Below are 227,379 nucleotides of genomic sequence, written 5' to 3'. Positions count from 1 at the left end.
GCCATGCGGTAAGCACGGAATGCCGGATCTTTTGCGGCAAACCAGCATTTGTGCGCGGCGATTGCTACCTGTTCCATGACCTGCAACGCGGCACTTTTGCCTGAGGAAACCGAACTGGGAGTGGACACCACTTTGCGCTCGGCCTGGCAGGCGGAAAGCGCAAGGCTCAGCACGGTGATGGATATCAGTGCAAAGCCGGAGGCGGCGGAAGTGACGAATTTGGGCATCAGGTCCGTCTCGCTCTAATCACGTGGTGGGTTGGTTCAGGCGGCAATTCCGAGCGCACTTTCAAACAGTGCGCGACCGTCGCGTCCGCCATGGGCGTCTTCGATCAGGTTTTCGGGGTGCGGCATCAGCCCCATGACGTTTCCGGTCTCGTTGATGATGCCGGCAATGTCGTTAATGGCGCCGTTGGGATTGGTGTTTTCGGCGTAGCGGAACACTACCTGACCGTTGCCCTCCAGGCGCGACAAGGTTTCTGTGTCTGCGAAATAATTGCCATCATGGTGCGCGACCGGGCAGCGAATGATCTGACCGCCGGCATAGTTGCGGGTGAAAGAGGTGTTGGTGTTTTCTACCCGGAGCTTGACCTCGCGGCAGACGAATTTGAGATGGCCATTGCGCATCAGAGCGCCGGGAAGCAGGCCGGCCTCAAGCAGAATCTGGAAACCGTTGCAGACGCCCAGCACCTGGACGCCGCGCTTTGCCTGATCGGCAACGGCGCGCATGACCGGCGAGCGGGCCGCAATGGCACCGCAGCGCAGATAATCGCCATAGGAAAAGCCGCCCGGAATGACGATGAGATCGACATCAGGGATTTCTGTATCGGTTTCCCAGATGGTCTTCGGGGCGACGCCAGATATTTTTTTAAGCGCCGCGATCATGTCGCGGTCGCGGTTCAGGCCGGGAAGAAGAACGACAGCTGACTTCATGATGCGGAACAATCGGCTCGAGTTCGGTCCAGGATCAAAGAATTGCTACGCTGTAGTTTTCGATCACGGTGTTGGCCAGAAGCTTGTCGCACATGGCCTTGAGTTCCGCTTCGGCGCGCGCCGGGTCGGTCTCGCCCACCTCGATGTCGAACACTTTGCCCTGACGCACCGAATCGACGCCAGAAAATCCCATCCCGCCCAGGGCATGCTCGATGGCTTTGCCTTGAGGGTCGAGGACGCCGTTTTTGAGGGTAACGGTGATGCGGGCCTTGGTCACGGGCATTTTCCTGGTTCTACGTAGCAAGAAAGTTAGTGAGGGCGGCCCTTGCCGCTGTCGGTGGACACGAGGATGGGGCCGGCGGGACGTGCCGGCTCGTTCTCATTCATGATGCCGAGGCGGCGGGCCACTTCCTGATAAGCTTCGACCAATCCACCCATATCGCGGCGGAACCGGTCCTTGTCGAGCTTGTCCTGTGTAGCGACGTCCCAGAGGCGGCACGAATCGGGCGAGATCTCGTCGGCAACCACGATGCGCATCATATCGCCCTCATAGAGGCGGCCGCATTCGATCTTAAAGTCGACGAGCTGGATGCCAACGCCGAGGAACAGGCCGGAGAGGAAATCATTGACGCGGATGGCCAGCGCCATGATGTCGTCGATCTCCTGCGGGCTGGCCCAGCCAAACGCGGTGATGTGTTCTTCGGAGACCATCGGGTCATCCAGCGCATCCGCCTTGTAGTAGAATTCGATGATGGAACGCGGAAGGACAGTGCCTTCTTCCAGACCTAGGCGCTTGGCTAGCGAGCCGGCAGCAACATTACGCACCACCACTTCCAGCGGGATGATCTCGACTTCCTTGATCAACTGCTCGCGCATGTTGAGGCGGCGGATGAAGTGAGTCGGGATGCCCATCTTGTTCAGATGGGTGAAAATGTGCTCGGAAATGCGGTTGTTGAGTACGCCTTTGCCGTCCACGACCTCGTGCTTCTTCTTGTTGAAGGCAGTGGCGTCGTCCTTGAAAAACTGGATCAACGTACCTGGCTCCGGGCCCTCATAGAGGATCTTGGCCTTGCCTTCGTAAATGCGGCGGCGACGGTTCATGAAAAAATTTCTCTAGGTTGAAGGGCAGGCGGCAAAGGCCGATCCCTATTCTGGCGCGGCAAATGGTGGGGCGCGGCTGTATATCTCACGCGCGGTGTCTACCGCAATTGTGGCCGGGGCTCAATCGTCAATCGGTTGAAAGACAGCCTATCAACACCAAATGCCGCACCGCACAAGGTATGCTATGTATTGACCAGGGGCACCCCTTTTGGTTTGTGCGCCATACGACCATTTCCCGGGGATTCGGGAACCGCGACCTGTTGGAGGATGCCATGAGCGATATGAAGAACCGCGAAGAGGGCTTTGAGCGCAAGTTTGCCTTCGACGAAGAACTGAAATTCAAGGCATTTGCGCGCCGCAACAAACTGCTCGGGCTGTGGGCCGCTGAAAAGCTGGACAAAAGCGGCGACGCTGCCGACGCCTATGCCAAGGACGTAGTCAAGGCTGACTTCGAGGAAGCTGGCGACGACGATGTGTTGCGCAAGGTAAGCAAAGATTTCGCTGAGGCCGGTGTGACGATTGCCGACACCGAAATCCGCGCCAAGATGGAAGAATTGCTCGCGGTTGCCGTGGCGCAGATTCAAAACAGCTGATCCATCTCGCCTGGCACAATCAAGTATTCCAGAACCGCCCTTCATTCGGGCGGTTTTTTCTTGGCCGTTTGACTGGCGTCTGGTTGAATAGCCCGGTCGCGCGATGCGCTCCTGCCAGGAATACAGTCCCATGTCCCTTCGAGATAGCCTGCTAGCCGGCGAAACCTTGTTCACTGCGTGGTCCGGAGTGCCTGATGCGCTCACCGTCGAGATTGTCGCGGCGCAGGGGTTTCATGCGGTGACCCTCGACATGCAGCACGGTGGCCACAACGAAGATAGCGTGCTGCGTTCGATCGCTCCCGTGATTGCCGCAAAGAAACATCCGCTGGTGCGCATTCCGGTTGGACGGTTCGATATGGCCAGCCGGGCGCTCGATTTTGGCGCAGAAGCGGTCATCGCACCGATGGTCAATTCGGTTGACGATGCGCGCCGTTTTGCCGCCGCGATGAAATATCCGCCGCTGGGCGAGCGTTCGTGGGGCCCAACCTATGGCTTTCCTCGGCATGGCAAAGGCGATGCCGCCGACTGGCTGGCCGGAAGCAACCAGCGCACGCTTGCCTTCGCGATGATCGAGACACGCGCGGCGCTTGATGCGCTCGATGGGATTCTGGAAACGCCGGGCATTGACGGCATTTTCGTCGGGCCGTCGGATTTCTCCATAGCCTGGTCGAATGGAGCGGTGATGGATTCGACGCTTGAGGACATGATGGAAACAATCGCCATGATCGCCGAGCGCGTGCGCAATGCGGGCAAGTTTTCTGCGATCTATGTAGTCGAACCCAAGATTGCCGGGCGCGTCGTAGCTATGGGCTACCAGCTCCTGGCGATGGGCTCGGAACATTTGCTGATTTCGCTTGGCGCTGCGAGCCTGATCAACAGCGTTACAGCATCGATTGATGCTGAGCGCTTATAGACGCGACAGGAACTGGCCGAAAATCATCGTTCCTTCCGGCCATGGGCCAAAGCCTGATTCAGAGTTGAGATGGCCAGCCTCGCCGGCGTCGATGAACAACGAGCCCCAAGCGGCAGCGATATCTTCAGCAACCGCGAAGGCGCAATAGGGGTCATTGCGGCTGGCAACTACCGTTGACGGAAATGGCAACGGGTCGCGCGGGTAGGGCCCGAACGTCATCAGGTGCCGGGGTCTGATTTTTGTGTTGGCCACATCCGGCGGGGCGACCAGAAAAGCTCCGGCTACGGGTTTTGTAAACCGCGGCAGGGCATGGATCATTGCGGGAATACCTAGCGAATGGGCCACCAGCACTACCGGCTTTTCAGCAACATTGACCGCGTCTGCGATGTTTTCGACCCAGTCATCTCGCACTGGCTTTGACCATTCGGCTTGCTCCACGCGGCGCGCGGTCGACAGTTTTGACTGCCAGCGCGTCTGCCAATGTTCTGGTCCGGAATTGGTGTAACCGGGGATAATCAGGATGTCTGCGTCTTTGACTTTCATGGCGCGCATGTAGCGTTGCCGGTCCGTCGACGCAACGACCATAAGGGTTTCGTCTGGCTGAACAGGCTGTTTTCAGTTTGGATGCTTGCGGCAATCGCATTTCCTGATGATCTTGAATGCAGAGTCTGAGCCGTGTCAGGAATTGATTGATGAGTGAATTGCCATTTGCAGCAACGACGCCAATCCGGGTCGGCCGTGTGGGCCTTAAAGCACGCAACGCTGAATCGCTTGCCGCTTACTATCGGCACGTAATCGGCCTCGTCGAACTTTCCCGAAATGGTGGAACCATTGAGCTGGGTGCCGGCGAGCGTCCTCTCTTGTCGATTGAGGCAAATCCTCTTGGGCTGCCGGACGACCCCCGTAGCGCGGGTCTGTTTCACACCGCTTTCCTGATGCCGACGCGGGCTGATCTTGCTCGCTGGATCGGGCATGCCATGAAGCGCCAGATCGCAATCGAAGGCGCCTCCGATCATCTAGTGAGCGAAGCGCTTTACCTGACCGATCCGGAGGGCAACGGCATAGAAATCTATTCCGACAGACCGAAAGAAAGCTGGCCGTTCGATGGAAATTCAATCGTCATGGCGACCAACCGTCTTGATATCGAAGGGGTGATACGCGCCTTACCGGAGGGAGATGCCGGGTGGCGGGGAGCACCGGATGGCAGTGTCATTGGCCATGTCCACCTGCGGGTGGGAGATGCGAAGGTGGCTGAAGACTGGTGGCAGTCGCAGTTCGGGTTGGATACAATGGCACAATATGGGGCCGACGCGGTGTTTTTGGGCTCTGGTGGGTACCATCATCATGTCGGTGCAAACGCCTGGCGCACACGGGGCGCAGGACCGCGCGATGCGGCGCGCAACGGGCTTTCATTCGTCGAGATGCAATCCGAAACCGCAACAACGACTGTTGAGACGACAGATCCTTGGGGGACTGCGATACGGACGGTGCCGGCTTGACAGCAAAAAGCCAGCGGCAGGGGAGCGCTGGCTTTTCTGGAGGTCAGGTAGAACGTTTAGTTGGCAGGAATTTCAATCTTGACGCCATCAGGCTTTATCTCGACCCCGCCCGACTTATCAAAATAGCCGTTGGTGTATAGAAACCCACCAATGACCGCGGCTACAATCAGGGCGCCCGCGACAAACCATCCGGCTCCGCCGTTACCGCCGACTACAACAGTCTCATTGTCAGCCATCGTAAAATCCCCACAAAATTGCAGGCTGCCTATCAGCCCTTCCCATCCACAACGCGGAGAAGCAGATATGGTTCCTCAAACTTCTCCAAAGACACGCGTGAAAATCGTGTCGACATGTTTGGTGTGATAGCCGAGATCGAATTTTTCGCGGATTTCGTCTGCCTGTAGCGCTGCGCAAACCTCTGCGTCGGCTAGCAATTCCTCAAGGAAATCAGCGCCATGCTCCCAGACCTTCATAGCGTTGCGCTGGACCAGGCGATAGGCATCCTCGCGTGACACGCCGGCTTGTGTGAGGGCCAGAAGAACCCGCTGTGAATGGATGAGTCCACGGAATTTGTTCATGTTTTTCAGCATGTTATCCGGGTAGATCAGCAATTTTTCGATAACGCCGGCCAGACGGTTGAGCGCGAAATCGAGGGTTATGGTGGTGTCCGGCCCGATGGCGCGTTCGACGCTGGAATGCGAGATGTCGCGCTCATGCCAGAGTGTTACGTTCTCCAGAGCGGGCGTGACGGCCATGCGCACCAGTCGGGCAAGGCCAGTCAGGTTCTCGGTGAGCACCGGGTTGCGCTTGTGCGGCATGGCCGAGGAGCCTTTTTGGCCCGGTGAGAAGAACTCTTCCGCTTCCAACACTTCGGTGCGCTGCATGTGACGGATTTCAGTCGCGACATTCTCGATCGACGAGGCGATGACGCCGAGCGTGACAAAATACATCGCGTGACGGTCGCGCGGGATGACCTGGGTGGAGACCGGCTCGGGCGCAAGGCCGAGTTTTGAGCAGACATGTTCCTCCACGCTGGGGTCGATGTTGGCAAAGGTGCCAACCGCGCCGGAGATGGCACCAGTGGCGATTTCGGCGCGGGCCGCGACAAGGCGGTCGCGGTTGCGCGCCATCTCGGCATAAAAGCGGGCGAAGGTCAGGCCCATGGTGGTTGGTTCGGCATGAATGCCGTGGCTGCGACCGATGCGCACCGTGTCCTTATGCTCGAAGGCGCGGGTCTTCAGCGCGGTGAGAACGCGGTCTACGCCGGACAGCAGGATATCGCTGGCACGCACGAGCTGGATGTTGAAAGTGGTGTCCAACACGTCCGATGAGGTCATGCCCTGATGGACGAAGCGCGAATCGGGGCCGATAAATTCGGCCAGATGGGTCAGGAAGGCGATGACGTCGTGCTTGGTGACGGCTTCGATCTCGTCGATACGTGCGACATCAAACTGCGCCGCGCCGCCTTTTTCCCAGATGGTGCGCGCTGCTTCTTTCGGAATCACGCCGAGCTCGGCCAGCGCGTCGCATGCATGGGCCTCGATCTCAAACCAGATGCGGAATTTTGTCTCTGGGGACCAGATGGCAACCATTTCGGGTCGCGAGTAGCGCGGGATCATTTAATCATCCTGGTTCGGAGTTCTTTTCGCCCGGTCCCTAGCAGAGAGTGCCAAATTGCTCAACGCGGCAAACGGGCAAACCAGATCGAGACGCCGAGCAGCGCCAGAAAACCGACCGGGAACAGAAGCCGCAGTCCCAGCACGCCAAACTGATAGAGCGCCGCCAGGGTGGTGAACGTGAGTTGCAGCAGCCAGACATAGGTGCCGGCGTCGGCGTGCCATTCTGCATAGTAAGTCCGGTAGTCGAATGCAAAGACCAGACCGATGGCGGCTACCGTCGCCAGACCAAAAGCGAGGAATGCGGCGGCAATCGCGGTTTCGCGCGAGCGGCCCATGGCCATGAAGTGCGCCGCAAACAGGCCCAACGGAAAGGCCAGCGCGCCGCCCAGTGCAAAGATGACGACGACCTGACGCACTTTTGCAGCGGTTTCCCAGTCAAGGCCCGATATCCCGATCAGGGCGCTGGCGGCCATCGCCAATGCCCAGACTGCGCTACCGAAAAAAGCCTGGCGGGCTGTTGGAATGGCCCGCACCGCGCGGTCGACAAGGCGGTGCAGGGGTGTCGGTTCTGGCTGGGTTGTGGTGATCACAGTCTGCCTGTCACCGCGATCCAGCGGAAGTTGGGGCCTTCAAACCCATATTGCTGCACCGCGATCAGGACGGCGTAAACGGGTGTGTTGCCATCATAGAAGGTCTGAACGCCGCCGATGCGATAGCCGTTGGGGCAGTGTCGACTCAGGGGAATTTTGGCGTCTTCGTGCAGCACCGTGGTCTGACCGTTCTGGGTGGCATCGACCCGCAGGAGACGAAACCCGGCCGCGTCCCCCTGCGAGCCGCAGCCGCCCACCGGCGGAAGTGGAATTTCTTCAAGACGGAATTCCAGTGGTGGATCGACAGGAGCAAACACAGGTCGCGGATTGACCACCATGCGGAACGGATCGGCATTGAGTTCCGTCAATGCGTTGGAGCCCACGGTAAAGCCGCTGTTTTTCAGCAACACCGATTCGGGGACGAGGGCATCACCCGTCGCACGCGCTTGCGCTCGCGCCTGTTCAAGCGTTGCGCCGTCATTGTCGAGCCGGACCGATATCGGCGAGCCGGGCAGGAATGTGTCGGTCGCGGTATCGATATAGGTGCGGCTGGCGTAGGGAAAGCCGGAGCCATCCTGGACGCCATATTCCTCGAAGGCAAAGACACTGCCACTGGCGTTGAAGCCAAGGACGTTGAGGGTTGCGACGTCGCCGGCGCGGGTTATCGAGGCCGATGCCAGAAGCAGCAAGGCGGCAAGCAGGGGCAGGTTTCTAAGGGTCATGGGGTCTGCTCCGTTGTGAGGTGTGTGCCAGGATAGCACGGCTTTCATGATCGCGCTGTTCGGGGACGTACTGGTTAGCGCGATGACCATGTGGGGAACAGGTCGTTGGGCGTCTTGGTTGCGCTGAATACCGCTCGCGCGATGGCGCGCGCCATGGTTGCGCCAGCTGCGGCATAGAGATCAAGCGCGGTATCGGGGGACGGTGAAACGCCGCTTTTCCCGGTTGCCAGGCCGAAGACGAGATCGCCATCCACTGGGGTATGCGTCGGCCAGATGGCGCGGGCAAAGCCGTCATGGGCGGCTATCGCCAGGCGCTTTGCTGCGCCCTTGGTCAAGACTGCGTCGGTTGCGATGACAGCGATGGTTGTGTTCGCGCCGGCGCGGGCCATGAGGCGGTACTTGATCGACAGGTCCTGTGCATCGGCGGGAAATGGATCTGGAAATCCAAGGCCACCAAATTCGTCGCCAATCTCGAAAGGTGCTGCCCAGAAATTGCGGGTGCTTCCGACCGTGACCGAGCCGGTGGGATTGGCGGCGACAAGCGCACCGACGGTGATGCCGCTGTCGAGTTTTGTCGAGGCCGAGCCAAGGCCGCCCTTCAGGCCGCTGGTGGTTGCGCCATAGCCGGCGCCCTTGGTGCCGAGCTCAAAATTCTCTCCGGCGTTTTCGGCGGCCTGATAGCCGAGGTCACGATATGGTGGGTAACGGCCCCAATCCTTGTTGCCGCCATTGATGAGATCAAAGAGGATGGCTGCGGGCACGAGTGGTATTATCTGACCGCCCAGTTCAAACCCGATTCGCTTTTCGCGCAAAAAAGCTTGTACGCCCGACGCCGCATCGAGCCCGAAGGCCGAACCGCCGGACAGGACCAGCGCATGGATGGCCTCGACCGAATTGTGCGGCTCCAGAAGATCGGTCTCGCGGGTGCCGGGGGCGCCGCCCAACACCTGGACGCCGGCGACCGCCGGTTCATCGCACAGCACCACGGTCGTGCCGGATTTCAGCTCTGGGTCCGCGGCATTGCCCACAGAAATGCCGGCAACGTCGGTGATCAGGTTTTTGGGGCCGGCTCGAAACGGCATATTCAATCCCCCGCTTCCACGAACGCCATGCCGTTGTAACGGTAAAGGCGGTACGGATTTTCCTTCAGGTCGCCCTTTGCATCAAACTGGATTTGCCCAAGCGCGGTCGTGAACGATGTCTTGCCAAGTGTTTCAGAAAGGGGGCTGCCAGTGGGAACCTGGAGGAGCGCCGCCGCTGCAATTTCGACTGCGGCAAAGGCGGGCAGCACATAGCCGTCCGGTTCGATCTTTCGGGCCTCCAGCAGTGCAAGGGCTTCTGCGGACGCTTCATCGGCGGGGTTGGGCAAACCCAGCATCAGGATGCCCGGTTCAAGCGGCACATCGCCTGGCGCCGAGCGCAGCGCTTCGCCTCCGGCAATGGTGAGGTCCAGACCGAGCTTTCTGGCATCGCGTGCGATAATGGCGATATCACTGCGTTCGCCGCCGACAAACAGGTGGGTGGTGCCGGCTTTGCGCAACCGACCAACCAGCCCGACCTGATTGTCGAGATCAGGGCGAAATGTGTCGGTGAAGACCGGCTTCAGGCTGCGCGCTTCGGCGCCGGCGCGTACGCTGCTGGCCAGTTCCCGCCCGTAAATGGTGCCATCGTCGATGATCGCGAACAGTGATTCGCGCCACAGTGCGGGTATGAGGGATGCTGCGGCTGCCTGCTCGGCACTGGCACGCGGGGCAAGGCGGAAAAGCGGCCAGCCTGTCTTGTCGCGAAGGTCAGTGAGGCTGTCGGTGCGCGCGCCGATCGTAATGACCGGAATGTCTGCCAGTTTAAGAATTGGCATGGCCGCCTCGAGCGCTTCGGTGCACAGGAATCCGACCACGATGGATACTTTTGTCGTGACAAATTGATTGGCTGCCTTGGCGCCGCCTTCAGCAGTGCAGGCGTCATCTGCAATTTCCAGATCGAGCGAGGAATGAGCCCCGATGGCGGTGGTCACGCCGGCATGTATCTGCCCGCCCAGAAGCGACGCAGTGCCGCTGAACGGCGCGGCCAGCCCAATCCGCGCGTCCGCAGCCAAAACCGGCAGAGTGTTCGAGGCCATAGCGACCGCCACCGCTGCAAGAGCAGTCAGGCGTCTGGCCAGCGAGGATCGCGGTAATTTATGTGCAGTCAGGTGCTTCATGTTACCCAACAGGTAGCGGCTGCTCCGGCGCGGCGCAACATTGGAGATAGCGCTGCGCTTGTGACATAGGTCCCAGCTTCTATATACGGTAGCGGGAGCTTGCATTTCTTGGATTCGCCAGTGTTGAAAATCAACGACGTGGGGCCTCAGGCCTACCGGGACGCGATGGCGCAGTTTGCTGGCGCCGTGCATGTGATCGCAACTGACGGTACGGCTGGACGTCGCGGCGTGACGGTGATTGCCGCATGCTCCGTTTCCGATTCGCCGCCCATCATTCTCGCGTGTCTCAACCGTGAGAATGAGAGCAACGATCTTTTTGTCAAAAACGGATGTTTCGCGCTGAACACGCTGGCTTCCGGGCAGCAGGACATTGCCACCGCTTTTTCCGGGCTGACCGGGTTGAGTGCCGACCAGCGGTTCGAGCTTGGCCTTTGGGACAAAATCGCTACTGGCGCGCCGACGCTGCGCGACGCGACCGCTGTGTTTGACTGCGAACTTATCGACAGCAAGGATCTTGCCACGCACCGGGTGCTTTTTGGAAAGGTGACCGGGCTCAGGATCGGCGACACTTTGCACCCTCTGCTCTATCACAACCGTAGCTATCGCGAGCTTCTTTGAGGGCGGAGAAAAATATGTCCGAACCGCGCCCCGTTCCCCAATCCATCGATGAGACAATGGCGCTTTTGGCGGGTGCCGACTACGTCGCCGACCGTTCTCTGGCGACGGTACTGTTTCTCAGCCTGCGGATGGGTCGCCCGCTTTTCCTTGAAGGTGAGGCAGGGGTCGGGAAGACGGAAATCGCCAAGGTTCTGGCATCCTCGCTCGGGCGCCGGTTGATACGGCTGCAATGTTATGAGGGGCTGGATGTCTCGTCTGCGGTCTATGAGTGGAACTATGCCGCGCAGATGATCGAGATTCGCATGGAAGAGGCGACCGGCGGGGTGAACCGGTCGGACATGGAAAAGAATGTCTTTTCCGAGAAATATTTGATCCGCCGCCCGGTGCTCGAGGCGTTGACCGGAAAGAAGGGCGCGGCTCCGGTTTTTCTGATCGATGAGCTCGACCGCACGGACGAAGCGTTCGAGGCGTTTTTGCTGGAGATACTGTCAGACTTTCAGGTGACCGTGCCGGAGCTTGGCACGATTAAGGCGGAGGAGCCGCCGATTGTCATCATCACCTCCAACCGGACGCGTGAGATCCATGACGCGCTGAAACGGCGCTGTCTCTACCACTGGGTGGACTATCCGGATGCAGCGCGCGAGCTTGAAATCGTTCATCGCCGGGTACCGGAAGCAGGCAAAAGATTGTCGGCGGAAGTTGTCGCCTTCGTGCAAAGACTGCGCGAGCTTGAATTGTTCAAGGTGCCGGGCGTGGCCGAGACGATTGACTGGGCAGGCGCGCTGCACGAACTCGACAAGATTGCGCTCGACCCGGAGACGGTCACGGACACGATTGGCGTGCTGCTCAAATACCAGGACGACATCGCGCGTATCGGCGCAGGCGAGGGCAAGCGTATCCTGGACGAGGTGAAAGCCGAACTTGCGGCGGCCGAGTAGAGGCAGGATGCAAGCGGACACGCCACAATTGCCCGATGCCGCCGGAACGCAGGGCCGGATCGCCGAAAACATCGTCTATTTCGCGCGCGTCTTGCGCAAGGCCGGCATTCGCGTCGGGCCAGCTTCGGTGAAGGATGCCATCGAGGCGGTGCTGGCGGCAGGCATCGGCAGCCGCGAGGATTTTTACTGGACTCTTCATGCAGTGCTGATCAACCGGCACGAAGACCACGCGACTTTTGACGAGGCGTTCCGACTGTTCTGGAAGTCGCGGGAGCTGATCGAAAAGATGATGGCGATGTTTTCGCCGGTCGCGCCCGATACGCGCGAAAAGCAAAAGCCGCGCAGTGCCGAGACGCGCGTTGCCGAGGCGATGCTGCCGGGGCACGACGACAGGCGGCCGGCTCAGGAAGTTCCCGAGCTTGAAATCGACGCAAGGTTCACTGTTTCCGGCAATGAAATGCTGAGGGCCAAGGATTTTGCGCAGATGAGCGTTGTCGAGCTCAACGCTGCCAAGAAGGCAATTGCCGATCTCCGGCTGCCGTTCGAGGCTGTGCGCACGCGCCGTTTTCGGCCTGATCCGCATGGCAGGCGCATCGATCCGCGCGCCATGATGAGGGCTGCGCAACGCACCGGCGGCGCGCTGATCCTACCAAAATTTCGCGCGCATCGCGAGATCGAGCCGCCGCTTGTGGTTCTGGCGGACATTTCCGGCTCGATGAGCCAGTATACCCGTATATTCCTGCATTTCCTGCATACGCTGTCCGACAAGCGGCGGCGTGTCCATACGTTCGTGTTCGGCACGCGTCTGACCAATCTGACGCGCCAGATGCGCCACCGCGATGCCGACGAGGCGCTGGCGACCAGCGCTGACGCGGTGCGGGACTGGTCTGGTGGGACACGCATTGCCGATACGCTTTGGGAGTTCAATCGGATGTGGTCGCGTCGCGTGCTGGGGCAGGGGGCGGTGGTATTGCTGATCACCGACGGGCTGGAGCGCGATGATATAGGCAATCTGCCAGCCGAGATGGAGCGGCTGCGCAAATCGTGCAAGCGGCTGATCTGGCTCAATCCGCTGTTGCGCTTCGAAGGATTCGAGGCGCGCGCCAGGGGGGTTAGGGCGATGCTTCCCTATGTCGATGAGTTTCGACCCGTGCACAATCTGAATGCGTTGGGAGACCTTTGCGCTGCCCTAGGCGCGAAGCCGGGACGCGACACCAATCCACGGCGCTGGCTTGGAAATCCTCATGCTGCGTGACCATATGATGGATGATGGAGGGCCTGCCGATGACCGCTATGAAACCTGCCGCAATGCTGGATGAGAGCCGCGACCCGCTGTTCATTGCCGAAGAGTGGATGGAAAGCGGCAAAATTGTCGCCATCGCCACCGTAGTGGAGACCTGGGGCTCTGCGCCGCGCCCTGTCGGAAGCCATCTGGTCATCGACGCCGACGGTAATTTTCACGGTTCGGTGTCCGGCGGCTGTGTCGAAGGTGCGGTGATCTCCGAAGCGGCCGATATTCTTGAAACCGGCCGGCCAAAAATGCTTGAATTCGGCGTAGCCGACGAAACCGCCTGGCAGGTTGGGCTTTCCTGCGGCGGGCGGATCAAGGTCTATGTCGAGCGGCTCGGCTGAGCGGGACGGGGGAGTTTTACGTGGATCCATTTAATCTAAAGAAGCTCAACGAGGCACGGCGGTTGCGGCAGGCTTCGGTGCTGGTCACCGATCTGGGTGACGGACGCGACCGTGTGGTGCACGAGGGCGACCCGGTTTCCGGCGCGCTCGGTGAGGCAATCGGCAAGGTTCTCCGGTCCGGGCGATCCGGGACAATTGAAGCGGCAGGACGCAGCTTCTTTCTCAACGTTCACGTGCCGCGCCCGCGTCTGGTGGTGATCGGGGCGGTGCATATCAGCCAAGCGCTGGCGCCGATGGCTCAGATTGCCGGCTACGAGATTGAGATTATTGATCCGCGCACCGCTTTTGCTACTTCGGAGCGGTTTCCGGGCATTGCATTGCATGCGGAATGGCCAGAGGAGGTGCTTTCGCGCCAGCCGCTTGATGCCTATACGGCGGTTGCAGCAGTGACGCATGATCCCAAGATCGACGATTTTGCGCTGAAGGCAGCATTGGATGCGGGCTGTTTTTATGTCGGTGCACTGGGCAGCCGCAAAACCCACGCAAAGCGCGTTGAGCGGCTTTTGGCGCTGGGTGCAGCTGCGGCGATGATCGAGCAGATTCAGGCGCCGATCGGCCTTCCAATCGGTGCGGCAAGCCCGGCTGAGATTGCCGTTGCCGTTCTGGCGCAGATTATAGGCGCGCTGCGCTCGCGCGGGTCGAGCGACCGAAGCGGAGACGTTGCCGCTTGAAGTTCGGACCGGTCACACTGGATTTTGCGGAAGGCGCGATTTTGGCCCATGCGACGCTTGTTGACGGCAAGCGGTTGCGCAAGGCGCATGTGCTCACCGCCGACGATGTTGCAGCACTGCGCGCCGCAGGACAGGAGAGCGTCATTGCGGCTGTGCTTGAGGCCGGCGATGTGGTGGAAGACCGGGCTGCAGAGCGTATCGCCCTCTGTTTGTCCGCGCGCAATATCGATGCCCGGCCAGCGGCGACAGGACGGGTCAATCTCCATGCGCGCACTGCCGGGCTTTATCGCGTGGACGGAGAATTGATCAAAGCTGTCAACGCGGTAGACCCTTCAGTTACCGTTGCAACGCTTGCCCATGCCAGCGTGGTTGAAGCAGGGACAATGGTGGCGACGGTCAAGATCATTCCTTTTGCAGTGCCTGATGACGTGCTGGCGGCCGTGGAGCGGGCCTGCGCTCATAAGACCGCCTATTGGGTGGATGCGTTTGCGTCGCTGAAGGTTGGTTTGATCCAGACCACGCTGCCCGGCACCAAGCAAACGGTGCTCGACAAGACAACACGGGTGACCGAAGCGCGGCTTGCCGTATCCGGCAGCACCATCGTGGCGGAACGGAGGACGGCGCATCAGACCGACGCCGTCGCAGAGGCGGTCCACGATTTGTTGCGGCGCTGCGATCTTTTAATCATTTTTGGCGCGTCTGCGGTGAGCGACATCGACGATGTGGTGCCGGCAGCGATCCGGGCGGCTGGCGGGAGAATTGATCGGCTTGGCATGCCCGTTGATCCGGGTAATCTGCTGGTTCTTGCAACATGTGACGGCAAGCGGGTGATCGGTGCGCCGGGCTGCGCGCGCAGCCCGAAGGAAAACGGTTTCGACTGGGTGCTGAACCGCCTGTTTTCCGGCAACGGAGTTGACACCGATGACCTGGCTGGAATGGGCGTTGGGGGACTTTTGATGGAAATTCCGACACGTCCGCAACCGCGTGAAATTCATACCGTGCCGCCGCCGCAAAAAGTTTTTGCCGTGGTACTGGCGGCCGGGCAGTCGCGGCGCATGGGGGGACCCAACAAGCTTTTGGCGCGGTTCGACGGACAGCCGCTGATCGAAAGGATTGTCGAAAGGGTTGATGCCAGCGGGGTGGCGGGCATCGTTGTCGTGACCGGCCATCAGGCTGATAAGATCGCCAACTTGCTGCCGGCCAGCGCGCGTCTTCAAATAGCGCACAATGCGGCGTTTGCCGAAGGTCTCGCCGGTTCGCTGCAGTCGGGTATTGCGGCGCTGCCGGAAGACGCGACGGGTGCACTGATCACGCTGGGCGACATGCCTGCGGTTTCATTGGCTGATATCGACAGGCTGGTTGCTGCATTCGTCTCGGCCGGCGGAACAGCGGTCGTGCGCGCCACGCATCATGGCAAGCGCGGGAATCCGGTTATTCTGCCACGGGCGGTGTTCCCGGCGGTCGCCCGGCTGAAGGGTGACACTGGCGCACGCCATCTGATCGAGAACGAAGAACTGCCGGTGATCGATGTGGAGATCGGGGCGGCGGCAAGCCTCGATGTCGACACGCCGGATGCCATGCGACTGGCGGGCGGAGTGTTGGAGCGGTGAGACGGATCGCAGCCATCGCCCTTCTGCTGCTGGTGTCCCTCGGCTCGCCAGCCTTTGCCGTTACTCTGGTACATCAGAAAGACGCGCTGTTTGCCTACGCCGCTGTCCTTGCAAACGAAGATGCCGGGTCGTCCACGATTGTCGATTATGACGAGATGCGCGACGTCAACGGGCGCGACGAAATTCCCGAGCGGCGTGTCAAAAACAAATATGTGTCGCTGGGCGTCCGGCGCGTTCAGAAAGATTTGACGCTGCAAACGGCGGCTGGCGCCATTCGCCATGTTGCCGTTGGGCAGACGGAAGGCGCGAGCCTGATCGTTGTTTACGTGCATGGCCAAGGCGGCAGCCGCAAACAGGGTGTTGACGACTTTACGTTCGGAGGCAATTTCAACCGCGTGAAAAACCTCGTGGCCAACAGTGGCGGTCTTTATCTGTCGCCGGATTTTTCGGATTTTGGCGCAGGCGGGGCTGCCGAGGTTGCATCACTGATCATGCATTATGCTGACCGGTCGCCCGGCGCGGAAGTGTTCGTGGCGTGCGGTTCAGCAGGCGGTGGCATTTGTTACGAGCTGGCAAAAAATGCCGAGATCGCCAAGCGGATGGGTGGCCTCTTGCTGCTCGGCTCGCTGTGGGACGAGAGCTATTTGTCGAGCCCGGCTTTCAAGCGCAAAGTGCCGATTTTCTTTGGTCATGGTGGCCGTGACTCGGTGTTTGACCCGGCTTCCCAGAAAGCGTTCTGCCAGACGATCCGTCAGAAATCAGCCGGATATCCGGCGCGATTCGTGCTGTTCGACGACGGCAGCCACGGCACGCCAATTCGCATGACCGACTGGCGCGAGACGCTCAACTGGATGCTGACTCAGTAGTGCCGCGAGGCTAGGGCGCGGTATCGTAATCGAGTACGGGTTCGGGGTTGATCTCGCCGTCATAGCTGGCGTCCACGTCATATTTTACCAGCGTGAAGGATCCATCGCGAAACAGCCAGCGGCCGATGGTCGAGGCGTCTCCAATGCCGCGCCATTTGTTGTAGGATTCGATCGTGTGCGTTTCGGGCGAATAGTCTGAGTTGACCAGCTTATCGGTGGCGGTGAAGCCCATGACGGTGACGGATTCCACCTTCGCCTGATCGTCGTTGCTTTCGTAGCGGATATCGAGTTCAGGCGTGGCGAACTGCAGCGCCTGAACAAATCCTTCCGGGCTCGCCAGATAGTAGACTTCGGCGGAATTGTAGGCTGCCTGGTCACAGGGGAAGCGAAACAGGCGGGCCTGGCGTTCGGGATCGCTGGCCGCATCCGACTTCTGGCGGAAGGCGACGATGCTTTCCACCGGATCGGCTGCACCCGGCTCGGCATCCGGTTCCAATGTTCGACAGGCGCCACCGTAAGCGGATGCAAACCGCTTCTTCACCGTTTCGAGAACGGCGTCCCTTGAGGGCGGGGGCGGGCCATCGCCGCAGCTTGCCGGCAAAACAGCGGCAAGTTCGCCCTCGGCGGGTTTTAGAGTGCCCTTTTCGATGACCATCGAGGCAAAGGTGTCCTCCTGCATCGCCGGATTGACAAGTCGGGCGGTGTAGCAGCCGGCAAAAACGTGCTCGCGTGCATCGGTTCCGGTGGCGCGGATAGCAACGGGGACGGAATAGAAAATGCTGCCGGCAGCGCCTTCCTCGGAGAAGGGCCCGGTCTCGATGTCTACGCGCCCCGTCGCCTCATAGCCTTTTGCAAAGGCCTGCAGATCCTTGGCCGGCTTCTGATCGCCAAAATAGCTCCAGGCGCGCGCATATTCACGGCGGTTGATGGCGTTGTAGAGCGATTGGACGAGGGCTGCGGCATTGGAGCGGTCATCGAGATAGAGCGGGTCTGCTGCCAAAGCCGGCAAGGTGTGGAGACAGGTGGCTGCTATTCCCAGTGCAAAAGGCTGCATCTTCATCACGAATCTCCTGCTAATGGGCGACATTACCATGGGGAATGCGACCGTGGTGCGGCGCAAGACGTGGCCAAAATGTTTCAATTGCGAAAAAACTTCTGCAGCCATTTTTAACTCGAGGCGTTTAGTCTTCGAGGATCGGCTGCAACAGGTCGGCGAGGACCGATGAGAGACATTCCAAGGAAGGGCGATTTTGCATCGCTGCTAGACGAGATCATCGAAAGGCCAGTGCCGGTCGAAGACGGCATGCGTTCGTTTGAGCCTCTTGCGAACATCCCATTTGATTATCTCTCGGTGGCCAATGAACTGCATTCGGGACGCATAAAGGTTGCCAGCGGCTCGGTGGCTGCAGAATACAGTGACATGGCGGCGCCGGAGATTTTGTTTGATGCTCTTTTAGCAGCAGCCGACCAGCCGCCGATGCCCGAGCCGTTGCCGATTGAGCCGGAACTCATCGCGCGTGAGCTTGGCCTGGAGAAATTGAACGCACCCCGAGAACTCGGTCGTTTGCGTCGCGAGTTCGCCTTTCGCAATCATCCCGACCGGGTGCCCGCGCATATGCGCGAACGCGCCATAAAGCGGATGCAGGTTGCCAATATGCTGATTGACGAGGCCAAGTGCCGCGCTTTGGATGCAGTTCGCTCAAATTAAGCTGCGAACCTCTCAACGTCCGCAATAATTCGGGGCGCGGCGGCTGATCCAGGCGCTCAGCCCTTCTAGCACGTCCTCAGTGCCGGCCATGCGCGCAAACTGTTCCCGTTCAATTTCGAGACCTTCCGCGATGCTGACGTTCAGCCCGCGCGTCACCGCCGCAAGGATGCGCGCTGTGGCAAGTGGGGAGTGTTGCAGAATGCGGTCGGCCAACGCGAGCGCCTCTTCCATGAGCGTTTCGTGCGGTACCACCTTGTTGACGACCCCCATTTCATAGGCGCGTTGCGGCGAAAAAGCGTCCCCGGTCAGGAGATATTGCAGCGCGCGCTTGCGGCCGGCCAGTCGTGGCAGGCGCTGAGTGCCGCCAAAGGTTGGCGGAATGCCGATGTTGATCTCGGGCTTGGCAAACAGCGCGTTTTCGCTGGCGACCGCCAGATGCACGGCCTCGGTGATCTCGCAGCCGCCACCGAATGCAATGCCATTGACGGCAGCGATGACCGGTTTGCAAAACGCTTCCATGCGCGCCGTCATGGCCTGACCGCGGCGGACGAAGTCGCGCACGGCTATCTCGGTGCCCTGGCGGATACTTTCGGTGAATTCGGGAATATCGCCGCCGGCAGAAAAGGCCCGTCCTGCACCCGTCAGGATGACCAGCCGCACTGCATCGTCAGCTTCGATCTGTGCCAGCAAAAAGAGCAACCGGTCGTTCATCGCGTAATCGAGAGCATTAAGCTTTTCGGGTCGGTTGAGCGTCAATACGGCGATTGGCCCGCGTGTTTCATAGAGAACGGCTTCCACGTTTTTTATCTCCATCATATTGGAGAGGCTGGCGTAGCAGGAGTAGAGACATTGCTATACTCACTAGGCGGTATAGTATGAGCTATGAGCAGAAACAGCGCAGCTACATTGATTGCTATCCAGGAAGCGGCGCAGAAGCTGTTTTACGAAAAGGGTGTCAGGTCGGTCAGCATGGACGCGCTGGCTGAGAGCGCCGGCATTACCAAGAAGACGCTCTATTATCATTTTCGCAGCAAGGATGACTTGATCGCCGCCTATCTGGAGACGCGCGACGGGCCAAACCTGAAGGCGTTCCAGCGCTCGTTTGGCCAGGCTGACGGGCCATTGGAGGCTAAGGTCGGCGCGATCTTCACCAATTTGGCAACGCTGGCGCGCAAGCCGAAATGGAAGGGTTGCGGTTTTCTGCGCACGGCAGCTGAACTTGTCGATATGCCGGGGCACCCGGCGATCAAGGCTGCGTCACAGCACAAAAAGAACGTCGAGCGCTGGCTGGAGCAGGAGTTTATTGCAGCCGGATTTCTGGAAACTGCGTCGCAGTTAGCACGGCAGATTGCGTTGCTGCTGGACGGCGCCTTCTCGACCACGCTGGTGCATCGCGATATTGCCTATGTCGAGGCGGCCGGCGCGGCGGCAGGAACGTTGATTGTTGCCGCTGCAGCTAGACAGCCTTGAGCCATTTCAGCACCTGCGTTTCCTCTTCATCGAGCCCATCGATAGGCTTTCGGAATGAGCGCCGCGCGGTCTTCATGGTCTCGGCAAGCGTGCCGCTTTCCCACGCCTCGATCACCATTGGGTGGATATAGCAGTTGCGGCAGACGGTTCTGGTATTGCCGAGGTGGCTGGCGACCTGATCGACCACGCTATTTAGAACGCGACTTTGCCCGGCCTTGCTTTCGGGCAGTTCGGTTTTGGCGAGCAAGGTAGCTGCAGTGACAGTGCCGCCCCAGGTGCGAAAATGTTTTGATGACAGATCGACGCCGGTCGTAGCGCGTATATATCCGTTGACGTCCTGCGAGCGGATCGGGTGGCGTGTGCCGTCGTCATCGAGAAACTGGAAAAGATGCTGGCCGGGAATTTCTTGCGCGCCGCGCACCACCTTGGCGATGCGCCGATCGGTCAGCTGCAATTGCCACTGTTTTCCCGACTTGCCTTTGAAGGCGAAGCGCAACGTGCCACCGGTGATCGTCACATGGCGGTCGCGCAGCGTTGTCAGGCCAAAGCTCTTGTTGTCGCGCGCATAGGCGGCATTGCCGACGCGGATCATCGTGTTGTCGAGCAGCCAGATGACGGAGGCGACGACGCGATCGCGGGGGAGCCCACGGCGACGCAGATCGGTGTCAACGCTGCGGCGCAACGCCGGCAGTGCTTCGGCAAAGGCGACCAGGCTCGAATATTTGACCTCGTCTCGGCACGACGACCAGCGTGGATGGTAGCGATATTGCTTGCGGCCGCGCAGATCGCGACCCGTGGCCTGGATATGGCCATCCTCGTCGGCGCAGATCCAGACATCGTTCCAGGCCGGCGGAATGGCGAGGCTGCGGATGCGGCCAAGCACCTCGGCGTCAGTGACCTTCTCACCCTGAGGGTCTCGGTAGCCGAAGGCACGACCGGTTCTGATGCGCCTGATGCCGGGTTCCTGATCGCTGGTGTAGACCAGTTCGGCAACAGCGGCAGAATGCTGCGGCGGCTGGCGGATGGTTTCAGGCTGCGAGGTTTTGTCCAGCACGCGCGTTCTCCAGCGATGGCGAGGTCGCTGGATTAAGTGTTGCCAATCAGAAAAGTTCCAAAACGGTCACGGTCCAAGATGGAACAACGGCGTCTTTAAAGCGGAATATTGTCGTGCTTCTTCCAGGGGTTTTGCAGGTCCTTGTTTCGCAGCATGCGCAGTGCGCGGGCGACCCGTTTGCGGGTGGCGTGGGGCATGATGACCTCGTCAATGTAGCCGCGCTCGGCAGCGACGAAGGGCGAGAGGAAACGATCCTCGTAGGCCTTGGTGTGGGCGGCAATTTTTTCGGCGTCGCCGATATCGCTGCGGTAGATGATTTCGACTGCGCCGCGGGCGCCCATGACGGCGATCTGCGCTGTCGGCCAAGCGTAGTTCATATCGCCGCGCAGATGTTTTGAGGCCATCACATCATAGGCGCCACCATAGGCCTTTCGCGTGATGACGGTGATTTTTGGCACGGTTGCCTCGGCATAGGCGAAGAGCAGTTTTGCGCCATGCTTGATCAGGCCGCCATATTCCTGCGCTGTGCCGGGCAAGAAACCGGGGACATCGACGAAGGTGACGAGCGGGATGTTGAAGCAATCGCAAAAGCGCACGAAGCGGGCCGCCTTGCGTGATGCATCGCTGTCGAGGACGCCAGCCAGTACCATCGGCTGATTGGCGACGAAACCGACCGTGCGGCCTTCGACGCGGCCAAAGCCGGTAACGATGTTTTTGGCGAACGCGGCCTGGATCTCGAAAAAGTCCGCCTCATCACATGTTTTAAGGATGAGCTCCTTGATATCATACGGCTTGTTGGCGTTGTCGGGGATGAGGCGGTCGAGCGACATGTCAAAGTCGTCGACGCCCTGTGCGCATTCGATTTCGGGCAGATCGCCGGTGTTGGATTGCGGCAAAAGGTCGATAAGCCGGCGCATCTGCAGCAATGCTTCAATGTCATTGTCATAGGCGCCATCGGCAATAGAGGATTTGGTGGTGTGGACGGATGCGCCGCCCAATTGCTCGGCGGTGACTGTCTCGTTGGTGACGGTCTTCACCACATCCGGGCCGGTGACGAACATGTAGGACGTGTCGCGCACCATGAAGATGAAATCGGTCATGGCAGGCGAATAGACATCGCCACCGGCGCAGGGGCCCATGATCACAGAAATTTGAGGGATGACGCCGGAAGCCAGAACGTTGCGTTGAAAAATTTCGGCATAGCCGCCAAGCGCTGCAACGCCTTCCTGGATGCGGGCGCCGCCGGCATCATAAAGCCCGATGATCGGCGCGCGGTTGCGCAGCGCCATCTCCTGGACTTTTATCACCTTTTCAGCGTGCGCCTCCGATAGCGAGCCGCCGAAAACGGTAAAATCCTTCGCGAAGACGAAGACAGTGCGGCCATTGATCGTGCCCCATCCGGTGACGACGCCGTCACCGGAAATTTTCTGCTTGCCCATGCCAAAATCGGTGGAGCGATGTTCGACGAACATGTCGAACTCCTCGAAGGAATTATCGTCGAGGAAAACCTCGATGCGCTCGCGGGCGGTCAGTTTGCCCTTTTTGTGCTGCGCATCGATTCTTGCCTGGCCGCCGCCGGCGCGTGCTGCCGCGCGGCGACGTTCCAGTTCGATCAGCACTTCCTTCATGGCAGTCGCTCCCCGGCTTTTGCAGCAGGTGTTAGCATGCCGGTGCGTGAGCGCAAGCCGGTGGGGTGGAGCGATCACAAAGCTAATATTTGGCGGGTGCTTGCGACCTACCAGCTGCCGGTGTTGGGCATCGACGCCCAGGGTTCGGCCTTTTCCTTTGCAGGGCCCTTTTGCAACAGCTCGATGGAGATGCCGTCGGGCGATTTGATGAAGGCCATGTTGCCGTCGCGGGGCGGGCGGTTAATGGTGACACCCTTGTCAATCAGGTTCTGGCAGGTGGCGTAGATGTCGTCGACCTCATAGGCGAGATGGCCGAAATTGCGCCCACCTTGGTATTCTTCAGGATCCCAGTTGTAGGTGAGCTCGACGAGCGGTGCCTTATCCCGGGTTCCGGCATCCACATCCTCGGAGGCGGCGAGGAAAACCAGCGTGAAGCGCCCGCCCTCGTTTTCAATGCGGCGCACTTCCTTGAGACCGAACTTGTTCACATAGAAATCGAGCGCGTGGTCGAGGTCGGCGACGCGGACCATGGTGTGCAGATATCGCATTCGTGAATTCCTCGCTGATAGGGATGGTTGGGACCATATGGTGGTTGTTCGCGCCACCGCAACAGGGGAGCGCGATATATGAGCCAATCCAGATATATGCGGGCGGAGCAAAGAACAGCCTCAGTATTTCGTGGGTAGTGCTGAAAAATGATCATCAGCACTTGCATCGGCCGGAATCCGAAGTGCTATTCTAACAATCAAGAATCAGTGGCGGCATTTCGAGGAAAGGGTTCATTCGCATGGGGGACAAAGCCTCTTTGACGGGGCATGACGTGTCGGGAGAGGACGCGTCAACCCGGAGCGAAGCTGGCGATCAAGCCGGCCTGACCGAGATATCTGGATCCATAAAATGGTTTGACGTGGCCAAGGGCTACGGGTTCATCCTGCCGGATGAGGATGGTGTCGGTGACGTGCTGCTGCACGTGACGTGTCTGCGCCGCGATGGTTTCCAGACAGCGCTCGAAGGCGCGCGTATCGTTTGTCTGGCTAAGCCTGGCGACCGTGGCATGCAGGCGTTCAGCGTGCTTTCCATCGATCTTTCCACCGCAGTGCACCCGGCAGAAATGCAGGAGCAGCGCACACATGTCGCCGTGACGCCCGAAAGCGGGCTGGAGCGGGCGCTGGTGAAGTGGTTCAACCGCACTAAGGGGTTTGGCTTCCTGACGCGTGGCGAGGGCACCGAGGATATTTTCGTCCACATGGAAACGCTGCGCCGCTTCGGCGTCACCGAATTGAAGCCGGGACAGGTTGTGCTGGTACGGTTCGGACGTGGCGACAAGGGGCTGATGGCTGCCGAAATTCATCCCGATATGGGTACCTTGCCAGCTTCGCACTGATTTTTCACCAGCGTCGGGCAATCTTCCAAAATGACTTCTTTTACACATGACGGTTTTGATCTCGCATTCCTTGACCGAGGCGAGGGGGAACCGGTTCTGCTGATCCACGGATTTGCCTCAAGCCATCTCGTCAACTGGGTGTCACCGGGCTGGTTCAAAACGCTGAACGAGGCCGGCTACCGCGCCATCGCCTTTGACCATCGCGGCCACGGCCAATCGACCAAAAGCCACGACCCGGCGGATTACACGCCGGAAAAGATGGCCAGCGACGCTGCGGCCCTGCTCGACCATCTCGGGATCGCGCGGGCGCATGTGATGGGCTATTCGATGGGCGCGCGCGTCTCGGCTTTTCTGGCGCTGGCGAAGCCCGACAAAGTGGCGACGCTGGTGTTTGGTGGTCTTGGAATCGGCATGGTGGACGGCGTCGGCGACTGGGACCCTATCGCCGATGCGCTGCGTGCCGAGGATGCCGCGACCGTTACCCACGCGCGCGGAAAAATGTTTCGGGCGTTTGCAGATCAGACCCGCAGTGACCGCAAGGCGCTTGCCGCCTGCATCGAAACCTCGCGCACGCTTTTGAGCGAGAACGACATGGCCCGCATCACCCAGCCGACATTGGTGGCAGTGGGGACAACGGATGACATCGCCGGCAATCCTGTTGCTCTCGCAGCGATGATGCCCGATGCACAGGCATTGGCTATCGAGGGGCGCGACCACATGCTTGCTGTCGGCGACAAGATGTTCAAGCAGAAAGTGATCGCGTTTCTGGGCGAGAAGGGAATCTAGCCCAGCCGGGCGACGGAATTGCGCAGGATCAACTCACTGCGCAACAGAACCTCGCGCTGTTCTACCGGTTTGCCTTCCACGACAGTCAGAAGCAAGTTCATGGCGGCCTCGCCGATCCGCGAGCGCGGCTGCTTCATGGTGGTCAGCGAGGGCGTGACGAAGCTGGCAAACGATATGTCGTCAAAACCCATGACCGAGAATCGCCCAGGCAGGTCGTAGCCGCGGGCGTTGAGAGAGATGAGCACGCCGAGCGCTGTGGCATCGTTCACGCACAGAAATGCCGTCGGCAGAATATCGCGCACAAACATCAACTCTATCGCCTGGCGGCCGCTCTCCGTTGTGCCGTCACCATCGAGAATGAGCATCGGGTCAATTGGGATGCCGGCATTATCAAGTGCGGCGCGATACCCCTTCTCGCGCAAGCTGTTGACGATGCGGCTTGAGCGCCCGACGAAAGCAATACGCCGGTGACCTTGCGAGACAAGGTGCTCGGCGGCGATGCGGGCACCTTCGAAATTGTCGACGCCGACAAATGGGATGTCATTGCCTGGTACCGGCTCGTTGACCGCGACCATAGGGGGAGGGCGCTGATCGCGCTGGTCCCGCACATAGCCGAACGGTAAATGGCCAGTGAGCAGGATGAGACCGTCTGCCTGATTGGAACTGATGAAGCGCAGGTAAGCGGTTTCGCGTGTTGGGTCGTTTTGCGTGTTTCCGATGAGAATGCCGTAGCCACGCTTGCTGGCCTCCGTCTCGAGGCCGACCAGGATGTTGGAAAAATTCGGATCGCCGACGTCAGGGGCGAGGATGAGGATCATGTTGCTGCGGCGCATGCGCAGCGAACGGGCCATTGCGTTGGTGGTGTAGCCGGTGCGTGCGATTGCATCGTTGACGCGGCGCCGCGTGGTTTCGGCGACCTTGGTCGGCTCGTTGACGACACGGCTGACCGTGGCGATAGATACGCCAGCAAGCGCCGCAACGTCCTCGATTGTCGCCAGTTTCTGGTGCAGCACGTAGCCCCCGCCTTGGCTCTCTATCCGGCGCCGCGATGGCGGGCGAATACAGGATGCCGACCCTGCGATGGTATAACACCCACCGATTATGTAAACCTTTACATGGGAAATGAAAACCTTTACATTTGCCTTCAGGTCAGGCGCCGGGAGGTTGAGCGCCATGTCCGGGGGGAGTTTCCAGAATGACGAGCAATGGCACGTCGGGAGCGCCGATTCTTTCGGCCAGCAGGATTTCGAAATCTTATGGCGAGATACCGGTGCTGTTCAGCATCGACTTTGATGTGCTCCCCGGTGAGGTGCATGCCGTCATCGGTGAGAACGGTGCCGGCAAGTCGACGCTGATCAAGGTTCTGTCCGGTTTTGAGCAGCCGAGCTCCGGCACGCTCTCCTTCAACGGCAAGCCCATGAAGCTGCCGCCGAACGGCGAAGCGGAGGGGCTGGGCATCGTCCTCATCCATCAGGAATTCAACCTTGCCGAACATCTGACTGTGGTGGAATCGATTTTCCTTGGCCGTGAGCTCAAGCGCTTCGGTTTTCTTAATGTCGGCCGTATGCGCGCCGAGGCACAGGCTCTCCTCGACATGCTGCATGTGGGCATTGATCCGCAGGCGCGGATCAGTGAGCTGTCGGTTGCGGACAAGCAGATGGTTGAGATTGCCAAGGCGATCAGCCGCGATGCCAAAGTTCTGATCATGGACGAGCCGACGGCGGTCTTTTCGGTCTCTGAAACAGATACGCTGTTTGAGCAGATCAATAGGCTGACGGCGCGCGGCGTCGCGATCATATTCATTTCGCACAAGCTCGATGAGGTCATGCACTTGGCCAACCGGGTCACTGTGCTGCGGGACGGCCAGTTGATCGCCACTGTTTCGGCTGCGGCACTGACGCCGGATTCAGCGGCGCAGATGATGGTCGGGCGCGAACTGTCCAACCTTTATCCGCCAAAGCACGAACCCGATGTCGACGCCCCGCATGTTCTGTCTGTGCGCAATCTGGAAGCGCGCGGTGTCAAGGATGTCTCGTTCGACCTCAGACGCGGCGAAGTGCTGGGCTTTGCCGGGCTAATCGGATCGGGGCGCACGGCGGTGGCTGAGGCACTGGTGGGGCTGAACCACAAGACGGGCGGCTCCGTCGAGATGGGCGGCAAGCCTGGCAATTTTACCGCAGTCGCCCAGTCAGTCGCAGCGGGGCTCGCCTACATGACGAAAGACCGCAAAGGCAAAGGCCTGCTGATCAATATGGGGCTACGGCCCAACCTCACGCTCTTAACGCTAGAAAAGCATCTGAAACGCGGTTTCCTCGACACATCCAGCGAGATCAAGGCGCTGGAGCGGGCGGTACGGCGCTTTGATATCCGTGCCCGTGATGCCTCGGTGAAGGCCGGCCAGCTTTCGGGCGGCAATCAGCAAAAGCTGATGCTCGGGAAGACGATGGAGAGCGAACCGCAGATCATCATCATGGATGAGCCGACGCGCGGCATCGATGTCGGAACCAAACAGCAGATTTATCACATCATCGCCGCCCTGGCGGCCGAGGGCCAGTCGATCATCCTGATTTCGTCGGAGCTTCAGGAGGTGATCGGCCTCAGCCACCGGGTCATGGTGATGCGCGACGGGCGCATCGTCGGCGAATTGGTAGGTGATGCGATCACCGAAGAGCAGATCGTGCGTCATCAGATGGGCATAGCAAAAAGGGCAGCGGCATGACGAGTTTGGCGACCGGTGAAAGCAAGGCGCAACGCCGCCCAAATCTGCGTCTCAGCGTGTTTGGGCCACTCGTGGCGCTGGTGCTGTTGATGCTGCTGGGCACGTCTCTCAACGAAAACTTCCTCAGCATTGCCAATCTGTCCAACATCGTCGCCCGCTCGGTCTTTATCGGCCTGATTGCCATTGGTGCGACCTTTGTCATCACGTCCGGCGGGCTCGATCTGTCGGTCGGCTCGATGGCAGCTTTTATCGCCGGCGTCATGATCCTCATTATCAACGGCGCTGAATCCTCTATGGGTCATGGCTGGTCTGTGATTGCGCTGGGAATTTTCGCCGGACTTGTCATAGGCAGCGCAGGCGGGGCGCTCAACGGTGCTTTAATTGCGGTCGGGCGTATCGAGCCGTTTATCGTGACGCTCGGGACGCTCGGTATTTTTCGTGCGCTGATCACGTTTCTCGCTGATGGGGGTACGCTGAACCTCAACATTCAAGCTGCCGACATCTACGAGCCGCTTTATTCGGGCAAGGTTTTCGGCATTTCGGTGCCGATTATCGTGTTTGCGGTGGTCGCGATCATTGCCGAGATTGTGCTGCGGCGGACGACGTTCGGGCGCCATATCGCGGCCATCGGGTCGAACGAGCAAGTGGCGCGCTATTCAGCCATCAAGGTCGACCGGGTGCGGTTGATGACCTACATCCTCCAAGGGTTGCTCGTGGGCGCTGCCGCGGTGCTTTACGTGCCGAAGTTTGGCTCGGCCAACAGTTCGACTGCGGTGCTTTGGGAGTTGCAGGCTATTGCGGCAGTGATCATTGGCGGCACCACCTTGCGCGGCGGGTTTGGCCGAATCTGGGGCACGGTGGTGGGTGTCATCATCCTCGAATTGATTGGCAACATTCTCAATCTGCAGAGCCTGATCAGCCCATATCTCAATCAGGCATTTCTGGGCGCAATCATCATCATCGCCGTGCTCTTGCAGCGCAGCGGGAAGGCGGGCGGCTAACAAGTTTCCAGTTCTACGCAACGCCCTAAGGGGCAATCAACGGGAGGAAAACATGAACATGAATTTTATCAAATCGACAGCGCTGGCGGGACTGCTGGTCGCGGGCGTGGCCGTCGGGTCAGCATCTGCTGAAGAAAAGACCTACACGATCGGCGTTTCGGTCCCGACTGCTGATCACGGCTGGACTGGCGGCGTAGGCTTTTTTGCGCAGCAGGCAGTGGAGCGTCTTGAAAAGGCCTATCCAAACCTGAAATTCGTGCTGGCGACCGCACCGGATTCGACCCGGCAGGCTGCCGATCTTGAAGACATGGTCACAACCCGCGATATCGACGCGCTGGTGGTTCTGCCAGGCGATCCGGATGCCATGACTGCCTCGATCAAGAAGGTGAAAGATGCTGGCAAATGGGTGACGGTGATCGACCGCGCGCTCAGCCAAGAGGGCATTGAGGATCTTTACGTGGCCGGCGATAATCCGGGCCTTGGAGCCACCACCGCGAAGTATTTCAAGGAAGCGCTGCCACATGGCGGCAACATTGTGGTTCTGCGCGGCCTGCCGATCCCAATCGACAAGCAGCGTTATGATGCCTTTATGGAAGGCATCGCCGGGACCGAGATCAAGGTGCTGGACAACCAGTTCGCCAACTGGAACCGCGATGACGGCTACAAGGTGATGCAGGACTTTTTGACCAAGCATTCCAAGATCGACGCGGTCTGGTGCCAGGACGACGACATTCTGATCGGGGTGCTGAAAGCTCTCAAGGAAGCCGGTCGTGAAGACGAGATGTGGGTTGTTGGCGGCGCTGGCATGAACCAGATCGTCAAAATGGTGGCGGCAGGCTCCAAGCAGGTGCCTGTTGATGTCAGCTACAATCCCAACATGGTTGCGACCGCCATCGATCTGACTGCACTCCACTTTGTGGCCAATGCGCAGGTCGACGGTACGATGATCATCAACTCGACACTGATCACCAAGGAAAATGCGGCGCAGTTTGACTATCCGAATACACCGTTCTGATCAGCACAACTGCTAACTCCATAACAAAGGCCGCCTTGATCCGGGCGGCCTTTTCCATTGGGGTCGAGTTTCGACCGCGTGCAGTTCAAGTCAGGCTGTCGAGCGAACGGATGAGATTTTTGCGTGCCTGATCCTCATAGATCTGGCAAAATAGCGGGGTATTGTAAACGCTTGGGCGGGCAAGAAAATTCGTCAAAAAGGCAGCCCTGCCTTTGCGCCAGTCGTCTTCGCTAACCCAGGCATATTCCTTGCGGACAGCTGCCTCGTAAATATCAAACTCCTGTGGAGGAGCACCGAGGATGGCGAGATCCATATCGAGAAACATTGCTGCATCACGCCGCCTGTCCTCAGGGCCTAGATCAGGAACCTGATGGGTATTGGTGGCTTCGATCATCCTGACAATGCAGTGCAGGCGTTCTGGCACGATCCTGCGCGACAAGTAGCGGGCTGCGAGCTCTGCGCTCTTTTCCTCATTGTCCTTGCGGGCGCTGTCGTAAATGGCGTCGTGAAACCAGATGGCCGTTTCTACCAGATCGGCGTCGATAAGCGCCGGTCGGTGGCGCAGCGCAATGGCGAGCAGAGATTCAATGTGTGCCGCATTATGGTAGTGGCGATCAGGGGCGTTGTACAACACCAGAAGGCTCGCCTTGAGGGCGTCATCAACCAGAGGCATGATACGCAATTTGCAACCCCCGCTGCACTAACTAGTCCGATGATAACACTAATACGCTTTCCTTGCGCTCTGAATCGCCACCAACCACATTCATTTGATGAAGGATTCAGGAATTTTGAGTACTACGATGGTTGATATGGGCGTATAAGTAATCGCCATACGCGCAAAGCGCAGGTACGGAGACTGTGATGAATTCTTTGAGCGCGCCGCGCAGCCGGCTGAGGCCAGTCGATCCGATCTGGGCAGCTATTCGTAGCGAGGCAGAGCAGGCGGTGGCAGTCGACCCGTTGCTCGCTGCGTTTCTCTATTCCACCATCCTCCACCACGACAATTTGGAAGACGTGGTCATCCATCGGCTCGCCGAGCGGCTTGATCATCAGGATCTGAGCGCCGACCTCATTCGGCAGACGTTTCATGCGATGGCGAAGGACGTGCCCGAATGGTCGTCGATCGTGCGTGTCGACATCCAGGCTTATTATGATCGCGATCCGGCCTGCGACCGGTTCCTGATGCCGGTGCTTTATTTCAAGGGGTTTCACGCCATCCAGACGCATCGTCTAGCGCACTGGCTTTGGAATACAGGACGCCGCGATTTTGCCCTCTATCTGCAAAGCCGGTCGTCTTCCGTGTTCCAGACCGATATCAATCCGGCATCACAAATCGGCAAAGGCATCTTTATCGATCACGCGACGGGGCTTGTGGTGGGTGAAACCGCTGTCATCGAGGACAATGTCTCAATCCTGCACGGGGTTACGCTCGGCGGTACGGGCAAGGCCGGTGGCGACCGTCATCCGAAAATTCGCCACGGCGTCCTCATCGGAGCCGGCGCGAAGATTCTTGGAAATATCGAAGTGGGGCACTGCTCGAAGGTTGCTGCCGGGTCGGTAGTGCTCGCACCGGTACCTCCCAACAAAACTGTTGCCGGCGTGCCGGCCCGCGTTGTCGGCGAATCGGGCTGCGAGCAGCCTTCGCGCCAGATGGACCAACTTTTGCCAGATGCCCAACTTGATCAGATAGAGAGCTTCGATATCTGACCGGTCGCCTGTGCACTCTGCGGGTCTGAAAGTCTGCGTCGCCTTTACATCGCCATTATGGACGTGTCAGAAGCGCGCAATCAATCGAATTGCGAGCGGAGAAAACCGTTGACCCCTGCAGAGATCAAAAAGTTGGAAGCGTTTTTCAGGCGTGCTTTCAAGAGCCCTACGATGGAAGTAAAGGCACGGCCGCGCAAGAACGATTCGGCTGAAGTCTATGTCGGCGTGGATTTCCTCGGGCTTGTCTATAAGGACGAGGAAGACGGCGACTATAACTTCTCGATGGCTATCCTCGACATCGACCTCGAGGTCTGAGATCAACGCCCGGTCTGGAGCATGGATCGGGCGCTATCGATGATTGCAGCGTCCAGTGCCGACCATTGGTCGAGCAGTTCTCTGGAAAATCTGTAAGACAGGATCAGACCATCGCCGACCGTAATGTCACGCTCGCAAGCAGCCAGCGATTCGTCGGCTGTCGGACCACTCAAGCAGCGCGCGACGAAGGGTGTATTGTCGCCTGGCCGTGCGGCAACGGCCAGCAACTCATTGGAATAACCTGATTTTTCAGTGAAGTCGTAAAGTGTGATCCCGGCACTGGCAGGCTTGCCTGGCTTGGCAATCAGCGCGCTGTAAATGGGCTCGAAACGGCCGCTCATGTCGCGTGACATGATCTGTGGTTCGAGAGATACGAAAAGCAATCTCTTGTCCGGTCCGAGGTTGTTGAAATCATCGCTGTGGGCTGTGCTGTAGCCGCCCATATCAGGCCAGTGGAGATACAATTCCAGCCGATCAGCAATTCCGTCGCGTCGCGACCGGTCGAAGCGGATCTTGTTGCCGGGCACCTTCAGGACATTGTTGCCGATCACCACTTCGTAAGGCGTAGAATCTTCGGTGTGCCCAGCCAGCGCGATAGCGTGCCCGAACCATCGCCCGCCAAAGCTGATGATGAGCGAAAGTACGGCCAATGCCGCGATGCCGTAAAATATGCGGATAAGAATTTTCGAGTCCACTGTTCTGAAATCATTTGCGGCGAGCGCTACGGCATTTTTCATGTGCGCAATCCGGTTGCAGGTGTCGGTCGCTTATCAAGATTGACTGTGGCCGGTTATGGTAAATGGATTGTAAATGCCGAGATGCGCAGGAGTACCCAATGCCGATTTATACGCTCGACGGGATAAGCCCCGAGTTTGACGAAAGGGCCAGCAACTGGGTGGCACCGGACGCGACCCTGATCGGGCGTGTGCGGCTCGGGCGCAATGCAGGGATTTGGTTCGGCGTTGTGATACGTGGAGACAATGAACTCATATCCATTGGAGACGACACCAACGTGCAGGAACACGCCGTGCTGCACACCGATGTGGGCTTTCCGATCACGATCGGACGGGGTTGCACAATTGGCCACAAGGCGATGCTCCACGGATGCAGCATCGGCGAAAACTGTCTTGTCGGCATGGGTGCCATTATCCTGAACGGCGCGAAGATCGGCAAAAATTCGCTTGTCGGTGCCGGCGCGCTGGTGACCGAGGGCAAGGAATATCCAGAAGGGTCGCTGATTGTCGGTGCGCCAGCCAAAGCCATTCGGATGCTGGACGAAGCGGCTATCAAGGGACTTCGCCAATCTGCTGCCCATTATGTTGAGAATGGGCGGCGGTTTATCGGAGGACTGGCCGTGGCCGAATGAGGCTTTCCTAAAAAGGAGGAGCCGGCCCGGGGACTGGGCCGGCTCCGTAACCCGGTCGATGGGGACGGGGAGGGTGGGGACTCGACCGAGTTATTCTGTGTGCCCGATTACTTTACCGAGCCGACCGCAATCGCGCGGCCAGTGTTGATGGATACCCAGGTGCCGGAATTGGTTTCCGACTGACGCTTCAAAAACGTGTAGTCGGTGTCCTGCCAGGCGAGAATGCGGGGTTCCAGATTGTCCAGAATGTAGTCGCCACCCCCTGTGCGTACGGTCAGGACTGCATGGCCATCACCATTGGTCTGGCGCACAACCGTGATCAGCAGGCTGCCGGCGGGAATGCCGAGTGCCATAAGCTCACGACGCTTTTCCAGGACATAATCCTCGCAATCGCCGACTGTGGTGGGAAACGACCAGACTTCTTCCTGCCCCCAGATTTCCATGTCAGTGCGCGGCGTGATGCGCGTGTTGACCGCATTGTTGACCGCGATTAGCTGACCCCAGAGCGACCGCGTCAGTGCGACGGGACGGGCGCTCGCTGTTTTCTGGCGGCATTCCTGCGGCTGGGTGAGGCAAAATTGGTAATGGCCGACTGGCTGCGTGGTACGCTTGCCGGTCGCCATGGACGCTGGCCCCTGCGCTTCTGCAGCGCTTGTCACGGCAGCAACCGCGAGAACAAGTGACGCTAGGTGAAGTGCTATCTTCTTTGTTATTGTTGTCATTGTTTAGTCTCCCCGAGTGAGGACACAATGACTGCAACGAATTTATTTGACGCAAAATCGCGAAGTAGATATTGAGTAAATACTGAACGGAGTTAGAATAAAAATAGAATAAAATAAGTATAAAAGTATCAGGAATTTGGCAAAGCGATGTTAACCATGCGGTTTGCGCCAGGCGAGGTAAAGGCTGCTGACGTTGACACCAATGCGTCATGTTGAGCGGTGGCTCGTTGAGCAGGCGGGGTGCACGGTAACTAAAAAAAAAAGGCCGCGAAGAGCGGCCTTTTTCGTTATGGGTGCCAGAGTGGATTACGTTCGGTTGGTTCCGCCGAATTCCTGCTCGAGACTGTCGGACCGCTGTACGACAGCGAATTCGATCGCAATGCCCTCGTCGAAATGCCGCACGACCTGGCCGCGCATGGTGCCGAGAGTAACTTGAACCCCGATGGCGGGACGGACGTCGATCTCAATCGCTGCACCCGACAGGGAAAGGTCGATGATGCGGCATGAATATTGGCGGCCATCGGACATGACAAGGAAACTGGTCGGGTTGCGCGGTGCCATGCGTTCGTGGCGGCGGTCTTCCGGCAGGTCCAGTTCATGCTTGTTCGCGAGCCAGGTCAATTGGGCCGCGAGCTTTTCGCGCTTCCGGTCGGATGCCACAATGGTCATGGCGAAACCGTCGTCTGTGGTGCGTGTCACATGGCCTTCCACACGGCCAAGGTGATCAAGATAGGCGATAATTTTTTCACCCTTCTCGCCAGGGCGGTCGCAGCGAAGTGAGACGTTGCCCGGCGACATGTCGATAACCTGACACGGGTGCTCGGACTTGTTCTCGAGCATGAACCGGCCATAAATCTTGACCCGAACGCGCTGGAAATTGCGCCGCTCGACAGGTGATGACGATAGATCGACCGCAGCGGGTTGCATCATGCTCTCTTCAAAACTACCTTCGCTGGGCGAAGAAACATGATTAGCGATATACAGATGTTCGGTTAACAAGCGGTTCCCCGGACCGCTTGTTAACCGCCTCGTCCTCCATCAAGTACAACCAGGTGGCGAAATCGTCGGCCGTTGCTTCGGGCGGAATCCGCGTCAGCTGTCAGCGCTGAAGTGTCAGGCGCGAGCGTTGGCACCGGTAGAATGTGGCGCGCTGCGCTGCGTGTCGACTCGGCGGCGGGATCTATCACGCGGACCGCTTCGAGTGCTGCCTCTACGATCGGGTCTGTGCCCAGCCAATAGGTTTTCTTCAATGCTGAAACGATGCCCAGGCATCTCGGGTTGGCGCTGCCGCCATCAAGGGGCAGAAGCAGCAGTTCAAAAAAGCTGGTCCGTCCCTCTCGGCTCACACCCTCAAACGTCAGCACGACCACGGATTGCGAGGAAAACACGTTCTGACTAAGCCGTCTGACGAGGCGCTGGTCTTTTTCCTTCCAGAGGGAAATGAACGAAAACCCCTTGAGCTCACGACCATAAGTAGCGCAAAGCCGGGTGCCGGCGAGGCGGAATACGGCTTCGCCACGCGCGTCTTTTTCCAGAATGAACGTATCAGCAAGCAGCTTCTTGATGTCGGCTGGTTCAATATCGGTGCGCAGCGGAGCGATACGGTCGGCGCGCAATCTGTCCCAATATTGGAACAATGACTGTGTCTCGTTCTGTTTCATGTTGGCCTCGTCACCACGATTCGTCCACTTTTTGTGCCATCGGTGAACAGAATCGCGCTTGCCGATGGGTCTACATGAGGGGTGCAGCAGGTTGCATGCCAGTCGCACTCGAGGTTGTTCACGGGCGGGGGTCGTTAAGGTTAACAGATGGTTTAGATTGTACCGGCACGGCTGCTGTGGCACTTAATCGGCAAGCTAAACGGGCGCCGTCACTCCAGTCACGGAAGACCCAGCGGAAAAAGTTTACAGGGGAGCAGGGGGCTCGGCGGCCGTTCAGGGAAACCTGAACGGCCTTCTTCTTTTCAGCCGGTCAAACAGGCCCTACATAGGCTGATGACCGAAAACCAGACTGAAGAAGAATCACCTCCCTTATCCGACCAGAAGATTGCGCCCGGTGGTTTTGAACCTGCCCGCGAGCCGGCGTTCAATCTGGCGCCGGTGATCGTGTGGCTGGCGGGAATCTGTGTCGTTGTCCACTTGGTGCGCGTTTATCTGATGGACGCGCATCAGGATGCTGTGCTGCTTGGGGCCGCAGCCTTTATCCCGGAGTTTTATTCCGGCCGGTATCCTATTGATATTTATGCATTCACCAGTCCGGTGACCTATTCGTTCTTGCACGGGTCGATGATGCATCTTGGCATCAATATGATCTGGCTGGCGGCATTTGGGTCTCCTCTAGCCTACAGGCTGGGCACGCTCAGGTTTTTGGGTTTTTGGATGTTGACCGCCGTGGCTGCAGCCTTGCTTCACTATCTGCTGCACATGAACGACGCCGTACCCCTGATCGGTGCTTCAGGTGCCATTTCCGGCATGATGGGAGCTGCAGCGCGGTTCGGCTTTCGCATCGACCGGCAGGCCCGCCATCCGGCTTTTGCCGGAATTCTGATGTCGTTTTCAGCTGTGTTTGGTTCGCGTACGGTGGTGACCTTCCTGACCATTTGGATGGCGGTGAACCTGATCACTGGTCTAATTGGTTTCGGCCCGGGGTCACAGGATTCGATCGCCTGGGAAGCGCATATCGGTGGATTTCTGGCTGGTTTTCTTCTCATCGGCTGGTTCGACCGGGAGCCTGCGCCTGAATTTGTCGAGCCCGATCCGAGCTAGCGGGTCCACAGGTCATCTTCCAACTTGAATTGCTGGGGCCGTGGGCGCACCATGGCCGGAGCCAACAGTGCCGGGGAGGGCGTCCCGGCGCACGAGGAAGGAGGCCATAATGACGGTGAAGGCAATTCTGGAACTTAAGGGCCATGACGTGGTGACCCTAGGACCCAACGAAAAGCTCTCGGAGGCCATAAAGGTGTTGGCCGAAAAGCGCATTGGTGCAATCGTCATCACCAATGGTGATCGCAAGATCGTCGGCATTTTGTCTGAACGCGATATCGTCCGCGCCATCGCGCAAGCCGGATCGATGGCGCTTGAGCACTCGGTGCGCGATGCGATGACGGCTAAAGTCAAAATCTGCAACGCCCATCATACAGTCAATGAAGTCATGGAGATCATGACAACAGGACGATTCCGTCACCTTCCGGTTGAGCAGAATGGCATGCTGGACGGGATCATCTCGATTGGTGATGTGGTCAAACGGCGGATCGAGGATGTCGAGCGTGAAGCCAGCGATATCCGGGCGTATATCGCGACTGCCTAGGTCGAATACCCGGCGCATGGTCTAACCGGGCGGCTGTAGCGCCCGGATTGCGGCATTGGGCTTGTCTCGTGACGAAGATTGCACTAGCGAAAAGCTATCTGGCTGGCATGCACGGCGCGTCGGCTCCCATATCTATTGCAGGCTTCCATGACCCTTGTTGACACCCGAACGCCAGAACCAAAACGTTTGATCGCCGGCGCGACCGGTGATTGGGAAGTTATCATCGGGCTGGAAGTCCATGCCCAGGTAACTTCCGAGGCAAAACTGTTTTCCGGCGCCTCGACGGCGTTTGGTGCCGAACCCAACGCCAACGTATCGCTGGTGGATGCGGCTATGCCTGGGATGTTGCCGGTCATCAACGAGGAATGCGTGCGCCAGGCGGTCCGCACCGGGCTAGGACTGAAGGCGCAGATCAACCTCAAGTCGGTTTTCGACCGGAAGAACTATTTTTATCCCGATCTGCCGCAAGGCTATCAGATTTCGCAGTTCAAGCAGCCGATCGTCGGCGAGGGCGTTGTGACTGTTTCGGTAGGGCCTGACAAAAAGGGCGCATTTGAAGACGTGGAAGTGGGAGTCGAGCGGCTGCATCTCGAGCAGGACGCGGGCAAATCGATCCATGACCAGCATCCGACCATGTCCTTCGTCGACCTTAATCGGTCTGGCGTGGCGCTGATGGAAATTGTTTCAAAGCCGGATATGCGCTCGGCCGACGAGGCAAAAGCCTATTTGACCAAATTGCGCACGATCGTACGCTATCTCGGCACCTGTGATGGCAACATGGATGAAGGCTCGATGCGCGCTGATGTCAACGTATCGGTGCGCCGTCCTGGTGAACCGTTTGGCACGCGCTGCGAAATCAAGAACGTCAATTCGATCCGTTTCGTCGGCCAGTCAATCGATTATGAGGCACGCCGCCAGATTGCCATTCTGGAAGATGGTGGTTCAATTGCACAGGAAACGCGGTTGTTCGACCCTGCCAAGGGCGAGACCCGTTCGATGCGCTCCAAGGAAGAGGCGCATGATTATCGCTATTTTCCAGACCCCGACTTGTTGCCGCTCGAATTCGACCAGGCATTTGTCGACGAACTTGCCAGAGATTTGCCGGAGCTTCCCGACGATAAGAAGGAGCGGCTAGTCTCTGCGCTCGGCCTGTCGGTCTACGATGCGTCAATCCTTGTGTCTGAAAAGGCGATTGCCGATTATTTCGAGCGCGTTGCGGCCGGGCGCGACGGGAAGATGGCGGCGAACTGGGTCATCAACGATCTGTTGGGTGCTCTGAACAAGGCCGGTAAAGCCATTGAAGAATCACCGGTTTCGCCCGAACAGCTTGGCGAGGTGCTGGATCTCATCATAGAAGGCGTGATCTCCGGAAAGATCGCCAAGGATCTTTTTGAAATCGTCTGGAATGAAGGTGGTAGCCCAAGAGAGCTGGTTGAAAGCCGGGGCATGAAGCAGGTGACCGACACCGGGGCCATTGAAAAGGCCGTGGACGAGATAATTGCTGCAAACCCCGACAAGGTGGAGCAGGCAAAGGAAAAGCCGACCATGGCTGGCTGGTTTGTCGGGCAGGTGATGAAGGCTACCGGGGGCAAGGCCAATCCACAGGCAGTCAATGATCTGGTGAAGGCGAAGCTGGGCATCGAATAGTGTTTTTCGTGCGATTTCAGGCGCGGGCATGACCAGCAGGGGATGACGATGTTTGTACGCACTACCAGCGAGCGTGACCTTTCGGCGATCAGCGCGCTGCTCGCCGAAACATGGCACGCAACCTATGATGAGATCTACGGATCGGCAAAGGTTGCCGAGATTACGGGCGCATGGCATTCGGTCGCCGCCCTTGAGGCGCGGCTTGCCTTGCCGCGCTCGGAGTTTCTGGTGGCTGATGACGGCAAAACACTAGGCGGCGTGGCGTTTGCACAGGCAGATGGAGACGGCGCGACGGTGATGCTGAAACAACTGTATATTCGCCCCGCATTTCAGGGACGGGGCATCGGGAGCATGCTTCTCGATGAGATCATCGAAAGCTTTTTCGAGGCCAAAAGGATCCGGCTCGAGGTCGAGGAAAAGAACGAAAAGGCTGTCGCGTTTTACCTGTCGCAGGGGTTTGTTGCCATGGGCCGGACACCACATTGCGGGGCCGATCAGTCTGGAATTCCAGCGTTGATCTATGAGCGCACCTTGACCTGAGATATCTGCCCTGCTGCGATGGCCATTCGTCGCGGCAGCGCTTGTTCCTCTTGCCATGCAGGAGCCGGGACGCCATAAGGCGAGTGCTTGCAGCAGTGAGGGCCGACCCATGAAATTTCTGACCCAGTTCTTCACCTGGTGGAACGGCCAGACGCTCGGCACGCGCTTTCACACCTGGCGTCATGGCACCGAGGTGGGCCACGACGAATTCGGCAACATATATTATCAGGGCGGCGTTGACTCCGAAGGCCGCACGCGCCGCTGGGTGATTTACAACGGCTATTCGGAAGCATCGATGATCCCTCCCGGCTGGCATGGCTGGATGCATCATCGAACCGACATTGCACCGGCACAGGAAGATTATAAACCGCGCCAGTGGCAGAAAGCCCATGAGCCGAACTTGACCGGAACGCCGGATGCTTATCGGCCAAAGGGCTCTGTTTTGACCAATGAACAGCGCCCGCGCGTGACCGGTGACTATGACGCCTGGACACCAGGCCAGTAGCGCAATAGCCGGGCGAGCCGTTATCGCCACAATTCGCGTTTATCCGAATTTTATGCATGCTGCGCCGACCAAAGAATTGAACGCAATTCTGATTCGGACGCAACTTCTGGTATCGATTTTTATGGCATTTGACTGGCGCATTTTTTCAGCTCGAATTTTCCAGACCGCGCTTGCTGCAAGTGTGGCATTTGTCGTCGGGTTGGCACCAGCCCAGGCTGAGCGGATCAAGAGGCCGATCGCCGAGTTTGCGGGTATCGATAAGATCACCGGGCGGATCATTACCTTTGATGTCTATGTCGACGAGACGGTTCAGTTTGGTGCGCTGCAGGTAACGCCGCGCGTGTGCTATGCGCGTCCAACCGAAGAAGCGCCGCGTACGGATTCCTTCGTTGAAGTCGACGAGATCACTCTCGACCGCAAGATACAGCGGATTTTCACCGGCTGGATGTTTGCCGAAAGCCCCGGTTTGAATGCCGTAGAGCATCCGGTCTATGATGTGTGGCTGAAGGCCTGCAAGGAAAAGTCTGAAGTTCCGCCACCGGAACCAACGACGAACTAGTCTGCGGCAGGCAGGAATTCAGCGTCCTCTTTCAGCGCCTCTTCCAACATTTCTTCATATCGGTTTCGCGGTACGTCGGTTGCGCCAAAACGCTTCAGGTGCTCGGTGGTAAATTGCGTGTCGAGCAGCGTGAAGCCGCGCGCATTGAGGTGTTCGACCAGCTTTACCAGACAGACTTTTGAAGCATCCCGGACCCGTGAAAACATGCTTTCTCCGAAGAATGCGCGGCCGAGAGTGACGCCATATAGGCCGCCTACCAGAGCGCCATTCTGCCAGGCTTCGACGGAATGGCAGTGGCCGCGCTCATGCAGAGAGACGTAGGCGTGGCGGATCGGCGGATTAATCCAAGTACTCTCGCGGTCGCTGCGCATTTCGGCGCAAGCATCAATGACAGCTTCGAAATCGTGGTCGAGTCTGACCTCGAAGGTACCTTGCGCGATCGTTTTGCGCAGGCTGCGTGGAATATGCAGTGCGTCTAGCGGGATGATGCCGCGGGTTTCCGGCCGGACCCAGAAAACCTCCGGGTCGCTGGCGCTTTCGGCCATCGGGAAAACGCCCGAAGCATAAGCCTTCAGGAGCAGCTCGGGCGGAATGCGATAACCGGGTGCGTAAGGGCGCGTCATCGCATTACAGATAGGCGCCTAAGGGTTCTGCGCCAGATGTTTTTCCAGCCAGTGGATATCGTAGTCGCCATTGGCGATATCCGGGTTGCCGACCAGGTCTCGGAACAGTGGCAAAGTTGTCTTGATACCGTCGACGACAAATTCGTCGAGCGCGCGGCGCAGACGCATCAGGCATTCCACCCGGTTGCGGCCGTGGACGATCAATTTTCCGATCAGGCTGTCGTAATAGGGCGGGATGCGGTAGCCGGAATAGACGCCACTATCGACGCGGATACCAAGCCCACCAGGGGTATGGAAATGCGTGATGGTGCCTGGGGACGGCGTGAAGGTACGCGGGTCTTCCGCATTGATGCGGCATTCAATCGCATGGCCCTGAAAACGGATCTCGTTCTGGCGCACAGAAAGTCCGCCGCCGGAGGCGACACGTATTTGTTCATGGACCAGGTCGATGCCGGTGATGGCTTCGGTAACCGGGTGTTCTACCTGCAGGCGCGTGTTCATTTCGATGAAATAGAACTCGCCGTTCTCGTAGAGAAATTCGATCGTCCCTGCGCCGGAATAGCTCATGTCGGCGATTGCCTTGGAGCAGGTTTCGCCGATCTTGGCGCGCTCTTCATCGTTGAGAGCCGGCGAATTGGCCTCTTCCCAAACTTTCTGGTGTCGGCGCTGCAAAGAGCAGTCGCGTTCGCCAAGATGAATGGCGTTGCCAGCGCCATCGCCCACCACCTGCACTTCGATGTGGCGCGGTTTCTCGAGATACTTTTCGATATAGACGGCGTCGTCACCGAATGCCGCGCCTGCTTCAGAGCGAGCAGTGTCGAGCGCGATTTCCAGATCTTCCTCTGTACGCGCGACCTTCATGCCGCGACCACCGCCGCCGGCAGAGGCCTTGATGATGACGGGATAGCCGATATCTGCGGCGATGCGCTTGGCTTCGCTTTCCTCGGTTACCGCTCCTTCGGAGCCGGGGACGACCGGAATGCCAAGACGCTTGGCCGTACGCTTGGCCTCGATCTTGTCGCCCATGGTGCGGATATGGTCGCCCGAGGGGCCGATGAAGGTGATCTTGTGGGCAGCCAGGATGTCGGCGAACTTGGCGTTTTCCGACAGAAACCCGTATCCTGGGTGCACTGCATCGGCGCCGGTGATTTCACAGGCTGCGACGATCTGATGGATATTGAGATAGGAATCGCGGGCAGGCGGGGGCCCGATGCACACGCTTTCGTCTGCCAGGCGCACATGCATGGCGTCAGCGTCGGCGGTGGAATGCACAACCACCGTCTGGATGCCAAGCTCCTTGGCCGCGCGCAGAACGCGCAGGGCAATTTCGCCGCGATTTGCAATGAGGATTTTCTGGAACATGCGGTTGCCGGGGCGCTATTCGATGACTACTAGCGGCTCGCCGTATTCGACGGGCTGCGAATCTTCAAACAGAATGGCTGTTACCTTGCCGGCGCGGGGCGAGGGGATCTGGTTCATGGTTTTCATCGCCTCGATGATCAATAGCGTCTGACCTTCCTTGACCGTCTGTCCGACCTCGATGAACGGCTTTGAATCGGGCGATGAGGAAGCGTAGGCGGTGCCGACCATGGGCGAGGGAACCGCGTTCTTGGACGGGTCGGCTGCCGGCGCAGGGGCTGCAACCGGCTGGCTCTGTGGAGCCTGGCCCGGGAATACCGGGCCGGCAGCCGGCGCTACGGCCTGCATCATGGTCGACTGGCGCGACACGCGCACACGCAAATCGCCCTGCTCAACCTCGATCTCGGTTAGCTGTGTCTCGTTAAGGATCCCAGCCAGATCGCGGATCAGCTGCTGGTCAACACCATTTTTCTTAATCGACATTCTGGTCCCTTGTGTTCGGGGGCTGGTCACGGTCGGGCCGCCAGGGCCCGCAGGCCCAGAACATAACCCAGCGGGCCGAGCCCGAAAATGACACCGGCGGCAACCGGGGAGATCAGTGACTGCTGGCGAAAAGCTTCGCGTGCATGCACGTTTGAAAGATGCACCTCGATCACCGGTATTGGCTGAATGGTGCGAATGGCATCATGTAGCGCAATCGATGTGTGCGTATAGGCGCCGGCATTGAGAACGACGCCGATGACGTCTCTTTCGCTGGCCTCATGCAGCCAGTCGACCAACAGGCCTTCATGGTTGGTCTGGCGGAAATCGACCTCGAAACCAAGTTCGGCTGCCGTTGTGCGGCAGTCGCTTTCGATGCCTGAAAGTGTACGGCCTCCATAAATGCCAGGCTCGCGATTGCCGAGGGCATTCAGGTTAGGACCGTTCAGAACATATACCGTTTTCAATACAAACCTCATGACACCGGAGCCAACCGATGAGAACGCACTCTATACTGGGATTAGAGCGATGCGCAAAGAGCGCAAGCCCGTTCTTGCGCTGTCCACAGCCGCTGTTTTCAAACTGAACTCAACTTAGCAGGCGGTCCCGCAAGCTCTGGCAGCCTCGATCTTTTCAGCCAGCACTTCGTGGCCGAGCGCGCCGAACACCACCTCGTTGCCTATAACATAGGACGGCGTCCCGCTGATCGAAAGCTTGGTCGCAAGCTCATACGTGCTATTGAAAACCTCGGGAATCTTGGGGTCCTTCATTGCCTCGCGCAGTGCTGCTTCATCGGCACCGAGCGACAGAGCGATCTTCACAGCACTGTCTTCCGTAGCACGCCCTTGCCCGCCCAAAAGCTGACTGTGGAACTCACCGTATTTCTCTGGCATCAATTTGTGGAAAGCTGCGGACACGACATGCGCTTTCTGTGAATCCGGTCCCAGAATGGGGAACTCTTTCAACACATAGCGCAGATCCGGATCGCCCTTGGTCAGCGCGCGCATGTCTTCGATAGCCCGTTTGCAATAGCCACAATTGTAATCGTAGAACTCGACGATGGTCACCTTACCATCCGGATTGCCAATGACCGCGTCATAGGGAGACCGGAAGATTTCGTCCTTCGCACCGCTTATAGCGCCGGCACCTGCAAGACGCTGCTCTTCCTTCTGTTTGGTTTCCAGAGCTTGCTGAACCTCGAGCATGATCTCCGGATTGGCCAGCAGATAATCGCGCACGATCAACTCGACTTCCTTGCGGTCGAGGGGCGCGCTACTCGTAGTAGCTTCCTGCGCGGCGACGGTTGCCGGCATTCCGACCAGGCTGACAGACGCCAATAGCGCGACTGCGATGGAAGCGCGACCTGCGCGTGATAAAATTGGTAATCTCATAATTCAGTTCTCCAAAACGCCTGACGCTATGTGGTCGGGCGGTCGACAAAGGTTCATTTCTTTTTCTTGGACGAGGTTTTGTAGTTGATGATGTCCTGAGCACGCACCCACCCCGGAGTTCCGCGCTTGAACTTCATCTGCGATCTGGCAGCGAAAATTTTAGCATCCTTGTAGTTGCCACTGTAATAATGGCCTTCTGCCAATGCGAGCTCGGCTGATGCCTCATCACCCAGCCGGCCGTAGGCTTGGGCGAGATATTGATATCCGGTCACGTTCTGCTTGTCGCGCTCCAGCCCCTTGCGCAGTTCGGAGACCGCCTTCTGCATCGCTTCTGGCGTACCGGTGGCAAGGAGTGCCTGCCCGTAGCTCACCTGCAGCATGCCAGATTTGACCGGATCAAGGCTCATTGCCTTGGCGTATGACTGCGCGGCTTCGGCAGGTCGATTGGCTTTCATCAGCGAATCGGCGCGCAGTTCATAAAAATACGGATTGCGCGGTTGTGCCTTGATCAGAGTGTCGGCCTTGGAGACAGCAGTGCGTGGATTGCCAAACAGATAGGCTGACATGGCTTCGGCATACACTGCCGGAAGCCCGGTACGGTCGTTACGGAACAGTTTTGCTGCCGCGTTCTGGCCTTGCGTGAAGACGGCGATCTTTGCCCGCATAAGATCGTGCCGCAATTGCAGTTCGGGTGAGTCCACAACTGCGAAATAGGGACTTGTTTCCGCCAGTGTCTGCAGGCTGGCGATGCGCTCCTGCGGCACCGGGTGGCTGACCTGGTAGGGATCAACACGCGCGCCCGATAGTGACAGTGCGGTCTGAAAGCGCTTGAACGTGGTCAGCATTCCCTTGGCAGACTGGCCGGTGGCGTTGAGATAGGTGATGGCCGATCTGTCGGCCGTAGTCTCTTCCGTGCGCTGATAGCTCAGCAGTCCGCGCCGTGCGAGCTCGCCGCCGCCGGCTGCCACGCCAGCGCCCGCTTGCGCCAGTTCGCTGGTGTTGGTGGCGGCACCGGCAACGACTGCGCCAAGTCCTAGTAGGCCAGTGACGATAGCCATCGTCTGTGCGCGCTCTAGCTGCTGGCGTAGACGTTCCTGGTGGCCACCGGCGATATGGCCGGCTTCATGGGCAAGAACGCCTATGATTTCGTTCGGCTTTTCAGCCATTAACAGCGCGCCGGTGTTGACGAAAATTCGCCGGCCAGCCACGAACGCGTTGAAGCGACGGTCGTTGACCAGAATGATTTCCACATTGGATTTAGAAAGCCCGGCAGCCTGTAGGACGGGTCGCGCATAATCGCGGACCAGGGCTTCAATCTCCGCATCGCGCACGATGGGCAAGTTGGCGCTCTGCGCTGCGGCAGATGACGGCGCAAGCGCGATGGTGGGCGCAATCAACGCGAAACCAACGGACAGGCGGAGCGGAATCGCCAAAACACCGGCAAGGAGAGAGTTTCTTGTCATCACGGGTTCATTGCTAAACGAGGCAGGCGGCAATGAAAAGGCGACAGGCGTGGCATCATGAACTTGTGAACCTGCGATCATTCGGGCATTTGTGAATTTCTGGCACGCTCCCCCGGCAACGGGCCACCCGCTCAAACGCCGATAGATCAAAGGAAAAAGGCCGAAGCATGGTGGTTTCGCTTTCTCGACGTGGTGCAGTAGCACCTTTCCACGCCATGGATATCCTTGCTGCGGCAAACCGTCTCCAGATTACCGGCGTACCGGTGGTCTCGATGGCCGTTGGGCAGCCGTCGGATCCAGCACCGGCCGTGGTGCGTGCAGCCGCCGCCAAGGCTCTTGTGGACGGCCAGATAGGCTACACAGATGCGCTGGGAATGCGGGTATTGCGCGAGGCGATAGCGTCCCATTATTTCGACCATTATGGTCTAGAGGTCGACGCCGGCCGGATTGCGGTCACGACCGGCTCCTCGGCAGCGTTCAACCTGGCTTTCCTGGCCATGTTTGATTCGGGAGACCGGGTAGCAATTGCTTCTCCCGGTTATCCTGCCTACCGCAACATATTGGCTGCGCTGGGACTGGACGTTGTTGAAATTGCGTTGGACGGAGCGCCTTATCTCGACGCTGATCATCTGTTGCGGGCGCACCGCGAACGTCCGTTGAACGGTGTCCTTTTTGCAAGTCCGGCAAACCCTACCGGGGCGGTCATTCCGCCTGATGCGCTCAAGGCGCTGCTCGCCACTGCGAAGGATCTTGGTATCGCTGCAATCTCCGACGAAATCTACCACCGGCTCGACTATGCGGGGCCTGACACGACCGCTCTTGCCTATTCAAGCGACGTCACCGTCATCAACTCGTTCTCTAAATATTACTGCATGACCGGATGGCGAATAGGCTGGATGGTGCTGCCCGAAGAGATGGTGCGGCCCATCGAGCGGATTGCTCAAAGCCTCTATATATCCGCACCGGCACTGTCGCAGATCGCTGCCACGCAGGCGTTTTCGGCTACGCCAGAACTTGATGCGGTGAAGGCGCGCTACCAATTGAACCGTGCCCTGTTGATGCAGCGGCTTGAAGGGCTCGGTTTTCCTCTGGCGGCCCCTATGGACGGGGCGTTCTACGCCTATTGCGATGTCAGCCGACACACAAATGACAGCCTGGAGTTTGCCAGTCGTATGCTGGCCGAGGCGCACGTTGCCGCAACACCAGGAACAGACTTTGATCTTTTGGGCGGCCACAGCACCCTGCGCCTTTCTTATGCGGGCAGCAACGACGATATGATTGAGGCGCTGGAGCGGCTGGAAAAGTGGTTGCGATGACTGGGACAGCGGCGGTTGGCGAGCTTGAACAGGCGCTGGATGACATTGCCTGCGAGATGGCCACGCGTACCGATCGCGGCAACGTCGCCACATACATTCCGCAACTCGGCCGGATCAATGCGGGTGCCTTTGGCATTGCGGTTGCGACCCATGACGGGCAGGTGCTGACGGCGGGCGATGCCGAGCTGACTTTTTCCATCCAAAGCATTTCCAAGGTATTTACCCTGACGCTGGCGCTTGGATCGATTGGCGACCAGTTGTGGCGGCGCGTCGGGCGAGAGCCGTCGGGCAATCCGTTCAATTCCATCATTCAACTCGAGCATGAAAACGGTATTCCGCGAAACCCTTTCATCAATGCCGGGGCCATTGTGCTCGCCGATGTTCTGCTTGGCGGCCACGAGCCGCGCGAGGCAATCGGCGAAATCCTGCGCTTTGTCCAGTTCCTGACCGACGATGACACCATCACGATTGATGCCGCTGTCGCTGCTTCCGAACGAGCCACAGGGTTTCGCAATTTTGCACTTGCCAACTACATGAAATCATTTGGCAATCTGCACCACGCACCGGAGCATTCGCTGGGTGTCTATTTTCACCATTGCGCGATTGCGATGAACTGCCGCCAGTTGGCGCTGGCTGGACGGTTCCTCGCCAATGGCGGAACCAACCCGGCGACCGGGTTTTCAGTGATTTCTGCGGAGAGGGCGCGCCGCATCGCGGCGCTGATGCTGACCTGCGGCCATTATGATGGCTCTGGTGACTTCGCGTTCCGTGTCGGTATTCCGGGAAAAAGCGGCGTTGGCGGCGGCATTCTTGGTGTTGTGCCGGGCATAGCCTCGATGGCAGTCTGGTCGCCCGGGCTCAACGAGAACGGCAATTCTAAGCTCGGATCGATTGCGCTCGAAATGCTGGCCAAGCGGATGAATTGGTCAATTTTCGCGCCCTGATGCTGGCCAATGCCATGATTCAAAAAGCCCGCGCTGAGCGCGGGCTTCTTTTATCTTGGCGATGACAAGAAAAATCAGAAGAAGCTCTTGCGCTGCCACCAACCGGATTTCTTTGGCTTTCCATCATCAGTCTCGGCCTCAGGCGCGTTGGACGATACAACCGGGGCCGGTGCGCTGGCCACTTGTACCGGCTCCTGAGGTGCGGCAGCCGTTTCATCTACCGCTGCCGCGGTTGCCTTGCGTCGCGGAGCGCGCTTCGGTTTGGCAGGAGCGGCAGCGTCCTGCTCTGCCTCGGGAGCGGCCTTTGCCTTGCGCGGCGCGCGCTTTGGTTTTGCCGGTGCCTCAGTCTCTTGTGGCGCGTCCTCAGCGGGCGCATCGACTTCAACTGTTTCCGTCTCAACCGTTTTCGACTTGGCGGTCCGGCGTGGCCGCTTGGGCTTTTCCGCGGGTACTTCCGCATCTGGCCTGTCTGTCACTTCGGCAACAATAGCGGCAGGTGCCGCGCCTTCTGCCGTAGCGTCATTGCCTGTTTCGAGGGCGCCAGCGTCCGACCCGGATGCGTCGGTGTTCTCATCCCTGCGGTTGCGCTTGCCACCGCGTTTGCCACGGCGGCGCTTCTTGGGCTCGCCGTTCTCGTCGGTCGATGCCGCAACGGGCGCAGCTGTGTCGCTCGTGCCTTCGGCTGCCTGCTCGGCGGAGCCGGCCTCTGCGCCATCGGTATGGTCTGTGCCGTCCGTAGTGTCATGGCCATTGTTTTGCGCACCGTTCTCGCGGTCGCGACCACCACCACGACGACGGCGGCGACGCTTGCGCTTGCGGTCATGGCCATTTTCGCCTTCTTCGCTGCGCTCGGTACGCTCGCTGCCTTCAGCGTGCTCGGCCTGTGCCGGACGGGCGACTTCTTCTGCCGGTTCATCCTCATCGTCGGGAACGACGAAATCGTCGGCGTCGTCTGCCTCGACATAGGGCACCGAGGTTTGAACCTCTGTCCAACCGACCGGCTTTTCGGCAATGGCGCCGCGCGTGATCGCATAATGCTGCGAGCCGACGTCTTCGTCGCTTTCAATCGTGATGGTGACCCCAAAGCGGGTTTCCAGATCGACCAGCGTGGCGCGCTTGTGGTTGAGCACGTAAAGTGCGGTTGCTGATGGGGTTCGCACGGTAATGTGGTTGCGCGAGTCCTTGAGCAGGAATTCCTCGATGGCGCGAACGACCATCAGTGCCACTGACGAGTCGGACCGCACATGGCCAGTGCCGCCGCAATGCACGCACGGCTTCATGGTGGAATCCAGCACCGATGCCCGGATGCGCTGGCGCGACATTTCGAGCAGGCCGAAATGCGAAATGCGACCAACCTGGATGCGGGCACGGTCGTTTTTGAGGTGATCCTTCAGCCGCTTCTCGACGGAGCGGTTGTTGCGGTTCTCCTCCATGTCGATGAAGTCGATCACGATCAGGCCGGCGAGATCGCGCAGGCGCAGCTGCCGTGCCACTTCCTCGGCGGCTTCCAGATTGGTCTGGAGCGCGGTGTCCTCGATGGAGTGTTCCTTGGTCGAACGCCCCGAGTTGACGTCGATGGCAACCAGCGCTTCGGTCTGGTTGATGATGATGTAGCCGCCGCTCTTCAGTGTTACCTGCGGCTGCAGCATGCGGTCCAGCTGCGCCTCGATGCCATTGCGGGCGAAGATCGGCGTGGTGTCGCGGTAGGGCTGAACCACTTTCGCATGGCTGGGCATCAGCATGCGCATAAAATCCTTGGCCTCGCGATAGCCGTCGTCGCCGGCGACCAGAACCTCGTCGATATCCTTGTTGTAGAGGTCGCGCACAGACCGCTTGATGAGCGAGCCTTCTTCATAGACGAGAGCAGGGGCGGTGGATTGCATCGTTGTGTTGCGCACCGTCTCCCACATACGCATCAAATATTCGTAGTCACGCTTGATCTCGGCTTTCGTGCGGCTTTCGCCGGCCGTGCGCAAAATAACGCCCATGCCCTGCGGTACCTCGAGATCCTGGACGACTTCTTTCAAGCGCTTGCGATCCTGGGCATTGGTGATCTTGCGTGAAATTCCACCACCACGCGCCGTATTGGGCATCAAAACCGAATAGCGGCCGGCAAGCGACATGTAGGTTGTCAGCGCAGCACCCTTGTTGCCGCGCTCTTCCTTGACCACCTGGACCAGCAGGATCTGCCGGCGCTTGATTACTTCCTGGATCTTGTAGGTGCGCCGAACCGGCTTACGGCGGTTGCGGACTTCCTCGAGCGCGTCCTCGGCACCTACCGATTCGACCTCGTGGTCATCGCTGTGGGTGTCGCGCTCTTCGACCGCGCCGCGCGCATCCGTTTCCTCCGTAGTTGTCTCGGACTGGGCGACGGGCTCGGAAATCACATCCGAGTCGATCGCTGCTGCCATGGAGCCCGGCGTCCTGTCATCCTCGCCGGTGTGGTCTTCGTCACCGCCAGCATCGGGTTCGGGCTGTTCTTCCGACACGGCAGGCGTTTCGGCGACTGCAGTCACTTCATCGTGATCGCCATCGGATACGTCGGTGTCGGATGCTGCGTCCAGAGGTTCGATCTCTACGATCGATCCGTCGGTACTTTCCTCTTCGCTCGCCTCGGAAGCGCGGTGATCGTCACGGCCGCGATTTCTGCCGCCGCGCTTGCGCCTGCGGTTGCCACGACCACCCTCGTCTCCATCGTGGTCGTCGTCATCCTCTGCTTCGGCTTCTTCAGCCTCGGCACGCAGCAATGCCTGACGATCGGCAACCGGGATCTGATAATAATCGGGATGGATTTCGCTGAAAGCGAGGAAACCATGCCGGTTTCCGCCGTATTCAACAAAGGCCGCCTGAAGGGAGGGTTCTACACGCGTCACACGAGCGAGATAGATATTGCCCTTGATCTGTTTTTTATCTTGCGATTCGAAGTCGAATTCTTCGATCCGATTACCGCGTACTACTACGACCCGTGTTTCCTCCGGGTGGGAGGCGTCGATAAGCATTTTGTTGGGCATTATGTCTTTTCTCCCCAGCCGCCGCCAACAGGGGCAACCGGGTGAACACACCCCGATTTGCGTCTGTCTGGGAATGCGTGCCGGATAATTGGGGGCTTGCCGGCCGCTGCTCCAGCGCGAACAAAAGACCGCCCGCCGCCACTATGGCGCGGGAATTTCCGGTCTTGTTCATGATCGCGCTTGAAGCCACCGCGTAACCTTGCAGAACCATTACAACCAAAGTCCGGAACATTCCGGACCAGCTATTTGCTCATACAGAGCCGGCGCGAGCATACCGGCCCGGCCGTTTTTCTCATCTAAGGGCTTCAAACTCACGGGAAGCGCCTCGAAGAAATCCTTCGGGAACACGCGTGCCGATCGCAGAATGCGACTGGAACCGTTTTTTTCGTCGCCAGACCTGAGTGAAAAGGCGTTGCGGACCGGTTCCGAGCTTTGCGGTGATCCAGTGACGCTTTTATGATTTGCGTGGCGTAATGGCAACCCTGTTTCGACGCCGGCAAAATGGGCGCTTAAAGGATGCAGACCGAAAGGGTCGGTTAACCATACACGGCTACCACTTGTTAATATGGCGAAGCGCTGGCATGCGGTGCGCGCGGTGCATTTGCCCCGGTGTAATGTCGAAACCGCACCAAGCGCAGACAAGAGGTCGAATTGAACAAGGGCGCAACAATGCAGGGTTCAGGCCGGTTTGGCTTTGTCCTTCTTATGCTCGCTTGTCTGCTGGCTTTGATAGCTCCTGCCAATGCTTCTACGCTCGCTGCCTCCGAATACAAAATGGCCGGGGATGCGACCCGCATGCGTGTCGTTGTCCAATTCGACCGCGAGCCCGAAATGCGCTGGTTTTTGCTGCGCGGGCCGAATCGGCTGGTGATCGACCTGCCGGAAACGGACTTGCGTTCCGATGGTCGCGATCTGAAGGGTAGGGGTCTGATTTCGAGCGTCCGATTCGGTGGGGTCGGAAATGGGCGTTCCAGGCTCATTCTAACGGCAAAAGGACCATTCTCGGTCGAACGTATTGATGTCATCGCCAACGAAGATGCGAAGGGTTTTAGGCTGATCGCGGATATTACAGCCTCTTCGGATCGCGAATTTGAACAGGCACTGGCCGATCAAGCGCAGACGACAGGTTCTACTGTATCGACGCGCAAGACGGACCGGGTTGGTCAGACGTTTGATTTGGTAAAGCGGCCGTTCACCGTCGTGCTTGACCCAGGCCACGGCGGCATTGATGGTGGGGCAGAGGGCATTAACGGCGCGGTTGAGAAGGAAATCACACTTGCCTTTGCGCGGGAGCTGAAAGAAAGCCTCGAAAAGGCCGGGCCTTTCCGAGTGTTCCTTACGCGCGACAACGATGCATTCCTGCGGCTTGATGAACGCGTTCGCATTGCGCGTCAGCATGAAGCGGATTTGTTGATCTCGATCCATGCCGACACAATTAGACTCAAGGGCATTCGCGGGGCGACTGTCTATACGGTATCAGACAGGGCCTCGGACGCTGAAGCTGCCGCGCTGGCGGTGCGTGAAAATCTCTCGGACCAGCTTGCCGGCATCGAGATTGAGGAAGATAACCATGAGGTCTCGGATATTCTGGTCGATCTCATCCGGCGTGAAACGCACAGCTTTTCAATTCAATTTGCCCGCTCGCTGATCGGTCAACTCTCGACATCTGTGGAGCTTATCAATAACCCCCACCGGGAGGCGGGGTTTCGTGTTCTCAAGGCGCCGGATGTTCCATCGGTTCTGGTCGAACTTGGTTATTTATCGAACGAGAAAGATGAGGCGCAGTTGCGTGACCCGGACTGGCGCGGCAAAGCGGCAGAGCGCATTGCGGCCGCCGTGGCAGATTTTGCGTCACAAAAAGCCAGAGTTGGAGGCTAACTCGATGACAACCATAGGATGCACAAACCGTTGCTTGCGGGCCGCAGTTCGTGATTTAATGGCTTGGAATCAGAAGAGCTTATTATTGTTGCCGCATTTTGCCCACAACGGGGCGACAAGAGTTGGTAACGACAGATCGGGAATGTTCGCGCTGCTGCTTGCAGCCATCGCCTTCTCGGCGACCAAACTCTCGATTTCTGTAATGGAGCGGGCATGTTACGCATAATCGGCTATTTTTTCGGTGTGGGAGTGATGCTGGCACTGCTTGCTGCCGGCGGCGTGGCCATCTACATCGCCAGCCTGACCAAGGATTTGCCGGATTATGAGGTGCTGGCTAAATATGAGCCGCCGGTAACCACACGCATTCACGCCTCGGATGGCGCTTTGATGGGCGAATACGCGCGAGAGCGGCGCCTCTATCTGCCGATTCAGGCTGTGCCGGATCGCCTCAAGGCTGCCTTCCTGTCGGCTGAGGACAAGAATTTTTACAATCATCCCGGCGTCGACATCACCGGTCTGTTTCGAGCAGTGGTCACCAATCTTCAGAACGTTGGCTCGGGCAGGCGTCCCGTCGGTGCGTCGACAATCACGCAGCAGGTTGCGAAGAACTTTCTGTTGAGTGCGAGCCAGACTTATGACCGCAAGATTCGGGAGATGATCCTCGCGTTCCGCATCGAGCAAGCCTATTCGAAGGACCGGATCCTCGAGCTGTATATGAATGAGATTTTCTTCGGATTGGGTGCTTATGGCGTGGCGGGCGCGGCCCTTACTTATTTCGACAAGTCGGTCAATGAACTATCCCTCTCGCAGGCTGCCTATCTGGCGGCCCTGCCGAAAGGCCCTTCAAACTACCAGCCGTTTCGATATGCGGACCGCGCAATCGTGCGCCGCAACTGGGTGATCGACCAGATGGTCGACAATGGGTATGCCTCCCGTGAGGAAGGTGAGAAGGCCAAGGCCGAAGATCTTGGTGTCTCGGTTCGGCGCGGCGGTACCTATCTGTTTGCCGGCGAGTATTTCACCGAGGAGGTCCGGCGCGAGCTGATTGCGCGATATGGCGAGAATGCGCTCTATGAAGGCGGGCTTTCGGTACGCACCACGCTCGACCCGGAAATGCAGCTATACGCACGCAGGGCTTTGCAGAACGGGCTTTTGAAGTTTGACAGGCTGCGCGGATATCGTGGCCCGGTTCAAAGCATCGAGCTAGGTGGCGACTGGGGCGTTGCGCTGGGCAAGGTAAAGCGGCTTGACGATGTTCCAGAGTGGAAGCTTGCGGTGGTGCTGGACAGCTCGGTGTCGGGGCTGACAGTCGGATTGCAGCCTGATCTTGAACAATCGGGTGCTTTGAACGCGGAGCGTAAGGAGGGCGTAGTTTCCCTTGAGGACATGAGCTGGGCGATGCGCCACATGGTCGATGGCCAGCGCGTGAAGGCCAAGACGCCTGCCGATGTGCTCAAGCCAGGAGACGTTGTTTTCGTCGAGAACAAAGAAGGCAATGCCTTTGCTTTGAGACAGACGCCGGAAGTCGCCGGTGGTATGGTGGCGATGGACCCGCATACAGGTCGTGTTCTGGCAATGGTGGGAGGCTTTTCGTACTCGCAGTCGGAATTTAACCGTGCCACGCAGGCCTACCGCCAGCCGGGTTCGGCATTTAAGCCGTTCGTCTATGCGGCAGCACTCGACAATGGTTATACGCCGGCCTCGGTGGTAATGGATGGGCCGATCAGCATCAAGCAGGCGGGCGGCGAAGTCTGGGAACCTAAAAACTATGATGGAAAGCCGGGCGGACCCTCGACGCTGAGAACCGGTATCGAGCGCTCGCGCAATCTGATGACGGTGCGGCTCGCCAACGACATGGGTATGCAGCTTGTCGCAGAATATGCCGAGCGCTTTGGTGTCTATGATAAGATGCTGCCGGTGCTGGCGATGGCGCTTGGTTCCGGCGAGACGACGGTGATGCGCATGGTGTCGGCCTATTCAGTGATGGCCAATGGCGGCAAGCAGATCCATCCGTCGCTGATTGATCGCATTCAGGACCGCTATGGTAAGACGGTGTTCCGCCATGACGAGCGTAGCTGCAACGGCTGTAATGCGCAGAGCTGGAACAACCAGGACGAGCCCGAACTGGTAGACAATGCCGAGCAGGTTCTCGACCCGATGACCGCCTACCAGATTACATCGATGATGGAGGGCGTGGTGACGCGCGGGACGGCAATCACCGTTTCCGAGCTGGGCCGCCCGATTGCCGGCAAGACCGGTACCACCAATGATGAGAAAGACACCTGGTTCATGGGATATTCGCCCAATCTCGTTGTCGGCCTGTATATGGGGTATGACCAGCCGCAGACATTGGGCAAAGGGGCCACGGGCGGTGGCCTTGCTGCACCGGTCTTCAAAGAATTCATGGCCAACGCGCTCAAGGATGAGCCGATTGTCGATTTCCAGGTTCCACCTGGCATGAAGATCATCGCAATCAACCGCAAGACGGGCATGCGGGCAGCGAAGGGCGAAGCCAACGTCATCATGGAAGCATTCAAGCCCGGCACCGGGCCGGCTGACAGCTATTGGGTGATCGGCGGTGGCGAGGTTGCGTCGTCTGGCCAAAGCGGTTCGCGCGCCACGATTTCGCCGCAGGCGAACAAGGCGATTGAAACCGGCGGCGGCGGGCTTTACTAGCACCGGCTGACAAGGCGGTGGACCGCCGGTGGCGGTCTATGGTTGTGCTTTACAGCGGTTGGCCCTCTCCCTATGTTCCGCGCCGAACACGAAACAATCTCTCCACATTCAGGAAGAATAGACTGCCATGCGTGCAGAGACGGAAAATTTGGTCGAAGAAATCAAGCAGGGCATCACCCTGCTGAGGAGGCATCTTTGACTGGGATCAGGCGCTGAAGCGACTGGACTACCTTAATATGCGCGCCGAAGACGGTGCGCTTTGGAATGATCCGATCGAAGCCCAGAAGCTGATGCGTGAGCGGCAGGGACTGGAAGACGGGATCAAGTCTGTCAGCGGGCTAGGTCAGGCTCTTGAGGACAATATCGGGCTGATTGAGCTCGGCGAGGAAGAAGGCGACAAGTCTGTGGTCGCCGAAGCCGAAGCCGCGATCCGCTCGATGGCCGGTGAGGTCAAGGCGCGGCAGATCGAAACTCTGCTCTCCGGCGAAGCCGACAGCAACGACACCTACCTGGAAGTCCACGCCGGCGCCGGTGGCACCGAGAGCCAGGACTGGGCCAACATGTTGTTGCGTATGTATACGCGCTGGGCAGAACGCCGGCGCTTCAAGGTGGAGGTTCTGGAAATTCATGACGGCGAAGAAGCCGGCATAAAATCCGCGACGTTGCTGATCAAGGGCCATAACGCCTATGGCTGGATGAAGACAGAATCGGGTGTGCACCGGCTGGTGCGTATCTCACCGTATGACAGCAATGCGCGCCGACACACATCGTTCGCCTCGATCTGGGTCTATCCAGTCATTGATGACTCTATCGAGATCGACGTGTCGGAATCCGATGTGCGTATAGATACCTACCGGTCATCAGGCTCCGGTGGGCAGCACGTCAACACGACCGATTCCGCCGTGCGCATCACCCACCTGGCGACCGGCATAGCAGTCGCCTGTCAGGCCGAGCGCTCGCAGCACAAGAACAAGGCCAAGGCGTGGGAAATGCTGCGCTCGCGCCTCTATGAGGAAGAGCTGAAGAAGCGGGAAGCGGCCGCGAGTGCCACGGAAGCCTCCAAGAGCGATATCGGCTGGGGCCACCAGATCCGCTCCTACGTACTGCAGCCATACCAGTTGGTGAAAGATCTGCGCACTGGCGTGGAAAGCACCGCACCTCAAGATGTGCTGGACGGTGAACTCGACGAGTTCATGGAAGCAGCGCTGTCGCAGCGAATCGACGGTGGGGCAGGGCAGGCCGTTGAGGATATCGACTGACCGGTTAACCGATCTACCTCAGATCGGTTCGTCGAAAGTGACGATTGCCACTTCGCCTTCGAGGGCACCCTGATAGGCTGACACATGCGGCTCTTCGTCGGGTGCGCCTTCCATGTCCCCGATCTGATCGAGCTCGGCCTCAACATAACCTTCGGCGGCCAGCGATTCGAGTGCCATGCGCACGGCCGAATCGTCATCGGGGGCGATCAGCATGACGTGCACGCCGATTGATTCACCGCCTTTTTTCTCCCAGGCGCGGCCGACAATAATGGTTACAGCGCGTTCGTCGTTGTCGTTCATATGATTCCTTTCCGAGAGTTTTGGGGTGCTTTTTGCCACGATCCATGCGGAGCCGACAGGGCTAATCGCACCAGAAGCGGTCCTTTGCGGGTCCGTTCCTCTGGCTGACGCAAGGTGCATAGCAGAGTTGCGTCCCGCGCGGTGTTTACGTTGAGATAATTGATGCTGCGGGCTTGACGGTTGGGGGTGTTGGCGGTAGAAGCCGGCCAGTCTGAACAGATGTGAGGTTTTCTTTTCCCAGCCGTCTCGGCCGGGAGTTTGCCTCAAACAGGGTTCTTTTTACGAGCGATAAGACATTTCCGGCGTGCATGAAGCGGTTTCCGCTTCCTCTGCTTTTTGTTCGGGCAGGACCGCGTTTCGCGGTTTGTGGCCCGAATTTGCGTATGGAAACAACGCTTGAAGCGGCTCAGCAATGGGCTTGAGACACGGAATTTTGAGAGACAAGAGGGTTTAATGCCTACCGTCAACCAGCTGATCCGCAAGCCGCGCACTGCGCCGGTGAAGCGCAACAAGGTCCCGGCAATGCAGCAGAACCCGCAGAAGCGGGGCGTTTGCACGCGCGTTTATACGACGACACCGAAGAAGCCGAACTCGGCGCTGCGTAAAGTGGCGAAGATTCGTCTGACCAACGGTTTTGAAGTGATCGGATACATTCCGGGCGAGGGTCATAACCTTCAGGAGCACTCCGTGGTGATGATCCGCGGCGGCCGTGTGAAGGATCTACCGGGCGTGCGTTACCACATCATCCGCGGCGTGCTCGACACGCAGGGTGTGAAGAACCGCAAGCAGCGCCGTTCGAAATACGGCGCCAAGCGTCCGAAGTAAGGGTTTTTCCCGGCTTAGATACTCAAGGGTATCAGGGCCGTCGATAGTGAGAGACGAGAACAATGTCGCGACGTCATAGTGCAGAGAAGCGTGAGATCAACCCGGACCCAAAGTTCGGCGACCTGATTGTCACCAAATTCATGAACGCCGTCATGTATGACGGTAAGAAGTCGATCGCTGAAACGATCGTCTATGGCGCACTTGACCAGGTGCAGACCAAGACGAAGCAAGAGCCGGTAACGATTTTCCATCAGGCGCTTGAAAATGTTGCGCCGCATGTGGAAGTGCGTTCACGCCGCGTTGGTGGTGCTACGTATCAGGTGCCTGTTGATGTGCGTCCCGAGCGCCGTCAGGCTCTAGCGATCCGTTGGCTGATCACTGCTGCACGCAACCGCAACGAGACGACGATGGTCGAACGTTTGTCAGGCGAGTTGATGGATGCTGCAAACAACCGTGGCACGGCCGTGAAGAAGCGCGAAGACACCCACAAGATGGCGGAAGCCAACCGCGCATTCGCGCACTACCGCTGGTAGCGCCGAGAGCGAGACAGAGAGACCATCATGGCCCGCGAATATAAAATCGAAGACTACCGTAACTTCGGCATCATGGCGCATATCGACGCCGGCAAGACGACGACGACTGAGCGCGTCCTGTATTACACGGGCAAGTCGCACAAGATTGGCGAAGTTCACGACGGCGCTGCCACCATGGACTGGATGGAGCAGGAGCAGGAACGTGGCATCACCATCACGTCTGCCGCCACAACGACCTACTGGAAGGGTCGTGACGGTCAGATGCGCCGCTTCAATATTATCGATACGCCCGGTCACGTTGACTTCACCATCGAAGTAGAGCGTTCGCTGCGCGTGCTTGATGGTGCTATCGCACTTCTCGATGCCAATGCCGGCGTTGAGCCGCAGACCGAGACTGTCTGGCGCCAGGCTGACAAGTACAACGTGCCGCGGATGATTTTCTGCAACAAGATGGACAAGATCGGCGCGGATTTTTACCGCTCGGTTGAAATGATCGGTTCGCGCCTCGGTGCGCAGGCTGTTGTTATGCAGCTGCCAATTGGCGCCGAGACCGAGTTCAAGGGTGTTGTCGACCTGGTTGAGATGAACGCGCTTGTATGGCGCGACGAGTCGCTCGGTGCGGCGTGGGATGTGGTTGAAATTCCTGCGGACCTGCAAGAGCGTGCCGTCGAATTCCGCGAGAAGATGATTGAAGCTGCCGTCGAAATGGACGAGACGGCTCTCGAGAACTACCTTGAAGGCAAGATGCCTTCGAATGACGAGATCCGCGCGCTGATCCGTAAGGGTACCATCGCGGTGAAATTTTTCCCGATGTTCTGCGGTTCTGCCTTCAAGAACAAGGGTGTACAGCCGCTTCTCGACGCAGTTGTCGAATACCTGCCTTCGCCGCTCGACGTTCCCGCCATCAAGGGTGTGGACGCGAAGACGGAAGCAGAGATCGAGCGTCATGCTGACGACAGCGAGCCGCTTTCGATGCTGGCGTTCAAGATCATGAACGATCCTTTCGTTGGCTCGCTCACCTTCGCCCGCATCTATTCGGGCAAGCTGACCAAGGGCATTTCTCTCGAAAACACCGTCAAGGGCAAGAAAGAGCGCATCGGCCGCATGTTGCAGATGCACTCCAACTCGCGTGAAGACATTGAAGAGGCTTTTGCTGGCGACATCGTTGCACTGGCTGGCCTAAAAGACACCACAACCGGCGACACGCTGTGTGATGCGGCGCATCCGGTTATTCTTGAGCGCATGGAATTCCCTGAGCCGGTCATTCAGATCGCGATCGAGCCAAAAACCAAAGGCGACCAGGAAAAGATGGGCCTTGCGCTGCATCGTCTTGCTGCTGAAGATCCTTCGTTCCGCGTCAAGACCGATGAAGAATCCGGCCAGACCATCATTGCCGGCATGGGCGAATTACATCTCGACATTCTGGTCGACCGCATGCGCCGTGAGTTCAAGGTTGAGGCTAATATCGGCGCGCCGCAGGTTGCCTATCGTGAGACGATCACGCGTGCCTACGAAGCGGATTACACTCACAAGAAGCAGACCGGTGGTACAGGCCAGTTTGCCCGCGTCAAGATCATGTTCGAGCCGAACCCGGAGAGCAGCGAGTTCCAGTTTGAATCGAAGATCGTGGGTGGTGCAGTTCCCAAGGAATACATTCCAGGCGTTGAAAAGGGCATTAACTCCGTCATGACGTCTGGTCCGTTCGCGGGCTTCCCGATGATCGGCGTCAAGGCGACGCTCATCGACGGTGCCTTCCATGATGTCGACTCGTCGGTTCTGGCGTTCGAAATCGCAGGTCGTGCCTGCTTCCGTGAATCGGCAACCAAGCTTGGTGTTCAGTTGCTCGAACCGATCATGAAGGTCGAAGTTGTGACGCCGGAAGATTATGTCGGCAACGTCATTGGCGATCTGAATTCACGTCGTGGTCAGATTCAGGGTCAGGAGACCCGTGGCGTGGCTGTGGTGGTGAACGCCATGGTGCCACTCGCCAACATGTTTAAATATGTCGACAATTTGCGCTCGATGTCACAGGGCCGCGCCCAGTACACGATGCAGTTTGATCACTACGAGCCAGTGCCGACGGTTGTCGCGCAGGAAGTTCAGAAGAAATACGCGTAGTCGGGCCCTTTCTCAGTCCGCACTCAAGTTTAACGCCCGTTTGGGCAGCAAGAATGGAGGCCTCACATGGCAAAAGGTAAATTCGAGCGTAATAAGCCTCATGTGAACATCGGCACGATTGGTCACGTTGACCATGGCAAGACGTCGCTGACGGCTGCGATCACCAAGTATTTTGGTGAGTACAAGGCTTATGACCAGATCGACGCAGCGCCTGAAGAAAAGGCTCGCGGCATCACGATTTCGACGGCTCACGTCGAGTATGAGACGCCTGCGCGCCACTATGCACACGTCGATTGCCCAGGCCACGCTGACTATGTGAAGAACATGATCACCGGTGCTGCCCAGATGGATGGCGCGATTTTGGTTGTTTCGGCCGCTGACGGCCCGATGCCCCAGACCCGCGAGCACATTCTTCTGGCCCGTCAGGTTGGTGTTCCTGCACTCGTGGTGTTCCTGAACAAGGTCGACCTGGTCGACGACGCCGAGCTTCTGGAACTGGTTGAGCTGGAAGTGCGCGAACTTCTTTCGAAGTACGAATATCCGGGCGACGACATTCCGATGATCAAGGGTTCGGCGGTTGCTGCCCTTCAGGACGGCGACAAGAAGATCGGCGAAGACGCGATCCGCGAACTGATGGCGGCTGTTGATGCCTACATCCCGACGCCAGAGCGTCCGATCAATCTGCCATTCCTGCTGCCGATCGAAGACGTATTCTCGATCTCGGGCCGTGGCACGGTTGTGACCGGTCGCGTCGAGCGTGGCATCGTCAAGGTTGGCGAAGAAGTCGAGATCATCGGCATCAAGGACACCTCGAAGACGACGGTGACCGGCGTTGAAATGTTCCGCAAGCTGCTCGATCAGGGCCAGGCTGGCGACAACATCGGCGCGCTGATCCGCGGTGTTGACCGTGAAGGCGTTGAGCGTGGTCAGGTTCTGGCCAAGCCAGGTTCGGTGAAGCCGCACAAGAAGTTCAAGGCAGAAGCCTACATTCTGACCAAGGACGAAGGTGGCCGTCACACGCCGTTCTTCACCAACTACCGTCCGCAGTTCTATTTCCGCACGACGGACGTGACCGGTATTGTGTCGCTTCCCGAAGGCACCGAAATGGTGATGCCGGGCGACAACATCACGGTTGACGTGGAACTGATCGTGCCGATCGCGATGGAAGAGCGCCTGCGCTTCGCTATCCGCGAAGGCGGCCGCACCGTCGGCGCCGGCATCGTCGCGGCAATCGTCGAGTAAAGAATTAACACTCTGTCGCGGGCGCGGGAAAATGCCCGCGCCGCGCCAGAACAAGGAAGTGACGCATGAACGGACAAAACATCCGCATCCGCCTGAAGGCGTTTGATCACCGCGTGCTTGACGCCTCGACTCGTGAAATCGTGTCGACCGCCAAGCGCACCGGAGCAAATGTACGCGGCCCTATTCCGCTGCCTACGCGGATTGAAAAATTCACGGTCAACCGGTCGCCTCACATCGACAAGAAGAGCCGTGAACAGTTCGAGATGCGTACGCACAAGCGGCTCCTCGATATTGTGGACCCGACCCCGCAGACTGTCGATGCTTTGATGAAGCTCGATCTGGCCGCAGGCGTCGACGTCGAGATCAAGCTCTAAGCAGAGCTGGAACATGAGCCGGCCGGGTTTCCGAATGGCTCCTCTGAAGGAAGATTGAACCGATGCGTTCAGGTGTTATTGCAAAGAAGGTGGGAATGACCCGCATCTATAATGATGCAGGCGAGCATGTTCCCGTTACTGTTCTCCACATGGAGAATTGCCAGGTTGTTGCCCAGCGCACGCAAGAGAAGAACGGCTACACAGCCGTCCAGCTCGGCGTGGGGTTTGCCAAAGTAAAGAATACAACGAAGGCTCTGCGCGGCCATTTCGCCACCGCTTCTGTGGAGCCGAAAGCGAAGGTCGCCGAGTTCCGCGTGTCGCCAGATAATCTTCTGGATGTCGGCGCCGAGATCACTGCTGACCACTTCGTTCCCGGCCAGAAAGTGGATGTCACCGGCACTACGATCGGTAAGGGTTTTCAGGGTGTTATCAAGCGTCACCATTTCGGTGGTGGCCGTGCGACCCACGGTAACTCGGTTTCTCACCGTACGCACGGTTCGACTGGCCAACGCCAGGATCCCGGTAAGGTGTTCAAGGGCAAGAAGATGGCCGGCCACATGGGCGACGTTCGCGTCACTACCCAGAATGTCGAGATCGTCTCTACAGATATCGATCGTGGCCTGATTTTGGTTCGTGGTGCGGTTCCCGGTTCGAAGGGTGCATGGATCCTGGTTCGTGATGCGGCCAAGATTGCTCTGCCTGCTGCTGCGCCGAAGCCAGCCGGCATGCGCGCTGCGCCGCAAAAAGTTGAAGCCGCTCCGGCTGCTGAAGGGGCTGAATGATGGACCTCAAGATTACCACACTCGCGGGCAAAGATGCCGGCAAGGTGACGCTCTCCGCGGAGATCTTCGGCCTTGACCCGCGCGATGACATCCTGCAGCGCGTCGTGCGCTGGCAGCTTGCCAAGAAGCAACAGGGCACGCACAAGGCCAAGGGCCGCGCCGAAATCGCGCGTACCGGAGCCAAGATGTACAAGCAGAAAGGTACGGGCCGCGCTCGTCACCATTCGTCACGTGCTCCGCAGTTCCGCGGCGGCGGCAAGGCCCACGGGCCCGTCGTGCGCAGCCATGAGCATAGCCTTCCCAAGAAGGTTCGTGCGCTTGGTCTGAAGCATGCACTGTCGGTCAAGGCAAAGACATCAAGCCTGATCGTCATCGACGAGCTGGCGCTGGGCGAAGCCAAGACGAAGGCGCTGATCGCAACGTTTGCGAAGCTTGGCCTGACCAACGCCCTGATGATCGGCGGCGCCGAGCTTGATGCTAATTTCAAGCTGGCTGCCTCGAACATCCCAAATATTGACGTGCTGCCCATCCAGGGCATCAACGTCTATGACATTCTGCGCCGCGGCACGCTGGTCCTTTCGAAGGCCGCCGTCGAGGCTCTCGAGGAGCGCTTCAAATGACCGACCTTCGACACTATGACGTGATCGTCAGCCCGGCCATTACAGAGAAATCGACCATGGCTTCGGAACAGAACCAGGTCGTCTTCAATGTCGCCAAGAAGGCGTCGAAGCCGGAGATCAAGGCTGCCATCGAAGCGCTGTTCGGCGTCAAGGTGATGGCTGTCAACACACTCGTCCGCAAGGGCAAGGTGAAGCGGTTCCGCGGCACTATCGGCCGTCAGAGCGACGTGAAAAAAGCGATTGTGACGCTGGCCGATGGCCAGTCGATCGACGTCGCCACGGGTCTCTGAGACAGGGCGCGAGGGAAGCAAGAAAATGGCACTGAAAAAATTTAATCCGATAACGCCTTCCACGCGCCAGCTGGTGCTGGTTGACCGTTCGGCGCTCTATAAGGGCAAGCCTGTCAAAGGTTTGACCGAGGGCCTGACCAAGTCTGGCGGTCGTAACAATCACGGCCGCATCACGGCCCGCTTCATTGGCGGCGGTCACAAGCGTTCGTACCGTATCATCGACTTCAAGCGTCGCAAGTTCGACGTTCAGGCGACGGTGGAGCGGATCGAGTATGACCCCAACCGCACTGCGTTCATCGCGCTGATCAAGTATGATGATGGCGAGCTGAACTACATCTTGGCGCCGCAGCGTCTGGCTCCTGGCGACAAGGTTATTGCCGGCCAGGCGGTCGACGTGAAGCCGGGCAATGCGATGCCGCTGTCTTCGATGCCGATTGGTACGATCATCCACAATGTGGAGCTGAAGCCCGGCAAGGGTGGCCAGATTGCCCGTTCCGCAGGCGGTTACGCCCAGCTGGTTGGTCGCGATCAAGGCATGGCGATCCTGCGCCTCAATTCGGGTGAGCAGCGTGTCGTCAGCGGTCAGTGTATCGCAACCGTCGGCGCGGTTTCTAACCCGGACCACGGCAACATCAATCTTGGCAAGGCAGGCCGCAGGGTCTGGCTCGGCAAGCGCCCGCACAATCGCGGCGTCTCCATGAACCCGGTTGACCATCCACATGGTGGTGGTGAAGGCCGGACATCTGGTGGTCGTCATCCGGTGAGCCCATGGGGCAAGCCGACCAAGGGCAAGAAGACGCGGTCCAACAAGGCGACCGACAAGTTCATCCTGCGCTCGCGCCATCAGCGCAAGAGCTAAGAGAGGTAGTCAGACGTGACCCGTTCAATTTGGAAAGGCCCATTCATCGACGGCTTCCTGCTCAAGAAGGCAGAAAAGGTTCGTGAAGGTGGACGCAACGAGGTGATCAAGATGTGGAGCCGTCGCTCTACAGTCCTGCCTCAGTTCGTCGGCCTCACCTTCGGTGTTTATAACGGCCAGAAGCATATCCCTGTCTCCATCAATGAAGACATGGTCGGCCACAAATTCGGTGAGTTCGCCCCCACCCGTACTTATTACGGCCATGGCGCGGACAAGAAGGCAAAGAGGAAGTAACGATGGGCAAGGCCAAAGCTCCGCGCAGGCTTGCTGACAACGAGGCACGGGCGGTTCTCCGCACGATCCGCGTCAGCCCGCAGAAGCTGAACCTGGTTGCCGCGCTCATCCGCGGCAAGAAGGTAGCGAGTGCGCTCGCTGATCTGGAATTTTCGCGCAAGCGGATTGCCGGAACGGTGCGCAAGACACTCGAATCGGCTATCGCGAATGCCGAAAACAATCACGACCTTGATGTCGACGCACTGATCGTTGCCGAGGCCTATGTTGGCAAGTCGATTGTCATGAAGCGCTTCCATGCCCGTGGCCGTGGTCGCGCAAGCCGCATCGAGAAGCCCTTTTCGCACCTCACCATTGTGGTGCGCGAAGTGGAAGCAAAAGTGGAGGCTGCATAATGGGTCAGAAAATCAATCCGATCGGTTTTCGCCTCGGCATCAACCGCACCTGGGATTCCCGCTGGTATGCGAATACCGGTGAATACGGCAAGCTTTTGCACGAAGACATCAAGATCCGCGAATATCTTCAGAAGGAACTGAAGCAGGCTGCGGTTTCCAAGATTGTCATCGAGCGCCCGCACAAAAAGTGCCGCGTGACCATTCACGCAGCGCGCCCTGGCCTGATCATCGGCAAAAAGGGTGCGGACATCGAAAAGCTTCGCAAGAAGCTGATGGAGATGACCAAGTCGGAAACGCACCTCAACATCGTTGAAGTGCGCAAGCCCGAGATCGACGCGACGCTGGTCGCCCAGTCGATCGCCCAGCAGCTCGAGCGCCGTGTGGCTTTCCGCCGTGCGATGAAGCGTGCGGTGCAGTCGGCGATGCGTCTCGGCGCAGAAGGCATCCGCATCAATTGCGGTGGACGTCTGGGCGGTGCGGAAATCGCGCGGATGGAATGGTATCGCGAAGGCCGGGTGCCATTGCACACGCTGCGTGCCGATGTTGATTACGGCACTGCGGAAGCGCAGACCGCGTATGGTATTTGCGGCGTGAAGGTCTGGGTGTTTAAAGGCGAGATCCTTGAGCATGACCCGATGGCGTCGGAGCGTCGCGCATCGGAAGGCGATCACTCGCATTCTGGCGAACGTAACGAACGCGGTCGCCGCCGCGAGAACGCCTGAGCGCGAATTGAGAATTTGGAGTAGACGAAGATGCTGCAACCAAAGCGCACAAGATTTCGCAAGCAGTTCAAGGGCCGTATCCACGGCGCTGCCAAAGGCGGCACCAACCTGGATTTCGGTGGCTTTGGACTGAAGGCGACGGAACCGAACCGCGTCACTGCACGTGAGATTGAAGCGGCCCGCCGTGCAATCACGCGTGAAATGAAGCGCCAGGGCCGCGTGTGGATTCGGATTTTCCCGGATTTGCCGGTTACCTCCAAGCCTACCGAAGTCCGTATGGGCAAGGGTAAAGGCGCGGTGGATTATTGGGCGGCCCGGGTCAAGCCAGGCCGGGTCATGTTTGAGATCGACGGAGTGTCCGAAGAGACGGCGCGTGAAGCGCTGCGTCTCGGTGCTGCGAAGCTCTCGGTGAAGACGCGCTTCATCCAGCGCATCGCAGAATAAGGAAGGTCGAGAGATGAAAGCCTCGGACGTAAGGGCTAAGACCCCCGACCAGCTGACCGACGATCTGGGCAGCCTGAAGAAAGAGCAGTTTAACCTGCGCTTCCAGAAGGCCACCGGCCAGCTCGAGAAGACCGCACGCGTGAAAGAGGTCCGCAGGGACATCGCCCGCATCAAGACGATCGCCGCCGAAAAGTCGGCCGGCAAGAAGTAAGGACACGAATATGCCAAAGCGCATCCTGCAGGGCACCGTCGTCAGCGACAAGAACGAGAAGACGGTTGTCGTCAAGGTCGAACGGCGCTTCACGCATCCCGTGATGAAGAAGACCGTGCGCATGACGAAGAAGTACAAGGCGCACGACGAAAACAATGCCTGCAAGGTTGGCGACCAGGTGTTTATCCAGGAATCGAAGCCGATTTCGAAGGATAAGCGCTGGACGGTCATCACCGAAGCCCAGGCACAATAACGAATTTGTTTGATTGACCGGGGAGGGCGCTTCGCCCATCCCGACAGAAAAGAAGAAGGCCAGTCATGATTCAGATGCAAACAAACCTCGACGTTGCGGATAATTCCGGTGCACGTCGTGTCATGTGCATCAAGGTGCTGGGCGGCTCGAAGCGGAAATATGCTTCTGTCGGCGACATCATCGTGGTGTCGATCAAGGAAGCTATCCCGCGCGGGCGCGTCAAAAAGGGTGATGTGATGAAGGCGGTCGTGGTTCGCACGGCCAAGGACATCCGTCGTCCGGACGGCAGCGTGATCCGGTTCGACAAGAACGCAGCTGTTCTCGTCGACAACAAGAAAGAGCCGATCGGCACCCGTATCTTCGGACCGGTTCCGCGCGAGCTTCGCGCCAAGAACCACATGAAGATCATCTCGCTCGCGCCAGAAGTGCTGTAAGGAGCCGACATGCAAAAAATCCGTAAAGGCGACAAGGTCGTCGTGCTTGCCGGCAAGGACAAAGGCCGTTCAGGCGAAGTGGTTCGGATGATCCCGAAGGACGACAAGGCTGTCGTTCGTGGTGTCAACATGATCCGCCGTCACCAGAAGCAGTCCCAGACCCAAGAGGGCGGGATTATTAGCAAAGAAGCGCCTATTCACCTGTCGAACATCGCGCTCGTCGACCCCAAGGATGGCAAGCCGACTCGCGTTGGTTTCCAGGTCCAGAAGGACGGCAAGAAGGTGCGCGTGGCGAAGCGTTCAGGAGAAGTCATCAATGGCTAAGGCACAAAACCAGCCGCGCTTGAAGCTGCAGTACAACGAGACGATCCGCAAGGCGCTTCTCGAGCAGTTCAAGTACGACAACGAGATGCAGGTTCCGCGTCTCGATAAGATTGTCATCAACATGGGCGTGGGCGAGGCAACTGCCGATTCCAAGAAGCCTTCCGTTGCTGCCGAAGATCTTGCCATGATCGCCGGCCAGAAGGCCGTCATCACACGTGCCCGCCAGTCGATTGCCGGCTTTAAGGTACGTGAGCAGATGCCGATCGGTGCAAAGGTGACGCTTCGTAAAGAGCGCATGTACGAATTTCTCGACCGCCTGGTCACGATCGCGCTACCACGCGTTCGAGATTTCCGCGGCCTGAACCCCAAGAGCTTTGACGGCCGTGGCAACTTTGCCATGGGCATCAAGGAACATCTCGTGTTTCCCGAGATCAACTACGACAAGGTTGATCAGGTTTGGGGAATGGACATCATCGTTTGTACGACCGCCAAAACGGACGACGAAGCCCGGGCTCTGCTCAAGGCTTTCAACTTCCCCTTCCGGCAGTAACGGCAGCGAGAAAAAGGAAAATCTGAATGGCAAAGACCAGCTCAGTCGAAAAGAACAATCATCGCCGCAAGCTCGTGGCCCAGTATGCTGAAAAGCGCGCTGCGCTGAAGGCTATCATCATGGACCAGAAGCTGCCGATCGAAGAGCGTTTCCGCGCCCAGCTGAAGCTGGCTGCGCTGCCACGCAATTCGGCACGCAATCGTATTCGCAACCGTTGTGAAGTGACGGGCCGCCCGCGCGCCTTTTACCGCAAGTTGAGAATGTCTCGTATCGCGCTGCGCGACCTTGGCAATTCGGGGCAGATCCCCGGGCTCGTCAAGTCGAGCTGGTAAGGAGGGCGAACCATGTCTTTAAGTGATCCTCTCGGCGATATGCTGACCCGTATCCGCAACGCCTATGGCCGTCGCAAAAACACGGTGTCCACGCCGGCTTCGCGCCTGCGCGCTCGCGTTCTCGACGTTCTAAAGTCGGAAGGCTATATCCGTGACTACAGCCAGACCGATTTCGACAACGGCAAGTCTGAAATCGAGATCGAGCTAAAATACTACGAAGGCCAGCCGGTGATCCGCGAAATCGCGCGCGTCTCCAAGCCAGGCCGTCGGGTCTATGTTTCGGTGAAGTCGATTCCTTCCGTCGCCAATGGTCTTGGCATCTCGATCCTTTCGACACCGAAGGGCGTGATGGCTGACCACGAAGCACGTGAACAGAATGTCGGCGGCGAAATCCTCTGCCAGATTTTCTGATCCGGCTGAATTAAGAACAGGAACGAGGACAAGAACATGTCTCGTATTGGCAAGAAACCCGTATCGGTGCCGCAGGGCGTTTCGGCTAGCGTAAGCGGCCAGACAGTCTCGGCAAAGGGTCCGAAAGGCGAACTGAAGTTCGTCGTCAACGACGAAGTGCTGGTCAAGATGGAAGGCGAAGAGATCGCCGTCCAGCCACGTGACCAATCGAAAGTGGCACGCTCCAAGTGGGGCATGTCGCGGACGCAGATCGTCAACATCCTGACCGGCGTGAAGGATGGCTTCGAAAAGAAGCTCGAAATCACCGGCGTTGGTTATCGCGCTGCCATGCAGGGAAAAAATCTCCAGCTGGCACTGGGCTTTAGCCATGATGTCGTCTATGAGACGCCTGAAGGCGTGACAATCACTGTGGCGAAGCCGACGGAAATTACCATCGCTGGCATCGACAAGCAGCAGGTTGGTCAGGTTGCCGCAGAAATCCGCAAGTACCGCGGGCCGGAGCCTTACAAGGGCAAGGGCGTTCGGTATGCTGGCGAGAAAATCGTCCGCAAGGAAGGCAAGAAGAAGTAATATCAAGTGGGGAATGGTGAATGGTGAGATGGCAATTTTGCCATTTTTCCATTCACCATTCGCCGTTTACTCAGATGAAACGCCGCGGAATGCTGCCGCGGGAGGCTTAAAAAGAGCCTACCGCCTATGGCAGCGTCCGTTTGTTGAAGGCAGGAACGAACATGGCTACCAAAGAATCGATTCAGCGTCGCGCGCAGCGCGTTCGCCGTCAGCTTAAGAAAGTTTCGGGCGATCGTCCCCGTCTTTCCGTGCATCGCTCATCCAAGCACATTTATGCTCAAATTATTGACGATGCGAACGGCCACACGGTGGCTGCCGCCTCAACGCTTGAGAAGGACCTGAAGGGTTCGCTCAAGACCGGCGCCGATACTGCCGCTGCTGCCGCTGTCGGCAAACTTTTGGCCGAGCGTGCGTCGAAGGCCGGCGTCAAGAATGTCGTCTTTGATCGTGGCCCGTACATCTATCACGGCCGTGTCAAGGCGCTTGCCGAAGCTGCCCGTGAAGGCGGCCTGAGCTTCTAATCAGCCGGACGGCGACCCAATGAGGCGCTCGTCCATTCATCAACCCCGTGCTTCCGGAAAAGAATAAGGAACAGGATAATGGCACAAGAACGTAGGGATGGTGGCGGCCGCGGCCGTGACCGTGAAGAGCGCGACAGCGAATTTGTCGACAAGCTCGTCCACATCAACCGTGTCGCCAAAGTCGTCAAGGGCGGCCGGCGTTTCGGTTTTGCAGCTCTCGTCGTCGTTGGCGATCAAAAGGGCCGCGTTGGTTTTGGCCACGGCAAGGCGCGTGAAGTGCCCGAGGCTATCCGCAAGGCAACAGAAGCTGCCAAGCGCGACATGATTTTCGTGCCGCTGCGTTCGGGCCGTACGCTCCATCACGACGTCGAAGGACGCTGGGGTGCGGGCCGCGTCCTGCTGCGCGCTGCCAAGGTTGGTACCGGCATTATCGCCGGTGGTCCGATGCGCGCTGTCTTCGAGACGCTCGGCATGCATGACGTGGTGGCCAAGTCGATGGGTTCGTCGAACCCGTACAACATGGTTCGCGCCACGTTCGATGCGCTGAAGAGCCAGCTGCATCCGAAAGATGTCGCCGCCCAGCGTGGTATCAAGTATTCGACGCTCCAGGCACGCCGCGGTACCGCGGTTGCCGCGGAAGAATAGTCGTAGGACCAGGGACATGACCATGGCCATTAAACCAACCAAGACGATTACCGTCGAACAGATCGGAAGCCCGATCCGTCGGCCGAAAGAGCAGCGCGCAACGCTGGTCGGACTCGGCCTTAACAAGATGCACAAGCAGCGCACTTTGGAGGATACTCCTTCGGTTCGCGGCATGATTGCAGCCGTGCAGCATCTCGTCCGTATTGTGGACGAGGCATAGCGCCGGGCCGAGGAGAAGTATCATGAAACTCAATGAATTGCGTGACAATGAAGGCGCAACGCACTCCAAGAAGCGCGTTGGCCGTGGTATCGGCTCGGGCACCGGCAAGACCGGTGGTCGTGGTGTAAAAGGCCAGAAGGCGCGTTCCGGCGTTGCCATCAATGGCTTTGAGGGTGGCCAGATGCCACTCTATCGCCGCCTCCCAAAGCGTGGCTTCAAGAACATATTTTCCAAAGACTTCAATACCGTATCGCTTGGCCGTATACAGACGGCGATTGATGCCAAGAAGCTCGATGCCAAAGAGACTGTGACAGTCGACGCTTTGATAAAAGCTGGCGTCATCCGTCGCGCCAAGGATGGCGTGCGGCTTCTGGCCGACGGTGAACTGAAGGCAAAAGTTGCCTTTGACATTGCCGGCGCGTCCAAGACCGCCATCGAAAAGGTCGAGAAGGCCGGCGGTTCGGTCAAACTGCCTGAAGCGGCAGCTAAAGCCGAGTAACAACCGAGCCGAGCGGCCCTTGCCAAAATCTTGTCGCCGCGGCAGCGCGGCGGCGATTGGCAGAAAGCGCGTTGCGCAGTACCGCTCGAATGGCAGTTTCGCTTTTCGAGCCTGTGCGACCCGCCAGCCGCTTGCATCTTTGCCAGCCGCAGCCTATCTCGAGGCTTCGGCGACGTGCGCCTGACGCGAAGAAGCGGAGACTTTTTTATGGCATCGGCAGCCGAGCAATTCGCCTCCAATCTCAATTTTTCAGCTTTTGCGAAAGCGGAAGATCTCAAGAAGCGCATCTGGTTCACGCTCGGTGCGCTTTTGGTCTATCGGCTTGGAACATATATTCCGCTGCCGGGAATCAATCCGGACGCCTTCGCACAGGCGTTCAAGCAACAGTCGGGCGGTGTGCTTGGCATGTTCAACATGTTTGCCGGCGGCGCAGTCGAACGCATGGCGATCTTCGCGCTTGGCATTATGCCTTACATTTCGGCCTCCATCATCATGCAGCTCATGACGTCGGTTGTGCCGACGCTTGAAGCGCTGAAGAAAGAGGGCGAGCAGGGCCGCAAGGTCATCAATCAATACACGCGCTACGGCACGGTGCTTCTGGCGATTGTACAGGCCTATGGCATCTCGGTTGGTTTGGAGGGTGGCAATGGCATTGTCACCGATCCAGGCATATTCTTCCGCGTTTCCGCAGTGATCACCCTTGTCGGTGGCACTATGTTCCTGATGTGGCTTGGCGAGCAGATCACCGCGCGTGGCATCGGCAACGGCATTTCGCTGATCATCTTTGCGGGCATTGTTGCCGGCCTGCCGCACGCGATCAGCGGCACGCTTGAGCTGGGACGCACCGGCGCCCTGTCGACCGGGATTATCCTTGCGATCATCGTTCTTGCCATTGTCGTTATCGCTGTCATCGTGTTTTTCGAGCGCGCGCAGCGGCGACTGCTGATCCAGTATCCGAAGCGCCAGGTTGGTAACCGGATGTTCCAGGGCGATACCTCGCATCTGCCGCTGAAGCTCAACACTGCCGGCGTCATTCCGCCAATCTTTGCATCGTCGCTGCTGCTGTTGCCTGCAACACTTGCCGGCTTCTCGGACGCGTCGACACTGCCCGGGTGGGCCGGCACGATCTTGGCGACGCTTGGTCACGGGCAGCCGCTCTATATGGCGCTCTATGCCGCGATGATTGCATTCTTTGCGTTCTTCTACACGGCCATCGTCTTCAATCCGAAGGATACGGCTGATCAGCTTAAGAAGCATTCGGGCTTCATCCCGGGATACCGTCCGGGCGAGCGCACTGCTGAATATATCGACTATGTGCTGACGCGGATCACTGTCATCGGTGCTCTCTACCTCGTTGTTGTGTGCATGCTGCCGGAGTTTCTGATTTCGGCGACCGGCGTTCCGTTTTATCTCGGTGGGACATCGCTGCTGATCGTGGTGAGCGTCACGCTCGACACGGTTGCGCAGATCCAGGGGCACCTGATTGCCCACCAATATGAGGGGCTGATCAAAAAATCGAAGCTCCGAGGCGGGAAGAGGGGACGATGAGGTTAATTTTGCTTGGGCCGCCAGGGGCGGGTAAGGGGACGCAAGCACAGAGACTGGTCGAAACACACGGCATTCCGCAACTTTCCACTGGTGACATGTTGCGAGCGGCTGTGAGTGCGGGAACGGCTGTTGGGCTGCGGGCCAAGGCGGTGATGGATGCGGGCGAACTGGTTTCCGACGCCATTGTCAACGCGATTGTCGCCGAGCGAATCGGCGAATCAGACTGCGCCAGCGGTTTTATCCTCGACGGCTATCCGCGCACACTGGCGCAGGCCGATGCTGTGGAGGCCATGCTGGCCGAACGCGGGCTGAAACTCGACGCCGTGATAGAACTGGTTGTCGATGACAAGGCGCTGGTGGGGCGAATCATTAAGCGCGCCGATGCGGCCAGAGCCGCCGGCCAGCCGGTACGCAAAGACGACAATGCCGAAGTGTTCGAAGAACGGCTGCGTGAATATTACAAGAAGACGTCGCCGCTGATCGGCTATTATCACGCCAAGGGCAAACTTGTCGGTGTGGACGGTATGGCTGACATGGATTCAGTGACCGCCCAGATCGAAACGATCGTTAAACAGGTCGCCAAGAGCTGAGGATCACCTGAAGGGCTCTGTCGGTTGACAGAAGGGCATCGCTGGACTATAGCGCGCCATCTCCCATTCAGGCCTGTTGCTTGATGTCCGCGAGGATATTCAAGCTTCATTGATAAGAGAACCTCGCATGAGCCGGCCTCCACCGGACGCGGGTAAATGCAATTTGCCGGTAAATCCGGCCGACATGGAGAAGAAGATGGCCCGTATAGCAGGCGTCAATATTCCGACCAACAAGCGCGTGATTATCGCGTTGCAGTACATTCACGGTATCGGTTCGAAGTTCGCTTCCGAGATCGTCGAGAAGGTCGGGATCCCGGCAGAGCGTCGCGTCAATCAATTGACGGATGCCGAAATCCTTTCAATTCGCGAGACCATCGACCGCGACTATCAGGTCGAGGGCGACCTGCGCCGCGAAGTTTCGATGAACATCAAGCGTCTGATGGACCTTGGCTGCTACCGCGGCCTGCGTCACCGCCGCTCGCTGCCCGTTCGCGGTCAGCGTACGCACACCAATGCCCGCACCCGCAAGGGTCCGGCAAAGGCGATTGCTGGCAAGAAAAAGTAATTTGGTGAATGGTGAACGGTGGTTTTGAACGTTCACCATTTCACCATTCACTATTCACCATGGTGTAGCCGCTGGCATTACGGCGGTGTTTAGATCAACGGAAGGACTATCATGGCCAAGGAAGCCACACGCGTTCGCCGCCGCGAACGGAAAAATATTTCGTCGGGCGTGGCACACGTCAACTCGACTTTCAACAACACCATGATCACCATCACCGACGCACAGGGCAACTCGATTGCCTGGTCGTCGGCTGGCGCTCAGGGTTTCAAGGGTTCGCGTAAATCGACCCCGTTTGCTGCACAGATGGCTGCCGAAGACGTTGCCAAGAAGGCGCAGGAACATGGCATGCGGATGCTGGAAGTCGAAGTTTGCGGACCCGGTTCGGGCCGTGAATCAGCACTCCGCGCGTTGCAGGCTGCAGGTTTCACCATCACATCAATCCGTGATGTGACGCCAATTCCGCACAATGGCTGCCGCCCGCGCAAGAAGCGCCGCGTCTAACCTCTATTTTTCACCCTCTGCATGAGCGCCATGGCGCTCCTCTGCGGTTTTCCAGATTGCCGGCCACGATTGGATGGTGGCCGGAAGCCGGAAGGAAGAACGAATGATCCAGAAAAATTGGCAAGAACTGATCAAGCCGAACAAGGTCGAGTTCCAGTCGAAGAAGAAGACGCTGACAACTCTCGTTGCCGAGCCGCTGGAGCGGGGCTTTGGCCTGACGCTCGGCAATGCGCTGCGCCGCGTGCTGTTGTCCTCGCTGCGCGGTGCTGCCGTGACGGCGGTTCAGATCGACGGCGTGCTGCACGAGTTCTCATCGATTGCCGGCGTGCGTGAAGACGTCACCGACATCGTGCTTAACATCAAGGAAATCGCAGTTAAGATGGAAGGCGATGGCCCCAAGCGCATGGTTGTGCGCAAGCAGGGACCAGGCGCTGTCACCGCAGGCGACATTCAGACGGTCGGCGATGTGGAAATTCTCAACCCCGACCACGTGATCTGCACGCTGGACGAAGGTGCTGAAATCCGCATGGAGTTCACCATCGACACCGGCAAGGGCTATGTGCCTGCTGACCGCAACCGTGCCGAAGACGCGCCGATCGGGCTTATCCCAGTCGACAGCCTTTACTCGCCGGTCAAGAAGGTTTCCTACAAGGTCGAAAACACCCGTGAGGGCCAGGTTCTCGACTATGACAAGCTGACCATGACGATCGAGACCAATGGCTCGGTCACCGGCGAAGACGCCGTTGCCTTTGCAGCGCGCATCCTGCAGGACCAGCTTGGTCTGTTCGTCAACTTCGACGAACCGCAGAAGGCGCAGCCTGAAGAACAGGTCACCGAGCTGGCGTTCAATCCGGCGTTGCTCAAGAAGGTCGACGAGCTGGAACTTTCAGTGCGTTCAGCCAACTGCCTGAAGAACGACAACATTGTCTACATCGGCGATTTGATCCAGAAGACGGAAGCAGAGATGCTGCGCACTCCGAACTTTGGCCGCAAGTCGCTGAACGAGATCAAGGAAGTTCTCGCGGCGATGGGCCTACATCTGGGCATGGAAGTGCCCGACTGGCCGCCTGAGAACATCGAAGATCTCGCCAAGCGTTACGAAGACCAGTATTGAACGGTGAGGGCGTGAATGGTGAATTGTGAATGGTGATCGGTACGCTGCTCTGGCAGTTCCGAGACTCCATTGACCCTTTCACCGTTCACCATTCACCACCCGAAACGGGTGCCCTGCACCAAACCTAGGAGAAGGCCATGCGCCATGGATTTACCGGTCGCCGGCTTGGCCGCAGCGTCAGCCACCGCAAGGCTCTTTTTGCGAACCTGTCGGGCTCGCTGATCGAGCACGAGCAGATTGTCACCACGCTTCAGAAGGCCAAGGATTTACGTCCTATCGTCGAGAAGCTGGTCACGCTTGGAAAGCGCGGCGATCTGCATGCACGCCGTCAGGCGATTGCACAGATCCGCAACGAGACGTTGGTGAAGCGTCTGTTCGACACGATTGCTCCGCGTTATGCGCAGCGCAATGGTGGTTATCTGCGCATCATGAAGGCGGGTTTCCGCCACGGTGACAACGCGGCGATGGCGGTGATCGAATTCGTTGATCGCGACACCGCAGCCAAGGGCGCCGGCGACCGGGCCCGTCTGGAAGCGGAAGCTGTCGAAGGTGATAGCGAAGCGGCGTAAGCCACAACGCAGATACTGCGAGACTTGGAGGGGGCCCTTGCGGGCCCCTTTGCTATGGGGCCGCAGAATGGCCGATTGGCCTTTCATTTTGCATATTCCTCGTGACAATGGCCGCACTTTCCAACCGAGGAATCGTCATGCCGTTTTTCCATGCCCGGTCTATTGCCATCGCCACAGTTTTGACCGCCGCCGTGTTGGGCGCGGCGCTACCAGGTCATGCACAAGACAGCTCCGCCAAGGGGCTTGGCGAGGTGCTGTCGGACTTTTTGCGAGGCAAAAAGTCTGAAGAGGTGCCGGTTGCACCTGCTCCCGCATCTCCGGCGCCAATGGCACCACAGCCGGCAGGGCCCGTGGCCGAGAGCAAGCGACTTCCCTTCAGCCGAGATGAGGTTCAGCTTTCCTTTGCTCCGCTCGTGAAGGAGACCGCACCCGCTGTGGTGAACGTTTACGCCTCGCAGCAGGTGCGCGCGCGGTCGCCGTTCCAGGGCGATCCATTCTTCGAACGCTTCTTTGGCGATCAAATGCCACCGCGCGTGCAGTCCTCGCTGGGTTCCGGCGTGCTGGTTGATTCGAGCGGGCTGGTGGTGACCAATTTTCACGTCATCCGGGATGCGGACGAAGTTAAGGTGGCAACCGCTGACGGGCGCGAATTCGAGAGCAAGGTGTTGCTCAAGGATGAATCGCTTGATCTGGCGGTGCTCAAGATCGAAGCCAAGGAACCGTTTCCAGCACTTTCGATCGGGGATTCTGATGCGCTTGAGGTCGGCGATCTTGTGCTTGCCATCGGCAATCCGTTCGGGGTCGGCCAGACAACGACCAGCGGCATTGTGTCGGCCCTGGCGCGCTCACATATCGGCGTGTCGGATTTCGGTTTCTTCATTCAGACAGATGCGGCGATCAATCCGGGCAATTCAGGTGGTGCGTTGGTGGCTATGGGCGGCAAGCTGATCGGCATCAACACGGCGATATACAGCCGCAGCGGTGGCTCGATCGGTATCGGCTTTGCGATCCCATCCAACATTGTACGCGCCGTGGTGGATTCTGCCCGCAACGGCAGCGACTATTTCGAGCGTCCCTTTATTGGCGCCGGCTTCGAGGCAGTGACGGCTCAGATCGCCGAAGCGCTGGGGCTCGGACGTCCGCAAGGCGCGCTGGTGGCTTCCGTCATCGCTGACGGACCGGCTGCCAAGGGTGGGCTGAAGGCCGGCGATGTCATTCTGGCGATGAATACCATTCCCATCGAACATGTCGATGCGTTGGGCTATCGGCTGGCAACACAGGCAATCGGCAGTAGTGTCGAATTCAAGGTGTTGAGCGGCGGCGCGGAAAAGATACTTACAGTGGGCTTGATCCGTGCCCCTGAGGGTGAAACGCCCGCGCAGGTGTCGATTGATGGATCCAGCCCGTTTGCAGGCACAACAGTGGCGCTCCTGTCGCCGCGCCTTTCCCAAAAGCTGCGGATGCCCGACCAGGTGACCGGCGTGGTGGTTGTCGGCATCAAGCGCAATTCGCCCGCTGCACGATCGGGCTTTATGCCCCGTGACATCGTGCGTGAGGTCAATGGCACCACAATCAAGACTGCCGACGACCTTGTAAAAGCAGCCGCTGAAGAAAGCCGCTGGTGGCGCTTTACCGTAGAGCGCGAGGGGCGTCTGATGCGACAGGTTTTGCGATATTGAGCGATCTGTTTGCCAGCGACGCTCCCGAGAAGCAGGCGGCAGGCCGGCCGCTGGCCGATCGCCTGCGGCCAGCGACGCTGGGCGAGGTTGTGGGCCAGGAGCACCTGACCGGCGAGGAAGGTGCGCTCAGCCGCATGATCGCGTCGGGTTCGCTCGGATCGATGATTTTTTGGGGGCCGCCCGGCACTGGCAAGACAACCGTGGCGCGGCTGCTGGCCGGCCAGACCGAACTGGCCTTCGAACAGATTTCAGCGATTTTCTCAGGTGTGGCTGACTTGAAGAAGGTCTTCGAATCCGCGAGATTGCGGCGCACCAATGGCCGGCAGACCTTGCTATTCGTAGACGAGATTCACCGCTTCAACCGGGCGCAGCAGGATTCGTTTTTGCCTGTGATGGAGGATGGCACCGTTATTCTGGTCGGTGCGACGACCGAAAATCCTTCCTTTGAATTGAATGCCGCCTTGTTGTCGCGCGCGCGTGTGCTGACGTTCCAGGCGTTGTCCGAAGACAGTATCCTGCAACTGCTTGAGCGTGCTGAGACCGTCGAGGGCAGAGCCTTGCCACTGGATGAGGATGCGCGCGCCATGCTGTTGCGCATGGCTGATGGTGACGGGCGCGCGGCGCTGACGCTTGGCGAGGAAGTCTGGCGCGCTGCACGGACCGGCGAGATTTTTGATGCCGTCATGCTACAGCGCATCGTGCAGAGGCGCGCACCCGTCTATGACAAGGGGCAGGACGGTCATTACAACCTGATTTCGGCGCTGCACAAATCCGTGCGCGGGTCTGATCCGGACGCTGCGCTTTACTATCTCGCCCGGATGTTCGACGCCGGGGAAGACCCACTCTATCTCGGCCGTCGATTGGTGCGTATGGCGGTCGAGGATATCGGGCTAGCCGACCCGCAGGCACTCGTAATCGCCAATGCAGCCAAGGATGCCTATGATTATCTCGGTTCGCCCGAGGGGGAACTCGCGTTCGCGCAGGCCTGTGTCTACCTTGCCACGGCACCGAAATCGAATGCCGTCTACAATGCTTTCAAGGCGGCTACGCGGGCGGCCAAGGAGAACGGTTCTCTGCTGCCGCCCAAGCATATTTTGAACGCGCCGACCAAGCTGATGAAGGATGAGGCGTATGGTCAGGGGTATCAATATGACCACGACCAGCCCGACGCTTTTTCCGGGCAGGACTATTTCCCCGAGAAGATGGGCCGGCAGCAGTTTTATGATCCGCCCGACCGGGGCTTTGAGCGCGATCTCAAGAAGCGGCTGGAGTATTGGGCCCGGCTGAGGAAAGAGCGGTCGGGTTCAGGAACCTGACGGACGGGGGAAACATGCAGATCTTGTTCGTAGCCATGGGCGGCGCCATCGGTGCGTCGCTGCGCCATCTTTTTAATGTTGGTGCGCTGAGGCTTGCCGGAGCCGGGTTTCCTTTCGGCACGCTGGTTGTCAACATTATCGGTTCTTTTGCGATGGGACTTTTCATCGAACTTCTGGCGCGTCGCTTCGATGCATCGAACGAGCTTCGGCTGTTTGTCGCGACCGGGATTTTAGGCGGGTTCACCACATTTTCCGCATTTTCGCTTGATTTTGCGGTTCTGTGGCAGCGTGGGGAGACGCTGACGGCATTTGGTTATGCTATGGGTAGCGTCGTTGTGTCCATTGCGGCGCTGTTTGCAGGATTGTGGCTCGCAAGAAGCCTCGCCTGATGCTATCCCGCCCGATTAAACGATAAGGCACCGATATATTATGGCAGGCGTTGAACTGATAGCGGTGGAAGCCGGTGAGACGGGTATGCGGCTTGACCGCTGGTTCAAGACGCATTTTCCAGGACTTGGCTTCGTGCAATTGCAGAAGCTTTTACGCTCTGGTCAGGTGCGCGTAGATGGCGGTCGCGCCAAAACCGACACGCGTGTGGAGCCGGGCCAGATGATCCGCATTCCGCCGCTTGGCGTCGACCGCAAGGAGGCCGGGTCGATGACCGGCCATTCAATCCGTAACCAGGATGACGGCGATGTGCTGTCCAAAATGCTGTTGCACGAGGATGCCAAGGTTTTTGTCTTCAACAAGCCGGCTGGGCTAGCAGTTCAGGGTGGTTCAGGCGTCACCCGTAATGTGGATGACATGCTAGAGGCGTGGCGCAGCAAGAAGGGCGAGAAGCCGCGTCTTGTGCATCGGCTGGACCGCGATACCTCAGGTGTTCTGGTGGTGGCGCGCACGCGGCTTGCTGCGATGAAACTTTCGGAGTCGTTTCGTGCGCGTGAAACCAAGAAAACCTATTGGGCGCTGGTCAAGGGCGTACCTCCCAAGCGGGAGGATAAGATCTCCACCTGGCTGATCAAGGAACCGACGCCGGATGGCGACCGGGTGCGTGTGGCCAAGCATGGCGAGAAGGGGGCCGATCATGCGGTGTCCTACTACCGGGTGATCGAACAAGCTGCGCAAACGCTGACCTGGCTGGAGATGGAGCCCTACACCGGGCGCACCCATCAACTGCGCGTCCATGCTGCGCATTTTGGCTGCCCTATCATTGGCGACCCGAAATATTTCGAGGCAGATACCAATTGGGATTTTCCGGGCGGCGTCCAGAACCGGCTGCATCTGCACGCGCGCCGTATCGTTATCCCTCATCCCGACAAGGGCTATATAGATGTGACCGCACCAATGCCGCCGCACATGCGCCAGAGCTGGAACCTGATCGGCTTTGACGAAGCAAGTGCCGAGGAAGAGGGCTGATTTGTCATGCGAGATATTCTGACTGACCTTGAAGCGGGAAAATTCCTGTCTGATCCCGATCCGGTGCGGCGTGCACAGATCCAGATGAAGCGGCCGCTGCCGAAGCGGTTTTACACGGCTGTCACCGTAGCCGAGGGACCGGACGGGGTCTTTGCGGTCCATCTGGACGGAAAGCCGGTGCGCACGCCCGGAAAGGCGCTGTTGGCGCTGCCGACTGGTCGGGCAGCACAACTGGTGGCCGATGAGTTTGCCGCGCAGGCCGAGACGATTGATCCGGTGTCAATGCCGGTGATGCGGCTGGTCAACACCGCGCTCGACGGTGTGACGCTGGATCCACAGGCGGTGCTGGAAGATATATTGCGCTTCGCATCCTCCGACATGCTTTGTTACCGCGCCGATGGACCGGTAGCATTGGTGGAGCGTGAGAACGCGGCGTGGGACGGGCTACTGGATTGGGCCCGCGCGAGCCTTGGCGCGCGCTTTGTGCTTGCGGAAGGGGTGGTGCATGTCGAGCAGCCGCGTGAAGCAATTGCGGCGATCGGAATTCATCTCAGCCAGCGCGCCGAACCATTGAGGCTTGCGGCGCTGCATCTGATGACATCGATTACAGGATCTGCGGTTCTTGCCCTTGCAGTCGATTTCCAGGAGCGCGACTTGGACAGCGCCTGGGTGGCCGCCCATGTCGATGAGGACTGGAATGTGGAGCAATGGGGTGCCGACGCCGAGGCGGTGGCACGTATGGCCGGGCGCAAACGCGACTTTACGGCAGCTTTCAACGTGCTGGACGCGCTGCGCGGCTGATTGTCAGCTGCCGCCGAAAGTCTGGTAGAGCCATTGGGCCACGTCGCTTTCAAGCGGAAATGACAGCATTCCCATGACCGAATAGCCCAGCAGCCAGGGCATCAGGTAGAATCGGATCATGAAGAAGAACCAGGCGACAAAGATCGGCACCAGCGGGTCGATCAGGAACCCCGGCGTAATTGGCCGGAATACCCGCAGGACCGGGTTAGTCGCCTTCACAAACACCTTGTTGAAGAAGAATTCTGAGTTTTCGGGCAAAAAGACGCCCATAGCCGCGCGGCCGATCAACGTCCACATGACGATACCAAGCACATAGTCGAGCACGATCACCCAAAGCGGGTGGATGTAGATCAGATCTTCCAACGATGGGTCCCCCGGTATCAAAAACAAGGGCGGGACTGTCGTCCCGCCCTCATATTACTCAATGGGCCAATCAGTGGCCGGCTGCAAGGATCGTCTTGCCGCTCGGGATGCGCACTTCGTCGACCATGTCCTGGATCTCCTTGGATGGTGCACGCGTCATCAGCGTAACCACGACCATGGCGACCAGGCTGACGGTCATGCCGACGATGCCGAAGCGAACGTCGTCAAGACCGAACCAAGGTGTCATGATCTTGTTAAAGACCAGATACAGGTAGAGCGAACCGGAGACAAAACCGGCAACCATGCCGGCGATTGCGCCTTCGGTATTGGCACGTTTCCACCAAATGCCGAGCACCAGCGGGAAGAACAGACCCGAACAGGCAAAGTCGAATGCCCAAGCCACGGCGCCCAAAATACCAGTCAACTTCAGCGAGGCGACAAGAGCTGCGGCAGCGCCGATGAAGAGAAGCAACACACGGGCAACGATGAGCCGGCGACGGGTATCCGCCTTCGGATCGATCATCTTGTAGTAAAGATCATGCGACAAGGCATTGGCGATGGCGAGCAGCAGACCGTCTGCCGTTGACATGGCGGCAGCAAGACCACCGGCAGCCACAAGGCCGGAAATCACATAGGGAAGCCCCGCGATTTCAGGCGTTGCAAGCACCACGATGTCCGGGCGCATGAAGAATTCGTTCAACTGGACGATGCCGTCGCCGTTCTGGTCGGCAACAGCTAGCATGCCGACCGAACTCCAGTGCTTTACCCACTCCAGATTAGAGACTTCCTCGAACGCCTTTCCGATAACCGAAGTCGGCAGATTGGGATCGAGAAGCTGCAGCTTCGTTAGCGTGGCAAGGGCCGGCGCCGAGAAGTACAGGAGGAAGATGAAGAGCAACGACCAGCCAACTGAGCGGCGTGCAGAGCGGACGGACGGGGTAGTAAAGTAGCGCATAAGAATGTGTGGCAGCGATGCGGTGCCGGCCATCATACAGATGGCAAGCGAGACCATTGCCCAACCCTTGCCCTCTGGAGCGTTGGCCGGATTGACCAGCACCGAGACGCCGGGAATGGCTTCGAGTGCAGGCTTGAGGCCGTACTGCGCTTCCAGTTCGGCGATGCGGTGGACTGCTTCACCGTAGGAGAAGTGTGGAATGATGCCAAAGCCCTGCTTGTTCGACATCCAGATGATAGGCACCAGATAGGCGATGATCAAAACGATGTACTGCGCCACCTGAGTCCAGGTGACGCCGCGCATTCCACCCAGCATCGAGCAGATAAAGATGCCGATCAGGCCAAGCCAGACGCCGAACTCGAACGGAATGCCGAGTGTCTGGGCTGCAATTGTTCCTGTCGCGTTGATCTGCGCCGTCACATAGGTGAACGACGCCACAACAAGAATGATGACGGCGCAAAGACGGGCAACATTGCCGCCGTAACGCGTTCCGACGAAATCCGGCACTGTGTAGCAGCCGAATTTGCGCAGGTAGGGAGCCATCAACGAGTTGACCAGCACGTAGCCGCCGGTCCAGCCGACGATGTAGCCGAGATAGGGATAGCCACCGAAGTAAACACCACCTGCGAGTGCGACGAAGGAGGCGCCCGACATCCAGTCGGCTGCGGTGGCCATGCCGTTATAGAGGGCAGGGACCTCGCGACCGGCGACGTAGTAAGCGTCGACTTCTGCCGTGCGCGACAACCAGCCGATGACAGCATAGATGGCGATGGTGAACATCAGGAACCCGATGCCGATCGCCTGCGCGCCCATGCCCATCTTTTCGAGCAAAGCCATGAAGGCGAAAAAGACCAGGAAACCGAGTGTATAAAGCGCGTAGACCTTACCGAGGTTGTCGATAAAGCGACCGCTTTTTGCTTCTTGTATAGCCATGATCGCCCTACTCCCCGCCGACGCCGAATTCGTCGTCGATCTTGTCCTGGCGCCAGTTCTGGAACCAGATCAGTGCGACGAAGACGATCAGCGAGCCTTGAACGCTCATGTAATAGCCGAGCGGAAAGCCGAGGAACGTTGTTGCGTTCAGCGTGCTTGCCATCGACGGCAGGATAATTGCGAAAAGCGCCCAGACCGCCAAAACCAGAAATGTAAGATTTCTGGTCTTCTCCCAATGGCGATCCATAGCACCAGCATCTTTGCTAGGCATGGTTCGTGTCCTCCCTCGAACGCATACCGACAGGATGTCGGCATGCCGACGGCCCGGTCCAAATGAATCGGCCCCCTTTTCATTGTTTACAGTGTCGTCACAATCGCCGAAATAATCCTATCGTAGCATTTGCACAGCATGGGGAGATCAGCCATCTCAAGCCGCATGAACGATTTTGTCGATCAAATGACAGAAGCTGGTCGCTGGGTTCGTGACAGCTGGAACCGGCTGTCTGTTCGACGTGACACGGGCCCAATCAATGATTCCGAACTGCTGGCGGATTTTGTCACAACGCGCGCAGCGCTGGTGACGCAGAAAAAGCTCTACGGCTATCTCAAGGAGCGCATCGGAATGCGTTATCCGAAAATGTTCGCGGACGAAGAATTTTCGCGCTCGATCAACATTGCCAAGATGCAGGTTTTCGCAGCATCTCTGGCGGATTTAACCATCCATTGTGTTGCCCATGTGGGCACGGACCAGAGGCTCGAGCAGGGCGATTTCAATGCATTGGCGGTCTGGTGTTATGGCCAAGGTGTTGCCGCCAATGAAGAACAGGCGCCCAATGCGGTGACCGTTTCGCGCTGGCTCTCAGAATTCGGAGCACGCGCCGATAAGGCCAATTGGCACAACATCGCCGCCGGCGCCTCGGCCTTCACCGAGAGCCCAAAAGCGCTGATCCGCTGGGCGCCGATTGCCGATGAGCACAAAAATTATGACCGCGAAATTGTCGAGAATTCGATGCGGTTTGCGTGGAACGAGGTCCGCACCGAATTTCGCGAACGGCTTGATGCCGCAGCGGTGAGCTCTGACTGGAAAAGTCGATCGAAGCCGGACTGACGGAAACCAAAAAAACTTTTTGAAACAGCATGATAGGAGATTTTATCGCACGCTTGTCAGCTGTGGTGTGGCTTGTCTTCCTCGCCTATCGCTGCGTCATGGTACCACGCGTCCAATGCCACGAGGGCGGCACGCGATGGTTCGCGACATTGCGGCGTTTCAGAAATCACACCAGTCCACGGCGCGCCGGCGCGGAGTTTTACTGGAAACTGGTAGATTTGCGCTGTTTGGCCTTGAATATTATAGGTCATTGTTGCTGCCCTTTTTTATACAGTTGCGGCAGAGCGATCTCTGACAATATAGGCGTGCTTTTGAAATGAGCAACAAGCTCATGCAAATTGCCATTTCTGATCATTTTGTGAGCACCTTTTACTTGTGCCTGCTGGGCAATCACAAGCCGGCGCGCCTATCCCAGCGCAGCCAAGTGCATTTTGGCGTGAAACACGAAGGTTCAAGGACCCCAACGGCGGCAACAGTGTCCAAACAGCTCGAAACCCGGCGGATCGCAGGCCTCTTTGGCGGCGAAGTGTTGCAATTGTTCGACGGGCGCGCATTTGGCACGCTGCTTGCTTTTCTGATGGCGGGAGGGTGGCACATGCTGCGTGTCCATCCAGCGAACCACGAATTGAAATCGTCTTTGCGAGGTCGGCATGACAAAATACAAGCTCGAATATATCTGGCTCGATGGCTACACGCCGGCGCCCAATCTGCGTGGCAAAACGCAGATTAAGGAATTCGATTGTTTCCCGACGCTGGAGCAAATGCCGCTTTGGGGTTTTGACGGGTCGTCGACCATGCAGGCCGAAGGTCGCAGTTCCGATTGTGTGTTGAAGCCGGTCAGGGTTTTCCCGGACGGCGCGCGCACCAACGGCGTTCTGGTGATGTGCGAAGTGATGATGCCGGATGGCGAGACACCGCACCCTTCCAACAGCCGCTCCACCGTTCTGGATGATGACGGCGCGTGGTTCGGTTTTGAGCAGGAGTATTTCTTCTACAAGGATGGTCGTCCGCTCGGTTTCCCGGCTGCCGGCTTCCCGCCGCCGCAGGGTCCTTATTACACGGGCGTCGGCTATTCCAATGTCGGCTCTGTGGCGCGCAAGATTGTCGAGGAACATCTCGACCTGTGTCTTTATGCCGGCATCAACCATGAGGGTATCAATGCCGAAGTGGCGAAGGGCCAGTGGGAATTCCAGATCTTTGGCAAGGGCTCTAAGTGCGCTGCTGACGAGATGTGGATGGCCCGCTATCTGATGCAGCGCCTGTGCGAACAATATGAGATCGATATCGAATACCACTGCAAACCGCTAGGCGACACCGACTGGAATGGCTCTGGCATGCATGCCAACTTCTCGACCGTCTATATGCGCGAAGTGGGCGGCAAGGAGTATTTCGAAAATCTGATGGCTGCCTTTGACAAGAACCTTATGGACCATATTGCGGTCTACGGTCCCGACAACGACAAACGCCTGACCGGGAAACATGAAACTGCGCCGTGGAACAAGTTCAGCTACGGCATCGCGGACCGAGGAGCCTCGATCCGCGTGCCGCATTCGTTCGCTCGTAACGGCTACAGGGGCTATCTGGAAGACCGGCGCCCCAACAGTCAGGGCGACCCTTACCAGATTGCCTCGCAGATACTGAAGACAATCTCGGAAGTGCCGCTTGAAGGTACCGCGAAGGTGGCTGCATAGGCTTTTTTCCGTGTTAAATTTTACGGCCCGGCGGGAAACTTCCGGGTCCTCTTTTTGTGTGCCGGAGCTAAATCTTCGCTGTATCGATGTGGCTTAACTTACTCTTGGATGGGGAGTTGAGCATTCCGAAAATTTTGACAGGATCAACCATCTCATCTTCATATCGAAGTTTGAGCAGGCAAACTTCGATATGCTGGCGCTTGTGCAGATGACGCGAAGAAGCTAGCGTTTGGCACGATGGTGCCCGGAGTCGCAAGGCTTCGGGTGAAAAGGGAATGCGGTGCGGTTGACCTCATCAACCCAATCCGCAGCTGCCCCCGCAACTGTGAGCGGATAGCCTGACACCGGATTTGCCACTGGCCGAAAGGCCGGGAAGGCGGGTGAAAGGTAATGACCCGCGAGCCAGGAGACCTGCCATCTGACTGAGACGACCGGACGGGGTGTGCCGGGAAGCGTTGCTCAAGCTTCCGTGCGCCCTGCGCGCCCCGGTCTGCCAGCATCCTTCCCGAACGAAAGTGTGGGATGGAATTGTCGGATGGACGCGATTTGCGACCTGCCTGCCGAGAATGTTAAGTGCGAACCCGCTTTGCCGAGCACGCCGGTGCGCGAGGTGGTGGTTTCCGCGCAAGGTCTTGGACTTGCCGTGCGGGGAGGCCAGAAGCTGGTCGAAAATATCTCTCTCAGGATTAATACCGGCGCGCGGCTGGCGATCATCGGGCCCAACGGTGCGGGCAAGACCACTCTTCTGAAGATTCTGGCGGGACTGATCCCGGCTGGAGCGGGTGTGGTAAAGCTGTTTGGTCAGCCGATCCATTCCATCACGCGACGCGAGCGGGCCCGCATGCTAGCAGTGGTTGGCCAGAGCGATGCGCCCCACGGGCGTATCCGTCTGTCTGATTATGTAGGGCTTGGCCGGGTACCACATACCGGCCAGTCCACGGCGACCGACGATCTGGAACATGTCGATGAAGCCCTTGTGCGTGTCGGGCTTCACGGCAAGCGCGACCGGGAACTTTGCCAGCTTTCGGGCGGCGAGCGGCAAAGGGCCCATATTGCGCGCGCGCTGGCGCAGCAGCCCAAAATTCTCTTCCTCGACGAGCCAACAAACCATCTCGATCTGAAAGCACGCGGCGAGCTGATGGCACTCGTGGCCCGGCTCGGCCTGACGGTGATCGCTGTCCTGCACGATCTGGCGCTGGTGCCAGACTTTGCCACCGATGTTCTGGTCTTGGAGGATGGACGCGCAGTCGCGTCCGGCTCGCCCGCGCAAGCGCTGTCACCGGCTACCGTTCGCGACGTCTTCGGGCTGGAGGTTCTGCGCCTGCGCCACCCGACACAACAGCGAGACATTACAGTCTTTGATCTTCCTGATAATTTCTGAAACCGGAGTTTGACCCGTTGAAACGCTTTGGCCTTGTCTGCACCAATCTGCTGATTGCACTACCCGCATTTGGGTTTCCTGTAACCGTACAGAATTGCGGTGTACCGCTCACCTTCGATGCCGCCCCGAGCCGAGCAATTATCCACGATCTCAACATGTCGGAAATGGCGTTTGCGCTGGATCTTCAGCCTTCCATCGTCGGTGTGACCGGTATTTCGGGCTGGTATAAGTTCAGCCCGGAATTCGAGGCTCTGCGCAAGGATATTCCCGAACTTGCGCCGAAACATGCCTCGATCGAAACGCTGATCGCCGCCAAGCCCGATTTTTTCTTTGCCGGCTGGAATTACGGCATGCGCGTGGGTGGCGAAGTGACGCCCGAGCGGTTGGAGGCTTATGGGATCAAGACGCTGGTGCTGACTGAAAGCTGCATCCATGTCGATAAAAATCGGCCGCGCGCGTCGATGGAGCTGTTGTTCGGAGACATGGAGCGGCTCGGCAAGGTTTTTGGCAAGGAGCAAGAGGCCGCGAGGTTGATTGCAGGTTGGCGCGCCGAGCTTGCGGATATCGCTGCCAAAGCAGGAAAGAATGAGCCAATTAGGGTATTTCTCTACGATTCGGGCGAGGACAAGCCGTTCACAGCCGGGAAGTTCGCCATGCCAACGGCGTTGATCGAGGCCGCCGGCGGTGTCAACATCATGGAAGATCTGGAGACAAGCTGGGTCAGCACCGACTGGGAGACGGTTGCGATGCGCAATCCGCCTTTCATCGTCCTGCTCGACTACCAGGATGGCAGCGGGCCGCAGAAGATGATTGACTTTCTCACTGCGCACCCGGCGATGAAACAGACCGAAGCGGTAAAAAATGGCCGCTACCTGTCGTTGCGCTACGCTGAATTGACGCCCGGGCCGGCCAACATTCCAGCGATTGCTAAACTTGCCAAAGCGCTTCACCCGGAAGCGTTTTGAGCGACCGCAGCCGGTTCGTTCCCGGCATGGCCCTTGCGGCGCTGGCCATGGTTGGGCTTGCGCTTGGATCAATTGCCTATGGCTCGACATCCATCCCGTTCGCCCATGTGACCGATGCGCTCCTTGGTGTTGCCGGCTTTGACCGACCGATCCAGACTGGGCCAGTCCACAGCATCATCGTCGATCTGCGGCTACCGCGAGTCCTGATGGCGATTTGCGTTGGGGCTGGGCTGGGCGTGGTCGGCACGCTTCTGCAGACGGTAACGCGCAACGATCTGGCCGACCCGTTCCTGTTTGGACTGTCGTCCGGGGCGGCGGCTGGGGCTGTTGCTGTCATCACTATTTTGGGGAGCCGGTTCGGGCCCTGGACCTTGCCATTCGCCGCCTTTTGCGGTGGCATGTTGGCTACGACAATTGTGCTGCTGTTGATGCGCCGCGCTGAGGGACAAGGTCCAGAGCGGTTGATCCTTGCAGGGCTCGCAGTCTCCTTCCTGTTTTCTGGGCTTACCAACTATCTTGTCTTCCTCGGCGATCAACGTGCGGCGCATTCGGTGTTATTCTGGATGCTTGGAGGACTGGGGCTTTCGGGCTGGAACAATATTGCGCTGGGGTTTACCGGGCTCTTGGCGATCTTCGTGTTTGCGCTGCGCTATCACCGCCAGCTTGATGCGATCATGGCCGGCGAGCAGACGGCCGAAAGCTTGGGTGTCTCGGTAGAAAAATTGCGGGTGATGACGTTTGTTGCAGCAAGCTTTGCCACTGCACTGTTTGTCGCTGTTACCGGCGTCATCGGCTTTGTCGGGCTGATGATCCCGCATATGGCCCGACCACTTTCCGGCCGGCTACATTTTCGACTGGTGATCGCTGCTGCTATGCTGGGTGCGGTGTTGCTGCTGGCCAGTGACCTTGCCGCCCGCACTCTGTTGCACCAGCAGGAACTGCCAGTGGGTATCATTACCAATTCGCTGGGTGCCGCGTTCGTGATTGCGATGCTGATGCGGCGCAGGGTTTAGGGGCTGATGGCCAGCAAAAAGACCCGGCGGATTGCTCCGCCGGGTCTTTGTCGACTAGGCCGTGTGGACGAATTGACTCAGGTATAGCTTTTGGGGTTCCGCTGACCAATCCAGTCTGATTCATGGATTGTCGACTGATTTGGAGGTCGGCGATGTCCACGAGGATGACGGAAACGGATTGGGCGAACACGCTGGAGGTTTTCCGCGCTTGCCTGCCACGGCGAGGCCGCAAGGCTGCGGACGACCGGCTTTTTCTGGAAGCCATGCACTTCTTCACGGTGGAGAATGTGCGCTGGCGTGCGCTGCCGGAACGCTTTGGCCACTGGAACTCAGTGTGGAAGCGCTTTGACCGGCTGAGCAAAGCCGGCGTGTTCGAAGCCTTCTTCGACACGTTGGCCGAGATGAGCGCATCGGCCCATCTGATCCAGATGTTCGATTCCACCATTGTGCGCGCCCATGTCTCGGCAGCGGGCGCAAAGGGGGGCAGCAAGGCCAGGCGCTCGGCCGCTCGCGCGGCGGGTTCACAACGAAAATCCACGCCAAGGCGGACAATTCGGGCGACATCATTGCGTTCGATCTGACCGGTGGCCAAGTTGCCGACACAACCCGCTTTGAGACCCTGCTCGACATAGGGCCGGACATCACCCCACGTGCCGCGCTGGGCGACAAAGGCTATTCCAGCAAGGCCAATCGTGCAGCCGCGCGGACACGCGGCATCGCCCCGGTGATCCCTCACAAGGCCAACGAGAAAAACAGGCCAGCCTTCTTCGCCCAGACGCTCTACAAGGCGCGCGCCCGTATCGAACAAGGCTTCGGGCGGCTCAAGCGCTTCAAACGCGTCGCCCTGCGATGCGAAAAGACAGCACGAAATTTCCGCTCAATCGTAAGCTTCGCAGCAGGCCTATGCTTGATCAAATTCGTCCACACGGCCTAGTATTTTTTAGACCGAGTAATACATGTCGAATTCGACCGGGTGAGGGGTCATCTCGAAACGCATGACTTCGGCCATTTTCAGTTCGATGTAAGCGTCGATCTGGTCATCATCAAACACGCCGCCGGCTTTCAGGAAGCCACGATCCTTGTCGAGGCTCTGGAGAGCTTCACGCAGGGAGCCGCATACGGTTGGGATCTTTTTCAATTCCTTGGGCGGCAGATCGTAGAGATCCTTGTCCATAGGCTGGCCCGGGTGGATCTTGTTTTTGATGCCATCGAGGCCGGCCATCAAGAGCGCGGAGAAGGCGAGATACGGGTTTGCGCCTGGATCAGGGAAGCGCACTTCGACGCGCTTTGCCTTTGGCGAGGAGCCGAATGGAATGCGGCACGAGGCAGAACGGTTGCGGGCTGAGTAGGCCAAAAGGACCGGCGCTTCATATCCGGGCACCAGGCGCTTGTAGGAGTTGGTCAGCGGATTGGTGAAGGCGTTGACTGCCTTGGCGTGCTTTATGACGCCGCCGATGAAATAAAGGCAGCTCTCTGAAAGACCTGCATATTCGTTTCCGGCAAAAGTCGGTTTGCCGTCTCTCCAGATGGACATGTGAACATGCATGCCCGAGCCATTGTCTCCGAATACGGGCTTGGGCATGAAAGTTGCCGTCTTCCCATAAGCGTTGGCGACCTGATGCACAGCGTATTTGAACACTTGCGTCTTGTCAGCGTTGCGTACCAGCGTGTCGAATTTAATGCCGAGCTCGTGCTGGGCCGAAGCAACTTCATGGTGATGCTTTTCAACAACCACGCCCATTTCAGACAGGACCGTAAGCATCTCCGAACGCATGTCCTGCAGCGCGTCAACTGGCGGGACTGGGAAGTAACCACCCTTCATACGTGGGCGATGGCCCATATTGCCGGTCTCGTAATGCGTGTCGTCGTTTGATGGATGCTCGTTGGAATCGATGCGGAACCCGGTGTTGAAAGGGTCTGCCTTGTATTTCACGTCATCAAAGACGAAGAACTCTGGCTCTGGCCCGATAAAGACGGTGTCGCCGAAGCCTTCAGCGCGCAGATATGCCTCGGCCTTCTTGGCTGTGCCGCGTGGATCGCGGTTGTAGGATTCACCAGAGACAGGATCGAGAATGTCGCACATGATGATCATGGTGGACTGAGCGAAGAACGGGTCCATGTGCACCGTTTCGATGTCTGGCATCAAAACCATGTCGCTCTCATTGATTGCTTTCCAGCCGCCAATGGACGAGCCGTCAAACATGACGCCGTCAGTGAACATGTCTTCATCAACCGCCACCACATCCATGGTGACGTGCTGTAGCTTTCCGCGCGGATCGGTGAAGCGCAGATCAACGAATTTCACATCGTTGTCCTTGATCTGTTTGATGATATCGGTTGCCGTCGTCATATGATGTTTCCCTATGTACTTTCCTGGAACGGTTTAACGGATCAGACGGCGTCGATGCCGGTCTCGCCGGTGCGGATGCGCACGACTTCTTCGATGTTGGAGACAAAAATCTTGCCGTCGCCGATGCGGCCGGTCTGAGCGGCCTTGCGGATGGCTTCAATGGCGCCTTCGACCGCATCATCGCCGAGCACGACCTCGATCTTCACCTTGGGCAAGAAATCGACCACATATTCAGCGCCGCGATACAATTCCGTATGGCCCTTCTGGCGGCCGAAGCCTTTAGCCTCGGTGACCGTAATGCCCTGCAGGCCGGCTTCCTGAAGCGCTTCTTTCACCTCGTCGAGCTTGAACGGTTTGATGATCGCTTCGATCTTCTTCATAAAAATGCCTCCACTGATAAACGCGGTGCCTCGAGCGCGGCGCGCCTGATATCGTACACATCAAGCATGAAGTGTGCCAGTAAGTGCGATACGAGACAAAACTGGACGATTTGCCCAGATTCGCCTGCTTTTATAGCGTTTGATGGGGTGTGAGATAAGAGCTTGGCCAGGTAGGCGTTATTGATCTGCCTTCGCAGCCTAAATCTTAGGCATTGTGCCCTCGAAACGAGCAGCGCTGGGTGGTTATGCCTTCTGGTTCGACAGGCTTACCACGCGCTCGTTGAATTCTATCGCGCCGTGTGGGGCGCGGGTTTTGCCCGATGAGATGAAATAGACAAACACATCGCGCGGGATGATTTTTGCCGGTGCATCGGGCGCGCTGAGTGGCAGGTCGGTGACGGTCTTGCCGGATGCCCAGAGGCGGGCGCGGGCGGCCCATTGGTCGAGTTGTTCGGGCGCGTAGCAGGTGGCAATATCGTCCGCGCCGGTCTGCAGTCGCGCATAGACGAAATCGCCGGTGACATCGGCGATGGCGGGATATTTCTCGTGGTCGGCATAGACGATGGCGACCTTGTGCTTGCGCGCCAATGTTATGAAATCGGGCGTCTTGAAACTGTCGGTGCGCACCTCGACTGCATGGCTGAGTTTCACGCCGTCCTGACTATCGGGCAGCAGCGCCAGAAACGCACCGAAATCATCGGCATCGAATTTCTTGGTCGGGGCGAATTGCCAGAGAATGGGGCCGAGCTTTGCGCCCAGTTCGGAAATGCCGGAGCCGAGAAACCGCGCGACGGATTCGCCAGCTTCTGCCAGAATTTTGCGGTTGGTTGCGTAGCGCACTGCCTTCAATGAGAATATGAAATCATCCGGCGTTTCTGCCGCCCATTTGGCAAAAGTGGCGGGTTTGAATGTCGAATAAAATGTGCCATTCACCTCGATTGTTGGCACTTGCCGCGATGCGAATTGCAGCTGCTTGGCCTTGGCCAATGTGCCGGGATAGAAGCTTTCATCCCAGGGCTCAAAGGTCCAGCCACCCATGCCGGCACGTATCTGTTTTTCTGTTGGCATTTTTCAAAACTCTTTGCTGACCCGTGTGGGCGCAAAATGCGTTGGTGCTGCACGCTTGTCCACCCGGTTTGCGCCCGCTCCTGACAGCAGGGATTGATGCCACGCGCTGCGAGGCGGTGGGTTACATTCAACCAGCCTTTTTCATCAGCCAAAATTTTTCAGGATGTGTCGGGGCGCTGCAGCGCATCGAAAGCCAGGCCGTGCAGATTGGTCAGCAGGAGATGCACTTCATGGTCACCCTTTCGGTGGGCACCCGGCGGCCTTCCATGGCGCAGCGGCCAGCGGCGCCGATTTTTTTGGGCGGCTGGCTGGCTGGCTTCGGCCCGCGCCCGCGCATGCCAGCGGGCAAAGCGCAGCGCGTGGCGCGGCAGGTCGTCCAGCACATGGGTCAGCGTTTGCAGGCGCAGCACCAGCCCGTTGGCATCCACAAGATCGTCGCGCGCGGGCAGTGGGCGCGGCGTGATGACAAAGGGCGCCAAAATTCCGGGCAGCGAAATGCGCGGCACGCTGTTGGAGGCCGCGCCCCTGCGCAGCGGCAAAAAATAACGTCGCGCCGGATCGCAGAGTGGCAGGCCGCATTTCTTTTGCCCTTGCGCATCATTCAGGGCGTTGTGGGCCGGAAAAGTGCGGCCCGGTGCGCGCGAAAAACAGCCGCCTGGCATGTCGCGCGGCGCAACGACAAGGCCACGCGCGATGATGATGACCAGCCGGCGCATTGCCGATTCCGCCGGCCGCAACAGACGCAGCACGGCGCGGTGCAGATGGCGGGGCAAAGTGGTGCGCCCGGCATCACCTGGATGCAGCACCGCGCGCCGCAGCCCGGCCATGCAAATCAGCATCACCAGCACCCGCTCCAGCGCCTCCCGGTTCACCTCAATCGCCCTGTCCCAATCCATCACCGCCTCCTGCAGCCATTGTGGCGGCGTGGGGAGGGGGGTGGATAGAATATTTCGTTTGGGTGTCATTGGGACAAAACCCCTCTCCGTCGCGCTGCGCGCGCCACCTCTCCCCACTTTTCGTGGGGCGAGGAAATGGCTGGCTGGATGGGCGTTGCGCCCAACAGAACTGACGCCAGCAGCGCCAACGCCATTTCCTCGCCCCGCTTGCGGGGAGAGGTGGCTTGGGCGCAGCCCAAGACGGAGAGGGGCGTTTGCTTGCGCCAACAGCCTCGTGGTTCGACAGGCTCACCATGAGGCTGTTGGGACGTTTGCGCATTCCTCCACCGTCCTCATCCTGAGGTGCGAGCCCGCACGCGGCTGGGTGTTTTGCATAATCTCCGGCGAGCGAGCCTCGAAGGACGCACGACATCACGGGCACCATCCTTCGAGGCTCGCCCGTGAAGGGGTGCGCTGGTCTCAGGCTCGCAGCGGGGGCTCGCGCCTCAGGATGAGGACTGTTGGTGCTGGGTCCGGCGGTGGTGGAGGGGCTGGGGCTGGTGCTGGTGCTGGTGTTGATGGATGACGGGCTGAGGGGATCGAATGCGGAAGTGGTTTGGGGTAGGGGCGCGCCAAGGCGCAACGAAAACCCCTCTCCGTCGCGCTGCGCGCGCCACCTCTCCCCACTTTTCGTGGGGCGAGGAAATGGCTGGCTGGAGGGGCGGTTCGCCTTTCACGATGGCGCCAGCAGCACCGCCGCATTTCCTCGCCCCGCCTGCGGGGAGAGGTGGCTTGGGCGCAGCCCAAGACGGAGAGGGGTGTTTGCGCCAAGCGCCTCGTGGTTCGACAGGCTCACCATGAGGCTGACGAGAGGTATGCGTTTTCTCCACGATCCTCATCCTGAGGTGTGAGCCCGCAAGCGGCTGGAAAATCTAGAACAAACATCAGCGGGCGAGCCTCGAAGGACGCACGACCGCGCGGGCACCGGTCCTTCGAGGCTCGCCGCCGAAGGGATGCGTTGGAGCCGGCACATCCGAGGGGCTCGCACCTCAGGATGAGGGCCGTTGGTGCTGGTGGCCCAGTCGGTGGTGGAGGGGTTGGTGTCGAAGGCTGAGGGCTGAGGGGATTGGGTGAGGAGGTGGTTTGGGGGTAGGTTTGATTTTTGCCAATGCTCAATGAGCATTGAGGCAACATTTCTTGTATTTCTTCCCACTTCCACAGGGACATTGATCGTTTCGTCCAATCTTCTGCTCTCTAGGTTTACGAGACAGTAGATTAATCGGGGTCATTGGTTTCCGAGGCCATTCTACTAACGCCTTTTCGATGTTTGCGTCCGGCTTCCACTTCTCCTCAATTGCTAACGCTCCTCGGATTTCACCGCTTCCCGGATATAGGAGTAGTCCATACCAAGAGTCTGATTTCGTATCGTATTTTCGCAACTTGCAGTGCACGGACAGTCGCTCCCGAGCAACGTCGTCGAAAAGCGAATTCACGTGAACTGTGAAACCGGAGTTAGTCGGCTCCGACGGAACGGACAAATCGTGATGCTTGCCATCTTTGTCTGCTAGTTGCACCAAGCTGGCTATACGAGCATTGATGTGTTTGGCTGAATCCGACCCCATTTGGAGAAGTAGCATCCCCAACCCGACTAGTTCCGGTGTGGCCGCATCTTCAATTTGGTCAAGCAAATCGCCTATGAGCAAACCCTTAAAGCGAGTGAAAATGCCCTCGGGTGTGCTGACTCCCGGCACGCCCATCCTCCGAGCGGTCATGGCAATGTCAAGTGAGCTGGTGAAATCGTCGCCCAAGTTCATCAAGTTGTACTGATCTTCGACCCACAAATTGTGTTTAAGGTGATATCCAAGAATGGTGAGCTCTTGAGTGACAAGAAGTTTGTCGGCGAAACGAGTTCTTAGTGCCAAGTAATTAAGAAGATGAAGCGGCGATTCCAAAATTTCGGACAAGACATCCACGAAAAAGACATCGGTCACAATTGGAGGCCGTATCTCTTCGGACGATTGGGCTTTAAGGAATTGTCTAGCCTGCGCAGCGATGGCCGGGTAGTGGTCTGCAACGACGCAAATAGGGAAGACTGAGGTAGGCTTTTTTGTTAAATTTATCTCCTCGCCAGTCGCCAAGACAAACTTGTGGCCGTCGGCGAGAATTGCATTTGAACACAGCCAAGCCTGATCATAGGCGTCTTGAATTGCATTCTTAAAATCGGATTTGAGTTGGAGATCATTCCCTTTCCGCGCTTCGATCGTGAGACGTTTTGACTTTGCTTGGACAACGATCGCGGTGTTGCCATAGAGAACAAGAACATCTACTTCACCGAGCCGATCCTTTCCCTTGTATACATCGACATTCTGGTAGACATGGCGAGCACCGAAAACGCGCTTCAGACGCTCGGTCAAAAAGCTTTCAAGGAAAGCTCCGCGATTTTTGGATGCCTGCGAGCGATAGGGTTTGTCGTTGACCATCCAAAAGAACGGCGACTCATACAATGCTTCAAGTAGGCTATAGTGCTGCAAAAGAAGGTAGTGCCCAGTGGACAAGCGGATTATCGGGGCCGCATTGATTTCGTTGAATGCGCTCATACTCGAAAACGAGCTGTTCGCCGCTTCCTTAGAAAGGCAAAAAGCGTCTACAATTTTCTTGATCCTGCTTGGGTCTATTCCGGTTTCCGAATGCAGCTCGTCACAATGAAACAAAAACGCCGGAAATATGCTCCACAGGTCTGGCGGTAGTTTCCGGAGCGCATCGCGATGCGCTAGGATCTTCCGTAGTTGCAGGTCACCTAGGGCTCGCGCAACTTGTATTGCCTCATCGACTGAGAAGCCGGCGTTCGACATGAGCCACTCATTGTCTCCGCGATACTTTAATCCTGCCAACTCCTCATATTGGAAATTGTAGGCCGACTCTCCACCGTAGAAGATTGGCTCACGTAGACCTTCCGCGGTGCCGAATGGGTCGAGTTTTTCTGCTTGCGTGCTTGACGCCATCGATAGAAACCCCGCCAGCCACGGTTTCTGGAGACACATATGCATCTCGTGAAGGAGATACTCCGATCGTTCGACGTAGTCCTGCAAGGTTTTTTGGTTCGGAAGCGTAACATCTATGTCACTCTTGACCATTAGTCCGATAAGGGTCGATATTTCCGCCCGCAGAAGTTTTTCGTGCGAATATTGATGCTGAACGTCCTCTTCGGTGACCATGTCACCTGCGTACATGATTAGGTTGTCTCTAAAGCAAAAATAAGCGAGTGCGTGAACATAACCGGGCGCAAGGCAGAGCGAAGAAAGTTCTGCAAATATGTCTGCTTCACTGCGTGCGTTTTTCGGGGTCAGGTCGTCCTTTTTCATAGCCCGTCGTCCCCCTCCTACTCCGCCGCCACCCGCTTCCTCGCCCCCGGCCTTCTCTCCAGCAGCTCCTTCAAAAACTGCCCGGTATAGCTTCGCTCCACCGCCACGATATCCTCCGGCGTGCCGCTGGCAACCAGTTCGCCGCCGCCGTCGCCGCCTTCGGGGCCAAGGTCGAGGACCCAGTCGGCGGTTTTGATGACTTCGAGATTGTGTTCGATGACGATGACGGTGTTGCCCTGATCGACCAGTTCCTGCAGCACTTCGAGCAGTTTGGCGACGTCGTGGAAGTGCAGGCCGGTGGTGGGTTCGTCGAGGATGTAGAGCGTTTTGCCGGTGGCTTTGCGTGAGAGTTCCTTGGCCAGCTTGATGCGCTGGGCCTCGCCGCCCGACAGGGTGGTGGCCTGCTGGCCGATGTGGATGTAGCCGAGGCCGACGCGTTTGAGGGTTTCGAGCTTGTCGCGGACGCCGGGGACGGCGGCGAAGAACTCGACGCCTTCTTCGACCGTCATGTCCAGCACATCGGCGATGGATTTGCTCTTGAAGGTGACGTCCAGCGTTTCGCGGTTGTAGCGCTTGCCGTGGCAGACATCGCAGGTGACATAGACATCGGGCAGGAAGTGCATCTCGATCTTGATGACGCCATCGCCCTGGCAGGCCTCGCAGCGGCCGCCCTTGACGTTGAAGGAAAAGCGGCCCGGCTGGTAGCCGCGCGCTTTGGCTTCGGGCAGACCGGCAAACCAATCGCGGATGGGCGTGAAGGCGCCGGTATAGGTGGCCGGGTTGGAGCGCGGCGTGCGGCCGATCGGCGACTGGTCGATGTCGATCACCTTGTCCAGAAATTCCAGACCTTCGATGCGGTCATGGTCTGCCGGGTGCTCGCGTGAGCCCATGATGCGGCGCGAGGCGGCTTTGAACAGCGTTTCAATGAGGAAGGTGGATTTGCCGCCGCCCGACACACCGGTGACGGCGGTGAAAGTGCCGAGGGGGATTTCGGCGGTGACATTTTTGAGATTGTTGCCGCGCGCGCCAACTACCTTGATGCGGCGGTTCTTCTTGCCGGGGCGGCGCTCGGCAGGCGTGGCGATTTCGAGCGCGCCGGACAGATAGCGGCCAGTGATCGAGGCGGGATTGGCCATGATTTCCTGCGGGGTGCCCTGCGCGATGATCTGCCCGCCATGAATGCCGGCCGCCGGGCCCATATCGACAACATAATCCGCCGTCATCACCGCATCCTCATCATGCTCCACCACGATGACGGTGTTGCCGATGTCGCGCAGATGTTTGAGCGTGTCGAGCAGGCGCGCATTATCGCGCTGGTGCAGGCCGATGGAGGGTTCATCCAGAACATAAAGCACGCCGGTGAGGCCGGAGCCGATCTGGCTGGCAAGCCGGATGCGCTGGCTCTCGCCGCCCGACAGCGTGCCGGAATTGCGCGACAGGGTCAGATAATCCAGCCCCACATCATTGAGGAAGCGCAGACGTTCGCGGATTTCCTTGAGGATACGCGAGGCGATTTCATTTTGCTTGTCGTTCAGCTGGGCTGGCAGGTGCTCGAACCATTCATTGGCAATGCGGATCGAAAGCCCGGTGACCTGGCCGATATGATTGCCGCCGATTTTTACGGCAAGCGCTTCGGGCTTGAGGCGGTAGCCGGCGCAGGCCGGGCAGGGCGTGGCTGACATGAAGCGCTCGATTTCTTCGCGCATCCAGGCGGATTCGGTTTCCTTCCAGCGGCGTTGCAGATTGGGGATCACGCCTTCAAAGGTTTTCGTGGTCTTGTAGGAGCGCAGGCCGTCATCATAGGCGAAGGTGATTTCGCGTTTGGCCGTGCCGTGGAGAATGGCGGATTTAGCCTCGTCCGAGAGGGCGGAGAACTTGTCGCCGAGCTTGAAGCCATAGACGGCGCCGAGCGCTTCCAGCGTCTGGCTGTAATAGGGCGAGGTGGATTTGGCCCAGGGACTGACTGCGCCGGAGCGGAGCGTCAGGTTTTCGTCGGGGACAATCAGATTGGGATCAATGGCGCGCTGGTTGCCGAGGCCATCGCAGGCCGGGCAGGCGCCAAACGGGTTGTTGAACGAGAACAGCCGTGGCTCGATCTCGGCGATGGTGAAACCGGAAACGGGACATGCGAATTTTTCGGAGAACAGAATGCGCTCATGCGTTTCGTTTTTAGATTTGTTGACGGAGTCCGCGCCGGTCTGGCTGGCATCGAGCGGCTTGTCGGCAAATTCGGCGACCGCCATGCCATCGGCTAGGCGCAGCGCTGTCTCCATGGAATCAGCCAGCCGTGTCGCCAGATCTGGGCGCACAACGATACGATCGACCACGACGTCGATGTCGTGCTTGTACTTTTTGTCAAGCGCCGGCACTTCGGCGATCTCGTAAAAAATGCCATCCACCTTGACGCGCTGAAAGCCTTTTTTCTGCAGCTCTGCGAGTTCCTTGCGGTATTCACCCTTACGCCCGCGCACCATGGGCGCCAGCAAGAATAGCCGCGTGCCTTCTTCCAGCGCCAATACACGGTCCACCATCTGGCTGACGGTCTGGCTCTCGATCGGCAGGCCGGTCGCCGGCGAATAGGGCACGCCAACGCGGGCAAACAGAAGCCGCATATAATCGTAGATCTCGGTCACGGTACCGACGGTGGAGCGCGGGTTCTTGGAGGTGGTCTTCTGCTCGATGGAGATGGCGGGCGACAGGCCGTCGATCTGATCGACATCGGGCTTTTGCATCATCTCCAGAAACTGGCGTGCATAGGCTGACAGGCTTTCGACATAGCGGCGCTGCCCCTCGGCATAGATGGTGTCGAAGGCGAGCGAGGATTTGCCTGAGCCAGACAGGCCGGTCATGACGATGAGGCTGTCGCGCGGCAGGTCGAGATCGACGTTCTTGAGGTTGTGCTCGCGTGCGCCGCGTATGGAGAGAAACTTGTGATCGGCCATGCCGCTTTTTCGTCCATGCTGAGAATCTGAAAGGGTGGCGGGTCCGGGCCAGCCAGCCCCCTATGTAGGTATTTTTTGCCGCAGGTCGAGCCGAAGCCGCAATCCCCGATGGTCTCGCGTATAGGCGCGTTTCGCGCGGGCCCGCAAGCAAAAAGAACAAAGGCCGAACGGGCTCCTGACATGGTTGTGGCCAGGGCATGTAACATTGATCACGTTTTTGCCCTTGCCGCTGGTTGTGGTTGACGTGGGGCGAAGCCGGGCGCAGGCTGCACATGTCTTCCAAATGGGTTTTATCCCCTGAGAACCGGTCGCGAGACGCCGCGTCCAAAGCCCATGAAGGCATTGGAAACAACAGATCGGGAGCGAGGCATGACTCCACCTAACTGTTCAGGTGCGCCCGCGCGCTAAAGCGGGCTCAGGCAGGACACCGGCCCGGCAAGCACGGACCTGCTGAAGCATCCCCACATCGCAGAGACCAAAAGTCGGGTCGCGGCTGACGCCGCACGGCACCCGAGAACAAAGCCGTTCACGGCAGAAGCCGGGCAGCGCCCGGACAGGCCCTGACTGTTCTGACGAACAGTGGGGCCTTTTTTGTGCGTGCGTGGCGGGCGGGCGGGTGAAGGCGAGCTGTTGATTGGTAAGCTTGTGCAGATTGTGGCCCCGCGCCACGACAGCCCTTTGGTTTGCCTCCACAGCCTCATGTGCAGCTGGGTCCTCTGGAATGAATGGACACATACGATGCCTCCTGCATTAACCCTGCCGAAACGCGAAGATGTGGAGAGCAGGGCGGTGGCCGAGCTTAGTTCGACGCAACGGCTTGCACCGTCGACTCACTTTGGATAAGAACATAACAAGAACATGATTGTTGTGGTCAAACTCAAAATGGCTGTGGACAGGCTACAGCAGAGATCGCGCAACCGGGCTGCGGATCGGATAGGGTGGCTGGCTTGCGGTTTTACGCGGGAGCGGCTTTCGGCAGCCCAGTGTGAACACAACAATTTCGGATGAGCGTAGGAGAAGTTTTATGGCGGGTAGCGTCAACAAGGTCATTCTGGTCGGCAATCTAGGGGCTGACCCTGAAATCCGCCGGCTCAATTCCGGTGAGCCGGTCGTCAATCTGAGGATCGCGACTTCGGAAAGCTGGCGCGACAAGAATTCAGGTGACCGTAAGGAAAAGACCGAATGGCATCAGGTCGTCATCTTCAACGATAATCTGGCCAAGGTCGCCGAGCAGTACCTGAAGAAGGGTATGAAGGTTTATATCGAAGGCCAGTTGCAGACCCGCAAATGGGAAAAGGACGGCGTCGAGCGCTATTCGACCGAAATCGTGCTGCAGAAATTCCGGGGGGAATTGCAGATGCTCGATTCACGCGGGCAGGGCGGCGATAGCGGCCAGGTCGGCTATAGCGGCGGCGGCGGCGGCGGAAGTTCGCGCGGTTCAGATAGTTTTGGCCAGTCCGGCCCGAATGACGATTACGGCAATCGCAGCGGTGGGGGCGGCGGTGGCAATCGCGGCGGCGGCGGTGGTGGTTCGCGCGACCTCGACGACGAAATCCCGTTCTGATCGTCAGAAACTTTGGTGGCGCGGAATTCTTTTCGCGCCACTTTTCTTCGCTCCGCTATAGATGGATAGGGCGGTTTGGGCGCACCTTAAGGGTGAAGGGGGCTTTCGCTCCCTTCGCGGTCGCCGCAGCGTGCAGATTCACGCGGCCATCAGCGCTTTGATACCGTCGGCGACGAACTGGACAGCGAGTGCTGCCAGGATCACGCCAAGCAGGCGGGTGAGAATGGAGCGGCCGGTGTGGCCCAAAATGCCGTCCACCCGCTCGGCCAAGACGAAAACGATGTAGGTGAGCAGCAGGCAGGCGAGGATGATGGCGACCAGCGCTGCCTGCGCCTGCCAGCCGGCAAAAGTGCCTGACAGGAGAACGGTCGCCGAAATAGCGCCGGGGCCTGCGATCAGAGGGATGGCCAGTGGAAAGGCGGCGACATTGTGTATGTGGTCGCGGGTAATGGCGACATCTGAAATCTTTTCCTTCCGGTCCTGGCGCTTTTCAAACACCATCTCGAAGGCGATGAAGAACAGCAGAAAACCGCCAGCGACGCGGAAGGCCGGCAGCGTGATACCAAACACATTGAGAATCGATGCGCCGGCAATGGCAAACAGCGTCAGCACCGCAAAGCCGATCACCGAGGCGCGGATCGACACCTGACGGCGCTCGCTTCGGTTCATGCCGCGCGTGATGGCCAGAAAAAGGGGTGCCAGTCCGGGCGGGTCAATAGTCACAAGAAGTGTGACGAAGGCATTGAAAAGACTATCGAAGCTTGGCAACACACTCTCCCGACCACAGTGGCTGGTGTGAGGTCAGTGGTAGAGCAAAGCGCGGCCGCTGGAAACCGTTTCCGTGAGGTTTTTGTCACGGACAACGGTGTCGTATCAGGCTGCGGCGCTGCAATTGGCCTCAAGCCGATCAACAGGCGTTTTCGGACCACAAAAAGAAAGACACCGCGCGCCTACCGCGCCAGCGCACACGGCCAACACCGGCGCCGCGGGTGGCGGCAGCCCGGCACCCGGATAATTAGCTTGTGAGGGCGTGTTGCACGATATCAATCATCTTCTGCCGCACCATGCCCCAGGATTCAAAACCAGATTTTTCGATGCCACGGCGTTCGAGCATGACGACGGTGTGATGCCTTTGGTCGTGTTGGATCGATTTGAAAAGCGCTGATACGACGGTTTCCGGGCCTTCAAGTATCTGGCACACGCGATTCCCATCGACCGCAAGCACGCCGGTAATACCATGTGCGGAATTGAACTCCGCAGCTTTGGCTACAAGATCGCGAATGTCGGTTTCTGCTACCACCGGACGGAGTGTCGAAACGTAGGTGAGGCGGATGTCGGGCAAAGTAGTTCCTTTTGCTGCACACCAGTTTGGTAGGCTGCGCAGATTGCGGATCACACCTAAACTCTGGTCGTAGATCGTACAAGTTCAACTTCCTCCCCAGACACACACATTCTTCAGCGATTGGTGGTATTGTCAGTCCATGGTGAACAACGTCTACCGTTTCAGGCGCATCAAGTGGGGTGACCCCAAGAAGCTCCGGGTTTTGGTCGAGGACTTTTCGCCCAGAAAGCGACCGGTAGCGTTTATCCTGTTTGTGGCAGGGGTTTCGGTCCTGGCCTTCGGCATCGGGTTCTCGCTCTAGCAACCCAGCCGGCTAAAATAATGTTTGCCGATTTTTCCACCTAAACCCCCAGATGTGCCGTGGTTCCCGGAGGGCATTTTGACGCGTCTGGTGCGGCTTTTTGGCTTGGCGCGATATCTCTTTGAAATAATGCGCGAAAAGAGCGCTGGAAAACCAGCAAAAGCTGCGGAAAGCTGGCTTCATGCATTGGAGCAGCGGCATGCGATACTATATAAGGCCTGTGTGATTCCCGTTTGCGATTGTGACCTGATTTGACCGACCAAAACCCACCGCGCAGGCCCGAGGACGGGCCGAACGGCATCGAGCCTATTTCCATCATCGAGGAGATGCAGCGCTCGTACCTCGATTATGCGATGAGCGTCATCGTCAGCCGTGCTCTGCCAGATGTGCGCGACGGGTTAAAGCCTGTGCACCGGCGCATCCTGTTTGCGGCGCATGAGAGCGGCTATCACTGGAACCGCAAATATGTAAAATCGGCGCGCCCCGTTGCTGACGTGATGGGTAAATACCATCCACATGGCGATGCCTCCATCTATGACGCCCTGGTACGCATGGCGCAGGACTGGTCGCTGCGCGTTCCGCTGATCGACGGGCAAGGCAATTTCGGCTCGATCGATGGCGATCCGCCGGCAGCGATGCGGTATACCGAATCGCGCCTCACAAAGGTGGCGCATGAGCTGCTGGAAGATATCGACAAGGATACGGTCGATTTCCAGGAAAACTATGATGCCTCGTCCGAAGAGCCAAAAGTGCTTCCGGCGCGTTTTCCCAACCTGCTGGTCAATGGTTCGGGCGGCATTGCCGTCGGCATGGCGACCAACATTCCGCCGCATAACCTTGGCGAGATCATCAACGGCACCATAGCGCTGATCGACAATCCGGCGATGGAGCTGCCGGAACTGATGGAGCATATTCCCGGCCCGGATTTCCCGACCGGTGGCATCGTGCTCGGACGCTCGGGCATTTACAATGCCTATTCGACCGGGCGCGGCTCTATCCTGATGCGTGGCAAGGTCGCCATCGAGCCTATGCGTAACGACCGCGAGGCGATTATCGTCACGGAAGTGCCGTTTCAGGTCAACAAATCGTCGATGATCGAAAAGATGGCCGAACTGGTGCGCGACAAGCGCATCGAAGGCATTTCCGATATTCGCGACGAGAGTGACCGGCAGGGCTATCGCGTCGTCATCGAGCTGAAGCGCGATGCGGTCGCCGAAGTCGTGCTCAACCAGCTCTATCGCTACACGCCGCTGCAAACCTCCTTTGGTGCCAATGTGGTGGCGCTGAATGGCGGCAAGCCGGAAGTGATGACACTGCTCGACATGCTGAGGGCGTTTGTCGCCTTTCGCGAGGACGTGATCAGCCGGCGGACGAAATACCTGCTGCGCAAGGTGCGCGATCGCGCGCACGTGCTGGTGGGACTAGCCATTGCTGTCGCCAATATCGACGAAGTGATCCGCACCATTCGCCAGGCGCCAGATCCGCAGACGGCGCGCGAACAGCTGATGGAGCGCCGCTGGCCGGCGCGTGATGTGGAATCGCTGATCCTCCTGATCGACGATCCGCGCCACCGCATCAACGATGACGGCACCTATCATCTCTCCGAAGAACAGGCGCGCGCCATTCTGGAACTGCGCCTGCAGAGGCTGACGGCACTTGGGCGTGATGAAATCGCCGATGAGCTGAACTCAATCGGGGCTGAGATCAAGAATTTTCTGGAGATCCTGTCATCGCGGGTGCGCATCCAGCAGATCGTCAAGGACGAGCTTGCCGCTGTGCGCGAGGAATTTGGGACCAAGCGGCGTACCGAGCTGGCCGAAGGTGGCGCGGACATGGACGACGAGGACCTGATCCAGCGCGAGGACATGGTCGTGACCGTCAGCCATTCGGGCTATATCAAGCGCGTGCCGCTGTCGCAGTATCGGGCGCAGCGCCGCGGCGGTAAGGGCCGCTCCGGCATGTCCACCAAGGATGAGGATTTCGTCACACGGCTGTTCGTGGCCAACACCCACACGCCGGTACTGTTCTTCTCCTCGCGCGGCATCGTCTACAAGGAAAAGGTCTGGCGGTTGCCGATCGGCAGCCCGCAATCGCGTGGCAAGGCACTGATCAACCTTCTTCAATTGCAGCAGGGCGAGCGCATCACCACCATCATGCCATTGCCTGAGGATGAAGAGAGCTGGGGCGAGCTGGACGTGATGTTTGCCACGACGCGCGGCACCGTGCGCCGCAACAAGTTGTCAGACTTTGTCCAGGTCAACCGCAATGGCAAGATTGCGATGAAACTGGAGGAAGAAGGCGACGAGATCCTCGGCGTCGAAACCTGCACCGACAATGACGACGTGCTGTTGACCGCCAATACCGGTCAATGCATCCGCTTCAGGGTTGGCGATGTGCGCGTGTTCCAGAGCCGCAATTCGGTCGGCGTGCGCGGGATTTCGATGAGCGACAGTGACCGCGTGATCTCTATGGCCATCCTCGAACATGTTGAGGCAACGCCAGCCGAACGTGGCGCCTATTTGAAACGCTCCGTCGCAGAACGCCGTGCCGATATGGGTGATGACGAAGAGATTGCGCTCACCAATGAGGATGTTGGCGAGGAAACCGATCTGTCTGATGAGCGTTTCGCAATCCTCAAGGAGCATGAGCAGTTCGTTCTCACTGTAACCGAATATGGCTACGGCAAGCGCTCATCTTCATATGATTTCCGTCTGACGGGACGTGGCGGCAAGGGCATCCGCGCCACCGATGTCTCCAAGGTAGAGGAAATTGGTCGCCTGGTGGCAACCTTCCCGGTCGGCAATGAAGACCAGATCATGCTGGTTTCCGATGGTGGAACGGTGATCCGCGTGCCGGTCAACGGCATTCGCTTTGCCAGCCGCGCGACCAAGGGCGTGACAATCTTCAACACGTCGAAGGAAGAGAAAGTCGTCTCAGTAGAGCGGATTTCGGAACCGCAAAGCGAGGAGGACGAGATCGACACCGAAGCTGAAGGCGTAGAGATCAGCGTCGACGCTTCGGAGCCAAACGATCAGCCCCCGGAGGCATAGCAAAACAATTCAGGCCGGAGATTATCCGGCCTGAATTGCTTTAGCGGGTGCCAAAGGGAGGAAAGCGGTCGTAGCTGTCGCGCATCCGAACGCTCTGGGCTTCGTGATGAATACCGAACACGGTGGCGATCAGCATTGCGATGGTCATGGCGGCGGCGAGCATGAAAATAATCATTTTGATGTCTCCTGTTGCTGCAATAACGGCCAAGTGCCGATTGGGTTTCATTTTTCTTGCTGCTGTTTGCACAAATGCCGCTGAACTTTTCGTGAGCGTCGGGTTCATGTTCGGTTCACTCGCAGCGCGCTGGCCCAATTTCTGGGTAGAATAGCAAATTGCCTTTGGTCCCGATGACCGGTAGAACCGCCAACCATGACAGAGCGTATCGCCATCTATGCCGGCTCGTTTGATCCGTTGACCAACGGCCATCTGGACGTGCTGAAGGCGGCGCTCGCAGTGGCCGACACAGTCTATGCTGCAATTGGCATCCAGCCTTCCAAAGTACCTTTGTTTTCACTCCAGGAGCGCGTTGCGTTTATCGAGAGATCGGCGCGCGAAATGGGCAAGAAGGATGCTCCGCGCATCCGCGTGGTGCCTTTTGAAGGGCTGGTGATCGATGCGGCTCGCAAGCATGGCGCCTCGATCATGATCCGCGGGCTGCGCGACGGTACCGACCTCGACTACGAAATGCAGATGGCCGGCATGAACGAGACGATGGCTCCCGATCTGCAGACGGTGTTTTTGCCGGCAAGTCCCTCAGTTCGTACGATTACGGCCACATTGGTGCGCCAGATCGCATCGATGGGCGGCGATATAACCCCTTTTGTGCCAGATGCGGTAGCAGAAGCACTCGCCATAAGATTCTCAAAAAAGTAGAAAAGTTCAGGAAATACCTATGACGCTGAAGAAGCTCGCTTTCACGCTCTTTTTCGTAGCCACCAGCCTTTTGGTCGGCAAATCGGCCTTTGCGGCGGATGCGGAAAACACTCTCATCATCACGCTGGAGGGCGGCGACGTTACCATCGCGCTCAACCCGGCGATCGCTCCAAAAAACGTCGCCCAGATCAAGCAGCTGGTGCGCGATGGCGCCTATGACAATGTCGCTTTTCACCGAGTGATCGACGGCTTTATGGCCCAGACCGGTGACGTGCGATTCGGCAACATGACCGATGGTTTCAACGCCGAGATGGCTGGTAAGGGTGATTCCAAACTGCCAGATCTGCCAGCTGAATTCAGCAAAGAACGCTTCGTGCGCGGTACCGTCGCAATGGCGCGCGCCCAGGATCCCAATTCAGCCAACTCGCAGTTCTTCATCATGTTCGCGCCAGCCGCAGCGCTGGACGGCCAGTATACGGTGGTCGGTACGGTAGAAAGTGGGATGGAACTCGTCGACGCTATCAAAAAGGGTGACCCGGCGCTGAACGGGCTTGTCAGTGACCCGGATCGCATGATCAAGGTGCGCATCGCCGCCGACAACTAGACTGCTGTTTTTATCGGAAAGGCCGGGCAGGAAAAAACGCCCGGCCGCATGTTTTAAAAAGAAAGGAATTGGCCATGGCCGAAATCAAGGATCCCGAGAACACGCTTCTCATGGAAACCACCAAGGGCAATGTAGTGATCGAACTTCTGCCCGATCTGGCCCCTGGCCATGTGGCGCGCATCAAGGAACTGACCCGCGAGGGTGCCTATGATGGTGTTGTGTTCCACCGCGTTATCGACGGCTTCATGGCACAGACCGGCGATGTGAAGTTCGGCAAGTCGGGCGGCAAGGAATTCGCCCCTGCGCGCGCCGGCATGGGCGGTTCAGAAAAGCCGGACCTGAAGGCTGAATTTTCCAACATGAACCACTCCCGTGGAACATGTTCGATGGCGCGTTCGCAAAGCCCCGACTCAGCAAACTCGCAGTTCTTCATCTGCTTTGGCGATGCCGCTTTCCTCAACCGCCAGTACACGGTTTGGGGCCAAGTTGTTTCCGGCATGGAATTTGTGGATCTGATCAAGCGCGGCGAGCCGGTTGCCGATCCTGACAAGATCGTTTCGATGAAGGTTGCTGCCGACACCAAGGCAGCCTGAGGACTGGTGCGATGACAGGCGTCCTCTGGTCTCTGCTTGGCATACTGGCGGGCGCCTTCATCGCTATTCAGGCTCCGGTCAATGCCGCACTCGCACGCGGACTTGGCCTGCCGGTTGCTGCCGCGGCATTTTCCTTCCTGGCGGGTGCTGTGGTGCTTGGCATCATATCGCTGGTGATGGTGCGGCTCGACCACATGACCATCGACTTCAAGGCACCGGCGCTGTGGCTGTTTATCGCCGGCGGCATTCTGGGCGCCGGCTATGTAACGAGTGCTGTCATTTTGACCCCAAAACTCGGCGCTGCGGCATTGATGGCATTTCTGGTGACCGGTCAGCTCCTCGCCGGTATGCTGATCGACAAGGTCGGCTTCCTGGGCGTTGCCGTGCGCGAGATTTCTGCCGGGCGCATGTTGGGCGCGGTGCTGCTTCTATCCGGCGCCTTGTTGATCCGACTGACCTGATGCGTGTTGATATTTTCGATTTCGAACTGCCGGAAGAGCGCATTGCGCTGAGGCCCGCCGAACCGCGCGATGCGGCGCGCCTGCTGGTTGTGCGCCCGGGCCAATCGCCTCAAGATGGCGCTGTGGTGCACGATTTGCCGGACCTGCTGCAACCCGGCGACGTGATGGTCTTCAACGACACAAAGGTCATCCCTGCCCAGCTGCAAGGCATGCGCCGGCGCGGAGAGGCTGTGACACCGGTGGAAGCGACACTGCATATGCGTGTTGCACCCGACCGCTGGCTGGCCTTCATGCGGCCAGGCAAGCGCATCGCCGAGGGCGACCGCATCCATTTTGGCCATGACCAGAATTCGTGTTTTCTGGGTGCGCTGGATGCAACGGTGCTGGAAAAGCGAGACGCCGGTGAGATTCTGCTCGGCTTCGATGTTTCGGGCCCATTCCTCGACGAGGCGCTGCACGCTGTCGGGCATATACCACTGCCACCCTATATCGCCTCGAAACGTGCCGACGATGCGCGCGATCTTGCCGACTATCAAACCGTTTTTGCCCGCGATGAAGGGGCGGTGGCAGCGCCGACCGCGGGGCTGCACTTTACGCCGACCCTTCTGGATGCTCTCGACCAGCGCGGCATCGAGCGCCACTTCGTAACCTTGCATGTGGGTGCTGGCACATTCCTGCCGGTCAAGGCGGATGACACCGCCGACCACAAGATGCATTCGGAGACCGGCGAAATTTCGCAAGCCACGGCCGAGGCGCTGAATGCTGCGCGCCGTGACGGTCGGCGGATAGTCTCGGTCGGGACCACCCCTCTCAGGCTTCTGGAAAGTGCAGCGGACGAGAGCGGCCAAATCGCGGCGTGGAACGGCCCGACAGACATCTTTATCACACCGGGTTACCGGTTTCGCTCAGTCGACGTTCTGATGACCAATTTCCACCTGCCGCGTTCAACACTGTTCATGCTGGTCTCGGCCTTTGCCGGACTGGACACAATGCGCGAAGCTTATGCGCATGCAATTTCGCAAGGGTATCGGTTTTATTCCTACGGAGATTCAAGCTTGCTGTTCAGGAGTAGGGTTGACGCGCCGACCGGCTACGGGTGAGTGGCTATGCGGGATATTGTCCGTGAGGCCACCAGGCCCGATTGCAACGTCAGGCTTGTGACGCTATTGCCCCGGTTATGACTAAAGATTTTTCGTTTTCCGTTACCGCAACCGACGGGCTGGCCCGGCGCGGTGAGATTTCCATGCCGCGCGGTACTGTGCGCACGCCGGCCTTCATGCCGGTGGGTACCGGCGGCACCGTCAAAGCCATGTATATGGACCAGGTGCGCGGTGTGGGTGCCGACATCATTTTGGGCAACACCTATCATCTGATGTTGCGGCCAGGGGCCGAGCGTTTGGCGCGACTGGGGGGGCTGCATGAATTTGCGCGCTGGCCGCACCCTATTCTGACGGACAGCGGCGGATTTCAAGTCATGTCGCTGGCGCAGCTTCGAAAACTCGACGAAAAGGGCGTGACGTTCCGCTCGCATATTGATGGCGCCGCCTATGAGATGACACCAGAGCGCTCGATCGAGATCCAGGGGCTGCTCGGCTCCGATATCCAGATGCAGCTGGATGAATGCGTGGCCCTGCCAGCCAAGGATACCGAGATCGAGCGCGCGATGGAGCTTTCGCTGCGCTGGGCCGAACGCTGTAGGACAGCGTTTGGCACCCAGGCTGGCAAGGCCATGTTTGGTATTGTGCAGGGCGGCGACAAGCCAGAACTGAGACGTCGTTCGGCGGCGGCACTGTCGGCCATGAACCTGAAGGGCTATGCGGTGGGCGGTCTGGCAGTTGGCGAACCGCAGGCGGTGATGCTCGACATGCTGGATGTCACCTGTCCCGAACTGCCGGCGGAAAAGCCGCGCTATCTGATGGGTGTGGGCACTCCGGACGACATTTTGAAATCAGTGGCGCGCGGCATCGATATGTTTGATTGCGTGATGCCGACGCGGGCAGGGCGGCATGGACTAGCTTACACCCGACGCGGGAAAATCAACCTGCGCAACGCGCGTCATGCCGAGGATTCGCGCCCGCTGGATGAAGAGAGCGATTGCCCCGCCGCGCGCGACTATTCGCGCGCCTATCTGCACCATCTGGTGAAATCAGGTGAGGCGCTCGGCGGCATGCTGCTCACCTGGAACAATTTGTCTTACTACCAGAAGCTGATGCAGGATATACGCGATGCCATTGAGGCCGGCCAGTTTTTCGCTCGGGCCGAGGTGATTTCGCATGGCTGGGCGCGCGGCGACCTGCCTACATTGTAAGCGTTTGCGCGCCGCGGAGGCTGACGCCGGTGATGCGAAAAGTTCCGTCGGGTTGTAGCTCGAGCGTATAGATCGCCTCATAATTCTTGCCGTCAGGCCCGACCAGGAAAACCTGCTGGGCGATGGTGCCCGGCGCACCCTCGCGCGCCTCGCCGAAGGAAAAGCTGTCAGGCTGATAGACGGGCCGGTAGGTTCCCGTGACCATGCCCATGAAACGGTCGAGCGTGGGGAAGATGCGTTGTACATTGGGTGCGGCAAAGCTGTAGGCGCGGGCGTTGTCGCCGGAGCGGAACGCGCCGATCTGCGATTGGATGGTAGCCTGCCCGGCGGCGATTTCGGCTTCGCCGGAATGTGCCGGCAAGGATGCCGCCAGCGACAGGCAGATCAAGAGCACGGCAGGACGCATACCAGTCTCCTCGGTCAACAGTTGGGCCAAGACTTTTGCCAACCTTTCCAGATGATACGGGTTTTCGGGCGATCTGGTTTCATTTTTTCGCTCAGCGTTCGCGGCTTTCGCCATCATTCGGCGGTCAGCAATTGATTGGCGGCGACGGTGCTGCGAATTTCGACGCAAACGGGGACGGCCGGGACCTGGGCGAAGCCTGCGGTCGGTTACCGGCAAAGCTGCAAAACGTTGGTGCCGATCGAGGCGTCGCTTCACTGATTGCGTGTCAGCGCGTCATGCCGCGCGCCGAAACCGCAAGTTCGCCAACTACATTGTCGCCGCGCGCCAACGTGATCCGGTCGTGCAGATTGGCGACCGGACAGACATGATTGGGCACGATCGTCAGTCGGTCGCCAAACGTCGGGCGCTCGGCGCAGGCGGAGAGATCCACCACACCATGCTCCTCGCTGATGCGGGTGATGATGGCATCGGGATATCCGATGATGGCCCCAAAGCCAGTGATGCCGGAGCCCGCCGGATCGCTGGTCAGGGTTTTGGAGCCGCAATCGATGACGGCGCGCTCAGGCGTCGGGCGGCTGATGACAGTCGCCAGAACATGCAATGCGCAATCCTCCAGGCTGACTGCACCCGAACCTATGGTGGCGCGGTCATTGTAGATGTAGGTGCCGACGCGCAGTTCGTCGATGCAGCCGAGTTCGTGGGTGTGGAAAGCTTTTGGCGTGCCACCACCCGAGATGCGGGGAATGTCGAGGCCGGCATCGGCAAAGTGCTTTTTGGCCTCGGCAACGAAGCCGACAGTTTTCTGGCTGGCGGGATAGGTCATCAGCCCGGCAAAGGCCAGGCCTTCGCAACTCTGCAACTGCTGCGCCAGCGCCAGCGCCTCGGCAACTGAAACGACGCCAGTGCGCTCCATGCCACTGTCGAACTCCACGTAAACCGCAATCGTAGCACCAGAGATTCTTGCTGCATCGGCAGCAGTTGCCAGTGCGAGCGGATTGTCGACGGCAACCGTCATCCGGCAGCGTGGCGCCAGGGCTGCCAGCCGGGCAGCTTTTCCCTGCCCAACGAGCGGATAGGAAATCAGAATATCATCGATCCCGGCATCGGCCATGATCTCGGCCTCGGTCAGTTTTTGGCAGGTGATGCCCTGCGCACCGAGCGCCAGCTGGCGCTGGGCGAAGGCCGGGATCTTGTGCGTCTTGATGTGGGGACGCAGAGCTATGCCATGCCGATCACAATAGTCCTGCATCGTGCGCAAATTGCGATCCACGCGGTCGAGATCAACGACCGGGGTGGGCGTTTCGATATCCGCCATGGCGTGTGACCTCGCCGGGGTGAAGGCAGCGCCGGTTTCAAGTTCAGGCTGCCACGGGGCGAGGTCGGTCTTGTTCAGCATTGCGCATCTCCGGGCATTGAAACGAGGCGCATTATCGCCTGCATGATCCTGCGTCAGCATCGGAACATGCCGTCCAGCCGCCTACGCGGCAAGGGTAAACTTCAACCATGGGCATTTTTGAATTCCATTTGACTGAATAAATCGGTTGTGCAACCTTTCGATTGCCGGAGGGGCACAACGTTGGCTTTACGTGGGACCAATCAGGAATTCGGGCGGCCATACAATCGGCGGATCGTGCTCGAGGCCATCCGCTTGCATGGGCCGATTGCTCGGGCCGATATTGCAGCGCGGGTTGGCCTGACGGTCCAGACAGTTTCCACCATCGTTCGAGAACTGGAGCAGCAGGGTTATGTGCTTGCGGCGCGCGAAGAACCGCGCGGGCGAGGCCTGCCGCCCACCACGCTGACGCTCAATCCGGAGGGCGGCTATGCCGTTGGCGTGCACCTGACACCGTTGGGTATTGATGCAGCCCTGGTCAATCTGGGCGGCGACGTGATCGAAAGCCGGCATTACGAAGCGCCCAATATCGAGCCTGACGATGCTTTCAAGCTTATTGCAAAGATGGTTCCGGAGTTGACCGGTCTGCGGGAAGGCGGTCGCATTTTGGGGGTCGGTATGGCGCTACCCGGGCCTTTTGGCGTGGAATCCATGAGCTTTGTGGGCCCGACCACAATGGCTGGCTGGAAGGATGTGCCGCTGCGCGAACGGCTTGCAGCGGCGACCGGTTTCCCTGCTTTTTTCGAGACCGACATGGTGGCGGCGGCGATGGGTGAACGGCTCTATGGGCTCGGAGCGTCGCATGCGCAGTATTATTATCTCTATTTCGGCGTCGGGCTTGGCGGAGCATTGATGCATGATGGTAACGTGCTTCGGGGCGCCTGGGGCAATGCCGGCGAAGTGGGCCACATGCCCATGGTTCCTGGTGGGGAGATCTGTCCGTGTGGCAATCGCGGCTGTCTGGAGCGTTATGTGTCGCTCGAAGCACGTGGCCGCTTTTCCGGTTCGGACGCCCAATGGGTAGAGGCCGTCGGGCCCATATTGTGCAATGCAATCGTGACGATAGAAAACATGCTGGATCCCGAAACCATTATTCTTGGCGGGCTGGCACCGCCGGCGCTGCTGGACCAGATGGCGGCAGAAGCCAGAAAAAATCTTCTCAATTCGGTTGCGAGCCGCAAGGGACGAACGACACCACGGGTTCTGGTTGCAAAGGGCGGACAATTCGCAGTGCTTCGTGGGGCCGCAGCACTTGCGGTTTCAGGCGTTCTCTCACCGCGCTTCGGCCAGATGTTTGCGGCCGAGCGCGAGCGCGAAAAGGATATTGTTGTTCAGTCCAGGGAGATAGCCGCATGAGTGAACCGCTGCTCGTCCTCGACAACATCACCAAAAGCTACGGCGCCATCGAAGCGCTGAGGGGCATTAGCTTTGCCATCGGCAAGGGCGAGGTGGTGGCGCTGTTGGGCGACAATGGCGCCGGCAAGTCGACGCTGGTGAAAATCATCGCCGGCGGTTTGGAGCCGAGTTCAGGCCGCATGTTGTTTGAGGGTAAGGAATTTTTGGCCAGATCGCCGTCGCAGGCCAAGGCAGCCGGCATCGAGACTGTCTACCAGGACCTGTCGCTCTGCACCAATGTGGATGTCGTCGCAAACTTTTTCATGGGCCGCGAGATAACCCGAAAAGTGCTTGGCATTCCTGTGCTGGATGAGCGGGCGATGGAAAAGGTGGCGGGCGATGCGCTCTCCAGCGCGGGCACGCGCATTCCTTCGCTCCGAACCAAGGTCGAGCATCTTTCCGGCGGACAGCGCCAGGCTATCGAGCTCAACCGCTTTGTCCATTGGGGCGGCAAGCTGGTGCTGCTGGACGAGCCGTTCGCCGCACTTGGCGTCGAGCAGACGCGGCGCGGGCTGGAGATGATCCGCCACGTCGCCAGCCAAGGCATCGGCGTCGTTATCATCACGCATATCATGCAGCAGGCATTTCAGGTCGCCGACCGGATCGTGGTGATCCGCCAGGGCGTGGTGGCCGGAGATGTAGCGCGTCATCAAACAAGTCCCGATGCGGTGATCAACATGATTACCGGTGAAACACCTGCCGGTGCCGGACCGGCGGGTGAGGGGTCATAAGAGGGGTCCGGCTTAACAGGAGCGACAAAATGAGGAGAATACTTCTTTCTGTCTTCGGTGTTTTGGCACTGGCCTTTGCCTTGCTCACGCCGGCATTCGCGCAGACCAAGGGCGTCGTCTACTACATGGTTCCGACCCTGCTCGACGAGTTTCAGACCGGCTCGGTGAGCGCATTGGAACTCTTTCTGAAGCAGGTTGGCTATGAGATGAAAACGCTGAACGCCGACAACAAAACCGACGTGCAGCAAAGCCAGATGAACGACGTGATCGCGCTCAAACCCGGCGCAATCATTCTGGCAGCGGTGGATTTCAATGCGCTGAAGCCTTCCATTGAGGCAGCACGTGCGGCGGGTATCCCGGTGGTCGAATTTGACCGTCAGATCACCTCGACAAAATCCGACCTCACTTCGGTGGCCGGCACCATCGAAATCGGCTACGTGGCGGCAGAACAAGCTGAAAAGCTGTTGTCTGCCAGAAACGGCTCCGTGAAAGGCAAGATCCTGCAGGTTCTGGGCGATCCGGGCGATCCGTATACGCTCGATATCCAGAAGGGTTTTGAGGAGAAGATGGCGGAATTTCCGGAAGTCAAAATCATCTCCGTTCCAGCCATGCAGTGGGAAGCCAGCAATGCCGGCACAATCGTTGCCGACCAGATGCTGGCCAACCCCGACATCGACCTGATCTTCGGCCATGCGGCTCACCTTTCGGTAGCTGCAGTTGCCTCTCTGGAATCGGCTGGCAAGAAGCCGGGCGACGTGATGCTGATGAGCTCTAACGGTGCACCCGTTGGTCTCGATCTCATCCGCAAGGGCTGGTTGAATGTCGAGGTGGAGCAGCCGCTCTACGCCCAGGCAGCAGCAGTTGCCATGTTCATGGACAAGATCGTCAACAAGCAGGAAATCAAACCTGGCGAGTATGACGTGATTGGTCTGAAAGGCGTGGTGACCAACGAAGAATGGGGACCGAACATCAAGGTTCCCGGTGCTGCCATTGATAAATCCAACGTCGATGATCCAAAATTCTGGGGCAATCTCAAGCCTCCGACCGACACGGTAAAATCGGCTGAATGACGTAGCCGCACCTTGCCGCTGAACTCTTCTCTCCCCGCGCAAGCGGGGAGAGAATTCGGCGGCGCCTAGGACGGCTTTATCCAAAACCTTTCCATTGGATTTAACAGATGAACCCCCGCACCCGCCGCGCCCTTGAGTTTGTTCTCGATAACCTCGTCTGGTTCATGCTGCTGTTTGTGCTGGTGGTGTTTTCGCTTTTTGTGCCGAACTATTTTCAGCTGGGCATTTTCGCCAATATTGTTGAGGCCTCAAGCGTGCTCGGTGTCATGTCGATCGGGCTGGCGCTCGTTATCATCACCGGCCATATGGACCTGTCGGTGGAATCTGTGGCGGCGCTGAGCGCCATGACCGTTGGTATTCTATTCTGCTCATCCGGTATTGGCATGGGTGTCGTTTTGTACCCACAATGGCTGATGGTGCCGGCATCACTGGTACTGGCGTTGGCGGTGGGCGGATTGATCGGGGCCTTCAACGGCTATCTGGTCGTCAAGATGAAGATGAGCGCCTTTATCATCACGCTGGCATCCTACATCTGGGTGCGCGGGCTGGTGCTGGTAATCTCCGGTGGGCGATCAGCCCAGGATCTGGCGCCTTCCATCCGGTGGTTCGGTATCCAGCGTTTGATGGGAATTCCGCTCACGGCCTGGATTGCCATTTCCAGTTTCATCGCATTTTCTCTTATTCTGGCGAAGACGCCTTTCGGTCGCCACCTGACCATGATCGGCGGCAATGAGACGGCAACCTTTCGCGCCGGCATCAAGGTCAATCGGAACCTCATTCTTGCCTTTGTTTTGGCTGGCGCGATAGCCGGCATGGCGGGCTGGCTGCTGGTGATCCGCACCTCGGGGGCGACGGCCAACCTTGGCATCGGCCTGCTGTTCAACGCGTTTGCCGCGGTCGTCATCGGTGGCGTCAGCCTGAAGGGCGGCGTGGGCACGCTGCCGGGTGTCTATGCCGGTGTTCTGTTGCTATCCTCCATCAACACGGCGATCAACCTGATGGGGCTTCCGGCCAATTTTACGCAGGTTATCCATGGCCTGCTGGTTCTGGCTGCCGTCCTGCTTGACGCGTTCAAGCAGAGCATCCGCCAGAGGCTCGCATGAGTGACCGTCTGCACAACAAGGTGGCGCTGATCATCGGCGCCGCCCGAGGCATAGGCAAAGGTATAGCGCAGCGCTTTGCCGAGGAAGGCGCCAGACTGGTTCTGGCTGATACGGAAATGGACGCAGGCATGGCTGCCGCAGAAGAGTGCGGTGCAGCATTCATCCAAACCGACATTTCCGAAATGGCTGATGCGGAGGCAGCAGTTGCCTTGGCACTGCAGCGCTACGGTCACCTCGACATTCTTGTCCAGAATGCCGGGATTTATCCCTGGCAGCTGATTGAAAACACGAGCTCCGATGACTGGGACCGCGTCATGGCGGTCAATCTGCGTGGTACTTTCCATGCAGCGCGCGCAGCACTCGTGCCGATGAAGGCGCAGGGCAGCGGGCGCATGCTATTCACTTCCTCGATAACAGGGCCGCATGTGACCAGTCCCGGTCACGGGCATTATTCCGCCAGCAAGGCTGGCATCAATGGCTTTATCCGGGCTGCTGCGCTGGAGTTTTCAGGCTATGGCATCACCGTGAATGGGGTCGAGCCGGGCAATATTTTGACCGAGGCGATCGAGCTTCATCGGGGTGCAGCTTTTATCAAGAACATGGAGGATGCCATCCCGCTTGGGCGGCTTGGCAGTCCGCGCGATATTGCCAACGCCTTCCTGTTTCTGGCGTCGGACGACGCAAGCTATATCACCGGCACAACCATTGTTGTGGATGGCGGCCAGTTGCTGCCCGAAGGCAAGGATTTCAGGCTGCTGCCACCATGATTGTCGATTTGGGCGACGGCTATGTGCTGAGGCAGGCGAGCGCGGCAGATGATGCGGCGCTGAAAATGATCTGCCTCAAAACCGGGGACGCCGGTGCCGATGCCTCCGCAAGGGAGGATGCTCCCGACCTTCTCGGCCTTATCTACACCGTTCCCTACCGGCATTTTGAACCGGAACTGGCTTTTATCATTGAAGGTCCGGTCGGTCCGGCGGGGTATCTGCTCGGGGCGCGGAATTCGGTTGCCTTCAATCTGCGGCTTGCAAACGACTGGTATCCGGGCATGAGGCTGGCGCATACCGATCCGGGCAATAAGCTATCTCTCTGGGAGGGTAGTGATTGGGCACGGCATTGGATACATCACCCGGATTTGGCAGTGCCTGAAGTGCTGGCTACGCGATACCCGTCACATGGCCATATCGATCTCCTGCCGCAGGCGCGGGGCCGGGGGATCGGGCGTCGTGCGATGCGATTTCTGGAGGAGCGCCTGGGGGAAGGCGGGTCGCCTGGGCTTTATCTGGAAGTCGCGCCGGAAAATTCTTCGGCGTTACGCTTTTATGAAACGCTTGGCTATGTGCAATTGCAGGGCGCGGATGTGCCGCGCCGCTGCATATTCATGGTAAAGACGCTGGCCCGTTAGCCTGCGTCTAGCGCTTGGCGATGGCCACGTAGTCACGCTCTGGAGCGCCGGTGTAGAGCTGGCGCGGGCGGCCGATCTTCTGAAGTGGATCCTCGATCATCTCTTTCCACTGGGCGATCCAGCCGACGGTGCGCGCGACCGCAAACAATACGGTGAACATGGTCGTGGGGAAGCCGAGGGCCTTCAACGTGATGCCGGAATAGAAGTCGACGTTCGGGTAGAGTTTTTTCTCGATGAAATATTCGTCCGTGAGCGCGATCTTCTCCAGCTCCATGGCGATATCGAGCATCGGATCGTCTTTGATTCCGAGTTCTCCAAGCACCTCATGGCAGGTCTTCTGCATGATTTTTGCGCGCGGATCGTAGTTCTTGTAGACGCGGTGGCCAAAGCCCATCAAGCGGAACGGATCGTTTTTGTCCTTGGCGCGGGCAATGAATTCGGGAATGCGGTCAACCGTGCCGATTTCGGTCAGCATGTTGAGAGCGGCCTCGTTCGCGCCACCATGGGCAGGACCCCAAAGGCAGGCAATTCCCGCTGCGATGCAGGCAAACGGGTTGGCGCCCGACGATCCGGCCAACCGCACAGTGGAGGTGGAGGCATTCTGCTCATGATCAGCATGCAGGATGAAAATGCGTTCCATCGCGCGCGCCAGAACCGGGTTCACCTTATAATCGTCGCACGGCACGGCAAAGCACATGTGCAGGAAGTTGGCGGCGAAATTCAGCTCGTTCTTGGGGTAAATGAAGGGCTGGCCGATATGATATTTGAACGCCATCGAGGCGATGGTCGGCATTTTGGCGATCATGCGGATTGACGCGACCATACGCTGATGCGGGTCCGAAATGTCGGTTGAATCGTGATAGAAGGCGGACATCGCTCCAACAACACCGCACATCACAGCCATAGGATGCGCATCGCGGCGGAAGCCGGTGAAGAAGCGCGTCATCTGTTCATGAACCATGGTGTGACGCGTTACGCGGTAATCAAAATCTTCTTTCTGGGCTTTGGTGGGCAGTTCGCCATAAAGCAGCAGATAGCAGACCTCGAGGAAATCGCCGTGCTCGGCCAACTGGTCAATAGGGTAGCCGCGATGCAGCAAGATGCCCTCATCACCATCAATAAAAGTGATCTCGGATTCGCACGATGCCGTCGACGTAAAGCCCGGATCATAGGTGAATGCACCGGTTTCGCGGTAAAGCGAAGCGATGTCGATCACATCCGGGCCAACGGTACCCTGCCGGACCTTGAAATCGTGCGATTTGCCAGCAAATTCGAGCGATGCCGTTGCCGGAGCGTCGGAGTCCATCTTTTTCGCGGCTTCGGTCATCGCACTCTCCCTTGTTTCCAAAATGTCGGCAAATCCTGCGACAGGGACGTCACAGGCGCATGACTGCGCATTGGGGTGCTAGCGCATTTGTCGCGGGCTGCCAAGTTTGTGTCGTTTCCTATGTTGCACCGCAACAGCCACTTTTCAATGGTCGCTTCAAACCGTTAACCGATTTGATCACCAATGCGTTCCAGGCTTTCTTGCTGGCCAAGCACGGCAAGCACGTCAAACACGCCAGGTGACGTGCCGCGACCGGTGAGTGCGGCGCGCAGAGGCTGGGCCACCGCGCCAAGCTTGATGTCCGATTCTGTTGCGAATTCACGAATGGCAGCTTCTGTGGAGGCCGCCGACCAGTCGCCGCCGACTTTTTCCAGAGCAGCCTTGGCGCCTTTGAGGATTTCCTTGGCGGGTGCATCGAGCAGGCCTGTCGCCTTATCGTCCAGCGCCAGTGGACGGGTGGCAAACAGGAAGCCAGCGCCCTCGACCAGTTCGTTCAGCGTCTTGGCACGCTCTTTCAATCCCGGCATAGCGGCCAGAAGCTGCGCCTTCCGTTCGGGCGTCAATGCATCGGCCATGGCAGGCCCACCTTCGAGGTAGGGCAGTGTCTCCACCAGCCTTTCAAGCAGCGCGCCCGGCTCCATCTGGCGCATGTGGACGCCGTTCAGCGCTTCCAGCTTTTTGAAATCGAAGCGGGCAGCGCCCTTGTTGACGTCCTCGATCTCGAACCAGCGCACCATGTCGTCCAGGCTCATCACCTCGTCATCGCCATGGCTCCAGCCGAGACGGGCGAGGTAGTTGATCAGCGCCGCCGGCAGATAGCCCATGGCGCGATAGGCTTCGACGCCAAGCGCGCCGTGACGCTTCGACAGTTTTGCACCATCGGCACCGTGGATCAGCGGGATATGCGACATCACCGGCACGTCCCAGGCCATCGCATCATAGATAACGATCTGGCGAGCAGCGTTTGTCAAATGGTCGTCGCCGCGGATGATGTGTGTGACGCCCATATCATGGTCGTCAACTACGACGGCATGCATGTAGGTCGGGTTGCCGTCCGAGCGCAAAATGATGAAATCGTCGAGATCCTTGTTTGGAAAACGAACATCGCCCTGGACCCTGTCACGCACCACGGTCTCGCCGTCCTGAGGGGCCTTTATCCGGATGGCGCCTTTGACGTCGGCTGGCGCTTCTGAAGGATCACGGTCACGCCAGCGGCCGTCATAGCGCGGCGGTCGGCCTTCTGCACGCGCTGTCTCGCGCATGGTGGTCAGTTCTTCGGGCGAGGCATAGCAATAATAGGCCTTACCCATGCGCACAAGTTCCTCGGCCACGTCGCGGTGACGCGCGGCGCGTTCATATTGCGAGATCGGCGCACCATCCCAAGTCAGGCCAAGCCATGAGAGGCCTTCAAGGATAGCGGCGGTGGCTGCGTCGCTTGAGCGTTCCCGGTCCGTGTCTTCAATACGCAGCAGCATTTTGCCGCTGGTGTGCTGGGAATAAAGCCAGTTGAACAGCGCAGTGCGCGCGCCGCCAATGTGAAGATAGCCGGTCGGCGAAGGAGCAAAACGGGTGACGACGGGCGTTTTAGTGTCAGACATTTTTTCTTTCACGGTTCCTGGATGTGTGGCCTTTGCAGCGCACCGACTTTGGGCGCGTTCGGCAATGCCGTGGTGTTCTTGTGGCGTTGATGTAGCATAGCGAGACCGGGGTGCAAGGGGAGCGGCCAAGCGTGGCCCGAGAGACGGCGGAAGCAGCCATTTCCGAGACGCAGGAGCGGGCGTTTTTTGCGCCCGACGGTTTCCCTGTCCCTGCCGCACCTACCACGACCAGACCCGAGCCGGCGGCGCTGGAGACGGCTGCGACAGCGCATGCACAAGGCGGTGGCCGGCTGGATGTTGTGCCATCGGCTATGTCCTCAGTCTGGCGTATCGTTCCAGCACTGAAAACAGATCTGGTGCTGGAGGAGGAGAGGGGCACTTTCTTCCTGTTCATCCCCGTGTTCCTGGCGGTTGGGGTGATCGCCTATTTTACAGCGGTTGGAGAGCCTGAGTTTTATGCACTGTGGAGCAGCGTGCTTGCGCTTGCCGCACTGGCTCTGGTGGCTGGCGGGCAGCCAATACTACGCCTTGCGCTTACTATCGCGCTGATCGTGCTTCTGGGCGTGCTGGCGGCCAAGCTGGAGGTATGGCGTACCGGCACCAAAATTATCGGCTCGGACATCACGACACGGGTCATGGGCCATGTGGTGTTGGTAGAACCGCAGCCAAGCGGCAGGGTCCGGCTGACCATCGATGTGGCCGCGACCGAGCGACCAACCCTGCGCTATGCGCCCGACCGGATCAGGGTCACCGCGCGCGCTATGCCCGAAGGGCTGCAGGCCGGATCGGCGGTGGCAGGCGTGGTTCGTCTGCTGCCGCCCACCGGACCGGTGCGACCGGGCAGCTATGACTTTTCGTTTCAGAGCTATTTTTCTGGCATCGGCGCGAGCGGGTTTTTTCTCATCGGGCCCGAGTTGGATGTCCGTGCGCTTAAACAAGCGGGGTGGCGCACGAACGCACTGACCTTTGTGGAAAACACCCGCAAAGGGCTTGCGGCACGGATCGCCGATGGCATTGGCGGCGTGGAGGGACAGATTGCGGCGGCGCTGGTTGTGGGTGTGCGGAGCGGCATTCCCGAACCGGTCAACGAAGCCATGCGGCGCACCGGATTGGCGCATATTCTATCTATTTCGGGTCTGCACATGGCGCTGGTAGCGGCAACTGTGATGGGATTGCTGCGCGGCATCTTCGCGCTTTTCCCGGGCTTTGCATCGCGCTATCCGGTGAAGAAATTTGCAGCCGGCGCCGCACTCGTGGCGATTTCGGCCTATCTGTTCGTCTCGGGTGCTGCAGTGGCCGCCGAGCGCAGCTACATCATGCTGGCCGTCATGTTGACGGCACTTCTGTTTGACCGCGCGGCACTGACGATGCGCAATCTGGCCATTGCTGCACTATTCGTGGTGGCTCGTTCGCCGCATGAGGTGATGGGCCCAAGCTTCCAGATGTCTTTCGCGGCAACCGCGGCGCTGATTGGCGGCTACGCTGCCTGGTCGGGGCGTCAACGAACGCCAACCCATTCAGCCATTGATACAGCTCATCTCCCGCTCCCCTACAGGATGGCCCGCAAGGCGCTATTTTATGCTGGTGGGTTAGCGCTGACGTCGCTGATCGCCGGAACAGCGACGACGCTTTTCGGCATCTATCACTTCCAGCGGATATCGCCGCTTAGCCTGGCTGCCAATCTGGCGGCAATGCCAGTGGTTTCAGCTATTGTCATGCCTTCGGCCGTAATCGGGATGGTGGCGATGCCATTCGGTCTTGATGGCTATGTGTTTGCTGTGATGGGGAAGGGGCTGTCGGCCATGCTGGCGATCGCAAACTGGTTTTCAGAACGCTCGCCCATCGATGCGGTGGGGCTCATTCCGGCAGGTTCGGTTGCAGTAATGACCGTGGCGCTCGTGCTGGCGACGCTTTCGTCGACACGGTTGAGGCTGACGGCACTGCCCTTTCTGGCAGTCGGTCTTTTCATGGCGAGCAGCCGACAACTTCCCGATGTGCTGATTTCCGAGGATGCGCGGCTTGTCGGCGTCCGGCTTGGCGACGGCGAACTGGCGGTGAACCGCAATCGCCCGAGTGCCTTCGCGATGGAGAACTGGCAGCGCGCGCTGGATACGCCCGACATTACACGACCGCGCAACGAGCCATATCAGGCCCTCGGAAACGAGGTTCCCGGCGCCATCCCGTTCCTTTGTGATGCGGGCGTGTGCATGTCGCGCCATGGCAGCGGGGCGGTGATCGCGCATGCTGCGGACGCCAAAGCGGCGCGCGGCGCATGCGCCATCGCCTCGATCATCGTGATCGACGACGCGACGGCCAAAAATATCTGTCCGGGCCAGCCTGTCGAGATCATCACCAAACGTGACCTTGCCGCGCATGGCAGTGCCGCCATTCTATTGAGCGCCACCGACCCGCCGGTCGTCACCTTTGCGATCGGAAATCACTATCGCCCATGGCACACGCAACGCCGTTTCTCACGCGAGGCACGCGGTAATCCGCCCTATCAGCGCAAGATGCGCAGCAAACCCGAAGGCGAGGCGGAAAATGCCGAGGCTGATTAACTAATAACGTCGGATGAGGCCGACAAGGCGACCCTGGACCTTGACCCGGTCGGGACCAAAGATGCGTGTCTCATAGGCGGGGTTGGCTGCTTCCAGCGCAATCGACGCACCCTTGCGGCGGAAGCGCTTCAGCGTCGCTTCCTCTTCGTCAACCAACGCGACAATGATGTCGCCCGGATTGGCTGTGTTGGCATCGCGGATGATGACCGTGTCGCCATCGAAAATGCCAGCATCGATCATCGAATCGCCGCGCACTTCCAAAGCATAATGATCGCCACCGGAGATCATTTCGGGTGGAACCATAATCGAATGCGTCTTGTGTTGAATGGCGTCGATGGGAACACCAGCAGCGATGCGGCCCATGACAGGAATCGATACTGCGGCATTGGCGTCGTCATCATTGCTGGCAGCAGGCTTGCGCATCGGTTCACTGCGCTTTCCAAGGCTGCCCTCGATGACGCTCGGCGAAAATCCGCGCTGGGTGGGAGCGAGACCCGGCGACATGGAATCAGGCAGGCGCAGCACCTCCAGGGCACGCGCCCGATTGGGCAGGCGCCGAATGAAGCCACGCTCTTCCAACGCTGTGATCAGCCGATGTATGCCCGACTTGGAAGCGAGATCGAGCGCATCCTTCATCTCGTCAAAAGAGGGGGGAATGCCTGCTTCTTTCATGCGCTCATGGATGAACATCAACAGTTCATGTTGTTTGCGCGTGAGCATGGCGGCGGACCCCCTAGATATGAATCGGATCAAAAACAAAACCAGAACAAACACTATCTGTTCCAGTTGTGTTCTGCAACCGTTTAAATTTTAATGAATACTGACAGACGTTGTTCAGCGTAACATCAGCACGGGACAGGTTTCGCCCACAGGTGCGGCCGGTGCGTGAGGCGGCCGGACAATCAGGGCATTGGCGGCAGCCAGCGTTTTTAGCATCGAGGAATCCTGTAGGGCGAAGGGCGTTGCGACCTTTGTGCCATCCTGTTCCGAGATGATTGCGCGGACATAATCCTGGCGCTGGTCGTTGGCGGCCATGGGCGTGGCAAGTACTGCCGACTGCAAGCCAGGCTCATGAGGCAGTCCACCCAGTTTGAGCAGGAGCGGCTTCAGGAACAGGTGCGAGCAGACGAGACTGGCCACCGGATTTCCAGGGAGGCCAATGATTCGCACCGTGCCATGGCGGCCGAACATCAGGGGTTTGCCGGGACGCATGGCGATCTTCCAGAAATCGAGGGTCATCCCTTGGCTTGTCAGTACATCATGGATGAGATCGTGATCTCCGACCGATGCGCCGCCCAGAGTTACAACGACATCGGCGCCAGCAGTCAGGGCCCTGTGGTAAGCTGCCGCGATCTTTTCGGCGTCGTCTTGCACGATGCCAAGGTCAAGCACCCGCGCGCCGCAATCCATGGCGATAGCGGCCACGCCAAAGCCGTTGGACGCGATGATCTGATCGGGCCTCACATTCTGGCTGCCGGGCGGCTGTAATTCGTCGCCGGTGGCAATGATAGCAACGAGCGGAGCCTTGATGACATCGAGCTGCGCATGGTTGGCAGCGGCAGCGAGCGAGAGGGCTGCGGGGTCAAGCTTGCGGCCGGCGTCGAGCAGCGGATCGCCGGTTTCGAAATCAAGCCCGGGTTTGCGGATATGACGGCCTGCGGCGACTGTTTCGACAGCCTCGACGGTGCCGCTGTCAAAGCGACGAGCATTTTCCTGGATCAGGATGGTGTCGGCACCTGGCGGCACCGGCGCACCAGTGAATATTCGCACGGCCTCGCCGGGGCCGACCGAGCCGTCGAACTGGTGGCCGGCCGGAGCCTCGCCGATAAGGCGCAGCATTACCGGTACGGTTGCGACGTCTGCGGCGCGCACCGCATAGCCATCCATCGCCGAGGCGGGAAAGGGGGGCTGCGTCCGGAGCGCAGCCACCGGGAAGGCCAAAACCCTGCCGGCGGCCTGCGCCAGCGTAACTGATTCTGCAGAGCCCGGCGTGACATCGGAGAGCAGTCGGGACAGCGCTTCCTCGACAGGCAGCAGCGCCATGTCAGTCGCCCCTGTCGGCGGCGGAAAAGGGACCGGATTTGCCGCCGGTCTTTTCGACGACGCGGATGCCGGTGATGGTCATGGCGCGGTCGACGGCCTTGGCCATGTCGTAGATGGTCAGGCAGGCGACGGACGCGGCCGTCAGCGCTTCCATCTCGACACCGGTCTTGCCGGTCACGCGCGCCAGCGCTGTGACGCGCAGGCCGGGTAAGGTGTCTTCCGGCTCGATGTCCACACTAACCTTGGTCAACAGCAACGGGTGGCAAAGCGGGATAAGTTCATGCGCCTTCTTGGCCGCCATGATGCCGGCTATGCGGGCAGTACCCAGCACGTCGCCCTTTTTGGCATTGCCGTCGAGGATCATCCGCAGGGTTTCAGGCTGCATTACCACGCAGCCCTCGGCTATTGCCGTGCGCTCGGTGTCAGCCTTGGCACCGACATCGACCATATGGGCTTCGCCAGTGGCGGTAATATGGGAGAGGGCTGGTTTGTCGGCCATGGGTGTCAGGCAGCCTGTTCGGCCAGCAGTTGGCGCGTTGCCTCCGCTACGTCAGGCTTGCGCATCAAGCTTTCGCCCACCAGGAAGGTAGTGATGCCGCAGGCGGCGAGCCGCTGGCAATCGGAATGGCTGGAAATGCCGCTTTCACCGACCAGAAGGCGATCATCCGGAACCAGTTTTGACAGGCGCTCAGACGTTTCGAGACTGGTCTCGAATGTGCGCAGATTGCGGTTGTTGATGCCGAGCATCGGTGACGACAGGTTTAGCGCGCGCTCAAGTTCGGCTTCGTCGTGAACCTCGATGAGGACGTCCATGTCGAGTTCAAAGGCGGTTTCTTCAAGCAGTTTTGCAGCGTCGTCCGAAAGGCATGCCATGATCAGCAAAATGGCGTCGGCATCCCACAGCCTGGCTTCATAGATCTGGTAGGGGTCGAACATGAAATCCTTACGCAGCGCCGGAAGCATGCACGCCGCGCGTGCGTCTGTCAGGAATTTCGGGGCGCCCTGAAACGAAGGCGTGTCGGTGAGAACCGACAGGCATGCCGCTCCGCCCGCTTCGTAGGCTTTCGCCAATTCGGGCGGATCGAAATCGGTGCGGATCAACCCTTTGGAAGGGCTCGCTTTTTTGATCTCGGCGATCAGGCCATATTGCCCTGCACGCTGCTTGCTTTCAAGCGCTGCAAGAAAGTCGCGCGGATGCTGCCTGTTGGCCAGACGGGCTTTTACCTCGGAAAGCGGAAGAGCGGCTTTCGCAGCCTCAATTTCCTGGCGCTTGTAGATCTCGATTCGGGATAAAATATCAGACATAGCTAGTGCCGTTTGAAACCGTGATCAAAGCCTCAAGAACTTTTGCTGCTCGACCGCTGTCAATCGCATTGGCGGCTGCGGTCGCGCCTTCGTGCAGGGTTGCTGCCGTTCCGGCGACGACAAGACCGGCACCGGCATTCATCAACACCGTATCGCGGAAAGCGCCTGGGGCGCCGTCCAACAGGTCACGCAGGGCGCGCGCATTAAAGGCCGCATCGCCGCCCCTGAGTGACTGGCTGGTGTGGGTGGGCAGGCCGACATCGTCAGGACTGACGGTGAAAGAGCGGATGGAACCGTCAAGCAATTCTGCAACGCGCGTCTCACCGGTGGTAGTGATTTCGTCGAGACCGTCACCGTGGACAACCCAGGCGCGTTCGGCTCCGAGCGCCTTCAGCGTATGCGCCAGAGGCTCCACCCATTCGGGTGCATAGACGCCAACCATCTGACGCCGCACGCCAGCCGGATTGGAGAGCGGCCCGAGCAGGTTGAAGATGGTGCGGGTGCCGAGTTCGACTCGCGTTGGGCCGACATGTTTCATGGCCGGATGGTGGGCCGGCGCGAACATGAATCCGATACCCGCCTGATGGATGCACTGGCTAATCTCTGCGGGAGACAGCTCGATCTTGACGCCGAGCGCTACGAGCACGTCGGCCGCGCCTGTCTGCGAGGAGAGACCGCGATTGCCGTGTTTTGCCACCGGAATACCGCAGCCGGCGATGACAAAGGCAGAGGCTGTGGAGATGTTGACGCTGTGCGATCCATCACCGCCGGTGCCGACAATATCGATGGCGTTCTCGGGCGCATCGACGGTCAGCATCTTGGCGCGCATCGTGGCGACTGCGCCCGATATCTCGTCGACTGTTTCGCCACGTACCCGCAAGGCCATCAGAAAGCCGCCGATCTGGCTGGGTGTGGCATCGCCGGACATCACGACTTCGAAGGCGGCGCGCGCTTCGTCAAAGGAAAGCGCGTCGCCGCTTGCGACTTTCATAATATAGGTTTTTAGCGTGCTCATGGGTGCATCACAGCGCCAATGCGCGTTGCACCGCTCCCTGATCGACCGTAACAACATAATCTGCCTGCAGACGCGCGACCAGCTGATCGAGAAGATCATCCGACATGCCGGATGCAAAGACCTTCTTCTGATCATCAGGAACGGCATCGGGACCAGCACCGGCCGGCTCGAACACTTCAGCGACCAGGAAAACGATCTGCGCATCGCCCTGGGGCGAGGACACCGTGCCGGTGCCCTTTTCAGGAACGCCGAACATGGCCGCCACACCCTCCTTGCCGAAATCGGCATCATCGGCCTCGCGCTTCAGGCCGCGCTTGGTCTGCTTTTCCAGGGCCATCTCGGTTGCGATCGTATTAAGGGAGATGCCCGACTTGATGCGTTGTTCGATCTCACCTGCCTTGGCGGCAAGACGTAATTTTGTCTCGGCGGCGGTCCAGTCAGTCACGACAATTGCGCGTACTTCATCCAGAGTGCGATCACGCGCCGGTGTGACCGACTGTACCTCATAGAAGACGTAGCCGTTGCCGGAAGTGGGCAAGGGCGGGTTTTCGACAGAAACTTCTGTCTCGAACGCTGCCTTCAAAACCTCCTGCGACGAGGGGATATCATTGATCACTGCACCATCCGGCTTCAGGGCAGCGCGGTCGATAGCGTCGATGGTGACGACTGTCAGTTTCTGCTTGGCGGCAGCCTCTGCCAGGGAATCACCACCAGCACGGGCATCTTCATAGGCGTCATGCACATCAAGCAGCACCCGGTTGGCTTCGGCCAGCGCCAGATCCTTGCGGATGTCTTCCTTCACCTCGGCGAAGGGCCGCACGATTTCAGGCTTTATATCAGTGACGCGCAGCAGAAGCGGGCCGAAGGCACCGTCCACCGTTCCGCTCACTTCGCTCTCACGCAGGCTGAACGCTGCTTCGGCGATTGCCTTGTCGGCGACCTGATCCTTTGAAAATGTGCCCAGCACCGTGTCGGCAGGGGTTTTGCCCTCGGCTTTAGCAACATCCTCGAACGTCGAGCCGGCATCGATTGAACCGCGCGCTGCCTTGGCGGCGTCGGCGCTTTTGAAGACGATCTGCTCGATGGTTCGGGTCTCGGGAGTGGTGTGGCGCGCCTTGCCGGATTCGTAGTCGGCTGCTACCTGTTCGTCGGTGATTGCGGTCACATCAGCGATGTCAGCCGGCTCGAGCTTTACATAGGCAAGCTTGCGATACTCCGGGGCGGCATAGTTCTTCTTGTTATCCTCGAACCATTTGGCCAGCACGTCATCCGACGGAGCGGTGACCGGTTCCACCAGCGCCTGCGGAAGCGCTACGTAATCTACCGTGCGGTCTTCGCCACGATACAATGCGACCGCGCGCAAAAAGGTGTCGGGCACTTTCATGCCATCCGAAACGGCCTCAACGATCTGCTGGCGCACCGCCACCTTGGCGCGGCTGTCCAGATAATCTGCCGGACGCATGCCCGCCTGCTGCAGGATGAAATCAAACTGCCGGCGGTCGAACTGGCCGCCCGGGCCCTGGAAAGCAGGATCTTCGCGGGTGAGATCAGCGAGCCGCTCTTGCGACAGACCGAGCCCCATTTTGCGCGCCTGCTCGTCGAGCACGGCACCTGCTATCAGTTGCGCCAAGACCTGCTGGTCGATGCCGAAGGCGGTTGCCTGCTCGCGCGTTATGCGCTGGCCGAACTGCTGCGACAACACCGAGATCTGGCGATCATAGGCGAGCCGGTATTCGTTGATCGACACCGTGGTCTTGCCGGCGGTCACGACGCTCTGTCCGCCCAGACCGCCTGCCACCTGGCCTGAAATGCCCCAGGCCGCAAAGCTGAGCACCAGAAGTAGCAAAAGACCTTTGGCGACCCAGGTTCCGGCCGCATTGCGCAATGTTTCAAGCATTCTCAAATCCAGTTTTGGCGCATCCAGCGCGCCGGTATTGCACGGCAATAGCGTCCTTCGCCGCGGCTGTCGATTGCTTTGTGGCTCGATTTTGCTAGGGAGGTGCGGCCAAGAGCAAGCAATTTTAGGGAGATGCGCGATGACGCCTGGGGTTCGTCCGCTGGTCGCGGGAAACTGGAAGATGAACGGCACCAGCGCCCAGCTGACCGAATTGCACTCAATTGGCAATGGGTTCATGCAAGGACTTGACGCGGAAACCGAGGCGCTGATCTGCGTGCCGGCGACCCTTTTGCATCGCGCCGCAGAGATCTTGCACCGTACTCCAGTGATGGCGGGCGGCCAAGACTGCCACGGCAATATCAGTGGCGCCCATACCGGCGATGTTTCGGCTGAGATGCTAAAGGATGCCGGCGCCAGTCATGTGATTGTCGGGCACTCTGAGCGCCGCAGCGACCACAACGAAGACGACGCGACCGTCCACGCTAAGGCACAAGCCGCGTGGCGCGCCGGGTTAACGGCTGTGATCTGTATCGGGGAGACACTCTCCGAGCGCGAATCAGGCACGACGCTTGATATCCTGACCCGTCAGATTTCAGGGTCTGTCCCGGCGGATGCAACATCCAAGAACGCGGTGATTGCCTACGAGCCGGTTTGGGCCATTGGCACAGGACTGACGCCGACGAAATATGATATCGCCGAGGCGCATGCACATATACGCGAACACCTCCATGCAGCGTTGGGCGCTGAGGCTTCGCGTATGCGCATTCTCTATGGTGGTTCGGTAAAACCCTCCAATGCCGCCGAAATTCTCGGCATCGTCCATGTCGACGGCGCACTGGTGGGCGGCGCCAGCCTCAAGGCATCCGATTTCCTGGGCATCGCCGAAGCCTGCCATCACGTAGGGTAGGGATAAATCGGTATTTTTGTTGTTTTGGATCAGTCCGCCCCCATATTCGGGGCCGGGCTTGGAAATGGCGCCAAAGCCGTGTATCTGACCCGACTTCAAGGCTGGTCCAAACATATGGATCGCCCCCTTCAAATTTTCGTCGGAACGAGCATCCATGGGTAATATTGTCAGCACCGTCGTCATCGTCATTCACCTGATGGTGGTTCTTGCGCTGGTGGGCGTGGTCCTTTTGCAGCGCTCCGAAGGCGGCGGTCTCGGTATTGGCGGCGGCTCCGGCTTCATGTCTGCGCGCGGTGCGTCCAACGCATTGACCCGCTCGACAGCAATCCTGGCGACACTTTTCTTTGTCACATCGCTGTCGCTGTCGGTCATGGCCCGCTACGGCGAAAAGCCGACCGACATCCTGGACCGTGTTCCCGCGGCGTCAGGCCAACAGGCGCCGACAGGTGGAGCCGGCGTACTTGATCAGCTCGGCGGAGCGCCTACGTCTTCCGACCCGGCTACAGCACCAGCTTCTACCGAGCCGGCTGTTCCTGCGGTGCCGACCGGTCAGTAATACCTTTTGGCGCTATGCCCACCCAAAGCGACTCCCGTCTGCAGGGTGGTTGGCTGGCGTAAGCTGTTGCACTTTCAACACACTAAGTGTGAATGCGCTAAATTAACCTTCTGCGTTGCACAAGCATCTTGAGGGCAGGGCGCGATAGAGCCTATAAGCATCGTTAGGGAAAGCTGAGCGATATCGCGCTGATTGGCATGGCGAATCGGGACAGATTTCCAGTCCATACCCGGGTGATTCAGACATGATTTCTCGCAGCCTCGTCCTCCTCGGCATTGGCGCAGCCCTGCTGTTTGCGGTGCCTTCCGTTTCTTATTCAGCCAGCGCCACGGCCGCGAAATCGGTCGAGGCTCCGCAGAAGAAGCTGATCAAAAAATCAGCCAACAAATCCAAGGCGAAAAGCCAGGCTACTGCCTCTGCCAAGAAAAAGGCGAAGGTTAAGCCTGAAGCAGAGGTTGTCGAGGCGAAGAAGCCAGTAGGGCTATTTGCCGCCCTGTTCGGTCCGCCCGACAACTCCAAGGCGGATACAGCCAAGGCGGTCGCCAAGATAAAGGCCGGCGAAAAGGTACGCGTTGAAAAGCTAGCCGCTGCCAGACAGGCCAAGGAAGACGCGAAAGCCGCGAAAGACGCCAAGCTTGCCGCAGCGAAAGCGACAGAACGGCAAAAAACTGAAATTTTGAAGCCTATGCAGCCGGTACAACAGCTTCCCTCGGTGCAACTGGTTTCAGCCAGCGGCAATGAGAGTGAACTGCGCAGCGAAAAAACGATGCCGCGTTCGGGGCTGTTCGGTGTGATATTTGGCGACGAACAGGTGATGCTGCCGCAGACGCGTGCCCTGGACGCCGCGCTGGCGCAGAAGGATGCGCACAAGAACTTTAAGGTGAAGTCAGAATTCGAGCCGCAGGAGGTCGAATTCCGCGGCTACCAGCGCGGCCAGATTGTTATCGATACGCGTGCGCGTTTTCTCTATCTGATCCAGTCGGACTCTTCGGCCCGCCGATACGCCATCGCAGTCGGTCGTGAAGGGCTGGAGTTTAAAGGCTCCGCCAAGGTTGGCGACAAGCAGGAATGGCCGCGCTGGATCCCCACCAAAGACATGCAGGAGCGTGATCCGAAGAAATATGGTCAGTATGCCGATGGCATGCCCGGTGGTCCTGAAAATCCGCTCGGTGCCCGCGCCATCTATCTCTACCAGGGCAACAAGGACACTCATATCCGCATCCACGGCACCAACCAGCCGCAGACTATTGGCACCAATTCGTCGAATGGCTGCTTCCGCATGGTCAATGACCATGTGAAGGACCTGTACGGTCGTGTGGGCATGGGCACCGAAGTCATCGTGCTCTAGGCGTTTCAAAAATTACTAAAAAGCCGGCTCTCGTGCCGGCTTTTTTGTTGCCGGCAAAATCGAGGATGAGCGCAGACATGAAAAGCTTGAACAGCGCAATTTTTCGCTGGCGGAATCGGTTGCACGGGGCTAAGCCCTGAATCCCATGGCGCGATATGTTTTTATCACCGGCGGCGTGGTTTCCTCACTTGGAAAAGGCATCGCTGCAGCGGCCCTTGGGGCTCTCTTGCAGGCACGTGGATATCGCGTGCGGATCCGAAAACTCGACCCCTATCTGAATGTTGATCCCGGCACGATGTCACCCTACCAGCATGGTGAGGTGTTTGTGACCGATGACGGCGCAGAGACGGATCTTGATCTGGGGCACTATGAGCGGTTCACGGGTCGCTCTGCCAACCAGAACGACAACATCACCACCGGGCGAATCTACAAAAACATCATCGAGAAGGAACGCCGTGGCGATTATCTCGGCGCCACCGTTCAGGTCATTCCGCACGTCACCGACGAGATCAAGAATTTCATCACCGGCGGCAACGAGGATTTCGACTTCGTCCTCTGCGAGATAGGCGGCACGGTGGGTGACATCGAGGCTATGCCGTTTCTGGAAGCCATCCGCCAGCTTGGGAATGATCTGCCGCGTGGGCAGGCAGTCTATGTGCACCTGACCCTGATGCCGTGGATTCCAGCTGCCGGCGAATTGAAGACCAAGCCGACGCAGCATTCCGTAAAAGAGCTGCGTTCCATCGGTATAGCGCCCGATATTTTGCTGGTGCGCGCCGATCGCGATATTCCAGTCGAGGAACGCAAAAAACTGTCGCTGTTTTGCAATGTGCGTGAAAGTGCTGTCATCCAGGCGCTGGACGTCGCGCATATTTACGATGTGCCGATGGCCTACCATAAGGAAGGGCTGGATTCCGAAGTGCTGGCCGCTTTTGGCATTGAGCCTGCGCCCAAGCCACGGATGGAACGCTGGCAGGAGATTTCGACCCGCATCCACAACCCCGAGGGCGAAGTCACCATCGCCGTGGTGGGCAAATATACCGGTCTCAAGGACGCCTACAAATCGCTGATGGAAGCACTGTCGCATGGCGGCATGGCCAACCGGGTGCGCGTCAAACTCGACTGGATCGAGAGCGAGGTTTTTGAGAAAGAAGACCCAGCTCCCTTCCTCGAAAAGGTGCACGGCATTCTGGTGCCGGGCGGCTTTGGCGAGCGCGGCTCAGAAGGCAAGATTTTGGCCGCCAAATTCGCCCGTGAGCGCAAGGTGCCATATTTCGGCATCTGCTTTGGCATGCAGATGGCCTGCATTGAAGCGGCGCGGTCGTTGGCGGGGATCGACAACGCATCCTCGACAGAGTTCGGGCCCACGCAGGAACCGGTGGTTGGCCTGATGACCGAATGGCTGAAGGGTAACATGCTTGAAAAGCGCCTCGCAGCCGGTGATCTGGGTGGAACGATGCGCCTCGGGGCCTATGCAGGCGAGCTCGCAAAGGGCTCGAAGATCGCCGAGATTTACGGCGACACACAGATCTCCGAACGCCACCGCCACCGCTACGAGGTCAATATTGACTATAAAGAGCGGCTGGAAGCGTGCGGGCTGGTATTTGCCGGCATGTCGCCCGATGGCGTGTTGCCCGAGACAGTCGAATATCCGGACCATCCCTGGTTCATCGGGGTTCAGTACCATCCAGAACTCAAAAGCCGCCCGTTTGAACCGCACCCGCTGTTCGCCAGCTTTATCACGGCAGCGGTGGAACAGAGCCGGCTGGTTTAAGCGGTAGATTCGGGTCTACTACGAGCTGGCGTTGGCACGTTTCTGCTCGCCAGACCAACCATCTGTGGGTTTTGGCAATTGAAGTGGGCATCGACTGATCCATGATGCTATCGAAAGCACGGCGCGCCGGAGGCGCGCTCACGCGGGATGGCATTCAGGAGATCCAATGAAAGTCGGCATCGACATGGGGGCGACGGCTGCCGGTGCGCCGGCGCTTGTCGATCTGGAGGAGCTGCTCGCCACCCGACTTTTGGTGCAGGGCAATTCCGGCTCCGGCAAATCGCATCTCTTGCGCCGCCTGCTTGAGCAGAGCGCGCCGTGGGTGCAGCAATGCGTGATCGATCCCGAAGGTGATTTCGTTACGCTGGCTGACAAATTCGGCCATGTGGTGGTAGATGCCGTGCGGACCGAGGCCGAGCTTGCGCGGATCGCCCAGCGCATCCGGCAGCACCGGGTTTCAGTTGTGCTCAATCTGGAAGGTCTTGATGTCGAGCAACAGATGCGTGCCGCAGCAACCTTTCTGAACGGCATGTTCGATGCTGACCGCGATTTTTGGTATCCGGTTCTGGTGGTGGTGGACGAAGCGCAGCTTTTTGCGCCTGCGGTAGCCGGCGAAGTGTCCGACGATGCGCGCAAGACCTCGCTTGGAGCGATGACCAATCTGATGTGCCGGGGCCGCAAACGCGGGCTTGCCGGTGTGATTGCCACGCAGCGGTTGGCAAAGCTTGCCAAGAATGTCGCCGCGGAAGCCTCCAACTTTTTGATGGGGCGCACGTTTCTCGACATCGACATGGCGCGTGCGGCCGATCTTCTGGGCATGGAGCGGCGGCAGGCCGAAATGTTTCGTGATCTTGCGCGCGGCCATTTCGTCGCGCTCGGACCCGCCGTGTCGCGCCGACCGCTGCCGATAACGATTGGCATGGTGGAAACCGCGCCGCGTTCGGTGAGCCCAAAGCTGATGCCGCTGCCCGAGACCAGCACGGAAGCGACGCTCGACCTGGTGTTCAAGCCTGGAGCTGAAGAACCGCGTGCTGCTCCACGGCGCGCCGCCGGCGCCGGCGCCGACGCCGACAGCCGATATTCTGGCCCAGCTCTCGCGCCCGGCGCCAAGGCCCGATGCGCCTGAGCAGCCGGTTTTCGCAGCATTTGACGCAGCTGAGCGGGAAGCCCAGATCGACGCCGTGATGGCCGGCATATTGGGTGACCCCGATGCAGCGTTTCGGCCTGTGGCAGTGCTCTATCAGGACTTTCTGGTGCGCTGCCGAATCGCGCGCGTCGCAGGTGATGCCCCAACCATGAGTGTGTTTCGGCGCAAGCTGGCGATCGCGCGTGCCGGTGTTGATATTGAAACGGCGACCGGGGAGGCCTGGCAGCAGGCGCTTCTCCTATCTGAAAACGTCGCCGAGGATTTACAGGGGGTTTTTCTGATTGTCGCCAAAGCCGCGGTAAAAACCGAACCTTGTCCTTCCGATGCCGCACTGGCACGTGCCTATGGAAGCCATTCGCCGAGCCGCGCTCGCCGCCTGCTCACCTATTTCGAGGAGCAGGGACTTCTGGTGGTGCGTACCGATCTGCGCGGCAGTCGGATTTTGGCGTTTCCCGATCTGGGCTGCGAAACAGGGCCGGGCGATCCCAACCGACCAGACGATTTTGCGGCCGTCGGCGATGCTGCCGAGTGAAAGAGAAACGGGCGGATTTCCGATCCGCCCGTTCGTTTCCATGGCGCGTCTCAAGCCCGAGCGAATTTTGGCCTGAGCTATGTGCCGCGGTGCGCAGTATAGAAGAGATGACACCCCTATTTGCGACCCCGAAGAACCAGCCTTTGCCAAAACTGCTGAGACCCGATGCCTGACTACGCTGCTTGAACCATGCGAAGGTTTGGGGCACACCGTGATGCATGGCACTTCCCATCGATCATCTCGTCCTGCCAGTGGACGATCTTTCTATTGCGCGCAGCCGCTATTGCGCGCTGGGTTTCACCGTCGCCGCCCAAGGCGTGCATCCGTTCGGTACGGTGAATGCCTGTGTCTATCTGGGCGGGGGCACGTTTCTGGAACCGCTGGCGATCGGTGATCCAGATGCGGCAGAGGCAGCGGTCCAGTCGGGCAATGTTTTTGTGGCGCGAGACCGGACTTTTCGTACGGTCCATGGCCCAGAGGGTTTTTCGGCGCTGGTGCTCGGGACGAATAATGCTGTGTCTGATGATGCCCGCTACCGGCAGGCTGACATTTCGGCAGGCCCGCTGCTGGATTTTGAACGACCCTTTGTCGACGGCCACGGCCGGTCAGACGTGGCAGCTTTTAGGCTTGCTTTTGCGGCGGAGCGCGGTTCAGAAGGCACGTTCTTCTTTGCGTGCGAGCGGGTGAACGTTCCACAAGTAGACCGTGCAGCACTTGAGCGTCATGACAATGGCGTGCTGGGGCTTTTGGGCGTGGTGTTGGCTGCAGCCCAGCCATCGCAGCATTGTGCATTTCTGGAAAGCATGAGCAGAGGCGTCGCAGTGGCTGATGCAAGTGGCGGCCTATCGGTCGATGCGGGCAATGCTTATATCGTGGTGGCCACGCCGTCCACGCTGGCTGTCCGTTTTGGTATTGAAGTCGGGCCGGGCGGACTGATGCCCTGTGCCGCCCGGTTCGGAGTCGCCAACATCGACGCCGCCGAAAGGCTTTTCAAGGCCGGCGGCATTGACTACGAGAGACGCGAAACCTGCCTTGTGGTGCCACGTGCGCCGGGGCAGGGAACAGCTTTCATATTCGAGGCAGCCTGATGGAAAATGCGATGAAACCGAACGGGAGCGTGAGCGCCGGCAGTGTGGTGTTTTCAAATACCGCGTCACTCAGCCTTATTGCCGGGCCGTGCCAACTCGAATCGCGTCAGCATGCCTTTGATATGGCAGGTGCGCTAAAGGAGATGTGCGAAAAACTCGGCATCGGGCTCGTCTATAAGTCCAGCTTCGACAAGGCCAACCGGACATCGCTGTCGGGCACCCGTGGCGCTGGGCTGGACGCAGCGCTGCCGGTGTTTGCCGACATCAAGAAAGAATTCGGCCTGCCAGTGCTGACTGACGTCCACACTGAGGAACAGTGCAAGGCGGTGGGCGCGATCGTCGATATTCTTCAGATTCCAGCTTTCCTGTCGCGCCAGACCGATCTTTTGATTGCGGCAGCCAAAACCGGAAAAATCGTCAATGTGAAAAAAGGCCAGTTTCTGGCGCCGTGGGACATGAAGAATGTCGTGGCCAAAGTGACTTCTTCGGGCAATTCCAACGTGCTGGTGACCGAGCGCGGCGCGTCTTTCGGCTACAACACGCTGGTGTCTGACATGCGCGCGCTGCCGATCATGGCCGAGATCGGTGCGCCTGTGATTTTTGATGCCACCCATTCGGTGCAGCAGCCGGGCGGGCAGGGTGGTTCTTCGGGCGGCGAGCGGCGCTTTGTCGAAACGCTGGCGCGCGCAGCCGTGGCTGTGGGTGTTGCCGGTGTCTTCATCGAAACCCACCAAGACCCCGATAACGCGCCGTCTGATGGGCCGAATATGGTGGCGCTGAAAGACCTGCCGGCATTGCTGGAACGGCTGATGGCATTTGACAGGGTGGCAAAAGGTTAAGGCTGCCGGCCGGCGGCAATTGCCCTTCTGCGGTTTCTGGTTGTAGGCTTCACACCTCAACAACCCAAAGGAGGACCGCATGTCAGTAGCCCGCGTTACAGAAATTACTGCCTCGTCGAAAAAGAGCTTTCAAGATGCCATCGAGAAGGGAATTGAGCGCGCCGCGCAGACACTTAAAAACATTGAAAGCGCTTGGATCAAGGATCAGAAGATGGTCATCAAGGACGGTAAGATTGCCGCCTACCGGGTGAACATGAAGATCACCTTCGTTCTCGCTGACTGAGGGTTTATCCGGAACCATCAATGCGTCTCCTCATTGTTCTTGCACCTTGCAACATGAGGAGACGACTATGACCACACAGACCGGACACACCAATGCCATTGCTGCATCGCGCGTTATGGGCACCGAAGTCTACAACAGCGAAGGCGAGCATATCGGTGAGATTGAAGACGTGATGCTGGAAAAGAGCTCGAACCAAATCATGTATGCCGTCATCGGCTTTGGCGGATTTTTGGGCATCGGCGAAAAATACCATGCCGTGCCGTGGTCGGCGCTCGACTACGTGCCCGACCAGGGCGGATATGTCGTGCCCTTCAGCAAGGAAATGCTGCAAAACGCGCCGTCACACTCTATCGAGGAGTTGACCGGCAACAATGGGCTGAACGCCCGAAACGCCTCGTACTCCTATTACAACCAGACTCCTTACTGGTGATCGCGTCACTTTATTAGCTAGATGAAAACAGCGGCTCCCACTTGGGGGCCGTTTCCATTTCAAGGCTAAATTTTGTCGCCCGCATTGCCTTTTTATCTGCTTTGGCTATGACGGACGCGGCCCATTCACGCGGTTTCTAAAGGGATTTCACACCATGACAGCCATCGTCGATATCATCGGACGCGAAATTCTGGACAGCCGCGGCAATCCCACTGTCGAGGTGGATGTCGTGCTCGAAGATGGCTCGATGGGTCGCGCCGCCGTTCCTTCAGGCGCGTCGACCGGCGCCCATGAGGCGATGGAACTGCGCGATGGTGGTAAGCGGTATCTGGGCAAGGGTGTTGAAAAGGCCGTCGAGGCCGTTAACAGCGAGATTTTTGAAGCCATCGGCGGCATGGATGCCGAAAACCAGATCCATATCGACCAGACCATGATCGAGCTCGACGGCACCGCGAACAAAAGCCGGCTCGGCGCCAACGCCATTTTGGGCGTCTCGCTTGCCGTGGCCAAGGCAGCCGCCGAAGCTGCCGGACTGCCGCTCTATCGCTATGTCGGCGGCGCTCGAGCGCATGTGTTGCCGGTGCCGATGATGAACATTATCAATGGCGGGGCGCACGCCGACAATCCGATCGATTTCCAGGAATTCATGATCATGCCAGTCGGCGCGCCGACGTTGCGCGAGGCTGTGCGCTGGGGTTCTGAAATTTTCCACACGCTGAAAAGCGGATTGAAGGACGCCGGTCACAACACCAATGTGGGTGATGAAGGCGGTTTTGCGCCGAATCTGAAAAGCGCGCAGGCTGCACTTGATTTCGTCATGGCGTCCATCGAAAAGGCGGGATTCAAGCCGGGTGAAGACGTGGCGCTGGCGCTGGACTGCGCTGCGACCGAATTCTTCAAGGATGGATCCTACGTCTACGAGGGCGAGAACAAGACGCGTGACCCCAGGGCGCAGGCAGAATATCTGGCAAAGCTGGCTGCCGATTATCCGATCATTTCCATAGAAGACGGCATGTCGGAAGATGATTGGGAAGGCTGGAAGCGCCTGACTGATCTGTGCGGCAAAACCGTCCAGCTGGTGGGCGATGATCTGTTCGTTACCAACTCCTCGCGCCTACGTGATGGCATCAAAATGGGCGTCGCCAATTCGATCCTGGTAAAAGTAAACCAGATCGGCACGCTGACTGAAACGCTGGATGCGGTCGAAACCGCACACAAAGCCGCCTATACCGTGGTCATGTCGCACCGATCCGGCGAGACCGAGGATTCGACTATTTCCGACCTCGCCGTTGCGACCAACTGCGGACAGATCAAGACCGGCTCTCTGGCACGGTCGGACCGGACTGCAAAATACAACCAGCTGATCCGCATCGAGGAAGAGCTTGGTACCCAGGCACAGTTTGCCGGACGGTCGATCCTGCGCGGGTAGATGTTTACACGGGACGAGGGGCTGCCCTCTTCCATCCAAGGTGTTGCCCGACCCGCCATGCGGGTCGGTGACGGGAGTGCACCAAAATCGTTCCCGCTGCTCCTGCTCGTAACCGGCCATTAAGCATGAGCAGCGCACAAAGAGGTGCAACGGAAATCGCGCCATGTGGACACGCCAGCACAAGCAGAGAAATACCGGACGGCTGATCGTGCCGGCTATTTGCGCTGCGTTCCTCGCGTATTTTGGCTATCATGCTTACCACGGCGAATTCGGCATCTATTCGAAACATCGCGTTGAGGCGCGTGTCGCCGAATTGCAGCAGGACCTCGCCACGGTTCGGAAAGAACGTCTGCAGCTAGAGCACCGGGTGCGGCTTTTGCACGACGGCACCATTGAAAAAGATATGCTTGACGAACAAGCGCGGCGCGCCCTCAACGTCTCAAATCCCGATGAAATCATTATCATGCTCGACAGGCAGGATTGGCGACCTGCTCGTTAACTGAAATGCAGTTAATCATCGATAATTCCTTGAAATAGAACAGTTTAGCTGCATGCCAGCCATGCATTTTTCCGCATGGCTTAGCGTCATATTGCGTGCTAGCTTTTGATCAGCCAGGGAGGTGGCGTATTGCTCGCAATCGCTTGCGCGCAGCCTCCCTAATGTCCGAAAAGAGACAGCCAACCGGGAGTGATCGATGGCGACAGCCACGAAGAAGACGCCTGTAAAGTCGAAATCCGAGGGCAAGGCTGCGCTTCCCGCGACGCCCAAGCCGGCTGAGTTTGACAAGACGCAGGAGCTTGATGCCTACCGCGCCATGCTTTTGATCCGCCGCTTCGAGGAAAAGGCCGGCCAACTCTACGGCATGGGTTTTATCGGCGGCTTTTGCCACCTTTATATCGGCCAGGAAGCCGTCGTCACCGGCATGAAGATGGCGCTGATTGAAGGCGACCAGATGATCACCGCCTATCGTGATCACGGCCACATGCTGGCCATGGACATGACGCCGCGTGGCGTAATGGCCGAACTGACCGGACGCCGCGGCGGCTACTCGCGTGGCAAGGGCGGTTCCATGCACATGTTCTCCAAGGAAAAGAATTTCTACGGCGGCCACGGCATTGTCGGCGCGCAGGTGTCATTGGGCACCGGGCTTGCCTTCGCCAACCGCTACCGCGAGAACAAGAATGTTTCGCTGACCTATTTTGGCGACGGTGCTGCCAATCAGGGCCAGGTCTATGAAAGCTTCAACATGGCCTCGCTGTGGAAGCTGCCGGTGATCTACATCATCGAAAACAACCGCTACGCAATGGGCACATCGGTGTCGCGTTCGTCTGCCGAGACTGACTTTTCGCACCGCGGCGCCTCGTTCAAGATCCCTGGTATCCAGGTCGATGGCATGGATGTGCGCGCGGTGAAGTCGGCAGCCGACTTGGCAACAGAATGGTGTCGCTCCGGCAAGGGGCCGATCATCCTCGAAATGCAGACCTACCGCTATCGCGGCCACTCCATGTCCGACCCGGCCAAATATCGAACCAAGGAGGAAGTGCAGAAAATGCGCTCCGAGCAGGATCCGATCGAGCAGGTGAAGGCGCGCGTGCTGGACAAAAAGTGGGCCACCGAAGACGAACTCAAGGCCATCGACAAGGAGGTTCGCGACATTGTCGCCGATGCCGCCGAATTCGCGCAAACCGATCCCGAGCCGGATGCATCCGAGCTCTGGACCGATATTCTGCTGTAAGGGAGCGCGAACGATGCCGATTGAAATTTTGATGCCCGCGCTCTCGCCGACGATGGAAGAGGGCAATGTTTCCAAATGGCTGAAGAATGAAGGCGACAAGGTCGCGCCCGGCGATGTGATTGCCGAAATTGAGACCGACAAGGCGACCATGGAAGTGGAGGCGGTCGACGAAGGCACGCTTGGCAAAATCCTGATCGCCGCCGGCACGGAAGGCGTGAAGGTCAACACGCCGATTGCCATTCTTTTGCAGGATGGCGAAAGCGCCGACGATCTGGACGCCGCAAAACCCGCACCGAAGGCCGACGACAAGCCGAAGGCGGCTAACAAGGACGCAGCTGATTCGGGCGCAGCAGGCGACAAGGCCGATGAAGAACCTGCTTCCAAGGAAGCGGCAAAGGTTCCAGCGGCGCCAAAGGCTGAAGCGGTCGCGGATCCAGATATCCCTTCGGGCACCGAAATGGTGCAGACCACAGTGCGTGAAGCGCTGCGCGATGCCATGGCGGAAGAAATGCGCCGCGACAGCGACGTTTTCATCATGGGCGAGGAAGTCGCCGAATATCAGGGCGCCTACAAGATCACTCAAGGGTTGCTGCAGGAGTTCGGCGCGCGCCGCGTGGTCGATACGCCGATCACCGAACATGGTTTTGCCGGCGTCGGCGTTGGCGCGGCGATGGCCGGGCTGAAGCCGATTGTCGAGTTCATGACGTTCAATTTTGCCATGCAGGCGATTGACCAGATCATCAATTCGGCAGCCAAGACACTTTATATGTCGGGTGGCCAGATGGGTGCGCCCATTGTGTTCCGGGGGCCAAATGGCGCTGCAGCGCGTGTCGGCGCCCAGCACAGCCAGGATTATGCCGCCTGGTACAGCCACATTCCGGGGCTGAAAGTGGTGATGCCTTACAGCGCCGCCGACGCCAAGGGCCTGTTGAAGGCAGCGATCCGCGATCCGAACCCGGTGATCTTCCTCGAAAACGAGATACTTTACGGCCAGAGCTTCGAAGTGCCCAAGATGGATGATTTCGTCCTGCCCATCGGCAAGGCGCGTATCCACAAGAAGGGCAAGGACGTCACCATCGTCTCATTCAGCATAGGCATGACCTATGCGATCAAGGCGGAAGTGGAACTGGCCAAGATGGGCATCGATGCCGAGATCATCGATCTCCGAACCATCCGCCCGATGGATCTCGATACAGTCATCGAATCGGTGAAAAAGACAAACCGCCTCGTTGTGGTGGAAGAAGGGTTCCCGCAATCCTCAGTCGGCGACTTCATTGCCAACCAGGTCTCGCAGCGCGCTTTTGATTTTCTGGATGCACCCGTCATTACGGTCGCCGGCAAAGACGTGCCGATGCCCTATGCGGCCAATCTCGAAAAGCTTGCATTGCCCAATGTCGGCGAAGTCGTTGCGGCGGTGAAAGCCGTCACGTATCGGTCGTAGGGAGCAAGCGCGGATGCCCATCAACATCACCATGCCGGCTCTTTCTCCGACGATGGAGGAGGGCAATTTGTCCAAATGGCTGGTCAAAGAAGGCGATCATGTTGCGCCCGGCGACATCATCGCCGAGATAGAGACCGACAAGGCGACCATGGAAGTCGAGGCCGTCGATGAAGGCACCGTTGCCAAGCTAGTGGTCGCCGCAGGCACCGAGGGCGTCAAGGTCAATGCGCTGATTGCCGTTCTGGCCGCCGAAGGCGAGGATGCCGCTGAGGCCGCCAAGGGCGCCGGTGATGCGGCACCCGCCAAGGCCGACACACCTAAAGCCGAAGGGCAAAAGACCGAAGCAAAACAGGATATCAAAGCGGAAGCGAAGGCTGCGCCGGCAAAGGCCGAGCCCGCGAAGACTGACGATAAGAAAACGGACGTGGCACCAACAGCCAATGGCCAGGACAAGGGCGAGCGCGTCTTTGCCTCTCCGCTGGCCCGCCGGATTGCCAAAGACGCTAATGTCGATCTTGCTGCGCTGTCGGGCTCGGGCCCTCACGGACGCGTGGTCAAGGCCGATGTGGAGGCCGCAGTCGCTGGTGGCGGTGCCAGGAGTGATGCCAAGCCAACGGGCGGCGCAGCATCTCCTGCTGCAAAGCCGATGTCGGACGATGCGGTGCTAAAACTCTTCCAGGAAGGCTCTTACGAGCTCATCCCGCACGACAATATGCGCAAGACCATTGCGCGCCGGCTGGTCGAGGCCAAGAGCACGATCCCGCATTTCTATCTGACGCTGGATTGCAAGCTCGACGCACTGTTGGCGCTACGGGTGCAGATCAATGCGGCTGCTCCGGTCAAAAAGACCGACAAGGGCGAGGTTCCGGCATACAAGGTATCGGTCAATGATTTCATCATCAAGGCGTTGGCGTTGGCGCTGCGCGACGTGCCGACGGCCAATGTTTCGTGGACCGAGGCCAATATGGTGCAGCACAAGCATTGCGACGTCGGCGTTGCCGTCTCCATCCCAGGCGGGCTGATCACGCCCATCGTGCGCCGCGCCGAGGAAAAGACCTTGTCGGCTATCGCCAATGAGATGAAGGATCTGGCCGGTCGTGCGCGAAACCGAAAACTGAAGCCGGAAGAATATCAGGGCGGCTCGTCAGCCGTCTCTAATCTCGGCATGTTCGGCATCAAGGATTTTGCCGCCGTCATCAACCCGCCGCACGCGACCATTCTGGCCGTTGGTGCTGGCGAGGAGCGGGCGGTGGTGAAGGATGGAAAGATCGAGGTGGCGACTATCATGTCGGTGACGCTGTCGACTGACCATCGCGCTGTTGATGGTGCTCTGGGTGCCGAGCTTCTGGTCGCCTTCCAGCGCCACATTGAAAATCCGATCGGCATGCTGGTCTAGGTTCCGGGACCGGGGGCAAAAGGCGTGAAAAAGACGGTGCTCTGCTACGGCGATTCGCTGACCTGGGGCTACAATGCCGAGGGGCCGGCACGCCACGCCTATGAGGATCGCTGGCCGAGCGTATTGCAGGTCGAACTGGGCGACAGCGCGCTGGTGATCGCGGAGGGGCTGAACGGACGCACCACCGCCTTTGACGACCATCTGGCCGACTTCAACCGAAATGGCGCGACGGCTTTGCCGGTCGTTCTGGCGACCCATGCGCCGCTTGATCTCGTCATCATCATGCTCGGCGCCAATGACATGAAGCCATTCACCTGCGGTCGTGCCATCGGCGCGAAGCAGGGTATGCAGCGGTTGGTCGACATCATCAGCGGCATGGCCTATCCGCTGGATGCGCCGGCGCCCGATGTGCTCCTGGTGGCGCCGCCGGCGCTATGCGACACTGAAAACAGCGATTTCGCTGCCATGTTCGAGGGCGGCGTGGCAGAGGCTCAAAAGCTCGCCGGGCTCTATGCAAGACTTGCCGACGAAGTTGGCTGCGGTTTTTTTGACGCCGGCAGCGTGGCGGTGACGACGTCACTCGATGGCGTTCATCTGGACGCTGAGAATACACGACATATCGGCTCTGCATTGGCGCCTGTTGTACGCTTGATGCTAGCGCTTTGAAGACAGGAGAAAAGCCAGTGTCTGAATCCTACGACGTCATTGTCATCGGCGCTGGCCCCGGCGGTTATATTGCCGCCATCCGCGCCTCACAGCTTGGTCTGAAGACTGCCATTGTCGAGCGCGAGCATCTGGCTGGCATCTGCTCCAATTGGGGGTGCATTCCTACCAAGGCGCTGTTGCGCTCGGCGGAGGTGATGCATCTGGCCAGTCACGCCGACAAATACGGGCTCAAGATCGAAGGCAAAGTCTTGGCGGACGTGAAGGCCGTGGTGGCACGCTCGCGCGGCATTGCTGAGCGCATGAACGCGGGCGTCGGTTTTCTGATGAAGAAGAACAAGGTCGACGTGATTTGGGGCGAAGCCAAGGTGGCCAAGGCTGGTTCCGGCGACAAGCCGGCCGAGGTCGTGGTGGCGAAGCCGACAAAGAAGCCGATGCAGCCACAGGCTCCATTGCCGAAAAATACCAAGGGCGAGGGCACATACCATGCCAAGCATGTGATCGTGGCGACGGGGGCAAGGCCGCGCGCGCTGCCCGGCATTGAGCCCGACGGCAAGCTGATCTGGACCTATTTTGATGCCATGGTGCCCGCGGAGATGCCGAAATCATTGCTTGTGATGGGTTCAGGCGCCATCGGCATCGAATTTGCTTCTTTCTATCGCACCATGGGTGTCGAGGTGACGGTGGTCGAACTGATGGCGCAGGTGATGCCTGTCGAGGATGCCGAAATTTCCGCATTGGCCAAGAAGCAGTTTGAACGGCAGGGCATGAAATTCATGCTTGAGGCAAAAGTCACCAAGGTGGAAAAAAGCCAAAACTCCATTACCGCTCATGTCGAGATGAAAGACGGCAAGGTGGAGAAGATCACCGCCGACCGGATGATTTCGGCTGTCGGCGTTCAGGGCAATGTCGAGAATCTCGGGCTTGAATCATTGGGTGTGAAGATCGAGCGCGGAACCATTGGCATTGATGGCTACGGCAAGACCAATGTCGCAGGCATCTACGCCATTGGCGATGTCGCCGGTCCGCCGATGCTGGCCCACAAGGCCGAGCACGAGGCAGTGATCTGCGTCGAAAAGATCGCCGGCCTGCCCAACGTCCACCCGATGGACAAGCTCTTGATCCCAGGCTGCACCTATTGCCACCCTCAAGTGGCGTCTGTCGGCCTGACCGAAGCCAAGGCCAAAGAGGTCGGCAAGGACATTCGCGTCGGACGCTTCCCTTATGTCGCCAATGGCAAGGCTATTGCGCTGGGTGAAGCTCAGGGTCTGGTAAAAACTATTTTCGATAAGAAAACCGGGCAGCTGCTCGGTGCGCATCTGGTTGGTGCCGAAGTGACCGAGTTGATCCAGGGCTTTGTTGTGGCGATGAACCTGGAGACCACTGAGGAAGAACTGATGCACACAATCTTTCCGCATCCGACCCTTTCGGAGACGATGAAGGAAAGCGTGCTCGACGCCTATGGCCGTGCGCTGAACGCATAGCTGAGCAGGGCGGGCAGGGGTGTTTTGGCCGCTGTTTCTGCATTATATGTGCAAGACAGGTTGCGGCAGGAGAGACTGATGATGGATCACAACGCAGGCGTCATGGGGATGCAGGGCGTCGGCTTTTTCGGTATGCTTTTGATCGGTTTTCTTGCCGGCTATATCGCTGAAAAGGCGATGAACCGCGAACATGGGCTATTGACCAACATTCTGGTGGGTATTGCCGGTTCGTTTGTCGGCGGCACGCTGGCCGGGCTGCTCGATTTCAACTATCAGGGCTTTGCCGGCAATCTGATTGTCGCTGCCGTTGGCGCCATTCTCATCCTCTGGCTTTTCGGCCGGGCCAAGGCCCGCAGCTAAGGCATAACCAAAATGGTCACGCTTCTCGACACCCTCTCCAGCCCGCCGCGGGCGCGCCATCCTGAAAAGGCGCATCGCCCCGATCAGGAAGTGCTGCGCAAGCCCGACTGGATTCGCGTCAAGGCGCCGGTCTCAAAAGGCTATGCCGAGACCCGCGAAATCGTGAAATCGCACGGGCTGGTGACAGTGTGCGAGGAAGCCGGCTGCCCCAATATCGGCGAGTGCTGGGAAAAGAAGCACGCCACCTTCATGATCATGGGCGAGATCTGTACGCGGGCTTGCGCCTTTTGCAACGTGGCGACGGGCATTCCGACCGCACTCGACCCCAATGAAGCCGAAAGCGTCGGCCAGGCCGTGGCCAAGATGGGGCTCACCCATGTCGTCATCACCTCGGTGGACCGCGACGATCTGGATGATGGCGGCGCGCAGCATTTTGCCGACGTCATACATGCCATTCGCCGGCAAAACCCCGGCACGACGATCGAGATTTTGACGCCAGATTTTCTGCGCAAGGAAGGCGCGTTGGAGATTGTGGTTGCCGCAAGACCCGACGTCTTCAACCACAACCTGGAAACAGTACCGTCCAACTATCTGACGGTGCGTCCGGGCGCGCGATATTTCCATTCGATCAGGCTTCTGCAGCGGGTCAAAGAGCTTGACCCTACGATTTTCACCAAGTCCGGCATCATGGTGGGACTGGGCGAAGAGCGTCATGAAATTCTGCAGCTGATGGATGATCTGCGCTCGGCCAATGTCGACTTCATGACCATCGGCCAATATTTGCAGCCGACGAAAAAGCATCATCCGGTGAAGAAATTCGTGACGCCGGATGAGTTCAAATCTTATGAGACTGTAGGAAAATCGAAGGGCTTTCTGCTGGTCGCTTCAAGCCCGCTGACGCGCTCCTCGCATCATGCCGGAGATGATTTTACCAAACTGCGCGCAGCGCGTGCTGAAAAGCTCGGCAAGGCGGCCTGACGCCGCCCATGCCTCAGTTCGAAACTGTCAAACACGTCGCTCATTCTCCTCAACAAATGTTTGCCCTTGTGGCGGACGTTGAAAAATACGCCGAATTCCTGCCGCTCTGCGAGGGGCTGACGGTCCGCTCTCGCAAGGAGCGTGGCGGGCGCACGGTACTCATCGCCGACATGACCGTCGGCTACAAAGCGATCCGTGAGACCTTTACCAGCCAGGTTCATCTCAAACCTGACGAGAGCGCCATCGACGTCAAATATCTTGATGGCCCTTTTCGCTATCTCAGCAATGTGTGGCGCTTTGATTTAGCCGAGGATGGCGGTACCGACATCCATTTCTTCATCGACTACGAGTTCAAAAGCCGCATCCTCGGCGCCATGATGGGCGCCATGTTCGACCGCGCGTTTCGCATGTTCACCAATGCGTTCGAAAAACGAGCGGATGCGATTTACGGGAAGTCGAAGGGTGCAACTTTAACGACCAATTGAGTTGCATGGACAATCATGAGATGTTTCCTCCCTCCCTTTTGGTGGCTCTCTCATGCGAGGCGACATGCGAACATCTGAGTTTCTGGGTTTTAATGGCCAATTGCATGAAGCTCATACGCGCTGGCAGCTGCTGGGCAATGGTCACCGCGTCTACAATCCAACCCTGATGCGTTTTCATTCGCCCGACACTGTCTCACCTTTTGGTGCAGGCGGCATCAACTCCTATGCATATACGCATGGCGATCCTGTTAATCTCGTGGACCCAAGTGGGAAGACGGCTCTATCGGTCCTCATGAGCGCAATCGGTAAGTTCAAGCTATCCCTTCGGAGGATGCGGTTGGCAGGCATGTTTGAAAGTTTGCCAGATGTGGCGATGGCGAAGATCGTACGACAATTGCCGACTCCCGATCTTGTCGAACTGGCAGCGACATCCAGTACGATGAGTAGGAGGGTGGCCAGCAATACCTTTTCAAACAGCGCAATCACCAAGCAGTTGGGGCAGCAAAATCGCGCAGTGGCGCGAGACTTGTACCGAGAATTTGAATTGGGTATTGGACGGGGAGTTCTTCCCGTAGAGTTCTATCGGCATCCACTCGGTCCGCCGAGCATCGGACTTCGCGTTCCAGGGCTGCCTGCACACAACCCTAGCGCGCATTCTATTGGTGAAAGAGTGACACCCGCCATGATGGGCCTAACCGAAAGCGAATTTGTGCTGTTGCCCCCCGGCGCCCGGCAAAGTCAGATTAACATTACAGTCGCAAACATTTTCGACGATAGCCGATACGCAAATACTTTGACACGGAAACTAAAACTTATAAGAAATGGCGATTGGTCTGGTCTACGTGCACTGCGCGAGAGTATAATGGCGCAACAAGGATCTAATTATCATAATATCTAGCCCATGGCATACTATGCGCGGAAAAAATATTGCAAAAATCAGTCAGAATTATGCGTTGAAGATGAACTTGCCCTGGTCGACATTGTGAGCGCCATGTTCATGAATGCGAGAAAAGGGCCCAGTCGATTGGTGGCTTTCTCATGCGAGGCGACATGCTTACATCTGAGTCTCTGGGTTTCAATGGCCATTTGCACGAAGCCGCAACCGGCTGGCAGATGCTGGGAAATGGGCATCGAGTTTACAATCCGCAACTGATGCGCTTCCATTCTCCGGACCAATTATCTCCGTTCGGCGCGGGAGGCATTAACGCCTACGCTTATGTAGGTGACGACCCGGTCAACAGTACCGATCCAACCGGTCGCTCCGCTATCAGCGTTGTGTTGCGGGGCGTAGTCTCCTTTCACCGCACACTGTCGCGCATGCGAAATGCTCGAGCCTATGGGATCGGCTCAAGCGCACTCGAACGCCTCCCATATCCGGCGATGGCGGAAATAGTCAGCGCGCTGCCGGGTCATTCGATAGTCGCGTTGTCTATGGCATCAAGCAAGATGAACGCACAGGTACGCGTGGCAGCCTCTACGGCGGCAAAGCTCGCTCGCTTGCGCTCTAGCCAGTCCAATTGGTCTACCACTACAAACATTGGAGAATTTGTAGTGCCAGCACACGAGCGTTCGGCCCAAATCCATCGCAATCGGATGCTGGAGCTTGGGCTGCAGCCGGGGGCAATGCCGGCGCATAACCGTCGGTTGCCAGCCGCCCCCTCAACCGAGAGTCTCCATTTTGCCGACACCGAGGCGACCCGGAATCTGCGGATTCGGTCAGACAGATGGACACTTAGCTTCCTGCGTCGCACGTTCCAACGCCCTTTCACAGAGACCCACCAACGCCTGTTCGACAGACTGTCGATGAGGCTTGACGACAGGCACTACCTCAGCAAGCTGGCGTATCAAACGAAACTGATACGCAGCGGCGATATGAAGTCTCTAGTGGAGTTTCAGGAAAGGTTTCGGCGAGTCTGAAAAAGGATAAAATCTCAATCTTCCTGAAGCGCCGCCAGCCCCAGTTCCAGCGCGATCCTCACCGTTTCGCGGCGGATATAGTCCCTGCCGAGGTTTGGGAAGGCGCGCGATTCCGTGCGTGGCGGATGCCCCTCGACTGCAATGCCAAACCACACCAGCCCAACCGGCTTTTCTACTGTACCGCCATCCGGGCCGGCGATACCGGTAACCGAGAGCGCTATACCGGCGTTGGAGCGGGCAAGGGCGCCGGCGGCCATTTCCAGCGCAGCCTCGCGCGAGACTGCGCCGTATGTATCGAGCGTTTCCTGTGCGACGTCCAGCATCTCCATCTTGGCGTTGTTGGAATAGGTGACAAAACCGCGGTCGACCATCGCGGAGGAACCGGGAATGTCGGTTAACAGCGCCATGATCATGCCCCCGGTGCATGATTCGGCTGTTGCGACGAGGATGTTTCGTTCGGCGCAGGCTTGCAAAAACTGGTTGGCAAGCTGTTGGAGGTCGTTCATTCGGGAAGTTCCCCCGGATAGACGACGCTTGCCGTGGCAATCGCTGCGATGCCTTCGCTGCGGCCGATAAAGCCGAGCTTTTCGTTGGTGGTTGCCTTGACCGAGACGCGGTCAGCCGAAATCCCCAGCATGGAGGACAGAGCTTCTGTCATCGCTGCGCGGTGCGGGCCGATGCGGGGCGCTTCGGAAATGATGGTGATGTCGGCATTGGCAATGCGGCCGCCTTTGGCGCGCACGATTTTGGCTGCGTGCTCGACGAAGATGTGCGAGGCAGCGCCCTTCCATTGTGGGTCGGATGGCGGAAAATGCGTGCCTATATCACCTTCTCCGCAGGTGGCCAGCAGCGCGTCGGTCAGCGCATGGAGGCCCACATCGGCATCCGAATGGCCTGACAGTTTCTTGTCATGGGGAATGGCCACGCCACAGAGCACAACATGGTCGCCCGGCTCGAAGGAATGGACGTCATAGCCGTTGCCGGTGCGCACGTCGGGGAACGTTGCACGCGGCGAGAGCCGTTCATGTGCCATGGCGATGTCTCTTGCCCAGGTGAGTTTCACATTGTCGGGCGAACCCGGCACGATGCGGACTGCCATCCCTGCCCATTCAGCGATCGCGGCGTCATCGGTAAAGTCGCTGCGGCCGGCTTCAAATGCCTTTTGATGGGCGTCGAGAATGTGGGGGAAGGGAAAACCCTGCGGGGTCTGCGCCACATGCAGGCCAGACCGTGCGACAGTTTCCTTGATCGTGCCGTCGGGTGCCTCGCGCTTCAGCGTGTCGGTGACGGGCAGCGCCGGAAGCGCGCCGCAGCCGGTTGCGGCAGTTGCTACGACACGATCGATCAGGCCGGCGTCGACAAAGGGGCGCACGCCATCATGGATTATCACCGTGGACGGGCATTTTTCGGCCAGTGCCTGCAAGGCGAGGCGGGTTGAATCCTGGCGCGTGGCACCGCCATGGACACAGATGACGCGATCCAGAAAATTGTGTGCGGCGTCCTCGAACAGCACTCTGTCGTCCGGGTGGATTGCCACGGCAATGACGCTGACGGAAGGGTGGCTGGCAAAAGCCTCGAGCGTGCGGTAGAGCACGGATGCGCCGCCGATATTGCGGTACTGCTTGGGGCCTTCCTGCGATTGGCCTGCACGCTCCCCGCGCCCGGCCGCGACGATGACCACGGCGACGGTGCGGCCAGAAAGCACTGTGTTTTCGGTCATTTCGCGCATCGGCAAAGGCAATAGCCGCGCTTCTGCCGAAAGGCCAGCGCAAAGCTGCGTTGATTAGAATTGAACACCTTCGCAGTTGCGCACACACACAAATCTGTCTAAGCAATAAGCAATATTAAAAGTTGCCCTGTTTTTGTGCATGTTAGAAAATCTGAATCTCAACCAACCTCTTTCAGTAGGGCCTGTGTCGCTTCGCAACCGCGTGTTGCTGGCACCGATGTCGGGCATCACCGACGAGCCATTCCGGGCGCTGGCGCACAGCCATGGCGCCGGACTTGTCGTGTCTGAAATGGTGGCGAGTGGTGAACTGGCAAAGGGCAGCGCTGAATCGGCCCGACGAATCCGCCGGTCCGACGTGGATGTTCACATGGTCCAGCTGGCCGGACGCGACGCCGTCGCCATGGCCGAGGCCGCAAGAATTGCAGCGGGAGAGGGCGCAGACATCATTGATATCAATATGGGCTGCCCTGCAAAGAAGGTGACTGGAGGCTATTGCGGATCGGCGCTGATGCGGGAACCGGACCATGCGCTGGCGCTGATCGAGGCCGTGATTGGCGCTGTCGACGTTCCAGTCACGGTAAAAATGCGGCTTGGCTGGGACGAGGCGGCTCTTAATGCGCCGATCCTTGCGCTGCGCGCCGAACAGGCGGGCGTCAAAATGGTCACGGTTCACGGGCGCACCCGCTGCCAGTTCTACAAGGGCGCAGCCGATTGGCGCGCCATTGCGCGGGTGGTCGAGGCGGTATCGATCCCGGTGGTGGCCAATGGCGACATCACCAGCGCCACCATGGCATCTGAGGCTCTTGCGATGTCGGGCGCGGCAGCGGTGATGGTGGGCAGGGCAAGTTATGGCGCGCCATGGGCCGCCGCCGAAATCGCCAGCGCGTCAGGCGCAGAGGTTTGGGGGGTGCCGCGCACCGGCGCCGAAATCGCCGCCTATGTGGTCACGCATTATGAAGCGATGCTGTCCTTTTACGGCATCCAGAGCGGGCTGCGGCAAGCACGAAAACATCTGGGCTGGTATCTGGACCGGCATGCACCTTCCATTGATGCCGAAAAGCGCCGCGCGGTGATGACCGGGGAAAGCCCGGTCGACATCATCGCCGCGCTGCGTGAGGCTCTGACTGAACAGGCTCCAGCAAGGTTCGCAGCATGAAGGTGACCGCTCCCGCATCTGCGGTGTCGCCCGCCGCCGCTGCGCAGATCGTACTGAACACGATCCGCCATCCGGTAATCATGGTCGGACCGGACAGCGTCATCACTTATGCCAATGCCGATGCTGAGGACTTTTTCCGGGCAAGTGCCGCCATGCTGTCACGTTCAACGCTGGACAAGTTTGTGCCGTTCGGCAGTCCACTGCTGACGCTGGTCGATCAGGTGCGCGAACGCCATGCGCCGGTGAACGAATACCGGGTTGATATTTCGTCGCCAAAACTGGGGGTGGAAAAGATCGTCGACATCTACGTCGCGCCGGTGCCCGAGCTGCCGGGGTCGGTTGTTGCGATGTTTCAGGAGCGTTCGATGGCTGACAAGATTGATCGCCAGATGACGCATCGCGGCGCGGCGCGCTCGGTGACAGGTCTCGCGGCCATGCTGGCGCATGAGATCAAAAACCCACTGTCGGGAATTCGTGGCGCGGCACAATTGCTGGAGACCGCTGTCTCCGACGAAGACCGGGCTCTCACCCGGCTGATTACCGACGAGACCGACCGCATCGTCGCGCTGGTCGACCGCATGGAAGTATTTTCCGACGAGCGGCCGATCGACCGATTCCCGGTCAACATCCATGTCGTTCTCGATCATGTGAAAGCCATTGCGAAAAATGGTTTTGCCAAGGGAATCAAGTTTTTAGAAGACTATGATCCATCATTGCCTTCGGTCTATGCAAACCGGGATCAACTCATTCAGGTGTTTGTTAATCTGGTGAAAAATGCTGCCGAGGCGGTTGGCTCTGACCCACGGGGCGAAATAACTCTCTCCACTGCGTTCCGCCCCGGAATTCGGGTTTCAGTACCTGGCAGTCAAACCCGCGTGTCACTGCCGCTGGAATTCTCGGTGCGCGATAATGGCCCCGGCGTACCGGAAGATATTTTGCCGATCCTGTTTGATCCGTTCATCACCACCAAGCAAAACGGTTCAGGCCTCGGACTGGCACTGGTGGCAAAGATAGTCGGCGAACATGGCGGTGTGATCGAGTGCGATTCCTCGCCACGTGGCACCACGTTTCGCGTTCTCCTGCCGGCCTGGAAGGAACCTTCTTTTGCCGGCTCACCGGTTCAAGGACAGTATAAATGAGTGTTCGCGGAAATATTTTAGTTGCCGACGACGATGCGGCAATCCGCACGGTTCTCAATCAGGCCTTGTCACGCTCGGGTCATGAGGTGCGGGTGACATCCAACGCGGCAACACTTTGGCGCTGGATCGCGGCGGGCGAAGGCGACCTGGTGATCACCGATGTGGTGATGCCCGACGGCAATGCCTTCGACATGCTGCCACGGATCAAAAAGGCGAGACCGGAACTGCCGGTCATCATCATGAGCGCGCAGAATACGTTCATGACCGCCATCCGTGCTTCGGAGAATGGCGCCTATGAATATCTGCCAAAGCCGTTCGACCTGACCGAGCTGTTGACCATCGTAAACCGGGCGTTGTCCGAGCCGAAACGCGTACCGACCGACAAGGGAAGCGACGAGCATCCTGATGCGATGCCGCTGGTTGGCCGCTCGGGCGCGATGCAGGACATCTACCGGATTCTGGCTCGCATGATGCAGACTGACCTGACTGTGATGATTTCCGGTGAGTCGGGCACAGGTAAAGAGCTGGTGGCCAGCGCGCTGCATGACTATGGACGCCGCCGCAAGGGTCCCTTTGTGGCGATCAACATGGCGGCTATCCCTCGCGACCTGATCGAATCGGAACTGTTCGGCCACGAGAAGGGTGCGTTTACCGGCGCGCAGAACCGCTCCACCGGCCGCTTCGAGCAGGCCGAGGGTGGCACCTTGTTCCTCGACGAGATCGGTGACATGCCGATGGAAGCACAGACAAGGTTGCTGCGCGTGCTGCAACAGGGTGAATACACAACCGTGGGCGGACGCACTCCGATCAAGACCGATGTGCGCATTGTGGCGGCCACTAACAAAGACCTGCGCACGCTGATCAATCAGGGCCTGTTTCGCGAAGACCTTTTCTATCGGCTGAACGTCGTGCCTCTGCGCCTGCCCCCGCTGCGTGAGCGGGCCGAGGACATTCCCGACCTGGTGCGGCATTTCTTCAAGCAGATCGAGAAAGAAGGTCTGCAGACCAAGCGCATTTCGGCGGGCGGCATGGAACTCATGAAGCGCTATCCGTGGCCAGGTAATGTGCGTGAACTCGAAAACCTGACACGGCGGCTTTCCGCGCTTTACCCGCAAGATGAAATCTCGGCGGATATCATCGATCAGGAACTGAGTACCGGCGACGCTGCCCCGCCCACTGGCGGCGGTACGTTGCCGGACGACCTGTCCATCGGCCAGGCGCTAGAACACTATCTCCAGCGCCATTTTGCGATGTTCAAGGGGGAGTTGCCGCCGCCGGGACTTTATCAGCGCATTTTGACCGAGGTTGAATATCCGCTGGTGCTGGCGTCGATGACGGCCACGCGCGGCAACCAGATCAAGGCAGCGGAGCTTTTGGGTGTGAACCGCAACACGCTGCGCAAGAAAATCCGCGAGCTCGGAGTCAATGTCTATCGCGGCGCCAAAGCCTGATATTTTCAGCGACAAAAGTTTTAGCAAACACAGTTTTGTTGCAGAATCGCCACAATGCGTTGCATAGATGCAACGGTATTTGCGGCCTTTCAGAGATGCAATGACGATTGAAACCCAGGCTGAGGCGCCTCTATTTCCCCATTCCGGCGGCGAGACGCGCCGGCTGATGGCTCTGCCTGGCGTGATTGCTGTGGCCGGCGCTGTGCTGACTGCGGCAATTTCCTTCGTCATTCTGCTCGGCGGCGCTGAACCTTATGTGTCGCCTAACGAACGCACAACGCTGTTCGTCATCGCCGTCAACGCACTTTTTGTGTTGCTGTTGATCGCGCTTATCGTGCGTGAGGCACACCGCATCCTGATGGCCCGCCGGCGTGGCAAAGCGGCATCGCGACTGCATGTGCGCATCGTCATGATGTTCTCTTTGGTCGCAGCCATCCCCGCAATTCTGGTCGCTGTGGTGGCGTCGATCACCCTGGATATCGGGCTCGACCGCTGGTTCGAGATTCGCACCAAGACGATCATCAACTCGTCGTTGTCGATCGCTGAGGCCTATGTCCAGGAAAATGGTCGCACGCTGCAGAACACGACGCTTTCGATGGCCTACACGCTCGACGAGGCACGCTCTCTCTACAATCTTGACCGCACCGGCTTTCGCGACCTGATTACGCGCCAGGCAATAGGGCGAGGGCTGGCGCACGCCGCCGTTGTGCGCGCCGATGGCTCGATGGTGGCAACAGCAGACACCAAGGTTGATTTCCCCATCCCCGAAATACCCGATGACTGGATCCGGTCGGCAACCGACGAACAGCCGGTGCTGATTGAACCACGCAGCCGAAACATCGTCGGCGCAATCGTCAAACTCAGGCAAATTCCGGATGCCTATCTCTACACCATCCGGCTGGTGGATCCGGAGGTGATCAAGGCACGTCAGATCGTGCGCTCCAACACGGATGAATACAGAAACCTGGAAGCGTCGCGTCCGACCACGCAGCTCGCTTTTGCGCTTCTTTATCTTGGTCTGACGCTGATCGTGGTGCTGGCGGCAATCTGGACAGGCATCGCGGTTGCCGACCGGCTGGTGCGGCCGATCCGCCAACTGATAGGTGCGGCCGACGAGGTTTCAACGGGCAATCTCAACGTGCAGGTGCCGGTGCGACAGGCAGATGGCGATGTCGGCTCATTGGCCGATACGTTCAACAAGATGATCCAACAATTGCAGACCCAGCGCAACGAACTAGTAAGCGCCAAAGATCTGATCGACGACCGCAGGAGATTTTCCGAGGCAGTGCTTGCAGGTGTCACGGCAGGCGTCATCGGCGTCGATTCGCATGGCATCGTCACCATCGTGAACCGGTCTGCGGTCACCATGCTGGGAATTTCGGACGCCAGTGCTGTCGGCCAGAATCTTTCCGCGGTTCTCCCGCATGTTGGCCGGGTGTTGGAAATTGGTCGCAAGTCGGGTCGCCCCGTCTACCGCGAGCAAGTAACATTTTATCGGACCGGGGCCGAACGGACCTTCAACGTGCAGGTGACCGTCGAGGAAGAGACTGAAATCGACGATAAATCCTACGTCGTGACAGTCGACGATATTACAGACCTGGTGCAGGCACAGCGCACCAGCGCTTGGGCCGATGTCGCGCGCCGCATCGCCCATGAGATCAAGAACCCGCTGACGCCGATCCAGCTCTCGGCAGAGCGCATCAAGCGGAGGTTCGGAAAGGTTATCACCGAAGACCGCGAGATTTTCGATCAGTGCACCGATACGATCATCCGACAGGTCGAGGATATCGGGCGTATGGTCGATGAATTCTCGTCGTTTGCCCGGATGCCCAAACCTGACATGCAAAAGCTGGATTTGCGCGACCCGTTGCGCGAGGCGTCTTTCCTGGTCGAGGTAAGCCGTGCCGATATCAAGCTGGAGCGCGCCTTTGGCAGCGAACCGCTGACGGGAACATTTGACAGTCGACTGATGTCGCAGGCCTTTGGCAATATTATAAAGAACGCAGCCGAGGCCATCGATGGCGCGGAGCGCACCGACGGTACGCAGGGCATGATCAAGGTTCACGCCGCGCGGCAGGGTTCCATGATCCGCGTCGATGTTATCGACAATGGCAAAGGATTGCCCCGCGAAAACCGCCAGCGACTGCTCGAGCCCTATATGACAACGCGTGAAAAAGGCACAGGTCTTGGCCTGGCGATCGTCAAGAAGATCGTCGAAGACCACGGGGGCAAGCTCGAGCTGCACGACGCACCAGCCGATTTCCACGCCGGGCAGGGCGCCATGGTTTCGATCTTTGTACCGGCAGCAACCGCAGCGCCGGCCCGTTTACCGCAAGACAAGGCAAGTGAGAAGGTTCCCGATGGCATCTGACATTTTGATCGTCGATGACGAAGAAGATATCCGCGAACTTGTTGCCGGCATCCTGAGCGACGAAGGCCATGAGACACGAACGGCCTTTGACAGCGACAGCGCGCTGGCAGCCATCGCCGACCGGGTGCCGCGACTCGTGTTTCTTGACATCTGGCTACAGGGTTCCAAGCTCGACGGTCTGGCGTTGCTCGACCAGATCAAGATTATGCATCCCGGCCTGCCGGTGGTGATGATTTCGGGCCACGGCACAATCGAGACCGCCGTTTCCGCGATCCGGCGCGGTGCCTACGATTTCATCGAAAAGCCGTTTAAGACCGACCGCCTGATTCTGATCGCCGAGCGCGCACTCGAGACCTCAAAGTTGCGGCGCGAGGTTTCGGACCTCAAACAGCGCAGCGGCGAGAATTTTGACCTGGTGGGCAATTCGGCGGCGATGAACCAGCTGCGGCAGACCATAGACCGGGTAGCGCCGACCAACAGCCGCGTGATGATCATTGGGGCCTCCGGGTCCGGCAAAGAGCTGGCCGCACGTGCAATCCACGCGCTGTCATCACGCAAGGCTGGTCCATTCGTGACCGTCAATGCCGCAAACATCACGCCCGAGCGTATGGAGATCGAGCTTTTCGGTACCGAATCGAATGGCGGTGAACGAAAAGTCGGCGCGCTGGAAGAGGCCCACCGCGGCATCCTCTATCTCGACGAGATCGCCGACATGCCGAGGGAGACCCAGTCGAAAATTCTGCGCGTACTGGTCGAACAGACTTTTGAGCGGGTCGGCGGCACCAAGCGGGTGAAGGTCGATGTGCGCATCATTTCGTCGACTGCGCAGAATCTGGAAGGCATGATTGCAGAGGGACGGTTTCGCGAAGACCTGTACCACCGGCTGGCGGTGGTGCCCGTGATGGTGCCCGCGCTCGCCGAGCGACGCGAAGACATTCCCTTCCTGGTCGACCATTTCATGAAGCAAATAGGCCGACAGGCCGGGATCAAGCCAAGGCGCATCGGTGACGATGCGCTGGCCGTGCTGCAGGCGCACAACTGGCCAGGCAATGTGCGCCAGCTGCGCAACAACATTGAGCGGCTGATGATATTGGCGCGTGGCGACGATGTGGAGACGCCGATCAGCGCGGATTTGCTGCCGTCCGAAATCGGCGATGTCATGCCGCGCGCGCCAAACCAGTCGGATCAACACATCATGGCGCTGCCGCTGCGAGAGGCGCGCGAAATGTTTGAAAAGGAATATCTGTTGGCCCAGATCAACCGCTTCGGTGGCAATATCTCGCGCACGGCTGAGTTCATTGGTATGGAACGTTCCGCGCTACATCGGAAACTGAAATCGCTCGGGGTCTGAGTTTTTACACGACAGTCGTAGCTTACGAGGGATCAAATGCCACGCATTGCGTATGTAAACGGCCGATACGTTGGCCACGCTGATGCTGCTGTCCACATCGAGGATCGCGGTTACCAGTTTGCCGATGGCGTCTATGAAGTATGCGAGGTCGCGCGCGGCTACATCGTCGACATGACCCGTCACCTTGATCGTCTGGCGCGTTCGCTATCTGAATTGAAGATCGACTGGCCGATGGCACGCAAGCCGATGGAGCTCGTGTTGCGTGAAGTAGTCCGGCGCAATCGCGTGTTCAACGGGCTGGTCTACATGCAGGTGACGCGCGGCGTTGCAAGCCGTGATTTTGTATTTCCAGACGACGTAGCTTCTTCGCTTGTGATCACCGCTAAGAAGGTTGATCCGTCGTTTATGGAAAAGCGTGCTGAAAAGGGAATCAGCGTAATCACTGTTCCTGAAAACCGCTGGGACAGGGTCGATATCAAGTCTGTTGGCCTGTTGCCCAATGTGCTGGCTAAACAAAAAGCCAAGGAAGAGGGCGCGCAAGAAGCCTGGTTTGTCGATGATAACGGCAATGTGAAGGAGGGCGGTTCTTCCAACGCATGGATCGTCACCAAAGATGGTGTTTTGGTAACGCGACCGGCCGAACATGGCATTTTGCGTGGCATTACCCGCACAACACTGTTTGATGTGGCGAAAAAACTGGGCCTGAAGATAGAAGAGCGGCCTTTTTCACTAGATGAGGCGAAAGCCGCGCGCGAAGCGTTCATCAGTTCCGCGACGACGATTGCCATGCCCGTGGTCACCATAGACGGCACGTCGGTCGCCAACGGGCACCCCGGATCATTGACGCTGACGCTTCGGCAGGCGTTTTTTGAGATTGCGGAAAAAACGCAATCCTGATAACCGCTTGCGCAGAACAGACATAGGTTATTTGGGTGTTACCTGTTGTTCGGAAGCGACAGGGGTGTGTTTTGTTTGCTTGACACACGCGTATTATTTTGGCGCATTGGATGCGTCGCCCAGGGGACAGGCGAAAGAAAAGAAAAATGGCGGAACGGTCGCAAAACCTTCAGGATTTGTTCCTGAACTCAGTTCGCAAGAGCAAGAACCCACTTACAATCTTCCTTATCAATGGCGTCAAACTCACCGGAGTTGTCACGTCATTCGATAATTTTTGCGTGCTTTTGCGCCGCGATGGTCATTCACAGCTTGTCTACAAGCACGCCATTTCCACCATCATGCCGAGCCAGCCGGTTCAGATGTTTGATGGCGAGGAAGCAGTCCGGGACGCTTGATTGGCCAAAACGGACAAGACCGGGCGCGAAGCGCCAGATACACACTCTGACAGAACCGGGGAGCGCGGCGCAACGGGCCGCGCTATCATCATTGTGCCGATCCTCACCAGGGAGCGGTCGGACGACAGCGGTTCTGTCCGCCGCCCCAGGCTCACACGTTCGCCCGAAGCACGACACGACGAAGCTGTCGGCCTTGCCCGCGCTATCAACCTCGACCCTATCCACAGTGCTATCGTGAACATTGCGGCTCCGCGCCCAGCTACCTTGCTCGGCTCCGGCAAGGTCGAAGAGTTTGCGGAGATTGTAAAAGAGCAGCACGCCGATCTGGTTATTGTCGACCATCCTCTGACACCGGTACAGCAGCGCAACCTCGAGAAAGCGCTTGATGTCAAAGTGCTGGACCGTACCGGTCTCATTCTGGAAATATTTGGCGAACGCGCGCGCACCAAGGAAGGTACGCTACAGGTTGACCTCGCCCATCTCAACTATCAGAAGGGCCGACTGGTACGCAGCTGGACCCACTTGGAACGTCAGCGCGGCGGTGCCGGCTTTCTGGGTGGGCCAGGCGAAACCCAGATTGAATCTGACCGACGCGCGCTGCAGGACAAGATCATCAAGCTGGAGCGCGAACTCGAAACGGTGCGCCGCACGCGCGATCTCCACCGCGCCAAACGACGCAAAGTTCCTTTTCCTGTGGTTGCAATCGTCGGCTACACCAACGCTGGAAAATCAACGCTCTTTAACCGACTGACCGGCGCTTCGGTGCTGGCCGAAGACATGCTTTTTGCAACCCTTGATCCGACGCTACGGCGTGTGCGCCTGCCGCACGGCACTCCGGTGATCCTTTCTGATACTGTCGGCTTTATCTCTGATCTGCCGACGCATCTGGTGGCAGCATTTCGGGCTACGCTGGAAGAGGTGGTGGAAGCCGACCTGGTAATACATCTGCGCGACATTTCTGATCCTGATACCGCAGCGCAGGCCGAAGATGTGGAAAAAATTCTTGCAGATCTGGGTGTCGATGCCGCGAGTGGCGAACACGTTCTGGAGGTATGGAACAAGATAGACCAGCTTGACGATGCCAACCGCGAGCGCCTGTTGTCCGATAGGGGAGGAGACAGCAACACGCCGCCCGTCGCCATCTCTGCAATCAGCGGAGAGGGGATTTCGGCGCTGGTATCGGTAATAGAATCTCGGGTGTCAGGTGAGCTTGAAAACATTGCCATCACGCTTAGACCCGATCAGCTTGGCCTGATCGACTGGCTCTACCGCAACGGCGATGTGACTTCACGGGTCGATAACGAGGATGGTGGAATCTCTGTTGTCCTGCGCGCCACGGAATCGGCACGCGCGGAAATCGAGACCAAGTTGGGCGGCGCGTCTTAGGTTTGCCGCACGCTTGGTGGTTCGACACATTCTCGCCGAGCGACTACTGAAGAAAAATCAGTCTTTGTTCTTGGCTGCTTGCCAGAGCACTTCCATCTCATCCAGGCTTGCAGCCTTGAGGCTGCTCCCCTGAGCATCAAGCGAGCGCTCGACATGATGCAGCCGCGCGCGAAATTTCTCATTGGTGCCACGCAGCGCGGTTTCGGCCTCTATCCCCAGATGGCGACCGAAATTAACCAGCGCAAACAGCACGTCGCCGAATTCATCCTGCATCGCGGCCCGGTCACCCTGGTCCAAGGCTTCCCGCAATTCGCCGATTTCCTCCTCGATCTTGTCGAGGATAGGCGCCGCCTCCTGCCAGTCAAAACCGACCTCGGCCGCCTTCTGTTGAAGCTTCAACGCTCGGACAAGGCCGGGCAGGGCGACGGGAACACTGTCCAGAAAGCCGTTCCCGCTGTCTTCGGCCGGCAGTCCGCGGGCAAGGCGCTTCTCGCGCTTTTCCGCCTTCTCGTCCGCCTTGATGGCGTTCCACATGCCCTTGGCCGAACCGGCCGCGCGGGCTTGCTCATCGCCAAACACATGCGGATGCCGGCGGATCATCTTCGTCGTGATCGCCTCTACAACATCACCAAAGTCGAATGCCCGTTCCTCCTCAGCCATGCGTGAATGAAAGACGACCTGTAGCAACAGGTCGCCGAGCTCATCGCGCAGATCATCAAGATCCTTGCGCTCAATCGCGTCGGCTACCTCATAGGCTTCCTCGATCGTATACGGCGCGATGGTCGCAAAGGTCTGCTCGACATCCCAGGGGCAGCCAATCACCGGGGTGCGCAGCGCGCGCATGATCTCGAGTAGACGACCGATGTTTCGGGAAGGGGTGGTTGGGTTCATGGGAAGGTCCGTTGTGTCGTTTCCACCTAGCCCAGTTTTTCTGTTTTGCACCAGTAGACGGTCAAACACTCGGTAGTGCGGCGATTATGCGAAAATGCTCTCCGTCCAAATATACATTATTCCTGCAACCAACAACAACTTAATGTTGAATGTAGATTAAAGTATAAAATTATTGAAAGCGCCTATAGGAAGCTACGCCATTTTATTGGGCGCATCGCTCCACACTCCTCAACTATTTCAAGATTGGATGGACAAAGGTGAAACGACCGACAAAGCAAAATAATCAGCGTGACAGGATCGCAACCAAAAAGATCGTTATGGGTTTTTGGCACAACTGGTTCGAAAACGGACCGAATGGAAGCGGTTATCGGCAGGGTTTCTTCGGAAACCTGTCGCTCGCGGATATTCCGCTTCAGTACAACGTCGTTGCGGTTGCCTTCATGAAAGTTCTGGACCCCCAGAGTGATCACATTCCATCGTTCAAGCCCCACAAAGGCACTGATGCGGAATTTCTCGCTCAGGTTAACACCTTGAAATCACAGGGTCGAAACGTGTTGATTTCCCTCGGGGGCGCGGATGCGCAGATCGAGTTGCATGACGGAGACGAGCAACCCTTGGCAGACCGAATTATCGAACTCGCAAACCGTTACGGGTTCGAGGGGCTCGATATTGATCTGGAACAAACTGCTATCTCTGCCGGTAAAAATAGTGCCGTCATTCCTAAAGCTTTGCTTATTGTAAAAAATCACTTCGAAGCAGAAGGGAGATATTTCATCATCAGTATGGCGCCTGAATTCCCTCATCTCCGATTGGGAGGTAGTTATGCTCCATACATCACTGCCCTCGAAGAGGAATACGATTTCATTGCGCCACAATACTATAACCAAGGCGGAGATGGTGTGTATGTTGAGGGGCTAGGATGGGTTTCTCAAGATAATGATTCTTTGAAAGAGGAGTTTCTATACCATCTTACCAAAAGTATTGTGAGCGAAGACGGTAGGGAATTCGTCCACATACCTCCTGAAAAATTTGTGATCGGCATCCCGACCAACAACGACGCTGCTGCCACGGGCTACGTGATTGACCCCAATGACGTCAAAAATGCACTGAAGCGGCTGGAGGATTCTGGCCTGCCCATTAAGGGCGTCATGACCTGGTCTGTAAATTGGGATGCCGGTCGCACCAAAGACGGCGTGGAGTACGATTGGGAATTCGTAAAGCGCTACGGCTATTTGGCAGACAGCGAAATCCCGCAGCCGGAAAAGCCTGGCGTGCCACAGGATCTGACTTCAACCAACCAGACCGAGCGCTCAATCTGGCTCACCTGGACTTCCTCACAAAGCGGGCATCCGATCACCCGATACAACCTTTATCGCGATGGCGTTGGTATCGGAAACGGGCGGCAGCCTCCTTACTTCGACAGCGGTCTCGATCCCAATACAGAATATGCGTATCAAGTCAGCGCCATCGACGATCAAGGTCAGAGCTCTGACCTTAGCCCGGTACTGCGTGTGCGAACGCTACCCGGAGAGATTGTCCATCCTGCCTGGATTGCGGGCAGCTGGTACCCAGACGACGCCCAGGTTCGATACCTGGAGATGAGCTATGTCTGCGTAATGCAGCACACCTCCGAACCGAGCTGGACGCCGGATTTAGCAACGACTTTATGGATGCGAATGTGATCACACGCCAACCTCGAATCCATTTCCCCAACTCATTCATTTTGGAAAGACAATGTTGACAAAAACCGTTGATAGCCTGGTACCTGGAGTTGCTCCCCGCCATGGGCACGTATTTTCACCCCCGTCCCGCGCCTATCTTGCCTGGCTTGCAGGAAACCTGGACGAGGGGGCTTTAAACCAGCGAGAGGCAGGAAAATTTTTCCCAAAAGTGATGGGAGGACTTCCCGACGCTGACGCGCCAACGGATTCTCCTAGCGCGACCCCGCCACCGGACGGAAAGATAGCGAGCGCTGGTCAAGGCACGGGTAGTTTTTTGGATCAGCCGGGCACGGATTGGCAGAAAAATGAAATAAAGAACGGCGACGCGTTTAGTGTTTCCTGGAATTACACCGCAAATCATAGAAGCCGACGGTGGAATTATTTTCTTACCAAGGAAAACTGGGATCCCTCAAAACCGCTGTCGCGAGAGCAGTTCGAGCCGGAGCCATTTTATGTGGCACAGCTGAATCTACAGCCTTATTGGGAGCATACCGAAGGCCTTACCCCCGTATCTCCGACGACACATTCAATGCGTCTCCCCCGCCGCAGCGGCTACCATGTCCTGCTTGCGGTCTGGGAAGTAGCTGACACCGGCAACGCATTCTACCATGTCATCGATCTCAACTTCACTGACTCCGGTGGAGAAAAGGAGCCGACGGTTCCAGAAGATTTTCGTGCAAACGAAGTGGGTGGCGACCGCGTGGGGCTCAGCTGGAGCCCTTCTACCGGAAATCATCCGATCATCCATTATCGGATAGCACGCAATGGCGCCATTATCGTGGAGACCTCGGCAACCGAATTGAACTGGATTGATTACGGTGTGTCGCCAAACGCGCATTATACGTATTCGATCTGCTCCGTCGACAGCGAAGGGAATATTTCGGCACCAAGTCCTGCTATTTTGGTGAAAACGCCAGCGGCTGAAAATGGACCAACACCGCCCTTTAACCTACACAGCATGGGGCAGACTTCCACGAGCATTAGCCTCATGTGGGGGGCGGCCAGCAGTTCATCTCCCATTGCTGAGTACAAGCTCTATCGGGAAGGACAGGAGATCGCCTCGCTCAGCGGACATGAGCTTTCCTATGTGGACGAATTGCTCCCACCGAGCACTCCGTTTCGCTACTTTGCTGCCGCAAGGGATGAACGTGGCGAGCTCTCCATACCGAGCAATGTGTTAAGTGTGTCCACCAGGGAAGCTGAGAGCGAGCACAATGAATGGGTGTTAAACACACATTATTTGGTTGGCGACCTTGTGACGCTTTCATCCGAGAAAGGGAAGATCTGGCGCTGCATCCTGCCGCACACTTCGTCTACCCTGGGGTGGGCACCCGCTACGCCGAGTGGTGCCTTACTCTGGGCGGTCGAGGGTTGAATACGGCAGTAACATAGACTGCGTATCTGCCCCTGATCTACCTCAGGCTGAAGGTAGTCCTTAAAAAGTTAGAGGTGTGACTAACCTTCGCCCCACGGGAGTGGGGCGGAGGTCGTTCAACGAGCTTTCTCTGATCGGGTACTGCCTTAGCACCGTCGATAGGCGTTGCAAAGCAAAATGCTTGTATATGCAAATAGTTCTGCTATATGAGTCCGTATGTTTGATGGTTGCATCTATTTCAACACGCAGGCGCTCGGGCGGCGCCTTGAGCGTATCTGGACTGAGGCTTTCCGGCCGTTTGGCCTGACGCCGTCGCAAGCATTCATGTTGCGTGCCGTGTTGGCCGAGCCAGCAATGCTGCAGGGCGAACTTGCTGATACCCTCAAGATTGCGCGCGCGACAGCGACGCGGGGGGTGGACGGGCTGGAAGCAAAGGGGCTGGTCACGCGCCATGCGACCAAAACTGATGGAAGAGAATGTGAGATACAGCCAACGGTGGCGGGAAGGGCGCTGCAAGATGGCCTGAACCTGGCCAGCGGCGCGGTGACCCAACGTCTGAAAAGGCAGCTTGGGGATGATCCGTTCATGGAATTTGTGACGCGGGCGCGCGGAATAGCAGACGCGGTCGAGTAACGATCACCTATATAGTTGCATAGCTAATTATAACCGGAGCGAAAACGATGCCAATCTTGAATGTAAAGGTCAGCGGTAACCGGTCAGACGACCTGACCCGAGCCATCACTGATCTGCTGACGGAACTCACCGCCAGTATCCTGGGTAAGAACCCCGCAGTGACCGCCATTGCGATTGACTATGTCGACCCACGCGATTGGTTCGCCGGTGGGAAAAGTCTGGCGGAGCAGGGCCAGAAGAGTGTTTATTTTGATGTCAAGATCACCGACGGCACCAACACCAAGGATGAGAAAGCGCGCTATGTCAGCGCCGCCTTCGATGGTCTTTCAAAGCTGCTCGGCACGCTTCACGAGGAAAGCTACATTTACGTGCAGGATGTCCGCGCCGAGGCCTATGGCTATGGCGGCCGCACGCAGGAATGGCGCTATCATCATCCGGCCGGGTGAGCGAGGCGAGATAATCAACGACGACCGTCGCATCAGACTGGGGTTTGTTGGAATAATTCAGGGCGCGGTCTTGCTCTAATGCCGCCATATGCCAAAGATTGGATTGTCAGGAGAACGCCCTTGATCTCTTAGATGTCGTCACAAAAGGAATTGTTGGATGCCAACCTTTGAAGTTCTGCTTGCGTTTGCAATTACCACCTGGGTGTTCGCCTTCATTCCAGGGCCGGCTATGCTTTACGCGGCAGCTCGCACGATGGCTGGCGGCCGCAAGGCAGGATTCATGGCGGTATTGGGCATCCATATTGGGGCCTACGTTCATATTGTAGCGGCCGCCGCTGGGCTATCTGTACTCTTTCATGCTGTTCCCATGGCATACACCGTCGTCAAGCTGGCAGGTGCAATCTACCTCATCTGGCTCGGTATTTGCCTGTTCAGGACGCAGAGTGCAAACGCAGACGATCTCTCCACTCCGCCAGCGAGGTCGGCGCGAAAGGCGTTCATGGAAAGCATCGCCGTGGAGGTTTTGAACCCCAAGACTGCAATCTTCTTTTTGGCTTTTCTCCCGCAGTTCGTCGATGCTACCGCCAGTCTTCCTGTGTGGGCGCAACTCGCCATCCTAGGAACTGCAGTCAACGCCATATTCACTTTCGCAGATGTCCTGTGCGTCCTGCTTGCAGGGCTCATCATTAAGAAAGTGAAACGATCCAGTGGTGTGCAAAAGCTGGTTCAGGGGATTGGCGGCACAATACTTGTGGGGCTGGGTGTGCATGTAGCTCTGCAGCGGACTTAAACAACCGCGCTGCGAGACATACTTTTGCCGTGAGGCGTCACGCAGTGGCGGCCTATGCCGGTTTCTGTTCAATTTCTACGAAAACCGCTACAACTGCGCTTCACCGCCCCGAAACCATCACCAGGCTTGCCTAACTATGGTTCCGACGGCGTTGACGATCAGACGAGCGGCGGTGAGGGCAGTCACCCCGTTGTGGTCGGCCGGCGGGAAAAACTCGACCAGATCGAACCCTGCGATTTTTGCGCGCGCTCCAACGCCGGTTATCAAATCGATGGCCTGCGTATAGGTCAGGCCTCCAGGGGTTCGCGCAGCAACTCCTGGCATAATGCTCGGATCAAGTCCGTCACAATCCAGCGTGATCACCACTTTGGCGTCTAGCGGGATGTGGTTGAGTGCGGCGTCAACGCCGTGGCTGTGAATTTCCCGCGCGGTGATGATATGACTGCCATAGGCGAGGGCCGCTTCCAACTCGGTGTTGCTTGCGCTGCCCACCGAACGCATGCCGACCTGCACGATGCCCGCCACATGGGGCATTTCGCTGATACGCCGCATCGGGTTGGAATAGCCGAAGCGTTCACCGTCTACCGTGTCGCGCCAGTCGATATGAGCGTCGATCTGCAAGACCCACACAGGCCCGTGGTTGGCAAAGGCGGAGAGAAAGGGAATTGGCACGGAATCATCGCCGCCAAGCAGGATCGGAACGGCAGCAGCACCCAGAACTGAGCGAGTTTGCGCCTCTATCCGGCTCCGGTTGCCTTCATTGTCGTGCATCGTCGTTGGCACTTCGCCAAAGTCTATGACGCTTGGTGCGCTACCGTCAAACAGCGGGCCGCCAAGATCGAAGTCCCAGTTACCCACGAACCCGGCGTCGGCCAGGCTGGCCGTGCGTATGGCACTTGCGCCCAGGGCATAGGGCTGGCTGTCCTTGCCGGGATAGGTCGTGCCGTGGCCCGCAGAGAAGATTACAGCTCGTGGCGCGTTGTTATCCGGTAACCGAGAGGGAAATCCCAGGAACGAGTGGTGCATGTGTAAAGCTCTCCGGGTGAGGGCGTTGCATCGCTATGATTATCAGGCCGCCGATTCACGGCCTGTCATTTCGCCAATAACGATACGGTAGAAAAGGTGCGCGGAGTGGTCCGCGACGGGTTGTGTATCCGGCTTTATACCGCCGGGTTCCCACCAATTCGCAAATTTGCTCAGCATGGTCCAAGCGTGCTCGCGTTCGACTTTTGACCCAATCCGGTCTGGCAACTCCTCGAACTGGCCTTCTATGTGCACGCTCTTCCATTCACGGTGGTCAGAAAAGGATTCCACTACCATCGCCACATGCGGGTTCTGACGCATGATATCGACCTTCTTGCCGGGCATGGAAAAACAATAGAGATGGGTGCCCTTGATGGCGAAATAGATGGGAACGACGTAGGGTTTGTCATTCATCGTGCAGGCGAGGTGGCCAAGCCGCTGTGTCTCGAGGAATTTGCTGCAGTCCAGGGTGCTCATCGTGCGGATATGCATGTGTGGTCCTTCAAAGTCCGGGATTTCCGTCGATGCAATGGTTGCAGATATTTCCGCCCTTGACGATGCCGTTTGTGATCGCTGCGCTTTTCATCGAACCGGCGCGCTCGGCGTGTCGCAGCTGATGTATGCCGCAGGCGAGCACACACGTAAGTCGCATAAGATAGATTATGGAACTAAGCATTGTAGCTTAGGCCGTGCAAGCACAGGCTTCCAGTGATGCCGCCTTGGCCTTTGCAGCGATGAGAAGCCTGTCTGGTGCGGCTGAAAACACTGCGTCGTGGGCACCGGCGGCGGACCACACAGCGGCGTAGTTGAGCAAGGTCTCGTCCATAAACGTCGGCATTGCGATGAGATGACCGATGGGTGCAACACCGCCGATGGCAAAACCGGTCTCGTCACGGACCTGGCGTGGATCAGCACGCGTCAGCGGTTCGCCGGCCAGTGCTGCGGCCTTGGCAAGATCCAGCTGGTGGATGCCCGACACCAAGAACAGAAAAAGTTTGCCACTCGTTTCACCGCGAAAGATAAGCGATTTGACGATTTGTGCGACATCACAGCCGCATTGTTCTGCCGCTTCCTGCGCCGTGCGCGTCGATGCGCCCATCCGTTGGACTTCGATCTCGAGGCCCGCTGCGGCCGCAGCTGTGATAACCCGATCGATGCTTCCAGCCATAATTTTAGCTTTTCCTCATATTTAAATTATCCGACCAAAGCTATGGAATTGTTGGACTTTATAACGGGAGCTCAAAAGCCTGACCGTCAAACCCCGGCTCGACGTTTTCGGGCAGTTGCGCGCGCAGCGTCTCATAATCGAGCGGCACATGCATATGGGTCAGGATTGAGCGGCTTGCACCAATGCGTGTGATCCATTCCAGCGCCTGATCGAGAGAAAGATGGCTCGGATGCGGCTGGTATTGCAGAGCGTCGATGATCAGAACATCGAGATTTTCGAGCCGGTCAATGGTTGGCGGCGGGAAGCTGCTGACATCGGGGCAATAGGCTAGACCGCCGACGCGAAAACCCAGAGAAATGATGTCGCCATGGATCTGTGGAAGCGGCGTGAAGGTGAGGGTTCCCCCCTCTCCTTCAACGCTGATCGGCTGCGTGTGGTCGATCGTGTGAGCGCGTAAAATGGGCGGATAGGAGCTGCCAAACGGCGTTTCGAAGCAATAGCCAAACGCCTCGCGCATTCGCAGCAGCGTCGGCTGGTCGGCAAAAACATCCATCAATCGCCGCTGCTCGATGACAAAACCGCGTAGATCGTCGATGCCGTGGATGTGGTCGGCATGCGGATGGGTGTAAATGACAGCGTCGAGGCGCGACACACCGGCTGCAAGCATTTGCTCGCGAAAATCTGGGCCGGTATCAATGACAACACGCGTGATGCCGCCATCTTCGGCCACACGCTCGACCATCGCGGCAGCGCGGGTACGCCTATTTTTCGGGTTTTTGGGGTCGCACGCGCCCCAGTCGCCGGAAATACGCGGCGTGCCGGGCGAAGAACCGCAGCCGAGCAGCGTAAACCTCAGGCGCGCCGCCAAGGTTTTAGCCTCCGGTCGCAGCGGGCGGCTGCATCTTCTTGAAAAGACGAAAGAAATTATCGGTGGTGATGCTGGCGATCTCAGCGCCGGTGAGGCCGAGTGTCTCTGCAAGAACCGCTGCCGTATGCGCCACATAGGCCGGTTCATTGCGTTTGCCCCGGTGTGGTGGCGGCGCGAGATACGGCGCGTCAGTCTCGACCAGTAGGCGGTCGTGCGGCACGTCTTTGGCGATATCGCGCAATGTCTGCGAATTCTTGAACGTCAAAATGCCCGAGAACGAAATATAGCCGCCCAGCTCTACGCCCGTTTCGGCGAGCGCGCGGCCCGAGGAAAAGCAATGGAGAATGAACGGAAACGCTCCCTTCCCGCTCTCCTCGGTGAGGATTTGTGCCATGTCGTTATCGGCATCGCGCGCATGAATGACCAGCGGCAGACCGGTCCGGCGCGCCGCCTCGATGTGACGACGAAAGCCCGCTGCCTGCAGATCGCGCGGCGCTTTATCGTAAAAATAATCGAGGCCGGCCTCGCCAATCGCCACCACTTTTGGATGCTCGGATAGCGTCACCAGTTCGTTTGCAGTTACGTCCGGCTCCTCAGCCGCATTGTGCGGGTGGGTACCGACCGAACAGAAGACTTCGTCGTAAGCCTGAGCGATCTCGAGTATCCCGGCAAAGCGTTTGACGCGGGTTGAAATTGTGACCATGCGACCGACGCCGGCGGCCAGCGCGCGCGTCACCACGGCATCGCGTTCTTCGGCGAAATCCGGAAAATCGAGATGGCAGTGACTGTCGACCAGCATCCTGTTGCCCTCTTCCGTGCGTCAGCCGTTCGTTGCGGTGTCGACCGGGTCTACATAGCGTGGAAAGACCGGAGTAGGAGCTGGAAGCGGCGTTCCAGACACCAGGCTGTGTGCTGCGTCCACGTGCTCGAAATTGCGTGCGTCGGCAGAGACGGCAAGCATATCGAGCAGCTTTGTGGCGGAGCCAGGAATGAAGGGCTGGCACTGAAGTGCAACGCGGCGGATGACTTCCGCCGTGGTGTAGAGAACCGTCTCCATGCGCGCTGGGTCGGTCTTCTTCAACGCCCACGGCTCCTGACCGGCGAAATAGCGGTTGGCTTCCGCCACCACGCCGAAAATAGCGGCCAGCGCGTGGTGCGGCGCCTGATCGGCCATAGCCTTTCGCGCGCTCCCCAAAGCATCAGTCGCCATCGTCAAAATAGCATTGTCGGCGTCAGTTTCCGGGCCACGCGCGGGTACCACGCCGCCGACATTTTTGGCGATCATCGACAACGAGCGCTGGGCCAGATTACCCAGATCGTTCGCTAGGTCGGCATTGGTGCGGTTGACGATGGCATCGTGCGTATAGCTACCATCTTGGCCAAAAGGCACTTCGCGCAGGAAAAAATAACGTACCTGGTCGAGCCCGAAGGCCTCTATAAGCGCAAACGGATCGACAACATTGCCGACCGATTTCGACATTTTTTCTCCCCGGTTGAAGAGAAACCCATGGGCAAAGATGCGCGTGGGGAGCTCGATTCCAGCCGACATCAGGAAGGCAGGCCAGTAGACTGCGTGGAAGCGAACAATGTCCTTACCGACAATATGGGTTGCTGGCCAGAATTTCCACTGATCGCTTTGGGTGTCGGGGAAACCGGCTGCGGTGAGGTAGTTGGTCAGTGCATCGACCCAGACATACATGACGTGCTTTTCGTCGCCCGGAACCGGCACACCCCAATTGAACGTAGTGCGCGAAATGGAAAGGTCGCGCAGGCCAGATTTGATGAAACTCAAAACCTCGTTGCGACGCTCCGCCGGCCGCACGAAGTCGGGATTCTTTTCAAACAGATCGAGAAGTTTATCCTGATAGGCCGAGAGGCGGAAGAAATAGGTTTCCTCCTCGTTCCACTCCACCGGCGAGCCGAGCGGCTCGCGTCGGATTCCATCGTCACCAAGCGTGGTTTCCTTCTCGTCAAAATAGGCTTCCTGACGCACCGAATACCAACCGCTGTAGCTATCGAGATAAATATCGCCGTTTTCGGCCATACGTTTCCAGATCGCCTGCGAGGCGGCATAGTGGTCAGGTTCGGTGGTGCGTATGAAACGGTCATGCGAACTGCCCAGCGCTTCGTCCATCGTGCGAAAGATCGCCGAATTGCGGTCGGCCAGCTCAATCGCCTTGATGCCTTCTTGGTCTGCCGTCTGCTGCATTTTCAGACCGTGCTCATCGGTGCCAGTCAGGAAAAAAACATCCTTGCCGTCAAGGCGCTGGAAGCGCGCCATCGCATCGGTCGCGATCACCGTGTAGGCGTGGCCAATATGCGGCTTGCCATTGGGATAGAAGATCGGCGTGGTGATATAGAATTTTTCGCGAGACATTTGAACCGGCTGTGAGAACAATCAAGGTTTGAAAAAGCTCGCGGTCAATAGCGCATCGGGCGACTGAATGCCATCCAAAAGGGTAGCCCTGCCTGTTCAGCCGCGCATTGCAGCATGCAGACTGTGAAGCGTACCCAAAACATGCTGCTTCTTGTCGAGATTGTAAGTTTCGGCTTCGCGCATGGTCTCAGTGGCGCGCTGCCAGAAGGCCGACAGACGCCCTGCCCGCGCCAGGTTTGATGCCCGCGCAGCCTCGCTGGCAGCGAGCGTGACGATATCGAGCACATGGCGGTTGAAGAACTGGAATTGGGCTTGCTGGTCTCGTGCGGCAACTGCATCGGCCAAGCGGTGCGCCTGTGCGATATCAATGGCCGGCGCATACGCCAGTGCTTCTATGGCCGAGGCAATCTCCAGTCCGCCATATTGGGTCAGGTGGATGGCATTGCGCGGGCTGCCGCCAGCATGCGCGGCGAGCGCTGCACGCTTGTCGGCCGTTCCGGTCAGGGAGAGATTGAATCCCTCCAGCACCGCAAACATGTCCGCCGCGCTCAGCGGTTGCATCAAGACCGTTTGGCAGCGCGAGCGGATGGTAGGCAAAAGTCGGCCGATGGAATGGGTGATCAAGAGAAAAATCGTGCGTGACGGCGGTTCTTCGAGATTTTTCAGCAAGGCATTGGCCGCATTGGTGTTCAAGTCATCAGCAGTGTCCACGATAACGACACGGTAGCTGTTGTCATGCGAGGTCATCGACAGAAAACGGCTGACCCGGCGCACCTCGTCGACGGTGATGACGGACTTATAACCCTTGGTCTTGTCATTTGCCGGGCGGGTGAGATGGAGCACCGAAGGATGCGCGCCGCTGGCGATTTGTCGCGACAAAGATGAAGCGGGATCGGGTGGAGAAAACTCACTCGGCGCCTGTGCGCTGGAAGGGTGGCGCAGCAGATGATGGGCCAGGTGGAAAGCCAGCGTTGCCTTGCCGATCCCCGATGGTCCGGCGAGCAGGATCGCGTGCGGCAGTTTTCCGACGCGGTATGCACTAGCCAGCATGGCGGCTACCTCGGCGTGGCCGACAAGACGCGGGTTTTCCGATGGCTCCGGCACTCCCTCTATGGAGTCGAACTGCTCAGGCGCGCGCCTTTCGAATATCATGATCTTGTCCCGTCAGGCGCAAGCTGCCTGGTGCGATCGAGCGCGGTCACTACCGCCGCCGCTACAGCCTTTTCCACCTCTTGCGGTGCAGCAGCGGCATCGATGACCGCGCAACGCTTAGGTTCGGCATCGGCAATGGCCAGAAATGCGTCGCGACGGCGCTGGTGAATGGCAAGCGTTTCCTTTTCAAACCGGTCCGCTGCGCCAGCGCCGCGGCGCGCCGTGGCCCGGCGCAGACCTTCTGCCGGATCAAGATCAAGGATCAGCGTCAGGTCCGGCATCATGCCGTTGATGGCGACAGCCTCAAGTTCAGCCATGAAGGCCGGATCAATATCGCCGGTAACGCCCTGATAGACGCGTGAGGAATCCAGAAAGCGGTCGCACAAAACGATTTTACCTTCGCTCACTGCCGGCCGGATCAACTGCTCGACATGGTCAGATCGCGCGGCGGCAAACAAAATCGCTTCCATTTTCGGGCCGAAAGGCTCTGCCGCACCCGACAAAAGCACGTGGCGTACAGCCTCAGCGCCCGGCGAACCGCCTGGTTCACGGGTGACCAAAACGTCAAGACCGCGGCCGCGCAGCAGCGTCGCCAGCCTGGCGATCTGTGTCGACTTGCCGGCCCCTTCGCCGCCCTCGAATGTAATGAAAAATCCGCGATTCATGACGCTCGTTTCCTATGCGCAACGGCGGCAAAGGTCTACCCGGCGTCGACAGGCCGGGCGCATGCATTTCCACACCCCGTTTTTTGCGGTCTGCGAAGTCTACCTTAGCCAGCCGACCAGCAATTCTTCGACAGCATCGAACGAGCGTTGTTTGAGACTGCCTTTGCCGACACTTTCTGCTGCATAGAGCGGTGTTTCCTGGCTGAGCGTGTCACCGATCCAGACTTTGAGCGATCCAACCTGCGTGCCGGCCTCCACCGGTGCCACCAGCGGGCCCTGATAGACAATGCGCGCGACCAGCCTGTCCTTGTTGGTGATCGGCACGAAAATGGCGACCGGGCCTTTGGCCATCAGCGGCAGATCGGCTTTTTCCGCGCCGTAGAGCTTTGCCTCGCCGACTGTCGCTCCGGCTGCAAACAACTCCTTCTTCTCGAAGGCACGCACGCCCCATTCGAGCATCTTTCGCGATTCCTCGGCACGTTCGCGCTCGGTTGCCATGCCACTCATGGCGGCAAAGAGCCTTTTGCTGTCCCGGTTGATTGAGCCGACGATGGCGTAGCCGGACGCTTCGGTGAAACCGGTCTTCATGCCGTCGGCTCCGATATCCATCGACAGCAGCGGGTTGCGGTTGCGCTGGGTGATCTTGTTCCAGGTGAAATCGGGAAGGCTGTAATATTTATAGAATTCGGGATAGTCGCGCCAGATACGAACGGCAAGCATGGCCAGTTCGCGCATTGTCACCACTTGGCCCTCGGCCGGCAGGCCGGTCGAATTCTTGAACACTGATTTTGTCATACCAAGCTGTCGCGCGCGCTCCGTCATCAGCGTGGCGAAATTCTCTTCCGTGCCGGCCATCGCCTCGGCGATGATGATGCAACCATCATTGGCCGACTGCACGACAACGCCCTTGATCAGGTCTTCAAGACGGATCGAGGATTTGAGTTTTGCAAACATGGTGGAGCCGCCTGAGGCGGCGCCGCCGGTACGCCAGGCGTTTTCCGAGACCGGAAATTCATCGTCGAGCGACAGCCGGCCCGAACGCACTGCATTGAAGACCACTTCCATGGTCATCAGTTTTGCCAGCGATGCGGGCGGGATCAGCGCATCGGGATCTTTGGAAAAGAGCACCGTGCCGGTTTCAGCATCGACCATGAAGGCCTGGGCGGCTTTGGTCTCGAAGAGTTGGGCATTGGCCGGTGCAACGGCGAAAACCGACCCGATGAAGCACAACGCCAACAATGCGGTGCGGCGGGCGTAACATGATACGGAAAACTCTGTCACTTTACATGTCTGAAGCGCCTTCCAGAATGTCCGGAATGCGGCCCCTCCCCTTTTTACCGGTGCCGTCGCACCAATGAGCACCGACATCCATCCTCACCAGGGGCATGATAGCCGCTGAAACGCCAAGGGATCAACGTGGGGCTTAGTCGCGCACCACAATGGCATCCGGCGCGCCGTGGGCCCAAGCTGTTTGCAGCAACGCGTCAAGGCCTAAATGCCCGTCAGGATACACACTGACGGTGAACCAGTCGGCCCCGCCCTCGCGAGATTTTTCAATTGTCACACGCGCCTGACCGACCAGAAAACGCTGGATGGCAAGCGCCTCGCTCTGGTTGGCAAAAGTGCCAGCCGCCACGTAGGGCTCGAAAGAGACAGCAACAGAGGCTCGCTTCTTCCAATCGGTGTTTTCCGGTGGTGACGCGAAGGCAGAGAAGGCGCTGGCTGCGCGCCCAACACCCTCATCTGCGTAAGACATTGTAGCGAGCGCAAGCTGTTGCGGCGGTGCACCGAGCGTCTCGACCGGCCGCTCGGGCGCGACCGGGCCAAGCGATGGAAGACCGATGTCGTTTGCAGCGTTGGCTGGCGCGAATGCGGGAACCGGCGCTTGGTCAGAAAGCGTACCCGGGAAAGCTCGGGCCTGCGGTTCACCAGAAACTCCGAGGCTCGGGGTTGGGCCATTCATGGCAATCATAACCCCTGTAGGCATCCCGACAGATGGATCTGTCGCACGGTTGCCCGGATTGTAAGAGGCCATCAAAAACTGCTCGTCGCGGCCATCCAGCGGTGCACGACCGACATATTCGACTTCGACCTTGGCGGTGCCGGCATGCGTGTAATCCAAAAGTTCGGCGGCCCGTCGGGACAGGTCAATCACGCGGTCATGGGCATAAGGTCCGCGGTCGTTGACACGCACGATCACCGAATTCCCGTTTTTGGTATTGGTCACCCGCGCATAGCTTGGCAGCGGCATCGTTGGGTGCGCTGCCGTCAGATGTGTCATGTCGTAGATCTCGCCATTGGCGGTCAGCCGGCCATGAAAGGCATCGCCATACCAGGAGGCAGCACCCATCTTGCGATAATTCTTTTCTTCCTTGGGATAGTACCATTTGCCAGCCACCTTATAGGGTTTGCCGGTCTGGTCGCGGCCACCGCCGCGCGGCAGGCGCGAGCGCTGGTTCGTGACGCGCGGGCTGGCTTTGACGCCATAGGCGGATTCGGCAAAGTATTCCTTGGAGCGCGTCTCGGTCTTCTTTACCCGAACCATCGCCTTGGGCTGCGGCGCGGCGCAACTGGCCAGAAACGCTGACGCCACCGCCAGAATCACGGCGCTCGTTGCGCGTGGAACAAAGCGGCGCTGCGACAAGGTCATACGTGAAAGGCCCCCGGTACTCGGTGTAGTCACTAAAGCTTTCGAACCGTGCATCCCCAAAATGCGAACCCGGATCGAACATTTCCAGCACTCTTCATGCACTGGAATTGCTTACAAGCCAGTTAAGCGACTATGGCGCGAACCGGGCAAGATTATGGCCTTTTGAATGGTCGCCACATTACCGGACGCTGATTTCACTCCCCCCTGCCCGACCCGACTTGAAAATCCTCACGGCTTCAAGCATAGAGCAGGCGCTGGAGGGATGGCCGAGCGGTTTAAGGCACCGGTCTTGAAAACCGGCGAGGATGCAAGTCCTCCGTGGGTTCGAATCCCACTCCCTCCGCCAGAATTATAATAAAGACAATGGGTTAAAGTAAAATATTTGAGAGTGCCATAACGGATGCCCGGCAATGAAATTTGAACCACTCGATCGGGCTCTTATCTTGACAAAAGAAAAGGCCGCTGCTCGACAGGTGCAATTTGCAATCGGAGCCCTTTTGTCCGGTGACTACGATGCGGCAATAACATTGGCGGGGGCAGCCGAAGACATGCTGCCGGGCGATCCAACGATAGAGGTTACAACGACGCTATTACGTGACGAAATGGCCGTCACCGAACTGGGGCGCTCCTTCTGGATTAACGCTGTCAATATTGAGCGAAACTGGTTGAAACATCGCACCGAGTATTGGTCAAATTCTTTTGAGTTTACCCTTGAAAATACCCCATTTTACATTTTTCGTGCCATGAGAAAGCTTCCACTTTCTGAGATTACTGGAGAAATGATCGAGTTTGAGGAATGGTATCGAACATATCTGCTCGAACAGAACGATCAGCGACCAAGGGAATCTAGCTGATTTCCTCGGGCCGAAAAGCGCCGGCCTTTCCTACTCGTGCCCGGCTGGCATGGCATCGGCTACAAACTTGCTGCTGATTTTCAGCGGAGAGAATAGCTCACCACACCATGCGCAACGCATCCCGGGCAGCAGTCGAACATGTTCCATTTCTCGACGGCACTTGGCTTCGCAATATTTCTCGAAGGCGAAGCGTTTATCAAACAGTTTCCCGCAGGCGGGATTTGCGCACATGTCCATACCTAGGACGACGGCCTGATGATCGCGGTGACATTTTCCACACCAATATTCGACGCTGCGGTTTCGGGGGTGGAAAGTGTTGGAGCATTCCGGGCTCTTGCATTCGCGATTCGGAATCGCACGTCCGGCCCTTTGCTCGCGAAGCTTTGCCACGTGCTCTGGACAGCGCGTATCCGTGGCAGGTCGGGCTGCTCGATATGATGTGCCGGACCACCACTCGCATGCGCGCCCCGGTGCATCTAACTTAGCCGCGACCAGATAGATCCACTTTGCCGCCTCGGATGCCGCGTAGTGATACATCGCGATACGCCTGCAATACATCGCGGCATTCACCGCAACAGAATCGATTACGATTGGCAATCGCCTCATATTCGAGCGGGCCACGACAGTTGGCGCAATTTTCGCGGTAGTTGGCAGTTTTCGTTGTCTCCAGCATGGCGCGGGTCCCATGGGAACTTGTTAACCGATTAATGGCCGCAAAGAGCTGTGGCACCGATGCTGAAATATTGGCAATTTGATCACATTCGCGGTTGGGGATGTGACCAAGGCATCTGGTGTGAATTTATATGACTGTGACCGACAGCGAGCTGACACCCGCTATGCTTGCCTCCATCAGATCGCCCCGAACGATTGCATTCACGCCTGACGGCGTTCCGGCCATTATGACGTCGCCGGCCTTGAGTTCAAAATATTCTGAGAGGTAAGCGATCATTTCGGGCACTTTCCAGATCATCTGGTTGAGGTCGCCCTCCTGGCGCAGGTCGCCATTCACCTTCAGTTCGACACGACCATTGGATGGGTGGCCGATTTCAGAAGCCGGATGCAGCGGACCTACTGGGCCCGACCTTTCAAACGCTTTGCCGATCTCCCAAGGGCGGCCCATCTTCTTGGCTTCGCCCTGCAGATCCCGGCGGGTCATGTCCAGGCAGACTGCGTAACCCCAGACGTGATCCAACGCCGATTCCAGCGAAATCTTTGTTCCACCCGACTTAAGCGCGACGAGCATCTCCACCTCGTGGTGCACATCTGTGCTGTGCGGCGGATAGGGAAACTCCCCTGATGCATCGAGGTTGTTTGGATTTTTTTGGAAGAAGAATGGCGGCTCACGGTCAGGGTCGTGACCCATCTCGACGGCATGGGCCGCGAAATTACGTCCGATACAGTAGACGCGCCGGACGGGGAACGCCCCTCCATCGCTGGTGGGGATCGTGTGAACGTTCGGAGCGGGTATGACGAGGTTCGGCATAATGTTCCTGCTGGTGGCGTGAACTGCGCGAGGTTTAGTGAGCGCTGCTTTCGAAATCAATCTCGATCAAATACTTGCCACGGGTGTTTCGCTAAACCAATCCGGAATTGATTGTCCAGTAGACCTTGTCTTTATGGCCGGCCACGTGAGAAATTGGTGATCATTTATGGCCGATGGTTATGAATAGCGGTTTTGCCAGCATGGCTGATCCCGTGACGCAATTGCGCACCTACATCCACCAGCGCGGCAATCAGTGAAATCGCAAGATCAACGATCCGGCCAGCTTCTCACTAGCGCAACGCCCATACTTTGATAGGGATGCCTGTCACTGACCGCTCCTGTTGGTCGTTTGTGGGGATTGGGGATCCACAAGACCGGTAGCGGCCGTCAAACTACGAATCGTGAAGCGATGTCATCAAGCCTCCCAATGTGAGCTAACGTTTGGAAACCCTCCTCCCCCTTATCGGCCTCTTCGCCGTCGCGTTTGTTGCCGCAACCATCCTGCCTGCGCAGTCGGAGGCGGCGTTGGTGGGACTGTTGGCACTTGGCGCTCATTCGCCTGTGGTGCTTGTGGTGGTGGCGACTGCGGGTAATGTGCTGGGCTCGGTCACCAACTGGATGCTTGGCCGCTTTGTCGAGCAATATCGCAGGCGGAATTGGTTTCCTGTCAGCGACCGGGCGCTGGAGCGCGCCACCGGCTGGTACCGCAATTGGGGCCGCTGGAGCCTTCTGCTTAGCTGGGCACCGCTCGTTGGCGATGCGCTGACTGTCGCTGCCGGCGTCCTGCGCGAGCCGTTCTGGAGCTTTTTGCTGCTGGTGACGATTGCCAAGGCTGGTCGCTACATCGCGCTTGCGCTCATCACGCTGGGGCTGATCGGCTGACAGCATTACGGTTCAGGACCTCCTCAGATCCCCAAACATCCTGGAGTTCTCTAACGGTTGAGCATGCGCCATCAGCAACACGTCGGGTGCATCAAAAAATGGCGCGGGAGGCACCAGCGGTTGAACATGCCCGTGCCACACTCTTGCGGCGGCTGTCATTCCGCGCCAAAATATCTGGGTATAGGCAACCTGGGTGCCGCGATGTCACTGGCCGGAAGACTGAAGCAAAGCCTTCTGAAGTTGTCTTATGTCCGTAAACCACGGCGTGTTGTCTATACCTGCATGTTTGGGCATTCTGAAAAGCTGTCCAATTTTCCGATGCAAAGATCCCCGGGCATCGATTTTTTCTGCTTCACCGATGATCCGCACCTAAATTCAACACAGTGGAAAATCATCCAGGCGCCGCCCTCAGCGCTTGATCCGCACCGGCGCTCCAAAAGCTTCAAGCATCGTCCGCATCTGGCATTTCCTGACCACGCTGAAAGCCTCTATCTCGACAACACGATAGAGTTAAAACTGGGCGTCGCCGAGCTATTCGATCTTTATCTCGGGTCGGAGGTAAGGCTTGGCGCATTCAGGCATGAGCTCCGCGATTGCATTTATGACGAGGCTGATGCGGTGCTTGCTGCCGCTTACGACACGCGCGAATGCGTGCTTCCGCAGATTGAACACTACCGCCGGCAAAGTTATCCGGCCCATTACGGCCTCAATTCGATGGGGTTCATTTTGCGACGCCACAACGATCATTTGGTATCGGCCACCATGGACGCATGGCATGAAGAGGTGCTGCGCTTTTCCAAGCGCGACCAGATATCGTTCAATTATACAGCGTGGAAATACAAACTGCCGATTACGCTTCTTCCGGGTACCATTGCCGACAATCCAGTGATGACGTGGCACCATATCGCCCAACGCCTGCCGCGCGATTTCGACGATGACGTCTATCTCGCACTGCACGAGGATGTGCGCCTGGCGGGTGTCAATCCACGCTGGCATTTCCTGCATCACGGACTGGCGGAGGGGCGGGTTTATAAATAGCCTGCGTGGGCAGCAGTCACCCTGCGTGCGCCTTGCGGAACCAACCCGAGACGACTTCGTTAGCCCAAAATGCGTGCTTTGTGGCATGAGCCCATTTCCCTTGCGTCCCGTTCTTCGACACGCTAGGGCGGGCGAATACATTCCAGCCAGAAGGGTCGACCGCGAATGGAAGTTTTCACGGCTGCGGGCTTTTCCGCACTCATGCAGGTTATCGCCATAGATCTGGTTTTGGCTGGTGATAATGCGATTGTAATCGGCCTTGCTGCCGCGGGTCTGCCGGCAGAACAGCGCAAGAAGGCGATCCTGATCGGCGTCATTGCAGCGACAGTGCTGCGCATCTTTTTTGCCGCCATCACCGTGCAGCTTCTGGCGATTCTTGGCCTGCTTCTGGTCGGCGGTATCCTGCTGCTTTGGGTGTGCTGGAAGATGTGGCGCGAACTGCGCACCTCGCACGCTGACGAAGAAGAGGCGGCTGACGCGTTAAGTGGCGCTGACGGAACCATTCAGGCGTCCGGAAAACCCCGCAAAACGTTGGCGCAAGCAGCGATGCAGATTGTCATCGCAGATGTGTCAATGTCGCTGGACAACGTGCTGGCAGTGGCTGGGGCTGCGCGTGACCATTTCACCGTGCTGGTTATCGGATTGGTGTTGTCGATCGCCCTGATGGGTCTTGCCGCGACCTTCATTGCCCGGCTGTTGCAACGTCATCGCTGGATCGCCTATGTCGGCCTGCTCATCATTCTCTACGTTGCTGTCGACATGATTTATCGCGGAATGGTCGAAGTATGGCCGTACCTCAGTACAGCTTTTTGAGTGGGAAGGCTGACCGGGCCGCTTGCTACATGCGGCCCGCAACCCGCACGCTGGATGTGAAAGACAGCTCACAGCTCAGTCGAGATCCGGGCCGACAATTTACCACATTATGAGTTCGCGCTAGCGCGCCACACCGTTTGCCTGCACTTTCCTCAAGGTTACGAAATCGTTAACGGGGAAACTGGAAATGGGTGCAGGACTGGCCTGCGGCGCGCGCACACGTCTGCCCACCCTTGATATCCTGCGGTTGGTCGCGGCGCTGTCGGTGGTGCTTTTCCACTATCTGTTTCGCGGCGCAGCCGGCGAGCCAGCTTTTCTGGAGACCCGATTTCCTGAAATTGAAGGTGCTGCCATTTACGGCTATCTCGGAGTCAACCTGTTCTTCCTGATCAGCGGCTTCGTCATTGCCTGGTCGGCCGAGGGGCGCACCTGGTACGATTTTGCAATAGCCCGCGTCGTGCGGTTGGTTCCGGGCTATTTTGTCTGCGTGACGCTCACTTTCCTGGTGTTGGCGGCGGTCGCATCACCGCTGTTCTCAACCAGCCTTGGCCAGTACGTGGCCAATCTTTCCTTCTTCGCACCGGTTTTCGGACACAGCTTTATGGACGGCGTCTATTGGTCGATCATGCTGGAGCTTATCTTCTATGGCTGGATCACTTTGGCGCTGATCACGGGAGCCTACACGCGTTTAAAACTGGAACTGGTAGTCGGGTGGCTGGCGCTGACTTGTGTCAACGAGTTTGCGATGGAAAGCGGAGCCTTGCGCATTCTCTTCCTGACCGAATTTGCGCCCTGGTTTGCCAGCGGCATGCTGATGCATCATCTTGCCACCAGAGGGCGCTCGACCGAAACACTGCTTCTTCTTTTTGCTGCTTTTGCGATCGGCTGCGCAACCATGCAGGTGGCGCAGGACTGGATGGCAGCCCACTACGGCGTCGCCGTACCTGTAGCCGGGTTGATCGCCGCGAACGTCACCATGTTCTGCCTGATGTTTGGCGCATTGCGGTTTCCCTCGCTCGTGCCGCCATCAGAGTTTGTATTCGCCGCGGGTGCGCTCACCTATCCACTCTATCTGCTGCACCAGAACATTGGCTATCTCGCCATTGACGCGCTTGCGCCAATGGTCGGGCGCTGGCCGGCAGCGGCTGCCACGACTGGCGTCATGCTGATTGGCGCCTTCGGCGTGTGGAGATATGCGGAAAGCCCGATGCAGCGTGCGCTGAAGTTGCTGGCATCGCGCCTTGTCACTGCGTTCCACGGGGCGCGGGCCCACGGACTGGCGGGCAAGGCTATATAGATTTTAGCCGGCTTGCCCTGATCCAAACTGTTTTTGAAAATGGGGCAGCTTGATCGCCATTCCGTAATCGCGCTGGGATGTTGCCTGATAGGCTTCACGGGCGGCCATGCGGTTGGCGTAGTCCCGGAATGCAGGTCTTTCGGGGAGCAGTTTCATCATGTCCATTGTATAAAGAATGGATGAACCCAGATGCGTGTCGGCGGCCGTGAAACGGCTGCCTGCAGCGAACTCGTTTTGTTCAAGATGGCGCTCGACATTGTCGACCATGTCGTCGAACAGCCCGAATGGATAGTCCATGTTCCTATAGACCAGATCATGAGCGCGCGCGCACAAAACCGGGTCGAAGACAGAATCGCAATAGACGTTCCATGTCAGGAATTTGGCCCTGTCAGGGTCGCCGATAGCGGGTGCCAGTCCGGTCTGGGGAAAGGCTTCGGCGAGGTAAATCGTGATAGCCGCACGTTCGGTGATGAGGGAGCCATTGTGATCAATGGCCGGCACCTTCTTGCTGGGCTGGATCTGGCGAAACTGTTCCGGCGCGCCATGATCGCCGTGAATATCCACTTCGACCATTTCATACTCGATCCCAAGCTCGGCAAGAAGCCAGAAGACGCCGAATGAGCGTGAGAACGGAGCGTGATAAAATTTCAACATGGTCTTTCCCCTTGGACGATGCCGCCTTTATAGCAAAGCCCTCCTGACAACCCTGTGTCAGGAAGGGTTCTGTCAGGAAGTGGCGGCAGCGCCAAAAGAAAAAGGGCGCCGCGGCGCCCTTTCCCATTCACAGTTTGCAGCCGAACTTATTGCGGCAGCTTGTCGTCCACGCCTTTGACGTAGAAATTCATGCCAAGAAGCGTGCCGACATCTGCCTTTTCACCATCCTTCAGCCACTCGCTGCCATCCTGCTTGGCAATCGGGCCGGTGAATGGATCGAATTCTCCGGACGTGATCTTGGCCTGCGTTTCCTCGGCCAGCTTCTTCACGTCGTCGGGCATGTTCGTGTACGGCGCCATCACCACATGGCCCTCCTTCATGCCGCCCCAAACATCATGCTGGGTCCAGGTGCCGTCGATCACTGCTTTGACGCGCTCGGTGTAGTAAGGCCCCCAATCGTCTACGATAGACGTGAGCTGTGTTTCAGGACCGAACTTGATCATGTCCGAAGCTTGGCCAAAAGCCTTGATGCCACGCTCGGTCGCGACCTGCATTGGCGCGGTGGAGTCGGTGTGCTGGGTGATGATATCGACACCCTGGTCGATCAGCGCCTTGGCGGCATCGGCTTCCTTTCCAGGATCAAACCAGGTGTTCGCCCAGACGACCTTGACCTTGAAGTCAGCGTTGACCGACTGTGCGCCGAGCACGAAGGCGTTGATGCCCATCACTACTTCGGGGATCGGGAAGGATGCGATGTAGCCCGCAACGCCGGCCTTCGACAGTTTTCCGGCGATGATGCCCTGGATGTAGCGACCTTCGTAGAATTTGGAATTGTAGGAGGCAACATTCGGATGTTCGCGCTTGTAGCCGGTGGCGTGCTCGAACTTCACATCTGGAAACTTGCCGGCAACCTTGTTGGTCGGATCCATATAGCCGAATGAGGTGGTGAAAATGATGTTGCAGCCCGAGCGGGCGAAACGCTCAATTGCACGCTCCGCATCGGCGCCTTCCGGCACGCTTTCGAGATAGGCGGTCTCGACCTGGTCGCCGAGTTCCTTTTTCATTTCCTCAAGGCCCTGATGGTGCTGGTAGGACCAGCCGAAATCGCCGATCGGGCCGACATAGATGAAGCAGGCTTTTGTCGCCGCCTCAGCGGAGACAGCGCCAAACGACAGCACTGCTGCCGCTGTAGCAAAAGAGAGAAGAGTTTTTTTCATTGTGTTCGTCCTCTTGAGGGTGTTGCGGAAATATCTATCCCGTCTGTTGTTGTTTTTATAGGTTTTTTCTTGGTGTCCCGTCCGATTTCCCCGTCTGGATCATACGTTAGCGGTCTGGCACGAAAGGCCGCCCCAGAGAAGCCGGTGTATTGATCATCGTCAAGCGGCGGTTCCGCGATATGAGGACCAGAACGACGATTGTTGCCAGATAGGGAAGTGCGGAGAGCAGTTGCGAGGGTACGCCAATACCGAGCGCCTGCGCATGCAACTGGCCAATGGAAACCGCGCCGAACAGATACGCGCCGGCCAGAACCCGCCAGGGACGCCACGATGCAAACACCACCAGCGCCAGCGCGATCCAGCCACGACCGGCAGTCATGTTCTCAATCCATTGCGGCGTATAGACCAGCGACAGGTAGGCACCGGCAAGGCCGGCACAGGCACCGCCGAACATGACCGCCAGATAGCGGATACCGATGACATTGATACCGAGCGCGTGTGCAGATGTGTGGTTGTCGCCGATGGAGCGCAGCGTCAGCCCGGCGCGTGAGCGGAAAAGGAACCAGGCCACAGCCGCGGTGAGCAGCAGGGACAGATAGAACAGCGGATCCTGACCAAACAGCATTTTGCCGACCAGCGGCAGATCGGTAAGATAGGGAATGTCGATGCTGCTCATTTTGACGCCCGGTTGGCCGACAAAGCCCTCTCCGATCATGCCCGACAGGCCGAGGCCAAGAAGGGTCAGCGCAAGTCCTGTCGCCACCTGGTTGGTGACAAGTGTCAACGTCAGAAAGCCGAAAAGTAGCGAGAACAGGGCCCCGACGACGATTGCTGCGAGCGCCCCCAGCCATGGCGAGCCAGTGGTGAGCGCAACGCCAAACCCGGTGACAGCACCCATGACCATCATGCCCTCGACACCGAGGTTCAGAACGCCGGAGCGCTCGACCACGAGTTCCCCGACGGCGGCAATCAGGAGGGGCGTCGCGGCAGTCGCGATGGTGATCAATATCTGCTCAAACATGATGGGCAACCTCCCCTGCCCTAGCCGTTCGGGCAAGGCGAATGCGGTAGTGGATCAGCGTGTCGCAGGCGAGTACCGAGAACAACAGCATGCCCTGGAAGGCGCGAACCACCTTGTCGGACACGCCGATTGAAATCTGCGCTGCTTCGCCACCAAGATAGGACAACGCCAGCACAAGCCCCGCCGCGACGATGCCAAGCGGATTAAGCCGTCCCAGAAACGCAACGATGATAGCGGCAAAGCCGTAGCCGGGGGAAATGGTGGGGCGCAGCTGCCCGATGGCGCCGGACACTTCCGAGATCCCGGCAAGGCCAGCAAGCGCGCCAGACAAGAGGAAGGCGAAAAAGATCATGCCGGTGCTCGAGAAGCCGGCAAAAGCCCCGGCCCGCGGGCTCTGCCCCAAAACCTTGACCTCAAATCCCTTGAGCGTGCGCGCCAGAATGAACCAGACGACGACTGCAGCCACTAATGCAAAGACAAATCCCCAGTGGGCGCGGCCCGAGGCAGCCATAATTTCAGGCAGCACCGCATATTCGTGAAAATTGCGGGTTTCGGGAAAGTTCATGCCAGCTGGATTGCGCCAGGGGCCGCGCACCAGCCAGTCGAGAAGGAGCTGGGCAACATAGACCAGCATCAGGCTTGTGAGAATTTCGTTGGTGTTGAAACGCGCCTTCAGGAAGGCCGGGATAGCCGCGTAAGCGGCGCCGCCGGCCATGCCCATAATTAGCATCAGCGGCAAGACTGCCCAGTTCTGCAAGTCGGGCACCAGTACCGGCAGGATGGAACCTGTAATCGCGCCGATGGTGAACTGGCCTTCGGCACCGATGTTCCAGTTGTTGGACAGATAACAGACCGATAGCCCGACCGCGATCAGGATCAGCGGCGCGGCTTTGACCGCCAGTTCATGCAGCGACCAAACTTCACGCAGCGGATCGACGAAATAGTAATAGAGCGCGTCGACCGGGTTTTTGCCCAGCAGCGAAAACATGATCGCGCCGGCTATCAGCGTCAGCCCAAGCGCGATGAAGGGCGACAGTGCAGCAAACAGCGCTGATTGTTCGGGACGCTTGACCAATTCGAGCCGCATCATGCCATCTCCCGCACCGGTTCGACATGGCCCGATTCTGCTCCGCCCATCAGCAGGCCGATTTTTTCAAACGTCGCCTCAGCGCGCGGCATAGGCGCCGACAGTGTGCCATTGTGCATGACGGCGATGAGGTCGGAAATCTCGAAGAGTTCATCAAGGTCCTGGCTGATCACCAGCACCGCGGACCCGGCGCGCGCGAGCTCAATCAGCGACTGACGGATGCGCGCGGCAGCGCCGGCATCCACGCCCCATGTCGGTTGATTGACGATCATAACCGAAGGCTGACGATCCAGTTCGCGACCGATGATGAATTTTTGCAAGTTCCCTCCGGAGAGCGCTGCTGCTTCAGGGTCGACCGCACTCTTGCGCACGTCCATCTCTTCGATGATGCGTTGCGCCGCTGCCTTAACTGCGCCAGTGCGGACCGTGCCAGCGGCACCCAGGAAAACTTTGCAGTCGGTCGCGTGACGCGACAGCAAAAGATTGTCCGACAACCTCATGCGCGGAGCCGCACCATGGCCAAGCCGTTCCTCCGGAACAAAAGCTGCTCCCAACAGACGCCGGCCCGTGATTGAGAGCCGCCCCGCATCTTGACCGCGAATGCGTATCGTTGCGGCATCGTCCTGCAGCGCTTCGCCCGAGACTGATTCGAAGAATTCGCCCTGACCGTTGCCGGCAACACCGGCGATGCCGATCACCTCGCCGGCGCGGACGTTGAGCGAGATGTCACGCAGCGGAATGGAAAATGGCGTCGCTGGTTCACGGTCGAGATTTTTGATCTCCAGCAGAGGCTCGGCGGCATCTATATCCGGGGTCGGCGAACGGGTGATGGTGCCGATCTCAGCGCCAACCATCATGCGTGCCAGCGAGGCTGCCGTTTCGTCACGCGGGTTGCAATGGCCCACCACTTTGCCATGTCGCAGCACGGTGGCGCGGTCGCACATACGTTTGACCTCTTCCAGGCGATGCGAAATGTAGAGGATCGATTTGCCTTCGGTGCGCAGCCGCTCCAGCGTCTCGAACAGACGGTCGGCCTCCTGCGGCGTCAACACTGATGTTGGCTCATCGAGGATGATGAGCTCCGGCGTCTGTAGCAGGCAGCGTATAATCTCGATGCGTTGGCGCTCGCCTACTGACAGATCGCCGACATGCGAGAACGGATCAAGCGGCAGACCGTAGGCGTATGAAAGAGCTTTTGCCTTGGCGGCGATGGTGCCGATCGGCGTGCCGTCATTGAGCGAGAGCGCGATATTTTCAGCCGCGGTCAGTGCCTCGAACAGTGAAAAGTGCTGAAATACCATGCCAATGCCCAGCTTCTTGGCGGAATGGGGATTGGCGATGCGGACTGGCTTGCCATTCCAGAGTATTTCGCCCGAATGGGGTTCGAGCGAGCCGAACAGCATTTTGACAAGCGTGGATTTTCCGGCGCCGTTTTCGCCCAACAGGGCATGTATTTCGCCCTTGGCAATTGTCAGGTCGACACTGTCACATGCTCTGAGCGTGCCAAAAATTTTGGTCAGGCCGCGCACCTCAAGCAGGTTTTGTGCTTCTGTCGCAGAACTGGCTTCCACTATGCCCCTCCGGCCCTTTGCGGACCTTATCTGTTCCCTAGCATGCATCGTAGGCGCCTTGACCACAACGCAAAGCGGGAGCCGGCTTGAAAGTGCTTCAAGAAAACCAGCGTAAGCTACGGTATCAGAACCGAGGTGCCGGTGGTCTTGCGGGCTTCGAGATCGGCGTGTGCCTGCGCGACGTTCTTCAGATCAAAACGCTGGTAGATGTCAACGCTCACCACGCCCTTCGCAACGACATCAAACAGCGCCTCGGCCGAAGCAACAAGTGCCTCTCGCTTGGCATTGTAGCTGTAGATGGACGGTCGCGTGGCGTAGAGCGACCCCTTTTGCGACAGGAGGGCCAGATTGAATGGCGGCAATGGCCCAGAGGACTGGCCGAAGCTGACAAACATGCCGAACGGCTTCAGGCAGTCAAGCGATCCCGGAAACGTATCCTTGCCGACAGAATCGTAAACGACATCACACAGGGCGCCACCGGTGATATCTTTGACCGCGCCAACAAAATCATCGTCGCGGTAATTGATCACATGGTCAAAACCATGCGCTTTGGCGATGGCAATTTTTTCAGCCGAACTTGCTGTCCCGATGACCGTGGCCCCCAAATGCTTGGCCCACTGGCCAAGCATCAGGCCCACGCCACCTGCCGCCGCATGGTAGAGAACGGTTTGGCCGGGCGCGACCTTGAAGGTGCGGCGCAGCAAATATTCAGCCGTCATGCCCTTCAGCATCATCGCCGCCGCCTGATCGTCGGCGATGGTGTCCGGTACCCTGACCAGCCGGTCAGCCGCGATGACGCGCTCCGCGCGGTAGGCACCAAGCGGAACGGTGTAGGCCACACGTTCGCCAGGTTTGAGATCGCTCACCCCAGCCCCGATTTCCAGGACCACGCCTGAGCCTTCGCTGCCTAGCACGAGCGGCAGACCATCTGGCACCGGGTAGAGGCCGGAACGGTAGTAGACGTCGAGAAAATTCAGCCCAATGGCCGCGTGCCGGATCAACACTTCGCCTGGCCCGGGATGGCCCGGATCGCGGTCCACGATGGACAGGACGTCGGGTCCGCCATAAGCGGCGACTTCAATCGTGGTGCTCATGGTGTCAGCTCTTTTTCAGTCCAAGGTTCGGGAAAAGCTGCATCACGCCGCCGATGACAAACAGATAGATGCCGGTGATGGTGATACCCACCTTGGTCAAAATACTGACCTGATCGCCCAGGACGCCGATCTGGTTGTAGAAGTTAGCCAGCGCGGCCTGGGCCAGCGCCAGCGCCCCGAAGGCACACCAGAGCAGCGTCATGCCCAAGTTGAGCGGCCGCAGCCGTACCACCCGGACAGGATGCAGGAAGTTGATCGGCAGGAATGTGAGTATGCCCGCGACCACCACCACGGCAAACGACACCCATTCACCCGGTTCGATGACAAACAGCGTGAACACAACCATGTTCCACACTACCGGAAAGCCCTTGAAGAAGTTCTCCTTCGTCTTCATTCCAGTGTCGGCATAATAGATGGCGCTGGATACCACGATGATCGCCGCAGCCACAAAGGACAGGTTCTCGCCCATGAAGCCGCGTTGGTAGAGGGCAAAAGCAGGGATTAGGACGTAGGTGACATAGTCGATGATGTTGTCGAGCAGTTCACCCGACCAGGTTGGAAGAATTTCCTTCACCTCAAGCTTGCGCGCGATTGGTCCGTCGATGCCATCGACAAAAAGCGCCAGACCCAGCCACCAGAACATAGCCGTCCAGCGCTGTTCGCTGGCAGCCACCAGCGAAAGGAACGCCAGGAACGAGCCGGACGCAGTAAGCAGATGCACGGAAAACGCGCGCGCCTGCGGCCAGGTCACTTTCTTTCGGGGAATTCGGGCGGCAAGCGATTTTTTCATCACTGCGTCTCAGCCCGGCACGTGTCCGGTCCTTGTATCACAAGAACACATGATCCCCGATTTGATGCCAATGTCTGCTCCCGCCCCATCGTTTCCGACCCCTGGCCGCCAGAGTAATCGCAGGCCAACGGCCCATACAAGCGATATTGCATCCGGGCGCGGACGGCGAAACCCTCAGGTAACGGTCGTGCACAGGAACGATAACCTTCGAGCCGAGAGAAAACGCCGCGTTGAACAGGCTCTGGCAGACGCCTATAATGGAGGCTTGGCCCACCGTGGCGGGCTATGCGAGGAACGAAATACTTTGGACAGCGCAGAAAATTCGTCAGATATTTTAGTCGCCGGCAGCGGCCCGGTGGGATTGATCGCGGCGCTCAGCCTCGCACGCGCCGGTTTTGCCGTGACGTTGGTCGGCCCCCCGCCAACTACCGATGACCGTCGCACGACGGCTTTGATGATGCCGGCAATCCATTTTCTCGATGAACTCGGTCTGATCGACCCGATCCGTGAAAAAACTGCGCCTTTGCGCGTCATGCGCATCATCGACGCCACGAAGCGGTTAATCCGAAGCCCGGTGGTAACCTTTCGCGCCAGCGAGATTGGCGAGGAAGCCTTTGGCCTCAACATACCAAACAGCGTGTTTGCTGCCGCGCTTGCGGCAGCGGTGCTGGACGAACCAGCCATCGTATGGCGCAAAACATTGGTCGCGCGATGGCAATTGTCTGGTGAGCACGCCACCGCCTTTCTCGAAGACGGGGCTGAACTGGAAGCGAACCTTGTGATTGCGGCTGATGGCCGGTCTTCTCCAGCCCGCAACGCCGCCGGCATTACTATCAGGACGCACAGCTATGAACAGGCGGCTCTCGTACTGACGTTTTCGCACGGCCGCTCCCATGGCGACATTTCGACCGAGTTTCACACCGAAACCGGCCCTTTCACTACCGTTCCGCTGCCCGGTAACCGCTCAAGTCTGGTCTGGGTTGTCACGCCTGACGACGCTGAAAAACTGTCGCGCCTCGACGATGCTGCCCTTGGCGTCCGCGTGGAAGAAAAAATGCAGTCAATGCTGGGGCGGGTGACGGTCGAACCTGGGCGGCAGGTTTATCCCCTGTCAGCGGGCCTACCGGCCCGCTTTGCCCAAAATCGTGTCGCGCTCGTTGGCGAAGCGGCCCATGTTTTCCCACCGATTGGCGCTCAGGGCTTGAACCTTGGTATCCGCGATATTCAGCAACTCGTTGAAGTTGTTATCGACCATAGTGCCGATCCAGGCGCGCAGGCCGCGCTCGACCTTTATAACCGTCGTCGCCGACCGGACATTCTGGCCCGCACCGGTGTGGTCAATCTGCTTAACATGTCGCTGTTGTCCGATTTTCTGCCCGCCCAGATGGCACGCAGCGCCGGGCTAAGCCTGCTCGGCGCGCTAGCGCCAGTGCGTGCGTTGTTCATGCGCGAAGGATTGCGTCCCGGCAGCGGCTTCTCCGGTATATGGTCGGGTCTACGGGAACAGATCCGGCGGTAGCAGCCCGCTCTTGATCATGTAGAGCAGCATGGTCACGCTGCCGACCGACAGTACCGTAGTCAACAGGATGCTGGCCGAAGCGCGCTGCACCCAGACGCCATATTGCTGTGCGATGACAAACACATTGGTGGCCGTCGGCAGCGCTGCCAGAAGCATCGCGGAAAACACCCAGACCGGATCGAAATTGCCAATCAAGCTCAACACCACATAACACAGCGCCGGGTGAACGATCAGTTTCAGCAGAGCAATCGGTGCGAGCTCCTTTGGCACGCGGTTGAGGGGCCGCAGTGCCAAGGTCACGCCCATGGCAAACAGCGCGCAGGGTGCAGCCGCCCTCGCCAGATAATCCAGCAGCCTCTCCAGCGGCAGTGGCGGAGCAAATTCCAGCCAGGCAGCCGCGACCCCGAAGGCCGTAGCGATGATAAACGGGTGCATCGCAATCTTCCTTGCCACGCCGAGCGCCAGTTCGGCCCGCGGTGTCTTTTCCCCGCCCGACAGCGCCATCATCATCGGTGCGATGGCAAAATGCATGATATTTTCAAAGCAGAAGATCAGTGCTACCGGCACAGCCGCTTCCTCGCCAAAGGCAAGCAGAGCAAGGCCCGGCCCCATATAGCCAATGTTACCGTAGGCAGCGGCGAGCCCCTTTACTGTGGCATCCGCTATGGCGTCGCGCTGGAACAGAATGGCGCCAACGAACATCAACGAAAAGACGATATAGGTCGCTAGAACCGAACCGAAGATGAAACTCCCCTCAGTCAGCTTCTCGATTGGGGTCTTCGCCAACAACTGGAAAAACAGCGCCGGCAGCGCCACATAGATGATGAAGACGTTCATCCAGCCCAGTGCTTCCAGCGGCTGGCGGGTTATGCGTGCAACGATATAGCCGAGAAAGATCAACCCGAAAAATGGCAGGACGAGCCCGATGACGTCCGACATGAAGTCCCCATGTTTTAGAGATTTGTACCGGCGCTAGCGCGTAGCCGGCGCATGCGTCAAGCCGCCACAGGATTGAATTGATCAGCCGGCTGCGCCAAATATCGCAAAAGGTTTGAGTTATGAGTGAGATGAAGACAGCAAAATTCAGCATCGGCCAGGTGGTGCGCCACCGACTGTTCCCGTTTCGTGGTGTCATTTTCGACGTTGACCCGCAATTTGCGAATACTGATGAATGGTATGAGGCCATCCCTGCCGCGGTGAGGCCGCGCAAGGACCAGCCATTTTATCATTTGCTGGCCGAGAACGAGGACACCGAGTACATCGCCTACGTTTCAGAGCAGAACCTGCTCGAAGACGAAAGCGGGACACCCATGCGGCATCCGCAGCTTGGCGACCTGTTTGATCGAACCGCCGATGGAAACTACGCGCCCAAAAGCCAGGCCCGCCACTGACGGATAGCAAAACGGGGCCACAAGGCCCCGCTTTCAATGGTTATGACCACAGGGTTAGTTGCCGGCTTTCGCCTTATCCTGCTCTTCCTTGAGCTTCTTGGCAAAGTCGTCATTGTTCTTGGCAACGAAATCCTGAAGCGCCTTCTGGCGGTCCTCAATATCAGACTGCTGCAGTGCTGGGCCGTCAAAGGCACCGGTGAAGCCTTTTAGCGAGACCTTGACCGGGTTCGGCTGGTTCTGGAAATTGACCGAAGTCAGCGTCAGTTCCTGGCCCTTCTTGAAGCTCGCCACCATCTGGTCCGAAAGGGCTGCCTCGGCAACGCAACGGTCTGGCAGACAGATCACGTAGTCAAGCTTCTGTGCCTTGCCGCCATCAATCTGCAGGCCAATTCCGGGAGGAACCAGACGGCCGGACGGGACCGATACCTGGAACACCTTGCGATTCACCTTGCCCTTGAGTTCGATCAGGCTGACGCCGGTGATCATCTGACCGGTGCTGGCCATTGAAATGTTCTGCACATTACAGATGTCGACATCAGCCTGCTTTGAACAGGCCTTGAACCAGCCTTCCGGTACTTTCTGCTGCTGCTGTGCGGTGGCGGGCGACAGGGTTGCCGCGATCAGCCCGAACACGCCGACTGCGATAGCCGAAAGTTGAGCTTTTGGTTTCAGGCTGGTCATAGTCGAGAAATCCTCTCAAAGAATTCACAGGCGGCACAAAGGGCCGGTTGGCCGCTCTTGTTGCTAAATTAAGGCAACAGAATGACTCTCGCCGGCGTGTTACACTGCATGAGGCCGCGAATCCAGCGGCAAAAGCGCAGGAAACGCCTTGTCTATGCCTTGTGAGGTTCAACGCCATTCTTCCATGCTACGTTCCGCTCGAATCATGACCCCTCGGCCCTATGGAGGCTTGACCATGCGCCGTACTCTGGCTGCTCTTTGCATCGGAACTTTTGCTCTCGGGGCGGCTGCTTTGACAGCCCAGGCCGAGCCGCGACACGCCATCGCCATGCAGGGCGAACCGGCATTGCCAGCGGATTTTGACAACTTCCCTTATGTGAATCCCGATGCACCCAAGGGCGGCACCGTCAATTATACTTGGCTTGGCACTTTTGACAGCATTAACCCGTTCATCATCCAGGGCAGCGGCGCGCGCGGCTCCATCGATGCCGATTTCGGCAATAATGTTTTTGACAGCTTGATGCAGCGCTCGCGTGACGAGGCGTTCACGCTCTACCCGCTGATCGCCAAAACTGTGGAGACCGATGAGGCACGGAGCTTCGTCGAGTTCACTTTGGATGAACGCGCGACATTTTCGGACGGCAAGCCGATCACGCCCGACGATGTGATCTTCACCTTCGAGCTTTTGCGCGACAAGGGCTATCCGCGGTATGGCGTCATGGCCAAAAAGATCGACCGTGTCGAAAAGGTCGGAGAGCGCGGCGTGCGATTTACCTTCGTCAAGCCCGACCGCGAACTGCCGCTGTTGCTCGGCCTGCTGTCTGTCCTTCCAAAACATGCCATCGACGCGGATAGTTTCGATAAGTCGACCCTGACGCCGATTATCGGCAGTGGCCCTTATAGGCTGACCAACGTCAAACCTGGCGACAGCCTGACTTTTACCCGCAATCCTGATTACTGGGCGAAGGACATCCCTTCCAAGCGCGGCTACGACAATTACGACGAAATCCGCATGACCTATTACCGTGATGAGAACGCGATGTTCGAGGCCTTCAAGAAGGGCCTGATCGACGTTCTGATTGAGGAAAACAGTGGCCGCTGGGCAAATGATTACGGGTTTCCAGCCGTGACCAGCGGCGATGTCGTCAGGGAAACGCTGAAGACGCGTCTGCCGTCCGGTATGTTTGGCTTTGTGATGAACACCCGGCGCCCGCCCTTTGACGATGTGAAGCTGCGGCGCGCCCTGACCGGGCTGTTTGATTTTGAATGGGCCAACCGCAATCTTTTATCCAGCGCCTATACCCGCACCAAAAGCTTTTACGACAATTCCGACCTTTCCACTCATGGCAGGCCGGCAAGCGCCGGCGAGCGCGCATTTTTAGCGCAATATCGCGATGCCGTGACTCCTGAAATCATGGAGCAAGGCTGGCAGCCGCCGACCTCTGACGGCACAGGCCGCGATCGGGCGTTCCTGAAAGCCGGCTTTGACGCGCTGAAAGAGGCGGGCTACACGATCAAGGATGGCAAGATGATCGGTAAGAGTGGCACCCAACTCGGCTTCGAAATCCTCCTTAAATCCCGTGAAAACGAGCAGCTTGCCATTGCCTGGCAGCAGACGCTGCAACGGGTTGGTATCGCCGTCACCATTCGTTCGGTCGATGCGGCGCAATACCAGCAACGCCTGACTGGCTATGATTTCGACATCATCACCATGCGCTATCTGTCTTCGCTCTCGCCCGGAATAGAGCAGACGACGCGCTGGGGATCTGCCACACGCGATGCACCCGGCACCTACAACTATGCCGGTGTTGCCGATCCAGCACTGGATGCAGCGCTTAACCAGCTTGTCACCGCGACGGACCGAACCGCGTTTGAGGATGCCGTGCGCGCCTCCGACCGGATTCTTTTGAGTGGCGCTTACGTCGTGCCGTTCTATTTTAAACCCGAGCAATGGGTACCGCATTGGAAGCGTCTGGCGCGGCCCGAAACGGTGCCGCTTTATGGCGCGACCTTGCCTAGCTGGTGGCAAACACCCAACTGAGGGGTCAGTCACCAAAGGAGACCGCTATGACAGACAGACCGAAGCTGAGCATTGATATCGTATCGGATGTCGTCTGCCCCTGGTGCTATGTCGGCCAGAAACGGCTTGAAGCTGCGATTGCTGCGGTGCCAGAAGTCGATGTCGAGATCCATTGGCGTCCCCACCAGCTCGACGCGACCATCCCGCCCGAAGGCAAGGACCGCAAGCGCTATATGATCGACAAATTCGGCTCGGCTGAACGCGTTCTTGCCATGCATGAGCGCATCACCGAGGCAGGTCTGGCCGAAGGCATCAAGTTTGATTTTGCAGCCATCAAAATCTCGCCCAACACACTCGATGCGCACCGCGTTCTGCGCTGGGCTGGCACGGCGGGCGGGGCCATCCAGAATACGCTGAAACGCCGGTTGCTGCATCTCTATTTCGAAGAAGGCGTGAACATTGGCGAGCATTCTGTGCTGATTGAAGCCGCACGCGACGCTGGCATGGACGCGTCCATCGTGGAAACCCTGCTGCCGACCGACGCCGATGTGGCGGAAGTCCGCACCGAGATCGAAACTGCCGCCCGCATGGGTGTCACCGGCGTGCCGTGCTTCCTGTTCGAGGGCAAATATGCCGTTGTCGGCGCACAGGACAGCGCCACACTGGCCGACGCCATCCGCCAGATCGCGGGGGCAAAGGCACGCGGGGAGCTGGAGACGGCTGCCAGTTTGTCCTAAACCGCCTTCGCTGCCAGCTTCGCCAGTTGCGTCATGATCACGGCTGAACCAGCCAGCCGTTTCTCAGGCGTCGGCCAGTCGCGCATGAACACCACGCTCTGGTCCGGCCGGATTTTTGCCAGCGAGCCCTGCTCGCCGATGTAGCGCACCAGACCGACCGGATCGACGAATTCGCGCTGGCGGAAGTGGATAACGACGCCTTTTGGCCCGGCGTCCAGCTTTTCGACATTGGCCTTGCGGCACAGCGCCTTGATGAAGACAATCTTCAACAGATGCTCGACTTCGCTCGGCAGCGACCCAAAACGGTCGATCAGCTCGGCGCCGAACGCATCGATATCTTCCGGGGTCTCCAGTTCGCCAAGTCGGCGATAGAGCGCCAGGCGCAGTTGCAGGTCGGGCACAAACTCTTCCGGGATCATCACCGCGGCACCCACCGCGATCTGCGGCGACCAGCCCGTATCGAGCGCTTCGCCGGTGCCGCGGATTTCGGCGACCGCTTCCTCGAGCATCTGCTGGTAAAGCTCGAAGCCGACTTCCTTGATATGGCCAGACTGTTCTTCGCCCAACAGATTGCCGGCGCCGCGAATATCAAGATCGTGGCTGGCAAGCTGGAAGCCGGCGCCCAGCGTGTCGAGGGATTGCAGCACTTTCAGCCGACGCTCGGCCATATCCGTCATTTTGCGGTTCGCCGGCAGGGTGAACAATGCATAGGCGCGTACTTTCGAGCGTCCGACGCGGCCGCGCAGCTGGTAGAGCTGGGCCAGGCCGAACATATCGGCCCGGTGGACGATCAGCGTGTTCGCAGTTGGGATATCGAGACCGGACTCCACGATGGTGGTCGACAGCAGTACATCAAACTGGCCGTCATAGAAGGCGTTCATGATGTCTTCGAGTTCGCCCGCCGCCATCTGGCCGTTGGCGACGCCGACCTTCAGCTCCGGAACCTGTTCTTTCAGGAAGCGGTGCACCTCATCGAGGTCTGAAATGCGCGGTACGACATAAAAACTGTGGCCACCGCGATAGCGCTCGCGCAAAAGAGTCTCGCGGATCACCAGCGGATCAAACGGCGAGATGAAGGTACGCACCGCCATCCGGTCCACCGGCGGCGTTGCGATCAGCGACAGTTCGCGCACACCGGTCAGAGCAAGCTGCAAAGTGCGCGGGATCGGCGTCGCTGAAAGCGTCAGGACATGGACGTCGCTCTTGAGATCCTTCAGCCGTTCTTTGTGCTTGACCCCAAAATGCTGCTCCTCATCGATGATCAGCAGGCCAAGATGTTTGAACGAAATCCCGCTGCCGAGCAGGGCGTGCGTGCCGACGACAATGTCTACCGTTCCTTCGGAGATGCCCTTTTTGGTTTCGGCTAGTTCTTTTGCGCCCACAAGCCGTGAGGCTTGACGCACGCGGATCGGCAGCCCGGCAAAACGCTGCGAAAAGGTCTTGAAGTGTTGGCGCGCCAGAAGTGTGGTCGGAACGACAACGGCAACCTGAAACCCTTCCAGCGCTGCCACGAAGGCAGCGCGCAGGGCGACTTCGGTCTTGCCGAAGCCAACATCGCCGCAGATCAACCGGTCCATCGGTTTGCCGGCGCCAAGGTCGTCCACCACCGCATCAATGGCGTTTTGCTGGTCTTCGGTTTCCTCATAGGGGAAGCGCGCGGCGAACTCGCCATAAATGCCTTCCGCCGGGCGCATGGCGGGGGCGACGCGCATCTGCCTTTCGGCGGCGATGCGGATCAGTTGGCCGGCCATTTCAAGCAAGCGCTTCTTCAGCTTCGCCTTGCGCGACTGCCAGGCGCCGCCACCGAGTCTGTCCAGTGTTGCCTCGGAAGTATCCGAACCGAAGCGCGACAGAAGGTCGATGTTTTCAACAGGCAGGAACAGGCGGTCGTCGCCGGCATAATGGATCTCGACGCAATCATGCGGCGCGCCCATCGCCTCGATGGTGCGCAACCCGATGAAACGGCCAATACCGTGATCGGCATGAACGACAATGTCGCCTGCTGCCAGTGACGCGACCTCGGAGATGAAATCGGAAGCGCGCTTTTTCTTTTTGCGCCGCACCAGCCGGTCGCCCAAAATATCCTGCTCGGCAACGATGGTGAATTTTTGAGCTTCAAAGCCGTTTTCGATTGGCAGAACAGCAAGACCCGCCTGCCCCGCTTCCAGCTTCGCCACATCGGCCAGCGTCTCGACGCGGGCGAGATTGCCGAGGTGATGTTCTTCCAAAATCTGCGTCAGGCGGTCGAGCGATCCTTCCGTCCAACCCGCAACCACGACGCGCTGGCCCGCAGCACGGCTCTCGGAAATATGGGTGACAACCGCATCGAATACATTTGCCGAAGGGTCCGCGCGCACTTCGGCAAAGCTGCGTCCCGGCCTTGAGCCGGCATGATACACCTTGGCGGCTCCGCCATCCGGCGCATCAAACGGCGTGAACTCGACCTCCCGGCGTTCGGCGAGCCCCGTGGCGAGATTCTCCGGCGACAGATAGAGCAGGTCCGGCGCTACCGGTTTGTAGGGCACGGCATCCTTCAGGGCACCGTCCGCACCGCGCTTGCGCGCATCGTAGTATTCGAGGATCAGCGTGTGGCGCTCGCTCAGCGCCTCGCGGGCCAGATGGTCAAAGATGACCGGCGCGCCCTGAACATAGTCAAAAATCGTTTCGAGTCGCTCGTAAAAGAAGGGCAGCCAGTGCTCCATACCGGCAAAGCGCCGGCCTTCGGAGACGGCGGCATAGAGACCGTCATCACGTGATGGCGCGCCAAACGCCTCGATATAGGAGCGGCGAAAGCGGCTGATCGTCTCTGGTGTCAGCGCCACCTCACTCATCGCCTGTAGGGTGACGCTTTTGCGCTGCGCTGTTGTCAGCTGCGTAGCCACATCGAAGGAGCGGATCGATTCGAGCGTGTCGCCAAAGAAATCGAGCCGCAACGGCTCAGGCGAGCCGGGCACAAACAGGTCCAGAATACCGCCGCGTACGGCATATTCGCCGACCTCGCGCACCGTGCCGACGCGCTCGAACCCGGAGGTTTCCAGCCGCGCAGCAAGCTGGTTCATGTCGACGGAGTTGCCAGGTTTTGCCTGGAATGTTTGCGCCTCTATGCTTGCGGCAGGCGGAATGCGCTGCAGGATAGCATTGGCGGTGGTGAGGATAATGGCGCGGTGCGGAGTGCGCTTCAGCGCAATCATCGATGCCAGCGCTTCAAGCCGACGTGCTGCTGCATCGGCAGCCGGCGACACGCGGTCGTAGGGCAAACAATCCCAGGCCGGAAATTCCAGTATCGGCAGTTCGGGCGCGGCAAAGGCCAGCGCCTCGGCAATCCCCGGCAGCCGCTGGCCATCGCGCGCCACGAAGACCACTGGCCCCTCACCGCCGATCTCGGCAGCAATGGGCGCCAGCGCAAAGGCCTCGTAGCCATCCGCCACGCCGTCAAGAATGGCACGGCCGGACCCTGGTTTTTTGGTCAGGCCGATGGGGTCGATGAAACTTTTGGGCGCTATCACGGGTGCAGCGTCCGCCGAAAGGTGATGATCTGGGCCAGGACGCCCATGGCTAGCGTTTCGGGAGCCGGCTTTTCACCGGTGATCCAGGGCAGCATGTCGGTATCAGATATGTCCAGCAGCGCCTCATAGTCAGCGAGCTCGGCGTCCGTCAGTTCCTCAATCCTTGCATCGGCAAAGCGCCCAAAAATCAGGTCCATCTCGCGCATGCCGCGATGCCAGGAGCGGAACAGAAGTTTTCTGCGCCGCGCGTCCAGTCCCGCGCTCGATCGCGTCATGCCGGTCATTATCGGTTTCCTCGTCAGTTGCGGCGCATATAGCGTGGAAAGGTGGCGCTGTCAGCCTTGCAACGACAGCAATGCCGCCTAATGTCCGCAGCATGTTCGAGGTTCCTGACATCGCCCCATTATTGCCCGTTGCCGGTAGCGTCCGCTGATGCGTCCGACTGTGCTTGATCCACTGTTTGCGCCGGTCACCTCGCTGGAGGGTGTCGGGCCAAAAGTCGCCGATATGATCGAAAAAGTGGTGCCGGCAGGTGTGCACGACCGCGCCGCCAGAGCGGCCGACCTGTTGTTTACACTGCCCCATTCGGTCATCGATCGGCGTCACCGGCCAGGCATCGCCGGTGCTGCGAGTGGCACTATTGTGACTCTCGACCTGCGCGTTGACCGCCACCAGCCACCGCCACGCGGCAACAAGCAGGTGCCCTACCGCGTGTTTGCCCATGACGAGACCGGCGAGATCGCGTTGACCTTCTTCCGCGGCCATCAGGCGTGGCTGGAAAAGACCATGCCGGTCGGTGAGCAGGTTGTCGTCTCCGGGCGGATGGAGTGGTTCAACGGGCGGCCGAGCATGGTGCATCCCGACCATATCGCACTGGCCGGCGATGAGGAAAACAGTCTGCTGATGGTGGAGCCGGTCTATCCGCTGACCGCCGGACTGTCGGCTAAAGTGCTGCGCCGCGCCATCTCCCAATCCCTGGTACGCCTGCCGGACCTGCCCGAATGGCTGGAGCGCGAGACGCTTGGTCGGCTCGGCTTCTCGTCCTTTGCCGCGTCATTGGCCCATCTGCATCGGCCAGAAGAGCCCGAGGATGTATCACCGGAGGCGCCGGCATGGCGGCGGCTTGCCTATGACGAATTCCTGGCCGGCCAGATCGCGCTTGCGCTGTTGCGGGCTACCAAGCGCACGCTGACAGGACGACCGCTGGTTGGAGATGGGCAACTTGCCAGCCGTCTACGCGATGCCCTGCCCTATCTGCTAACCGCATCGCAGGAACAGGCGCTGGCTGAGATCAGCGCCGATCTGGCGAGCCCCGACCGCATGCTGCGCCTGCTGCAGGGCGATGTAGGCTCGGGCAAGACGGTGGTGGCGCTGCTGGCGATGGCGCAGGCTGTGGAAGCCGGCGGACAGGCCGCCCTGATGGCGCCGACCGAGATTCTGGCACGCCAGCATCTGGACACCATTGCCCCGCTGGCCGAACAGGCCGGGCTCACCGTCGCCATCCTCACCGGACGCGAAAAAGGCCGCGACCGCGTAGACGTTCTGGCAGGCCTGGCCGATGGGCGCATCAACATTGTCGTCGGCACCCATGCCCTGTTTCAGGAGCCGGTGGTCTATCATGACCTGGCGCTTGCCATCGTCGACGAACAACACCGTTTTGGCGTGCATCAGCGGCTCGCTATCACCGCCAAGGGCGAAGCGCCCGACATGCTGGTGATGACGGCGACACCGATCCCGCGCACGCTCGTGCTGACCGCCTTTGGCGACATGGATGTCTCGCGGCTGACCGAAAAGCCGGCCGGCCGCCAACCGATCCGAACCGTCACCCTGCCGCTTGAACGGCTGGACGAGCTTGTTCAACGCATGGGCGAGGCGATCAGCTCAGGCCAAAAAGTCTACTGGATCTGTCCTCTGGTGGAAGAATCGGAAGAGCTCAAACTGATGTCTGCCGAGGAACGGTTTCAATCGCTGCGCGATGTGTTCGGTGATGCGGTGGGCCTGGTGCACGGTCGCATGAAGGGTTCCGAAAAAGATGCGGCGATGGCCGCCTTCAAGGGCGGCACAACGCGTATTCTGGTGGCCACGACTGTCATTGAGGTCGGTGTCGACGTTCCGGACGCGACGGTAATTGTTATCGAACACGCCGAGCGATTCGGGCTGGCTCAACTTCACCAGTTGCGCGGCCGCGTCGGGCGCGGATCAAAACCTTCGTCCTGCGTGCTGCTGTACAAAGACCCGCTCGGCGAAACTGCCCACCAGCGCCTGTCGGTGATGCGTGAGACCGAGGACGGTTTTCGGATTTCGGAAGAGGACTTGAAGCTGCGCGGCGAAGGCGAATTGTTGGGCACCCGCCAGTCCGGGACGCCGGGTTTTCAGGTGGCCCGGATCGAGTTTCACGCCGACATGCTGGAGAGTGCGCGCGACGAGGCAAGGCTTATTCTGGCGCGCGATCCGGGGCTCGAAAGCGAACGCGGCGAAGCGATCCGGATGCTGCTCTATCTCTTCGGGCGCGACGATGCTGTGCGCCTTCTGCGCGCCGGCTGAGCCTTCTCGGCAACCGGCCTTGCGGGTTCCAAAGCCGGCTTCTCATGTTCTACGTTAGCTCGAGCTTGTTTAGCTAACTCTTTTGTTTTGTTGCGATATTCCGGTCCTACGAGGCCAGCCGAAATCAGTAACTTGGCTGCTTCCTCGACCGTCATTTCGAGCGGAATGACGTCCGATTCCTTGACATAGAGTAGATAGCCGGTCGTCACATTGGGTGTGATCGGGCGGAAGACGGCAATGGTCTTGCCCTCATGCGGTTCGAGCGCATCCGAGATCTCATTGTCTTCCTGAGAAGCGATGAAAACAATCGACCAGGCACCCTTGCGGGGATATTCAAACAGGCCGACCCGGTTGAAGAGTTCGGTCCGGTGGGCCAGCACTGTCTCGAAAATCTGCTTTAGCCCGCTATAGACATTGCGCACCAGCGGCATGCGGTTGAGTAGCTTTTCACCAGCACCCACAACTGTGCGACCGATGAAATTGGCGGTCAGGAACCCGATTGCTGTGATGACAACTAGCGCCACGATCAGCCCGAAACCAGGTACCGCAAACGGCAGATAATGGTCAGGATTATAGCGGTACGGGATGTAGGGCTTTACCCAGGAATCTACCCAGTGGACTATGCTCCACGACAAATAGGCCGTGATCGCGAGCGGTGCAGATATGATGATGCCTGTCAGGAAGTAATTCCTGAGTTTCATCATCGCCGATCTGGAATGTGATGTCTTTGCCATCGCCCATCAATACCATTGTGCGCAGCACAGAAATAGCGCGGCGACGCCAACATTGAAGGGCAAATTGTAACGGGCGTGCGACGGTCTTTTATTCGACCGTCACCGACTTGGCCAGGTTGCGCGGCTGGTCGACGTCCGTGCCCATGAATACCGCCGTATGATAGGCCAGCATCTGGATCGGCAGCGCATAGATCATCGGAGTGATGATTTCGGGCACGTCGGGTAGGACAATGGTCTCATAGGTCTTTAGGCTGACCTGGCTGGCGCCCTTCTGGTCGGTGATCAGGATTATCTTTCCGCCGCGAGCTGCCACTTCCTGCATGTTCGACACAGTCTTTTCAAAGATGCGATCATGCGGCGCGATCACGATAACGGGCATGTTCTCGTCAATCAGCGCAATCGGACCGTGCTTCAACTCGCCGGCGGCATAGCCCTCGGCGTGAATGTAGGAGATTTCCTTCAGCTTCAGCGCGCCTTCCATGGCGAGCGGGAAATTGGTATCGCGACCAAGATAGAGCACATGGTTGTAGCGCGACAGGTCGCGCGCCAGCGTCTCGATCTGGCCTTCCAGCTTCAAGACCTGGTTGGCAAAGCGCGGCGTTTCGGAAAGCTGATGCACAAGCTCCTTCTCACGCTCGCGCGAAATGGTGCCACGCGCTACGCCGGCGCGCACCGCCAGTGAGGCCAGTACGGCCAGTTGACAGGTAAACGCTTTTGTCGAGGCAACGCCGATTTCGGGGCCGGCCAGTGTGGGCAACACCACATCGGATTCCCGCGCAATGGTCGATTCGCGAACATTGACGATGGCGCCGATGGGCACGCCCTGGCTGCGGCAATAATGCAGCGAGGCCAGCGTGTCGGCGGTCTCGCCTGATTGCGAGATAAAGAAGGCGGCGCTGTTTTTGGAGATCGGCATTTCGCGATAGCGGAACTCCGACGCAATATCGATGTCTACCGGCAGGCGGGCGAGACGCTCGAACCAATATTTGCCGACCAGACCGCTGAGATAGGCGGTTCCGCAAGCTGAGATGGCGAGGCGCTCCAGCGTCTTGAAATCAAATGGCAGATCGAGCGGCTTCAGGCCGTCGGTGGTGAAATCCAGATAATGCGCCAGCGTGTGCGATATGACTTCCGGCTGTTCATGGATTTCCTTCTCCATGAAGTGGCGGCGGTTGCCCTTGTCGACCATGAACACGGTGCCAAGCGATGTCTGGCGCTTGCGCTCCATGCGTTTGCCGGAAAGGTCAAAAATCTCCGCGCCACCGCGGCGTATCACCGCCCAGTCGCCATCCTCAAGATAGGTGATGGAGTTGGTGAAGGGTGCCAGCGCGATGGCATCGGAACCCAGGAACATTTCACCCTCGCCATGGCCAACAGCCAACGGCGGACCGCTGCGTGCGCCGACAATCAGGTTTTCGTCACCTTCAAACATGATGGCCAGCGCAAATGCGCCTTCCAACCTTTTCAACGTGGCGTGGGCAGCCTCAACCGGAGCAACACCGCGCGCCAGCTCGCGCGCCACCAGATGGGCCACCACCTCGGTGTCGGTCTGCGATGTGAACACGTAGCCATCAGCGATCAGTTCATCGCGCAGCGTGGCAAAGTTTTCGACAATGCCGTTGTGGACGACTGCAACACCGTTCGAAAAATGCGGATGCGCGTTGGTCTCGTTGGGCACGCCATGGGTAGCCCACCGGGTGTGTCCAATACCGATTGTGCCCGCGAGCGGCTCGGCGCCGAGCAGACGTTCTAGATTGACCAACTTGCCCTCGGCCCGCCTGCGGCCGAGCGTCCCCTGTTCGACAGTGGCCACGCCAGCTGAATCATAGCCGCGATATTCCAGCCGCTTGAGGGCATCGACGATCAGTGGCGCGACGGCGTTGTGACCGACAATCCCGACAATTCCGCACATTCAGAAAACCCCCGACGAGAAATGGTGTTGCAGCGCAGTGCCATAGGTCTGCGCGCTGCAGAAATCACTTATGGTTTCGGTTCCTATCAGACGAACCTTGCCGGCGCGTTTATGTCCGATGCAAAAATTGGCTGCATTTACTTCTTGGCGGCCGCCCTGCGTTCGCGCAACTGACGACCGCGCTCCGGCAATGTTTTCTGCCGCGCCCGGCCAAAGGCCAGCGCATCTTCCGGCACGTCTTCGGTAATCACGCTGCCCGAGGCAATGTACGCGCCGTCGCCGATCTTCAAGGGCGCGACCAGCGCCGAATTCGAGCCAACAAAAGCGTTCGCCCCGATGTCAGTGATGAACTTGCTGTAGCCGTCATAATTGCAGGTGATGGTTCCCGCGCCGATATTGGCGTTTGCGCCGACACGCGCATCGCCGATATAGGAGAGATGGTTGACCTTGGCACCGGCTTCGATAGTGGCATTCTTGACCTCGCAGAAATTGCCAACCTTGGCTTTTGCGCCAAGAACAGCACCGGGCCTGAGCCGCGCATAGGGCCCGACTTCGCAGCCGCCTCCGACGGTGGCGCCTTCAAGATGCGAAAATGCCCGGATTTTGGCATTGCCGGTAATTTTTACACCGGGCCCGAACACGACATGCGGCTCGATCAGTGCATCAGCCGCGATCTCAGTGTCATGGGCAAAGAACACGGTGTCGGGCGCGGTCAGCGTGACGCCATCAAGCATCATTGCGCGACGTTTACGCGCCTGCCAGATCGCTTCAGCTTCGGCGAGTTCAGCGCGGTTATTGATGCCAAGCGCATTTTCATAACTCGCTTCGAGCGCGACCACCGGCAGGCCATTCTGGTTGGCAATGGCGACAACGTCCGTGAGATAGAATTCTCCCTTGGCGTTGGCGTTGCCGACCGCGTCCAGCAGGCTTAGCGCATCGGCCCCGGACATGGCCATCAGGCCGCTGTTGCAGAAATCAATCGCGCGTTCTGCTTCGGAGCAATCCTTGTCTTCACGGATGGCGACCAGCTTTTCGCCGTCTTCGATCAGCCGCCCATAACCGGCGGGATTGGCGGGCCGAAACCCGATCACCACGACCGCCGCACCATTGGCAAGGCTGGCACGGGCACTGTTCAGTACCGATGGTTCAACCAGCGGCGTATCACCAAACATCACCAGAACATCATCATAGCCACGCGCAATCGCCGCGCGCGCGGCAAGTACAGCATGTGCGGTGCCAAGCCGCTCCTGTTGGACAACATGTTCGGTGCCTTCAGGCACGGCTTTCAGTACTGCCTCTGCGCCATTGCCTACCACCAGCGCGACATCGCCGGCACCGGCTGCCTGGGCAGCCCCCATGACATGTGAAATCATCGGCAGTCCGGCGATTTCATGCATCACTTTGGGTTTGGCGCTTTTCATCCGCGTGCCCTCACCGGCAGCAAGAATGATCGACAGGCAGGTTCTGGAGGTCATGGGCAAAAGTCCGCAACGGAAGGATTCGGGCTCCGATGTTTAGCACCGGCCAGACATTCGTCCAATCCGCCGCGTCAGCCGAGTGTTCCCAGAACCGGAAAGGTTTCCAGTAGCCAATATGAAGCCGTCTGGACGCCGCCGGTGATGAAGAAAATTCCGGCTATCACCAGCATCGCGCCCATCACCTTCTCGACGCGTCCAAGATGCATCCGGAAACGCGACAGGAAGCGCATGAAGGCGCCAGAGAAAAGCGCAGCCAGCAAAAACGGGATGCCAAGGCCGAGCGAGTAGGCGGCGAGCAGAAGAGCGCCCTCACCGACGGTTTCGCGCCCGCCGGCCAAAGTCAGGATCGGCCCGAGTACCGGGCCAATGCACGGCGTCCAACCAAAGGCGAAGGCAAGACCCATCACATAGGCGGCAAGCGCGCTGGCCGGTTTGCCACTCGACTGGAAGCGGGCTTCGCGCGACAGGAGCGGGATACGCAAGACGCCCAGAAAATTGAGACCCATCAGGATGATCAAAACACCGGCAACGATCGCCAGTGGCTCCTGCCAGACGCGCAGCAGTCGGCCAATCGTCGAGGCACCGGCACCTAGTGCGATAAACACGGTGGAAAAGCCGAGGATGAAGGCAATCGATGCCGCAATCAGGGCTTTTCGCGCGCCAGCTTTCGCGGTCGCCTCGGCGCGAAAATCTTCTACCGAGACACCCGCCATATAGCACAGATAGGGCGGCACCAGAGGCAAGACGCAAGGGGACAGAAACGACAAGGCCCCTGCCCCCACGGCACTTATATAGCCAACATCAATCGCCATGATTCTCTTTGTCTGTCTGATTATATTCAGCGACGGGCTATAGCTGGAACAGCGGTTGCGCTCCAATCACCATTGCGTGGCACGTCGTCGCGCATTGCTGGGCTGCCCTTCTCGCCCACCCCAAGGCGACGCCCGCAGGTGTTGACCTGAATGGCGGTAAACCGCCTCCTGCCGGGCATCGATCGCAGAATCGGTTGAGAATCGCGACACCCAAGACATACACGTATCGACCTATAGATTCATCCTGTAGTTGTGCTTTGGTTGAATTAAATTTTGGTTTTCAGCAAATCGTCAATTCTTCGCCCTATAATGGGTAGGAATGGACGGTGATTTCGCCTCAGTTCCGATCTATGTCGGGCGCTTGTTTCTCATCTGTCTCCGGAGGGGATCGGATGGATGGGTTCCGTGCGCGCACGTCGGGGAGCTGTTGTGAGAAGTCTGGCGTTGCGATATTTGCTGCTGCTTGCCGGTGTCATCATGTTGGGTGCGAGCGTTGCTGCGCCCGCGCACGCGTTTGAGTTATTCGGGCTAAAGATCTTTGGTCGCGACAAACCAGACCCCGCTGAAGATGTCATAGGCGATCCCCAAAACTATACGATGGAATTCATCGTCACTGGCGATGAAGGAGATGTCGAAACACTTTTGAAGGGGTCTTCGAGCCTCTGGAAGGACCGCGAAAAGCCTGCCTCCGGTGCTGCTGGCCTGTTGAATGCCGCGCGTAGCGATTACCGTCGTCTTCTCGCTACGCTTTACGGGCTTGGCCGCTATGGTGGCTCCATCAGTATCCTGGTCGACGGGCGCGAGGCTTCCGACCTGCCGCCGGATAGCGAACTTGGCGAGAACGCGTTGATCAGCGTCACGGTCAGTCCTGGGCCGGAGTTTTTCTTCGACAAAGCCAGCATCATCAACCGCGCGCCGACACCGACTGAGCGACGTGATGTCGTGGACCTGCCCGAGGATGAAGGCTTTGCGCCCGGCAAGGTTGCGCGGTCCGGCGTGATCATCAAGGCCGAAAAACTGTCCGTAGAAGCCTGGCGCCAACAGGGTTTTGCCAAGGCAAGCGTGGTCGACCGCCGTGTCGCCGCCGCTCATGATAGCAATACGGTTGATGCCGAGATCGAGATATCTCCGGGCCAAAAGGCTAGCTATGGCGACGTGACCGTGGTGGGAACCGAGCGCATGAACCCGGCCTACGTGGCCTGGATGACAGGGCTGAAACCCGGTCAGGAGTATGATCCGGACGACATCGAGCGTGCCAACAAACGGCTTTCCAAGCTTGATGTGTTTCGCGCACTGCGCATTCAGGAAGCCGATGCCATCGGGGCCGATGGCCTTTTGCCCCTGACAGTGTCGGTGCAGGAACGCAAGCCGCGACGCTTCGGCGTCGGCGGCAGCTACTCGACGCTCGATGGTGTTGGCCTCGAAGCCTACTGGATGCATCGCAATCTATTCGGCCGGGCCGAACGGCTGCGCTTTGACGCAAAGGTTGCCGGTATCGGCGACACCTTTAAGCCGGACGCGCTGACCTATCGCGCTGGCGTCTCCTTCATCCGACCCGGTGTTTTTACTCCGGATACTGATTTTGAGGCCTCAGTCTTTGGAGACCGCGAGGTACTCGATCCCTATACGCGCACGGCTGTCACCGGGCTGATCGGGTTCAACCACCTGTTTTCGGAAGAACTTTCAGCAAAAGCTTTCGTTCAGGGTGGATACGCCCAGTTCGAAGATGATACTTTCGGCACGCGCGACTTCATGTATGCGGGCTTGCTCGGAGGGCTTACCTTCGACAACCGCGACAACAAGGTCGATGCGACAAACGGCGTTTTTCTGGATGCCGGGGCCGAGCCTTTCTATGAGTTCAACTATGGCAATTTCATCGGCAAATTTACCGGCGAAGGCCGTGCCTATTATGGGTTCGGCGCAGAAAATCCAGTTGTGCTGGCAGGTCGGTTGAAGCTTGGCACTCTGTTTGGTGCACCGATATCGGAAGTGGCCCCCGACAAACTTTTCTTTGCCGGTGGCGGCGGTTCGGTGCGCGGCTATGCCTATCGAAATATCGGCGTTGACACCGAGGCGGGCGAAGTCATCGGGGGCCGCTCGCTGATCGAAGGCTCGGCGGAAATAAGAGCCCGCGTGTCAAAGAGCATCGGCCTCGTTGGCTTTGTCGACGCCGGTTATGTCGGCGCAGACACCATTCCTGGCTTTTCAGAAGACCTGCGCATCGGTGCCGGCGCCGGGCTGCGCTACTATACAGCACTCGGCCCCATCCGGCTCGATGTCGCGGTGCCGCTTGACCCTCGCCCAGCCGATCCGTCTGTGGCATTTTATGTCGGCATAGGACAGGCGTTCTGATGCGTATTTTTCTCGCTCTGTTGTTGTCTCTTTTTGCTGCCGGCGCGCATGCGCAGGATGCTGGGGAGCAGGCCGATCGCTCACGTTTTCTGGCCTATGTGGAAGACCAGCTCTCCGCTCCCAATCGCAAAATTCGCATCACCGGCATCGATGGTGTGCTGTCGTCGAATGCCACGATCGCCGAAATCAGCATTGCCGACCGCGAAGGCGTTTGGCTGCGGATAGAAAACGCACGCATTGTCTGGACCCGCTCGGCTCTCCTGCTGGGGCGCCTCGACATCGAGACACTTGCCGCGGACAGAATCGAAGTCTTGCGCAAGCCGCTTCCTGCCGAAGGCCTGGCCCCCGAAGCCGGCGGCTTTCAACTGCCCGACCTGCCGGTTGCGATCCGCCTTGGCACGCTTGCCGTGCCGCGCGTTACATTTGCGGCAGATGTTTTCGGGCTAGCCTCGGAAATCAGCACAGTCGGCAGCATCTCCTTGGTCGAGGGTTCGCTCGATGCCGCGCTCGACATTACCCGCCTCGATGGACCAGGCGGCAAACTCACGCTTGCGGCGATCTATGCCAACGCCAGTAAAGTCTTGAAGCTGAACCTTAATCTGGTCGAGCCGGCAAACGGGATCGTTGCCAATTTGCTCAGCATGGATGGCCAGCCGCCGGTGGTGCTGACCGTGGCTGGGTCCGGTCCGCTCGACGCGCTGAAACTTGATCTGACGCTCGATGCCAATGCCGAACGCGTTCTGACCGGCACAGCTACCGTTGACCGCCAGAGCGACGGCTATGGCTTTGCGACGGACTTCGAGGGCCCGATTGCCAAAATCGTCGCACCGCGGTTTGAAGCCTTCTTTGGCGACAAGGTTTCCATGGTTGCCAGCGGCGTGGTCCGCGACGCCGGCGGATTTTCGCTCGACAGGTTGAACCTGAAAAGCAATGCGCTGCAGCTTGATGCGTCGGCCGAGACTGCAAATGACGGATTCTTGCAGCGGCTTGAACTGACCGCAGAAATTGCAGATCCGGCATCGCCTAAAACCGTACTGCCGGTGCCCGGCGGTGAAACGACGGTTGAGCGGGCGGCCTTGAAACTCGCTTTCGGAACCACGGCAACTGACAGCTGGACGGGCTCCCTCGACATTACGGGCCTGACGACGGCAACATTCGCATCCGAAAAACTGACCATGCAGCTCGGTGGACTGGCGCAGAACCTTGCAGCGCCGGGCTCCCGCCGGATTACCTTCAACGCTGAAGGTGCCGCCACTGGCGTCATTGCGAAGCGCGCCGATGTTCAGGAGGCACTCGGCGACCGCATCGACCTGGAGATAGCCGGCGCGTGGAATGCCGGGCAGCCTTTGACACTGGACAAAGCTCAGGTAACCGCAAGGGCGCTGGATCTCAGTCTCATGGGTCAGATCGCTGAATTCGCATTCAACGGCGATATTGCGCTCAAGGCTGAAAATATTGCGCCGTTTTCCGCGCTTGCTGGCCGGCAGCTTTCGGGCGGGTTGAATGTTACGGCAAAGGGCGCGATCAACCCGATGGCTGGCGGATTCGACCTGACAGTCGACGGCATCGGCAAAAACCTTGCTGTCAACAGCGCGCCAGCCGATGCAGTGCTCGCCGGCGACACAAAAATCACCGGTCGCCTCGCCCGCAACGAAAAAGGCCTCACTGCGGACAGGCTGCGCCTCTTCAACGATCAAGTTGATTTCGGCGCCAATGGCACCTTCGCCAGCGGCGCCGCCAATTTTGACATCGACGCGGTGCTCACTGACATCGGGCTCCTCTCGGAGGAAGCAGCCGGCCGTCTCGTTGCCAAGGGACGTGCCAGTGGTTCGGATGGCCTGATCGGCCTGAATTTCAGCGCTGCGATCGCCGATGGATCGCTTGCCGGCAAAACCGTGCGCGATGCCAGTCTTGGATTTGAGGGCACGCTTCGCGACGGCGCGGTGGATGGCCAGATTTCCGGCACTGGATTTCTCGCCGGCGAGCGGGTCACGCTTGCTTCCGCGCTGGCATTTGGCAAAGAGACACTTTCCCTCAGCGAACTTGATTTCACCACGGCAGGCACACGCCTATCAGGGGCTGTGACACGGACGCCGAATAAGCTGTTTGACGGTCGCCTGACGCTAAAGTCCACGGATTTTTCTGCTGCTGCCGCCCTTTTCCTGCAGCAGGCCAAAGGTGCTCTGGACGCCGATATCACGCTTACCCCTTCCTTTGACGACAAGCAGGGCGCAACCATCAAGGCGACTGCGTCGTCTCTGCTAATCAATAATATCCGTTTCGGCAGCGCTGATATCGAAGCAACAATCGACGATCTTTTGGGCGTTCCGGCAGTCAACGGCACCATATCGGCAGCGCGGGTGTCCGCCAACGGCATCGATGTGGCGACACTCAAGGCGACCGCCGTGAGGCATCTTGATGCCACCGGCATCGTGGCCAGTGCCCGCCTCGAAAACGGCACGACAGTTGACGCTGAAGGAGCGCTCAGTCCCATCGAGGGCGGCTACCGGCTTGGGCTCGATGCACTTAAGATCGCGCAGGGAAATCTCGCCGCACGGTTATTGGAGCCGGCTGCTATCACGGTTCGGGGGAAAGACTTTTCCGTCGACAGACTGGCACTAGATGTCGGCGGCGGACGCGTCGAGGCGCAAGGGTCGGTGGGCGACACGCTTAACCTTACCGTCATCATCGCCGAGCTGCCGCTTGCCATTGCCAACACAATCAAACCGGACCTGCGGCTTGGTGGCAGGGTGAACGGCAGCGCCCGGATTGTCGGGACGCGGCTGGCACCGGATATCCGATTCGATCTTTCCGGCAACCAGCTGACGGCTGCCGCAATGGCTCAGTCGGGCTTGTCGTCTATCGACCTCGACGCACGCGGGACTTCGTCTACCAGCCGGTTGACTATCAACGCGACTGTCACCAGCCCGGAAGGCTTGCGCGCAGGCATTTCCGGGGGCGTGCCGCTCAGTCGAGACGGCCAGTTGGCTCTTGATGTCGCGCTTGAGGCATTCCCGCTGGCGATCCTCAACACCGTCGCGCCGGGCCAAGCCCTGGCCGGCTCAATCTCGGGAACGGCGCGGGTGAGCGGTGCGCTGGCTGATCCGACCGCAGCCTTCCGGCTGCGTGGCGAAAATCTCACTGCCAAACCGCTGCAGGATCTTGGCGCGGCACCACTCGACCTCGTGGCCGAGGGTACCTATGCCGACCGTGCCATCGTGTTGTCCTCTGCCAATGCCAATGGCCCGCAAGGCCTGACGCTGTCAGCAGCCGGCAGGATTCCGCTCTCCGGCGATAGCCTTGCCCTGACGCTGAACGGCGATGCGCCGCTTGCGCTGGCCAACAGGCTTTTGGCACAGCGCGGCGCGCAGGTGTCGGGAACGGTCAGCCTCTCGGGCAGCATTTCGGGCAGTCTCAAAAACCCCGATATCCGCGGCATGTTTTCCACTGTAGGGGCCAGCTTCATCGATACGCAATCCAATGTGCGACTGGGCGATATCGCAGTGATGGGAACCATAGACTGCAAGACTGTGACGCTTCGCAACGCCTCGGCTGCTATCGGCTCGGGAGGCGCAGCCAGTGCGTCGGGCACCATTTCACTCGCCGATGGATTTCCGGCCAACCTCGTCATCACGCTAAAACAGGCGAAGTACACCGATGGCAGTCTCGTGACAGCCACTGTCAATGGGACGCTGACCGTTACCGGGGCACTCGCGCGCGACCCGCTGATAGGCGGACGCATCGATGTCGAGCGCGCCGAGATCACGGTGGCCGACAGTCTGGGTGCAAAAGCTGCCATCAATGTACGCCATATCAACCCGCCTGCCGACGTGGCGGCAACGCTGAAGCGGGCAAAGGCCAATGACGGCACGCCGACCCCCAGCAGCCGCCCCAGCGTTGCACGACTTGATATCACCGTCAGCGCACCCCGGCGCATTTTCGTGCGCGGTCGCGGACTCGATGCCGAACTTGGCGGCTCGGTGCGCCTCACCGGTCCGGTCAACAATATCCAGCCCGTCGGCGGATTCGAACTGGTCCGTGGCCGCCTCTCGATCCTTGCGCAGCGCATCACCTTTGACGAGGGCACCGTGACGCTGGTGGGTGATCGTGACCCGTTCATCAATTTCGTCGCCCGCTCGGCCGGGCGCGATATTACGGTGTTCGTCACAGTAACAGGCCGAGTGTCTGATCCTGAGGTCGTGTTCTCGTCGCAGCCGCAATTGCCGCAGGACGAAGTTTTGGCGCAGCTGATCTTCAACCGCAGCATCAACGAGCTATCAGCCTTCCAGATTGCCCAGCTGGCAGCGGCCGCAGCCGAACTCGCCGGTGGCTCCAACCCGTCGCTGCTGAGCGGGTTGCGCAAAGCAACCGGCCTTGATGACCTCGACATCGTCACTGACAGCGAAGGCAACGCCGCCGTACGCGCTGGCCGCTACATCAGCGAAAATGTCTACCTCGGCGTCGAAGCCGGCGCCGGAGGCAGCGCAAAAGGTACCATCAACCTCGACATCACCGAAGATTTGAAAGCCCGCGGCGCGGTCGGAACGAATGAGTCGAGCGTGGGTATTTTCTATGAGAAGGATTATTGAGAAGGCAACAAACCGAATAACCGGTCGAAGCAGCCTAACAGAGAAATCGTTGGTGAGCGCGTCGGGGTTCGAACCCGAGACCTACTGATTAAAAGTCAGTTGCTCTACCAGCTGAGCTACGCGCCCCCGGGGGCGGCGAACCACCCCTTGAAAGTGGGCGGAACATAGGGAGGCGCGCGGTGCCGGTCAACCGCAAAAACAGCATTCAATGCGGGCTTTTAACGCGCGATTAAGTGCTGGGACGGGTTCCGTTTGACCTCAGTGCGCGAATGGTCATGTTTGACCCGGCGGAACTTTGGTCTCCCTGCGTCGTTATCGATCTATAGGGACCCTCTCGAGGAGAAGTTTTATGAAGAAGTTTATGTCAGGCCTTTGCGCTGCTGCACTTGGGTTCTCATTTGCCATAACCGCCGCTGTGCCGGCTAACTCTGCACCCATTTCGGTGCCGCGCGCCGAGGCTGCGAGCGAGGGCAATGTGGTTCTTGCTCAGTCAGATCGCCGTTGGCGCCGCCACAACCGACGGGCTGAGCGCCGCCATATGAGGCGTGATATTCGCCGGGCCGACCGTGGGGGCTATTATCGTGGGCATCGTGGCTATCGCAACCACCGTCCAGGTTATCGTCGTCACAACGGTTTCTGGTTCCCGGCTGCAGCGTTCATCGCGGGTGCTGCCATCAGCGGTGCGATCAACCAGCCACGCGTGCGAGGCGGTAACGCCCATGTGCAGTGGTGCTACAACAAATACCGCTCATACCGCGCGTCCGACAACACCTACCAGCCATATAATGGTGGGCGTCAGCCGTGCTATTCGCCATACTAAGCTGACAGAATTTCAGAAAGGCCCGCTTCGGCGGGCTTTTTTTTGGTGCTGTTCTGCACTGCGTTCTCGTCCCCATGGCAGAACAACACGTTGGAAGGGAAAGCGTGGGCAAGCAAGCTTCCCGCCCATACTGCGCACAACAGCATCGCCCCGGGTTGCGAGGCGGTCTACTTCGTCAAGGTGCGCGAGACGGCTTCTTTCCAGCCCTTGACCAGGTCGTTGCGGTGGCCGGGTTCCATCAATGCTTCGAAACGGCGGTCAAGCGACCAAGTGGCGGAAAACTCCTTCTGTTTCGGCCACGCGCCGACCTTTGAGCCGGCAAGCCATGCAGCGCCAAGCGCCGTGGTTTCGAGGACGGTTGGCCGGTCCACCGGTGCGTCCAGAATGTCGGCAAGGCGCTGCATGGTCCAGTCAGATGCGACCATGCCGCCATCAACGCGCAACACAGTTTTGCCATTGCTGCCCTTCCAGTCTTTTTTCATCGCCTCAAGCAGGTCGCGGGTTTGGTAGGCAACAGATTCCAGCGCGGCACGGGCAAACTCTGCAGGGCCTGAATTGCGTGTGAGCCCAAAGATGGCACCACGCGCGTTGGCGTCCCAATGCGGTGCGCCAAGACCCACAAACGCCGGCACCAGGTAGACCTGCTGGGTGTCATCAGCCTGTGCGGCGAGCGTTCCGCTCTCATCGGCCTTACCGATCACCTTGATGCCGTCGCGCAGCCATTGCACGGCCGCACCTGCAATGAAGATCGAGCCTTCCAGCGCATAGGTGGTCTTTCCGTTGAGACGGTATGCGATGGTGGTCAAAAGTCTGTTCTTAGAACGGACCAGATCGGCGCCGGTGTTGAGGATGGCAAAACAGCCTGTGCCGTAAGTTGCCTTCATCATGCCAGGCTGAAAACAGGCCTGACCAATGGTCGCCGCCTGCTGGTCGCCTGCAACGCCGCGAATAGGGATCGACGCGCCAAAGAGCGTCGCTTCAGTTTTCCCGAAATCCGCCGCGCAGTCCTTTACTTCGGGCAGAATAGCCGCCGGAATACGCAAAATGTCGAGCAGTTCCGCGTCCCATTCATTCGTCTCGATGTTGAAGACCAGCGTGCGCGAAGCGTTGGTGGCGTCTGTCGCATGTACCTTGCCGCCAGTCAGGCGCCAGATCAGAAAACTGTCGATGGTGCCGGCCAGTAGCTCGCCCTTTTCGGCGCGCTTGCGGGCACCTTTGACGGTGTCGAGCAGCCAGGCGAGCTTGGTGCCGGAAAAGTAGGGATCAAGCAGCAGCCCGGTCTTCTTTGTGAATTTGGGTTCAAGCCCTTTTTTCTTCAGCCTCTGGCAAAGCGATGCCGTGCGCCGGTCCTGCCAGACGATGGCGTTGTGGATTGGCTTACCGGTCGCCTTGTCCCACACCACGATGGTTTCGCGCTGATTGGTGATACCGATCGCAGCGATGTCTGATGCGGATTTTTTGGCGGCCTTGAGGGCCGATTTGCAGGTGTCGACGACAGTTTGCCAGATTTCTTCCGGGTTATGCTCGACCCAACCGGAGGCCGGATAGATCTGGGCGAACTCCTTCTGGCCGGTGCCAACCGGTTTCATTGAAGCGTCAAACACGATGGCGCGGCTCGACGTCGTACCCTGATCGATAGCCAACACAAAACCGGTCATAAAAATCCCCCCCGTGACAGGACGAGGGGAGCCGGTTTAAGCCGCCTCCCCTCATTTCATTCAGCAATGCGCATTATCCGCGCGTGCTTACTTGGACCAGCTCTTGACCAGTTCATCGTAGTTGATGGTCATCGGCTGTTCTTTCTCGTTCTCGATCTTCAGCTGCGGCGCAAGGTTGCCCTTTGAGACCGCATCCTTGTTCCAGTATTCGAGATCGTGCTCTTCTGCCATCTTCGGACCAATATCGCCCTGGATGCCGGCGCGCTCGAGACGCTCCATGACCTTTTCCTGTTCGGCGCAGAGCGAGTCCATCGCAGCCTGTGCCGTCTTGGCGCCCGACGAAGCGTCACCGATTGCCTGCCACCAGAGCTGTGCCAGCTTTGGATAGTCAGGCACGTTGGTGCCGGTTGGCGACCACTGGAGGCGAGCAGGCGAACGGTAGAACTCGATCAGTCCGCCGAGCTTTGGAGCCCGCTCTGTGAAGCTCGCATGGTCAAGCGTCGACTGACGGATGAAGGTCAGGCCAACATGGCTCTTCTTCACATCGACGGTCTTGGACGTGACGAACTGGGCATAGAGCCAGGCCGCCTTAGCACGGTCGTCGGGGGTGGACTTCATCAGCGTCCACGAGCCGGCATCCTGATAGCCAAGCTTCATGCCGTCTTTCCAGTAGACGCCATGCGGGCTCGGTGCCATCCGCCATTTCGGGGTGCCATCGTCGTTGAGAACCGGACCCGGCTTGACCATGTCGGCGGTGAAGGCAGTGTACCAGAACATCTGCTGGGCAATGGCTCCCTGGGCCGGCACTGGGCCGGATTCAGAGAAGGTCATGCCCTGGGCTTCCGGCGGTGCGTAGGCCTTCATCCAATCCAGATATTTCTCGATGGAATAGACCGCTGCTGGACCGTTTGTGTCACCGCCGCGTGCAACGCAGGAACCCACTGGACGAGACTTCTCGTCAACCTTGATTCCCCATTCGTCGACAGGCAAACCGTTCGGGATGCCTTTGTCGCCGTTGCCAGCCATCGACAGCCAGGCATCGGTAAAGCGCCAGCCGAGTGACGGATCTTTTTTGCCGTAGTCCATGTGCCCATAGACTTTTTTGCCGTCGATTTCGCGACCGGTGAAGAATTCGGCGATATCCTCATAGGCCGACCAGTTGACAGGAACGCCGAGGTCATAGCCGTACTTTGCCTTGAAGTCGGTCTGGTTCTTCTCGTCGTTGAACCAATCATAGCGGAACCAGTAGAGGTTCGCGAACTGTTGGTCGGGCAACTGATAGAGCTGGCCGTCCGGTGCAGTCGTAAACGACTTGCCGATGAAATCGTCGATGTCGATTTTTGGATTGGTGACATCCTTGCCCGCATTGGCCATCCAGTCGGTCAGGCTGCGTGCCTGCTGGTAGCGCCAGTGCGTGCCGATCAGGTCGGAATCGTTGATGTAGGCGTCATAGATGTTCTCGCCCGACTGCATCTGGGTCTGCAGCTTCTCCACCACATCGCCTTCACCAATCAGATCATGGGTGATCTTGATGCCTGTGATGTCTGTGAAAGCCTTGGCAAGCGTCTTGGATTCGTATTCATGCGTGCCAATCGTTTCAGAAACGACCTTGATGTCCATCCCGGCGAACGGTTTCGCCGCATCAATGAACCACTGCATCTCGGCTTCCTGAGCGCCGCGATCGAGTGTCGAGAGTTCCTTGATTTCGGTATCTAGAAAGGCCTTCGCCTCATCCATGCCTGCCCAGGCATGGCCTGAAGCCAGCATGAGCGCGATGACGCTCGTTGATGTTAGAATTTGCCGTCGCATTGGGTTTCCTCCCTTAAGGTTTCAAGTGCATTTGGAAAGGCCACCGGCACGCGGCCACCCCAACAGTTTCCCCCTCTACACAAACCGGAATACGCCCAAGGCATAGACCATCGAGAGAGCGAGAGCCCACCACAGGTTGGGTCCAACAAGACCCAGCCAAGCGAGATGGATAAAGGCGCTGCCAAGCAGCGAAACGAAGAGACGATCACCGCGTGTCGTCTCGAAGCGCAGAATGCCGACGCGCGGATTGCCGCCTGGCGAAAAATATTCCCACACAGCCATGCCGATCAAAAGGCAGGCAATTGTGATGAAGAAGGTCGCGGTCGGCAGCGTCCATGCCATCCAGGAAAAGTTCATAATCAAACCCTCCCCAGGGCAAAGCCCTTGGCGATGTAATTGCGGACAAACCAGATGACGAGTGCACCGGGAATAATGGTCAACACACCGGCTGCAGCCAGCACACCCCAATCAAGCCCCGAGGCGGAGACCGTGCGTGTCATGATAGCTGCGATCGGCTTGGCGTCGGTTGTCGTCAAGGTGCGGGCAATCAACAGCTCGACCCATGAGAACATGAAGCAGAAGAAGGCTGCCACCCCGATGCCGCTGGCAATAAGCGGAGTGAAGATCTTGATGAAGAAGCGCGGGAACGAATAGCCGTCAATATAGGCTGTTTCGTCAATTTCTTTGGGCACGCCCGACATGAAGCCTTCCAGGATCCAGACGGCGAGAGGCACGTTGAACAGGCAGTGCGCGAGAGCGACCGCAATATGCGTATCGATCAGGCCGAAAGCCGAATACAGCTGGAAGAATGGCAACACGAATACGGCGGGCGGTGCCATGCGGTTGGTGAGCAGCCAGAAGAACAGATGCTTGTCACCGAGGAACCGGTAGCGCGAAAATGCGTAGGCTGCGGGAAGTGCGGCCAGAACCGATATCACCGTGTTCATCACCACATAGATGATGGAATTTATGTAGCCCTTATACCACGATGGATCCGTGAAGATGACCGCGTAATTCTGCAATGTCGGGCTTTGCGGGTAGAGTGAAAACTCGCCCAGAATTTCTTGGTTGGTCTTGAAGCTCATATTGATCAGCCAATAGATCGGCAGCATCAGGAAGATGATGTAGATCGTCGGCACCAACCACCAGAAGCGCGATTCATCGCCACGACGCCGCATCCGCTTGCCGATGTCGGCCTGGGAGAGATTGCCTTCAGTCGCGCGGGCTTCCGCCTGGCGGTTCAACGTGTCGTTATCCGCATTGGCGGCAGTGTTCTTGCTCGCCATTTTATCGCTCCGCATCGAAGTTGGTCATCACCGTGTAGAACACCCATGAAAGCAGGAGCACGATGAGGAAGTAGACAAGCGACATGGCAGCGGCTGGCCCGAGATCGAACTGGCCAACGGCAATCTTCACGAGGTCGATTGACAGGAAGGTGGTGGAGTTGCCGGGGCCGCCGCCAGTGACGACGAAAGGTTCAGTGTAGATCATAAAGCTATCCATGAACCTGAGAAGCACGGCTATGAGCAGCACGCGGTTCATTTTGGGCAGCTGGATGAAACGGAAGATCGCCCAGCGCGATGCGCCATCAATTTTTGCCGCCTGATAGTAGGCATCTGGTATGGACACCAAGCCGGCATAGCAAAGCAGCACGACAAGGCTGGTCCAGTGCCAGACATCCATGACGATAACAGTCATCCAGGCGTCAAAGGGATCGTTGACGTAGTTGTAGTCAATACCGAGCTTGGCGAGCGAATAGCCAAGCAGGCCAATGTCGATGCGGCCAAAGACCTGCCATATCGTGCCAACGACATTCCAGGGAATGAGTAGAGGCAAAGACATGAGGACCAGACAGACGGGCACGCCCCAGCCCTTTTTGGGCATGTTGAGAGCGATGAAAATGCCGAGTGGCACCTCGATTGCGAGTATGATGCCCGAGAATGCAAGGTTTCGGCCCATTGCGGACCAGAACCGTTCCGACTGCAAGATCTCAGAAAACCATTCCGCGCCGGCCCAGAAGAAGACGTTGTTTCCAAACGTGTCCTGGACAGAATAATTGACCACCGTCATCAGCGGAATGATGGCTGAAAACGCCACCAGGAGCAGCACTGGCAGAACCATAAACCAGGCTTTGTTGTTCCAGGTCTTTTCCATACTCAGGCTCCCATCTCGACGCGCCAGGAACCGGCGTAGATGTTGATGCCTTCCGGATCGAATGTGACATGCGGATCGGAAGGGATTTCCGCGTCTTCACTGATGATGGCTGCAAGATCACGGCCATCGAGGCTAGCGCGCACGATCTTGTGGCGGCCGATATCTTCAACCTTGCTGATGGAGACCGGCATCCCCTTGGTACCAAGCTTGACGAACTCAGGCCGGATGCCCAGCTCGGTCTGGCCGCTTCTCTTTCCAGCGCTTACTGCGCCGGGAAGCTTGATCGTCTGCGCGCCTATGCGTGCTTCGGTGCCACTGATATCCACCGGCATGACATTCATGCCGGGCGAGCCAATGAAATAGCCGACAAAGGTGTGGCTTGGCCGCGAGAAGAGCTCGTCCGGGGTGCCAATCTGGACGATCTCGCCATCATACATGACGACGACTTTATCGGCGAAAGTCAGCGCTTCGGTCTGGTCATGGGTCACATAGACCATTGTGTAACCGAACTTGCGATGCAGCTGCTTGAGCTGCGAACGCAGGACCCACTTCATATGCGGATCGATGACGGTCAGCGGCTCATCGAACAGGATGGCGTTGACATCTGAGCGCACCAAACCACGGCCAAGCGAGATCTTCTGCTTCTGGTCGGCGGTCAGACCGCGTGCCTTCTTTTCAGCCCAGGATTCGAGGTCGATCATGGCGAGAATTTCGCGCACTTTGCGATCGACATCGGCGCGGGCCACGCCGCGATTGCGCAGCGGAAACGCCAGATTATCGTAGACGGTCATGGTGTCGTAGATGACCGGAAACTGGAACACTTGGGCGATATTGCGCTCTTGCGTCGACAGATCGTTGACTGACCTGCCATCAAACAGAAGCTCGCCATGCGAAGCGCGCAGCAAGCCCGAAATGATGTTCAAGAGCGTGGTCTTGCCGCACCCAGAGGGGCCGAGCAGCGCATAGGCGCCGCCATCGGCAAACGATGTGTCGACCTCCTTCAGCGCGTAATCCGCATCAGCCTGCGGGTTGGGCAGGTAGGAGTGGCGAATGTGATTGAGATCGATCCTTGCCATGCCGCCCTCCTAAGCCGCCAGCGCAGCAGTTGCAGCGGCCGCGCGGCCATCGCCATCAAACACCATCAGATGGCGCGGATCGATAAACACATCGATCATCTGGTCGTCTTCAAAATGATGAATGCCATGCGCCAGCATAATCCAGTGCGCATCAGCAAAATCGAGCCGGATAAAACTTTCCGAACCTGTGATTTCGGTTGCGGTGACCTTTGCCTTCACCGGCACCGCATTGGCGCTCGTGGCTGACAGAGCCAAATGATGCGGTTGAAACGCGACCGTGTAGATCCCGTCTGAAACCCCCTTAAGCTGTTGGGGCACTGGCAGAGTGATGCCGCCATCAAGCTCGAAGCCGCTACCCTTTTTGCGCAGAACGATAGTGTTGAGCGGCGGGTCGGCGAAGGTTTGGGCCGTGATCAGATCGACTGGCTTGCGGAACGAGTCAATCGTCGGTCCATATTGCGTCACCCGGCCCTCCGAAAGGGTTGCCGTGTGGCCACCTAGCAGCAGTGCTTCATGCGGCTCGGTCGTTGCATAGACGAAGATCGTACCGGCCTCGGCAAAGATTTTCGGGAGCTCGGCGCGCAGTTCCTCGCGCAGCTTGTAATCGAGATTGGCCAGTGGCTCATCGAGCAGCACCAGGCCCGCATTTTTCACGATGGCGCGCGCCAGCGCAGTGCGTTGCTGCTGGCCGCCGGAAAGGTTGAGTGGCGTGCGGTCCAGATAGGGTGTGAGACGCAGCAGTTCTGCGGCACGGTGCACCTCGGACTTGATCTTGTCGGCCGGTGCACCGGCAACGCGGAGCGGCGAGGCGATGTTTTCATAGACCGTCATTGCCGGATAGTTGATGAACTGTTGGTAGACCATCGCGACGTTGCGCTTCTGCACCGGCATCCCAGTGACATTGACGCCATCAAACCAGATGGATCCGGAAGTCGGCACATCCAGCCCCGCCATCAGCCGCATCAGGCTCGTCTTGCCTGAAAGGGTGGGTCCCAACAGGACGTTGAGCGACCCATGAGTGAGCGTCAGCGACACATCGCGAATGTGTTTCTGGCCGCTGACGACTTTCGATACGTTTCTCAATTCAAGCATTTTTTTGCGCGCCCCTATTCCGCCGCAGCCGACTGTGTGCCAGCCAGACCCTGCATGAATTGTTCAAGCCGGTTGGCCTCTTCAGCCGACAGGCGCAGGCCGCGCTTGGTGCGCCGCCACAACACGTCTTCGGCGGTCACAGCCCATTCATTTTCCACAAGGTAGCGCACTTCGGCCTCGTAAAGGTCGGCCCCGAATTTCTGGCCCAGATCGGCATTCGACCTGGCAACGCCGAGCACCGCCTTCGCACGGGTGCCGTAGAGTCTGGCCAGCCGGCGGGCATGCACCAGATCCACGAACGGATAGGCGTCCTTCAGCGATTTCACCAAAGAATCAAACCCTTGGGCGGGGAAATCCCCTCCGGGGAGCGAAGCGCCTGACGTCCAGGGTTTTCCCTTTTTGCCGAGCAGGCCCTCCACCTTTTCCATCATCGCCTCGGCGAGGCGCCGGTAGGTGGTGATCTTGCCGCCAAAGATGTTGATGATGGGAGCACTGTCGTCGCCATTCTCGACCTTCAGCACATAGTCGCGGGTGGCTTCCTGTGCTTTCGAGGCGCCGTCATCATAAAGCGGCCGCACCGCCGAATAGGTCCAAACGATCTCCTCGCGTCTCACCGGCGCCGAAAAATACTCGCTGGCTGCAGCACAAAGATAGTCAGTTTCCTGGTTCGAAATCGTCACAGAATGCGGATCACCGTCATAGTCGCGGTCGGTGGTGCCGATCAGCGTGAAATCATCCTCATAAGGGATGGCGAAAATGATGCGCCCATCCTTGTTCTGGAAGAAATAGGCGCGGGGGTCCTCGAATTTCTTGGGCACCACGATATGGCTACCTTGAACAAGGCGGACATTGTGAACATCGTTTTGACCGACCGCGGCCGTGAGCACATGGTCGATCCATGGTCCTGCAGCATTGACGATGAGACGCGCCCTCACGTCAGCTGTCACGCCGTTGCGGGTGTCTTCCACCCCGATGACCCAGTGATCCCTGTCGCGCCGCGCGCTTACCACCTTGGCGCGGGTGCGCACTGTGGCGCCGCGATCTGCCGCATCACGCGCATTGAGTACGACCAACCGCGCGTCATTGACCCAGCAATCAGAATATTCAAATGCCTTTTTGAACAATTTTTTCAGCGGCTTGCCGGAAGGATCGACGGACATGTCGAGCGTTCTCGTCGCGGGCAGCGCCTTGCGACCGCCAATATGGTCATAGAGGAAAAGGCCGAGCCGGATCAGCCAGGCGGGACGCAGCCCTTGCGCATAAGGTAGGACAAAGCGC

Annotated in this window: 225 protein-coding genes, 2 tRNA genes, 3 pseudogenes and 1 riboswitch (2 of these 231 cut by a window edge); of the genes and pseudogenes, 139 read left to right on the top strand and 91 right to left on the bottom strand. The window is 58.6% G+C overall.

The window, feature by feature from the left end; translation table 11 throughout:
• The 4 genes in view from GA830_RS14945 to purC are tightly spaced (at most 36 nt apart) and all read right to left on the bottom strand, a layout consistent with a single transcriptional unit that may run on beyond the window.
• Window positions 1-227 carry the 5' portion of a hypothetical protein gene (locus GA830_RS14945; protein WP_258045460.1) on the bottom strand. 214 nt of this gene lie to the left of the window's left edge, so only the first 227 of its 441 coding nucleotides appear in the window; it begins with the start codon at window positions 225-227; its stop codon lies beyond the left edge, outside the window.
• Window positions 228-263: 36 nt separating this feature from the next.
• Window positions 264-932: a phosphoribosylformylglycinamidine synthase subunit PurQ gene (gene purQ, locus GA830_RS14940; RefSeq protein WP_195162589.1), complete on the bottom strand. Its 669-nt coding sequence runs from the start codon at window positions 930-932 to the stop codon at window positions 264-266.
• A 34-nt stretch (window positions 933-966) separates the two neighbouring features.
• A complete protein-coding gene (gene purS, locus GA830_RS14935) occupies window positions 967-1,215 on the bottom strand; it encodes a phosphoribosylformylglycinamidine synthase subunit PurS (RefSeq protein ID WP_374939276.1) in 249 nt (82 codons plus the stop codon).
• A gap of 26 nt (window positions 1,216-1,241) precedes the next feature.
• Window positions 1,242-2,033, bottom strand: coding sequence for a phosphoribosylaminoimidazolesuccinocarboxamide synthase (purC, locus tag GA830_RS14930; protein ID WP_195162587.1), 792 nt, complete (start codon window positions 2,031-2,033; stop codon window positions 1,242-1,244).
• A 272-nt stretch (window positions 2,034-2,305) separates the two neighbouring features.
• Between purC and GA830_RS14925 the strand changes: the two genes are divergently transcribed.
• Both GA830_RS14925 and GA830_RS14920 read left to right on the top strand, forming a co-directional pair.
• A complete protein-coding gene (locus GA830_RS14925) occupies window positions 2,306-2,626 on the top strand; it encodes a DUF1476 domain-containing protein (RefSeq protein ID WP_195162586.1) in 321 nt (106 codons plus the stop codon).
• Window positions 2,627-2,756: 130 nt separating this feature from the next.
• Complete coding sequence (locus tag GA830_RS14920) at window positions 2,757-3,539, top strand: HpcH/HpaI aldolase family protein (protein ID WP_195162585.1); 783 nt, start codon at window positions 2,757-2,759, stop codon at window positions 3,537-3,539.
• Here the strand turns inward: GA830_RS14920 and GA830_RS14915 are convergent.
• Complete coding sequence (locus GA830_RS14915; protein ID WP_195164979.1) at window positions 3,534-4,082, bottom strand: RBBP9/YdeN family alpha/beta hydrolase; 549 nt, start codon at window positions 4,080-4,082, stop codon at window positions 3,534-3,536. The two genes, GA830_RS14920 and GA830_RS14915, sit on opposite strands and share 6 nt — an antisense overlap.
• 149 nt (window positions 4,083-4,231) lie before the next feature.
• Here GA830_RS14915 and GA830_RS14910 point away from each other — a divergent pair, with 149 nt between their 5' ends.
• Entirely contained in the window at window positions 4,232-5,038 is an 807-nt protein-coding gene (locus GA830_RS14910; protein ID WP_195162584.1) for a VOC family protein, read from the top strand.
• A gap of 56 nt (window positions 5,039-5,094) precedes the next feature.
• On the opposite strand, the gene GA830_RS14905 is transcribed toward GA830_RS14910, so the two are convergent.
• The 6 genes from GA830_RS14905 to GA830_RS14880 form a co-directional block, all read right to left on the bottom strand.
• Window positions 5,095-5,274, bottom strand: coding sequence for a hypothetical protein (locus GA830_RS14905; RefSeq protein ID WP_195162583.1), 180 nt, complete (start codon window positions 5,272-5,274; stop codon window positions 5,095-5,097).
• A 75-nt stretch (window positions 5,275-5,349) separates the two neighbouring features.
• Entirely contained in the window at window positions 5,350-6,657 is a 1,308-nt protein-coding gene (purB, locus tag GA830_RS14900; RefSeq protein WP_195162582.1) for an adenylosuccinate lyase, read from the bottom strand.
• A 59-nt stretch (window positions 6,658-6,716) separates the two neighbouring features.
• On the bottom strand, window positions 6,717-7,247 hold the full coding sequence (locus tag GA830_RS14895) for a hypothetical protein (protein WP_308460450.1): 531 nt from the start codon (window positions 7,245-7,247) through the stop codon (window positions 6,717-6,719).
• Window positions 7,244-7,969, bottom strand: a complete 726-nt coding sequence (locus GA830_RS14890; protein WP_195162581.1) for a DUF2259 domain-containing protein — start codon at window positions 7,967-7,969, stop codon at window positions 7,244-7,246. Before GA830_RS14890 ends, GA830_RS14895 begins: the two co-directional genes overlap by 4 nt.
• A gap of 74 nt (window positions 7,970-8,043) precedes the next feature.
• Window positions 8,044-9,051, bottom strand: a complete 1,008-nt coding sequence (locus GA830_RS14885) for a P1 family peptidase (protein ID WP_195162580.1) — start codon at window positions 9,049-9,051, stop codon at window positions 8,044-8,046.
• A gap of 2 nt (window positions 9,052-9,053) precedes the next feature.
• On the bottom strand, window positions 9,054-10,088 hold the full coding sequence (locus GA830_RS14880) for a branched-chain amino acid ABC transporter substrate-binding protein (RefSeq protein ID WP_195162579.1): 1,035 nt from the start codon (window positions 10,086-10,088) through the stop codon (window positions 9,054-9,056).
• A 201-nt stretch (window positions 10,089-10,289) separates the two neighbouring features.
• On the opposite strand from GA830_RS14880, the gene GA830_RS14875 reads away from it, so the two are divergent.
• From GA830_RS14875 to GA830_RS14845, 7 genes are read left to right on the top strand one after another with little or no spacing between them, the layout of a single operon-like run.
• Entirely contained in the window at window positions 10,290-10,787 is a 498-nt protein-coding gene (locus tag GA830_RS14875) for a flavin reductase (RefSeq protein ID WP_195162578.1), read from the top strand.
• A gap of 14 nt (window positions 10,788-10,801) precedes the next feature.
• Window positions 10,802-11,725: an AAA family ATPase gene (locus tag GA830_RS14870; RefSeq protein WP_195162577.1), complete on the top strand. Its 924-nt coding sequence runs from the start codon at window positions 10,802-10,804 to the stop codon at window positions 11,723-11,725.
• Window positions 11,726-11,732: 7 nt separating this feature from the next.
• Entirely contained in the window at window positions 11,733-12,980 is a 1,248-nt protein-coding gene (locus tag GA830_RS14865) for a vWA domain-containing protein (protein ID WP_195162576.1), read from the top strand.
• Window positions 12,981-13,018: 38 nt separating this feature from the next.
• On the top strand, window positions 13,019-13,357 hold the full coding sequence (locus GA830_RS14860) for an XdhC family protein (protein ID WP_195164977.1): 339 nt from the start codon (window positions 13,019-13,021) through the stop codon (window positions 13,355-13,357).
• 20 nt (window positions 13,358-13,377) lie between these two features.
• The gene (locus GA830_RS14855; protein WP_195162575.1) at window positions 13,378-14,088 is read left to right on the top strand and encodes an XdhC family protein; all 711 of its coding nucleotides are present in this window, start codon (window positions 13,378-13,380) and stop codon (window positions 14,086-14,088) included.
• Window positions 14,085-15,698, top strand: a complete 1,614-nt coding sequence (locus tag GA830_RS14850) for an NTP transferase domain-containing protein (RefSeq protein WP_195162574.1) — start codon at window positions 14,085-14,087, stop codon at window positions 15,696-15,698. Before GA830_RS14855 ends, GA830_RS14850 begins: the two co-directional genes overlap by 4 nt.
• Window positions 15,695-16,564 carry an alpha/beta hydrolase gene (locus GA830_RS14845; RefSeq protein WP_374939275.1) on the top strand — a complete coding sequence of 290 codons (870 nt, stop codon included), beginning with the start codon at window positions 15,695-15,697 and terminating at the stop codon, window positions 16,562-16,564. The genes GA830_RS14850 and GA830_RS14845 overlap by 4 nt, the downstream gene beginning before the upstream one ends.
• A gap of 10 nt (window positions 16,565-16,574) precedes the next feature.
• On the opposite strand, the gene GA830_RS14840 is transcribed toward GA830_RS14845, so the two are convergent.
• The gene (locus GA830_RS14840) at window positions 16,575-17,624 is read right to left on the bottom strand and encodes a DUF1176 domain-containing protein (RefSeq protein ID WP_258045459.1); all 1,050 of its coding nucleotides are present in this window, start codon (window positions 17,622-17,624) and stop codon (window positions 16,575-16,577) included.
• Window positions 17,625-17,849: 225 nt separating this feature from the next.
• On the opposite strand from GA830_RS14840, the gene GA830_RS14835 reads away from it, so the two are divergent.
• Window positions 17,850-18,272, top strand: a complete 423-nt coding sequence (locus GA830_RS14835; protein WP_258045458.1) for a hypothetical protein — start codon at window positions 17,850-17,852, stop codon at window positions 18,270-18,272.
• Between the two features lie 12 nt (window positions 18,273-18,284).
• Here the strand turns inward: GA830_RS14835 and GA830_RS14830 are convergent, their stop codons facing one another.
• On the bottom strand, window positions 18,285-19,088 hold the full coding sequence (locus GA830_RS14830; protein ID WP_195162572.1) for a crotonase/enoyl-CoA hydratase family protein: 804 nt from the start codon (window positions 19,086-19,088) through the stop codon (window positions 18,285-18,287).
• 66 nt (window positions 19,089-19,154) lie between these two features.
• Between GA830_RS14830 and GA830_RS14825 the strand changes: the two genes are divergently transcribed.
• Window positions 19,155-19,742 carry a TetR/AcrR family transcriptional regulator gene (locus GA830_RS14825; protein WP_195162571.1) on the top strand — a complete coding sequence of 196 codons (588 nt, stop codon included), beginning with the start codon at window positions 19,155-19,157 and terminating at the stop codon, window positions 19,740-19,742.
• On the opposite strand, the gene GA830_RS14820 is transcribed toward GA830_RS14825, so the two are convergent.
• The 3 genes from GA830_RS14820 to GA830_RS14810 all read right to left on the bottom strand — a co-directional run bounded on the left by GA830_RS14820 (window position 19,729) and on the right by GA830_RS14810 (window position 22,972).
• Window positions 19,729-20,796 (bottom strand): DNA topoisomerase IB, encoded by a 1,068-nt coding sequence (locus GA830_RS14820; protein WP_195162570.1) that lies wholly within the window; start codon window positions 20,794-20,796, stop codon window positions 19,729-19,731. The genes GA830_RS14825 and GA830_RS14820 overlap by 14 nt on opposite strands.
• A 95-nt stretch (window positions 20,797-20,891) precedes the next feature.
• Window positions 20,892-22,424: an acyl-CoA carboxylase subunit beta gene (locus GA830_RS14815; RefSeq protein WP_195162569.1), complete on the bottom strand. Its 1,533-nt coding sequence runs from the start codon at window positions 22,422-22,424 to the stop codon at window positions 20,892-20,894.
• Between the two features lie 107 nt (window positions 22,425-22,531).
• Window positions 22,532-22,972 carry a VOC family protein gene (locus GA830_RS14810; protein ID WP_195162568.1) on the bottom strand — a complete coding sequence of 147 codons (441 nt, stop codon included), beginning with the start codon at window positions 22,970-22,972 and terminating at the stop codon, window positions 22,532-22,534.
• Between the two features lie 239 nt (window positions 22,973-23,211).
• Between GA830_RS14810 and GA830_RS14805 the strand changes: the two genes are divergently transcribed.
• A complete protein-coding gene (locus GA830_RS14805) occupies window positions 23,212-23,808 on the top strand; it encodes a cold-shock protein (RefSeq protein WP_195162567.1) in 597 nt (198 codons plus the stop codon).
• Window positions 23,809-23,838: 30 nt separating this feature from the next.
• Window positions 23,839-24,594, top strand: coding sequence for an alpha/beta fold hydrolase (locus GA830_RS14800; protein ID WP_195162566.1), 756 nt, complete (start codon window positions 23,839-23,841; stop codon window positions 24,592-24,594).
• Here GA830_RS14800 and GA830_RS14795 read toward each other — a convergent pair.
• Window positions 24,591-25,769 carry a LacI family DNA-binding transcriptional regulator gene (locus GA830_RS14795; protein WP_195162565.1) on the bottom strand — a complete coding sequence of 393 codons (1,179 nt, stop codon included), beginning with the start codon at window positions 25,767-25,769 and terminating at the stop codon, window positions 24,591-24,593. The two genes, GA830_RS14800 and GA830_RS14795, sit on opposite strands and share 4 nt — an antisense overlap.
• Before the next feature lie 20 nt (window positions 25,770-25,789).
• On the opposite strand from GA830_RS14795, the gene GA830_RS14790 reads away from it, so the two are divergent.
• Genes GA830_RS14790 through GA830_RS14780 form a run of 3 tightly spaced genes read left to right on the top strand, consistent with a single transcriptional unit; the run spans window position 25,790 to window position 29,329 of the window.
• Window positions 25,790-27,313, top strand: coding sequence for a sugar ABC transporter ATP-binding protein (locus tag GA830_RS14790; protein WP_195162564.1), 1,524 nt, complete (start codon window positions 25,790-25,792; stop codon window positions 27,311-27,313).
• Entirely contained in the window at window positions 27,310-28,314 is a 1,005-nt protein-coding gene (locus GA830_RS14785; RefSeq protein ID WP_195162563.1) for an ABC transporter permease, read from the top strand. The genes GA830_RS14790 and GA830_RS14785 overlap by 4 nt, the downstream gene beginning before the upstream one ends.
• A 52-nt stretch (window positions 28,315-28,366) precedes the next feature.
• Window positions 28,367-29,329, top strand: coding sequence for a substrate-binding domain-containing protein (locus GA830_RS14780; RefSeq protein ID WP_308460449.1), 963 nt, complete (start codon window positions 28,367-28,369; stop codon window positions 29,327-29,329).
• Window positions 29,330-29,414: 85 nt separating this feature from the next.
• On the opposite strand, the gene GA830_RS14775 is transcribed toward GA830_RS14780, so the two are convergent.
• A complete protein-coding gene (locus tag GA830_RS14775; protein WP_195162562.1) occupies window positions 29,415-30,002 on the bottom strand; it encodes an HD domain-containing protein in 588 nt (195 codons plus the stop codon).
• Between the two features lie 188 nt (window positions 30,003-30,190).
• Here GA830_RS14775 and cysE point away from each other — a divergent pair, with 188 nt between their 5' ends.
• Window positions 30,191-31,036 (top strand): serine O-acetyltransferase, encoded by an 846-nt coding sequence (gene cysE / locus GA830_RS14770; RefSeq protein WP_195162561.1) that lies wholly within the window; start codon window positions 30,191-30,193, stop codon window positions 31,034-31,036.
• Window positions 31,037-31,144: 108 nt separating this feature from the next.
• On the top strand, window positions 31,145-31,351 hold the full coding sequence (locus GA830_RS14765) for a DUF3126 family protein (protein ID WP_195162560.1): 207 nt from the start codon (window positions 31,145-31,147) through the stop codon (window positions 31,349-31,351).
• A gap of 2 nt (window positions 31,352-31,353) precedes the next feature.
• On the opposite strand, the gene GA830_RS14760 is transcribed toward GA830_RS14765, so the two are convergent.
• On the bottom strand, window positions 31,354-32,088 hold the full coding sequence (locus tag GA830_RS14760; protein WP_195162559.1) for a hypothetical protein: 735 nt from the start codon (window positions 32,086-32,088) through the stop codon (window positions 31,354-31,356).
• Window positions 32,089-32,186: 98 nt separating this feature from the next.
• On the opposite strand from GA830_RS14760, the gene GA830_RS14755 reads away from it, so the two are divergent.
• On the top strand, window positions 32,187-32,717 hold the full coding sequence (locus GA830_RS14755) for a gamma carbonic anhydrase family protein (protein WP_195162558.1): 531 nt from the start codon (window positions 32,187-32,189) through the stop codon (window positions 32,715-32,717).
• 107 nt (window positions 32,718-32,824) lie between these two features.
• On the opposite strand, the gene GA830_RS14750 is transcribed toward GA830_RS14755, so the two are convergent.
• The 3 genes from GA830_RS14750 to GA830_RS14740 all read right to left on the bottom strand — a co-directional run bounded on the left by GA830_RS14750 (window position 32,825) and on the right by GA830_RS14740 (window position 35,100).
• Window positions 32,825-33,430, bottom strand: coding sequence for a transglutaminase-like cysteine peptidase (locus GA830_RS14750; protein ID WP_195164973.1), 606 nt, complete (start codon window positions 33,428-33,430; stop codon window positions 32,825-32,827).
• Between the two features lie 315 nt (window positions 33,431-33,745).
• Window positions 33,746-34,366, bottom strand: a complete 621-nt coding sequence (locus tag GA830_RS14745) for a PilZ domain-containing protein (RefSeq protein ID WP_195164972.1) — start codon at window positions 34,364-34,366, stop codon at window positions 33,746-33,748.
• 92 nt (window positions 34,367-34,458) lie between these two features.
• On the bottom strand, window positions 34,459-35,100 hold the full coding sequence (locus GA830_RS14740; RefSeq protein ID WP_195164971.1) for a PAS domain-containing protein: 642 nt from the start codon (window positions 35,098-35,100) through the stop codon (window positions 34,459-34,461).
• 333 nt (window positions 35,101-35,433) lie between these two features.
• On the opposite strand from GA830_RS14740, the gene GA830_RS14735 reads away from it, so the two are divergent.
• The 6 genes from GA830_RS14735 to GA830_RS14710 all read left to right on the top strand — a co-directional run bounded on the left by GA830_RS14735 (window position 35,434) and on the right by GA830_RS14710 (window position 39,996).
• Entirely contained in the window at window positions 35,434-36,204 is a 771-nt protein-coding gene (locus tag GA830_RS14735) for a rhomboid family intramembrane serine protease (protein ID WP_195162557.1), read from the top strand.
• Between the two features lie 109 nt (window positions 36,205-36,313).
• The gene (locus tag GA830_RS14730; protein ID WP_195162556.1) at window positions 36,314-36,745 is read left to right on the top strand and encodes a CBS domain-containing protein; all 432 of its coding nucleotides are present in this window, start codon (window positions 36,314-36,316) and stop codon (window positions 36,743-36,745) included.
• Window positions 36,746-36,892: 147 nt separating this feature from the next.
• Window positions 36,893-38,392, top strand: coding sequence for an Asp-tRNA(Asn)/Glu-tRNA(Gln) amidotransferase subunit GatB (gatB, locus tag GA830_RS14725; protein ID WP_195162555.1), 1,500 nt, complete (start codon window positions 36,893-36,895; stop codon window positions 38,390-38,392).
• Between the two features lie 48 nt (window positions 38,393-38,440).
• Complete coding sequence (locus GA830_RS14720; RefSeq protein WP_195162554.1) at window positions 38,441-38,932, top strand: GNAT family N-acetyltransferase; 492 nt, start codon at window positions 38,441-38,443, stop codon at window positions 38,930-38,932.
• Window positions 38,933-39,041: 109 nt separating this feature from the next.
• The gene (locus GA830_RS14715; RefSeq protein ID WP_195162553.1) at window positions 39,042-39,437 is read left to right on the top strand and encodes an NADH:ubiquinone oxidoreductase subunit NDUFA12; all 396 of its coding nucleotides are present in this window, start codon (window positions 39,042-39,044) and stop codon (window positions 39,435-39,437) included.
• Window positions 39,438-39,558: 121 nt separating this feature from the next.
• Window positions 39,559-39,996: a DUF2155 domain-containing protein gene (locus GA830_RS14710; RefSeq protein ID WP_195162552.1), complete on the top strand. Its 438-nt coding sequence runs from the start codon at window positions 39,559-39,561 to the stop codon at window positions 39,994-39,996.
• Here GA830_RS14710 and aat read toward each other — a convergent pair.
• The 6 genes from aat to GA830_RS14680 form a co-directional block, all read right to left on the bottom strand.
• The gene (gene aat / locus GA830_RS14705; RefSeq protein ID WP_195162551.1) at window positions 39,993-40,619 is read right to left on the bottom strand and encodes a leucyl/phenylalanyl-tRNA--protein transferase; all 627 of its coding nucleotides are present in this window, start codon (window positions 40,617-40,619) and stop codon (window positions 39,993-39,995) included. The two genes, GA830_RS14710 and aat, sit on opposite strands and share 4 nt — an antisense overlap.
• 18 nt (window positions 40,620-40,637) lie before the next feature.
• A complete protein-coding gene (accC, locus tag GA830_RS14700; RefSeq protein ID WP_195162550.1) occupies window positions 40,638-41,981 on the bottom strand; it encodes an acetyl-CoA carboxylase biotin carboxylase subunit in 1,344 nt (447 codons plus the stop codon).
• 15 nt (window positions 41,982-41,996) lie between these two features.
• Window positions 41,997-42,461 carry an acetyl-CoA carboxylase biotin carboxyl carrier protein gene (gene accB / locus GA830_RS14695; RefSeq protein ID WP_195162549.1) on the bottom strand — a complete coding sequence of 155 codons (465 nt, stop codon included), beginning with the start codon at window positions 42,459-42,461 and terminating at the stop codon, window positions 41,997-41,999.
• Between the two features lie 26 nt (window positions 42,462-42,487).
• A complete protein-coding gene (aroQ, locus tag GA830_RS14690; RefSeq protein WP_195162548.1) occupies window positions 42,488-42,925 on the bottom strand; it encodes a type II 3-dehydroquinate dehydratase in 438 nt (145 codons plus the stop codon).
• Between the two features lie 126 nt (window positions 42,926-43,051).
• Complete coding sequence (locus tag GA830_RS14685; RefSeq protein WP_195162547.1) at window positions 43,052-43,849, bottom strand: DsbA family protein; 798 nt, start codon at window positions 43,847-43,849, stop codon at window positions 43,052-43,054.
• A gap of 53 nt (window positions 43,850-43,902) precedes the next feature.
• Window positions 43,903-45,312 (bottom strand): M48 family metalloprotease, encoded by a 1,410-nt coding sequence (locus tag GA830_RS14680; RefSeq protein ID WP_195162546.1) that lies wholly within the window; start codon window positions 45,310-45,312, stop codon window positions 43,903-43,905.
• Window positions 45,313-45,479: 167 nt separating this feature from the next.
• On the opposite strand from GA830_RS14680, the gene GA830_RS14675 reads away from it, so the two are divergent.
• Both GA830_RS14675 and GA830_RS14670 read left to right on the top strand, forming a co-directional pair.
• A complete protein-coding gene (locus tag GA830_RS14675) occupies window positions 45,480-46,628 on the top strand; it encodes a pyridoxal phosphate-dependent aminotransferase (protein ID WP_195162545.1) in 1,149 nt (382 codons plus the stop codon).
• Complete coding sequence (locus GA830_RS14670) at window positions 46,625-47,572, top strand: glutaminase (RefSeq protein ID WP_195162544.1); 948 nt, start codon at window positions 46,625-46,627, stop codon at window positions 47,570-47,572. Before GA830_RS14675 ends, GA830_RS14670 begins: the two co-directional genes overlap by 4 nt.
• 74 nt (window positions 47,573-47,646) lie before the next feature.
• Here GA830_RS14670 and GA830_RS14665 read toward each other — a convergent pair whose 3' ends face one another.
• Entirely contained in the window at window positions 47,647-50,583 is a 2,937-nt protein-coding gene (locus tag GA830_RS14665; protein WP_195162543.1) for an Rne/Rng family ribonuclease, read from the bottom strand.
• 669 nt (window positions 50,584-51,252) lie between these two features.
• Here GA830_RS14665 and GA830_RS14660 point away from each other — a divergent pair.
• The 3 genes from GA830_RS14660 (at window position 51,253) to prfB (ending at window position 56,396) form a co-directional block, all read left to right on the top strand.
• Window positions 51,253-52,461 carry an N-acetylmuramoyl-L-alanine amidase gene (locus GA830_RS14660; RefSeq protein WP_195164970.1) on the top strand — a complete coding sequence of 403 codons (1,209 nt, stop codon included), beginning with the start codon at window positions 51,253-51,255 and terminating at the stop codon, window positions 52,459-52,461.
• A gap of 213 nt (window positions 52,462-52,674) precedes the next feature.
• A complete protein-coding gene (locus tag GA830_RS14655; protein WP_195162542.1) occupies window positions 52,675-55,137 on the top strand; it encodes a penicillin-binding protein 1A in 2,463 nt (820 codons plus the stop codon).
• A 127-nt stretch (window positions 55,138-55,264) separates the two neighbouring features.
• Window positions 55,265-56,396, top strand: a protein-coding gene (gene prfB / locus GA830_RS14650; protein ID WP_195162541.1) for a peptide chain release factor 2 whose coding sequence is annotated in 2 segments (ribosomal slippage) — window positions 55,265-55,330 and window positions 55,332-56,396 — 1,131 coding nt in all. Because the reading frame shifts where the segments join, the coding sequence is not laid out codon by codon here.
• A gap of 18 nt (window positions 56,397-56,414) precedes the next feature.
• Here the strand turns inward: prfB and GA830_RS14645 are convergent.
• Window positions 56,415-56,696: a transcriptional regulator gene (locus GA830_RS14645; protein ID WP_195162540.1), complete on the bottom strand. Its 282-nt coding sequence runs from the start codon at window positions 56,694-56,696 to the stop codon at window positions 56,415-56,417.
• A gap of 453 nt (window positions 56,697-57,149) precedes the next feature.
• Here GA830_RS14645 and rpsL point away from each other — a divergent pair, with 453 nt between their 5' ends.
• The 36 genes from rpsL to GA830_RS14465 all read left to right on the top strand — a co-directional run bounded on the left by rpsL (window position 57,150) and on the right by GA830_RS14465 (window position 81,260).
• Window positions 57,150-57,521 (top strand): 30S ribosomal protein S12, encoded by a 372-nt coding sequence (gene rpsL / locus GA830_RS14640; protein WP_116625165.1) that lies wholly within the window; start codon window positions 57,150-57,152, stop codon window positions 57,519-57,521.
• Between the two features lie 62 nt (window positions 57,522-57,583).
• Entirely contained in the window at window positions 57,584-58,054 is a 471-nt protein-coding gene (gene rpsG / locus GA830_RS14635) for a 30S ribosomal protein S7 (protein WP_195162539.1), read from the top strand.
• A gap of 27 nt (window positions 58,055-58,081) precedes the next feature.
• The gene (gene fusA / locus GA830_RS14630; RefSeq protein WP_195162538.1) at window positions 58,082-60,172 is read left to right on the top strand and encodes an elongation factor G; all 2,091 of its coding nucleotides are present in this window, start codon (window positions 58,082-58,084) and stop codon (window positions 60,170-60,172) included.
• Window positions 60,173-60,238: 66 nt separating this feature from the next.
• Window positions 60,239-61,414 (top strand): elongation factor Tu, encoded by a 1,176-nt coding sequence (tuf, locus tag GA830_RS14625; protein ID WP_195162360.1) that lies wholly within the window; start codon window positions 60,239-60,241, stop codon window positions 61,412-61,414.
• A 65-nt stretch (window positions 61,415-61,479) separates the two neighbouring features.
• On the top strand, window positions 61,480-61,788 hold the full coding sequence (gene rpsJ / locus GA830_RS14620; RefSeq protein ID WP_007066362.1) for a 30S ribosomal protein S10: 309 nt from the start codon (window positions 61,480-61,482) through the stop codon (window positions 61,786-61,788).
• A 62-nt stretch (window positions 61,789-61,850) separates the two neighbouring features.
• Window positions 61,851-62,570, top strand: a complete 720-nt coding sequence (gene rplC / locus GA830_RS14615; RefSeq protein ID WP_195162537.1) for a 50S ribosomal protein L3 — start codon at window positions 61,851-61,853, stop codon at window positions 62,568-62,570.
• Window positions 62,570-63,190 carry a 50S ribosomal protein L4 gene (gene rplD / locus GA830_RS14610; RefSeq protein WP_195164969.1) on the top strand — a complete coding sequence of 207 codons (621 nt, stop codon included), beginning with the start codon at window positions 62,570-62,572 and terminating at the stop codon, window positions 63,188-63,190. Before rplC ends, rplD begins: the two co-directional genes overlap by 1 nt.
• Window positions 63,187-63,480 (top strand): 50S ribosomal protein L23, encoded by a 294-nt coding sequence (locus GA830_RS14605; RefSeq protein WP_195162536.1) that lies wholly within the window; start codon window positions 63,187-63,189, stop codon window positions 63,478-63,480. Before rplD ends, GA830_RS14605 begins: the two co-directional genes overlap by 4 nt.
• Window positions 63,481-63,505: 25 nt before the next feature.
• Entirely contained in the window at window positions 63,506-64,339 is an 834-nt protein-coding gene (rplB, locus tag GA830_RS14600; RefSeq protein ID WP_195162535.1) for a 50S ribosomal protein L2, read from the top strand.
• A gap of 15 nt (window positions 64,340-64,354) precedes the next feature.
• The gene (gene rpsS, locus GA830_RS14595) at window positions 64,355-64,633 is read left to right on the top strand and encodes a 30S ribosomal protein S19 (protein WP_195162534.1); all 279 of its coding nucleotides are present in this window, start codon (window positions 64,355-64,357) and stop codon (window positions 64,631-64,633) included.
• 2 nt (window positions 64,634-64,635) lie between these two features.
• On the top strand, window positions 64,636-65,025 hold the full coding sequence (gene rplV, locus GA830_RS14590; protein ID WP_195162533.1) for a 50S ribosomal protein L22: 390 nt from the start codon (window positions 64,636-64,638) through the stop codon (window positions 65,023-65,025).
• On the top strand, window positions 65,025-65,747 hold the full coding sequence (gene rpsC / locus GA830_RS14585; protein WP_195162532.1) for a 30S ribosomal protein S3: 723 nt from the start codon (window positions 65,025-65,027) through the stop codon (window positions 65,745-65,747). Before rplV ends, rpsC begins: the two co-directional genes overlap by 1 nt.
• Before the next feature lie 30 nt (window positions 65,748-65,777).
• The gene (gene rplP, locus GA830_RS14580) at window positions 65,778-66,191 is read left to right on the top strand and encodes a 50S ribosomal protein L16 (protein ID WP_195162531.1); all 414 of its coding nucleotides are present in this window, start codon (window positions 65,778-65,780) and stop codon (window positions 66,189-66,191) included.
• Window positions 66,192-66,204: 13 nt separating this feature from the next.
• The gene (rpmC, locus tag GA830_RS14575; protein WP_195162530.1) at window positions 66,205-66,402 is read left to right on the top strand and encodes a 50S ribosomal protein L29; all 198 of its coding nucleotides are present in this window, start codon (window positions 66,205-66,207) and stop codon (window positions 66,400-66,402) included.
• Window positions 66,403-66,412: 10 nt separating this feature from the next.
• Window positions 66,413-66,655: a 30S ribosomal protein S17 gene (gene rpsQ, locus GA830_RS14570; protein ID WP_195162529.1), complete on the top strand. Its 243-nt coding sequence runs from the start codon at window positions 66,413-66,415 to the stop codon at window positions 66,653-66,655.
• A gap of 65 nt (window positions 66,656-66,720) precedes the next feature.
• The gene (gene rplN, locus GA830_RS14565) at window positions 66,721-67,089 is read left to right on the top strand and encodes a 50S ribosomal protein L14 (RefSeq protein WP_006205457.1); all 369 of its coding nucleotides are present in this window, start codon (window positions 66,721-66,723) and stop codon (window positions 67,087-67,089) included.
• 9 nt (window positions 67,090-67,098) lie between these two features.
• Complete coding sequence (gene rplX, locus GA830_RS14560) at window positions 67,099-67,413, top strand: 50S ribosomal protein L24 (RefSeq protein ID WP_195162528.1); 315 nt, start codon at window positions 67,099-67,101, stop codon at window positions 67,411-67,413.
• Entirely contained in the window at window positions 67,406-67,963 is a 558-nt protein-coding gene (gene rplE, locus GA830_RS14555; RefSeq protein ID WP_195162527.1) for a 50S ribosomal protein L5, read from the top strand. Before rplX ends, rplE begins: the two co-directional genes overlap by 8 nt.
• A 26-nt stretch (window positions 67,964-67,989) precedes the next feature.
• On the top strand, window positions 67,990-68,295 hold the full coding sequence (gene rpsN, locus GA830_RS14550) for a 30S ribosomal protein S14 (protein WP_195162526.1): 306 nt from the start codon (window positions 67,990-67,992) through the stop codon (window positions 68,293-68,295).
• A 12-nt stretch (window positions 68,296-68,307) separates the two neighbouring features.
• A complete protein-coding gene (gene rpsH, locus GA830_RS14545) occupies window positions 68,308-68,706 on the top strand; it encodes a 30S ribosomal protein S8 (RefSeq protein ID WP_195162525.1) in 399 nt (132 codons plus the stop codon).
• 36 nt (window positions 68,707-68,742) lie between these two features.
• A complete protein-coding gene (gene rplF / locus GA830_RS14540; protein ID WP_195162524.1) occupies window positions 68,743-69,276 on the top strand; it encodes a 50S ribosomal protein L6 in 534 nt (177 codons plus the stop codon).
• A gap of 161 nt (window positions 69,277-69,437) precedes the next feature.
• Window positions 69,438-69,797 carry a 50S ribosomal protein L18 gene (gene rplR / locus GA830_RS14535; RefSeq protein ID WP_195162523.1) on the top strand — a complete coding sequence of 120 codons (360 nt, stop codon included), beginning with the start codon at window positions 69,438-69,440 and terminating at the stop codon, window positions 69,795-69,797.
• Window positions 69,798-69,875: 78 nt separating this feature from the next.
• Window positions 69,876-70,442, top strand: a complete 567-nt coding sequence (gene rpsE, locus GA830_RS14530; RefSeq protein ID WP_195162522.1) for a 30S ribosomal protein S5 — start codon at window positions 69,876-69,878, stop codon at window positions 70,440-70,442.
• Window positions 70,443-70,464: 22 nt separating this feature from the next.
• Window positions 70,465-70,662, top strand: coding sequence for a 50S ribosomal protein L30 (rpmD, locus tag GA830_RS14525; protein WP_195162521.1), 198 nt, complete (start codon window positions 70,465-70,467; stop codon window positions 70,660-70,662).
• Window positions 70,663-70,684: 22 nt separating this feature from the next.
• Entirely contained in the window at window positions 70,685-71,161 is a 477-nt protein-coding gene (rplO, locus tag GA830_RS14520; RefSeq protein ID WP_195162520.1) for a 50S ribosomal protein L15, read from the top strand.
• Between the two features lie 207 nt (window positions 71,162-71,368).
• Complete coding sequence (gene secY / locus GA830_RS14515) at window positions 71,369-72,709, top strand: preprotein translocase subunit SecY (protein ID WP_195162519.1); 1,341 nt, start codon at window positions 71,369-71,371, stop codon at window positions 72,707-72,709.
• Complete coding sequence (locus GA830_RS14510; protein WP_195162518.1) at window positions 72,706-73,299, top strand: adenylate kinase; 594 nt, start codon at window positions 72,706-72,708, stop codon at window positions 73,297-73,299. Before secY ends, GA830_RS14510 begins: the two co-directional genes overlap by 4 nt.
• 196 nt (window positions 73,300-73,495) lie before the next feature.
• Complete coding sequence (gene rpsM, locus GA830_RS14505; protein WP_195162517.1) at window positions 73,496-73,864, top strand: 30S ribosomal protein S13; 369 nt, start codon at window positions 73,496-73,498, stop codon at window positions 73,862-73,864.
• A 111-nt stretch (window positions 73,865-73,975) separates the two neighbouring features.
• Window positions 73,976-74,365: a 30S ribosomal protein S11 gene (gene rpsK, locus GA830_RS14500; RefSeq protein WP_023799279.1), complete on the top strand. Its 390-nt coding sequence runs from the start codon at window positions 73,976-73,978 to the stop codon at window positions 74,363-74,365.
• 103 nt (window positions 74,366-74,468) lie between these two features.
• A complete protein-coding gene (locus tag GA830_RS14495; protein ID WP_195162516.1) occupies window positions 74,469-75,479 on the top strand; it encodes a DNA-directed RNA polymerase subunit alpha in 1,011 nt (336 codons plus the stop codon).
• A 137-nt stretch (window positions 75,480-75,616) separates the two neighbouring features.
• Entirely contained in the window at window positions 75,617-76,048 is a 432-nt protein-coding gene (gene rplQ, locus GA830_RS14490) for a 50S ribosomal protein L17 (protein WP_195162515.1), read from the top strand.
• 137 nt (window positions 76,049-76,185) lie between these two features.
• The gene (locus GA830_RS14485; protein WP_195162514.1) at window positions 76,186-77,727 is read left to right on the top strand and encodes a DegQ family serine endoprotease; all 1,542 of its coding nucleotides are present in this window, start codon (window positions 76,186-76,188) and stop codon (window positions 77,725-77,727) included.
• Window positions 77,724-79,043 (top strand): replication-associated recombination protein A, encoded by a 1,320-nt coding sequence (locus tag GA830_RS14480; RefSeq protein WP_374939273.1) that lies wholly within the window; start codon window positions 77,724-77,726, stop codon window positions 79,041-79,043. Before GA830_RS14485 ends, GA830_RS14480 begins: the two co-directional genes overlap by 4 nt.
• A gap of 14 nt (window positions 79,044-79,057) precedes the next feature.
• On the top strand, window positions 79,058-79,432 hold the full coding sequence (crcB, locus tag GA830_RS14475) for a fluoride efflux transporter CrcB (protein WP_195162513.1): 375 nt from the start codon (window positions 79,058-79,060) through the stop codon (window positions 79,430-79,432).
• A gap of 40 nt (window positions 79,433-79,472) precedes the next feature.
• Entirely contained in the window at window positions 79,473-80,459 is a 987-nt protein-coding gene (locus GA830_RS14470; protein WP_195162512.1) for an RluA family pseudouridine synthase, read from the top strand.
• Between the two features lie 6 nt (window positions 80,460-80,465).
• Window positions 80,466-81,260, top strand: coding sequence for an ATP12 family chaperone protein (locus tag GA830_RS14465; RefSeq protein ID WP_195162511.1), 795 nt, complete (start codon window positions 80,466-80,468; stop codon window positions 81,258-81,260).
• Window positions 81,261-81,263: 3 nt separating this feature from the next.
• On the opposite strand, the gene GA830_RS14460 is transcribed toward GA830_RS14465, so the two are convergent.
• The 3 genes from GA830_RS14460 to GA830_RS14450 all read right to left on the bottom strand — a co-directional run bounded on the left by GA830_RS14460 (window position 81,264) and on the right by GA830_RS14450 (window position 83,782).
• The gene (locus GA830_RS14460; protein WP_210330835.1) at window positions 81,264-81,623 is read right to left on the bottom strand and encodes a YggT family protein; all 360 of its coding nucleotides are present in this window, start codon (window positions 81,621-81,623) and stop codon (window positions 81,264-81,266) included.
• A 70-nt stretch (window positions 81,624-81,693) separates the two neighbouring features.
• Window positions 81,694-83,511 carry a sodium:solute symporter family protein gene (locus GA830_RS14455; protein ID WP_195162510.1) on the bottom strand — a complete coding sequence of 606 codons (1,818 nt, stop codon included), beginning with the start codon at window positions 83,509-83,511 and terminating at the stop codon, window positions 81,694-81,696.
• Window positions 83,512-83,518: 7 nt separating this feature from the next.
• On the bottom strand, window positions 83,519-83,782 hold the full coding sequence (locus GA830_RS14450; protein ID WP_195162509.1) for a DUF4212 domain-containing protein: 264 nt from the start codon (window positions 83,780-83,782) through the stop codon (window positions 83,519-83,521).
• Between the two features lie 138 nt (window positions 83,783-83,920).
• Between GA830_RS14450 and GA830_RS14445 the strand changes: the two genes are divergently transcribed.
• Entirely contained in the window at window positions 83,921-84,619 is a 699-nt protein-coding gene (locus tag GA830_RS14445) for a hypothetical protein (RefSeq protein ID WP_258045441.1), read from the top strand.
• A gap of 56 nt (window positions 84,620-84,675) precedes the next feature.
• Here the strand turns inward: GA830_RS14445 and GA830_RS14440 are convergent, their stop codons facing one another.
• Window positions 84,676-84,870, bottom strand: coding sequence for a DUF2735 domain-containing protein (locus tag GA830_RS14440; protein ID WP_195162508.1), 195 nt, complete (start codon window positions 84,868-84,870; stop codon window positions 84,676-84,678).
• Window positions 84,871-84,935: 65 nt separating this feature from the next.
• Here GA830_RS14440 and GA830_RS14435 point away from each other — a divergent pair, with 65 nt between their 5' ends.
• From GA830_RS14435 to GA830_RS20420, 7 genes and pseudogenes are all read left to right on the top strand, one after another.
• Entirely contained in the window at window positions 84,936-85,349 is a 414-nt protein-coding gene (locus GA830_RS14435; protein ID WP_195162507.1) for a hypothetical protein, read from the top strand.
• Complete coding sequence (locus tag GA830_RS14430; RefSeq protein ID WP_195162506.1) at window positions 85,270-86,310, top strand: glutamine synthetase beta-grasp domain-containing protein; 1,041 nt, start codon at window positions 85,270-85,272, stop codon at window positions 86,308-86,310. Before GA830_RS14435 ends, GA830_RS14430 begins: the two co-directional genes overlap by 80 nt.
• A gap of 221 nt (window positions 86,311-86,531) precedes the next feature.
• Window positions 86,532-86,743: riboswitch (cobalamin riboswitch) on the top strand.
• 102 nt (window positions 86,744-86,845) lie between these two features.
• Entirely contained in the window at window positions 86,846-87,691 is an 846-nt protein-coding gene (locus tag GA830_RS14425; RefSeq protein WP_195162505.1) for an ABC transporter ATP-binding protein, read from the top strand.
• Between the two features lie 17 nt (window positions 87,692-87,708).
• Complete coding sequence (locus tag GA830_RS14420) at window positions 87,709-88,656, top strand: ABC transporter substrate-binding protein (protein WP_258045440.1); 948 nt, start codon at window positions 87,709-87,711, stop codon at window positions 88,654-88,656.
• Window positions 88,657-88,682: 26 nt separating this feature from the next.
• Window positions 88,683-89,669: a FecCD family ABC transporter permease gene (locus GA830_RS14415; RefSeq protein WP_195164964.1), complete on the top strand. Its 987-nt coding sequence runs from the start codon at window positions 88,683-88,685 to the stop codon at window positions 89,667-89,669.
• 122 nt (window positions 89,670-89,791) lie between these two features.
• Window positions 89,792-90,040 (top strand): annotated as a pseudogene (locus GA830_RS20425) (transposase); the annotation flags it as partial.
• Window positions 90,041-90,078: 38 nt separating this feature from the next.
• Window positions 90,079-90,603, top strand: a complete 525-nt coding sequence (locus GA830_RS20420) for an IS5 family transposase (RefSeq protein WP_195164712.1) — start codon at window positions 90,079-90,081, stop codon at window positions 90,601-90,603.
• A 6-nt stretch (window positions 90,604-90,609) separates the two neighbouring features.
• Here GA830_RS20420 and glnA read toward each other — a convergent pair whose 3' ends face one another.
• The 6 genes from glnA to uvrA form a co-directional block, all read right to left on the bottom strand.
• Window positions 90,610-92,019 (bottom strand): type I glutamate--ammonia ligase, encoded by a 1,410-nt coding sequence (gene glnA, locus GA830_RS14405; protein WP_195162504.1) that lies wholly within the window; start codon window positions 92,017-92,019, stop codon window positions 90,610-90,612.
• A 41-nt stretch (window positions 92,020-92,060) separates the two neighbouring features.
• Window positions 92,061-92,399, bottom strand: coding sequence for a P-II family nitrogen regulator (locus GA830_RS14400; protein ID WP_145716532.1), 339 nt, complete (start codon window positions 92,397-92,399; stop codon window positions 92,061-92,063).
• 243 nt (window positions 92,400-92,642) lie between these two features.
• Window positions 92,643-93,467, bottom strand: coding sequence for a DUF72 domain-containing protein (locus GA830_RS14395; protein ID WP_195162503.1), 825 nt, complete (start codon window positions 93,465-93,467; stop codon window positions 92,643-92,645).
• Window positions 93,468-93,625: 158 nt separating this feature from the next.
• Entirely contained in the window at window positions 93,626-94,432 is an 807-nt protein-coding gene (locus tag GA830_RS14390) for a hypothetical protein (protein WP_258045439.1), read from the bottom strand.
• 1,082 nt (window positions 94,433-95,514) lie between these two features.
• The gene (locus GA830_RS14380; RefSeq protein ID WP_195164962.1) at window positions 95,515-97,704 is read right to left on the bottom strand and encodes a nuclease-related domain-containing protein; all 2,190 of its coding nucleotides are present in this window, start codon (window positions 97,702-97,704) and stop codon (window positions 95,515-95,517) included.
• 17 nt (window positions 97,705-97,721) lie between these two features.
• Entirely contained in the window at window positions 97,722-100,646 is a 2,925-nt protein-coding gene (gene uvrA, locus GA830_RS14375; protein WP_195162501.1) for an excinuclease ABC subunit UvrA, read from the bottom strand.
• A 1,024-nt stretch (window positions 100,647-101,670) separates the two neighbouring features.
• Here uvrA and ssb point away from each other — a divergent pair.
• Window positions 101,671-102,210 carry a single-stranded DNA-binding protein gene (gene ssb, locus GA830_RS14370; protein WP_195162500.1) on the top strand — a complete coding sequence of 180 codons (540 nt, stop codon included), beginning with the start codon at window positions 101,671-101,673 and terminating at the stop codon, window positions 102,208-102,210.
• Window positions 102,211-102,348: 138 nt separating this feature from the next.
• Here ssb and GA830_RS14365 read toward each other — a convergent pair whose 3' ends face one another.
• On the bottom strand, window positions 102,349-102,978 hold the full coding sequence (locus tag GA830_RS14365; protein WP_195162499.1) for a MarC family protein: 630 nt from the start codon (window positions 102,976-102,978) through the stop codon (window positions 102,349-102,351).
• A 247-nt stretch (window positions 102,979-103,225) separates the two neighbouring features.
• The gene (locus GA830_RS14360; protein ID WP_195162498.1) at window positions 103,226-103,606 is read right to left on the bottom strand and encodes a BLUF domain-containing protein; all 381 of its coding nucleotides are present in this window, start codon (window positions 103,604-103,606) and stop codon (window positions 103,226-103,228) included.
• Between the two features lie 85 nt (window positions 103,607-103,691).
• On the opposite strand from GA830_RS14360, the gene GA830_RS14355 reads away from it, so the two are divergent.
• Both GA830_RS14355 and gyrA read left to right on the top strand, forming a co-directional pair.
• Complete coding sequence (locus GA830_RS14355; RefSeq protein WP_195162497.1) at window positions 103,692-103,853, top strand: hypothetical protein; 162 nt, start codon at window positions 103,692-103,694, stop codon at window positions 103,851-103,853.
• Window positions 103,854-104,104: 251 nt separating this feature from the next.
• The gene (gyrA, locus tag GA830_RS14350; RefSeq protein ID WP_195162496.1) at window positions 104,105-106,903 is read left to right on the top strand and encodes a DNA gyrase subunit A; all 2,799 of its coding nucleotides are present in this window, start codon (window positions 104,105-104,107) and stop codon (window positions 106,901-106,903) included.
• 40 nt (window positions 106,904-106,943) lie between these two features.
• Here gyrA and GA830_RS14345 read toward each other — a convergent pair whose 3' ends face one another.
• Window positions 106,944-107,186 (bottom strand): hypothetical protein, encoded by a 243-nt coding sequence (locus GA830_RS14345; protein ID WP_195165039.1) that lies wholly within the window; start codon window positions 107,184-107,186, stop codon window positions 106,944-106,946.
• Window positions 107,187-107,273: 87 nt separating this feature from the next.
• Between GA830_RS14345 and coaD the strand changes: the two genes are divergently transcribed.
• The 6 genes from coaD to tgt all read left to right on the top strand — a co-directional run bounded on the left by coaD (window position 107,274) and on the right by tgt (window position 111,743).
• Entirely contained in the window at window positions 107,274-107,777 is a 504-nt protein-coding gene (coaD, locus tag GA830_RS14340; RefSeq protein ID WP_195162495.1) for a pantetheine-phosphate adenylyltransferase, read from the top strand.
• Between the two features lie 19 nt (window positions 107,778-107,796).
• The gene (locus GA830_RS14335) at window positions 107,797-108,381 is read left to right on the top strand and encodes a peptidylprolyl isomerase (protein WP_195162494.1); all 585 of its coding nucleotides are present in this window, start codon (window positions 107,797-107,799) and stop codon (window positions 108,379-108,381) included.
• A gap of 74 nt (window positions 108,382-108,455) precedes the next feature.
• Window positions 108,456-108,974 carry a peptidylprolyl isomerase gene (locus GA830_RS14330; protein ID WP_195162493.1) on the top strand — a complete coding sequence of 173 codons (519 nt, stop codon included), beginning with the start codon at window positions 108,456-108,458 and terminating at the stop codon, window positions 108,972-108,974.
• 11 nt (window positions 108,975-108,985) lie between these two features.
• Complete coding sequence (locus GA830_RS14325) at window positions 108,986-109,435, top strand: DMT family transporter (protein ID WP_195162492.1); 450 nt, start codon at window positions 108,986-108,988, stop codon at window positions 109,433-109,435.
• Window positions 109,435-110,535 (top strand): tRNA preQ1(34) S-adenosylmethionine ribosyltransferase-isomerase QueA, encoded by a 1,101-nt coding sequence (gene queA, locus GA830_RS14320; RefSeq protein ID WP_195162491.1) that lies wholly within the window; start codon window positions 109,435-109,437, stop codon window positions 110,533-110,535. The genes GA830_RS14325 and queA overlap by 1 nt, the downstream gene beginning before the upstream one ends.
• Before the next feature lie 77 nt (window positions 110,536-110,612).
• A complete protein-coding gene (tgt, locus tag GA830_RS14315; RefSeq protein WP_195162490.1) occupies window positions 110,613-111,743 on the top strand; it encodes a tRNA guanosine(34) transglycosylase Tgt in 1,131 nt (376 codons plus the stop codon).
• Here tgt and GA830_RS14310 read toward each other — a convergent pair.
• Complete coding sequence (locus GA830_RS14310) at window positions 111,733-112,149, bottom strand: DUF4864 domain-containing protein (RefSeq protein WP_195162489.1); 417 nt, start codon at window positions 112,147-112,149, stop codon at window positions 111,733-111,735. The genes tgt and GA830_RS14310 overlap by 11 nt on opposite strands.
• A gap of 265 nt (window positions 112,150-112,414) precedes the next feature.
• Complete coding sequence (locus GA830_RS14305) at window positions 112,415-113,545, bottom strand: alanine racemase (RefSeq protein ID WP_374939272.1); 1,131 nt, start codon at window positions 113,543-113,545, stop codon at window positions 112,415-112,417.
• 180 nt (window positions 113,546-113,725) lie between these two features.
• Between GA830_RS14305 and GA830_RS14300 the strand changes: the two genes are divergently transcribed.
• The 6 genes from GA830_RS14300 to GA830_RS14275 all read left to right on the top strand — a co-directional run bounded on the left by GA830_RS14300 (window position 113,726) and on the right by GA830_RS14275 (window position 119,246).
• The gene (locus tag GA830_RS14300; protein ID WP_195162488.1) at window positions 113,726-114,898 is read left to right on the top strand and encodes an ROK family transcriptional regulator; all 1,173 of its coding nucleotides are present in this window, start codon (window positions 113,726-113,728) and stop codon (window positions 114,896-114,898) included.
• Entirely contained in the window at window positions 114,895-115,668 is a 774-nt protein-coding gene (locus GA830_RS14295) for an ATP-binding cassette domain-containing protein (RefSeq protein WP_195162487.1), read from the top strand. Before GA830_RS14300 ends, GA830_RS14295 begins: the two co-directional genes overlap by 4 nt.
• A gap of 29 nt (window positions 115,669-115,697) precedes the next feature.
• Window positions 115,698-116,738, top strand: a complete 1,041-nt coding sequence (locus GA830_RS14290; RefSeq protein WP_195162486.1) for a sugar ABC transporter substrate-binding protein — start codon at window positions 115,698-115,700, stop codon at window positions 116,736-116,738.
• 107 nt (window positions 116,739-116,845) lie between these two features.
• On the top strand, window positions 116,846-117,841 hold the full coding sequence (locus tag GA830_RS14285; RefSeq protein WP_195162485.1) for an ABC transporter permease: 996 nt from the start codon (window positions 116,846-116,848) through the stop codon (window positions 117,839-117,841).
• Window positions 117,838-118,608, top strand: a complete 771-nt coding sequence (locus tag GA830_RS14280; RefSeq protein WP_195162484.1) for an SDR family oxidoreductase — start codon at window positions 117,838-117,840, stop codon at window positions 118,606-118,608. The genes GA830_RS14285 and GA830_RS14280 overlap by 4 nt, the downstream gene beginning before the upstream one ends.
• Window positions 118,605-119,246 (top strand): GNAT family N-acetyltransferase, encoded by a 642-nt coding sequence (locus GA830_RS14275; RefSeq protein ID WP_195162483.1) that lies wholly within the window; start codon window positions 118,605-118,607, stop codon window positions 119,244-119,246. Before GA830_RS14280 ends, GA830_RS14275 begins: the two co-directional genes overlap by 4 nt.
• A gap of 7 nt (window positions 119,247-119,253) precedes the next feature.
• Here GA830_RS14275 and gltA read toward each other — a convergent pair whose 3' ends face one another.
• The gene (gene gltA / locus GA830_RS14270) at window positions 119,254-120,573 is read right to left on the bottom strand and encodes a citrate synthase (protein ID WP_195162482.1); all 1,320 of its coding nucleotides are present in this window, start codon (window positions 120,571-120,573) and stop codon (window positions 119,254-119,256) included.
• Window positions 120,574-120,737: 164 nt separating this feature from the next.
• Entirely contained in the window at window positions 120,738-122,171 is a 1,434-nt protein-coding gene (gene gltX / locus GA830_RS14265; protein WP_195162481.1) for a glutamate--tRNA ligase, read from the bottom strand.
• 131 nt (window positions 122,172-122,302) lie between these two features.
• Here gltX and GA830_RS14260 point away from each other — a divergent pair, with 131 nt between their 5' ends.
• Complete coding sequence (locus GA830_RS14260; RefSeq protein ID WP_195162480.1) at window positions 122,303-124,729, top strand: ComEC/Rec2 family competence protein; 2,427 nt, start codon at window positions 122,303-122,305, stop codon at window positions 124,727-124,729.
• Here GA830_RS14260 and lexA read toward each other — a convergent pair whose 3' ends face one another.
• The 6 genes from lexA to GA830_RS14230 all read right to left on the bottom strand — a co-directional run bounded on the left by lexA (window position 124,730) and on the right by GA830_RS14230 (window position 130,989).
• Complete coding sequence (gene lexA, locus GA830_RS14255) at window positions 124,730-125,449, bottom strand: transcriptional repressor LexA (protein WP_195162479.1); 720 nt, start codon at window positions 125,447-125,449, stop codon at window positions 124,730-124,732.
• 114 nt (window positions 125,450-125,563) lie between these two features.
• Window positions 125,564-126,772, bottom strand: coding sequence for a molybdopterin molybdotransferase MoeA (locus GA830_RS14250; RefSeq protein WP_195162478.1), 1,209 nt, complete (start codon window positions 126,770-126,772; stop codon window positions 125,564-125,566).
• A gap of 1 nt (window position 126,773) precedes the next feature.
• Window positions 126,774-127,271: a cyclic pyranopterin monophosphate synthase MoaC gene (gene moaC, locus GA830_RS14245; protein ID WP_195162477.1), complete on the bottom strand. Its 498-nt coding sequence runs from the start codon at window positions 127,269-127,271 to the stop codon at window positions 126,774-126,776.
• A 5-nt stretch (window positions 127,272-127,276) separates the two neighbouring features.
• On the bottom strand, window positions 127,277-128,077 hold the full coding sequence (gene trpC / locus GA830_RS14240; RefSeq protein ID WP_195162476.1) for an indole-3-glycerol phosphate synthase TrpC: 801 nt from the start codon (window positions 128,075-128,077) through the stop codon (window positions 127,277-127,279).
• Window positions 128,070-129,092, bottom strand: coding sequence for an anthranilate phosphoribosyltransferase (trpD, locus tag GA830_RS14235; protein ID WP_195162475.1), 1,023 nt, complete (start codon window positions 129,090-129,092; stop codon window positions 128,070-128,072). Before trpD ends, trpC begins: the two co-directional genes overlap by 8 nt.
• Before the next feature lie 7 nt (window positions 129,093-129,099).
• Window positions 129,100-130,989 (bottom strand): SurA N-terminal domain-containing protein, encoded by a 1,890-nt coding sequence (locus GA830_RS14230; protein WP_195162474.1) that lies wholly within the window; start codon window positions 130,987-130,989, stop codon window positions 129,100-129,102.
• A gap of 139 nt (window positions 130,990-131,128) precedes the next feature.
• On the opposite strand from GA830_RS14230, the gene tpiA reads away from it, so the two are divergent.
• The 21 genes and pseudogenes from tpiA to GA830_RS14125 all read left to right on the top strand — a co-directional run bounded on the left by tpiA (window position 131,129) and on the right by GA830_RS14125 (window position 151,782).
• A complete protein-coding gene (gene tpiA, locus GA830_RS14225; protein WP_195162473.1) occupies window positions 131,129-131,896 on the top strand; it encodes a triose-phosphate isomerase in 768 nt (255 codons plus the stop codon).
• A 154-nt stretch (window positions 131,897-132,050) separates the two neighbouring features.
• A complete protein-coding gene (gene secG, locus GA830_RS14220; RefSeq protein ID WP_195162472.1) occupies window positions 132,051-132,452 on the top strand; it encodes a preprotein translocase subunit SecG in 402 nt (133 codons plus the stop codon).
• 244 nt (window positions 132,453-132,696) lie between these two features.
• Complete coding sequence (locus tag GA830_RS14215) at window positions 132,697-133,800, top strand: L,D-transpeptidase (protein ID WP_195162471.1); 1,104 nt, start codon at window positions 132,697-132,699, stop codon at window positions 133,798-133,800.
• A gap of 145 nt (window positions 133,801-133,945) precedes the next feature.
• Complete coding sequence (locus GA830_RS14210) at window positions 133,946-135,574, top strand: CTP synthase (protein WP_195162470.1); 1,629 nt, start codon at window positions 133,946-133,948, stop codon at window positions 135,572-135,574.
• A 166-nt stretch (window positions 135,575-135,740) separates the two neighbouring features.
• Window positions 135,741-137,253: pseudogene (locus GA830_RS14205) on the top strand (helicase HerA domain-containing protein).
• Window positions 137,254-137,471: 218 nt separating this feature from the next.
• Window positions 137,472-138,341: a VOC family protein gene (locus GA830_RS14200; RefSeq protein WP_195162469.1), complete on the top strand. Its 870-nt coding sequence runs from the start codon at window positions 137,472-137,474 to the stop codon at window positions 138,339-138,341.
• A gap of 11 nt (window positions 138,342-138,352) precedes the next feature.
• On the top strand, window positions 138,353-139,180 hold the full coding sequence (gene kdsA / locus GA830_RS14195) for a 3-deoxy-8-phosphooctulonate synthase (RefSeq protein WP_374939271.1): 828 nt from the start codon (window positions 138,353-138,355) through the stop codon (window positions 139,178-139,180).
• Window positions 139,181-139,259: 79 nt separating this feature from the next.
• Window positions 139,260-139,463, top strand: a complete 204-nt coding sequence (locus tag GA830_RS14190; RefSeq protein WP_195162467.1) for a dodecin family protein — start codon at window positions 139,260-139,262, stop codon at window positions 139,461-139,463.
• Window positions 139,464-139,530: 67 nt separating this feature from the next.
• Window positions 139,531-139,893, top strand: coding sequence for a PRC-barrel domain-containing protein (locus GA830_RS14185; RefSeq protein WP_195162466.1), 363 nt, complete (start codon window positions 139,531-139,533; stop codon window positions 139,891-139,893).
• Window positions 139,894-140,047: 154 nt separating this feature from the next.
• Complete coding sequence (gene eno, locus GA830_RS14180; protein ID WP_195162465.1) at window positions 140,048-141,322, top strand: phosphopyruvate hydratase; 1,275 nt, start codon at window positions 140,048-140,050, stop codon at window positions 141,320-141,322.
• 163 nt (window positions 141,323-141,485) lie between these two features.
• Window positions 141,486-141,821 (top strand): FtsB family cell division protein, encoded by a 336-nt coding sequence (locus GA830_RS14175; protein WP_195162464.1) that lies wholly within the window; start codon window positions 141,486-141,488, stop codon window positions 141,819-141,821.
• Window positions 141,822-142,017: 196 nt separating this feature from the next.
• A complete protein-coding gene (pdhA, locus tag GA830_RS14170; protein WP_195162463.1) occupies window positions 142,018-143,058 on the top strand; it encodes a pyruvate dehydrogenase (acetyl-transferring) E1 component subunit alpha in 1,041 nt (346 codons plus the stop codon).
• 13 nt (window positions 143,059-143,071) lie between these two features.
• Complete coding sequence (locus GA830_RS14165) at window positions 143,072-144,499, top strand: pyruvate dehydrogenase complex E1 component subunit beta (protein ID WP_195162462.1); 1,428 nt, start codon at window positions 143,072-143,074, stop codon at window positions 144,497-144,499.
• Window positions 144,500-144,512: 13 nt separating this feature from the next.
• Window positions 144,513-145,895 carry a pyruvate dehydrogenase complex dihydrolipoamide acetyltransferase gene (locus GA830_RS14160; protein ID WP_195162461.1) on the top strand — a complete coding sequence of 461 codons (1,383 nt, stop codon included), beginning with the start codon at window positions 144,513-144,515 and terminating at the stop codon, window positions 145,893-145,895.
• A gap of 24 nt (window positions 145,896-145,919) precedes the next feature.
• On the top strand, window positions 145,920-146,561 hold the full coding sequence (locus tag GA830_RS14155) for an SGNH/GDSL hydrolase family protein (RefSeq protein WP_195162460.1): 642 nt from the start codon (window positions 145,920-145,922) through the stop codon (window positions 146,559-146,561).
• A gap of 17 nt (window positions 146,562-146,578) precedes the next feature.
• Window positions 146,579-148,042: a dihydrolipoyl dehydrogenase gene (gene lpdA, locus GA830_RS14150; RefSeq protein WP_195162459.1), complete on the top strand. Its 1,464-nt coding sequence runs from the start codon at window positions 146,579-146,581 to the stop codon at window positions 148,040-148,042.
• A gap of 81 nt (window positions 148,043-148,123) precedes the next feature.
• Entirely contained in the window at window positions 148,124-148,402 is a 279-nt protein-coding gene (locus GA830_RS14145; RefSeq protein WP_195164960.1) for a GlsB/YeaQ/YmgE family stress response membrane protein, read from the top strand.
• Window positions 148,403-148,414: 12 nt separating this feature from the next.
• Window positions 148,415-149,380 (top strand): lipoyl synthase, encoded by a 966-nt coding sequence (gene lipA, locus GA830_RS14140; protein ID WP_195162458.1) that lies wholly within the window; start codon window positions 148,415-148,417, stop codon window positions 149,378-149,380.
• Between the two features lie 8 nt (window positions 149,381-149,388).
• Window positions 149,389-149,865 carry a type II toxin-antitoxin system RatA family toxin gene (locus GA830_RS14135; protein ID WP_195162457.1) on the top strand — a complete coding sequence of 159 codons (477 nt, stop codon included), beginning with the start codon at window positions 149,389-149,391 and terminating at the stop codon, window positions 149,863-149,865.
• Between the two features lie 46 nt (window positions 149,866-149,911).
• Window positions 149,912-150,763 (top strand): annotated as a pseudogene (locus GA830_RS14130) (RHS repeat-associated core domain-containing protein); the annotation flags it as partial.
• Window positions 150,764-150,903: 140 nt separating this feature from the next.
• Complete coding sequence (locus tag GA830_RS14125; RefSeq protein ID WP_195162455.1) at window positions 150,904-151,782, top strand: RHS repeat-associated core domain-containing protein; 879 nt, start codon at window positions 150,904-150,906, stop codon at window positions 151,780-151,782.
• 14 nt (window positions 151,783-151,796) lie between these two features.
• On the opposite strand, the gene GA830_RS14120 is transcribed toward GA830_RS14125, so the two are convergent.
• Window positions 151,797-152,288 carry a CinA family protein gene (locus GA830_RS14120; RefSeq protein ID WP_195162454.1) on the bottom strand — a complete coding sequence of 164 codons (492 nt, stop codon included), beginning with the start codon at window positions 152,286-152,288 and terminating at the stop codon, window positions 151,797-151,799.
• Window positions 152,285-153,511, bottom strand: coding sequence for a bifunctional 2-C-methyl-D-erythritol 4-phosphate cytidylyltransferase/2-C-methyl-D-erythritol 2,4-cyclodiphosphate synthase (locus GA830_RS14115; RefSeq protein ID WP_195162453.1), 1,227 nt, complete (start codon window positions 153,509-153,511; stop codon window positions 152,285-152,287). The genes GA830_RS14120 and GA830_RS14115 overlap by 4 nt, the downstream gene beginning before the upstream one ends.
• Before the next feature lie 139 nt (window positions 153,512-153,650).
• Between GA830_RS14115 and dusB the strand changes: the two genes are divergently transcribed.
• The 8 genes from dusB (at window position 153,651) to hflX (ending at window position 163,657) form a co-directional block, all read left to right on the top strand.
• On the top strand, window positions 153,651-154,667 hold the full coding sequence (dusB, locus tag GA830_RS14110) for a tRNA dihydrouridine synthase DusB (protein WP_195162452.1): 1,017 nt from the start codon (window positions 153,651-153,653) through the stop codon (window positions 154,665-154,667).
• Window positions 154,664-155,806, top strand: a complete 1,143-nt coding sequence (locus GA830_RS14105; protein WP_195162451.1) for a two-component system sensor histidine kinase NtrB — start codon at window positions 154,664-154,666, stop codon at window positions 155,804-155,806. The genes dusB and GA830_RS14105 overlap by 4 nt, the downstream gene beginning before the upstream one ends.
• Window positions 155,803-157,257 (top strand): nitrogen regulation protein NR(I), encoded by a 1,455-nt coding sequence (gene ntrC / locus GA830_RS14100; RefSeq protein WP_195162450.1) that lies wholly within the window; start codon window positions 155,803-155,805, stop codon window positions 157,255-157,257. Before GA830_RS14105 ends, ntrC begins: the two co-directional genes overlap by 4 nt.
• Window positions 157,258-157,357: 100 nt before the next feature.
• Window positions 157,358-159,628, top strand: coding sequence for a sensor histidine kinase NtrY-like (locus tag GA830_RS14095; protein WP_195162449.1), 2,271 nt, complete (start codon window positions 157,358-157,360; stop codon window positions 159,626-159,628).
• Entirely contained in the window at window positions 159,618-160,979 is a 1,362-nt protein-coding gene (ntrX, locus tag GA830_RS14090) for a nitrogen assimilation response regulator NtrX (RefSeq protein ID WP_195162448.1), read from the top strand. Before GA830_RS14095 ends, ntrX begins: the two co-directional genes overlap by 11 nt.
• 36 nt (window positions 160,980-161,015) lie before the next feature.
• A complete protein-coding gene (locus GA830_RS14085) occupies window positions 161,016-161,876 on the top strand; it encodes a D-amino-acid transaminase (RefSeq protein ID WP_195162447.1) in 861 nt (286 codons plus the stop codon).
• A 146-nt stretch (window positions 161,877-162,022) separates the two neighbouring features.
• Window positions 162,023-162,271 (top strand): RNA chaperone Hfq, encoded by a 249-nt coding sequence (gene hfq, locus GA830_RS14080; protein ID WP_195162446.1) that lies wholly within the window; start codon window positions 162,023-162,025, stop codon window positions 162,269-162,271.
• Entirely contained in the window at window positions 162,272-163,657 is a 1,386-nt protein-coding gene (gene hflX / locus GA830_RS14075) for a GTPase HflX (RefSeq protein ID WP_195162445.1), read from the top strand.
• A 57-nt stretch (window positions 163,658-163,714) separates the two neighbouring features.
• Here hflX and mazG read toward each other — a convergent pair whose 3' ends face one another.
• Window positions 163,715-164,548 (bottom strand): nucleoside triphosphate pyrophosphohydrolase, encoded by an 834-nt coding sequence (mazG, locus tag GA830_RS14070; RefSeq protein ID WP_195162444.1) that lies wholly within the window; start codon window positions 164,546-164,548, stop codon window positions 163,715-163,717.
• A gap of 257 nt (window positions 164,549-164,805) precedes the next feature.
• Between mazG and GA830_RS14065 the strand changes: the two genes are divergently transcribed.
• From GA830_RS14065 to GA830_RS14045, 5 genes are all read left to right on the top strand, one after another.
• Window positions 164,806-166,230, top strand: a complete 1,425-nt coding sequence (locus GA830_RS14065) for a glycosyl hydrolase family 18 protein (RefSeq protein ID WP_210330834.1) — start codon at window positions 164,806-164,808, stop codon at window positions 166,228-166,230.
• A gap of 52 nt (window positions 166,231-166,282) precedes the next feature.
• Window positions 166,283-167,644: a lytic polysaccharide monooxygenase gene (locus tag GA830_RS14060; RefSeq protein WP_195162443.1), complete on the top strand. Its 1,362-nt coding sequence runs from the start codon at window positions 166,283-166,285 to the stop codon at window positions 167,642-167,644.
• 216 nt (window positions 167,645-167,860) lie between these two features.
• A complete protein-coding gene (locus GA830_RS14055; protein ID WP_195162442.1) occupies window positions 167,861-168,277 on the top strand; it encodes a MarR family winged helix-turn-helix transcriptional regulator in 417 nt (138 codons plus the stop codon).
• A 47-nt stretch (window positions 168,278-168,324) separates the two neighbouring features.
• Window positions 168,325-168,723, top strand: a complete 399-nt coding sequence (locus GA830_RS14050; protein WP_195162441.1) for a tautomerase family protein — start codon at window positions 168,325-168,327, stop codon at window positions 168,721-168,723.
• A gap of 157 nt (window positions 168,724-168,880) precedes the next feature.
• Window positions 168,881-169,513, top strand: coding sequence for a LysE family translocator (locus tag GA830_RS14045; RefSeq protein WP_195162440.1), 633 nt, complete (start codon window positions 168,881-168,883; stop codon window positions 169,511-169,513).
• A 117-nt stretch (window positions 169,514-169,630) separates the two neighbouring features.
• Here the strand turns inward: GA830_RS14045 and GA830_RS14040 are convergent, their stop codons facing one another.
• The 10 genes from GA830_RS14040 to GA830_RS13995 form a co-directional block, all read right to left on the bottom strand.
• Entirely contained in the window at window positions 169,631-170,539 is a 909-nt protein-coding gene (locus GA830_RS14040) for an agmatinase (protein WP_195162439.1), read from the bottom strand.
• Window positions 170,540-170,581: 42 nt separating this feature from the next.
• Complete coding sequence (locus GA830_RS14035) at window positions 170,582-171,013, bottom strand: pyridoxamine 5'-phosphate oxidase family protein (RefSeq protein WP_258045437.1); 432 nt, start codon at window positions 171,011-171,013, stop codon at window positions 170,582-170,584.
• Window positions 171,014-171,218: 205 nt separating this feature from the next.
• The gene (locus tag GA830_RS14030) at window positions 171,219-171,704 is read right to left on the bottom strand and encodes a YbaK/EbsC family protein (protein ID WP_195162437.1); all 486 of its coding nucleotides are present in this window, start codon (window positions 171,702-171,704) and stop codon (window positions 171,219-171,221) included.
• A gap of 58 nt (window positions 171,705-171,762) precedes the next feature.
• Window positions 171,763-172,572 carry an MBL fold metallo-hydrolase gene (locus GA830_RS14025; protein ID WP_195162436.1) on the bottom strand — a complete coding sequence of 270 codons (810 nt, stop codon included), beginning with the start codon at window positions 172,570-172,572 and terminating at the stop codon, window positions 171,763-171,765.
• Between the two features lie 4 nt (window positions 172,573-172,576).
• On the bottom strand, window positions 172,577-173,371 hold the full coding sequence (locus tag GA830_RS14020; RefSeq protein WP_195162435.1) for a TatD family hydrolase: 795 nt from the start codon (window positions 173,369-173,371) through the stop codon (window positions 172,577-172,579).
• A 21-nt stretch (window positions 173,372-173,392) separates the two neighbouring features.
• Window positions 173,393-174,949 carry a methionine--tRNA ligase gene (metG, locus tag GA830_RS14015; RefSeq protein ID WP_195162434.1) on the bottom strand — a complete coding sequence of 519 codons (1,557 nt, stop codon included), beginning with the start codon at window positions 174,947-174,949 and terminating at the stop codon, window positions 173,393-173,395.
• Window positions 174,950-175,045: 96 nt separating this feature from the next.
• Window positions 175,046-176,101, bottom strand: a complete 1,056-nt coding sequence (locus GA830_RS14010; protein ID WP_195162433.1) for a DNA polymerase III subunit delta' — start codon at window positions 176,099-176,101, stop codon at window positions 175,046-175,048.
• Complete coding sequence (gene tmk, locus GA830_RS14005) at window positions 176,098-176,766, bottom strand: dTMP kinase (protein WP_195162432.1); 669 nt, start codon at window positions 176,764-176,766, stop codon at window positions 176,098-176,100. The genes GA830_RS14010 and tmk overlap by 4 nt, the downstream gene beginning before the upstream one ends.
• Before the next feature lie 99 nt (window positions 176,767-176,865).
• On the bottom strand, window positions 176,866-177,996 hold the full coding sequence (locus GA830_RS14000; RefSeq protein WP_258045682.1) for a D-alanyl-D-alanine carboxypeptidase family protein: 1,131 nt from the start codon (window positions 177,994-177,996) through the stop codon (window positions 176,866-176,868).
• Window positions 177,997-178,189: 193 nt separating this feature from the next.
• Window positions 178,190-179,416, bottom strand: a complete 1,227-nt coding sequence (locus tag GA830_RS13995; protein WP_195162430.1) for a septal ring lytic transglycosylase RlpA family protein — start codon at window positions 179,414-179,416, stop codon at window positions 178,190-178,192.
• A 256-nt stretch (window positions 179,417-179,672) separates the two neighbouring features.
• Between GA830_RS13995 and GA830_RS13990 the strand changes: the two genes are divergently transcribed.
• Window positions 179,673-179,762 (top strand) — tRNA-Ser (locus GA830_RS13990).
• A gap of 64 nt (window positions 179,763-179,826) precedes the next feature.
• Window positions 179,827-180,270 (top strand): hypothetical protein, encoded by a 444-nt coding sequence (locus GA830_RS13985; RefSeq protein ID WP_195162429.1) that lies wholly within the window; start codon window positions 179,827-179,829, stop codon window positions 180,268-180,270.
• A gap of 799 nt (window positions 180,271-181,069) precedes the next feature.
• On the opposite strand, the gene GA830_RS13980 is transcribed toward GA830_RS13985, so the two are convergent.
• Entirely contained in the window at window positions 181,070-181,753 is a 684-nt protein-coding gene (locus tag GA830_RS13980; protein ID WP_195162428.1) for a fumarylacetoacetate hydrolase family protein, read from the bottom strand.
• A 441-nt stretch (window positions 181,754-182,194) separates the two neighbouring features.
• Between GA830_RS13980 and GA830_RS13975 the strand changes: the two genes are divergently transcribed.
• The 4 genes from GA830_RS13975 to GA830_RS13960 all read left to right on the top strand — a co-directional run bounded on the left by GA830_RS13975 (window position 182,195) and on the right by GA830_RS13960 (window position 185,783).
• Complete coding sequence (locus tag GA830_RS13975) at window positions 182,195-182,635, top strand: YqaA family protein (RefSeq protein WP_195162427.1); 441 nt, start codon at window positions 182,195-182,197, stop codon at window positions 182,633-182,635.
• A gap of 318 nt (window positions 182,636-182,953) precedes the next feature.
• Complete coding sequence (locus tag GA830_RS13970) at window positions 182,954-183,673, top strand: glycosyltransferase domain-containing protein (protein WP_195162426.1); 720 nt, start codon at window positions 182,954-182,956, stop codon at window positions 183,671-183,673.
• Window positions 183,674-183,838: 165 nt separating this feature from the next.
• Complete coding sequence (locus GA830_RS13965) at window positions 183,839-184,486, top strand: TerC family protein (protein ID WP_195162425.1); 648 nt, start codon at window positions 183,839-183,841, stop codon at window positions 184,484-184,486.
• Between the two features lie 187 nt (window positions 184,487-184,673).
• Window positions 184,674-185,783, top strand: a complete 1,110-nt coding sequence (locus tag GA830_RS13960; RefSeq protein ID WP_195162424.1) for an acyltransferase family protein — start codon at window positions 184,674-184,676, stop codon at window positions 185,781-185,783.
• 3 nt (window positions 185,784-185,786) lie between these two features.
• On the opposite strand, the gene GA830_RS13955 is transcribed toward GA830_RS13960, so the two are convergent.
• The 7 genes from GA830_RS13955 to pcsA all read right to left on the bottom strand — a co-directional run bounded on the left by GA830_RS13955 (window position 185,787) and on the right by pcsA (window position 193,217).
• A complete protein-coding gene (locus GA830_RS13955) occupies window positions 185,787-186,437 on the bottom strand; it encodes a glutathione S-transferase family protein (RefSeq protein ID WP_195162423.1) in 651 nt (216 codons plus the stop codon).
• A 146-nt stretch (window positions 186,438-186,583) separates the two neighbouring features.
• Window positions 186,584-187,654: a BMP family ABC transporter substrate-binding protein gene (locus GA830_RS13950; protein WP_195162422.1), complete on the bottom strand. Its 1,071-nt coding sequence runs from the start codon at window positions 187,652-187,654 to the stop codon at window positions 186,584-186,586.
• Between the two features lie 106 nt (window positions 187,655-187,760).
• Window positions 187,761-188,675 (bottom strand): ABC transporter permease, encoded by a 915-nt coding sequence (locus GA830_RS13945; protein WP_195162421.1) that lies wholly within the window; start codon window positions 188,673-188,675, stop codon window positions 187,761-187,763.
• On the bottom strand, window positions 188,668-189,762 hold the full coding sequence (locus GA830_RS13940) for an ABC transporter permease (protein WP_195164958.1): 1,095 nt from the start codon (window positions 189,760-189,762) through the stop codon (window positions 188,668-188,670). The genes GA830_RS13945 and GA830_RS13940 overlap by 8 nt, the downstream gene beginning before the upstream one ends.
• A complete protein-coding gene (locus tag GA830_RS13935; protein WP_195162420.1) occupies window positions 189,762-191,381 on the bottom strand; it encodes an ABC transporter ATP-binding protein in 1,620 nt (539 codons plus the stop codon). The genes GA830_RS13940 and GA830_RS13935 overlap by 1 nt, the downstream gene beginning before the upstream one ends.
• Before the next feature lie 68 nt (window positions 191,382-191,449).
• Entirely contained in the window at window positions 191,450-192,427 is a 978-nt protein-coding gene (locus tag GA830_RS13930) for a quinone oxidoreductase family protein (RefSeq protein ID WP_195162419.1), read from the bottom strand.
• Between the two features lie 4 nt (window positions 192,428-192,431).
• Window positions 192,432-193,217 carry a phosphatidylcholine synthase gene (gene pcsA / locus GA830_RS13925; RefSeq protein WP_195162418.1) on the bottom strand — a complete coding sequence of 262 codons (786 nt, stop codon included), beginning with the start codon at window positions 193,215-193,217 and terminating at the stop codon, window positions 192,432-192,434.
• 304 nt (window positions 193,218-193,521) lie between these two features.
• Here pcsA and GA830_RS13920 point away from each other — a divergent pair, with 304 nt between their 5' ends.
• Complete coding sequence (locus tag GA830_RS13920; protein ID WP_258045436.1) at window positions 193,522-194,736, top strand: UbiH/UbiF family hydroxylase; 1,215 nt, start codon at window positions 193,522-193,524, stop codon at window positions 194,734-194,736.
• On the opposite strand, the gene GA830_RS13915 is transcribed toward GA830_RS13920, so the two are convergent.
• A complete protein-coding gene (locus tag GA830_RS13915) occupies window positions 194,713-195,675 on the bottom strand; it encodes an AEC family transporter (RefSeq protein WP_195162416.1) in 963 nt (320 codons plus the stop codon). The genes GA830_RS13920 and GA830_RS13915 overlap by 24 nt on opposite strands.
• Window positions 195,676-195,803: 128 nt before the next feature.
• Between GA830_RS13915 and hspQ the strand changes: the two genes are divergently transcribed.
• Window positions 195,804-196,127, top strand: a complete 324-nt coding sequence (gene hspQ, locus GA830_RS13910) for a heat shock protein HspQ (RefSeq protein WP_195164957.1) — start codon at window positions 195,804-195,806, stop codon at window positions 196,125-196,127.
• A 54-nt stretch (window positions 196,128-196,181) separates the two neighbouring features.
• Here the strand turns inward: hspQ and GA830_RS13905 are convergent, their stop codons facing one another.
• Window positions 196,182-196,808 carry an invasion associated locus B family protein gene (locus GA830_RS13905; protein WP_195162415.1) on the bottom strand — a complete coding sequence of 209 codons (627 nt, stop codon included), beginning with the start codon at window positions 196,806-196,808 and terminating at the stop codon, window positions 196,182-196,184.
• Window positions 196,809-197,043: 235 nt separating this feature from the next.
• Here GA830_RS13905 and GA830_RS13900 point away from each other — a divergent pair, with 235 nt between their 5' ends.
• Both GA830_RS13900 and GA830_RS13895 read left to right on the top strand, forming a co-directional pair.
• Window positions 197,044-198,849, top strand: a complete 1,806-nt coding sequence (locus GA830_RS13900) for an extracellular solute-binding protein (RefSeq protein ID WP_195162414.1) — start codon at window positions 197,044-197,046, stop codon at window positions 198,847-198,849.
• Between the two features lie 26 nt (window positions 198,850-198,875).
• The gene (locus tag GA830_RS13895) at window positions 198,876-199,565 is read left to right on the top strand and encodes a DsbA family oxidoreductase (protein WP_195162413.1); all 690 of its coding nucleotides are present in this window, start codon (window positions 198,876-198,878) and stop codon (window positions 199,563-199,565) included.
• Here the strand turns inward: GA830_RS13895 and mfd are convergent.
• Together mfd and GA830_RS13885 are read right to left on the bottom strand one after the other, a co-directional pair.
• Entirely contained in the window at window positions 199,562-203,071 is a 3,510-nt protein-coding gene (gene mfd / locus GA830_RS13890) for a transcription-repair coupling factor (RefSeq protein WP_374939270.1), read from the bottom strand. The two genes, GA830_RS13895 and mfd, sit on opposite strands and share 4 nt — an antisense overlap.
• Window positions 203,068-203,355, bottom strand: a complete 288-nt coding sequence (locus tag GA830_RS13885; RefSeq protein ID WP_195162412.1) for an FAD assembly factor SdhE — start codon at window positions 203,353-203,355, stop codon at window positions 203,068-203,070. The genes mfd and GA830_RS13885 overlap by 4 nt, the downstream gene beginning before the upstream one ends.
• A 148-nt stretch (window positions 203,356-203,503) precedes the next feature.
• Here GA830_RS13885 and recG point away from each other — a divergent pair, with 148 nt between their 5' ends.
• Entirely contained in the window at window positions 203,504-205,615 is a 2,112-nt protein-coding gene (gene recG / locus GA830_RS13880; protein WP_195162411.1) for an ATP-dependent DNA helicase RecG, read from the top strand.
• Here recG and GA830_RS13875 read toward each other — a convergent pair.
• The 4 genes from GA830_RS13875 to GA830_RS13860 form a co-directional block, all read right to left on the bottom strand.
• On the bottom strand, window positions 205,567-206,319 hold the full coding sequence (locus tag GA830_RS13875; RefSeq protein WP_195162410.1) for a DUF502 domain-containing protein: 753 nt from the start codon (window positions 206,317-206,319) through the stop codon (window positions 205,567-205,569). The genes recG and GA830_RS13875 overlap by 49 nt on opposite strands.
• Before the next feature lie 118 nt (window positions 206,320-206,437).
• Window positions 206,438-208,261: a glutamine--fructose-6-phosphate transaminase (isomerizing) gene (glmS, locus tag GA830_RS13870; protein WP_195162409.1), complete on the bottom strand. Its 1,824-nt coding sequence runs from the start codon at window positions 208,259-208,261 to the stop codon at window positions 206,438-206,440.
• 137 nt (window positions 208,262-208,398) lie between these two features.
• Window positions 208,399-209,736 carry a bifunctional UDP-N-acetylglucosamine diphosphorylase/glucosamine-1-phosphate N-acetyltransferase GlmU gene (gene glmU, locus GA830_RS13865; protein WP_195162408.1) on the bottom strand — a complete coding sequence of 446 codons (1,338 nt, stop codon included), beginning with the start codon at window positions 209,734-209,736 and terminating at the stop codon, window positions 208,399-208,401.
• Between the two features lie 74 nt (window positions 209,737-209,810).
• Window positions 209,811-210,551, bottom strand: coding sequence for a cytochrome c biogenesis CcdA family protein (locus GA830_RS13860; RefSeq protein ID WP_195162407.1), 741 nt, complete (start codon window positions 210,549-210,551; stop codon window positions 209,811-209,813).
• Window positions 210,552-210,947: 396 nt separating this feature from the next.
• On the opposite strand from GA830_RS13860, the gene GA830_RS13855 reads away from it, so the two are divergent.
• Together GA830_RS13855 and GA830_RS13850 are read left to right on the top strand one after the other, a co-directional pair.
• Window positions 210,948-212,903, top strand: a complete 1,956-nt coding sequence (locus GA830_RS13855) for an autotransporter assembly complex protein TamA (RefSeq protein ID WP_195162406.1) — start codon at window positions 210,948-210,950, stop codon at window positions 212,901-212,903.
• Window positions 212,903-217,492, top strand: a complete 4,590-nt coding sequence (locus GA830_RS13850) for a translocation/assembly module TamB domain-containing protein (RefSeq protein ID WP_195162405.1) — start codon at window positions 212,903-212,905, stop codon at window positions 217,490-217,492. Before GA830_RS13855 ends, GA830_RS13850 begins: the two co-directional genes overlap by 1 nt.
• 50 nt (window positions 217,493-217,542) lie before the next feature.
• Here GA830_RS13850 and GA830_RS13845 read toward each other — a convergent pair.
• A tRNA-Lys gene (locus tag GA830_RS13845) sits at window positions 217,543-217,618 on the bottom strand.
• Window positions 217,619-217,841: 223 nt separating this feature from the next.
• On the opposite strand from GA830_RS13845, the gene GA830_RS13840 reads away from it, so the two are divergent.
• Window positions 217,842-218,312, top strand: a complete 471-nt coding sequence (locus tag GA830_RS13840; protein WP_195162404.1) for a BA14K family protein — start codon at window positions 217,842-217,844, stop codon at window positions 218,310-218,312.
• Window positions 218,313-218,479: 167 nt separating this feature from the next.
• Here the strand turns inward: GA830_RS13840 and glpK are convergent, their stop codons facing one another.
• The 8 genes from glpK to glpD all read right to left on the bottom strand — a co-directional run.
• Window positions 218,480-219,970, bottom strand: coding sequence for a glycerol kinase GlpK (gene glpK / locus GA830_RS13835; RefSeq protein ID WP_195162403.1), 1,491 nt, complete (start codon window positions 219,968-219,970; stop codon window positions 218,480-218,482).
• 87 nt (window positions 219,971-220,057) lie between these two features.
• A complete protein-coding gene (locus GA830_RS13830; RefSeq protein WP_195162402.1) occupies window positions 220,058-221,779 on the bottom strand; it encodes an ABC transporter substrate-binding protein in 1,722 nt (573 codons plus the stop codon).
• 75 nt (window positions 221,780-221,854) lie between these two features.
• Window positions 221,855-222,136, bottom strand: coding sequence for a DUF2160 domain-containing protein (locus tag GA830_RS13825; protein WP_195162401.1), 282 nt, complete (start codon window positions 222,134-222,136; stop codon window positions 221,855-221,857).
• A gap of 2 nt (window positions 222,137-222,138) precedes the next feature.
• Entirely contained in the window at window positions 222,139-222,957 is an 819-nt protein-coding gene (locus GA830_RS13820) for a carbohydrate ABC transporter permease (RefSeq protein ID WP_195164955.1), read from the bottom strand.
• A gap of 109 nt (window positions 222,958-223,066) precedes the next feature.
• The gene (locus GA830_RS13815; RefSeq protein ID WP_195162400.1) at window positions 223,067-223,933 is read right to left on the bottom strand and encodes a carbohydrate ABC transporter permease; all 867 of its coding nucleotides are present in this window, start codon (window positions 223,931-223,933) and stop codon (window positions 223,067-223,069) included.
• Window positions 223,934-223,935: 2 nt separating this feature from the next.
• Window positions 223,936-225,009, bottom strand: coding sequence for an ABC transporter ATP-binding protein (locus GA830_RS13810; protein ID WP_195162399.1), 1,074 nt, complete (start codon window positions 225,007-225,009; stop codon window positions 223,936-223,938).
• A gap of 9 nt (window positions 225,010-225,018) precedes the next feature.
• Window positions 225,019-226,101 (bottom strand): ABC transporter ATP-binding protein, encoded by a 1,083-nt coding sequence (locus GA830_RS13805; RefSeq protein WP_195162398.1) that lies wholly within the window; start codon window positions 226,099-226,101, stop codon window positions 225,019-225,021.
• Between the two features lie 14 nt (window positions 226,102-226,115).
• On the bottom strand, window positions 226,116-227,379 hold the 3' portion of the coding sequence (gene glpD, locus GA830_RS13800; RefSeq protein WP_195162397.1) for a glycerol-3-phosphate dehydrogenase. 263 nt of this gene lie beyond the right edge of the window; only the last 1,264 of its 1,527 coding nucleotides appear in the window; the start codon falls outside the window, past its right edge; it ends in the stop codon at window positions 226,116-226,118.

It is taken from the genome of Mesorhizobium sp. NBSH29 (assembly GCF_015500055.1).
Taxonomy (GTDB): Bacteria; Pseudomonadota; Alphaproteobacteria; order Rhizobiales; family Rhizobiaceae; genus Neomesorhizobium.
This window is presented reverse-complemented; position numbering and strand designations above follow the sequence as displayed.

Bases quoted from the DNA above. Each gene is read 5' to 3' on its own strand.
- purQ (WP_195162589.1), bottom strand. From the start codon at position 932: ATGAAGTCAGCTGTCGTTCTTCTTCCCGGCCTGAACCGCGACCGCGAC.
- purS (WP_374939276.1), bottom strand. From the start codon at position 1,215: ATGCCCGTGACCAAGGCCCGCATCACCGTTACCCTCAAAAACGGCGTC.
- purC (WP_195162587.1), bottom strand. From the start codon at position 2,033: ATGAACCGTCGCCGCCGCATTTACGAAGGCAAGGCCAAGATCCTCTAT.
- GA830_RS14925 (WP_195162586.1), top strand. From the start codon at position 2,306: ATGAGCGATATGAAGAACCGCGAAGAGGGCTTTGAGCGCAAGTTTGCC.
- GA830_RS14920 (WP_195162585.1), top strand. From the start codon at position 2,757: ATGTCCCTTCGAGATAGCCTGCTAGCCGGCGAAACCTTGTTCACTGCG.
- GA830_RS14915 (WP_195164979.1), bottom strand. From the start codon at position 4,082: ATGAAAGTCAAAGACGCAGACATCCTGATTATCCCCGGTTACACCAAT.
- GA830_RS14910 (WP_195162584.1), top strand. From the start codon at position 4,232: ATGAGTGAATTGCCATTTGCAGCAACGACGCCAATCCGGGTCGGCCGT.
- GA830_RS14905 (WP_195162583.1), bottom strand. From the start codon at position 5,274: ATGGCTGACAATGAGACTGTTGTAGTCGGCGGTAACGGCGGAGCCGGA.
- purB (WP_195162582.1), bottom strand. From the start codon at position 6,657: ATGATCCCGCGCTACTCGCGACCCGAAATGGTTGCCATCTGGTCCCCA.
- GA830_RS14890 (WP_195162581.1), bottom strand. From the start codon at position 7,969: ATGACCCTTAGAAACCTGCCCCTGCTTGCCGCCTTGCTGCTTCTGGCA.
- GA830_RS14885 (WP_195162580.1), bottom strand. From the start codon at position 9,051: ATGCCGTTTCGAGCCGGCCCCAAAAACCTGATCACCGACGTTGCCGGC.
- GA830_RS14880 (WP_195162579.1), bottom strand. From the start codon at position 10,088: ATGGCCTCGAACACTCTGCCGGTTTTGGCTGCGGACGCGCGGATTGGG.
- GA830_RS14870 (WP_195162577.1), top strand. From the start codon at position 10,802: ATGTCCGAACCGCGCCCCGTTCCCCAATCCATCGATGAGACAATGGCG.
- GA830_RS14865 (WP_195162576.1), top strand. From the start codon at position 11,733: ATGCAAGCGGACACGCCACAATTGCCCGATGCCGCCGGAACGCAGGGC.
- GA830_RS14860 (WP_195164977.1), top strand. From the start codon at position 13,019: ATGAAACCTGCCGCAATGCTGGATGAGAGCCGCGACCCGCTGTTCATT.
- GA830_RS14840 (WP_258045459.1), bottom strand. From the start codon at position 17,624: ATGAAGATGCAGCCTTTTGCACTGGGAATAGCAGCCACCTGTCTCCAC.
- GA830_RS14830 (WP_195162572.1), bottom strand. From the start codon at position 19,088: ATGATGGAGATAAAAAACGTGGAAGCCGTTCTCTATGAAACACGCGGG.
- GA830_RS14825 (WP_195162571.1), top strand. From the start codon at position 19,155: ATGAGCAGAAACAGCGCAGCTACATTGATTGCTATCCAGGAAGCGGCG.
- GA830_RS14815 (WP_195162569.1), bottom strand. From the start codon at position 22,424: ATGAAGGAAGTGCTGATCGAACTGGAACGTCGCCGCGCGGCAGCACGC.
- GA830_RS14810 (WP_195162568.1), bottom strand. From the start codon at position 22,972: ATGCGATATCTGCACACCATGGTCCGCGTCGCCGACCTCGACCACGCG.
- GA830_RS14805 (WP_195162567.1), top strand. From the start codon at position 23,212: ATGGGGGACAAAGCCTCTTTGACGGGGCATGACGTGTCGGGAGAGGAC.
- GA830_RS14800 (WP_195162566.1), top strand. From the start codon at position 23,839: ATGACTTCTTTTACACATGACGGTTTTGATCTCGCATTCCTTGACCGA.
- GA830_RS14795 (WP_195162565.1), bottom strand. From the start codon at position 25,769: ATGGCGCTCAACCTCCCGGCGCCTGACCTGAAGGCAAATGTAAAGGTT.
- GA830_RS14790 (WP_195162564.1), top strand. From the start codon at position 25,790: ATGACGAGCAATGGCACGTCGGGAGCGCCGATTCTTTCGGCCAGCAGG.
- GA830_RS14785 (WP_195162563.1), top strand. From the start codon at position 27,310: ATGACGAGTTTGGCGACCGGTGAAAGCAAGGCGCAACGCCGCCCAAAT.
- GA830_RS14780 (WP_308460449.1), top strand. From the start codon at position 28,367: ATGAACATGAATTTTATCAAATCGACAGCGCTGGCGGGACTGCTGGTC.
- GA830_RS14775 (WP_195162562.1), bottom strand. From the start codon at position 30,002: ATGCCTCTGGTTGATGACGCCCTCAAGGCGAGCCTTCTGGTGTTGTAC.
- cysE (WP_195162561.1), top strand. From the start codon at position 30,191: ATGAATTCTTTGAGCGCGCCGCGCAGCCGGCTGAGGCCAGTCGATCCG.
- GA830_RS14760 (WP_195162559.1), bottom strand. From the start codon at position 32,088: ATGAAAAATGCCGTAGCGCTCGCCGCAAATGATTTCAGAACAGTGGAC.
- GA830_RS14755 (WP_195162558.1), top strand. From the start codon at position 32,187: ATGCCGATTTATACGCTCGACGGGATAAGCCCCGAGTTTGACGAAAGG.
- GA830_RS14745 (WP_195164972.1), bottom strand. From the start codon at position 34,366: ATGCAACCCGCTGCGGTCGATCTATCGTCATCACCTGTCGAGCGGCGC.
- GA830_RS14740 (WP_195164971.1), bottom strand. From the start codon at position 35,100: ATGAAACAGAACGAGACACAGTCATTGTTCCAATATTGGGACAGATTG.
- GA830_RS14735 (WP_195162557.1), top strand. From the start codon at position 35,434: ATGACCGAAAACCAGACTGAAGAAGAATCACCTCCCTTATCCGACCAG.
- GA830_RS14730 (WP_195162556.1), top strand. From the start codon at position 36,314: ATGACGGTGAAGGCAATTCTGGAACTTAAGGGCCATGACGTGGTGACC.
- gatB (WP_195162555.1), top strand. From the start codon at position 36,893: ATGACCCTTGTTGACACCCGAACGCCAGAACCAAAACGTTTGATCGCC.
- GA830_RS14720 (WP_195162554.1), top strand. From the start codon at position 38,441: ATGTTTGTACGCACTACCAGCGAGCGTGACCTTTCGGCGATCAGCGCG.
- GA830_RS14715 (WP_195162553.1), top strand. From the start codon at position 39,042: ATGAAATTTCTGACCCAGTTCTTCACCTGGTGGAACGGCCAGACGCTC.
- GA830_RS14710 (WP_195162552.1), top strand. From the start codon at position 39,559: ATGGCATTTGACTGGCGCATTTTTTCAGCTCGAATTTTCCAGACCGCG.
- aat (WP_195162551.1), bottom strand. From the start codon at position 40,619: ATGACGCGCCCTTACGCACCCGGTTATCGCATTCCGCCCGAGCTGCTC.
- accC (WP_195162550.1), bottom strand. From the start codon at position 41,981: ATGTTCCAGAAAATCCTCATTGCAAATCGCGGCGAAATTGCCCTGCGC.
- accB (WP_195162549.1), bottom strand. From the start codon at position 42,461: ATGTCGATTAAGAAAAATGGTGTTGACCAGCAGCTGATCCGCGATCTG.
- GA830_RS14685 (WP_195162547.1), bottom strand. From the start codon at position 43,849: ATGAGATTACCAATTTTATCACGCGCAGGTCGCGCTTCCATCGCAGTC.
- GA830_RS14680 (WP_195162546.1), bottom strand. From the start codon at position 45,312: ATGACAAGAAACTCTCTCCTTGCCGGTGTTTTGGCGATTCCGCTCCGC.
- GA830_RS14675 (WP_195162545.1), top strand. From the start codon at position 45,480: ATGGTGGTTTCGCTTTCTCGACGTGGTGCAGTAGCACCTTTCCACGCC.
- GA830_RS14670 (WP_195162544.1), top strand. From the start codon at position 46,625: ATGACTGGGACAGCGGCGGTTGGCGAGCTTGAACAGGCGCTGGATGAC.
- GA830_RS14665 (WP_195162543.1), bottom strand. From the start codon at position 50,583: ATGCCCAACAAAATGCTTATCGACGCCTCCCACCCGGAGGAAACACGG.
- GA830_RS14660 (WP_195164970.1), top strand. From the start codon at position 51,253: ATGCAGGGTTCAGGCCGGTTTGGCTTTGTCCTTCTTATGCTCGCTTGT.
- GA830_RS14655 (WP_195162542.1), top strand. From the start codon at position 52,675: ATGTTACGCATAATCGGCTATTTTTTCGGTGTGGGAGTGATGCTGGCA.
- GA830_RS14645 (WP_195162540.1), bottom strand. From the start codon at position 56,696: ATGAACGACAACGACGAACGCGCTGTAACCATTATTGTCGGCCGCGCC.
- rpsL (WP_116625165.1), top strand. From the start codon at position 57,150: ATGCCTACCGTCAACCAGCTGATCCGCAAGCCGCGCACTGCGCCGGTG.
- rpsG (WP_195162539.1), top strand. From the start codon at position 57,584: ATGTCGCGACGTCATAGTGCAGAGAAGCGTGAGATCAACCCGGACCCA.
- fusA (WP_195162538.1), top strand. From the start codon at position 58,082: ATGGCCCGCGAATATAAAATCGAAGACTACCGTAACTTCGGCATCATG.
- tuf (WP_195162360.1), top strand. From the start codon at position 60,239: ATGGCAAAAGGTAAATTCGAGCGTAATAAGCCTCATGTGAACATCGGC.
- rpsJ (WP_007066362.1), top strand. From the start codon at position 61,480: ATGAACGGACAAAACATCCGCATCCGCCTGAAGGCGTTTGATCACCGC.
- rplC (WP_195162537.1), top strand. From the start codon at position 61,851: ATGCGTTCAGGTGTTATTGCAAAGAAGGTGGGAATGACCCGCATCTAT.
- rplD (WP_195164969.1), top strand. From the start codon at position 62,570: ATGGACCTCAAGATTACCACACTCGCGGGCAAAGATGCCGGCAAGGTG.
- GA830_RS14605 (WP_195162536.1), top strand. From the start codon at position 63,187: ATGACCGACCTTCGACACTATGACGTGATCGTCAGCCCGGCCATTACA.
- rplB (WP_195162535.1), top strand. From the start codon at position 63,506: ATGGCACTGAAAAAATTTAATCCGATAACGCCTTCCACGCGCCAGCTG.
- rplV (WP_195162533.1), top strand. From the start codon at position 64,636: ATGGGCAAGGCCAAAGCTCCGCGCAGGCTTGCTGACAACGAGGCACGG.
- rpsC (WP_195162532.1), top strand. From the start codon at position 65,025: ATGGGTCAGAAAATCAATCCGATCGGTTTTCGCCTCGGCATCAACCGC.
- rplP (WP_195162531.1), top strand. From the start codon at position 65,778: ATGCTGCAACCAAAGCGCACAAGATTTCGCAAGCAGTTCAAGGGCCGT.
- rpmC (WP_195162530.1), top strand. From the start codon at position 66,205: ATGAAAGCCTCGGACGTAAGGGCTAAGACCCCCGACCAGCTGACCGAC.
- rpsQ (WP_195162529.1), top strand. From the start codon at position 66,413: ATGCCAAAGCGCATCCTGCAGGGCACCGTCGTCAGCGACAAGAACGAG.
- rplN (WP_006205457.1), top strand. From the start codon at position 66,721: ATGATTCAGATGCAAACAAACCTCGACGTTGCGGATAATTCCGGTGCA.
- rplX (WP_195162528.1), top strand. From the start codon at position 67,099: ATGCAAAAAATCCGTAAAGGCGACAAGGTCGTCGTGCTTGCCGGCAAG.
- rplE (WP_195162527.1), top strand. From the start codon at position 67,406: ATGGCTAAGGCACAAAACCAGCCGCGCTTGAAGCTGCAGTACAACGAG.
- rpsN (WP_195162526.1), top strand. From the start codon at position 67,990: ATGGCAAAGACCAGCTCAGTCGAAAAGAACAATCATCGCCGCAAGCTC.
- rpsH (WP_195162525.1), top strand. From the start codon at position 68,308: ATGTCTTTAAGTGATCCTCTCGGCGATATGCTGACCCGTATCCGCAAC.
- rplF (WP_195162524.1), top strand. From the start codon at position 68,743: ATGTCTCGTATTGGCAAGAAACCCGTATCGGTGCCGCAGGGCGTTTCG.
- rplR (WP_195162523.1), top strand. From the start codon at position 69,438: ATGGCTACCAAAGAATCGATTCAGCGTCGCGCGCAGCGCGTTCGCCGT.
- rpsE (WP_195162522.1), top strand. From the start codon at position 69,876: ATGGCACAAGAACGTAGGGATGGTGGCGGCCGCGGCCGTGACCGTGAA.
- rpmD (WP_195162521.1), top strand. From the start codon at position 70,465: ATGGCCATTAAACCAACCAAGACGATTACCGTCGAACAGATCGGAAGC.
- rplO (WP_195162520.1), top strand. From the start codon at position 70,685: ATGAAACTCAATGAATTGCGTGACAATGAAGGCGCAACGCACTCCAAG.
- secY (WP_195162519.1), top strand. From the start codon at position 71,369: ATGGCATCGGCAGCCGAGCAATTCGCCTCCAATCTCAATTTTTCAGCT.
- GA830_RS14510 (WP_195162518.1), top strand. From the start codon at position 72,706: ATGAGGTTAATTTTGCTTGGGCCGCCAGGGGCGGGTAAGGGGACGCAA.
- rpsM (WP_195162517.1), top strand. From the start codon at position 73,496: ATGGCCCGTATAGCAGGCGTCAATATTCCGACCAACAAGCGCGTGATT.
- rpsK (WP_023799279.1), top strand. From the start codon at position 73,976: ATGGCCAAGGAAGCCACACGCGTTCGCCGCCGCGAACGGAAAAATATT.
- GA830_RS14495 (WP_195162516.1), top strand. From the start codon at position 74,469: ATGATCCAGAAAAATTGGCAAGAACTGATCAAGCCGAACAAGGTCGAG.
- rplQ (WP_195162515.1), top strand. From the start codon at position 75,617: ATGCGCCATGGATTTACCGGTCGCCGGCTTGGCCGCAGCGTCAGCCAC.
- GA830_RS14485 (WP_195162514.1), top strand. From the start codon at position 76,186: ATGCCGTTTTTCCATGCCCGGTCTATTGCCATCGCCACAGTTTTGACC.
- crcB (WP_195162513.1), top strand. From the start codon at position 79,058: ATGCAGATCTTGTTCGTAGCCATGGGCGGCGCCATCGGTGCGTCGCTG.
- GA830_RS14470 (WP_195162512.1), top strand. From the start codon at position 79,473: ATGGCAGGCGTTGAACTGATAGCGGTGGAAGCCGGTGAGACGGGTATG.
- GA830_RS14465 (WP_195162511.1), top strand. From the start codon at position 80,466: ATGCGAGATATTCTGACTGACCTTGAAGCGGGAAAATTCCTGTCTGAT.
- GA830_RS14455 (WP_195162510.1), bottom strand. From the start codon at position 83,511: ATGGCTATACAAGAAGCAAAAAGCGGTCGCTTTATCGACAACCTCGGT.
- GA830_RS14450 (WP_195162509.1), bottom strand. From the start codon at position 83,782: ATGCCTAGCAAAGATGCTGGTGCTATGGATCGCCATTGGGAGAAGACC.
- GA830_RS14445 (WP_258045441.1), top strand. From the start codon at position 83,921: ATGGGGAGATCAGCCATCTCAAGCCGCATGAACGATTTTGTCGATCAA.
- GA830_RS14440 (WP_195162508.1), bottom strand. From the start codon at position 84,870: ATGACCTATAATATTCAAGGCCAAACAGCGCAAATCTACCAGTTTCCA.
- GA830_RS14435 (WP_195162507.1), top strand. From the start codon at position 84,936: ATGAGCAACAAGCTCATGCAAATTGCCATTTCTGATCATTTTGTGAGC.
- GA830_RS14430 (WP_195162506.1), top strand. From the start codon at position 85,270: ATGACAAAATACAAGCTCGAATATATCTGGCTCGATGGCTACACGCCG.
- GA830_RS14425 (WP_195162505.1), top strand. From the start codon at position 86,846: ATGGACGCGATTTGCGACCTGCCTGCCGAGAATGTTAAGTGCGAACCC.
- GA830_RS14415 (WP_195164964.1), top strand. From the start codon at position 88,683: ATGGCCCTTGCGGCGCTGGCCATGGTTGGGCTTGCGCTTGGATCAATT.
- glnA (WP_195162504.1), bottom strand. From the start codon at position 92,019: ATGACGACGGCAACCGATATCATCAAACAGATCAAGGACAACGATGTG.
- GA830_RS14400 (WP_145716532.1), bottom strand. From the start codon at position 92,399: ATGAAGAAGATCGAAGCGATCATCAAACCGTTCAAGCTCGACGAGGTG.
- GA830_RS14395 (WP_195162503.1), bottom strand. From the start codon at position 93,467: ATGCCAACAGAAAAACAGATACGTGCCGGCATGGGTGGCTGGACCTTT.
- GA830_RS14390 (WP_258045439.1), bottom strand. From the start codon at position 94,432: ATGACACCCAAACGAAATATTCTATCCACCCCCCTCCCCACGCCGCCA.
- GA830_RS14380 (WP_195164962.1), bottom strand. From the start codon at position 97,704: ATGAAAAAGGACGACCTGACCCCGAAAAACGCACGCAGTGAAGCAGAC.
- uvrA (WP_195162501.1), bottom strand. From the start codon at position 100,646: ATGGCCGATCACAAGTTTCTCTCCATACGCGGCGCACGCGAGCACAAC.
- ssb (WP_195162500.1), top strand. From the start codon at position 101,671: ATGGCGGGTAGCGTCAACAAGGTCATTCTGGTCGGCAATCTAGGGGCT.
- GA830_RS14355 (WP_195162497.1), top strand. From the start codon at position 103,692: ATGGTGAACAACGTCTACCGTTTCAGGCGCATCAAGTGGGGTGACCCC.
- GA830_RS14345 (WP_195165039.1), bottom strand. From the start codon at position 107,186: ATGAACCCGACGCTCACGAAAAGTTCAGCGGCATTTGTGCAAACAGCA.
- coaD (WP_195162495.1), top strand. From the start codon at position 107,274: ATGACAGAGCGTATCGCCATCTATGCCGGCTCGTTTGATCCGTTGACC.
- GA830_RS14335 (WP_195162494.1), top strand. From the start codon at position 107,797: ATGACGCTGAAGAAGCTCGCTTTCACGCTCTTTTTCGTAGCCACCAGC.
- GA830_RS14330 (WP_195162493.1), top strand. From the start codon at position 108,456: ATGGCCGAAATCAAGGATCCCGAGAACACGCTTCTCATGGAAACCACC.
- GA830_RS14325 (WP_195162492.1), top strand. From the start codon at position 108,986: ATGACAGGCGTCCTCTGGTCTCTGCTTGGCATACTGGCGGGCGCCTTC.
- queA (WP_195162491.1), top strand. From the start codon at position 109,435: ATGCGTGTTGATATTTTCGATTTCGAACTGCCGGAAGAGCGCATTGCG.
- tgt (WP_195162490.1), top strand. From the start codon at position 110,613: ATGACTAAAGATTTTTCGTTTTCCGTTACCGCAACCGACGGGCTGGCC.
- GA830_RS14310 (WP_195162489.1), bottom strand. From the start codon at position 112,149: ATGCGTCCTGCCGTGCTCTTGATCTGCCTGTCGCTGGCGGCATCCTTG.
- GA830_RS14305 (WP_374939272.1), bottom strand. From the start codon at position 113,545: ATGCTGAACAAGACCGACCTCGCCCCGTGGCAGCCTGAACTTGAAACC.
- GA830_RS14295 (WP_195162487.1), top strand. From the start codon at position 114,895: ATGAGTGAACCGCTGCTCGTCCTCGACAACATCACCAAAAGCTACGGC.
- GA830_RS14290 (WP_195162486.1), top strand. From the start codon at position 115,698: ATGAGGAGAATACTTCTTTCTGTCTTCGGTGTTTTGGCACTGGCCTTT.
- GA830_RS14285 (WP_195162485.1), top strand. From the start codon at position 116,846: ATGAACCCCCGCACCCGCCGCGCCCTTGAGTTTGTTCTCGATAACCTC.
- GA830_RS14280 (WP_195162484.1), top strand. From the start codon at position 117,838: ATGAGTGACCGTCTGCACAACAAGGTGGCGCTGATCATCGGCGCCGCC.
- GA830_RS14275 (WP_195162483.1), top strand. From the start codon at position 118,605: ATGATTGTCGATTTGGGCGACGGCTATGTGCTGAGGCAGGCGAGCGCG.
- gltA (WP_195162482.1), bottom strand. From the start codon at position 120,573: ATGACCGAAGCCGCGAAAAAGATGGACTCCGACGCTCCGGCAACGGCA.
- gltX (WP_195162481.1), bottom strand. From the start codon at position 122,171: ATGTCTGACACTAAAACGCCCGTCGTCACCCGTTTTGCTCCTTCGCCG.
- lexA (WP_195162479.1), bottom strand. From the start codon at position 125,449: ATGCTCACGCGCAAACAACATGAACTGTTGATGTTCATCCATGAGCGC.
- GA830_RS14250 (WP_195162478.1), bottom strand. From the start codon at position 126,772: ATGGCGCTGCTGCCTGTCGAGGAAGCGCTGTCCCGACTGCTCTCCGAT.
- moaC (WP_195162477.1), bottom strand. From the start codon at position 127,271: ATGGCCGACAAACCAGCCCTCTCCCATATTACCGCCACTGGCGAAGCC.
- trpC (WP_195162476.1), bottom strand. From the start codon at position 128,077: ATGTCTGATATTTTATCCCGAATCGAGATCTACAAGCGCCAGGAAATT.
- trpD (WP_195162475.1), bottom strand. From the start codon at position 129,092: ATGAGCACGCTAAAAACCTATATTATGAAAGTCGCAAGCGGCGACGCG.
- GA830_RS14230 (WP_195162474.1), bottom strand. From the start codon at position 130,989: ATGCTTGAAACATTGCGCAATGCGGCCGGAACCTGGGTCGCCAAAGGT.
- tpiA (WP_195162473.1), top strand. From the start codon at position 131,129: ATGACGCCTGGGGTTCGTCCGCTGGTCGCGGGAAACTGGAAGATGAAC.
- secG (WP_195162472.1), top strand. From the start codon at position 132,051: ATGGGTAATATTGTCAGCACCGTCGTCATCGTCATTCACCTGATGGTG.
- GA830_RS14215 (WP_195162471.1), top strand. From the start codon at position 132,697: ATGATTTCTCGCAGCCTCGTCCTCCTCGGCATTGGCGCAGCCCTGCTG.
- GA830_RS14210 (WP_195162470.1), top strand. From the start codon at position 133,946: ATGGCGCGATATGTTTTTATCACCGGCGGCGTGGTTTCCTCACTTGGA.
- GA830_RS14200 (WP_195162469.1), top strand. From the start codon at position 137,472: ATGGCACTTCCCATCGATCATCTCGTCCTGCCAGTGGACGATCTTTCT.
- kdsA (WP_374939271.1), top strand. From the start codon at position 138,353: ATGAAACCGAACGGGAGCGTGAGCGCCGGCAGTGTGGTGTTTTCAAAT.
- GA830_RS14190 (WP_195162467.1), top strand. From the start codon at position 139,260: ATGTCAGTAGCCCGCGTTACAGAAATTACTGCCTCGTCGAAAAAGAGC.
- GA830_RS14185 (WP_195162466.1), top strand. From the start codon at position 139,531: ATGACCACACAGACCGGACACACCAATGCCATTGCTGCATCGCGCGTT.
- eno (WP_195162465.1), top strand. From the start codon at position 140,048: ATGACAGCCATCGTCGATATCATCGGACGCGAAATTCTGGACAGCCGC.
- GA830_RS14175 (WP_195162464.1), top strand. From the start codon at position 141,486: ATGTGGACACGCCAGCACAAGCAGAGAAATACCGGACGGCTGATCGTG.
- pdhA (WP_195162463.1), top strand. From the start codon at position 142,018: ATGGCGACAGCCACGAAGAAGACGCCTGTAAAGTCGAAATCCGAGGGC.
- GA830_RS14165 (WP_195162462.1), top strand. From the start codon at position 143,072: ATGCCGATTGAAATTTTGATGCCCGCGCTCTCGCCGACGATGGAAGAG.
- GA830_RS14160 (WP_195162461.1), top strand. From the start codon at position 144,513: ATGCCCATCAACATCACCATGCCGGCTCTTTCTCCGACGATGGAGGAG.
- GA830_RS14145 (WP_195164960.1), top strand. From the start codon at position 148,124: ATGGATCACAACGCAGGCGTCATGGGGATGCAGGGCGTCGGCTTTTTC.
- lipA (WP_195162458.1), top strand. From the start codon at position 148,415: ATGGTCACGCTTCTCGACACCCTCTCCAGCCCGCCGCGGGCGCGCCAT.
- GA830_RS14135 (WP_195162457.1), top strand. From the start codon at position 149,389: ATGCCTCAGTTCGAAACTGTCAAACACGTCGCTCATTCTCCTCAACAA.
- GA830_RS14125 (WP_195162455.1), top strand. From the start codon at position 150,904: ATGCGAGGCGACATGCTTACATCTGAGTCTCTGGGTTTCAATGGCCAT.
- GA830_RS14120 (WP_195162454.1), bottom strand. From the start codon at position 152,288: ATGAACGACCTCCAACAGCTTGCCAACCAGTTTTTGCAAGCCTGCGCC.
- GA830_RS14115 (WP_195162453.1), bottom strand. From the start codon at position 153,511: ATGCGCGAAATGACCGAAAACACAGTGCTTTCTGGCCGCACCGTCGCC.
- dusB (WP_195162452.1), top strand. From the start codon at position 153,651: ATGTTAGAAAATCTGAATCTCAACCAACCTCTTTCAGTAGGGCCTGTG.
- GA830_RS14105 (WP_195162451.1), top strand. From the start codon at position 154,664: ATGAAGGTGACCGCTCCCGCATCTGCGGTGTCGCCCGCCGCCGCTGCG.
- ntrC (WP_195162450.1), top strand. From the start codon at position 155,803: ATGAGTGTTCGCGGAAATATTTTAGTTGCCGACGACGATGCGGCAATC.
- GA830_RS14095 (WP_195162449.1), top strand. From the start codon at position 157,358: ATGACGATTGAAACCCAGGCTGAGGCGCCTCTATTTCCCCATTCCGGC.
- ntrX (WP_195162448.1), top strand. From the start codon at position 159,618: ATGGCATCTGACATTTTGATCGTCGATGACGAAGAAGATATCCGCGAA.
- GA830_RS14085 (WP_195162447.1), top strand. From the start codon at position 161,016: ATGCCACGCATTGCGTATGTAAACGGCCGATACGTTGGCCACGCTGAT.
- hfq (WP_195162446.1), top strand. From the start codon at position 162,023: ATGGCGGAACGGTCGCAAAACCTTCAGGATTTGTTCCTGAACTCAGTT.
- mazG (WP_195162444.1), bottom strand. From the start codon at position 164,548: ATGAACCCAACCACCCCTTCCCGAAACATCGGTCGTCTACTCGAGATC.
- GA830_RS14060 (WP_195162443.1), top strand. From the start codon at position 166,283: ATGTTGACAAAAACCGTTGATAGCCTGGTACCTGGAGTTGCTCCCCGC.
- GA830_RS14055 (WP_195162442.1), top strand. From the start codon at position 167,861: ATGTTTGATGGTTGCATCTATTTCAACACGCAGGCGCTCGGGCGGCGC.
- GA830_RS14050 (WP_195162441.1), top strand. From the start codon at position 168,325: ATGCCAATCTTGAATGTAAAGGTCAGCGGTAACCGGTCAGACGACCTG.
- GA830_RS14045 (WP_195162440.1), top strand. From the start codon at position 168,881: ATGCCAACCTTTGAAGTTCTGCTTGCGTTTGCAATTACCACCTGGGTG.
- GA830_RS14040 (WP_195162439.1), bottom strand. From the start codon at position 170,539: ATGCACCACTCGTTCCTGGGATTTCCCTCTCGGTTACCGGATAACAAC.
- GA830_RS14035 (WP_258045437.1), bottom strand. From the start codon at position 171,013: ATGAGCACCCTGGACTGCAGCAAATTCCTCGAGACACAGCGGCTTGGC.
- GA830_RS14030 (WP_195162437.1), bottom strand. From the start codon at position 171,704: ATGGCTGGAAGCATCGATCGGGTTATCACAGCTGCGGCCGCAGCGGGC.
- GA830_RS14020 (WP_195162435.1), bottom strand. From the start codon at position 173,371: ATGCTGGTCGACAGTCACTGCCATCTCGATTTTCCGGATTTCGCCGAA.
- metG (WP_195162434.1), bottom strand. From the start codon at position 174,949: ATGTCTCGCGAAAAATTCTATATCACCACGCCGATCTTCTATCCCAAT.
- GA830_RS14010 (WP_195162433.1), bottom strand. From the start codon at position 176,101: ATGATATTCGAAAGGCGCGCGCCTGAGCAGTTCGACTCCATAGAGGGA.
- tmk (WP_195162432.1), bottom strand. From the start codon at position 176,766: ATGAATCGCGGATTTTTCATTACATTCGAGGGCGGCGAAGGGGCCGGC.
- GA830_RS13995 (WP_195162430.1), bottom strand. From the start codon at position 179,416: ATGACCTTGTCGCAGCGCCGCTTTGTTCCACGCGCAACGAGCGCCGTG.
- GA830_RS13985 (WP_195162429.1), top strand. From the start codon at position 179,827: ATGAAATTTGAACCACTCGATCGGGCTCTTATCTTGACAAAAGAAAAG.
- GA830_RS13980 (WP_195162428.1), bottom strand. From the start codon at position 181,753: ATGCCGAACCTCGTCATACCCGCTCCGAACGTTCACACGATCCCCACC.
- GA830_RS13970 (WP_195162426.1), top strand. From the start codon at position 182,954: ATGCAAAGATCCCCGGGCATCGATTTTTTCTGCTTCACCGATGATCCG.
- GA830_RS13965 (WP_195162425.1), top strand. From the start codon at position 183,839: ATGGAAGTTTTCACGGCTGCGGGCTTTTCCGCACTCATGCAGGTTATC.
- GA830_RS13960 (WP_195162424.1), top strand. From the start codon at position 184,674: ATGGGTGCAGGACTGGCCTGCGGCGCGCGCACACGTCTGCCCACCCTT.
- GA830_RS13955 (WP_195162423.1), bottom strand. From the start codon at position 186,437: ATGTTGAAATTTTATCACGCTCCGTTCTCACGCTCATTCGGCGTCTTC.
- GA830_RS13950 (WP_195162422.1), bottom strand. From the start codon at position 187,654: ATGAAAAAAACTCTTCTCTCTTTTGCTACAGCGGCAGCAGTGCTGTCG.
- GA830_RS13945 (WP_195162421.1), bottom strand. From the start codon at position 188,675: ATGTTTGAGCAGATATTGATCACCATCGCGACTGCCGCGACGCCCCTC.
- GA830_RS13940 (WP_195164958.1), bottom strand. From the start codon at position 189,762: ATGCGGCTCGAATTGGTCAAGCGTCCCGAACAATCAGCGCTGTTTGCT.
- GA830_RS13935 (WP_195162420.1), bottom strand. From the start codon at position 191,381: ATGCATGCTAGGGAACAGATAAGGTCCGCAAAGGGCCGGAGGGGCATA.
- GA830_RS13930 (WP_195162419.1), bottom strand. From the start codon at position 192,427: ATGAGCACCACGATTGAAGTCGCCGCTTATGGCGGACCCGACGTCCTG.
- pcsA (WP_195162418.1), bottom strand. From the start codon at position 193,217: ATGAAAAAATCGCTTGCCGCCCGAATTCCCCGAAAGAAAGTGACCTGG.
- GA830_RS13915 (WP_195162416.1), bottom strand. From the start codon at position 195,675: ATGTCGGACGTCATCGGGCTCGTCCTGCCATTTTTCGGGTTGATCTTT.
- hspQ (WP_195164957.1), top strand. From the start codon at position 195,804: ATGAAGACAGCAAAATTCAGCATCGGCCAGGTGGTGCGCCACCGACTG.
- GA830_RS13905 (WP_195162415.1), bottom strand. From the start codon at position 196,808: ATGACCAGCCTGAAACCAAAAGCTCAACTTTCGGCTATCGCAGTCGGC.
- GA830_RS13900 (WP_195162414.1), top strand. From the start codon at position 197,044: ATGCGCCGTACTCTGGCTGCTCTTTGCATCGGAACTTTTGCTCTCGGG.
- GA830_RS13895 (WP_195162413.1), top strand. From the start codon at position 198,876: ATGACAGACAGACCGAAGCTGAGCATTGATATCGTATCGGATGTCGTC.
- GA830_RS13885 (WP_195162412.1), bottom strand. From the start codon at position 203,355: ATGACCGGCATGACGCGATCGAGCGCGGGACTGGACGCGCGGCGCAGA.
- recG (WP_195162411.1), top strand. From the start codon at position 203,504: ATGCGTCCGACTGTGCTTGATCCACTGTTTGCGCCGGTCACCTCGCTG.
- GA830_RS13875 (WP_195162410.1), bottom strand. From the start codon at position 206,319: ATGATGAAACTCAGGAATTACTTCCTGACAGGCATCATCATATCTGCA.
- glmS (WP_195162409.1), bottom strand. From the start codon at position 208,261: ATGTGCGGAATTGTCGGGATTGTCGGTCACAACGCCGTCGCGCCACTG.
- glmU (WP_195162408.1), bottom strand. From the start codon at position 209,736: ATGACCTCCAGAACCTGCCTGTCGATCATTCTTGCTGCCGGTGAGGGC.
- GA830_RS13860 (WP_195162407.1), bottom strand. From the start codon at position 210,551: ATGGCGATTGATGTTGGCTATATAAGTGCCGTGGGGGCAGGGGCCTTG.
- GA830_RS13855 (WP_195162406.1), top strand. From the start codon at position 210,948: ATGGGTTCCGTGCGCGCACGTCGGGGAGCTGTTGTGAGAAGTCTGGCG.
- GA830_RS13850 (WP_195162405.1), top strand. From the start codon at position 212,903: ATGCGTATTTTTCTCGCTCTGTTGTTGTCTCTTTTTGCTGCCGGCGCG.
- GA830_RS13840 (WP_195162404.1), top strand. From the start codon at position 217,842: ATGAAGAAGTTTATGTCAGGCCTTTGCGCTGCTGCACTTGGGTTCTCA.
- glpK (WP_195162403.1), bottom strand. From the start codon at position 219,970: ATGACCGGTTTTGTGTTGGCTATCGATCAGGGTACGACGTCGAGCCGC.
- GA830_RS13830 (WP_195162402.1), bottom strand. From the start codon at position 221,779: ATGCGACGGCAAATTCTAACATCAACGAGCGTCATCGCGCTCATGCTG.
- GA830_RS13825 (WP_195162401.1), bottom strand. From the start codon at position 222,136: ATGAACTTTTCCTGGATGGCATGGACGCTGCCGACCGCGACCTTCTTC.
- GA830_RS13820 (WP_195164955.1), bottom strand. From the start codon at position 222,957: ATGCGGCGTCGTGGCGATGAATCGCGCTTCTGGTGGTTGGTGCCGACG.
- GA830_RS13815 (WP_195162400.1), bottom strand. From the start codon at position 223,933: ATGGAAAAGACCTGGAACAACAAAGCCTGGTTTATGGTTCTGCCAGTG.
- GA830_RS13810 (WP_195162399.1), bottom strand. From the start codon at position 225,009: ATGGCAAGGATCGATCTCAATCACATTCGCCACTCCTACCTGCCCAAC.
- GA830_RS13805 (WP_195162398.1), bottom strand. From the start codon at position 226,101: ATGCTTGAATTGAGAAACGTATCGAAAGTCGTCAGCGGCCAGAAACAC.